146 protein-coding genes, 1 pseudogene and 1 riboswitch are annotated in these 162213 nt (G+C 41.3%); of the genes and pseudogenes, 52 read left to right on the top strand and 95 right to left on the bottom strand.

The annotated features are described in order from the left end of the window. The 6 genes and pseudogenes from R2Q66_RS20285 to R2Q66_RS20260 form a co-directional block, all read right to left on the bottom strand. Window positions 1–3963 (bottom strand): annotated as a pseudogene (locus R2Q66_RS20285) (hypothetical protein); the annotation flags it as partial. Window positions 3964–4771: 808 nt separating this feature from the next. After that, entirely contained in the window at window positions 4772–7801 is a 3030-nt protein-coding gene (locus R2Q66_RS20280) for an efflux RND transporter permease subunit (protein ID WP_316752553.1), read from the bottom strand. 2 nt (window positions 7802–7803) lie between these two features. Continuing rightward, window positions 7804–8721: an efflux RND transporter periplasmic adaptor subunit gene (locus R2Q66_RS20275; protein ID WP_316752550.1), complete on the bottom strand. Its 918-nt coding sequence runs from the start codon at window positions 8719–8721 to the stop codon at window positions 7804–7806. A 1-nt stretch (window position 8722) separates the two neighbouring features. After that, window positions 8723–9967: a TolC family protein gene (locus R2Q66_RS20270; protein ID WP_316752548.1), complete on the bottom strand. Its 1245-nt coding sequence runs from the start codon at window positions 9965–9967 to the stop codon at window positions 8723–8725. Beyond that, window positions 9954–10703, bottom strand: a complete 750-nt coding sequence (locus R2Q66_RS20265) for a phosphatase PAP2 family protein (protein WP_316752546.1) — start codon at window positions 10701–10703, stop codon at window positions 9954–9956. Before R2Q66_RS20265 ends, R2Q66_RS20270 begins: the two co-directional genes overlap by 14 nt. 106 nt (window positions 10704–10809) lie before the next feature. Further along, window positions 10810–11553 carry a phosphatase PAP2 family protein gene (locus tag R2Q66_RS20260; RefSeq protein ID WP_316752545.1) on the bottom strand — a complete coding sequence of 248 codons (744 nt, stop codon included), beginning with the start codon at window positions 11551–11553 and terminating at the stop codon, window positions 10810–10812. 152 nt (window positions 11554–11705) lie between these two features. Here R2Q66_RS20260 and R2Q66_RS20255 point away from each other — a divergent pair, with 152 nt between their 5' ends. Continuing rightward, window positions 11706–12539 (top strand): mechanosensitive ion channel family protein, encoded by an 834-nt coding sequence (locus tag R2Q66_RS20255; protein ID WP_316752542.1) that lies wholly within the window; start codon window positions 11706–11708, stop codon window positions 12537–12539. 121 nt (window positions 12540–12660) lie between these two features. Here the strand turns inward: R2Q66_RS20255 and fabF are convergent, their stop codons facing one another. The 3 genes from fabF to R2Q66_RS20240 form a co-directional block, all read right to left on the bottom strand. Next, window positions 12661–13911, bottom strand: a complete 1251-nt coding sequence (gene fabF / locus R2Q66_RS20250; RefSeq protein ID WP_316752540.1) for a beta-ketoacyl-ACP synthase II — start codon at window positions 13909–13911, stop codon at window positions 12661–12663. 59 nt (window positions 13912–13970) lie between these two features. Beyond that, a complete protein-coding gene (locus R2Q66_RS20245) occupies window positions 13971–14429 on the bottom strand; it encodes a PaaI family thioesterase (RefSeq protein WP_316752537.1) in 459 nt (152 codons plus the stop codon). 160 nt (window positions 14430–14589) lie between these two features. Continuing rightward, window positions 14590–15060, bottom strand: a complete 471-nt coding sequence (locus R2Q66_RS20240; RefSeq protein ID WP_316752534.1) for a hypothetical protein — start codon at window positions 15058–15060, stop codon at window positions 14590–14592. Window positions 15061–15270: 210 nt separating this feature from the next. On the opposite strand from R2Q66_RS20240, the gene R2Q66_RS20235 reads away from it, so the two are divergent. Beyond that, window positions 15271–16005 carry a GntR family transcriptional regulator gene (locus tag R2Q66_RS20235; protein WP_316752531.1) on the top strand — a complete coding sequence of 245 codons (735 nt, stop codon included), beginning with the start codon at window positions 15271–15273 and terminating at the stop codon, window positions 16003–16005. Between the two features lie 17 nt (window positions 16006–16022). Here R2Q66_RS20235 and R2Q66_RS20230 read toward each other — a convergent pair whose 3' ends face one another. The 8 genes from R2Q66_RS20230 to R2Q66_RS20195 form a co-directional block, all read right to left on the bottom strand. Further along, complete coding sequence (locus R2Q66_RS20230; RefSeq protein WP_316752529.1) at window positions 16023–16493, bottom strand: response regulator; 471 nt, start codon at window positions 16491–16493, stop codon at window positions 16023–16025. A 132-nt stretch (window positions 16494–16625) separates the two neighbouring features. Then, window positions 16626–16988: a LiaF transmembrane domain-containing protein gene (locus R2Q66_RS20225; protein ID WP_316752527.1), complete on the bottom strand. Its 363-nt coding sequence runs from the start codon at window positions 16986–16988 to the stop codon at window positions 16626–16628. Between the two features lie 131 nt (window positions 16989–17119). Further along, a complete protein-coding gene (locus R2Q66_RS20220) occupies window positions 17120–17644 on the bottom strand; it encodes a DUF4833 domain-containing protein (protein ID WP_316752525.1) in 525 nt (174 codons plus the stop codon). Between the two features lie 359 nt (window positions 17645–18003). Beyond that, entirely contained in the window at window positions 18004–18621 is a 618-nt protein-coding gene (locus tag R2Q66_RS20215; protein ID WP_316752524.1) for a TetR/AcrR family transcriptional regulator, read from the bottom strand. A 77-nt stretch (window positions 18622–18698) separates the two neighbouring features. Next, a complete protein-coding gene (locus R2Q66_RS20210) occupies window positions 18699–21251 on the bottom strand; it encodes a DUF5686 and carboxypeptidase-like regulatory domain-containing protein (RefSeq protein ID WP_316752522.1) in 2553 nt (850 codons plus the stop codon). A gap of 252 nt (window positions 21252–21503) precedes the next feature. Continuing rightward, window positions 21504–22757 (bottom strand): murein hydrolase activator EnvC family protein, encoded by a 1254-nt coding sequence (locus R2Q66_RS20205; protein WP_316752520.1) that lies wholly within the window; start codon window positions 22755–22757, stop codon window positions 21504–21506. 155 nt (window positions 22758–22912) lie between these two features. After that, on the bottom strand, window positions 22913–23311 hold the full coding sequence (locus tag R2Q66_RS20200) for a hypothetical protein (protein ID WP_316752518.1): 399 nt from the start codon (window positions 23309–23311) through the stop codon (window positions 22913–22915). Window positions 23312–23324: 13 nt separating this feature from the next. After that, window positions 23325–23897: a GNAT family N-acetyltransferase gene (locus R2Q66_RS20195; RefSeq protein WP_316752516.1), complete on the bottom strand. Its 573-nt coding sequence runs from the start codon at window positions 23895–23897 to the stop codon at window positions 23325–23327. 142 nt (window positions 23898–24039) lie between these two features. Here R2Q66_RS20195 and metN point away from each other — a divergent pair, with 142 nt between their 5' ends. From metN to R2Q66_RS20175, 4 genes are all read left to right on the top strand, one after another. Further along, on the top strand, window positions 24040–25071 hold the full coding sequence (metN, locus tag R2Q66_RS20190; RefSeq protein WP_316752515.1) for a methionine ABC transporter ATP-binding protein MetN: 1032 nt from the start codon (window positions 24040–24042) through the stop codon (window positions 25069–25071). Then, window positions 25064–25717 (top strand): methionine ABC transporter permease MetI, encoded by a 654-nt coding sequence (gene metI / locus R2Q66_RS20185; RefSeq protein WP_316752512.1) that lies wholly within the window; start codon window positions 25064–25066, stop codon window positions 25715–25717. Before metN ends, metI begins: the two co-directional genes overlap by 8 nt. Before the next feature lie 52 nt (window positions 25718–25769). Further along, window positions 25770–26591, top strand: coding sequence for a methionine ABC transporter substrate-binding lipoprotein MetQ (metQ, locus tag R2Q66_RS20180; RefSeq protein ID WP_316752509.1), 822 nt, complete (start codon window positions 25770–25772; stop codon window positions 26589–26591). Window positions 26592–26788: 197 nt separating this feature from the next. Beyond that, on the top strand, window positions 26789–27676 hold the full coding sequence (locus R2Q66_RS20175; RefSeq protein WP_316752506.1) for an alkaline phosphatase: 888 nt from the start codon (window positions 26789–26791) through the stop codon (window positions 27674–27676). 23 nt (window positions 27677–27699) lie between these two features. Here R2Q66_RS20175 and R2Q66_RS20170 read toward each other — a convergent pair whose 3' ends face one another. The 9 genes from R2Q66_RS20170 to R2Q66_RS20130 all read right to left on the bottom strand — a co-directional run bounded on the left by R2Q66_RS20170 (window position 27700) and on the right by R2Q66_RS20130 (window position 36055). Further along, window positions 27700–28509 carry a metallophosphoesterase family protein gene (locus R2Q66_RS20170; RefSeq protein WP_316752504.1) on the bottom strand — a complete coding sequence of 270 codons (810 nt, stop codon included), beginning with the start codon at window positions 28507–28509 and terminating at the stop codon, window positions 27700–27702. Window positions 28510–28627: 118 nt separating this feature from the next. After that, complete coding sequence (locus R2Q66_RS20165) at window positions 28628–29308, bottom strand: PAS domain S-box protein (protein ID WP_316752500.1); 681 nt, start codon at window positions 29306–29308, stop codon at window positions 28628–28630. A gap of 81 nt (window positions 29309–29389) precedes the next feature. Next, window positions 29390–30268 (bottom strand): universal stress protein, encoded by an 879-nt coding sequence (locus R2Q66_RS20160; protein WP_316752497.1) that lies wholly within the window; start codon window positions 30266–30268, stop codon window positions 29390–29392. A 218-nt stretch (window positions 30269–30486) separates the two neighbouring features. After that, on the bottom strand, window positions 30487–31470 hold the full coding sequence (gene nrdF, locus R2Q66_RS20155) for a class 1b ribonucleoside-diphosphate reductase subunit beta (protein WP_316752494.1): 984 nt from the start codon (window positions 31468–31470) through the stop codon (window positions 30487–30489). Between the two features lie 38 nt (window positions 31471–31508). Then, entirely contained in the window at window positions 31509–33599 is a 2091-nt protein-coding gene (nrdE, locus tag R2Q66_RS20150) for a class 1b ribonucleoside-diphosphate reductase subunit alpha (protein ID WP_316752491.1), read from the bottom strand. 4 nt (window positions 33600–33603) lie between these two features. Continuing rightward, a complete protein-coding gene (nrdI, locus tag R2Q66_RS20145) occupies window positions 33604–33966 on the bottom strand; it encodes a class Ib ribonucleoside-diphosphate reductase assembly flavoprotein NrdI (RefSeq protein ID WP_316752489.1) in 363 nt (120 codons plus the stop codon). Window positions 33967–33979: 13 nt separating this feature from the next. Continuing rightward, a complete protein-coding gene (locus R2Q66_RS20140) occupies window positions 33980–34222 on the bottom strand; it encodes a thioredoxin family protein (protein WP_265843446.1) in 243 nt (80 codons plus the stop codon). Between the two features lie 326 nt (window positions 34223–34548). Then, window positions 34549–34827, bottom strand: a complete 279-nt coding sequence (locus R2Q66_RS20135; RefSeq protein WP_316752486.1) for a hypothetical protein — start codon at window positions 34825–34827, stop codon at window positions 34549–34551. A gap of 145 nt (window positions 34828–34972) precedes the next feature. After that, the gene (locus R2Q66_RS20130) at window positions 34973–36055 is read right to left on the bottom strand and encodes an ionic transporter y4hA (RefSeq protein WP_316752484.1); all 1083 of its coding nucleotides are present in this window, start codon (window positions 36053–36055) and stop codon (window positions 34973–34975) included. A 178-nt stretch (window positions 36056–36233) separates the two neighbouring features. Between R2Q66_RS20130 and R2Q66_RS20125 the strand changes: the two genes are divergently transcribed. Together R2Q66_RS20125 and R2Q66_RS20120 are read left to right on the top strand one after the other, a co-directional pair. Continuing rightward, window positions 36234–36683, top strand: coding sequence for a DUF1842 domain-containing protein (locus R2Q66_RS20125; protein WP_316752482.1), 450 nt, complete (start codon window positions 36234–36236; stop codon window positions 36681–36683). Between the two features lie 216 nt (window positions 36684–36899). Then, the gene (locus R2Q66_RS20120) at window positions 36900–38879 is read left to right on the top strand and encodes an ATP-binding protein (RefSeq protein ID WP_316752480.1); all 1980 of its coding nucleotides are present in this window, start codon (window positions 36900–36902) and stop codon (window positions 38877–38879) included. Between the two features lie 23 nt (window positions 38880–38902). Here R2Q66_RS20120 and R2Q66_RS20115 read toward each other — a convergent pair whose 3' ends face one another. From R2Q66_RS20115 to R2Q66_RS20100, 4 genes are all read right to left on the bottom strand, one after another. Beyond that, window positions 38903–39424: an OmpA family protein gene (locus R2Q66_RS20115; protein WP_316752478.1), complete on the bottom strand. Its 522-nt coding sequence runs from the start codon at window positions 39422–39424 to the stop codon at window positions 38903–38905. 269 nt (window positions 39425–39693) lie between these two features. After that, window positions 39694–40587, bottom strand: a complete 894-nt coding sequence (locus R2Q66_RS20110) for a hypothetical protein (protein WP_316752476.1) — start codon at window positions 40585–40587, stop codon at window positions 39694–39696. A 123-nt stretch (window positions 40588–40710) separates the two neighbouring features. Further along, complete coding sequence (locus R2Q66_RS20105; protein ID WP_316752474.1) at window positions 40711–41022, bottom strand: hypothetical protein; 312 nt, start codon at window positions 41020–41022, stop codon at window positions 40711–40713. 113 nt (window positions 41023–41135) lie between these two features. After that, the gene (locus tag R2Q66_RS20100; RefSeq protein ID WP_316752472.1) at window positions 41136–41753 is read right to left on the bottom strand and encodes a phosphatase PAP2 family protein; all 618 of its coding nucleotides are present in this window, start codon (window positions 41751–41753) and stop codon (window positions 41136–41138) included. Window positions 41754–41807: 54 nt separating this feature from the next. On the opposite strand from R2Q66_RS20100, the gene R2Q66_RS20095 reads away from it, so the two are divergent. Then, window positions 41808–43079 (top strand): DegT/DnrJ/EryC1/StrS family aminotransferase, encoded by a 1272-nt coding sequence (locus R2Q66_RS20095; protein ID WP_316752469.1) that lies wholly within the window; start codon window positions 41808–41810, stop codon window positions 43077–43079. A 39-nt stretch (window positions 43080–43118) separates the two neighbouring features. On the opposite strand, the gene R2Q66_RS20090 is transcribed toward R2Q66_RS20095, so the two are convergent. After that, entirely contained in the window at window positions 43119–43826 is a 708-nt protein-coding gene (locus tag R2Q66_RS20090) for a DUF2490 domain-containing protein (protein WP_316752466.1), read from the bottom strand. A gap of 151 nt (window positions 43827–43977) precedes the next feature. Here R2Q66_RS20090 and R2Q66_RS20085 point away from each other — a divergent pair, with 151 nt between their 5' ends. After that, window positions 43978–44241, top strand: a complete 264-nt coding sequence (locus R2Q66_RS20085) for a hypothetical protein (RefSeq protein WP_316752464.1) — start codon at window positions 43978–43980, stop codon at window positions 44239–44241. A gap of 125 nt (window positions 44242–44366) precedes the next feature. Here R2Q66_RS20085 and R2Q66_RS20080 read toward each other — a convergent pair whose 3' ends face one another. Both R2Q66_RS20080 and R2Q66_RS20075 read right to left on the bottom strand, forming a co-directional pair. Next, the gene (locus R2Q66_RS20080) at window positions 44367–45467 is read right to left on the bottom strand and encodes an NADH:flavin oxidoreductase (RefSeq protein WP_316752462.1); all 1101 of its coding nucleotides are present in this window, start codon (window positions 45465–45467) and stop codon (window positions 44367–44369) included. A gap of 11 nt (window positions 45468–45478) precedes the next feature. Continuing rightward, complete coding sequence (locus R2Q66_RS20075; RefSeq protein ID WP_316752460.1) at window positions 45479–45778, bottom strand: metalloregulator ArsR/SmtB family transcription factor; 300 nt, start codon at window positions 45776–45778, stop codon at window positions 45479–45481. Between the two features lie 163 nt (window positions 45779–45941). On the opposite strand from R2Q66_RS20075, the gene R2Q66_RS20070 reads away from it, so the two are divergent. From R2Q66_RS20070 to R2Q66_RS20060, 3 genes are read left to right on the top strand one after another with little or no spacing between them, the layout of a single operon-like run. Next, window positions 45942–46688 carry a hypothetical protein gene (locus R2Q66_RS20070; RefSeq protein WP_316752458.1) on the top strand — a complete coding sequence of 249 codons (747 nt, stop codon included), beginning with the start codon at window positions 45942–45944 and terminating at the stop codon, window positions 46686–46688. A 53-nt stretch (window positions 46689–46741) separates the two neighbouring features. Further along, window positions 46742–47518 carry a DUF1080 domain-containing protein gene (locus R2Q66_RS20065; protein WP_316752455.1) on the top strand — a complete coding sequence of 259 codons (777 nt, stop codon included), beginning with the start codon at window positions 46742–46744 and terminating at the stop codon, window positions 47516–47518. Between the two features lie 21 nt (window positions 47519–47539). Then, window positions 47540–47845, top strand: a complete 306-nt coding sequence (locus R2Q66_RS20060; protein ID WP_316752452.1) for a hypothetical protein — start codon at window positions 47540–47542, stop codon at window positions 47843–47845. A gap of 76 nt (window positions 47846–47921) precedes the next feature. Here the strand turns inward: R2Q66_RS20060 and R2Q66_RS20055 are convergent, their stop codons facing one another. From R2Q66_RS20055 to R2Q66_RS20025, 7 genes are all read right to left on the bottom strand, one after another. Continuing rightward, on the bottom strand, window positions 47922–48461 hold the full coding sequence (locus R2Q66_RS20055) for an RNA polymerase sigma factor (protein ID WP_316752450.1): 540 nt from the start codon (window positions 48459–48461) through the stop codon (window positions 47922–47924). Window positions 48462–48636: 175 nt separating this feature from the next. Then, the gene (locus tag R2Q66_RS20050) at window positions 48637–49287 is read right to left on the bottom strand and encodes a response regulator transcription factor (RefSeq protein ID WP_316752448.1); all 651 of its coding nucleotides are present in this window, start codon (window positions 49285–49287) and stop codon (window positions 48637–48639) included. A gap of 24 nt (window positions 49288–49311) precedes the next feature. Continuing rightward, on the bottom strand, window positions 49312–50316 hold the full coding sequence (locus tag R2Q66_RS20045; RefSeq protein WP_316752446.1) for a chemotaxis protein CheB: 1005 nt from the start codon (window positions 50314–50316) through the stop codon (window positions 49312–49314). A gap of 12 nt (window positions 50317–50328) precedes the next feature. Continuing rightward, window positions 50329–51954, bottom strand: coding sequence for a PAS domain S-box protein (locus R2Q66_RS20040; RefSeq protein WP_316752444.1), 1626 nt, complete (start codon window positions 51952–51954; stop codon window positions 50329–50331). After that, window positions 51947–54907 (bottom strand): CheR family methyltransferase, encoded by a 2961-nt coding sequence (locus tag R2Q66_RS20035; protein WP_316752441.1) that lies wholly within the window; start codon window positions 54905–54907, stop codon window positions 51947–51949. Before R2Q66_RS20035 ends, R2Q66_RS20040 begins: the two co-directional genes overlap by 8 nt. A gap of 124 nt (window positions 54908–55031) precedes the next feature. Continuing rightward, window positions 55032–55691: a response regulator transcription factor gene (locus tag R2Q66_RS20030; RefSeq protein WP_316752439.1), complete on the bottom strand. Its 660-nt coding sequence runs from the start codon at window positions 55689–55691 to the stop codon at window positions 55032–55034. Window positions 55692–55838: 147 nt separating this feature from the next. Next, window positions 55839–58004 (bottom strand): PAS domain-containing protein, encoded by a 2166-nt coding sequence (locus R2Q66_RS20025; protein WP_316752437.1) that lies wholly within the window; start codon window positions 58002–58004, stop codon window positions 55839–55841. Between the two features lie 394 nt (window positions 58005–58398). Between R2Q66_RS20025 and R2Q66_RS20020 the strand changes: the two genes are divergently transcribed. Together R2Q66_RS20020 and R2Q66_RS20015 are read left to right on the top strand one after the other, a co-directional pair. Further along, window positions 58399–58590 (top strand): cold-shock protein, encoded by a 192-nt coding sequence (locus R2Q66_RS20020; RefSeq protein WP_316752436.1) that lies wholly within the window; start codon window positions 58399–58401, stop codon window positions 58588–58590. 440 nt (window positions 58591–59030) lie between these two features. Further along, entirely contained in the window at window positions 59031–59279 is a 249-nt protein-coding gene (locus tag R2Q66_RS20015) for a helix-turn-helix transcriptional regulator (protein ID WP_316752434.1), read from the top strand. Between the two features lie 79 nt (window positions 59280–59358). Here the strand turns inward: R2Q66_RS20015 and R2Q66_RS20010 are convergent, their stop codons facing one another. The 4 genes from R2Q66_RS20010 to R2Q66_RS19995 form a co-directional block, all read right to left on the bottom strand. Next, window positions 59359–60768, bottom strand: coding sequence for a FecR domain-containing protein (locus R2Q66_RS20010; protein WP_316752432.1), 1410 nt, complete (start codon window positions 60766–60768; stop codon window positions 59359–59361). Between the two features lie 127 nt (window positions 60769–60895). Further along, window positions 60896–62293: an aminopeptidase P family protein gene (locus R2Q66_RS20005; protein ID WP_316752430.1), complete on the bottom strand. Its 1398-nt coding sequence runs from the start codon at window positions 62291–62293 to the stop codon at window positions 60896–60898. A 134-nt stretch (window positions 62294–62427) separates the two neighbouring features. Next, window positions 62428–62790: a DUF6370 family protein gene (locus tag R2Q66_RS20000; protein ID WP_316752429.1), complete on the bottom strand. Its 363-nt coding sequence runs from the start codon at window positions 62788–62790 to the stop codon at window positions 62428–62430. Between the two features lie 53 nt (window positions 62791–62843). Further along, window positions 62844–64319, bottom strand: coding sequence for an arylsulfatase (locus tag R2Q66_RS19995; RefSeq protein ID WP_316752426.1), 1476 nt, complete (start codon window positions 64317–64319; stop codon window positions 62844–62846). 131 nt (window positions 64320–64450) lie between these two features. On the opposite strand from R2Q66_RS19995, the gene R2Q66_RS19990 reads away from it, so the two are divergent. Continuing rightward, window positions 64451–65308, top strand: coding sequence for a DMT family transporter (locus R2Q66_RS19990; protein ID WP_316752423.1), 858 nt, complete (start codon window positions 64451–64453; stop codon window positions 65306–65308). 35 nt (window positions 65309–65343) lie between these two features. Here the strand turns inward: R2Q66_RS19990 and R2Q66_RS19985 are convergent, their stop codons facing one another. The 4 genes from R2Q66_RS19985 to R2Q66_RS19970 are packed head-to-tail and all read right to left on the bottom strand — an operon-like array spanning window position 65344 to window position 68003. Then, the gene (locus tag R2Q66_RS19985; RefSeq protein WP_316752421.1) at window positions 65344–66633 is read right to left on the bottom strand and encodes an ATP-binding protein; all 1290 of its coding nucleotides are present in this window, start codon (window positions 66631–66633) and stop codon (window positions 65344–65346) included. 42 nt (window positions 66634–66675) lie between these two features. Further along, a complete protein-coding gene (locus R2Q66_RS19980) occupies window positions 66676–66978 on the bottom strand; it encodes an antibiotic biosynthesis monooxygenase (RefSeq protein WP_316752419.1) in 303 nt (100 codons plus the stop codon). Then, on the bottom strand, window positions 66975–67433 hold the full coding sequence (locus tag R2Q66_RS19975; RefSeq protein WP_316752416.1) for a DinB family protein: 459 nt from the start codon (window positions 67431–67433) through the stop codon (window positions 66975–66977). The genes R2Q66_RS19980 and R2Q66_RS19975 overlap by 4 nt, the downstream gene beginning before the upstream one ends. 57 nt (window positions 67434–67490) lie before the next feature. Then, complete coding sequence (locus R2Q66_RS19970) at window positions 67491–68003, bottom strand: hypothetical protein (RefSeq protein WP_316752414.1); 513 nt, start codon at window positions 68001–68003, stop codon at window positions 67491–67493. A gap of 266 nt (window positions 68004–68269) precedes the next feature. On the opposite strand from R2Q66_RS19970, the gene R2Q66_RS19965 reads away from it, so the two are divergent. Then, a complete protein-coding gene (locus R2Q66_RS19965) occupies window positions 68270–68809 on the top strand; it encodes a GIN domain-containing protein (RefSeq protein ID WP_316752412.1) in 540 nt (179 codons plus the stop codon). Between the two features lie 155 nt (window positions 68810–68964). Here R2Q66_RS19965 and R2Q66_RS19960 read toward each other — a convergent pair whose 3' ends face one another. The 6 genes from R2Q66_RS19960 to R2Q66_RS19935 all read right to left on the bottom strand — a co-directional run bounded on the left by R2Q66_RS19960 (window position 68965) and on the right by R2Q66_RS19935 (window position 79023). Continuing rightward, the gene (locus R2Q66_RS19960) at window positions 68965–70317 is read right to left on the bottom strand and encodes a PhoH family protein (RefSeq protein WP_316752408.1); all 1353 of its coding nucleotides are present in this window, start codon (window positions 70315–70317) and stop codon (window positions 68965–68967) included. Window positions 70318–70356: 39 nt separating this feature from the next. Next, window positions 70357–72231, bottom strand: coding sequence for an alkaline phosphatase (locus tag R2Q66_RS19955; RefSeq protein ID WP_316752406.1), 1875 nt, complete (start codon window positions 72229–72231; stop codon window positions 70357–70359). A gap of 171 nt (window positions 72232–72402) precedes the next feature. Then, window positions 72403–73926, bottom strand: a complete 1524-nt coding sequence (locus R2Q66_RS19950) for a RagB/SusD family nutrient uptake outer membrane protein (RefSeq protein ID WP_316752404.1) — start codon at window positions 73924–73926, stop codon at window positions 72403–72405. A 16-nt stretch (window positions 73927–73942) separates the two neighbouring features. Then, a complete protein-coding gene (locus R2Q66_RS19945) occupies window positions 73943–77302 on the bottom strand; it encodes a TonB-dependent receptor (RefSeq protein ID WP_316752401.1) in 3360 nt (1119 codons plus the stop codon). A gap of 131 nt (window positions 77303–77433) precedes the next feature. Next, entirely contained in the window at window positions 77434–78390 is a 957-nt protein-coding gene (locus tag R2Q66_RS19940) for a FecR family protein (RefSeq protein WP_316752400.1), read from the bottom strand. Between the two features lie 63 nt (window positions 78391–78453). Continuing rightward, entirely contained in the window at window positions 78454–79023 is a 570-nt protein-coding gene (locus R2Q66_RS19935; RefSeq protein WP_316752399.1) for an RNA polymerase sigma-70 factor, read from the bottom strand. A gap of 298 nt (window positions 79024–79321) precedes the next feature. Between R2Q66_RS19935 and R2Q66_RS19930 the strand changes: the two genes are divergently transcribed. From R2Q66_RS19930 to R2Q66_RS19920, 3 genes are read left to right on the top strand one after another with little or no spacing between them, the layout of a single operon-like run. Continuing rightward, complete coding sequence (locus R2Q66_RS19930) at window positions 79322–79528, top strand: helix-turn-helix transcriptional regulator (protein WP_316752398.1); 207 nt, start codon at window positions 79322–79324, stop codon at window positions 79526–79528. After that, window positions 79528–79848 (top strand): HipA N-terminal domain-containing protein, encoded by a 321-nt coding sequence (locus tag R2Q66_RS19925; protein WP_316752397.1) that lies wholly within the window; start codon window positions 79528–79530, stop codon window positions 79846–79848. The genes R2Q66_RS19930 and R2Q66_RS19925 overlap by 1 nt, the downstream gene beginning before the upstream one ends. Beyond that, window positions 79845–81029, top strand: a complete 1185-nt coding sequence (locus R2Q66_RS19920; RefSeq protein WP_316752396.1) for a HipA domain-containing protein — start codon at window positions 79845–79847, stop codon at window positions 81027–81029. The genes R2Q66_RS19925 and R2Q66_RS19920 overlap by 4 nt, the downstream gene beginning before the upstream one ends. A gap of 525 nt (window positions 81030–81554) precedes the next feature. On the opposite strand, the gene rpiB is transcribed toward R2Q66_RS19920, so the two are convergent. Next, window positions 81555–82010 (bottom strand): ribose 5-phosphate isomerase B, encoded by a 456-nt coding sequence (gene rpiB, locus R2Q66_RS19915; protein ID WP_316752389.1) that lies wholly within the window; start codon window positions 82008–82010, stop codon window positions 81555–81557. A gap of 106 nt (window positions 82011–82116) precedes the next feature. On the opposite strand from rpiB, the gene R2Q66_RS19910 reads away from it, so the two are divergent. Further along, window positions 82117–82824, top strand: a complete 708-nt coding sequence (locus R2Q66_RS19910) for a DUF4397 domain-containing protein (RefSeq protein WP_316752388.1) — start codon at window positions 82117–82119, stop codon at window positions 82822–82824. A gap of 119 nt (window positions 82825–82943) precedes the next feature. Here the strand turns inward: R2Q66_RS19910 and R2Q66_RS19905 are convergent, their stop codons facing one another. Beyond that, on the bottom strand, window positions 82944–83540 hold the full coding sequence (locus R2Q66_RS19905; protein WP_316752387.1) for a hypothetical protein: 597 nt from the start codon (window positions 83538–83540) through the stop codon (window positions 82944–82946). A gap of 26 nt (window positions 83541–83566) precedes the next feature. After that, on the bottom strand, window positions 83567–84193 hold the full coding sequence (locus R2Q66_RS19900) for a hypothetical protein (RefSeq protein WP_316752386.1): 627 nt from the start codon (window positions 84191–84193) through the stop codon (window positions 83567–83569). 240 nt (window positions 84194–84433) lie between these two features. Here R2Q66_RS19900 and R2Q66_RS19895 point away from each other — a divergent pair, with 240 nt between their 5' ends. From R2Q66_RS19895 to R2Q66_RS19875, 5 genes are all read left to right on the top strand, one after another. Continuing rightward, on the top strand, window positions 84434–84745 hold the full coding sequence (locus R2Q66_RS19895; protein ID WP_316752385.1) for a hypothetical protein: 312 nt from the start codon (window positions 84434–84436) through the stop codon (window positions 84743–84745). Between the two features lie 9 nt (window positions 84746–84754). After that, window positions 84755–85429, top strand: a complete 675-nt coding sequence (locus tag R2Q66_RS19890; RefSeq protein ID WP_316752384.1) for a response regulator transcription factor — start codon at window positions 84755–84757, stop codon at window positions 85427–85429. Beyond that, entirely contained in the window at window positions 85430–86746 is a 1317-nt protein-coding gene (locus R2Q66_RS19885) for a HAMP domain-containing sensor histidine kinase (protein WP_316752383.1), read from the top strand. 274 nt (window positions 86747–87020) lie between these two features. Continuing rightward, complete coding sequence (locus tag R2Q66_RS19880; protein ID WP_316752382.1) at window positions 87021–87389, top strand: BlaI/MecI/CopY family transcriptional regulator; 369 nt, start codon at window positions 87021–87023, stop codon at window positions 87387–87389. After that, window positions 87386–88606 carry a M56 family metallopeptidase gene (locus R2Q66_RS19875; protein WP_316752380.1) on the top strand — a complete coding sequence of 407 codons (1221 nt, stop codon included), beginning with the start codon at window positions 87386–87388 and terminating at the stop codon, window positions 88604–88606. The genes R2Q66_RS19880 and R2Q66_RS19875 overlap by 4 nt, the downstream gene beginning before the upstream one ends. A gap of 72 nt (window positions 88607–88678) precedes the next feature. Here the strand turns inward: R2Q66_RS19875 and R2Q66_RS19870 are convergent, their stop codons facing one another. Further along, a complete protein-coding gene (locus R2Q66_RS19870; protein WP_316752378.1) occupies window positions 88679–89113 on the bottom strand; it encodes a PepSY-like domain-containing protein in 435 nt (144 codons plus the stop codon). 172 nt (window positions 89114–89285) lie between these two features. Continuing rightward, window positions 89286–89810: a signal peptidase II gene (gene lspA, locus R2Q66_RS19865; RefSeq protein WP_316752375.1), complete on the bottom strand. Its 525-nt coding sequence runs from the start codon at window positions 89808–89810 to the stop codon at window positions 89286–89288. A 107-nt stretch (window positions 89811–89917) separates the two neighbouring features. On the opposite strand from lspA, the gene R2Q66_RS19860 reads away from it, so the two are divergent. Further along, the gene (locus R2Q66_RS19860; RefSeq protein WP_316752373.1) at window positions 89918–90400 is read left to right on the top strand and encodes a TlpA family protein disulfide reductase; all 483 of its coding nucleotides are present in this window, start codon (window positions 89918–89920) and stop codon (window positions 90398–90400) included. 91 nt (window positions 90401–90491) lie between these two features. Here the strand turns inward: R2Q66_RS19860 and R2Q66_RS19855 are convergent, their stop codons facing one another. The 8 genes from R2Q66_RS19855 to R2Q66_RS19820 form a co-directional block, all read right to left on the bottom strand. Next, a complete protein-coding gene (locus tag R2Q66_RS19855) occupies window positions 90492–92537 on the bottom strand; it encodes a prolyl oligopeptidase family serine peptidase (protein ID WP_410479444.1) in 2046 nt (681 codons plus the stop codon). 106 nt (window positions 92538–92643) lie between these two features. Beyond that, entirely contained in the window at window positions 92644–93045 is a 402-nt protein-coding gene (locus R2Q66_RS19850) for a (deoxy)nucleoside triphosphate pyrophosphohydrolase (RefSeq protein ID WP_316752361.1), read from the bottom strand. A 154-nt stretch (window positions 93046–93199) separates the two neighbouring features. Next, complete coding sequence (locus R2Q66_RS19845; protein ID WP_316752359.1) at window positions 93200–93586, bottom strand: nuclear transport factor 2 family protein; 387 nt, start codon at window positions 93584–93586, stop codon at window positions 93200–93202. Window positions 93587–93634: 48 nt separating this feature from the next. Further along, on the bottom strand, window positions 93635–96133 hold the full coding sequence (locus R2Q66_RS19840) for an outer membrane beta-barrel protein (protein WP_316752357.1): 2499 nt from the start codon (window positions 96131–96133) through the stop codon (window positions 93635–93637). A gap of 73 nt (window positions 96134–96206) precedes the next feature. Further along, window positions 96207–97961 carry a M56 family metallopeptidase gene (locus R2Q66_RS19835; RefSeq protein ID WP_316752355.1) on the bottom strand — a complete coding sequence of 585 codons (1755 nt, stop codon included), beginning with the start codon at window positions 97959–97961 and terminating at the stop codon, window positions 96207–96209. 106 nt (window positions 97962–98067) lie between these two features. Further along, window positions 98068–98466, bottom strand: coding sequence for a BlaI/MecI/CopY family transcriptional regulator (locus R2Q66_RS19830; RefSeq protein WP_316752352.1), 399 nt, complete (start codon window positions 98464–98466; stop codon window positions 98068–98070). Window positions 98467–98672: 206 nt separating this feature from the next. Next, a complete protein-coding gene (locus R2Q66_RS19825) occupies window positions 98673–99500 on the bottom strand; it encodes a DUF3050 domain-containing protein (RefSeq protein ID WP_316752351.1) in 828 nt (275 codons plus the stop codon). A 103-nt stretch (window positions 99501–99603) separates the two neighbouring features. Beyond that, on the bottom strand, window positions 99604–100269 hold the full coding sequence (locus R2Q66_RS19820; protein WP_316752349.1) for a class I SAM-dependent methyltransferase: 666 nt from the start codon (window positions 100267–100269) through the stop codon (window positions 99604–99606). Window positions 100270–100514: 245 nt separating this feature from the next. On the opposite strand from R2Q66_RS19820, the gene R2Q66_RS19815 reads away from it, so the two are divergent. Continuing rightward, complete coding sequence (locus R2Q66_RS19815) at window positions 100515–100952, top strand: DUF3995 domain-containing protein (protein ID WP_316752348.1); 438 nt, start codon at window positions 100515–100517, stop codon at window positions 100950–100952. On the opposite strand, the gene R2Q66_RS19810 is transcribed toward R2Q66_RS19815, so the two are convergent. Next, the gene (locus R2Q66_RS19810; protein ID WP_316752347.1) at window positions 100883–102418 is read right to left on the bottom strand and encodes a PLP-dependent aminotransferase family protein; all 1536 of its coding nucleotides are present in this window, start codon (window positions 102416–102418) and stop codon (window positions 100883–100885) included. The genes R2Q66_RS19815 and R2Q66_RS19810 overlap by 70 nt on opposite strands. Window positions 102419–102535: 117 nt before the next feature. On the opposite strand from R2Q66_RS19810, the gene R2Q66_RS19805 reads away from it, so the two are divergent. Together R2Q66_RS19805 and R2Q66_RS19800 are read left to right on the top strand one after the other, a co-directional pair. Beyond that, on the top strand, window positions 102536–103006 hold the full coding sequence (locus R2Q66_RS19805; RefSeq protein WP_316752345.1) for a cupin domain-containing protein: 471 nt from the start codon (window positions 102536–102538) through the stop codon (window positions 103004–103006). 71 nt (window positions 103007–103077) lie between these two features. Next, window positions 103078–103977 carry a dihydrodipicolinate synthase family protein gene (locus R2Q66_RS19800; protein WP_316752343.1) on the top strand — a complete coding sequence of 300 codons (900 nt, stop codon included), beginning with the start codon at window positions 103078–103080 and terminating at the stop codon, window positions 103975–103977. 4 nt (window positions 103978–103981) lie between these two features. On the opposite strand, the gene R2Q66_RS19795 is transcribed toward R2Q66_RS19800, so the two are convergent. The 3 genes from R2Q66_RS19795 to R2Q66_RS19785 form a co-directional block, all read right to left on the bottom strand. Continuing rightward, a complete protein-coding gene (locus R2Q66_RS19795; RefSeq protein WP_316752340.1) occupies window positions 103982–104203 on the bottom strand; it encodes a hypothetical protein in 222 nt (73 codons plus the stop codon). Between the two features lie 87 nt (window positions 104204–104290). Further along, window positions 104291–106663 (bottom strand): ABC transporter permease, encoded by a 2373-nt coding sequence (locus R2Q66_RS19790; protein ID WP_316752338.1) that lies wholly within the window; start codon window positions 106661–106663, stop codon window positions 104291–104293. Window positions 106664–106878: 215 nt separating this feature from the next. Next, window positions 106879–108039 (bottom strand): MFS transporter, encoded by a 1161-nt coding sequence (locus tag R2Q66_RS19785; protein ID WP_316752336.1) that lies wholly within the window; start codon window positions 108037–108039, stop codon window positions 106879–106881. Window positions 108040–108225: 186 nt separating this feature from the next. Here R2Q66_RS19785 and R2Q66_RS19780 point away from each other — a divergent pair, with 186 nt between their 5' ends. Then, complete coding sequence (locus tag R2Q66_RS19780; protein ID WP_316752334.1) at window positions 108226–108624, top strand: YtxH domain-containing protein; 399 nt, start codon at window positions 108226–108228, stop codon at window positions 108622–108624. Window positions 108625–109141: 517 nt separating this feature from the next. Here R2Q66_RS19780 and R2Q66_RS19775 read toward each other — a convergent pair. Next, the gene (locus tag R2Q66_RS19775) at window positions 109142–110296 is read right to left on the bottom strand and encodes an MFS transporter (RefSeq protein ID WP_316752332.1); all 1155 of its coding nucleotides are present in this window, start codon (window positions 110294–110296) and stop codon (window positions 109142–109144) included. Between the two features lie 233 nt (window positions 110297–110529). Here R2Q66_RS19775 and R2Q66_RS19770 point away from each other — a divergent pair, with 233 nt between their 5' ends. The 10 genes from R2Q66_RS19770 (at window position 110530) to R2Q66_RS19725 (ending at window position 119758) form a co-directional block, all read left to right on the top strand. Further along, a complete protein-coding gene (locus R2Q66_RS19770) occupies window positions 110530–111093 on the top strand; it encodes a ferritin-like domain-containing protein (RefSeq protein WP_316752328.1) in 564 nt (187 codons plus the stop codon). Window positions 111094–111262: 169 nt separating this feature from the next. Further along, window positions 111263–111350, top strand: a riboswitch (TPP riboswitch). Between the two features lie 63 nt (window positions 111351–111413). After that, on the top strand, window positions 111414–111617 hold the full coding sequence (gene thiS / locus R2Q66_RS19765; RefSeq protein ID WP_316752326.1) for a sulfur carrier protein ThiS: 204 nt from the start codon (window positions 111414–111416) through the stop codon (window positions 111615–111617). 53 nt (window positions 111618–111670) lie between these two features. Next, window positions 111671–113554: a phosphomethylpyrimidine synthase ThiC gene (gene thiC, locus R2Q66_RS19760; RefSeq protein WP_316752323.1), complete on the top strand. Its 1884-nt coding sequence runs from the start codon at window positions 111671–111673 to the stop codon at window positions 113552–113554. 20 nt (window positions 113555–113574) lie between these two features. After that, window positions 113575–114171, top strand: a complete 597-nt coding sequence (locus R2Q66_RS19755; protein ID WP_316752321.1) for a thiamine phosphate synthase — start codon at window positions 113575–113577, stop codon at window positions 114169–114171. Continuing rightward, on the top strand, window positions 114153–114983 hold the full coding sequence (locus R2Q66_RS19750; protein ID WP_316752319.1) for a hydroxymethylpyrimidine/phosphomethylpyrimidine kinase: 831 nt from the start codon (window positions 114153–114155) through the stop codon (window positions 114981–114983). The genes R2Q66_RS19755 and R2Q66_RS19750 overlap by 19 nt, the downstream gene beginning before the upstream one ends. Then, complete coding sequence (locus R2Q66_RS19745) at window positions 114980–115645, top strand: thiamine phosphate synthase (RefSeq protein ID WP_316752316.1); 666 nt, start codon at window positions 114980–114982, stop codon at window positions 115643–115645. Before R2Q66_RS19750 ends, R2Q66_RS19745 begins: the two co-directional genes overlap by 4 nt. Continuing rightward, window positions 115639–116427: a thiazole synthase gene (locus R2Q66_RS19740; RefSeq protein WP_316752315.1), complete on the top strand. Its 789-nt coding sequence runs from the start codon at window positions 115639–115641 to the stop codon at window positions 116425–116427. The genes R2Q66_RS19745 and R2Q66_RS19740 overlap by 7 nt, the downstream gene beginning before the upstream one ends. Continuing rightward, window positions 116417–117529 (top strand): 2-iminoacetate synthase ThiH, encoded by a 1113-nt coding sequence (gene thiH, locus R2Q66_RS19735; RefSeq protein ID WP_316752313.1) that lies wholly within the window; start codon window positions 116417–116419, stop codon window positions 117527–117529. Before R2Q66_RS19740 ends, thiH begins: the two co-directional genes overlap by 11 nt. A gap of 4 nt (window positions 117530–117533) precedes the next feature. Further along, window positions 117534–118634, top strand: coding sequence for a HesA/MoeB/ThiF family protein (locus R2Q66_RS19730; RefSeq protein WP_316752310.1), 1101 nt, complete (start codon window positions 117534–117536; stop codon window positions 118632–118634). 278 nt (window positions 118635–118912) lie between these two features. Then, window positions 118913–119758 (top strand): S1 RNA-binding domain-containing protein, encoded by an 846-nt coding sequence (locus tag R2Q66_RS19725; protein ID WP_316752307.1) that lies wholly within the window; start codon window positions 118913–118915, stop codon window positions 119756–119758. 96 nt (window positions 119759–119854) lie between these two features. Here the strand turns inward: R2Q66_RS19725 and R2Q66_RS19720 are convergent, their stop codons facing one another. Genes R2Q66_RS19720 through R2Q66_RS19700 form a run of 5 tightly spaced genes read right to left on the bottom strand, consistent with a single transcriptional unit; the run spans window position 119855 to window position 128991 of the window. After that, window positions 119855–122467, bottom strand: coding sequence for a BamA/TamA family outer membrane protein (locus R2Q66_RS19720; RefSeq protein ID WP_316752304.1), 2613 nt, complete (start codon window positions 122465–122467; stop codon window positions 119855–119857). Window positions 122468–122474: 7 nt separating this feature from the next. Then, window positions 122475–124835: a GAF domain-containing protein gene (locus R2Q66_RS19715; protein WP_316752301.1), complete on the bottom strand. Its 2361-nt coding sequence runs from the start codon at window positions 124833–124835 to the stop codon at window positions 122475–122477. Between the two features lie 20 nt (window positions 124836–124855). Continuing rightward, window positions 124856–125737: an SdiA-regulated domain-containing protein gene (locus R2Q66_RS19710; RefSeq protein ID WP_316752299.1), complete on the bottom strand. Its 882-nt coding sequence runs from the start codon at window positions 125735–125737 to the stop codon at window positions 124856–124858. Window positions 125738–125751: 14 nt separating this feature from the next. Further along, window positions 125752–127749 (bottom strand): polyphosphate kinase 1, encoded by a 1998-nt coding sequence (ppk1, locus tag R2Q66_RS19705; protein WP_316752296.1) that lies wholly within the window; start codon window positions 127747–127749, stop codon window positions 125752–125754. A 6-nt stretch (window positions 127750–127755) separates the two neighbouring features. Next, entirely contained in the window at window positions 127756–128991 is a 1236-nt protein-coding gene (locus R2Q66_RS19700) for a Pycsar system effector family protein (RefSeq protein WP_316752294.1), read from the bottom strand. Between the two features lie 209 nt (window positions 128992–129200). On the opposite strand from R2Q66_RS19700, the gene R2Q66_RS19695 reads away from it, so the two are divergent. From R2Q66_RS19695 to R2Q66_RS19655, 9 genes are all read left to right on the top strand, one after another. Beyond that, on the top strand, window positions 129201–131600 hold the full coding sequence (locus R2Q66_RS19695; RefSeq protein ID WP_316752292.1) for a heavy metal translocating P-type ATPase: 2400 nt from the start codon (window positions 129201–129203) through the stop codon (window positions 131598–131600). Beyond that, a complete protein-coding gene (gene ccoS, locus R2Q66_RS19690; protein ID WP_316752290.1) occupies window positions 131597–131782 on the top strand; it encodes a cbb3-type cytochrome oxidase assembly protein CcoS in 186 nt (61 codons plus the stop codon). Before R2Q66_RS19695 ends, ccoS begins: the two co-directional genes overlap by 4 nt. 76 nt (window positions 131783–131858) lie before the next feature. Further along, window positions 131859–133970 (top strand): cytochrome-c oxidase, cbb3-type subunit I, encoded by a 2112-nt coding sequence (gene ccoN, locus R2Q66_RS19685; RefSeq protein ID WP_316752287.1) that lies wholly within the window; start codon window positions 131859–131861, stop codon window positions 133968–133970. An 18-nt stretch (window positions 133971–133988) separates the two neighbouring features. Further along, window positions 133989–134156 carry a hypothetical protein gene (locus R2Q66_RS19680; protein ID WP_265843537.1) on the top strand — a complete coding sequence of 56 codons (168 nt, stop codon included), beginning with the start codon at window positions 133989–133991 and terminating at the stop codon, window positions 134154–134156. Beyond that, complete coding sequence (locus tag R2Q66_RS19675) at window positions 134153–134947, top strand: cbb3-type cytochrome c oxidase N-terminal domain-containing protein (RefSeq protein WP_316752284.1); 795 nt, start codon at window positions 134153–134155, stop codon at window positions 134945–134947. Before R2Q66_RS19680 ends, R2Q66_RS19675 begins: the two co-directional genes overlap by 4 nt. A 2-nt stretch (window positions 134948–134949) precedes the next feature. Beyond that, window positions 134950–136350 carry a cytochrome c oxidase accessory protein CcoG gene (ccoG, locus tag R2Q66_RS19670; RefSeq protein ID WP_316752282.1) on the top strand — a complete coding sequence of 467 codons (1401 nt, stop codon included), beginning with the start codon at window positions 134950–134952 and terminating at the stop codon, window positions 136348–136350. Continuing rightward, window positions 136343–136786, top strand: a complete 444-nt coding sequence (locus R2Q66_RS19665) for a FixH family protein (protein ID WP_316752280.1) — start codon at window positions 136343–136345, stop codon at window positions 136784–136786. The genes ccoG and R2Q66_RS19665 overlap by 8 nt, the downstream gene beginning before the upstream one ends. 20 nt (window positions 136787–136806) lie before the next feature. After that, window positions 136807–137469, top strand: a complete 663-nt coding sequence (locus tag R2Q66_RS19660) for a sulfite exporter TauE/SafE family protein (protein WP_316752278.1) — start codon at window positions 136807–136809, stop codon at window positions 137467–137469. 31 nt (window positions 137470–137500) lie between these two features. Continuing rightward, entirely contained in the window at window positions 137501–137905 is a 405-nt protein-coding gene (locus R2Q66_RS19655) for a group III truncated hemoglobin (RefSeq protein WP_316752274.1), read from the top strand. Window positions 137906–137969: 64 nt separating this feature from the next. Here R2Q66_RS19655 and hemN read toward each other — a convergent pair whose 3' ends face one another. From hemN to R2Q66_RS19635, 4 genes are all read right to left on the bottom strand, one after another. Next, the gene (hemN, locus tag R2Q66_RS19650; RefSeq protein ID WP_316752273.1) at window positions 137970–139328 is read right to left on the bottom strand and encodes an oxygen-independent coproporphyrinogen III oxidase; all 1359 of its coding nucleotides are present in this window, start codon (window positions 139326–139328) and stop codon (window positions 137970–137972) included. A gap of 1 nt (window position 139329) precedes the next feature. Then, a complete protein-coding gene (locus R2Q66_RS19645) occupies window positions 139330–139800 on the bottom strand; it encodes a lactate dehydrogenase (RefSeq protein WP_316752271.1) in 471 nt (156 codons plus the stop codon). Window positions 139801–139884: 84 nt separating this feature from the next. Continuing rightward, complete coding sequence (locus R2Q66_RS19640) at window positions 139885–140949, bottom strand: response regulator (RefSeq protein ID WP_316752269.1); 1065 nt, start codon at window positions 140947–140949, stop codon at window positions 139885–139887. 8 nt (window positions 140950–140957) lie between these two features. After that, window positions 140958–142142: a PAS domain-containing sensor histidine kinase gene (locus R2Q66_RS19635; protein ID WP_316752267.1), complete on the bottom strand. Its 1185-nt coding sequence runs from the start codon at window positions 142140–142142 to the stop codon at window positions 140958–140960. Between the two features lie 137 nt (window positions 142143–142279). On the opposite strand from R2Q66_RS19635, the gene R2Q66_RS19630 reads away from it, so the two are divergent. Continuing rightward, window positions 142280–144049 carry a hypothetical protein gene (locus R2Q66_RS19630; RefSeq protein WP_316752265.1) on the top strand — a complete coding sequence of 590 codons (1770 nt, stop codon included), beginning with the start codon at window positions 142280–142282 and terminating at the stop codon, window positions 144047–144049. A 75-nt stretch (window positions 144050–144124) separates the two neighbouring features. Next, window positions 144125–144304, top strand: a complete 180-nt coding sequence (locus tag R2Q66_RS19625; RefSeq protein ID WP_265843548.1) for a hypothetical protein — start codon at window positions 144125–144127, stop codon at window positions 144302–144304. Window positions 144305–144485: 181 nt separating this feature from the next. Here the strand turns inward: R2Q66_RS19625 and R2Q66_RS19620 are convergent, their stop codons facing one another. The 14 genes from R2Q66_RS19620 to R2Q66_RS19555 all read right to left on the bottom strand — a co-directional run bounded on the left by R2Q66_RS19620 (window position 144486) and on the right by R2Q66_RS19555 (window position 162105). After that, on the bottom strand, window positions 144486–146999 hold the full coding sequence (locus R2Q66_RS19620) for a family 20 glycosylhydrolase (RefSeq protein ID WP_316752262.1): 2514 nt from the start codon (window positions 146997–146999) through the stop codon (window positions 144486–144488). Between the two features lie 16 nt (window positions 147000–147015). Then, window positions 147016–148137 (bottom strand): DUF5009 domain-containing protein, encoded by a 1122-nt coding sequence (locus tag R2Q66_RS19615; protein WP_316752259.1) that lies wholly within the window; start codon window positions 148135–148137, stop codon window positions 147016–147018. A 75-nt stretch (window positions 148138–148212) separates the two neighbouring features. Beyond that, window positions 148213–149997 carry a RagB/SusD family nutrient uptake outer membrane protein gene (locus R2Q66_RS19610; RefSeq protein WP_316752256.1) on the bottom strand — a complete coding sequence of 595 codons (1785 nt, stop codon included), beginning with the start codon at window positions 149995–149997 and terminating at the stop codon, window positions 148213–148215. Window positions 149998–150016: 19 nt separating this feature from the next. Beyond that, a complete protein-coding gene (locus R2Q66_RS19605) occupies window positions 150017–153538 on the bottom strand; it encodes a TonB-dependent receptor (RefSeq protein ID WP_316752254.1) in 3522 nt (1173 codons plus the stop codon). Window positions 153539–153777: 239 nt separating this feature from the next. Next, window positions 153778–154815, bottom strand: a complete 1038-nt coding sequence (locus R2Q66_RS19600) for a FecR family protein (RefSeq protein WP_316752252.1) — start codon at window positions 154813–154815, stop codon at window positions 153778–153780. A gap of 118 nt (window positions 154816–154933) precedes the next feature. Beyond that, on the bottom strand, window positions 154934–155512 hold the full coding sequence (locus tag R2Q66_RS19595) for an RNA polymerase sigma factor (protein ID WP_316752250.1): 579 nt from the start codon (window positions 155510–155512) through the stop codon (window positions 154934–154936). A gap of 154 nt (window positions 155513–155666) precedes the next feature. Further along, window positions 155667–156593: a transporter gene (locus R2Q66_RS19590; protein ID WP_316752247.1), complete on the bottom strand. Its 927-nt coding sequence runs from the start codon at window positions 156591–156593 to the stop codon at window positions 155667–155669. Window positions 156594–156640: 47 nt separating this feature from the next. Then, on the bottom strand, window positions 156641–157684 hold the full coding sequence (locus tag R2Q66_RS19585; RefSeq protein ID WP_316752245.1) for a cytochrome-c peroxidase: 1044 nt from the start codon (window positions 157682–157684) through the stop codon (window positions 156641–156643). A gap of 6 nt (window positions 157685–157690) precedes the next feature. Continuing rightward, complete coding sequence (locus R2Q66_RS19580) at window positions 157691–158542, bottom strand: MbnP family protein (protein WP_316752243.1); 852 nt, start codon at window positions 158540–158542, stop codon at window positions 157691–157693. 7 nt (window positions 158543–158549) lie between these two features. Beyond that, on the bottom strand, window positions 158550–159689 hold the full coding sequence (locus tag R2Q66_RS19575) for a cytochrome-c peroxidase (protein ID WP_316752241.1): 1140 nt from the start codon (window positions 159687–159689) through the stop codon (window positions 158550–158552). A 7-nt stretch (window positions 159690–159696) separates the two neighbouring features. Continuing rightward, window positions 159697–160497 carry an MbnP family protein gene (locus tag R2Q66_RS19570; RefSeq protein WP_316752239.1) on the bottom strand — a complete coding sequence of 267 codons (801 nt, stop codon included), beginning with the start codon at window positions 160495–160497 and terminating at the stop codon, window positions 159697–159699. 141 nt (window positions 160498–160638) lie between these two features. Then, window positions 160639–161028: a hypothetical protein gene (locus R2Q66_RS19565; protein ID WP_316752237.1), complete on the bottom strand. Its 390-nt coding sequence runs from the start codon at window positions 161026–161028 to the stop codon at window positions 160639–160641. 4 nt (window positions 161029–161032) lie between these two features. After that, window positions 161033–161671, bottom strand: coding sequence for an SCO family protein (locus R2Q66_RS19560; RefSeq protein WP_316752235.1), 639 nt, complete (start codon window positions 161669–161671; stop codon window positions 161033–161035). Then, complete coding sequence (locus R2Q66_RS19555; RefSeq protein WP_316752233.1) at window positions 161671–162105, bottom strand: hypothetical protein; 435 nt, start codon at window positions 162103–162105, stop codon at window positions 161671–161673. The genes R2Q66_RS19560 and R2Q66_RS19555 overlap by 1 nt, the downstream gene beginning before the upstream one ends. Between the last annotated feature and the right edge of the window lie 108 nt (window positions 162106–162213).

Here is a 162213-nt window from a genome sequence, read left to right as displayed (position 1 = left end):
GTTGCCGGTAGCCGAAGATGAAGTCAGTATCGTGTTGCTACCTTCACAGAATTCTTTATGGATTGCGGTAATCACAGGAGTTGTCGGAATCGGGTGAGCGATGAGCACCACTGCCTCAGATACCAGACTCGCACAGTTATTTAAGGTAACGACCAAAGTATACTTTCCGCTTTCGGTAGCGATATAGCTTTCCTGAGTTGCTCCTTCTATGGCCAATCCTTCTTTGTACCACTGGTTGCCGGTAGCCGAAGATGAAGTCAGTACGGTACTACTACCTTCGCAGAATTCTTTATGGATTGCGGTAATCACAGGAGTCGTAGGAATCGGGTGTGCGGTTAATTCAACAGGTTCAGAGGCCGGACTTGAGCAAGCATTCAAGGTTAACTTAACGGTATAAATGCCACTCTTCGTAGCGTTATAAGTTTCTTTATCTGCGCCGGGAATGGCCAGACCATCTTTATACCACTGATTGCCAATAACGACAGAAGAAGTCAATAGAATACTACTACCCTCACAGAATTCCAGTTCATCTACACCAATAACCGGTGCGTCTGGAATTGGATTTACCGTAACGGTTACTTTTTTAGCATCAGCAACGGTATTCTCACAAATATCAGCATTCCTCAGCGTTACAAAATAATCAGTGGTAGCTACAGGGTTGACCTCGAAAGCCGGACCTTCATGGATCTTATCTTTTAAAAGCGCATCGCTATACCAGGTAAACACCGGATCATTAATGGTGCTTTCGGCGGTTAGCGTCACTTTCTCTCCGACACATATTATCTTATTCCCTACTAAGATATCTGTGGCAAGAGCCCTGGGTTTGATGATTACATCAACCGCAAAAGACATCGTTTCACAGCCTTTTGGATTTATTGCTTTGACTAAATAACTACCACTTTTTGTGACCAAAAGGAAGTTATTAGTTTCCCCCTCTATATCACCGTTGTCGTCCACCCATTGATAAGTCAGGTTAAGATCATTAGTAGTTACAGATAACCTGACCTCTTCCCCAGAACAGGAAATCACATTGCCTTCCACAATGATTTCTGATATTACAGGTGGTGGCATTACGGTAATTGTAATCTTATTAGTTGCTGCAGCGGAACAGCCAAATTCATTGGTCACTACAAGAGAATAAATCCCGGACTCAAAAACAACTAATTTCTTATTGGTTTCATCTTTAATAAGTACATTATCTTTATACCACTGATTACCTTTTTCATGAGAAGAAGTCAATGTGGCTGCACTACCTTCACAGAATTTCACGGGAGATGAGGTAATCGTTACCGTCTTTGGGTTCTCTGCTACCTGCATTATTCCGGTGGCTACCGCTTCACATCCAAAAGCGGTAAGCATAACCACCTTAATCTCTTGTTTATCGGAAGTCAAGGGCACATTATTAAGTGTCAGTATGCTGGTATTTACTCCCTCCACATTGCTTCCTTCCACAAAGTATTGCCAATCCTTATTACTATCCTTATACTGCCATCTAAAGGTATTACCTAAGCCCTCAGCTGATGCAGTAATCGAGATGCTACCCAGACTACAAACGGTTAGTGCAGCAGGAAGCGTAACTTCCGGCGGCGCCAGCAGATGAATCAGGTAAGTTGTTTTATCTTTATTATTCCCTGCAGTACCCAGAGTAAAAGTTCCGGTTTCTGTTGGTTTACCGCTAACGCGCATCGCATTAGTAGCATCATCTTTTTCAAATTTAAGCCCTTTAACAGTCCCAACCAGGGACACAGGTGCATGAACACCTTCATAAGGAATATCCTTGATGGCGACACCGGTACAAACGTCAGCAATCTGGATATGATGGAATTTTATATTGTTACAACTCTCCTCATTCGTACCATTCTTACATTCCAGATGTGGGTTTGAGGGAGCCGTACCATCGGGATTAGGGTTCGGATGGGTCGCATCCGGATCAGTTACATCTGGCGGACGAAGGATACTGGCTTCTGCAGTAATTACAGCTGATCTACTCAGCTTTCCTGTAATTGTAAATTCCAGCTCAGACTGATTGTTCATATCCAGCATTGCGGTAAACCTGTCGTTTTCGACCAATGGATTTCTAACCATTCCTACTCCGTTGATCATGATATTTTGAATAGCACCAGGATCAATCTCAAACCCCTTAGGACTTATAAATGCAAAAACGGCTCCCTGTACATCACTGGGGCCATTGTTTTTCAATCTAACTGTATAAGTAACCTGCTGATTGGAAAGGAAGGTACTGAGGTTCGGGGTAATGCTCAGAACTTCCAGATCGGCAACTTTTATCGTCAGGTCAATAGGATTGTCCTTTTCACTTCCCTGAATGTAAGCCCAGGTATCCATAGATTTTTTATTGCCAAAACTAAAACTACCACTACCAGAGTTTTCTGGCGAGACCTTCGTTGAACTCTGCGTATAAGCCCCCCATTTATGTCCATCAGTAGTACTTGGAAGTCCATCTATCGCATTTTCATGTGGTCTGGAACTTTCCGGGTAAACTCCGGCACCGTTAACCTTACTGTCGTCCCAATAAGTTCTGTCGCTATATTTTGATTCATCCTTTTCGTTAATATCTATCTCATAATTGGTTGTGTTATCCGTTAGTTCAATGATTAGTCCGTTTGGATTAATCTCCATATCTATATAAGGAAAATGCACTTCGGCGGATTGTAATTTGGTCTTTAAGGTGCTGACCAGATTGGTTGGCAACAGGTAATTTCCATTGGCGTCTTTTCCATCCCAAAAAACAACGTTGGGACCTTCCTGAGCTACGCCGATGATGACCCGGTTTGCAATCTGTCCGAAAGCAGTGGTAACCGGAATAGTAATTCTATAGGTACCAATGGTACTGGATTTGAATTGGATATTTGCACCATTTTTCCCTGCAAGTCCGGGGCTACCCTCCGCCCCAATAACCTTAAGCTCTGAAATTAAAGGGAGTTTGGCATCGTTTTTTAACCAGGTTCCCGGGCCAGAATAGCCTGCGGTTTTGGCTATAGCCGGCAAGTCGGGATTAGGCTTGTTATAGAAAATTTTATGGGTGGTATTGGTTCCGTTATCAGGCAAAGTTGGATTATGGGTAAAAGCAAGGATATCGGCAAGGGTAGATTGATCTAAGCTTTTATAAGTAGGGACTGAATTTACGGCAAAACCATTGCTATTAGAGAAAAAAGTAAAACCTACTCCGTTACTACCATTGGTTTGTACCCGATAAGCGCGTCCATCTTTAGTGAGCACATAATGCGTTGCGTAATAAGCATTTGACGCATTGAAATTAGTAGCCAGATAAAGATTCAATACGTTCGCATAAACCCTTCCTTTCAACCACTCTCCTTTATCATTGTTCAACACAGAGATATCCCATGCGGCAACCAGGTCAACATTACCAAAAACAGTGCCCCTTGAATTGATGTAAGGCTGTGTCCAATCTTTATCAGCCAAAACATCTACAACACCCGTTCCATCCTGGGATGAAATTCCTGCCGGAGGAAGAAATTCAACTTTCCAGATTCCTTCTGTCGCTGCAGTAACGTTTACTTTAAAAGGGATGTAAGTATTGGCCGGATCACTATACCCTTTTTTGGGCCCGGCAAGCTCTCCTTTACGGTTAGGAATATTCCCATCAGGGAGTGAAACATTTGAGCGACTCAGAACCCCTGTCGGTGAAGTAATCAGAATCTGCCCTTTATTAATTCCATGTGCACTGGAGGCCATTGCGATGGTTTCTCCGGCCTTAGCATACACGTAATGAGTTCCAGCGGTTTTAAATGGCCATGCTTCGTTAGATAAATTATTAGAATTACAGTTTAAAAACGCGCGGTTTCCAGCTGCTTTAGCAGGATATAAATCTTTACTTCCCTCTGCATAAACATTCGGTAAGTTGACCAATAAGCAAAGTACAGCCAGGCAGCATAATTTGTTTATTAGTAAAAAAGACAGACGTCGGAGCGTTTCTAGCATCATACAAAATGAGATAGAGCTATGTCCTTTAAGGAGGTTTGAAAAGCGAGATCAGTTCTTTTAGTAAGCTTCTTTCACAGAAGATGATCAGCCGGCTATTATTTTCTTAAAGATTAACTCTATTTATCGCTACCAAAATAATTAGAATTTTGATAATATTCCTATGAAGAGTACAATAATTTGATCTTTTTAATAAAAACCGGGCCAAAAAAGTAATTTAATCCTAATACAATATTTAAACTACACAGGAGACATAAATTAACTATAAAAGACAAAAAACACAGAAACATAAATTACAAAAACGAGAGAAAGAAGTCATTAATTCCCCATAATGGGGAATATAATACACAGATTAAATAAATAAAGCCAAATGCCAGAGATTACAAAAAGAGAATCCTACTTTGAAAAGCGCTAAGAAAAACATCTTTTATCCAAAAAATGAATAAACATAAAAAATAGCAGGAAATATTCAATTCTTTAAAAGACATAAACAAATTAGTTATCCATACACAATTAAACTCATGGAATAAAAACAAAAGAAAGAAGTTTTTTTTTAGATTTGGCCTAAGGGAGATATGGAGGGAAAGAATCCGCAAGGAATTGAAAAATCCGGCAACAGAAACAAAACCGCAATAATCTGTAAATCAGTAACTATTAACAACTTTTTGCTAAAAAAACAATAATTGTGATAAAGATCATTTTTTTATATTAGCCAGGAATATATATTTGAGAATAATTTATTCTATTCGATGGATGTCGATAAAAAGGGGCCCGTTCCGGGAAGTTCGGCCCCTTAACTTTTCCCCTCTTGCTATTGATAACATTTTCTAATCAAAGCAGGCAATACCAGAAGCAACAAAGGCATTGCCATCAAAAACCCACCAATAATCGAAATTGCTAAAGGCTGGTGCAACTGCGCCCCTGCTCCTATACCTAATGCCAATGGACTTAAAGCGAGAATTGCTCCTAATGCAGTCATGAGTTTTGGTCTCAATCGGGTAGAAATTGCATACACTAAAGCCTCATCCAAGCCCTTTGTACTCCGCGAATCTTTAAACTGCAGGAAAGTGAAAATCGCGTTTTCGGCAACAATCCCCACCATCATAATCATTCCGGTATAACTTCCAACATTTAATGCTGTATGGGTGATAAACAAGGCTAAACAACTTCCGGACACACCCAGGATGGCAATCAGTAAAATGATAAAGGCAATTTTAAACTCTTTAAAAACAAACAGAATCACACTGAATACCAGCAAAGCCGAAAGCATTAAGATCATAAACAGCTCTTTAAATGATTGTTGCTGCTCCGCATAAGCACCTCCATAGGTGATGTAATAACCCGCCGGGATTTTCACTTTTGCAGCGACATCTTGTTGAATATCGCCCATCACTGCCCCCAGATCCCGTTGATCCAACCTTGCGGAGATCAAGCCGATAGACTGTAAATTTTCTCTTTCCACCTCTGCCTCCCCGGTTTTGAGCTGCACCTTCGCCAGCATCCGGATCGGAATTGTCTTTCCATTATCCAGCAAGATGTTCATTTGACTCAGCGAGGTCATATCCGGACTTTTTCCCTGAAAAGACACCATCCGGATCGGATACAACTGCTGTAAACCATATATATTGCCAATCACGCTCCCTTCGAGGGCAGTTTGAACCTGTAACTGAAATGCGGCTGGAGAAATACCATATTGCGCCAGCGCGGCATAATCCGGAATGATGTCTACAGCAGGCCCGGCAATCACGATTCCATCAAACACATCCGCAGTACCTTTAACCTTAGACACGACCTCCGCTACCTTTTTTGAAAGCTGTTGCAGCACCTGCTGATTGGAACCGAATATCTTAAGTTCGATGGGCTGTGTTGCACTCATCAAATCTCCCAGCATATCACCAATCACCTGTCCGAAATCTACAGTTAAAGCGGGTTGACTCTGCTCTATTTTACTCCTGATCTCATCAATAACCTCATTGGTACTCCGGTTACGATCTTGTTTTAGCTGGATCAGGTAATCTCCGGTATTAGGCGCGGTAATAAAAAAGCCCATCTGCGTTCCGGTACGCCTGGAATAAGTTTCTACTTCAGGGATTTTAACTATCATCCGCTCTACTTCGGTCAGGATACGATCTGTTTCTGCTAAAGAAGTACCTGCCGGAGTTTTATAATCGAGCACAATGCTCCCTTCATCCATTTCTGGCAGAAAACCTGTTTCTAAACGGGGAAACAAAAACACCATCAGCAATACCAAAAAGGCTATAAAGCCAAAACTCAAATCCGATCTCCTGATAAAAAAGGTAATCCAGGCAGCGCTTTTTGGGGTTTCCAACCTTACATCTTTCGGAACCAGATCCTTTTCAACCAGACCTTCTCTTTTTGTGAGCATCAGGTAAATGACGGGCAAGCCAATCCAGGTGACAAAGAAAGAACAGATCAAGGTGATCACCATCGTATTGGTCATCACCTGAAAGTAGGAACCGGCAACACCTGTCATCAATGCAAAGGGAATAAAAATCACAATGGTACTAATAGAAGAACCCAGCATCGCAGGAAAAAGATAGGTTATTGCCTTTTTGACCAGGATGGCGGCTGGTTCACCCGGATGCTCTTCCTGTGTCCGGTGAATCTGCTCTACTACCACAATAGCATCATCGATAATCAAGCCGATAGCCGCTGCTATGGCACCTAAAGTCATGATATTGAACGAATAACCGATGGCATAGAGGCAGATTAAAGTTAAACCCAGGGTAACCGGAATGGTAAATAAGATGCTGAGACAGGGTTTCAGGGCCCGCAGAAAGATAATGGCAACCACTATTGCCAGCAGTAAACCTACCCAAAGGCTGTCGGTAACACTTTTTACCGCGCGGTTTACGAAATCTGCCTGCAGGTAGTATGGTTTTATGCTGACTCCCTGAGGCAGCATCTTCCTCAAAGTAGCCACCTTTTGTTCCATTTGACCGGAAAGGTCTACCAGATTAGCATTCGGTTGCTTGATTACGGCGATCAAAATCCCCGGTTTACCATTCGCATTTACCCGGGTGTATTCAATTGCTTCTTCCGGATTTACCTCCGCCAGGTCTTTCAACCGAACCGCTCTATTGTTCTTTTTACTGACGATCAGGTTTTCGAGATCTGCCTTTGTTTTCAGGGTGGCATCCGTAACCGACAAGTATAAGTAGTTGAAATCCGCTACATAACCATTAGCTTTCACAAAGTTGGTTTGGGCCATCGCATTCGCGATCTGATCCGGTGTAATCGCCAGGGCAGTCAGCTTTGAATTATCCAGCCTTACCCGGTATTCTTTTGTTTTTCCGCCAATAATCCGGATCTCCGACACGCCTTCTACCTGCATTAAAAACGGCTTGATGGTATAATCAGCGAGTTGTTTGAGTTCAACAGGAGACTTGGTAGCACTCTCCAGGGTATAGCCGCTTACCGGAAGAATTGCGGGATTCATTTTCTCTATTGTGAGGTTCAATCCGGCAGGAAGGCTGTTTTTAATTTTAGCAATCTGCGATTCTATCCTTTGCTGACTGAGGTCGATATTGGCATTCCAATTCATGTAAGCCGATATTTCGCAGCTTCCTCTGCTGGTTACACTACGGATCAGCTTTAAATCCGGCACTTGTTTCACTACGTTTTCCAGTGGCCGTGTTACCGTTAACAACATCTGGTTGACCGGTTGCAACTCCCCTTCTGCAATGATTTTTATCTTAGGGAAAGTGATCTCCGGAAATAAGGCTGTTTTTATCCGCGTATAGGAAAAAACGCCAGCCACCAAAATCAGCAGTAAAACCGCGATCAATGGTTTCTTATGAGAAATGAAGAAATTATTCATAGCTATTTCTTGATTTTAACTTTCGCCGTATCCGGAAGTCCGTAATTACCAGCAACTACAAACCGATCATTTGAAACAAACAATGGGGATAAGATCTCTACCTGCTTCCCGTCGTCTATTCCTTTTTTAACGACCACCCTGACCGCAGTGGAATCATTACGTAACTTCATTACCCAGAACTCGTCCTCGGTTTCATTACTCAGCACCGCTGCTTTGGGTAAGGTTACCGCATTGGGGTGCGACAAACTGACCAGCCTGGCTACTGCCACCAGATTTTCCGGAATGGCATAAGCAGGAGCCACACGAATCATAAAACGCTGGGTTTGCGCTACAGAATCTACCGTAGCGAGGGCAGAACCGATCGTCCCGGTTAGCTTTGCTCCATCAGGTAAAGTGAGGACTACCGCTGCATTATTGACTACATTTTGCCGCATCGCGTAGGGAACATCCAGTAGAAACACCAAACTGCTTTTATTACTCAATACCGCAAGCGTTTCACCTTCGGTTACGTAATCTCCTTTTTGGTGATTAACCATGGTGATAAAACCGGTTTGCGAAGCTCTGATATTGGAAGTTCCGGAGAATTTAAATGCAGGGTCCAGCCGGTTAATCGAATTTCCGATGGCCTCCGCTTCTTTAGTGACCAGGCTAAATAACACCCGGCCACTATTGACAGCATCCCCCATTTTAATATTCACATTTCGCAGGTACCCATTGATACTTGCCTTGATATAACTTTTTTCCAGATAGCTTGACCTGGCATTTAAATCTACATAAGTTGCCATATCGCCATGACCAGCCAGGGTTACTTCCACCGGTGTCTGCAAATCCGGAGCTGCATCTTTTGCCGGAGTTCCGCCACAAGCGCTCCACAATAAACAGAGCCCTAAAGCAATTGTCACTTTTAACGCGTTCTTCATATTATCTGTTCCAATAATTGAATTGATTGATCAGCTTAAAGCCATTGATATGGGTTTGGCGCAATAGATTCTTTGCTGCCAGATAATTATTAATGGCGATGATATAGTCTGCAATCCGAAGATCGCCGGTACGCAAGAGCTGGCTATCTACTTCCATCAGGCTTTTGGCAAAGCGAATTTGTTCGTTGATTTGGGGATACAGATTCTCGTTCTCCCGAATCTGCTGTTGCAATAAATCCAGCTGTTGCTGTTGCTGCCTTGCAAAAAATGCTTTGTAAGCAGCCCCGCTTTCTTGTTGGATATTCAGCTGACGCACTTGCATCGCTTTCTGATGACCATCATAAATCGGGATGGAAACCATAAATCCTGCGCTCGTTCCAAAATTCCGATAAGGCTGGAGCAAAAAGGAAGAATTATATCCGCCATTTACATACACACTGGCTTTAGGCCGGTAATTAAGCGATACGCCTCTTTTATCATTTTCTGTTTTGAGGCTATCCAGTTTATAGCGGGTGGTAAAAAACTCGTGGTTCACCGCAGCTGAAGCAGCCATCTCTGGTACCTTTATTTTATTGACCACCGTATCTGTTAGGCCACAAAGATAATTTAGCAGGGAGTAATCGTTCTTAAACTGCATTTCAGCCTGTTTCCATGCTAACTGTTGTTGCTGTAAGGTGACTAAAAAAGTGAGGTATTCTGATTGTTTATAGGTATTTGCCCTGGTCAGTTTTTTTAGGATTAGTTCTTCTTTTTTCAGCAGTTCATAAACCGTGGCATTAAACACCATTTGTTCCTGACTGGCATAGGTATTTAAGTATTGATCTGTGATGTTTTTCTTTAAATCCAGAACAGACCAAGTGGCGGCAAAATTCAGGGAATCCCTATGAATTTTAGTTTGTTCGAGTTGTTGGTTGATTCTATCTTTCCCTACCAGGGTATAATTTAGGGTCAGCAGGGCTTCCAGAGATTGCCCGTTAGTTAGTGCCTGATCATATCCATAGCCCTTAATTACCGGTGCATACGTTCCTGCGGAACTCGCGGTTAGCTGCGGACGATAGCCAGCCCTCCAGCGCAGACTATCGATCCGGTTACTGATTTGCCGATTTTTATAGTCATTTAACACCGGACTGGAGTTTAGACCCTGACGGATAAAAAAGTCGAGGTCTTTAATTTGCGTAACTTGCCCTTCCCCGAAAAGGGGGGAAATAGCCAGCAGCATAAAGATTATGTTTTTAAAACGTGCCATGGAAAGAAAGTCCAAGGGATTTATCCTGATAAACCGGCACCATACTATAACTCAGGGTTTGCTTTCCGATGAGGAGTTTCTTGACATGAGGATAAAGATAATACGCGATTTTAGTGGAAAGGATACCTATCCCGGCACCAGCGACTACATCACTCAGCCAGTGTTTATTGTTGTACATCCTCAAAGTTCCTGTGGCCGTTGCTACTGCATAACCGGCATAGCCATACCAGGGAGAAACGTCTTTATATTCCTGATTTAAAAACTCTGCTGCTGCAAAAGCGGTAGCCGTATGTCCGGAAGGAAAGGAATTAAAACCGCTTCCATCAGGTCTCATGCGATGGGAAGTTTTCTTTAGCAGCGAAACGCTACCACCCATAATGGCTGTAGACAATACATAAATCCCTGTTGCATCTACCAGACTGTTTTTTCCTTTTATCCCCGCCAGGTTTAAAGCATAAACGGCCAATGCCGGAGCAAATTGGGTGTAATTGTCGAGGTGTGCGGCAAATAGCGGGTGATCTTCCTGAAGTTCCGCTTTGGTAGTCAGGTCTAAATCCCTGATTGGGTTGTTACCAAAAGACAGCGCGCCATAGGTAAGCATCACCGCCGGAATAATCAAAGCTTTTACCTGTAATGGATTTGTATTCTTTATCGCTAAAGAATCCGGGGATTGAACCTGGGCATATAAAAATCCAGGTAAACAAAGTGCGATAAACAGGCAGTTAAGCTTTTTCATGATTTGAATTTTAACTAAAGCTAACACTCAAATATGTAGTAATTCTGTAGGCAATTTGTAGGAATTCTGTAGCCGGTTTCTAAGAATTCTGAAGCTGAGTTGTAGTCTAAAAAGTTCCCGACATCGAAAAGCCAACAGCTCCCTGCTGATACGCTGGCATCAGGTTAAAGTTATTTTGCTTTCTGCCCATGATCAGCCTTTTTAACTGGGGATAAACCAGATAACCCAGTTTAGCGGACAAAATACCTACACCGGCACCTGCAACCACATCACTTACCCAATGTTTATTGTTATAGAGTCTGAAAATTCCGGTGGTGGTAGCCACAGCATAACCTGCATAACCAATCCATGGAGAAACGTCTTTATATTCCTGTTTCAAGAATTCGGCAGCCAGAAAAGAAGTCGCCGCATGGCCGGAAGGAAAAGAATCATAACCACTACCATCGGGGCGGAGTCTGTGGGATTGTTTTTTAGCTAAAGCCACCGCAGCAGTCATGATTCCCATAGACACCACATAATTACCTGTGGCATCAAGATAGCTGTTTCTACCCTTTACCCCTGCCAGGTTTAGTCCGTAAACCGCCAATGCCGGCACATAACGCATAAAATCGTCAGCACGTTTCGAGAAAAAGGGATGATCTTCCTGCAATTCTGCCTGGGTAGTGCGGTCTATATCTCTGATAAAATTATCGCCTTTTGCCATCAGGCCGTATCCTATAAATACAGCTGGTATAATAAAAGGGGCGATTTTAACTTTATTTGGGTTTGCCAGGGAATCGGCACGTTGACCTTTGCTGATCAGCGAAAAACACAACATTAACAACAGGCTACACTTTAATCTCAACATCATTATACGTTCTTTTCCAAAACTACCGCTCAATTCTGTAGCAATTCTGTGGGTTAATGCCTTAATTTAGGCTTAAATTTCAAAATTACAAAAATCCAAAGGATTGATGGCATCATAAATGTGCCTACCATCCAAACACAAGAAAAAACAATAATATGTCTAAAATTGAATTCACACTGGATCAGTTACTCATGAACTTAATTGGTCGTCTACCCTCCTTTTTAATGGCGATCGTTACTTTACTTGTCGGCTTATGGCTGATTAAATTCCTGATCCGCTTTTTAACAAACCGCTTTACCAAAGGAAAAATTGACATCTCCTTGTCGGCCTTTCTGTTGAGCGTGATCAAAGCAGTACTTTACATCCTGTTATTGCTAACTGTTGCTTCCACATTAGGCATCCAAACCACCTCTTTCGTTGCCGTATTAGGCGCCGCAGGTTTAGCTGTTGGCTTAGCCTTACAAGGCAGTCTGTCTAATTTTGCCGGAGGCGTGCTGATTCTGTTGTTTAAGCCCTTTAAAGTTGGGCATTCGATATCCTCCAACAACGGCGTAAGCGGTACGGTTCTTAAAATTGACATTCTATACACTACGCTTCAGGCAGGTAATGGAACTACATTATATGCTCCAAACGGCCCTTTAGCCAACGCGGTGATCAATAATTTAACCGATAATGAAACCAGAATGATGGAATACGTGATTGGCGTATCCTACGATTCGGATGTTAATGTGGCCAGAGAAGCGATTTTAAAAGCTTTAGCAGCAGATTCGCAGATCCTTAAAGATCCGGCACCAAAGGTTTTGGTCACTGCTTTAGCCGACAGTTCTATCAGTCTTACCATCCGCGCCTGGGCAAAGAATACGGAATTCTGGCCGGTATACCACCGAAACTTTCAATTGATCAAAGAAGAACTGGACAAAAACAGCATTGGGATTCCTGCACCACAACGTGAAGTCCATGTGATTACAGCTACAGAAACTGCAAAGTAGTTTCCGGAATACTAAAGAAAAAATCAAGGCAAAAAAAAACGAGCGTAGCTTTTGGCTACGCTCGTTTTTTTTGTTGATTAGCACACCGTAAGAATTACCCCTTAATGTGTATTTTATAAGATTAACCTTCGTATTTTTTGAAGATTGATGTTGCCGTATGTCCACCAAAACCAAAGGTATTGTTCATTACATAATTGATCTTCTTAGCTACCGATTTACCTAAAACGATGTGTAATCCTTCAGGGATTGCCTCGTCAAGTGTTTCTGTATTGGTAGTACCAGGAACCATATCATATTGAGCAGCTAAGACACTGATTACAGCTTCAAGCGCACCTGCAGCACCTAGTAAGTGACCTGTCATAGATTTTGTTCCGCTAATTAATACCGGAGCATCATTAAATACTTTTTTAATACCGATCAATTCGCTTAAATCACCAAGACCTGTTGAGGTTGCATGTGCATTGATATAATCGATTTGTTCTGCCTGAATTCCGGCATCAGCCAATGCTTTTTTCATTCCTTGTACAGCACCTAATCCCTGAGGATGAGTTCCTGTTAAGTGGTAAGCATCAGCAGCCATACCACCACCAACCATCTCGCCATAAATAGTAGCACCTCTGGCGATCGCATAATCGTAATCTTCCAGGATCAATGCCGCAGCACCTTCCGCAATCACAAAACCATCTCTGTTTTTGTCGAATGGACGTGAAGCCGTTTCCGGATCATCATTTCTTTTCGATAATGCCTGAGCAGCGTTAAATCCGCCTACAGAAGAATCTGTGATCGCAGCTTCAGAACCACCTGCAATCATGATGTTTGCTTTTCCTAATCTGATGGTATCAAAAGCACTGATAATCGCTGTGTTTGAAGATGCACAAGCAGAAACGGTACAATAATTAGGTCCATGCAGGCTGTTACGGATAGAGATTACTCCTGCCGCAATATCCACAATCATTTTAGGAATAAAATAAGGGCTGAATCTTGGAGTACCATCACCTGAGTGATATTCTTTCAATTGTTGTTCAAAAGTACCGATTCCTCCATTTCCAGTTGCCCAGATCACACCTACTTCACAACGGTCTTCTTCAGACATGGTCGAGAAATCTAGTCCGGCAGCTTTAATAGCCTGGTCACTTGCTGCGATTGCATACTGAGTGTAGACATCATACTTTCTGACTTCTTTTTTCTCCAGGTAATCTTCTGCGTTAAAGTCTTTGACCTCACAGGCAAAATGAGTTTTAAATTTGGTAGTATCAAACTTTGTGATTGGTCCTACTCCACTCTTACCCGCCAGGATATTCTTCCACAATTCATCTACAGAATTTCCTAATGGACTAATAACGCCCATTCCGGTTACGACTACTCTTTTCATCCTATTTTTTATTTTATTTAATATTGTTTGTGGCTAACAGCCATTATATCTTCTATACTTTATTTAACAATCTGTATTTCTTCCGGTTTTCTTCTTTCCGTCCGTAACAGATTACTATAGCCTTTGGCAATAAGCCGCGTTCTGTTTTCATTCCAGACTTCGCAGGTTACATTGGCAATTTGCCGGCCTTTCTTCACCATAATTGTTTCTGCAATGATCAGGTCTTCTTCTTTCGCACTGGCGAAATAATCTACCACCAGGTTGATCGTTACATAGTAATGCGGTTCATCATAGGCAAACAGCGTAGCACCGATGGCATCATCAATAATGGCAGCTGTTATTCCGCCATGTAAGATTCCCATTGGATTGGTCATTTCCTTCCTCACCTTGTGCTGCAATACCAGCTTTCCTTTTTCTACAGCCAGAATGGTTGGTTTTAACCAGTTCAGTACCGGCGACAAAGATCTGCTCATCTCTTGTCCGATATGTTGTATGAAAAATTCTGAGGGTTTAAGCATCTATCAATTGTAAGTTAAGGTGAATTGGATAAGATTTTTAGATCCACACAGCTCTGGACGCTATAAATTCCAGAGCGCAAATATACCCACCCTTAGTTGAAAAACAAACTAAAAGGCCGAATGAATGCGGAAAAGACTAGTAAACAGAAGCCCTTTCCTGCTAATCTACTGTTGCCGGGCTAGCTAAAGCCTGCGTTTGAACAGCTATTTTCTCGTTTTCTATCGCAGTTATCCCTTTATTGATTTCATTATACATATTTAATGCATCGGGATGCAAGGCAAGGATTCCGTTTACCTGTTGCGTATTTCCAACGGCCAATTGCTCGTTTAACAGGATCACATCTGTTACATTCAGTTGTTTATTTTCAAATTTTGCGGTCCAGTGATTGATGAAACCAGCCATTTGCTGACTTTCCATTTCCAGGGTCACCGGGCTCATACTCTTTTTCAGCATTTCAGCTTCATATTGGGCCGGACTGCAGGAAGGGTTAAAAGCCTTTAGAAAAGGCATATTGTACTTGTTTAATTTCCGGAAAGCACTGAAAAGATAAGGTACAGCGACAAGCGTGATTAGGATTAGAGCGCCAATAGTAAAGTAATTCATATTTAAGGGTTGATTTGATCTTTTCATGGATACCATATTGCGGTATACTAAGCAAAAGTAATAGAAAAATAAAGAATAGGAAGAGCTGCCAGTTCATGTATGCACATAACAGCGGTATTTTAGCTCTTTAAGAGCTAGTAAACTTCATTAAATGAGGAGCTTATGCCTAATAAAGCATAGATTGCAGTTCCATACATTTTTTTCTAAGTTTGTATGGCACGATATACACGTATATACATGAGTTTTAAAATAGACCACAAAAGCCCTATTCCACTGCATATTCAGGCAGAACAGCTATTGAGAGATCTCATCAAGCAGCAGGAGTATCAGGATGGAAAGATGTTACCAAATGAGGTGGAACTGGCGAAAGTGCTGGCCATCTCCCGCACCACCTTGCGTTTGGCCATCAACAAATTGGTATATGAAGAACTTTTAGTCCGCAAAAAGGGCGTAGGCACTAAGGTGTCCAGCGGCAAATACAGTTCAAAATCTAAAAACTGGCTGAGTTTTTCTCAGGAAATGACGGCAAGAGGCATCCCTGTAAAAAACTTCGAATTACACATCAGCTGGGTATATCCGGATCAGTTTATTGCTAATTTCTTCGATATCAAGACCGACAGGAAAATCCTTAAAATGGAGCGTTTAAGGGGAAAAGTGAATGATCCCTTTGTGTATTTCATCTCTTATTTTCATCCGAGAATCGGATTAACAGGGGAAGAAGACTTCAAAAGACCCCTTTATGAAATTCTGGAGCAGGATTACCATACCATTGCGGAGCTGTCTAAAGAGGAAATCTCGGCCATGGCTGCTGATAAATTTACAGCAACGAAGCTTGAAGCAGAAGTTGGATCTCCCATCTTACTGCGCAAAAGGTTCGTTTATGACCGATCGGAACGTCCTTTGGAATACAACCTGGGGTATTACAAGGCAAACAGCTTTACGTATGTAGTAGAAAGCCGTAGAACCGATTAACCTGCGCAGCTCTGGCTTCAATTCAGGTTAGAACCAGAAGGAAGGGTCGGGCTGTGTTGCCTCAATAGACTATAGTTCTTCAACAAGCCATTCACGAGCCTCAAAAGCGAATGCATGGCAAAAGGTTTCTGTAAGTAGGCATCACAGCCATAAGCACCCAGCGGCAATAGCTTTCCGGGAAAGCTAGAATATAGGATAACCGGGATTTCAGCGGTATATCTCTTTTTCCTGAGCTGAGTACAAAGCTCGCCTCCGGCTAAAGAAGGCAACAGGTACTCCATCATCACTAAATCGGGATCAAACTCATTCGCCATGGGCATAATATCATCTATATGCTGATAGATTCTATAATTAAAACCTAATTTCCCAAAAGTGCGGGAGATTTCTTTACAAAAGACATCATCATTATCGACAATGATTATTCTGGGCGGCCGGATCTGTAAAATGGGATAACTTTCCGGTCTATCTTGATGTTGCAAATTTACCATGAGAATCTTTTTTTATAAATCTACAACAATTTACCGCCCTTGATACCCGTTTTTATACGGTTATACACTACACTAAATACCTGTTTTACAGTTTGTTTAAACCTATCTTATGTAATTCAAACTTAGAAGGGGCTAAAAAGCACTGGTTTTCTTGTCCTCACCGGCATACTTAGCACCTACAGGTTTCAAAAGCATATAAACACCTAGTCCGATAAGTACCAATGCCCCCTTAACTCCCGAAAGGTCGAAGAACGACAGGTCGCCTATGGTATAAATCGCTCCGATGATGACCATGATCAGCCAGCCGGAAACTTTGAAGTTTTTACGGTAGCCCAGCCATAATCCTACCCCAAGCAAAATGGTATGCCATGACAGGAGCCAGCCCGGAAATTCCAGTCCCAGATTATCGAGGATCATCAGTAGTCCTATCGCCAGGATACCTGATCCTGCAACGATATGAAAGTTTAGTTTGTTTGTTTTCACTTGCGTTTCCATAATTGTTTTTTTCTTCAAAACTAGGGCGCAGGGCAATGCAGATCAAGCGATCTGGCTTGTGTCCCCCTATACCGTCGGTAAATAGAGGGAAAACATCGGTAGATCGCTTGTTGCTATAGATGGTTTAGGACTTAAACCTTGATTCTTTCCACAACCGGTGTATCGGTAGCTGTATTGATTCCGCTAAGTTCTACGTATTTCACATTAGGCAACCAGAAAGAGCCCCCTTCGATCCTGACAAAGATCTTAGACAATTCAATTTTCTTGTTATTCACCGTTACATATACATGAAACTTTTGATCTTCTTTGGATTGCATCAAGTACATTGGAATCTTCTTATGAGATACAAAACGAATCTCAAACTGATCTTTTCCTATTTCTTTGGTTTGAATCCCATAGGCGAATTTCCTTTGGATATAGCTTAAATCTTTCTTCTCCCCATTGTCGTCATAACGCAACCAATAAACCAGTACCGGTTCAGACTTATTGATCTCCCCTTTGGCATTTACATTCAATTCATAAATGATGGTATTGCTATTCGGATCTCTTTGCAAATAGAACAGTTGGTTCTTGATTCCTTTTGGAGTAGGAAACTTGACCGGAGAAGGATTACTACGGTCGGCAGTCTGAGCATTTACTGTTAAAAATGTACACAAAAAAATAAACAGCATTAAACAATTGCGGCCTATTTTATTAAAAATCATAGAAGTCATGGTATCGATTATTTTATTCCATTAAGCAAACCCGTTATTAAGTTTGTGGGGAATAAGGTGGCACAAAGCTATAGATTTCTGAAAAGAACTTATCCAGCTGATTGTCAAAATAATTGCCGGAATAGCAATTTTACACACAAATCTGAGCAGGCATCCGGGCGGATTTCCCCGGGATCGGGAAGGACGCCTGCTCCTTATTTAGGATAAACAATAGCATTATCATTAGAATCATAAACAACTGAATATAAATACTATATCATAAGGTTAATATTTTGTTTTAATCAGATGATTAACTGAGATTGTTAGTTAGATAAGGTTTTCAGCATGGCTTCCATCCAGATCGGGATCCAGTGTTTACGTTCTTCCATCAGCTGATCAAATTCGGCTTTACCCTGCTCATCTGCCCTGCTTAAAACGGGGCCTGCTATAAAAGGAAAAACAAGAACACCAAGCATGTTCATGATAAAATGCATCGGATCTACTTTCTTTTGAGTAGTTGCTTCCAATTGTTTGTAGAAGTTTGATTGGCTGAGCATTTCCTTTACCGCCACATGCTCATCGAGCCTGGATGGATTAGCTCTCATCTCCGTCAGGATGAATAAAGGAAGATCCGGATGTTGTTTTAACAGGTCTACATAATGGACGGCGATCCCCGAAATCTTGTCTTTAAGCACCGTGTTTACATCGTTCAGAATCTCTTCTAATCCAACTAAAAACAGCTGGAGGCTCTCCGTCATCACCACCTCAAACAACCGCTCTTTACTTCTGAAATAATAATTCAACAGGGCGAGGTTAATTCCTGCTTCTGCTGCAATATCACGGGTTCTGGTAGCCGCAAAACCTTTCTCTATAAATATTTTAGTAGCTGCTTCCTTAATCTTTTCTTCAGTAGTTAGCCCTAACGTTTCTTTCTCTGCCATATCTCTATTGAGTATTCTCCTTAACCTTTCACAAAGATAGAAAACCCCACCTCATTTAATCAAATGATTAACTGAACTTAGAAATCAAATTTCACTCTGGCACGGATACCCCAGCTCGAAACATCCGGGTTATTGAGGTAGCTGAATCTTTTGACTGCATCTACCCGCAGTACTTTAAATATATTTCCAACGCCTACACTACCTTCCATATAAGGCTCCTTATTGAGAGAATAGGTGATCGGTTGTCCATTTACATTACGTACAAATTGCATCGCTTCCGGGTTTAAATCCGGATTGTTTTCCTTCCTCAAACCGCCATACAAGGCTTTAAAGGACATCACTTCTCTTAGTTTGAGTTTCTTTAACAATGGAATTTTATTGAAGAAGAAACCATTGAAATTATGGTCTAAATTAATGCTGGCATAGTGATCACTCACAAACTCCATGAAGTTCATCAGGTTATAAGAGTTCAGCTGATACGCATAAGACTGATTGGCCCTATGGATCGCCAACAATGGAAAAGGGACCTTACCGACGATGTAAGCAGCCTCTAGCGTCACATCAGTATAACCCAGCTGACTCAGATAAACACGTTTATCAATACTTCCCATAAAATTATGGTAATTATACTCCCCACCTAAGACGCCTTTAATTCCGGCAGTATAGCGGAAATTGAATACCGGATCAGGGCCTATAAATGGCGTGCGGTATATTTTACTCTGGTAAAACTTCTCATTTGGGGCATACCTTAAACCCAGACTAAGCTCGGTGGTATTGATGTGATCCGTACGGCTCATTAAACCACCTTCAGTAAGGTTACTGAAGTACAATGATCCTGCCGGGCTCTGTTTCCATTTGCGCATCCCTAAGGTGTAGGAGAAGTGATTCTCAAACTCATGCACATAATCCAGCCTGTAAAAATCATTGTAGAGCATCATATTGTTTTCCCCTCTTTTGAAAGAAAGAAGAAAATTATCTTCCTGCACAAACTGAAGTTCTTGTCCGGGGATCTTGGTATCTCTTTGAAAGCTTGCCCTGATATAGTTCTGAGGGAAAGCGTAGATAGATTTATTATTTAAAGAATAGGTACCGCTCAGGAAGTACTTCCATTTCTCATCTTTAAAGCCGTAAGCTGCATAAGTTTCAAAATAATAGCGCTTGCTTAAAGCTGGTGTGGTTCTTCCGCCAAGGCGAAGACGAAATCCTTCGACCCCATTAAAGCTGTAAAATGTATTGACCGGTCCCATTTCAAATGGGCCAAAATCTTTGTACCCTGCAAAGAACAGGGTTACGATATCCATAGTACGCTTAAAAGAAGGGATGGTTTGCAAAGAATCAATGTTTCCATATATCTTGATACCACCACCACTTAGCGGCTCCGGGCGGTTTTTCAGCCAGAACTCCTCTGATTTTTTGCTGGCATCAGGCACCACTACTAATGGTCCACCTGCTTTATAAACGGTATCCGGACGAGGTACATTGGCTTTAAAGTCTTTAACAACAACCGTTCGTTCTCCTGTAAAACCTCCCCCACTCTTCTTGCTCAGTCCAAAATCAACAATCAGGTTACTTTTACTCAAATGATACCGTTGATCCGGGTTCTGCTCAAAATCAAGTTTAACCTCTAATGCCCTGACAAAATTCAGATTAATGTCTTTATTCACCGTCAGGTAAGCATTTTGGATGGCATAATTACCATCTAAAGTCACATATAACTTTCCTTCAAACAACAAATCAGACTTGTTACGGGGTGTAAAAGCAAGCTCCACCAATTGTGGATTGTGGTTCTTAATCGTATCAGTAATGAAAAATTTATAGAAAGCCGGAGCAGAATCCGAAATCGGGCTTAACAGTTGATTACTCACGACATTGATATTGTTGTCATAGATATTGACATCCTGATACATACGGTCAAAATAAGCCGTCAGACCTTTGTTATCAATAAAACTCTCGTCAAAATTGACTCTCTTATCTGCAATAACCACTGTTTTAGTCTTTTCAGGGTTCTTTTTGAAATAGATATCACTCAGCTTTTCTTCCTGAAAAACAGGCAGGAAGTTCTTGCCACCAATCTGTGTAGAATCTTGTTCCTGGAACAGGAACTGGTAATTCCGGAAGATCCTTTTGTTCTTAAACTTATCCGATAGATTACTTAAAGAGAACTTCATGAGTTCATATTTCTGGTATTCTACGAAGTTGTAGTTTTCCATTTTATTTTTAGCCTTGTTGGCGATCACTTTCCTGATCAGCTCTACTGCCGGGTTTTCTTTATTCCGGTATCTGGGCTTTTTTCCTGCGGAAATCACCACTTCATTCATCAGCATGGCATCTGGCATCAACTGTACATTGATCACCTGATTGCCTCCGGCTTTAATGGACTTAGTCTGGGATTTATAACCTACATAACTAAATTTCAGGATATTGCCCGGCCCGTTCAGGCTAATGCTAAATTTACCATCTGCATCGGTTTTACCACCGGTGGTAGTCCCTGCAATAAAAAAAGAAACATAAGGAAGGGTTTCTTTTGTACTCCCATCGGTAACGGTACCAGTCAGCAATATTTGCTGGGCATGAGCGGCGTTAGAAAAAAGTAAGATGAGCGCTAAAACCAATAGACTGATTGGCTTCATAAAAACCAACATCGCGTTTCTTTGCGCTAAAAATGAGGTTTTTAAGGTGATGACAACAGGTTTTTGGCCTGCTGAATATAGGTATGGTATGTGCACGATTCCGGTTAACTTATTTGATGCTAAATAGACTAAGTTCTGAGAGCAGGAACAAATATATAGCTAACATCTGACTATCCACACTGTTTTAGTCAGCATGGATAGCAATGGTAGATGTTATGACATCTAAATGAAAATTCCGGAAAAGTTAAGGGATTACTTTGCGATCCAGGCCTCTGGGTTAAGTTTATTCTGACCTCTCATAATTTCAAAGTGAAGCACTGGTCCGTCTTCTTTTGAAGCGACTACACCAAGGGTTTGTTTGGTTTCTACTTTATCGCCTCTGGCCACTGTTACTGATTTCAGATTCTGGTAAATGGTGAAATAATCGCCATGGATTAAAGCCACGATATAAGTTCCATACAACTCTCTAACGAACAAAACCTTGCCTTCAAAGACTGCTTTTACCGCAGCACCGTTCTCCGTCAGGATATTGATACCATCGTTGTTATAGCTGGCCTGGCCTTCGGTATGGGCACCAAAACGCTCTACAATAGAATACTGAGCTACTGGCCACGGCAATCGCCCTCTGTTATTTTCAAAACCCGCAGAAAGCTTTGCATTTTCCGGGGAAGCGGTCAGGTAGCTGGAATTGGTCTTCTCTTTTACTGCAGCAACCGGTCTGCCTTCCGCAATGGCTTTTTGATTAGCCAAACGTTCTTCTTCTTCCGCTTTTCTTCTGGCGAGTTCGATCTCCTTCTGAATCGCGTTTCTAATGGCACGGTCAATATCAGCTTGTTTTCTTTTTCTGGATGCCAGGTCTTGCTTGAATTGCTTTTCTTGTCGGCTGATTTGGTTTAACACCACCGATTGCTCGGATTTGTTTTTGCTCAACTTCACCTTTTCGTGCTCCTGTTCAGTTAGCAGGGTGCTTTTTTCTTTCAGATTCTTATCCAGCACACCGATTTTATACTCTATGTTTTTCTGGGTCCCCTGTAGGTAATCTGCTTGTTTCTTGCGATACTGACCAAATTGCTGCAGGTATTTAATCCTTTTATAAGCCTGATTGAAGCCATCAGCAGCAAAGACGAACATCATCTTTTCATACGCGTTCTGATTTCTTTGCGCAAAGCGGATCATGCTCGCGTATTCTTTCTTTAACTGGCCGAGTTGCCCTTTTAAGGTACGCACTTCATTACTATTCTCATGAATCTGGTTGTCCAGATTTTTCACTTCTGAATTGATCACCGAAATTTTGTTCTGCATCAGACGAATCTTTGCATTCATCGCGTTGATCTGCCCTAAAGTCAACCGTTTATTGCTGGAAGTTACATTTAAGTTTCTCTGCAACAATTCAATTTCTCTTTGAATGGCTTCTTTATTCCTTTTCAGTTCTGCGCTGGTTTGCGCAAAAACGATGGTGGTAACGGCTGTAAATATGATGGTTAAGAATAATTTCTGGAGCTTCATTGTGTGTAATAAGTAACTAAATACCGTAGCAATGCTAGTGTGTTAAATTAGCAATGCGATTCTAAAACTATTCAAATCGGGGCTTAAATGCAAATGATAACGCAAAACAATCAAAAATATCGCAGCATTTTCAATTTGGGAAAACAATATGACAATTATTCGACTTCCGCTAAAACGGACTTGATCGCATTGAACCAGAGCTTGTTATTCGTAAAACTCATCATATTATAGTCGATAAAAAGATAGAGGAAGCCAACACCTGCTCCAACCTGTAAACGTAGGGGCTGCGCGGTCATTCCGAAGTTTTTAACCAATGTTCTTGGGAAGACTTCATCAAAACCCAGGAACAGTTGCTCCAGATCTCCGAGATTGAAAGAGAGGTCTACATCAGCGTCTATGTAAATCGCCTTTTCTGTTAAAGTGATTTCGCCGGAATGGCAATGAAAAGGGCCAACACCAGAAACATGAACACCAACCTGGTCCATGGTGTTCCGGTTAAGTACTTCGTCTTCCGTACTCCATTTTACTTTTCCTGAAAGCAGTATATTTTCCATACCATGAATGTGATCAATGTTGATTAGATTTCAATAAACTGTAAATCACACTATCTAAGAATTTTCCTTCATAATAGAAATCCTCCTTAAAATGAGCTTCTTTAAGATAGCCTTGCTTAACTAAAACTTTAGCAGAGGCTAGATTACCCGGATCAACCACCCCATAAAGAGAATGCAAGCCCAATTTCTCGAAACCAAATTTATTTATCATTCCTAATGCTTCGCTGGCAATCCCTTTAGCCCAAAACCCGGGGGCCAGCATATAACCTACTTCTGCGCGGAAATTGGGAAAGTCAAAGTGGGGAAACCCGATAAAGCCAATCAGTACATCCGGTGCTTCAATTAAAGTGATGGCCCAACCAAGGTTTTCTGCTCTCAGCGTTCCTTGCTTAATCTCCTCAATTAAGGCATAAACTTCTTCTATATTGGCCGGTTTTGTTCTTGGCACATATTTCATGACTTCTTCATTAGTTCTCAAATGAAACAATGCCGGGGCATCTTCCGGCGTCAATTCCCGGAGTAGTAACCTGGCGGACTCCAGAACCGGAGGTATTTCAAAATTAAATTTCTTTGCTTGATCCATCATTTTATCTACTTGATATCAAGCTCCAATATAGCAGTTTTCATTGATTTCATGATTTCGAAATTACATTCTATACCAATCTCATAGAATTAATCGCGTTTCTAATGCCCTGAAACGTTATCTTTGTCAAAAAAACTTCCGGGTAATGATTGAATTAAGAAATGTAACGAAGAAGTTTTTCCAGAAGACGAGAGCGATCACTGCCCTATCCGGGGTTTCCTTAACGGTACCTGAAGGTAAAATATTCGGGGTAATCGGTAGTTCAGGAGCAGGCAAAAGCACATTGATCCGCTGCGTAAATCTGCTTGAAAAACCAACTTCCGGAGAAGTGATTGTGGATGGTCAAAACCTGATGAATCTTTCTCCGAAACAACTGGCTAAAGCCAGAAGACATATAGGTATGATTTTCCAGCATTTCAACCTACTTTCTTCCAGGACGGTATTTGAGAATGTTGCTTTTTCCCTGGAATTAGACCATACCCCAAAAGCCGAAATCGAAAAGAGAGTAACTGAGCTGCTTGATTTGGTGGGGTTAAATGAAAAACACCATGATTATCCGGTAAATTTATCCGGTGGACAAAAACAGCGGGTAGCGATTGCCAGAACTCTGGCGAGCAACCCTAAAGTATTGCTTTGCGATGAGGCAACGAGTGCGTTAGACCCTGCAACTACCAAATCTATCCTCACTTTACTGAAAGACATCAACAAACGACTAAACATCACCATCCTGTTGATTACGCATGAAATGGAGGTCGTAAAGGACATTTGCGATGAGGTTGCCGTAATTTCTGAAGGTAAACTGATAGAACAAGGCGCGGTGAGTGAGATCTTTTCTCATCCAAAAACGGAGCTGGCAAAAGCATTTATTGCCTCTGCCCTGAGCCTCGATATCCCGGCAGACTATAAAGCACGTCTGGTTGCTGAACCTGCGGAAAACAAACGCCCGCTATTGAAACTTGAATTTACCGGACAATCGGTTGATGACCCGGTCTTATCAGAGGTTGCCCGTCATTTCCAGATTGACAGTAATGTGATTAGTGCAAGAATGGATTATGCCGGTGGGGTTAAATTTGGTGTGATGCTGATTGAAGTCTTCGGTACCCAGGAAAATAGCCTTCAGGCGATAGAATTTTATAAAAGTAAAAACATTAAAGTAGAAGTAATAGGTTATGTCTGATTCAATGATTTTGCTCCTTGCTAAGGGAGCCTGGGAAACCATCGTCATGACTTTTGTTTCCGGATTTTTCGGTTTTGTAATCGGCTTACCTACGGGTGTGCTTTTATTTATGACCAGAAAAGGACAGGTTTTAGAACATAAAACCTTCAACCATACCATTTCAATTATCGTAAACATTTTCCGCTCGATTCCGTTTATCATTTTGATCGTTTGGATGATTCCTTTTACCAGAGCGCTTGTAGGCACTTCTATTGGTGTGGAAGCGGCAATTGTTCCTTTGAGTATCGGGGCCGCACCATTTATCGCCAGACTGATTGAAAACAGTCTGATTGAAGTGCCGGGTGGATTGGTAGAGGCCGCAAGGGCCATGGGCGCCACTCCTTTCCAGATCGTATATAAGGTATTGTTGCCGGAAGCTTTACCTTCCATCCTCAACAGTGCTTCTGTGACCCTGATCACATTGGTTGGTTATTCGGCCATGGGCGGTGCAGTTGGTGCAGGTGGATTAGGCCAGATTGGTTACCAATATGGCTATGTTGGGTACGATGTATTTGTGATGAACACGGTACTGGTATTGTTAATTGCCCTGGTATTTATCATCCAGTTTCTGGGTGATATTATCGCTAAAAGAGTAGACCACAGGTAATCTTCCCGAAAGACATCAAATCGGAAAGACACCTATCAAATATGAAAAACAAATGAATACAAAAATCAAATTTATTGCGGCAATAGCCATTTTAACCAGTTCAGCAGCTTTTATCAGCTGTGGAGGTACAAAAAAGAACACCGATCCCAACTATATTCAGGTTGGTGTAGAATCCGGTCCGGAATATAGTTTAGCAGAAGCAGCAAAGAAAGTTGCCAAAGAGAAATACGGTCTGCAAGTAGACCTGGTACAGTTTAACGATTACGTAATGCCAAATGAGGCGCTTCAACAGGGAGACATCGACCTGAACGTTTTTCAAAACAAGCCTTATCTGGATGTGCAGACCAAACAACGTGGGTATAAATTTGCCATCGTAGGCAACACATTTGTTTTCCCACTTGCAGGTTACTCAAAAAAGATCAAATCTTTATCAGAACTTAAAGATGAAAGCACCGTAATTATCCCTAATGATGCCACTAATGGCGGAAGAGCCTTGTTATTAATGGAGAAATTTGGCCTGATTAAATTAAAAGAAGGTGTAGGCCTGTTGCCAACTGTGCATGACATTACCGGCAATCCTAAAAAGCTTAAGATTCTGGAATTAGAGGCACCACAGTTGCCAAGAGCATTGGACGACAAAAATGTAACGATCGCCATCATCAACAATACCTTTGCCGCTCCGATAGGTCTGAGCCCTGAAAAAGACGGTTTATTTGTGGAAGCAAAGGATTCTCCTTACGTCAATTCCATCGTAGCCAGAGAAGACAATAAAAACGACGAGAAAGTATTGAAATTTGTTAAAGCTTACCAATCTGCAGAAGTAGAAAAAGCCGCAAAAGAAGCCTTTAAAGGAGGCGCTATTAAAGGCTGGTAATTTACTACTGAAAATAAGGTATTAATCTGCCCCCTGGATTGTCAAAATCCAGGGGGCTTCTTTATGTCCGGCTTACTCAGCGCTCCCGCAACCGGGAGCGGAAATACAACAAAAAAATCACACGTGTTTAATAGAACTAAACATCTTAACATATATATTTAACTTTTCAATACGATTAACCTTTATAAACCACACAAATGAAAAAATCAATTATTGCCTTTTGCTTGCTTTGCGCCGGTTTTGGCGTTAATGCACAAGTAAAAAATGTAAAACATGTGATCCTGATTGGCTGTGACGGCCTTGGTGCTTATGCTATTCCTGATGCGCAAATGCCGAATCTTAAAAAGCTCATGGAAACCGGAGCTTCAAGTCTGGAAGCCAGATCGGTACTTCCATCTTCCAGCGCGGTAAACTGGGCTTCTATGCTGATGGGCGCTGGTCCTACGGAACATGGCTATACGGAATGGGGAAGTAAAACGCCGGAAATCCCTTCGGTAACGAAAACAAAGTATGGTATCTTCCCTTCTATTTTTAGCGTGATCAGAGATCAGAAGCCTAATGCAAAAACTGCGGTGATCTACAGCTGGCCTGGAATCGGACCATTGGTAGAAAAAGATGCCATCAGTATTGTGGTGCCTGGAAATGATAAAGATGATTTCTGTGCAGACACCACTGCAGCGATTATCAAAAGAGAAAAGCCATATTTCACTTTCGTTCATTTTGATGAGCCAGACCATACCGGTCATGAGATTGGTCACCGTACCCCTGCTTATTATGAGCAGTTGAAAAAGGTAGATGAAAGAATCGGAAAAATTGTACAGGCAGTAAAAGATGCCGGAATTGAGAAAGAAACGATCATTATGGTTTCAGCGGATCACGGTGGAACCGGTAAAGGACATGGTGGCAAAACGCTGGATGAAGTACAGATTCCATGGGTAATTAATGGCCCTGGTGTGAAGAAAAATCATCAGATCAAAGATGTGATCATCACGTATGATACCGCAGCAACCCTGGCCTGGATTATGGGCTTAAAACTCCCACAGAGCTGGAGAGGTAAAGCAGTTACAGATAGTTTTGGTAAGTAATAATTAAACAAGCAGGGAGCAGGCTAAACCTGCTCCTGATTTTCCAGGAAATCCGCATAAAAATCCGGAACCGGACTATTTCGTATACCCCTGATGGTTTCCTCAATTGGATAGGTGATTTTTCTAATCACGGGTTTCAGACGTTCAAGTCCGACCCCATCGCTGGCACTCAGGATTTCTAATTGCAGGTAGCAAGCTTTACGGTCTTTTTCTTTTGAACGCCCTACTGACCCTGTGTTGATCAGTAATCTGGTCTTTTGAGCAAATGAACCAGTCAGATTTTGAGCAACTGATTCCGGTAATTTTTGATCATTTGATTCCCGCAGATAACGTATAAAAGGAATATGGGTATGTCCGGAAACAATCAGCTCCACTTGTTCTTTCCGGAACATTTCGGAGATCCGGCTTTCTTCGGCATCTTCATACAGGTATTCCTCATTATTATCCGCGCTTCCATGAACCAGTAAAATGGTCATCCCCTCAGTTTCTAGTCTTATGGTAGCGGGTAAAGCGGCCAGAAAAGCCTTATTATCCTTAGTAATGTGCTGTTTAGTATAATTGATGGCATCCAAACGGGCTTGTTGTTCCCTTAAACTGTGTTTAGAAAGTGGGGTTATCGGATGATCAAAAGCGATACGTTCATCATGATTTCCCATGATGGTAGCAATATTCCTGTCTTTAATCAGCTCAATCACCTCATTGTGCCAGGGTGCAGCGTCTGTTAAATCGCCCAGACAATAAATCTGATCCGGATTAAAGGAGGCGATATCTGATAACACTGCTTTGAGTGCCGGCAAATTGGCGTGAAGGTCACTAATAATTGCTATTTTCATTTGTCTCAACAAAGTTCACATTTCAAGAGTACTCACAGTTGTACTATCAAAGGAAAACCTGGTACAATTAAAAGAAATCACGAACCCCTCCTGTCACAAGAATCCCATAGGTTACAAATTATGTCCCAGGCTCCGAATCTTGCTCATTACGGATCTTATTGACAAAGCCGGCAAGTTCCCTCGTATAATTGTCCAGCATAATTGCCGACTCTTTGATCCCTGCGATCATGATTTTCAAATCTTCCGCAGAATTATGAGAATGATCTATCAATTCTGATAAACCCAGTATTTTCACGACTGGCTGTCTCAATTCATGGGAGATTTTAAACAGCATTTCTTCCATCGCATTGACCTGGTCTTCTCTGTCTCTTTCTTCCTTCTCTTTACGTTCAGAAATGAGCGTTCTTAGCGAAAGGTATTGCAGGGGTTTGCCATCCAAATCTTTGATCGGAACAATCACGCTATCCACCCAATAGAAGGAGCCGTCTTTGGCTTGGTTTTTAATTTCACCATGCCAGACCTCCCCTCTTCCAATGGTCTTCCACATCTCTTTAAGGAATTCTTTAGGGTGATAACCGGAATTGATGATGCGGTGATTTTGTCCCAGCAACTCTTGTCTGCTAAACTGAGAAACTTCACAAAAGCGTTGATTTACATGAATAATAGTTCCCTTTACGTCTGTAATGGAAGAAATTATACTGGTATCCACTGCTTGCTGATAAGCCATTAGCAATGGAAACAACCGTTCCTGAGAACCATCCATCATATACACCTCCTCCTCCTTCTTTGATATTCCCATAAGCGCTCAAATTTACGCTTTACCCAACTTTTATTTGCAATAAAAATCAAAATAGGAATACCCGGTTAAATTTTAGTAACCTTAAAGCACAGTATGGAATTCAGGAGGAAATACGAGCAAAGGAAGTTTTACATGAACGGCCATTTTTTGAGTGTGACTACCATCAAATAGTCTTTTGATAAATGAATGTCTGCGGTGAACCATAGCCAGCATATCGATAGCTACATGGTCGGTTAACCAGTTTAAACCTTCATCAACCCCCATCTCTTTAACATGGCGAAAATAGACCTTGTGGTAGTTCAGCTTACACGTCACTTCATTTAAAAACGCATCGACTTTCTTTTGATCGATTTCAGGATCAAAATCATCCGGACTGACGTGTACCAAGAGAATTTCTGCATTAAAAGCCCGGGCAAGATAAGATAGCGCGTGAATCAATGCAATGTCTCCTGCACTGAAATCTGTTGCAAATGCAATTCTTTTCAATGGTTTAAAATCCGTTCCCGGCGGAATCAATAAAACAGGCATACTGGCTTCATCTATTAAATCCCTGCTGGTGCTCCCCAGAAAAAACCGGTTTAAGCCCCCTACCCCTGAGGTTCCCATCACCACAAGGTTGATCTTTTCTTTTTCTGCCAGCATACTGATTACTTCAGGAACCGTTCCTACCTCTGCAGAAACCTCCATTGGTGGATATTCCTCTTCAGAAGCACCGGATTCCTGAATGTGCTTTTTCAGCTTTTCCGCAAGTTTCTTTAGCTCGCGGTTGGCATCTGCGCTCAACGTACCCAAGTCCATCAAAGGCCAGGCTACCTGTGCAGACATACTGGCTGCTGCCGGAATCATAACCGCATTACATAATTTAAGACTTGCTTTCATCTTTTTGCCAAGTTCCAAAGCATAAAACGCGGCATGGTCTGCATTGGGAGAAAAATCGGTGGGAATCAAAATAGTTTTCATCTGCTGTGTTTTAATTGATCTTTAACCAAGGTCTACAATCCTGAATTAAAGAAACATGATATATATCATATTAAACACTGATACTTAGCCTATTTGTTTTAAAAAAAAATCCTGTCTTCCTCAGGTCGCTTAAAACCTTTAAAGACAGGATTATTTTTACCTGAACTATGGAGCTAAACCACCTGAATGGTTCAGTACAATTCTTTGGAAAAGATGAACTAGAAAACCGGTTCTGCTGCTACCTGAAAATCTTCATCTCTCAGGTGTACTACTTCCATACTTTTCTCATAGTTTGTCGATTTCTTAGAGAAGAAATCATGTTGTGTTGTTTCTCCGTTTAAGCCGTTTAATACAATAGAATTAACCGATTTCACTTCAAAAAGCTCATCAAAACCAAGGTTCATCATGGCTTTATTGGCATTGTATCTTACATATTCTTTTACATCGGCAGTAAGACCAACTTCCGTATACAACTCATCTGTGTACTTCAACTCATTTTCATAAAGCTCCATCAAAAGATCGATCAGCTCTTGTTTACTTTTTTCCGGATCAGGTAATTTCTTATAAAGATCCTGAGCCAGTAAACCTACAAACACACCGTGAATGGACTCATCAGCTACAATCTTTTTAATGATATCCGCACTAGCTACCATCTGACCTTGTCCGGCCAACCATAACGGCATAAAGAAACCGCTATAGAATAAGAAAGATTCCAGCAATACAGAAGCTGCAAGGCCCATAAACAAGGTCTCGTCGCTTACTTTCTGTGCATCCAGATTTCTATAATATTTATCAATAGTAGCTGCTTTATATTGCAACAATTTATTGTTTTCTACCCATTCGAACAGCTCATTGATTTCCGCAGTGCTGTTTACTGTAGTAAAAATGGTAGAGTAAGATTTGGCATGAATTGCTTCCATCATACACATAAACGACAATACCGCTTTATTTTGCAGTCCATCGATATGGTCTAACAATTTAGGCATGCCGGTATGACTTTGCAGGGTATCCAATAAAGTTAGGCCACCCAATGCTTTTTTATAAGCTTCCTGGATTTCAGGGCTCAAAGACTTCCAGCTGTCGATATCTTTGGAAGGAATATATTCGGTATCCACCCAAAACTGACGAAGATTTTGCTCCCAGAACATTCCTGCGTAATCATTTTCAGGTGTATTCCAGTTTACTGCTTTATATGAACTCATTTATTTAATTTAATAAGGTAATTAATTACTGCCGGGAATTAAACCGAGCAGGAAACACATTCGTCAATGGTCGCTTTACGCGTACGGGTATAATACAGAGATTTCAGGCCCATTTTATGCGCATAGATATAGTATTTAGCGATATCACGCGTACTGTCTTTCGTATTGGTATGTAAAATCGTTGAAATTCCCTGATCCACATGTTTTTGAATTACTGAGATTAGACGCAATACATTCTTCTGATCCATATCATAAGCAGATTTATAGAAGAAGTAATTGTCATTATCCAGGTAAGGCATTGGGTAATATGTAGTACTATCGCCATATTCTCTTACCTCAATCACATCCACCACCGGCATCACCGAAGCCGTTGCATTCATAATATAAGAAGTAGATTGATTTGGCGCAATCGCCAGACGGTAAGCATGATAAAGACCATGAATTTTCACTTCATTCATCAAAGCAGTCCAATCCGCAACAGTTGGAATCGCCATTCCTTCGAACAGACCTGTAATTTTATCGCTCATTGGGGCAATATCCTTGATCAGGTAAGGTTGGAAATAATTACCATTTGCATATTCTGATTGCTCAAAGCCTACAAAAGTTTCATTTTTCTCTTTTGCAATTTCCATTGAACTTTGAATCGAATAGAAGTTGACCATCATAAAGAAAACATTACAGAAATCAAGTGCAGCTGCACTTTCATACATAATAAAGTTCTTCGTCAGGAAACCATGTAAGTTCATGGCACCAAGGCCCACACTGTGCAATTCTTTATTTGCTTTCTGAACAGAAGGCACCATGGCAATATCGGTTAGGTCGGAAACCACGGTTAAAGAGCGCATAGCAGTTGCAACCGCCTCTTTAATCCTTTTATTCTCCATTACTGTCGCAATATTCAAAGAGCCAAGGTTACAAGAAATTCCGTAACGGATGGTATCTTCTTTGCCATAGATTTCGATATCTGAAACCTCTGAAATCTGCATGATTTCTGTACAAAGGTTAGAGAACTTCACGTTTCCAAGTTCCTTTAATGCATGTGATTTATTGGCATTTCCTTTGAAAAACAAATAGGGATAACCACTCTCTTTTTGTGTCTGAGCAATTTTCACCATCAAATGACGGGCATTGATCTTTTTCTTTTTCACTAAAGGATTGGTCACCAATTCTTCATACATCTCATTCATATCCAATTCATCCAGATATTTACCATATTGTTTATATACGGTATGTGGATAGAATAAATAACAAGCTTCATCATTCTCTGCCAGTTCCATGAACTTATCAGGCATGATCACGCCAATAGAAAGGGATTTTATGCGGACTTTCTCATCCACATTGATCTTTTTACAATCTAAAAACTCTTCAATATCCGTATGGAAAATGTTTAAGTATACCGCTCCTGCACCAGGACGTTGCCCCAGCTGATTGGCATAAGAAAAAGTATCTTCCAGAATTTTCATAATTGGCAATACCCCACCAGCACGTCCTTCAACGTCTTTGATGGACTCACCTCTTGCACGCACTTTAGAGATGTTAAAAGAAACACCTCCGCCAATAGAAGAAAGTTTCATTGCAGAATCAATGGCGTATCCAATTCCATTCAGGTTATCACCGATTTCATCTAAAAAGCAGGAAACCAATTCGCCAGAGCGTTTTTTTCCGGAGTTTAAGAAGGTTGGTGTTGCAGGTTGATATTCCTGATTGATCAGTAATTCTGCATATTGTTTGGCTTGAGGAACATCGCCTCTGGCCAGAAATAGAGAAACTGCGACAACGCGGTCTTCATAACGTTCCAGAAATTTCTCTCCGCTATCATCCCTAAGGGCATAACTTTGAAAAAACTTAAATGCACTCATGAAAGACTGGAACCTGAATTTCTTTGCATATACCAGGTCGTACACTTCTTCCATTTGTTCAAACGTGTACCATTGATAGAAATCAATGTAATACTCCTGTTCAATCAGGTAATCGATCTTCTCTTTTAGGTTGTAAAAGAAAACCGTGTTTTTATTTACATAGTCTAAAAAATAAGAACGAACAGCTTCCTTGTCTTTGCTAAGGCTGAATTCGTCGTCTTTTTTAACCATGATCTCGTTGTTCAACAAGATCCATTTTTTAGTTACCATATCTTTAGCCTTCTATATTATCTATAAATTTTTGAATATCATCTGCGGTTCCTGAGAGCTCAAACTGCATCAATATCGGGAGCTGAAACAGGGCAGATATTTTTTTCGCAGCGAGTGCATAATTGGGTCCCCAGTTTTTATTTCCACTGGAAGTAACGGATATAATCGCGCTACGATTTTCTTCGAGGAAACGTAAAGTGGAGACCGGCACTTCGCCAAAACCTGTGGTATAAGTAATCAGGTGTCCTTCCTTTAATGGGCCGGACACTTGATCAATCTTTTGAATATTCCAGTTACGCTGTAACTTTAAACGGTTTACAAACCGTTCTACGTTACCAGTCTTACTGTCATAATAAATGCAGGTCATCAGAAAAACAGGGTTATCCTACAGCTAAAGCCGCTAATTCTTCCGGTTTATAACCGATTACTCTTGCCAGTTCCTGTTCTGCTTCCATAAGAATCACCGTAGGTACTGAACGTACTCTGAATTGCATGGCCAGTTCAGGTTCATTAAAAGGGTTGATGGTTTCGTATACCATTCCTTTTCTATCCAGATATTCAGAGACCATATTACATGGGCTACAATCTTCTTTTTCGAATTTGATGATTCTTTTAGTACTCATTTCGTAGGATTTTTTAATAAATCAACCCTCATGCAGGGCTGATGATGGATTTCAAAATTGGCGAATATTATCTAGAAAGACTCTAAACGGTTATCCACATTCGGTGGAAAAACAATTCAATTTATGACAAATGAGATGCTGGGAAAATGGCGCGAAATGATTACACTTAATAGGGTTTATTCTGTAAAGTCTTCTTATAAAGATTATTGAAGAAAATAACTTCAGGTTGGAAAGAATTCCAACTGGCTGAAATCAAAAAAAGCCATGCTCCGGACCATTTTTCCTTTACATAGCTCATTTATAAATGACAAAATTCTGTTTCGAAACTAAGCTGTTTCTTCGTCGTCTTCTAAATAGATTTCGTGGACTAAGAATTTCACTTTTTCCATGGTATCTAGTAAATCTTCTATATCTTCAGAGAGGATATGATGGATCAGGTCACCTGTGTCCGGAATCTCAGAATTGGGGATTAATTCAAAGGCTTCGATACTGCCTTTTACATTAAGGTCAACAATTTTCACATAATTAACTCCGTTATCGATCCAATCTTTTAAAATCTTAGCATCGAACTCTACGTACCCTTCTATGTTGTTTACCTTTATCATGGTGTAAATCTAAGGATAATTCGGGGTTAATCCGTACGTGACAGGCTTCGTGGCCCTACAAGGCCCCGCCAACGCACCTCCAATGGCGGGGAATGGCTCCCCGGGCACAAAGCTCAACCAAAGAACTAGAAAAAAAATCATTATTTTAAGGGGCTATAATGGTAAATAAGTAGACTGCAAAAATAACTAGTAAGACGATCCCCTGTAGAATATTGGTTCTGCCGGTAGCCAGAGACAGCATAATCGTAAACAACGACAGCAATAAAAGCACGGTAGATTTCATGTCAATGCCCAGGGTGATGGTCATTCCGGTTACCATGGATACAATCGCCACTGCGGGAATGGTTAAACCGATACTCGCCAGTGCAGAGCCCATTGCCAGATTAAGACTGGTTTGAAGTCGGTTCTTTCTGGCAGCACGATAAGCAGCCAGGCCTTCCGGCAACAATACAACCGCAGCAATGATGACCCCTACTAAGGATTTCGGCGCTCCTGCGTTTACAACGGCAAGTTCAATATCAGGTGCTAAGGCTTTAGCCAGTAAAACAACGACACCTAAACAGACCAATAATAACAATGCGCTCCATAGGGCGACATTTTTAGCAGGTGGTTCCGCATGTGCATCTTCATTGCCATCCGCTTCCGGAGGAAGAAAAAAATCACGGTGTCTAACGGTTTGAACCAATACAAAAGTACCATATAAAACCAGGGAAACTACAGCTACAAAAGCCAGTTGTGCGGAGGTATATACCGGTCCGGCCTTACTCGTTGTATAGTTAGGAAGGATCAGGGTGAGTACCAGAATCGCGGAAAGCGTAACCAATGCAGCACTTACCCCCTGCAAACTAAACACCTGTTCTTTGAATCGGGCACCGCCCACTAATAAACAGGTACCAATCATTCCGGTTAAAATGATCATGACCGCAGCCAGTACCGTATCACGCGCTAAAGCGGTGGTTTCCGGTCCTCCGGTCAACATCAAGGAAACAATCAACGCAACTTCGATCACCGTGATGGCCAGTGCCAGTAGTAAGGTTCCATAAGGTTCGCCGACTCTATGGGCAACCACCTCGGCATGGTGTACAGCGGCCAATACGCTACCAATTAATACTGCGGCAAGGACAAAGGAGTAGATATTTCCCAGGTCTAATGACATTCCAAAATAGGCAATCCAGGCTAAAATAGGAACGGCAATAGTCCATAATGGAAGAGGTAATGTTTTTTTCATAGTAGAAGTTATTTATTTAGAACCAAAAAAATCAATAATTGTTTAAAAAAGCAGGATTTAACCCAAAATTCCGGCTTCACAAGGGGGTATTTTTACCTGTTTTTCTATTTGGGTATTTTCACCCTTACGGTCATGATGAACTAGCGCTAATTTAGGGGAATCAAAATATCAACCTCCAATGATAACTGAACACCTACAAACCGAACCAATAAACCTACGCATCCTTTGTGATGGGTTATTTCAGCCTGTGCTGCACTTAAATTTGCAGCAACATTCCTCAGGTAGTATTTCAGGAACAGCCATTATCACCTTAAAAGAACTCACAGGCCCGCTTAACTTAAGTTTTAAAGTCCTCGGAAGTTACCAAAATCATGACCATCTTGCAAGTGTATCTCTGCAACTTAAAGGTCATAAACTGATGGATTCCGAACAAAACCCCTGTTTATTTTTGAATTTAGAAATGAATACAGAATATACTACCGGAATTTGCAATTATCATTATCATAGTGAAGTTAATAAATACGTCAGAAATGCAACTGTTTCCAGTATTCTATTTGCAACTACCCCATCAAAGAAACTATTTAGTGTATCGGATCTTCCACAAAATAATCATTACGCTCTATTGTAATCAAATATATCTTAAACTTGTATTTGATGTTAGTTAACTGGCAGACCCCACCTGCCAGTTTTTTTATGTCCTGATTTTTCAAATGCTTTTGATATCAGGATATTGAATTTTTATTCAAAAAAGTTTTAATGGATAATAATATTTGGTTAATTTCATCACAAAAGCAGATTCCAATGCTATAGATTTTTTTCCTGAGCCTTCATTAACACGTCTTCTATGCTTCCACATCATACCCAAGAACCGAACTACCAGTACTATTTAGAAGGAGGTGGAGAAATGGGACAGCTGATTCGGGAATATGACTGGTCAAAAACAGTGATAGGATCGCCCGAACAATGGCCGCAAAGTTTACTAACCACAATTTCTACGATCATATCTTCCCGTTTTCCGATGTTTTTATGGTGGGGCCCTGAATTGATCCAGTTTTATAATGATGCTTACAGGAAAAGTCTTGGCGATGAGGGGAAGCACCCTACTGCGCTTGGTCAAGCTGCCGAAGCCTGCTGGCCGGAAATCTGGGATACCGTTCAACCGATGATTAGCCAGGCTATGGCTGGTGGCGATGCAACCTGGTGTGAAGATATCTTACTCCCCATTTTCAGAAATAACCAGATGGAGGATGTTTACTGGACATTTAGCTTTAGTAAAGTAAAAGACCTGCCTGGAAAACCGGGTGGTGTACTGGCCATCTGTTCTGAAACTACTGCAAAAGTGCAGGCAGATCAAAAGATAGAAAGAACACTAGCGGAACTGGCAGAAAGTGAGGCTAAAATCAGGTATATGCTGGACGACGCTCCGGTTTCAATCGTGCTTTTTACAGGGCCTGAGCTCATTATCGAGTCTGCAAACAAGCAGGCTATGTTGGAATGGAATAAAGGCGAAGAAATTATTGGGATGCCATTGGCGCTAGCTTCTCCGGAATTGAGCGGACAGCCATTTTTCAGTTTACTGCAAACCGTACTCGCCAGCGGCGAACCTTATAATGGAAATGAAGTGAGGGGTTTGTTGAAACAAGACGATAAACTGGAAGAGTTTTATGCGAATTTTGTTTATCAACCGATAAAAGATAGTCATGGAAAAACGAAAAGCATTTTGATGGTGGCCAATGTCATCACCGAACAGGTGCTTGCCAGAAAAAAAGTGGAACAGGCTGAAGAAATGCTCCGCTTATCCATCGAATCTGCCAATGTGGGCACCTGGAGAATGGACATTGAAACCAATACGTTCTTTACTTCTCCAAGGATGAAAGAGTTGTTTGGTTATGGGCCTGATGAAGCCGTTTCCCTCGCTGACACGCTGGATCAGGTGCATGAGGATTACCGTAAGCAAGTTGCCGATGCCATCATAAAATCAATTGAAACCGGAACCGATTTTAGTATTGTACATCCGATTGTGGGCCGTGATCATGGAGATACCCGTTGGGTGAGGGCATTAGGTCGTCTTTACCCCATGGCGATCGGACATCCGGCGCATTTCTCCGGAATGATGCTCGACATTACCGAACAGAAACAGGATGAAATCCGTAAAAATGATTTCATTGGTATGGTGAGCCATGAGTTAAAAACTCCCCTGACTTCTTTAAATGGATATCTTCAATTGATGATGCTCCGATTAAAAGCACCAAACGACCTCTTTATTGCTTCCTGTTTAAACAAAGCGCATGTACAGGTCAAAAAAATGACCAACATGATCAATGGTTTCCTAAATCTTTCCCGCCTGGAATCCGGAAAGATCCACCTGGATATGGCGGATTTTGACCTTAGTCATTTGATCAAAGAAATGATTGAGGAAAGCAATACGACCCTTCAACAACATACCATTTCCTTAGCAACCTGTGAAGCCGTTACTGTTTATGCCGACCGTGATAAAATCGGTTCTGTAGTTTCCAATTTATTGAGTAATGCAGTGAAGTATTCGCCGAAAGGCAAAAAAATAGAAGTGAATTGCCGGATTACGGAATTGGCCGCGCAAGTCAGTATTAAAGATGAAGGAATGGGGATTAAACCGCAATCGCTCGGAAAATTATTTGAACGGTTCTTTCGGGTAGAAACAAAACACACCGAAAACATTTCTGGTTTTGGTATCGGATTATACCTCTGCTCAGAGATTGTAGAACACCATGGGGGTAAAATATGGGTGGAGAGTGAGGTTGGTATTGGCTCTACTTTTCATTTCAGCCTACCGATTACGAATTAACTCACGCTCCGACCCTTATGTTTTTATTTCACTTTAAATTCTACACGACGGTTTAAAGCTTTTCCAGCCTCAGAAGTGTCTTTGGTGACTGGATTTGTAGCTCCATGTCCCTTAATTGCTAACTTCTTGCCATCTAAACCTGCATTTACCAGGTATGATTTAACCGCATTTGCACGGTCTACCGATAAAGACATGTTGTGTGCAGCAGATCCTTCTGTCGAAGAATTACCATGAATGGTTAATATTGCCTCAGGTGATTTTTTCATTTGACTAACTACCTGATCCAGGATGCCAAAAGATGCCGTTTTTAATACGTCAGAGTTGAACTCAAACTGAACGTTCGTAAAGTTAAAGTCTGCTTTTTCTTCAGGTGCTTCTTTTTCTTCTACTGGTGCCGGAGCTGGTTTTTCTTCCACAACAGGAACTTTAGCTTCCACTGGTGGTGTAACAGGTTTTGCGACTAATTTTTTAGTCTTACAGGCTTGCATCGAAAGGGTTAACAACCCCATCGCAACGATTAGTGTGCGTGTTCTTAGAATTTTCATTTATGTTTTTGTGTTTGTTAAAAATAAAAATTATTATCCAATGATTAAGGAATAAAACGAATTAGTTACGATTATAGTGTTAACCGCAACAAATGGAAGGGTAATCCGGACTAATTTGGCGGACAGGCAAGGCATTCCAGATAGGTATTAATAGTGATAATCAATAGATTACAGCTCACAAACAGCGTTAACACCCGGAAAAATTACCGCAAAATACTGGATGTTTTTTTTCACCTGCTACCTAGAATGCCTGGTATTTTGCGAATCCTTTACTTTTTTCCGCGCAAAATACCACTGGAAATTCCAAACCGAAGGTAGCTGTACTTATCCCTGTAGTATATATTATAGGGATCTTCACCATAATATCCGGCAGCCCCCATGAGGTAGGAATTGTTCATAAAAGGGAAACTATAATGAAAAGAAAGTTCAGCATTCAGTCTTTTTTTGATTGCGCTGAATGCGTATTCCGTCATTGGATTAATGGCATAACTCATTTCAGTATTTAACCTCCACTGCTCTTTTGCAGGTTGATAATTCCGGAATGAAAAGCTGTACAACAATCGGCTAAAGCCATAATCATTTTTCAAAGCCTTCTCATAACTAAACCATTTGTGCCATTCGAACCCCGCTTCATGATTTAAGGAGTAGTAACCATGTTTTTTTTCTTTATTGAGGTCTTTTCCGAAATGGTAAGACAGGGTTAAATAGTTGGTCGTAAAATTACCAGTAATGGTGTTGATGCTGCCATCAGGGTTTAATGCTTCGCCATCCTGACCATTAGAATGGTGGGTAAATTTTAAGGTCGCGTATTTATAATTGGGAACAGACCTGTCTAATCGAACAAATAGTGCTCCCCCAAGTTTGAAACTTGGAGTCCGCACCCCGGCAGATTTCTCATCCCTTACCCGCACCGTAAAATCCGGCACTACTGCAAAAGCAACAGGCAATTTTTCCGTAGCCAGGAGAAAGTAGCTCGTGGTTAGCCTTCCATTGATGACGTATTTAGCTGGCGCCCCTATTTCCCCTTTCGGAGAGATATAAGAAAGGTCGGCATTTTCTTTGTACAGCTGGATAAATTCGTTGTTGATCTCCTGTTGATTTTGAGCTTTAGCTGACACCATACTTAAGGCATAGATCAACAACATTAAGCGTAGGATTTTCATTTGAAGCCTTTAGCATAAATACGCATTGAGGCTCAAAAAAGTTTCATACCCGGTGAAAAATAAAGATACAGGGGATCAGTTATCCGTCGGAAAATTAAAGTAGTACTTTAAGCTAAAAGAAGTTTAATCCCTGTTGAAAGCATTTAGTGTCGCTGTTTTCCAGCGCACATAGCCTAATTTATCGCATTGGTTTGCGACTTCCGTAATGGCTGCTTCCGGAACATCATTGACAACCTTCCAGCGTATGCCTTGTTTACTATTGTAGCTGATATAAATTACGATATCATCAAATAAAGGCTCCATTAATTCCAGGTCTTTGAGATGTAAATCCTGGAGTTCTCTGGCCATTAGCACCAGTTGTTCATTCATTACTTTGACTAAGGGCTCTGCCGGTTTAATATCCGGTTCTATAATTGGAAGTACGGTTATGGTCATACGCTTGTTCAATCCAGGATCCTCCCTGCTGCCTGCATCTCCTATAGTTGCAAGCTCAGGAATACTATAAATATTAGCAAATGTAAATATTATTATGCATTAAAAAAAGCACTTTACTTATCTCCCCTCAAAAAGCCCATAGATAATGCCGATCCTGTTCCTAAAACGGCTCCTGCGGCCACATCAGTTGGATAATGAACACCAAGATATAAACGGGAAAAGCTGACAGAACCCGCCCAGAGGAAAGCTGGTGCAATCACATACCATTTCCGGTAGCTCGAAGATAAAGCAGTTGCAGTAGTGAAAGCGGTAGAAGTATGTCCTGATGGGAAAGAGTAATGAGAAGGTTGATAAACTGCGTTAATTTTCACCAATCCATTAAATGGTCTCGGGCGTTTTACCAGTTTTTTAATCAGCAGCGTAGCAACCACATTTACCGCAGAACTGCTGGCGATGTATAATGCATTCTGACGCATTTCTTTGTCTTTTGAGATCACACCCGCAGCCATCAGCCCCACCGGAACACCAACATTGACCACATCATTATATTTCGACAGGAACATAAAGAAACTCGTTTTTTCCGGGGTTCTTCGCTCAGATAGGTCAATCAGAATATGGTCGTCCAGCTGCTGTAAGCGATGCTGGCCAAATACCTGCATTGGAATGGCCATGCCTATAGTCAACTGAACTAGAATAATATACTTTAGAAAGGTGCTTTTCCTGCTGATCATGCCGTAAATCTACATTTTATTTTTTTAAACTTATCTTCGGAAGAAAATAAGCAGATGATCCCAAGAGGCAAACTAGACCTTACTTTTTCAGATACTTTCGCGGGCATTGGCTATTGCATTGCGGCATACTTGCGCCCCGGAAATCATCCGCCTGTGTTTCCAAAAGAAGCCGGCAGGATGGTTACGCTTTCTGTGCGTACCGGGCTGGATCTCGTTCTGACCGCTTTGAACTACCCTCCCGGCACAGAAATCCTGGTCAGCAATATTAATATTCCGGATATGTTCAACATCATCCGCGCCCATCAATTGATTCCGGTGCCGGTCTCTGTAGACAAAGACACTTTGTCTATTGATTTGGTACAGCTTAGCAAAGCCATCAGTCCTGCCAGTAAAGCCTTACTGTTGAGTCCGCTTTTTGGAGGAGTAATGGATATGGAAGCAATCATTGGCCTGGCGAAAAAACATCATTTGATAGTGATTGAAGATGCAGCTCAGGCTTTTATGGGAGATCCCGGAGATCATGCGGTATTGGATCAGGATGCGGTATTGGATCAGGATGCGGTATCGTATCCTGATCATTACCCTGGACATCCGGAAACCGCGGTATTGCTGTATAGCTTTGGATTGATCAAAACGAATACCGCCATAAGCGGAGCCCTGATTAAAATAAAAGACCCTGAGCTGTACTTAAAAGTAAAGCAGTTAAATGAGGGGTTATCCCGACAGAAAACCAGCATTTACCTGAAAAAGCTTTTCAAAGTCCTATTTATGAAACTGTTAACCATCAACAGTTGCTATACTTTATTTTATCATTTGATACGCTCTTCCGGAAAAGATTTTGATGAGGTGCTAAGCGGTTTTACCCGTGGATTCCCAGGCAATGATCCTTTAAAGAAGATCAGATTCAGACCCTGTTTGGCCAATCACCGTTTACTGGAAAGAAAGTGGAACACATTCTCTCCATCTACGATTAGGGAAAGAAAAATACTGGCTGAATCGATATTAAACGGACTTCCTGAATCAGTTAAAATCGGCCGTTTAAATAAAAATCACAGCTATTGGGTATTGCCTATCGAATGTAATGATCCCATCCATTTGATCGGGGAGCTCCGTAAGCATGGTTTTGATGCGACAGCAAAAGCCTCCAGTCTAATTAAACTGACTCCCCTAAAACCAATAGCTGAAATCTCTTCCCCACTGTGTTTAACGCAAATCATTTATCTCCCTATGGATACTCAAATGAAAAGCTCAAAACGCAGGGAGCTTTGCGTGCTACTTCAGGCTTTGTTGAATACTTCAAAAGACAACAGGCCGATCAAAAGATAAATTCTGATTCGTTACATTTGATTTAAAACCGGGTATAGCTTAAAATCTGGTATATAAGGCCAGTTGAATGGCATGATTGATCAACTGTCCGCTGCGCATTTTCTGGGCCTGGTTCAGGTAGCCCGCTTCGAGGTCAAGCTGCTTACTAAAGCGGTATCCTCCTGCCAGATAAGCTCTGTTTTGATCAAAAAAATGACCATTTACATTTCCTTTCTGCTGCACATTAAACATCAATTCATTTTGTAAAGCCACAAAAGCACCCTTTTGAAAATTAGTCTGACCTTTTGCCAGAGGCAGCATCACCCTGGCAAAATACCTGAGGCGTTGTGCAAATAGATTTTCGCCATTTTGTTGCTCCATAAAACGTTGCTCCAACCGGAATCTATGGCTTAGGTTCAGTGCATTAATTTTATGTTTATAGATGTACTGTTGCCAGATCCGGTGTTCTGTAAGCTGAATATCCTCAGCGTCAGCCACTGGAATATAAGTTTGATTCCATAAATACCCGAGTGTTACATCACTTTTATCGTTGATAAAATAAGTCAGGCCCGGTCTGAACATCACGTTTTTCAAATGACTAAACTGATCTCCTGTTCTCAATTGAACATCGAGGTGGGTTCCCCACTTTTTTGTGAGTTTATTGTTATTCATCAGGAATAACCAACCCGTATTTTGGTTTGAAGTCTGGGCGATCGCTAAGGTGCTGAAAAGGCACAATAAAGCCAGCAAAAGAAAGTAAATACGCATTTTAAAAAAGGTTTCTTTGTTATCCGGCTAAAATAAAAACAATTATTTAAAGAAAGCGTTACTCCTAAAATAATTCAGAAAGATATAGCGGTAAGCGATAGCGGAATAAAAGCCCGGATGCAAGTTATATTGCCTATGTTCGTAAAAAAACATGGGTGTAAAGAAGCATTTATTAGACGCTGAAATAAAATTATCGGGCGGTAAAATGGTTAAGGGGCCGGTAACGACCTCTGATGATAAAACCTATTATTTCAAAAGCCAGTCTGGCGGCTCAGATTTTTATCTATACCTGATCAGGGATGACAATGGCTGGTATGAATCCGGCGGCAATGAGGCCGAACAACCACAGGAAATAGTGGATCAGGTTGGTCAGCAAATCGATACCTATCTCAAAGAAAATCCAGTTTTGGATTAAATGCTAAAGCCCTGAAATATTAGCAGGCAGCTGTTTATTTTTTATAAAAAAATTGCCGCATCAACTTCTGTTCATGCGGCAATTTTGTTTTTTTCAGGAACAGGTTTCCCTGTTTCCATAAATGATTAGTCCATAATCAAATGACCTAACGCTTCTTTACTGAATCCTTTAAGTTCGTCTATACGGTTTTCTTTAATTTTCTTTACCCAGTTCGGATCAGACAATAAAGGTCTGCCTACTGCTACTAAATCAAAATCAGCTCTATCCATACGACGCATCAATTCATCTAAAGAAGTAGGATCAGAACTTTCACCGGTAAAAGCTTTCAAAAACTCTCCGCTTAAGCCTACAGAACCAACGGTAATGGTTGCTTTTCCAGTTATTTTTTTAGCCCAACCTGCGAAGTTTAAATCAGAACCTTCAAATTCAGGCTCCCAGAAACGACGTTGTGAACAATGGAAAATATCTACTCCTGCCTCGGCCATCGGAAGTAACCAATCTTCCATTTCCTGAGGTGTTTTCGCTAACTGGAAAGTATAATCAGCAGGTTTCCATTGCGATAAGCGAAGAATAACCGCAAAATCTTCTCCTACTTGTCTGCGCACTTCTTTGATCACTTCTATGGCAAAACGACTACGTTCTACTAAGGTTTTACCGCCATAGATGTCTGTGCGTAGATTGGTCTCTTCCCAGAAAAACTGGTCGATCAGGTAACCATGGGCACCGTGTATCTCTACGGTATCAAATCCCAGTTTTTTTGCTTCTGCTGCTGCTGCACCATAAGCAAGAATTGCGGCTTCAATATCGGCTTCCGTCATGGTATTTCCATTGCTGAATCCTGGTCTGTTTAATCCTGATGGACCTTCAAATGGTGTAGCTGGAACCCATCCGGAATGGTGATTGTCCATAATGCCCATGTGCCAGATTTGAGGGCCCATTGCAGCACCTGCTGCATGTACCTCATTGATTACATTTTGCCAGCCTGCCAATGCTGCTGTTCCATGAAAATGAGGAACATTTGCATCATTAGAAGATGCCGGACGATCAATCACTGTTCCTTCGGAAAGGATCAATCCAACCTCTCCAGCTGCTCTTTTAGTGTAATAAGTGGCTACATCTGCTCCTGGAATACCATTTGGCGAGAAAGACATTGGCGCCATCACTATTCTGTTTTTTATATTTAATGATTTCAGACTAAAGGGTCTGAACAAGTTCTCTGTATTCATAATTATATTATTTATATATCGGATTCTATAATTTTACTCAGTTCAGTAAATGTTTCTTCATTTCTTTTGTAATACGTCCACTGCCCTACTCTAGTAGAAGAAACCAGGCCGGCACGCTGAAGAATAGACAAATACTCAGAAACAGTAGATTGCGTTAGCCCTGCCTTTTTTTGGATTTCGCCAACACACACGCCAGCTTCAAACCCGGCATGGATGTGTTCCGGGAAATTCGTCACAGGGTCCTTTAACCAGAGCAGAATCTCTAATCTGGTCTTATTGGAAAGGGCCTTAAATATTTCTAACTGTTTCATGCCACAAAGATATATCGACTTTTTCCGATATCCCTATTAAACTGAAAGAGATGACATTAGCCTGATCATATCGGGTTTTACCGATATAATTCTGTTAAACACCGCCCAACCCTCCATAAATTAATTCCTATATTCTTCTGGAAAATCAGATATTTGAAATGCTATGAAAAAAAGAGAAAAACTGGCGGTCATACGTCAACATTATCCGAACGCCATCTCTACTATTGACAGTATCAACAAGTTAATTGATTTTGTAGAGGAGCAATTAGATCTGGAACCTGCTCAGATCATGATGGCCGACAGTATTTGTAGTGATGATGTAAACAGCATTCAATTTCCGGTGAGGTCCAATGAATTTCTGGGGCCATTTAAACTAGGTGGTTTAGATGGATTTCCTTTCGCGGGATTGAGCGGAATGAGTGCTTTTGCCAGTCATGTACCTGATGACGGGGCTGTTTTAGTCTATTATGGCCCACATATTGGCATTTCAAAAGAAGGTATCCTTGGCGAGATTCACCGTTATGGACAGCAAAACAGCACGGATTGCTGTGGTGCTGCAAAAGGTGCCTTAAAAAAGCTACATGCTCATGCGATTGTTCCCGGACATCTGGAAGATATGGATTATCAAATGAATACGATTGAGCAGATTATCCTGAAAGAAAAAGAAAGAATTCTATCTGCCGTACATCCCTTAAAAGAGGCTACTGAAGTGATCTATGAAGCCATAGATGAGCGCATCAATGAACTGGTAAATCAAACAAAATACACCTGTAAATATGTTATTTTATTGGGTACTATTCACATCAATAGTGATACCGACATGGGCTCTTTTACTTCTGCTAAACGCTTTGAGCTCATCAATCTTGCAACAAATGAGCGACAAAACCTAATGGAAAAGTTTTTCAATTAAAACTCTCTCCAATAATAGTATATTAGAAAAAAATATCACGTTAATTATTAGTTATGAACTTGAATAAAGCCATCCTAACCTCTACTTTAATCCTTGGGACTATCGGTTTCGCGAATGCACAGGAAGCCAAACATGAGGACACCGAATTTTATACGCCTGTTCCACCTGTAGTTACTCCGGCAAAAACAGCTGGTAATGCTCCATCTGATGCCATTATCCTTTTTGATGGCAAGAATTTAGACCAGTGGGTCATGACTAATGACAGGGCTCAACCTGCGAAATGGAAAGTAAATAAAGGCGAGTTTTCTGTAGACAAACAAACCGGAAATATTGAAACTAAACAGTCTTTCAATAATTATCAGTTGCATTTGGAGTGGAAAGTTCCTGCAAATATCACTGGTGAAGGACAAGCACGTGGCAATAGCGGACTTTTCCTTGCCTCTATAGGAAAAGGAGACCTGGGTTACGAATTGCAGATATTAGATGCTTACAACAATCCAACTTATACGAATGGAATGGCAGGAAGCGTTTACAAACAAACGACTCCAATGGTTAATCCTTCCAAAAAACCGGGAGAATGGCAAACCTATGATGTACTTTGGACTGCACCAATATTTGATACAGATGGTACATTAAAAAGTCCGGCGAAAGTAACTGTTCTTTTTAATGGCGTAGTGGTTCAGAATAACTTTGAACTGAAAGGCCCTTCACAATACGTAGGACTACCTTCTTATACTCAAGCACATGGTGCATCACCGATCAAACTGCAGTCGCACGGAGATAAAAGTGAACCATTGAGCTTCCGTAATATCTGGATCAGAGAACTATAAACCACCTCTAAAATAGAATCTATGAAAAAGTTAATCCTTCTTTTAGCCCTAGGCTTCGGTATTGCAGGCTGTAGCAGCATGAAATCTTCAAAAGATGCAAATGTTGTTAGCTTAACCGGTAAAATTGAAAAAACAGGAATGACGACGTACCAATATGGTACACACACCATTGAATCGGATCACAAAACGTATGCTCTGAAGAGCAGTAGTGTAGATCTTAATGATTTTGAGGGTAAAGAGGTTCAGCTTAGTGGAACAAAAGTTCCGGGTTATCCGATTGAAAATGGCCCCATACTGATTGAAGTTAGCGCAGTAAAAATTAAGTAAACACGACTTAACCTATAGCAAAAACCTCCTGTGGGTGTTCACAGGAGGTTTTCTGTTTGTAAAAAGGTTAGGAAAATCATAATGGATTTCCGTTATTAAAAAACTGATCCTGATAAGATTTGAGGTCATTTTTCAAAAGCCCCCTTGCTACGTGAATTCTTGTTTTCACAGTCCCTATCGGGATATTCAGTTCTTTTGCAATTTCATGGTATTTATACCCTTCAAAATACTTTACAAAAGGAGTGTAGTATTGAGGCTGCAATTTCTTAAGTGCGCATTGAATATCATTCAAAATACACTTTCCCATTCCTGAATTATGCGATGCGCCTAAAGCAGCACCTGTAGTGGTAATGTCTACCCCATAATTCATAAACGTTTTCGCCAGATTTCTTCGCCTGTAACTATTGATAAAGGTATTTCGCAGGATCATATATAACCATCCTTTAAGATTGGTACCATGCTTAAAATTCTTTTCATAACGAATTGCTTTTAACATGGTGTCCTGAACCAAATCGTCGGCATCATCATCGTTTTGAGTAAATGCCAGAGCAAAAGACCTTAAGTTGTCCTTATAGCTCCATAGTTGAAAGTTAAAATCTATTGTGGTTGTGTTCATAGGATTGTTAATTAGTACAGCAGTGAAATATCAAAAGCTATGCCTCACAACCAAAAAACTTCCTAATGCGTATTTATCATCGTTAAAACAGGTAGTCATATTTGATCTAACGTATTTTTCGCAAAAACCACATTTAAACCACTGAAAGACAACAACTCAGCTATAAAATGTCTTTTTATTCAATTAATCTATTCAACACGGCATAATGAACCAATGCTGCTGTATTTTTAGAACCTGTTTTTTCGATCAAACCCTGGCGATACCCTTCAACTGTTCTTCTACTAATGAATAAACGCTCGGATATCTCCACATTGGTGAGTCCAACTGCAATTAAGGCCAGAATTTCCACTTCCCGGTCAGAAAAGCCATGAGTTACCTCTGCCCTGACAGCATTAGCTGTTGCATTTTGACTACATTTTTCTAACAACCTCATGGACAGTTCTGAACACAGGTATTTTCCTCCTGCATTTACATGTTTCAGTGCAAAGATCAGTTCCTCTGCCCCTACACTCTTCAGGAGATACCCAACAGCACCAGCCGAAAATGCCTGTGTAACATATTTTTCATTGTCATGCATAGAAAGCATCACGATTAGCGCAGAAGAATTCATCTCTTTCGCCGCCTTTAATAACATCATGCCATCTACTTCCGGCATGTTAATATCAGCCAGTACAATATCCACTTTCTTTCCAGTGGCAAGATAAGCCAGTGCTTCTACGCCATTTACAGCCTCAGCAACTACATTTATCCCTTCATCTGTTTCCAATAACATCTTAATGCCATTGCGGACAATATTATGGTCTTCTGCTAATAATACCTGTAACATATAGTTAAATTTTATATTTTAATATTACGATAAGTCATCTTGTTCCTGTCTAGTCAGGTTTTCATTAAAATCCATCATCATACTTTTTAAACGCTCAATGTGGACTTGCATTTGTCCGACGCGCTCATTTTTACTCTGACTATTATAGGATCCCATAGATTCAAGTAGGTTTTTTCTTTCTTCCATCATTCTAATGGCAACCCATAAAGATTCTTCTATTCTTTTTATCTTTTCAGATTCCAGTGCTTTTTCTGTATAAGTATGCCCGGTATAACAACGATACCTGGCAATCTGGTCGTTTTCTACTCTGGCCAATACCCCACCACAATCCGGACAAGTGAAAGGCGTTAAAGGTCCTAATTTCTCCAGATCTTTTACACTGCTACTCATCCTCATGGTAATTTCCGCTTCCAGTTTCACATCGGCAGGAACATGGCCTACTTCACATTGACTTCTGGAAAACAGATCGGACAAGATATAGCCCATTTCATTAATAGAAACTTTGTAATCCACCTCCATACTATTTAACACACTCTTTGGCATATCCGGAAAATCTGCTTCCTGAGGATCCTGAACCATGCAGCGGCCACCACTTCTTTTAATAGCCGACATGCCCGAGGTGCCATCATCTAATAAGCCCGTTAAGATAATCCCGGTTACACAAGAATCATAGGATGCCGCTGCGGAACGAAACAACACATCTATGGAAGGTCTCCAGTGGTTATCATAAGCCCCTTTCCTGACCAGAATTTTCGTCTTATCTATCATCATGTGATGGTCGGCCGGGGCCAGATAAATCACCTTATTTCTGATCTTTTCCCCATCCTTAGGAATAACACATTTTAAAACAGTCTGCTTTTGAAGCTGATTTAAAATAACCTCCGTTAAAGAATTTCTGGAAATATGAATCACTACAAACACTGCGGCATCAAAATCATGATCAAATCCCGCAACTAATTTAGAAACGGCATTGATCCCTCCGGCAGAAGTTCCGATAACAATGATATTTTTCAATTCATTTTTAGACATAACACAAACGGATTAAGTTTCCGGAGTTCCCATTAAGTCCGGATCCTGATTAATTTGAATACTGATCGTTGTCCCAACCTTCCCCGTATCTACATTGATCTTTCCATTTAAAAGAAAAATACGGTTCTTGATCCCGCGAATTCCAGATCCTGATATGATGGATTCCTTGACGGATTTTTCAAATCCAGAACCGTTATCACTAATCACGATATACATCTTCTCCTCAATGGAGTAGATCATGATCTTTGCCTCCGTTGCATGCGCATGTTTGATACAGTTATTAATCAACTCCTGAATCATCCTGAACGCATACAATTGTACTTCTTCATTGATAGGAAAAACATCCTCTTTTATGATCGTTTTAATTTGGAATTCAGGTGTACTTAGCCTTTGAGCCATCTCCTTAACTCCGGAAACAAAACCAAAGTCTCTGAGAACCGAAGGAGTCAATTCATAAGAAAGCTCCCTGGTTTCTCTAATCGCCTGATCTAGTAATTTATTAACATTAACAAACTCCCCCTTCAGGTTTTTACTGAGCTGTATATTCAAAAGATTTAACCGGATACCATATAAAATCTGGCAAACGCTATCATGCAAGGCACTGCTAATCCTATACCGCTCTTTTTCCTGAGCATTAAAAGTAGTGGACAAGATTAACCGCTGTTGCAGTTTATCCAATTCCTCTGCTTCTTTAGCCAGCTTTTTTTGTGCCGTAATGTTCATCAGAATCCCAACAAAATAGCTGGGTGTAATGTCATTTACAACTTCATGTCCTTTGGCCTGAATCGTCTTTACTTCTCCGTATTTAGTTTGGATTCGAAATTCCAGATCCAAATCATCAAAATTATGCATGGTACTAAACAGCATTCTTTTTGCCGCGTCTTTATCTTCAGGATGTATTAAAGAGATCAGGCCTTTGATTGTGCCATCGAATTCCCATTTCATCAGTCCAAGGACGGAGTAGCTATACTCGTCCAGAAACAACTTATTGTGACTCACGTCCATGGTCCATGTCCCCGCCCCGGAAGCATTTAAGGTCATTTCTAACCTTTGACTCGTTTTCAGGAGTTCCAGTTGGGCGCGTTTACTTTCAGAGATATCAATAACGGTTACATAATATTTATGCTTGTTGGTCGCAACATCAATAATCGCTATGCCCTCCATCCGGGCATGATACTCCTGATCATTGAACAAGCGCACTTTAATTTCGCAATTTTGCTTATGATTTCCAACGTTCAACCGGTGTATAAATTCATAGAAAATTTCTGATTCCTGATTTGAAAAAAAGCTTTGGAATTTCTTACCGATAATTTTAGATTTCTGCATTTTCAGCATATCGATACCTGTTTGATTTGCCTCTTCTATCAACCCAATATGATCAACGATAAAATAGCCCACAGGCGCAAGGTTGAAGAAGTCCACAAATTTAGTACGTTCCAATTCCAGCATTTGATAGGAATTAGAAAGTTCATCATTTTGCATTTCCAATTCCAATTGAAAAATCTGTAATTCTTCCAGAAGGACTTCCAGTTCATGATCCGAAATCTGTTTATCTAAAGACAATGATGGATCATTGGACCTCCCGATTCTTGCCCGTAGCAAGGAAATAACTTTCTCCCTCTCGCTTCTCTTACTCACTTTCTTTTTCAATGAAATTCACAATACTAACCGTGTATTCGTCCTGTTTTCCTTCAGGAACATATTCCAAATGTATCATTAACTTCTTCATTCCCAACGTAGGAAAATCATGTTGAAGGTATAGTTTAGGCTGTTTATCTTCCACTAAGAATAGGGCATCTAATTTATTTGTATTCCACCTGTTATGAACAATTTCCATAAAAAATTGTTCTTTAATTTCTGATTCTCTCATTTGAAACATCTGTAAGAAAAAGCTGTTTACCACCATCACTTTACCATCCTTATCCAGGATAACTGCAGCATGGCGCAACTGATCAACAGTTGCCTGAATGTAAGAAAGCAGGCTGGAAAACTTCCTTTCCAAAGCTTTAACAGGAGTGATTTTGGTAAAAGTGAGTACGGCCCCGCTAATGAAATTATCCATCGTGCGGTAAGGCATTATCCTCAGATTATACCAGTCGTTGGTTTTTGTTTTCACTTCCAGTTCTTTCCCATTTAGTTTCTCAATTACTTCCAGAATGGCAGTTTCAATTGATGGGTAATCAAAGTTAGAAGCGATATGAGTGATTGAGCGGCCCAGATCAGAATTGATCACATTAAATAGTTTAGTTACCTGTGGTGTGAATCGCAGAATATTGAGATTATTGTCCAAAAATATCGTTCCGATATCCGTATTGTCCAATAGATTTTTCATGTCATTATTCATCCGCGTCAACTCTTCGGCCTTATTCTGGTATTGAAGGTTGATGGTCATCAGCTCTTCATTTAAAGACTGCATCTCTTCCTTAGTAGTCAGCGCCTCTTCATTGGTACTCTGTAATTCTTCATTTGTACTTTGAAGTTCCTCATTGGTGGATTTCAGTTCTTCCAGAGAAGTTTCCATTTGTTCAATGGTGGTGTGCAACTGCTGCTTGGTATAAGTCAGTTCTTTTTCAAGACCTTCTACTGCAGCACCTTGAACTGCATTGCGCTTTCCAATTGCTCCCGCCCGCTTCTTTATTGGTCCTCTATCTATAAAAACCACTACAAAAAGATTTTGCAGCTGGGTATCATCCAAACGATCCACGCTAAAATCAACCAGTTGCTGAACACCGTTAAAATTGATTTTTAACTCGGTATATTCTACTTTAGCCTTTTCTAACACCGCTTGATGGATCGCGTTCCCAAGTGCATACCGGAGCTCTTCCACCACCACTTTATGGATATTCATTGAAGCCTCTCCCGAAGGAAATTTAAGGTATTTATCTACCTTACCATTGATGTATAAAATCTCTCCCTTATCATCCACCAACAGTGAGGATGGTGTATAAGCCTCTAAGAGCACCTTATGAAAACGTTCTGCCAATAAACTTTTGGCTACTGGTTTTTCCTGTAGTCCTTTCATATTTTTATCCGATTGATTGGTGATATTAAAAGGGAAATCAATCATTTTCCCTGCTACTGAAGACCCGTCTTTACGTTCATAAAGTCTCCATTTTGAATCAAGCACATTAAAAGCGTCATTAAAAATCCCAACAGACTCTGCAGGTCCCAGAAATAGAACTCCTCCGATATTCAGGGAATAATGAAAAATAGGCATGAGTTTCTTTTGCAAATCTGCGGTCAGGTAAATCATCACATTACGACAACATAACAAGTCCAGTCTGGTAAAAGGAGCATCCTTTATGAGGTTGTGTTGTGCAAAGACAATCAATTCACGAACTTCCTTTTTCACTATATATCCATTGTTCTTCTTGATAAAGTATTTCTCGAGGTGTTCTGCAGAGATCTCAGAGGTGATATTAGAAAAGTAAAAGCCGGCACGTGCATGATCAATTGCATTTGGATCCAAATCGGTCGCAAAAATCTGTACTTTAGGTTGAGGCCTGGACTTCATTGCGCTTAAAAACTCCATCACAAAAATGGCAACGGAATAAGCTTCCTCTCCTGTAGAACACCCTGCAATCCAGATACGGATTGGCTCTTCCGGACTTTTCTTGATCAATCTGGCGTACAAATGTTCTTTCATTTGTTCAAACGCAGGAGTATCTCTGAAAAACTTAGTCACTCCAATCAATAATTCCTTGAAAAGGACCTCAATTTCCTGTGGATTTTCTCTGAGAAAATTAACGTAATTAATATAATCCGGAAGCTGATGAAAGGCAATTCGTCTTTCTACACGCCTGGTAATGGTATTTTTCTTATATAATGTAAAATCATGCCCGGTATGCGAGCGTAACATCATCAAAATTTTATTCAGATGCGTATGATTATTTCTTTCTTTCAGCAATTCATCGGTCCCAACTGTTTTTAGTGCCGGATGGTTCAGGTATTGAATTAATTTGCCTGGCATCTCCTCCGGTGGCAAAATATAATCAATCATGCCGGTCTTAATTGCTGCTTCAGGCATGCTGCTGTACTCTGCTGTTTCCGGAAGTTGAACCATTGCCATTCCCAGCTTTTCTTTGATCATCCGCAGTCCGGTTTCACCATCTGCGCCCATTCCTGAAAAAACAATACCCACAGCATAATTCCACTGATCTTCCGCTAAACTCTGCAGAAAATAGTCGATACACATATGGGCACCTTTTGACCGGGATTCATTAAACAACAGTAAATGACCATTATGAATACCCATATCACGGGCAGGGGGAATTACATAGATGTGATTGGGTATGAGTTTCAATCCATCTTCTGCTTCCTCCACAGGCATAGAAGTTGATTTTTGAATCAATTCAGAAAGTCCAATATTTTGATCAGGATCCAGGTGCATAATGATTACAAAAGCAAAGCCGGTATCCTTAGGCGTATGCCTGAAAAAAGCTTCAAATGCATGAAAAGATCCAGCAGATCCTCCCATAGCAATAATTGGAAAAAACTTCTTTTGCTTACTCTTCTCCGTTAATTCTTCAGTAAGTTCAGAAAAATCAGCTTCCTCTGTCTGCCGACCGGAACTATTTTTGTCAATATCCATATTTATAGCTAATGTAAGATTAATATAGATTGATAAAAATTTATTCCACCACGAAAACAACTCAAATTAGCCATCTACTCCACAATTTAGGGTAACAGAACCTATTGCTGCTCAAAAACCACGCTTATTTTAGGTGCCCATTCACTACAGCATAACGAATTAACGAGGCCGTATTCCGCACTCTTGTTTTTTCAATAAGCGCTTGCCGATGTCCTTCTACCGTTCGTTTACTAATAAATAACTGGTCTGCGATTTCATTATTTGTGAATCCCTCCCCGATAAAGTAAAGTACTTCCACCTCTCTTGGAGAAAGATCTAGCTGGGTTTGATCTAAATATTCAGAAAAACCGCGGGGATGATGGAAAGTATCTGTTAAATACTGGAGACCCAATTCAGTACATAAGTATTTATGGCCCTGATTTGCCTGGCGAAATGCGAATAGAAGCTCCTCAATTCCTACGCTCTTCAATAAATAGCCCATTGCACCTTCAGAAAAAGCTTCATAAACATATTTATGCTGATCCAACATAGAAAGTATCACGATTTTTACCTTTGGATAATGAATCCTCAAGGTCTTAATGAGCGTAATACCATCCATTTCAGGCATATTGAGATCTGCCAAAACGACATCTACTTCCAGCCCTTCTGCTAACAAATCAATAACCTGAGAACCATTTGTCGCTTCACCAACAACTTTAATACTATTCTCTTGTTCTAACAACGACCGAATCCCATCCCGTACGATATGATGATCCTCAGCCAGCACCACTCTTAAAGCTTCCATACCTATGAATTTCGAGAAAAATCACAATAGTTAGCGCTAAAAGAAGAAATATTTCATCTTGTTTTAGTAAAATACCGTAGAAATACGTGAACCTAATACGTATTTATCCATAAATAAAAGAATTACCAGTAAATTAATATCATTAAATCAGGACAGAACGTTGGGGATAAGTACTGAAATTACCGTTCCTTTTCCTATAACGGAATTAATAGCCATACATCCATTTAAGAGACTTGCTTTATTTCTGATTGCTCTCAGACCGATTCCATTATTGCTGGTCAGATCCTGATCAAATCCCTTTCCATTATCATTTACCTGAATATGAATGACATCTTCATGGACATTAATCGTCAGTATAATTTTGGTAGCCTCCGCATGTTTAACCACATTCATGATCAATTCCTGAACGACTCTGTAAATAGAAATTTCTATAAATTTATCCCGTTTAATCTCTAATCCCGAGTATACGGTATGAATAAGAATGGCTTGTTGAAATTGATTACAAATATCATCTAATGCGGCTTTTAAACCAAAATCTTCCAGAATCGCAGGCATCAATTCATGGGAGAGCCTCCGGCTTTCTCTGATTGCATCTCCCAATAAGTCATCCGTATCTTGTAATTCTTTGAGCTGCGCTGCGGGTAGCAAATTACGCTGACTGATCATATTTTTAGATAAACTAAGTTTAACGCCATAAAGCAATTGCCCTAATCCATTATGCAAGTTTTCGGCGATACGTTTACGTTCTGCCTGTTGTGTTTCCAGGATAGCCATAAAAACCTCTTTTTTCAGTAATTCATTCTTTTTAAAGAGCTCTACCTGCATGGTCATATCTATATCTACACCTAATACCTTTAATGGTTTTCCGTTTTGATCCCGATGAATTGAAGCTTTTATTTTCAAAACCTTTGGAATATCGTCCACTAAAATCTCGATGGTTTCTTCAAACCCGGTCTCTCCGGTTTTCAGGAGCTCAATAATTTTTTCTGCTACAGAGATGTAGTTTACCGTAACATATTGAAGATAAATTTCAGGTACCGGTGAGACCTCTTTATCCAGATTAAAAAGGTGATACATGCCTTCTGACCAGCTAAAGGCTTTGGAGCTCAGGTCGTACTCCCAACTCCCGATCTTTGCCAGTGTTTCTGATTGCTGTAAGATCATCAGGTTTTTCAGTTGCTCCTGCTCTGCGAGTTTACGACTGTTGATATTTATCGTGGTCACAAGCAAAGCATCCCCAATTTTTATGATCATACTGGAAAACCATTCATTAAATCCATCATAATCATAATAGTATTCTGTTTGTTGGGCCCTGGAGGTATCCATCACCTTAAGCATTAAATCAAATAAACCGGAGGGTTTTACACCTGGATATTCAACCAGATAAAATTTACCAATCAAATCATCTCGTTGCACCTCTCTTTTTAATTCCCTGCTGATCATTTCAATCCGAAAATCTATAATTTTCCCTGAAAGATTTCTTACTGGCTTCAATAAGGATACACCCAGCAAACTTGCCTCAAAAACGGAGGCAATTAATTCTTTACTTTCTTTCAATTTCAGCTTCGTCTGGTGCTGCAACGTTAAGTCCTGAATTACGCCATAAAAACGGGTCAGTCCGGTATTTATATCTAATAAAAATTCCATTTTCAGATGGATCACCCTCGGGTCCGACTGAGTGGTCAGCATACGGTAGCTCTGTTCAAAAAAACACTTTTTCCGCAATTGACTTTCAAAAGTCTGACGTGCTAAAAGCCGGTCATCCGGATGGAAATAAGAGAACAGCAGCTCCAGATTAAAGGGTTTCTCTTGTGGGGAATGGCCGTAAATACGATATACCCCGTCGCTTAAATAAAGGGTATCAGTTTCGGATAAGCCTTCAAAATAACCGATATTTCCCAATTCCTGAGCCAATTTCAAACGATGTTGTTCTTCTAACATCTCAAGTTTAATATTGGTCATTTCAGTGATGTCTGTAAACATTAAAACAACACCATCTTCAGAGGGAATGGTTTGAAGGGAAATCCAGGCCTGGCTATAGCCACAAAAGTATTCAGTATTACCACTTGTATTCTCAAAAACAGCCTTGTGAATGGCTCTGAAAGCTTCCGGGCAAGCGCTTTTATCAAAAAAATCCCAGGCATTGAGCCCTATCATTTCCAGCTGAAAAAGTGAGGCGGCCTTTTTATTCCCATATAAAATTACATGGTTAACATCCAGCTGCAGGCAGGCCACATCGATTAAATTCAGCATATATGCTGCGCTGGAATCTTTGGTTAAGTCCGCGTATTGTTCCGGGGGAATACTGATCATAAATAAGGAGAAATCTAAACAATTAACCTATAAAATAACAAGCCAAAGCTAAAAGTGTTTTTAATGAGAATCCCGAAAGGCATCCCCGCTGCAAAATCACGTATTTATACTGCAGATCAAAAAGTAAAACACCTGGAAACAACAGTGTAAAGTACCTAAAATCAAACAGTAAGCGTTCAAATTATTTCAAAGTATAAACATTTCTCTACATTGCTTGTTCCTGTGAAATATATAAAATCGCTATGGAAAATAATAAGATGCGGCGCAAAAAGCCTGTCAAACCGCTTTGGAAACCGAAGGATTGACTATTGAAATACGTCAGTTGCTAACAGATCAGCAAGCACAGCTTGCAAGATCCTTTATTCGTCTAATATAAAACCACAAACTTTACACCATGCAAAAAGGAACAGTGAAATTTTTTAATGCTACAAAGGGATTCGGATTTATTGTTCCTGAAGATGGAAGTGCCGAAATCTTCGTACACTCTTCAGGAATAAAAGAACCTATTCGTGAAAATGATACCGTAAGTTACGAAGTAGCCCAGGGTAAAAAGGGCTTAAATGCAGTAAACGTTAGAAAAAGTTAATCATTTATTTTCTCCCCAGCCCCGGCCTGTGTCAATGACCTCATTGTACAGGCCTTTTTATTTCCAACCGGCCTTTTCCCACCCATCCGCTGTTATTAACTATTTTATCCGAAGGGGAAAAACCGACTACAGCCTACTCCGGCAAAATATAATTCTGGACAACCACTAAAACCACAATTATTAATTACGATTTTGTGTGTAATAAATTATTTAATTACTTAACTTTAATTTAGAATCGAAACAGAATTGAGCATACCATTTATCCTGAACCACCTAAAACCAACTAAATTATCCTAAATAACAAAAACACATTCTACAAAAAAACCACAAACCAATACAATCAACCAAATTAAACAAACCAATAGCGAAATGATAAACCCATTTATTGATGCCTGGTTATCAAAATGAGTCTTGTCCTTTTCCTTATTTAATGCCTCATTATGAACACAAAATCGAAATTTGAACTAGAAATTGTCCGTAAAGTACGAACGATCAGAAAAGAAAGAAACAAAGGGCAAACTTACATTGCCAGTGTTCTGAAAGTTTCTGATGGTTATATCGGACAGATAGAGGGGGAAAGATGGCCAGCCATGTATACCTATGACCAACTCAATAAAATAGCTATAGAGTTCGGTTGCAGCCCTCAGGATTTCATCCCCAATGAAAGTATTCAGGAAAACTACAGCTAACTGTATGATAACGCCTGTAAACTGATTAATTCCTCCGTTTACAGGCGTTTTTTTTTAACTATTTCAATGTCAGGAAGGCTTATTTCAGCACGACAATCCGTTTTGCTTCCAGCTTAAAATGAACTGCAGACGACAACTCCAGCTGACTCAATACGGTAGACAGCTCGTCAAATCTGGAAACTTCAGCACTGAGTAGCTGATCTTGATTTACATCTTCATACACCACAGCAACATCATACCAGCGACTGATCTTTTTCATGATACTTCCCAATCGCTCTGACTTAAACACAAAGGATCCATTTTTCCAGGCTAGCAGATCTGCTACATTGACATTTTCTACTTTAGCCGTTGATTCCGTTAACACCAGCTGTTGCCCGGGTTTTAATACCGTTTCTTTATTTCCTATAGCCGGATGGTCAACCAGCACCGCTCCATTCAACAAGGCCGTATTAACCGTTGCATCATCGGGGTAACTACTCACCTGAAACTGAGTGCCCAGCACTTTTACATCCTGCCTGGCCGACTTTACAATAAAGGGACTTGCAGCATTATTGGCCACCTCAAAATAAGCTTCTCCACTCAGCGTTACTTTACGCAGTTTCTGTTCTGAAAATATACCCGGAAATTTAAGGGAAGAGGCTGCATTTAACCACACTTTAGTCCCGTCAGATAAAGTCAGCATATACTGCCCTCCATTCGGCGTTTTAAGGGTCAAATCTAAACCGTCAGCCAGCACCGGCAATCCGGTTCCATCGTTATAGGTAATACCAGACGCTGTGATCAGCAATCCGCTTTTAACCTCACTCAAATTAATTGTTTGTCCATCTGACAATAAAAGCGAGGCCTTATTGCTCCCCGGCACAATGCCATAAGAAGCGGAACCTGTAATCGGGTCATCAAATTTTGAAGCCCTGAACTGCCTGTAAAACATCGACATAAACCCCGTTGTCAACAAAGCGAGACAAGCTATCGCGAGATAGGCGAAAGATCGTTGTTTATAAAATGGAATTAGCTTGATCTTATGATCGGCAGATTTAATCACCGAACTCAGTAGCGGGTAAAGATCAGCGATATGTTTTTTTAAGCGTACATCGATAAAACCCACAGGTAGCTCATCAGACAATGCTTTTTTAATGAGTAAACGTAATTCTTTTTCAGAAAGTGTACCGAAATGTGCCATCAGCAGCTCCGTTTCTTCATCACTCACAAATTTCCGGAAATAATCGAATACCAGTTTTTCTGCCGTTGTATTCAGTTGGGTTCCGAAAGGCGTTTTAAGAGAAATGCTATTCCTGTTATCCCAAACGGTTAGAAATAAATCCTGAACCAACTTATCGGCTAAATTCTGATCTTTCAGGAGGTGCAGCAACTGCCCATATATTTTTCCACTGAAATGCGCATAAAGCTTCCCGAAAGCAACCTCATCTCCTGCTTTTAGTTTTATCAGTTCTTCCTTTTCATTCCAGTGCTCTGGTACTTTATTCCCCATAAATTTTTAGCGTTGTCCTGGTTATTTTAGCGTCATCCTAATGAATTGAGCAGAGATTTTTCCAGCTCAATTCATCGGGAATAGAACAATTAATACTTATAACAATAGTTTAATATAAACGTTTGTATTAAAACGCGGTACTTCTGATTTCTTCTATGTCTGCTACCGAAATCGCCAGGTCTTTACCCAATTTTCTATAACCATCAGCAGTGATCACATAATCGTCTTCTACTCTGATCCCACCAAAATCACGGTAAGCCTGCACTTTATCATAATTGATATATTCTGAAAACTCATTGCTAGCCTGCCATTGATCAATCAGTTCAGGAATAAAATAGAGCCCCGGTTCTACCGTTACCACATATCCTTCTTCCAGCGCTTTCCCTAATCTCAATGATTTTAAGCCAAACTGAGTCGTATTTTTCTGAAGTTCATCGGTGTATCCGACATATTGTTCGCCAAGATTTTCCATATCATGCACGTCCAATCCCATCATATGACCTGTACCACATTGAAAAAACAACGCATGAGCGCCTCTAGCTACTGCATCTTCCAGGTTTCCCTTCATCAGACCCAGGTTTTTTAATCCTTCTGCAAGGCTCAAACAAGATTGATAATGCACGTCGATATACCTCACGCCAGGTTTTAGTGCTTCAACCGCCTGCTGATAGGCATGAAGCACAATGTTATAAGCATCTTTTTGTTCCGGAAGGAATTTTTTGCCTGCCGGGAAGGTCCGCGTCAGGTCACCAGCATAACCCATTGGCGTTTCTGCCCCTGAATCATTCAGTACCATATCGCCTTCTTTTAAGATATTGCCATGATAATGATTGTGTAAAATCTGTCCGTTTACGGTTAAAATGATCGGGTAAGAAAGCTGTCCGCCGGAGCTTAAAGCGACTTGATGAACAGCCGCTGCCAACTCATTTTCCGTCATACCAGGTCTGGCTAGCTGCATCGCTTTCAGGTGCATATCTGCAGAAATCACCGAAGCTTTATCTAATTCGATTAACTCTAATGCTGATTTCACCGAACGTTGCGCCACTACAGCTTTAATCAAAGGAACTGAGGCCTTTTCTTTGACCTGTCCTGGTTTAATATCCAGCAATTCTGCCAGTTTAATTTTATGTTCTGCACGATAAGGTGGCAGGAAATGTATGGTTCTACCCTGCCCTTTTGCTTTGGCCAGGTATTGATCCAGTTGCTGCAAAGGAGAAAGTCTCGTGATTCCTGCTTCTTCCGCTTTCGCTGACAATGTTTTTTGTCTGCCCATCCAAACGATGGCATCCATACTCATCTCATCGCCAAAAAGGGTCACCTGGTTTTCGTCCAGATCAATTACCGCAGCGAGTTGTGGTTCCGGAATCCCGAAGTAATATAAAAATGTGCTGTCTTGTCGGAAATGATAAGCATTGTCCAAAAAGTTCATGGGACTTTCTTCATTTCCCAGAAAAAGTAAAATACCGGACTTAAGCTGCCCGGAAAGTTGTTTTCTTCTTGCTATATATTCGTCTTTATGAAACATATCTGATGGGTTTTAACTACTTTTTCAAAGGTAACAACTATCTTCTTGTTTTTTAAAATAATGCGGTTCTGCACAAAAAAAGCCACCTCTGGTTTAAAAGAGATGGCTTTTCAGGAATCGAATCTGGTGGATATTTATTTTTTCGGGGCTGGTTTTCCTGCCTCATCTTTTAACAATTTAAAAGTACTGGCTTTAAAACGGCCGTTTTCTACTTTCCCAGTCACTTCTGCTTTTCTGATTTTATTACAAAAACCGTCTTTGGCATGTGCATCGCCGTGATCGTCAATATCAGATCCGTCCACAAAATAAGCATGACCATCAATACGTACCGCAAGGTCACATTCTTTTCCCGGAAGGCCGAATTTACATTCCCCGCAAGCGGTTTCTACCACATGTGGTTTTTCAAAATTAACAACTGCCGCTTTTTTTGTTTTTTCCTGAGCCTGAACGCCAATAGCCAGCAGAGCGAAAAACAGAAGGGTAATAAACTTTTTCATGATCGTTTAAATTTGTATAAAAATATAATAAAAACAGGAGAATGAAGCCTGTCTTATAAAAAGTTCCAGTCTTTCAGGTGGGAGTCCTGATGTTCTTTTTTCACAATGGCATCAAACTGTGCCACCAGGTCCGGATGGCTCTTCGACAGGTCTTTAGTCTCGTTTCTATCAGTTTTCAAATGATAAACCTGCCATGGACTATCAGGGTCTTTTTTTACATTGGTGCGGACACCTTTCCAATCGCCCATTCTAATGGCTAGCTGACCTCCTTTTTCAGGAAATTCGAAGTATAAATATTTGTGTTTTTTCTGCTGTTTTAATTTACCCAATAAAGTTGGCAAAAAAGAAATACCATCGGTATTTTCAACTTTTTGTCCGGTTAACTCTGCCAGGGTTGCTAAGAGGTCAAATTGTGCGGAGATCAAACTGCTCCCGGAGCCTGCTTTAATTTTACCCGGCCAGCGTGCGATAAAGGGCTCCCTGATTCCACCCTCATAAACATCGGTTTTCAATCCCCTAAGGCCTGCTACACTATTAAAATAGGCCGCATTTACACCCCCGTTAAAAGTAGTTCCATTATCACTGGAAAACATAATGATCGTATTTTCATCTAATCCCAGCGCTTTGATTTTCTCTAGAATCATCCCCACCTGTGCATCTAAAAAAGTAATCATTGCCGCATAAGTTGAATAGGGATGCTGGTTTGGCGCATAACCTTGCTGACCGTAATAAGGTTGTTCTTCAAATTTCCCGATATAGGCCTGTACAAATGCATCCGGTGCCTGTAAAGAGACATGTGGCAATGGATATGGAAGATATAAAAAGAAAGGTTTTTCTTTATTCTGATCGATAAATGACAATGCTTTTTCCGTCATTTTCTCCGGGGCATAAACTTTCCCTTTATAATAATCGAAATCTTTAGCGGTCGCTTTTTTAGGATCCAGTGCCCGATGAACATTGATAAAAGTATTATCTAAGGTATCCTTTTGATCATTTTCCCATAAATGGGTCGGATAAAAACTATGTGCTTGTTTTTGATCCAGCAATCCGTAGTAATAATCAAAACCCTGCTTTAAGGGGGAACCGGAAGTACCGTTCATACCTAATCCCCATTTACCGACCAGGCCGGTTTTATAACCCGCCTGTTGCATCAGGTGAGCCACCGTAAAAGTCCCTTCTTTTAAGGGCATCTGGCCTCGTTCTTCGCTATCCGGAAAACCACCCAGTTCGTGATTACCCCTGATGTAAGCATGTCCGCCATGTTTTCCGGTCATTAGCATCGCCCTGGCAGGTGCGCAAACTGGTGTCCCCGTATAATGTTCGGTAAACTTCATTCCCTCTTTTGCCAGGCGATCCAGATGGGGAGTCTTGATTTTATCTTGCCCGTAAGCACCTATTTCTGCATAGCCCAGATCATCTGCATAGATGTAAATGACATTTGGCTTTCTTTGCGCAAAACAATTATTAACCGGCATCCATCCGAAAACAAACTGGAAGGTAATTCCTACAAATACAACGAGTTTTTTCATTGCTGTCTAAGATATAGAAAGATCCATAAAATATTGTCGTCTGCTTTTCGTAATTTTGCGCTCCCAAATCGGGACAACGTTTCAAATCATCAACTAAACGTTTGATTTATTCCATTTAATACCTCCGCATTATGAAAAGACCTAGCCTGCTCAATATTCCACCATTACCCGCAGTGTTATTGGCTATCATTAGCGTGCAGGCGGGTGCAGCGATTGCAAAAGGATTGTTCCCGGCTATTGGCCCTACGGCCACCGCCTCTCTGAGAATTGGGTTATCGGCAATCATTTTACTGCTGGTCAACCGCCCGAATTTATTTAAACTCAGCAAAGCACAATGGAAAGCTGTAATTCCTTATGGCCTTGCATTGGGTGCAATGAATGTGATTTTTTACATGGCGATTAAACGGATTCCACTCGGATTAGGTGTTACCCTCGAATTTATCGGGCCATTATTACTTGCAGTATTTAATTCTAAACGCGGACTGGATTACCTCTGGGTCTTACTGGCAGCCGTCGGAATTGCCTTAATTGCACCATGGTCTAACCAGGGACTAGACCTGATCGGTGTGCTCCTGGCCTTATTGGCCGGAGGATTCTGGGCAGCCTATATTGTGTTGGGTAGCCGGATTTCTAAGATCATGAAAGGTGGCGATGCCGTCTCTGTGGGAATGATTTTCGCAACCCTACTCGTGGTTCCTTTTGGATTTATCGGTGGTGGATTCGGTGAAATTACGCCTACCTTATTGTTACTCGGCGCTGCATTAGCCCTTTTATCAAGTGCCATTCCTTTCACCTTAGAAATGAGCGCCCTCGGTCAGATGCCAGCACGTACTTTCAGCATTCTGATGAGTATGGAGCCTGCGGTAGCCTCTTTGGCAGGTATCATATTTTTACATGAACACCTTTCTCTTTTCGAATATCTTGCCGTTGCCCTGGTAGTTATTGCCAGTGCCGGTGCAACCCTGACTTCTAAAAAAGAGACCTTATAAAAGATTTATCTTTTGATAAAGCATTCCATGATTAATTAATCCTGGAATGCTAAAAAGTTCATCAGCTCTTCTTTTTCTTCAGCTTCCAGCTCTACAATCCCTTCGATAACGGAGAACAGTTGTCCCCTTTCCTTAGAATTGAGCAATACATGGGTTAAGCGAATAAAAGCTTTCTTTTGATCTATGCTTAAACCACTAAATAGCTTAGGCTGCAATTCATACATCAGTTTTAAAGTCTCCAGCAGATCCCTTCTTTGCGCTTCATCCGCTACGTTAAACTGTGGTAAGACCCCTTCCATAGCATATTTTTCCATCAGTTTATTTGAAAACTCTTTCAGGAATGGTTTTCTTTTAGCTCTCAACAGCTCATTTACATTTTTGATCAGAAACTTATATTCCAGAGAAGATTTTGTACGGGCATACAGCTTAACCTGAGCCTCGTAATCAGTACTGCTAAAATCAAACTCATCAAAAAACTCACTCTCAATGAAAACACTATGATAATATTCATCGGCTTTCTTATTCAGCGTAGTGTAGTCTTTATAAACTTCCTGACCTTTATGATTCACAAAGTAATTCTTCGACAATTCCTTGTGTAAAGACTCCTTCCATTGGATAAATTTCACTTTGAATGTGGTATTACTTTCCTGGTATTTAAAAACCAATCCATCCTCCTGATCAATGATGTTTTCCTGATAAGCTAAGGGTTCGCCATTGATCACAATAGAAAAACCCCTGTTTTTATGGAGCTCCAAAAACCAGCAGAACTCCGCTCGTAAATATGGAATGATACTCGATTCCATCGCTTCTTTTGAAAACTGTACCTCAGCAAATGAAACGGTAGTACCTGTAGATTTTCCTTTTATAGCTGCATTTACTTTTACATCTTCGTTTAAAAGCTTCGCCTCGTAATTATTCAATGCTCCTACTGCGACTTTAATACTTCCGTTTTTCAATAGCCCCTTTTCTTCATAAGTAGTATTCCATTCCGCAGCATGAGCAAAAGTAAAAAAGGTCAATCTACCCACCCCATTCTTTCCGTGCATCGTAGACTTATGTAGGTGAATACGTTGTTCCAGTGCTTTTTCGGATTCATAAAAAGGGTTAAACTTATCTTTTAACAAAGAAAAATTGATCCCATATCCATTATCTGCAACCTTCAAACTTTCTATGCTACCCAGCGCATTAAAAGTATAATCAATCAAAATGGTATCTGCTTTTGCATCAAAACCATTCCAGATGTATTCTGCAAGTGCCTGTTTTTCATTGTAAAGACGCAGAACTTTTTTAATCCCTGTGGAAGTGATATTTACATTATTGGCCATGATGAGTTAATTGGTTTTGAAATTCAAACTTAAGCTTTTTGTCTATTTTTTTTCTGAGAACACCATTTCATAATGTTCCACCTTCGGAAAAGGATCATAATATTTATGTAGTAATGCTTTCCATTCCAGGTATTCTTCGGATTGCCTGAAACCAACAGTATGGTCTTCCAGCTCTTCCCAGTTAACCAATAAAATATATCGGTTAGAAACTTCCAGACATCGTTGTAACTGATGCCCCCGGTATCCTTTCATGCTACTGATAATCCCTGATGCTTTTTCAAAATCTTTCTCAAAAGAAAGTTTCAGATGTGGGATAACGTCTAATATGGCTACTTCTAAAATCATTGTTTTTCGCGGGTATAAGTGATGTACATCAGATCAGGAGGCGTACTGAAGAAAGGTTTCATCAGGCTAACAATTTGCCCCTGGTGATATGCTGAATGAACAATCAGGTGTGTTAGTATATCGGATAGTAGGCTCTCATAAGCTATTCCTTTAGTGTTGTAATAACGTATTTTACGTTGAAAGTCTGCTGCGTCCATTTGTTCCAGGAAAGCAGTCATCAGCTGGTTATTCTGATCCAGCAATTGCTGCCAGTCTTTTTCGTCAAACTTCTCCCAGACATCCACATCCTGCATTTCTCCAACCATCCGGTTCCGCCACACTCTTGTTGTAGCGAGTAAATGGTTAAAAAGGTCTTTTGCCCGTTGAGGAATCTCCTCAGCGCACTGCATGGACTGAATTAGCCTGACATTTGTCCAATAGTCAAAAGCAAGCAGGTTAAAAAAATAATCCTTCATAAATCTGAATCTATGAAGGACAAGTTATAAAAAATCAGTTACAAGGCTATTAAAGAATTACAACACCATTAAACTAACGGCATCATAGGTCAGCCTTCCATGATCATCAGATTTAAACAGCTTACCAGCCATTACGATTTCCTTACCTGTTAAACTTCCAGCCGCTTCTATTTTCATTTGATGGTTCACTTTAAGCAAAGTACCATCTTCCAGAATCATTTCCAATTGTCCGTTTGGAGCAACGTTAGCGACCAATCCTTTTATTTTCAATTCTGCGGATGTTCTCTTTTTCATAAAAGACTTTACGGAGGATAAATCAATCAGGTCTACGTCTTGCAGAGGTGCACCAAAAACAATTTGACCCGCTACCACATCAACCGGCCTCAGTTTAACCACATCTGCATCAGCCTGATAAAAACGACTAACAAGTACAAAAGCCAACAGTAAAAACACAGCAAGCTTGAAGATACGAACCGTTTTATCGGTGTAAACGAAATATGTTTTTTCGCTGTTTACCCTATTTAAGATTTCATTTACAGCTAATGAATCTTTCCTGATTAGATGTCCCATGTCATTTATGATTTATGATGAGACAAATTTCCGGCTTATATCAGTCCTCTTTGTTGACCTATGGTAAGTAATCATTTAGCTCCTCAAAAGATGACGAAACCCTGAATAATCATCGACGAAAATATTTTCGTCGATTGGTCGAGAAGTTCCGGCGGTTGGTCGACAGTTCTTTTGACATGGTCTAAAGCACCAAAAACCGCAGTAACCTTTCTCATTTGAGCTGGTCTTAACTACAAATAACCTTAAAAAACTTAAAAACTAAAGACATGAAAACTTCCATCAAAACCCTAATCGCAACTACTTTAACAGCTATCGTTTTAACTTCTTCGGCTTTCAATACGATGGCGAAAGAGAAATCTCCAACCCATAACAGCAGTACCGTAAAATTCAACAAAGTAGTGGTAACCGGAAATGCGAATGTAGTCCTGATTCAGGGAAACAGCGAAAGCATCCAAAGCTATGACGAAATTAAAAGCAACACAACTAGCGTTCAACAAAAAGGATATACCCTGTACATCAATTCTACAGATAAAAGCACAATTTATGTCCATGTAAAAGACCTGCAAAGAATTGATGCCGCCCAAACCAGTACCGTAAAAACCCGTGGCAGCTTTGACCTTGCTGTACTTCAGATTTTCTTAAAAGATAGCGCTAGAGCAAATGTGAATGCCACTATCGGAAGCCTGTACACAGATATCAATGGCGCATCCGATTTGAAACTCAGCGGATCATCAAATGAGCACAATCTGGTTAAAAATGATGTAGCCATACTAAACCTGACCGGTTTCGTTATTGCAAAACTGTAAGGAACGCAGTCCGACTGCCCACTATAAAACAAAAGCCATTACACTAATATTCAGCTAGAAAACGAAAAACCGTTCAAAAGGAGAGCGGTTTTTTTATGTTTAGTTTATCCTGTGCAATTCTTCCTATACAAAGGGAATTCAACATGAAAAAGAAACTACAACAAATCATTCGCCAGATTAGCCAGTTCACTACGCTCCCCCTTATCCAGGGTTATGTGTGCATATAGCGGATGATTTTTCGCACTTTCAATCAGGTAGGATAAGCCATTACTCTCAGCATCAAGATAAGGCGTATCAATCTGGTAAATATCACCTGTAAACACAATTTTAGTATCCTCACCGGCACGGGAAATAATGGTTTTAATTTCATGAGGGGTTAGGTTTTGTGCTTCATCCACAATGAAAAATATCTTCGTCAGTGTTCTCCCTCTGATATAGGCCAGGGGAGCAATCAAAATCTTTTCATTGTGTACAAAGTCCTCGATCCGTGCCTGGGTTTTAGGGTCATGCTGATACTGCTCTTTGATAAACCTCAGGTTGTCCCATATGGGCGCCATGTAAGGATCAATCTTCGATTTCGCATCACCGGGCAAAAAGCCAATATCCTTATTACTTAAGGCAACAATTGGCCGTGTCACATAAATCTGGCGGTAATCTTTACGCATTTCCAAAGCACTGGCTATCGCAATCAGGGTTTTCCCCGTACCTGCTTTCCCCTGAATAGTCACCAGCTTTACGGCCGGATTCAATAGCGCATTGATCGCCATACTCTGCTCCTCATTTCTCGGCGCTATATTGAAAACCTTTTGAGACTTTACGCGAATCAGACTATCGGTTTGAACATCATAATAAGCCGTCTGAGTTTTTCTTTTACTTTTCAGAATATAAAAATGATTTCCGCCAATGGGGGCCGGTTTCATTTCCGCAGCAGGAACACTCCCCTCGCTTTTCAAAGTATCAAAAAGCTGCGCATCTATATTCGGAAGCACTGTTTTTCCGGTATATAGCGCAGCTACATTTTTAACTTTTCCGGTTTCATAATCTTCCGCGTGAAGGTCCATAGATTTCGCCTTTAACCGCAAACAAATGTCTTTAGAGACCAGCACCACCTTCTTTTCCGGAAACTCTTCCTGTAAACTCAGTGCTGCATTTAAAATGCGATGGTCAAATTTCCCTGCGCCAAAAATAGCCTCCGCATCATAGCGCGCGGGTTTATGATCCATCACTACCTTAAAATGGCCTTGCTTAACACCTTTCAACGGAATCCACTGATCCATGATTTTATCTCCGGAGGCCTGATCCATTAAACGGATAAAGCTTCTGGCTTCCGCATTGCGTGTTTCATTCCCGTTTTTCATATTGTCTAACTCTTCCAGTACTTGTATGGGGATGGCCACATCATGCTCCTGAAAATTATTGAAGGCATTATGATCGTACAGAATGACAGAAGTATCCAGCACAAAGATCTTTTTTTTCGCAGCATTTCGCTTTAAGGAAGGTTTAGTCATGGTGATTAAAATTAGCGATTTTCCGGAAATCTACCAGCATTACTTCCGCTTCTTTTTCTGCTTTAAATCAATCACCTTGAGTATTTTATGAAAAAGCTCATGATTTGAATAAGTTCCCCGGAATTCTGCTGATCCGGGACCATAAGCAAACACAGGAACCATAATATTGGTATGGTCATTTGTACTAAACTCGCCGGTCACCATTCCCTTTTCTGCAGAAGCATCTAATAATGTTAAGCCTCCGGTTTCATGATCGGCAGTGATCAGCACCAATGTTTCTTTATTTTGATCTGCAAACGCTAAGGCAGCAGCAACGGCCTTATCAAAATCATGGAGTTCCGTAACCACATAAGGCAAATCGTTCTGATGACCTCCATAGTCAATTTGCGCCCCCTCCGCCATGATAAAAAAACCGTTATTATTGGCCGATAATATTTGCAAAGTGTGCTGTAAACTTTCTTTTAACAGTTCCCCACGACCATCTTTTACAGGTCTGGTGGCGCTATCCGGCAATAAAACCAAATGCTTCCCCTCCCTATGACCATAAAAATCTTTCGCCTGAGTACTCAATTGAAAACCCTGCGTTTTCAATTTGTTCATCAGTTCGCCATCCTTATTTTTCAGAAAACTCCTTTGATTGGAGCCCACAAGAATTTCTACCTTGCTTTGTACCAGGTCTGTTGCAATCTCCCCCGACATTGCCCGGTCTATCTGGTGTGCATAAAATGCAGCAGGAGTCGCGTCCGTCAGGTCGCCAACGCTAATAATCCCACTTTTAATTCCATAACCTGCCAGGGTATCTACCAGATTGGTCATTTTTCTTCCATCCGGTCCAACCCCGATATAGCGGTTATTCGTTTTCGCACCAGTAGCCATTGCAGAAGCACCCGCAGCAGAATCCGTATTCCCTGCATCAGCAGCAGCCGTTTGAGAGAATCCGATGTTACGAATATTACTCATATTTAACTGTCCATGATTGGCAATATAGCCCGCATGAATCTGCGCCAGCCCCATGCCGTCACCAATCAGCAGAATTACATTTTTAACCGGCTTAAGGAGGCCGTCCACCTTATATTCCGGGGTATAAACCGGATAAGCCACCGGATTTGTATAAGTCAGTTTATCCTTATGAACATAAAAATCTTTTAATTTTCCCGGTTGATCCGTATTGATCCAATCTGCCCCCAGCCTTTCCAAAACGATCCAGGTATTGGGACTGTCTTGTGTGGCCCAAAACCTAAAGGGCTTATGTTGTGCATGTGCCCGATCAATCAAACTTTTTAGCATAGTAAGATCCCCTGGTGTCGGATTTCCTTTCCCGTTCCATGAGGTATAGTTTTTCAAATCATCGCTGATCATCGCTATTCTTTTCAATTGATCAGCGGTATAACTGATATTCGGCCTCCCATCAAATGACAAGTATTCCGGAAAATCAGGAAAATTCTGAGGCTGAGGCACATCCCCGCTAATGACTATGCGAATGGCATTTGGATTCCTGACATCATTGAAAACGCCCGGATAAGCGGCTAGATCTTTAATCAATTGTGCCAGTACAGCCGGATGGTTCTCCTTAATATCCACCACCAGTTGCAGTTTCATTTTTGAATCGGCATAAGCTTTATTCCCGTTCTGCCGGAAAAACTTAGCTAAAGGCTCCAGATAAAGTGCTTTCAAGGTAGCGTCTGCTTTAATTTCTGAAACATCATGGGCGACATACAAAACCCCGTTTTTCAGAAAAACATCAGCTTCAATAGCACCCATCCCTGCGTAATAGGCGGTTAATAAGGGGATATTCTGCCGGTAATCATTATGACTATGACCAGAATTAAAACTTAAAGTATGTTGTGCTTTTGCCTCTACGGCAAATAAGACTCCTGCAAAAACCGCAGAACGAATGATATTTTTTATATCCATGTTTTGTTTTGAATCGAATTTTATTCAAATGACAGGTAACCTGTTACCTATCAAAAGAACTAATGAAAAAGAACAGTTTTTAAAAGCACCACCAGTTTTGGTTTAAACCAAAACTGGTGGCAATCATATAGAGATCTTACAGATCCACATCAGGTTAAAAAACCGCCTGAATTACCAGCCCGGATTTTGGGTAATCACACCGGAACTGTTGTCAATTTCCCGCTGTGGAACAGCCCATACATCATGTATCTGAGGGTTAAATACTCTGGATGCCCAGATCACATTTCCCTGCGAATCGTGTAAGGGCAAAGCATAAACCGTCTTTGCATCACCCCAGCGCACTAAATCCCGGTGGCGATCTGCCCATTCCCCGGCCAGCTCACTACGACGTTCACGCTTCAAATCCGCAAGGGTCATTCCTGATTTTGCGATTAAACCCGCACGAAGCCTGATCTTATTCAGCTCAGTATCTCCGGCTCCGGCAGCACCGCTCATAATCGCAGCTTCTGCTTTGATCAGCAATACTTCTGCAAAACGCATCAAAGGAACATTCAAATCTGTGGTGCCGTTATCTCCACTTGGATTAACATGTGTTGGTATTGGATCAGCATGAGAGAAAGGTTCCATGTATTTTTTAAACTGATAATCAGAAGTTGCCCCGCCATCTTTAGTGAAACTACGCTCCTGTCCAAAGAAAAAGAACACATCACCGGTCTTTAAAATAGTGGCTTCCCTACGCTGATCGTTTGTTTCATACGAATCGTACAGCTCTTTTGTTGGCAGATAATACCCCCATCCATTGTAAATACCCCAACCTTTATTGGTCAGCATTACACCTGGCAGCTTACTTCCCCAGCCCGTACCACCACCATTTGGCGTACATACCACAGACCAGATATACTCTTTTGACCAGTTATTCGAGGCTTTGAAAACATCTGAAAATTTGGTCATCACCAGATCATGCTGACCAGAATTGATCACCATATCCGCGTATTTTACCGCATTGGGATAGTCCTTTTTATACAGATAAACTTTCGACAAATACGCCCAGGCAGCAGTTTTATGCGCCTTACCATAATCTGCCGCTTTCATTTCCGAAAACAAAGGCAATTGATCTGCCGCTTTCAAAAGCAACTGAATGATATAATCATAATTTTCATTCACATTTTTTGCTCTCGGAATCGCCTTTGAAGGGTCTGTATCCAGACTTACAATAGGCACCCCTGCTTTCTCATTTCCATAATTGGCTGCCAATTGAAAATACATCAATCCCGCATTAAAATAAGCATCACCAATCACCTGTTTCTTCAGGTTTTCATCCATCTCAATCCCGGGAACATACTTCAGGATATCGTTGGCGCGCTTAATTACCGCATAACGCATAGACCATTGCGATTCAGTGTATCCACCACCAACATAAGTTTTATTAAAGTTTTTAATGTTATCAGCCTCAGGCTTGTTCCTACCGGTGACCATGTCATCGCTGGCATTGATAAACCAGAACATCCCCCTGCCATAAAAATCCTCTTCATTGTATTTCTCATACAAACCGTTTTCGGCTTTAATGGCATCCTGCTGCGTTTTCCAGAAATTCTGAGCAGATGGCGGACCTTCCGGATCGATATTTAGCTGTTGTTTACAAGCGCTTAAAATGGCCAGTGCTGCAATGGCGACATACTTTATATTTCGTTTCATTTTCTTTCTTTTAAAACTATAAATTCACACTAAGACCTAAGAGGAAGCTTCTTGCCTGAGGATACCTGCCTACATCCATACCGTAGTTGTCCATCCCTATTTCCGGATCAAAACCAGAGTAATTGGTAATGGTAAACAAGTTGTTTGCCGTACCATAAACACGGATAGTACCTGTTTTTAGCTTACTAGTGATTGATTTAGGAAGCGTATAACCCAGTGTTACATTGCGGATTCGTAAATAAGAACCATTTTCAATGTAAAAATCAGAAGCATTAAAGTTTCCATTGTCATCAGAAGTAGAAATTACCGGAACTTTTCCTCCGGGATTTTCCGGCGACCAGGCATCCAGAATACCCGTTAATTTATTGTAAGAAGGCCCACTTGCACTGTAAGTTGTCCTCTTCACGGCATTAAACAACTTATTTCCATAAACACCTTGCGCAAAGATATTCAGGTCGAAATTTTTATAACCGGCATTAAAGCTCAAGCCATAAGTAAAATCAGGATAAGCACTACCGGCAAAATAACGGTCGCCGGCATCAATAGAACCACTATGATCTAAATCTGCAAACTTAAAATCGCCTGGTTTTGCCTTCGGCTGAATCTTCTCCCCTTTAGCATTGGTATAACTATCCACCTCGGCCTGAGACTGGAAAATCCCCTGAGTTTTCAACACATAATAACTATACAAAGGCTGTCCTTCTTTGATGAATAAAGGGGCCAGCTCATTTCTAAAATTCTTATCCACCGGGAAACTTTCTAAACCCGGAGCCAGTTTTATCACTTTATTATCCACTTTGGTTAAGGTTGCACCAATAGAATAGTTAAATTCTCTGCTCCTGTCACTGTTATAATTGATGCCCAGTTCAATCCCCTTATCCCTGATCAAACCCGCATTTATCGTTTGTGTATTTAAGCCCGAAGTACCCGGAAGCTGTTTCGTGAAAATCATTTTATCAGTATTTTTGATAAAATAGTCTGCGGTTAAAGTCAGCCTGTTGTTCATCACGCCAAGGTCTAAGCCAAAATTGGTCTGCTTAGATTCTGCCCAGGTCAGGTCTGGATTTTCCAACACGGTAGATACATAACCATTCCCAAGCGCTGGTGTCTGTCCAAAATACGACAACGTTCTGCTCAGTAAAGGGCTCACATCCGTAGGCAATAAGCTCCCCAGGTTACCGAGAACCCCATAACTACCTCTCAATTTCAGTTCATTTAACCAGCTGCTTTCCGATAAGAAACGTTCCTTCGTCAATACCCATCCTGCGGATACCGAGTAATAATCTGCATATTTATTCTCTGCTTTTGGTACCATCGAAGTTCCGTCGCGACGACCAATTAAAGACAGCAGGTATTTTTCCTGATAGTTGTAATTTGCCCTCAAAAACAAAGAAGAAAGGGCTGTTTTCTGCATCCCACTCACTGCCGGCTCAAACACCGACGCATTAACCAGATATCTTCTGGAAGGCGCCTCATCGTCAAAACCTTTTCCTACGACATAAAACTCATCATATCTTGTTTTCTGGAAAGAAAAACCTCCTGTAAAATCTAACTGGTGACTACCGAATGCCGTTTTATAGTTAAAAACCTGTTCTGCAAGCAAGTCGTTTTTTCTGGCAGAACCCTCTTCCAGTGAATTGATCAGCAATGGTTTTCCAACTTCCGGACGTTTAGGTGTAAAGATTTTCCGATTGTTAAACTCCTTGGTTAAGCTAAAATTAGACCTGAAAGTTAAGCCCTTTGCAAGGTCTACAATCACGTAAGGATTGATCAGCAATACATTTTGCGGTCTGTTGATGTCTATCCGTTTCAATTCCGCAACAGGATTCACGATGTCACCATAATCGCCGGCATAAGCACCACCGGGTAAACCTGCGAAACTGCCGTCTGGGTTATAGGGTGTTCCATTAGCCGGAAAATAAATCGCAGATAACAGCGCACCGGTATAATCACTGCTCGTATTTGCGCCCTGACCATTTGTGCTGCTAAAAGAAAGATTTTCTCCGATTTTCAACCAGGGTGTCAATTTATGATCAGAATTAATCCTGAAATTATAACGTTCTACCTCAGTATTCAATACAATACCTTCTGCTTTACGATAATTGAAACTTAAATACATGGTTGATTTTTCAGTTCCACCAGACACCCCAAGGTTATAATCCTGAGTTTTTCCGGTTCTGAAAACCTCATCCATCCAATTCGTACGGGTAATTCTTCCTTCCGGATATTTCGAAGTATCAAAAGCAGGAAGCAAAGTCGTTTTACCATTTTTTGCCGCCGTTTCTGCCACCATAGCTCTTTGTTCAGCATTTAATGGACTTAACTTTCTCCAGGCACTTTGAGCACCTGCCTTTGCATCAATGCTGACTTCCATCTTGCCGGTTTTTCCTTTTTTAGTGGTGATTAAAACCACGCCCCCGGATGCTCTGGCACCATAAATCGCCGCAGCACCATCTTTAAGTACAGAAATCGACTCAATGTCATTTGGGTTAAGCACCGGTGTTCCCGGGAAAATAGAACCGTCTACTACATAGAGTACGCTTTCCCCGTTGATGCCACCAGAACCACGAATGTTCACCCGGGGGCTAGCGGTCGGGTCGCCACCTTCATTGGTCACGATTACACCCGGCGCTTTCCCCGCCAATACTTCTCCGATATTATTCATTGATCTTGAGGATACTTTATCTAAAGAAACTGCACTGACCGCACCAGAAAGCGTGGCCTTCTTTTGCGTACCATAACCCACTACCACGACCTCAGACAACTGCGATTTATCTTCCGTTAACACCACATTCAGTTCCTGCTGACCAGCAACTTTCAATGTTTTGCTGCGATAGCCTACCATAGAAAAAGATAAGCTTGCATTTTCTCCAACAACAATCAGGTATCTACCATTCGCATCCGTTGTGGTGCCTTTATCCGTCCCTAAAACCTTAACTGATACCCCTGGCATCGCCAGACCTAAAGAATCAGTCACCTTTCCCGTCACTTTAACATCTGGTTTTGCAGGCGGAACAGGGATTTTTCTCAGGATAACCTGACCAGCCCTTTCCTGGTAACTAAAACCCATTAGGCTAAGCAATGACCTAACAGGTTCATTTTTTAAAGACTTGCTTTCTTTAATTTGATGATCGCGTAAAGCATCCGGATCATAGACAAAATGAAGTCCGGTACCTGCTTCTATTTCTTTAAGCATCGCGGTTGTAGCCCGATTCGGGCCTACCTTAATCGTCACCCTGCTTTTCTCTAATACCTGCGCCATGCTGGAAGAAGCAAATAATGCCCCACAAAAAGTGGAGAGGATAAAGCAAATTAACACGGAATATTTCATGACTTTGAAAAGCGTCAGCGACCTCTTTAACAGTTTTTTTTTCATATTTTTCGTTGTTTCATAATATTGGTTCCTGGTTTAATTGTTCCGGTTTTGTCATTCTGGTTAGGAATCCGGTTTTAGCATTTAGGGGCCCTAATCTGATCAGCGCCGGTCTATTGAGCCGCGTTATCTCTTCATTTTCTATACAGATTATAAGTTTTATGATTTTCCGTAGTATCGAATTTCAATCGATGGAGCGCGGAAATGATCTCCAGAATTTCCTCAGGGCTTTGCCTGGTATTAAAGATTCCAGTGCATTTTAATCCCGCTAACTCCGAACTACTCAGGAAGATACGAATGTTATAAGCATATTCCAGCTTCTTAACTAATTCTCCCAAAGGGATACCTTCAAACTTAATATCGACGAATGTTTTAACAGGAATCTGCCTGATTATTGCCCGTTGGTTTACTTTATCAAAAGAGATTTCCTGTCCCTTAACCAGCGTACCAAAAACCTGATGTGTATTTCCAACAGCTACCTTTCCGGTGGCTACCTGAATAGAAATATCATGTTGCTGTTTATAAGATTTAATCCGAAAGGAAGTTCCCAGAACTTTTGTATAAAGATCATTGCTTGTTTTCACGATAAAAGGCCGGTTTTTCTCCGGAGCGATCTGGAAAAAGGCCTCCCCTTCAGTCAACGAAATCGTTCTGTCGCTACGCTTAAATTTCAAAGGGTACACCAGCTGCGCGAGCGGTGCCATGATCACCTTTGAGCCATCGCTGAAAACAACGGTTTTCTTTTCTGTAGCAGTCGTATTGATGGTAAAAAACTGTGTTTTAACCGAGGGAGTTTTATAAACCGACCGGTAACCAATAGCACCTGCCAGCACAAAAAGTACTGCCGCAGCAACCTTAGCCAAAGGACATAAAGTAAATAGACGAGCAAGTTTAGCTTGCCCTTTACCCTCCATTTCCCGCTGAAGATTCCCGAGTATGCCAGCGGCAATTTCTGATTTTCTACCTTTTCCTAAGGTGTTTTGAGCCTCATAAGATTGGTACCATTGGGCGACCTGTTCCTTTTCTTCCGGACTAGCTTCCCCCTTTAAATATTTACTGAGCAGCAATTGCGCTTGTTCTTCCTTTGTCATCTACACCTATGTCAAATGAAAAGAAAGAAGGTACTAACCAGGATTGTTATGCTTAGGTTAAGATTAGATGAACAAGAGGAGAATGATTAAGGCAGACAGGTAAGACAGTCTTTTCTTCATTACTTTTAATGCTGAGGAGATTTGATTTTTTACCGTTTGAGCGGAAAGGTTCAGTTCTTCTGAAATTTCTCTGATCGATTTTTCCTCCTGCCTGCTCATCGAGAAGATCACCCTCATTTTTTCCGGCAACTCCTGAATCGCCTCTTCCACTTCCTGATGAAGCTCTTTAAGCATCAAACCCTGAGCTGCCGACAACTCAACTTCAGTACCAATCAAAAGACGCAAGTCCTCCTTGTGCTTTTCTTTAATTTGAGAAGAACGAAAGTAATTGATCACCCGGTATTTCACCGCACCAAGAAAATAGGCCTGTAACGCCCCATTCACCTGAACGCTTTCCCGGTTTTCCCATAGGGAGATGAAAATATCCTGACAAATGTCCTGAGCAATTTCTTCATCACGCAGGCGTTTATAAGCAGCATCCAAAACATCCTCCCAATAGCGCAGGTAAATATCCTCCATTGCTTTATGTTCCCCGCGCCCTAGCCGCGAAAGCAATTCAGTCTCTGATAGCATTTGATGGTCCCCCTGGTAATTTTTCCAAAGCTACCTCAGCCATATTCCCTTAACGTTAAGAAATCTTTTAGTTAATAATAAGGCTGCTAAAAGGTATTAATACTCCTTAAGCGTGATTGAAAACCGGGTTTATCGGATCAGATTTTCTACCTGAAATCTGTACTATAGTAATGATTTCTGATTAAAAGCGGAGCTACCATCTATAAAATCACCTCAATCATTACTATAGTACAGATTCTAATGAATTACAGGAGTTATTCAGTATATTTGTTATCAAATCTGTAATATAATACTGATTATGCATTTAAAAATAGGCGAACTGATCAAAAACAGGCGGTCACTTCTGCGCTTAACGCAGGAAGATCTATCACAAATGAGTGGAGTTGGCATGAGTACCATTCATCAGATTGAGAAGGGTGTTGGAAATCCATCTTACCAAACTTTAGAAAGATTGTTCCAGATACTGGGATTAGAATTTATTGTTCAGATTAAAAACACTAACTAATGCAAAGAGGAGCAGTATATTGCAACCAAATCCTCGCAGGCTATATAGAAAAGCGCAGCGCACAGGAATACCTATTCAGATATGATGACGCCTATTTTGCGGACCCCACTGCCTCAGCTATCAGTCTTACCTTACCCAAAACACAACAGGAATTTACCAGCAGTCATTTGTTCTCTTTCTTTGCGGGTTTACTAACTGAAGGAATAAATAAAAATATTCAATGCAGACTATTAAAGATTGATGAAAATGATGATTTCAGCAGATTGATCAAAACGGCTGGAGAAGATACCATAGGCGCAATAACAGTAAAAGAAATATGATGATATGTCCGGGATGTTATAAAGAAGTTAAGAAGGGCTATTGCCTTTCTTGCCGTAAGAAGTTATTTAATGGCCAGAATATCCCTACAATTCTGCCATTTGAAACGCCCAAAGATAAAAACCTAAAAGAATTTCAGAGCAAAACCAAAAAGCTTTCCATTTCCGGGGTGCAGTTAAAATATTCCTTAAGGATAGAAAACAAGCAATTGAAACTGAGCGAGCGTGATGGTCAGTTCATCTTAAAACCAATTCCCCCAACCGTAGAAATAGAAAAAAACGATCAGGCACCTGAGAACGAACACCTGACCATGCAAATCGCCTCGCAAATATTCGGAATAGCTACTGCCGAAAATGCATTGATATATTTTCAGGATGGAACCCCTGCTTACATCACGAGGAGATTCGATGTAAAAGCCGATGGAACTAAATACCAACAGGAAGACATGGCACAGCTGAGTGGCAAAACTAAACAATCCCGGGGGGAAGATTTTAAATATGACGGCACTTATGAAGAAGTAGGGAAATTAATCAGAAAATATGCGGCGGCGGCATTACCTTCATTAGAAAACTTTTTTAAGATTCTTGTATTCAATTATATTTTTTCCAATGGAGATGCCCATCTCAAAAATTTCTCCCTGGTACAAACAGACATGAAAGATTATGCTTTATCTAAAGCTTACGACCTGATGTCTACGGCTATTCACACCCCGGACGAAGGCCAAACGGCTCTGGATCTCTATGATAATTATACCGACAGCGAATTTTATGCTATATATGGTGTTTACGGACAGCACGCATTCTCGGAGCTTGCAAAACGACTTGGTATTCCAAAACAAAGGGCCGAACGTATTTTAACCCAAATGTTATCCTCCCGGGATAAGGTAAGAGATCTAATTAGCCGCTCCTTCTTAAGCAAAGAAGCTAAAGAAATTTATGTTAATAATTATGAACGCAGGCTTGAATTTATGGGCTTAACACCTGCATTAATTATGGCAATCGTAGACCCGGATCAGAAGGGTTTACCAAATGACAAAGCCGTAGAACTAATTTTTCCACGTGCAAAAAGACTCAAAGGGAGATTTATCGAATCATTGCCCAACAATAAATATCGATTCGAATCCTCAGATCATATCCAGACTACGATTGACGGGGACCAATTATACGCTATTAACCGCTCCTGAGTCTGGAGCTACCCGATAACCGTACAAATAGAAAACGGAGTCCCTCTTCTAGCGATTTGGTTCTCCGTTTTCACATTTTCTTTGCCGTAGCATTGAGAATGTATCAAGTTTTCTGTCATTTAACCTCCTTTGGTCCTCTTAGTATATTTCAACTTCGATCCCTCTGAAATTTACTTTTCACATTTTTTCCGTAGAATAATGGATAGTTTTAAATGTTTGTCCCGAATTCAGTGAATATACCTTCGCTTAGCAGTGCAGGTATTTTAAGCATCATTCCCACTGTTTCCATGGAGTCTGATCTTTTACTAATCCTTTGAAATCTTCAGAATCTTTTGCCCTTCGGCACATATTCTTTTTGAAGTCTTTCTTTCAAACGGCTAAAGAACTTCTGTTTTGACATATCTAATTTACGAAGTATAAATAACTAATGCAAAGATATTTACAGATTATTTTTAACACTAAATCCACAGGTTATCAACGTATTACCAACAGGTTTTACACATAGTTATCAACAATAACTAAGGCCTATTTCAAGCCCCATTGCGCCTCTATTGCCGCAATCTTATCCAAACGCTTCACATGACGTTCTTCTCCCGAAAATTCGGCCCTTAAAAAAGTAAAGACAATGTCTTTTGCCAGTTCCAAACCAATTACCCGCGCTCCCAAACACAAGATATTCACATCATCATGCTCCACGGACTGGTGTGCAGAATAAGTATCATGACATACCCCGGCACGAATGCCTTTAAATTTATTGGCCGCAATACTCACCCCAACTGCACTTCCACAAATCAGAATCCCCCGCTCCCCTTCATTATTGATTATCGCTTCTGCTACCACAGCAGCATGATCAGGGTAGTCGCTTGGCGTTACAGTATGCGTACCAAGATCAAGCACCTCATAGCCTGCATCTTGTAAGGTTGCAGCTAACATCGTTTTATACGGGAACCCGGCATGGTCCGAACCTAAAATAACTCTCATAGCGCAAGGCATACAAATTTCATTCCCAATTCCTATAATACGAAGCTACTGTAGCGTTTTACCAGGTCAGCTCGTTATAGCGAGTAACATTCTAAAACCAATTCACATGAACCTTTCTACAATTAAAATTACCGGAAACTTAAATAAGCTAATGACCGGCGCCTTACTAACAGCAAGCACCGTATTTTTATCCGCTTGTTCTACTAAAGAAGTACCAGTTCCGGAAGCAGCCTCTTTAATGGTAGTGAACACCTCACCAACTCCAGCCACTTTCAATGCCTACATCAACAACGGACTGATGAACCAGGCAGCGATCCCATTTGGTGGCGCATTGGGTTATTTAAGGGTAAACATTGGCGAAAGCGCAATTAAATTTACTACTGCAAGTAGCTCAGAAAGCCTGATCACCAAGAAAATAACCATGGAAAACAATAAAGCTTACTCTCTTTTCCTGGTTGGAAAAACAGAACAACTGGATTATTTGGTGATCAACGATGTACTTACAAAAATGCCAACGGATAAAGCAGCAATCCGTTTCATTAACCTTTCCCCTGATGCTGGACTGTTAGACCTGGTGGTCAAAGATGGTGCAACCCTGATTGGCGATAAAGCTTACAAAACCTACAGTGATTTTACGGAAGCTGAAGCTAAAAAACAAACCATTCAGATCAAAGACAAAGCAACAGGATTAGTCATCTCAGAATTGGTAGACGCAGAATTTAAAGCTGGAAGCATTTACACCATCCTAAGCATTGGAATGGTTAAGCCAATCGATTTAGATCAGAAAGCGGCTACAAAACTGATCAGCAACTAATAAAAATAAGCAGCTCAAAAAAACGGGCCCTTCCATCAAAATGGAGGGCCCGTTGCATTTGGATCCACCCCTGGATCCTTTAATCTTTATTAATTTGTGTGTATGTTTAACCACAGGAACTAGTTCCCGCGCTTTTCACGCTCATTTCCTCTTTTCCCCTGGTCGTTTCCGCGATTACCCTGATCATTTCCACGACCAGCCCTTTCCTCCGTACGGCCAATTCTTTCCGTTCCGCGGCTATCTCTCGCTTGTGGCCTTGTTACCCTCGTAGAATACTTCTTTGCCTGTCCCGGAGGCATTCCATGGGGATGACCTTTTACGACATAGTACCTTTTATCATTACTATTCCTGATCACCTGTTGCGTGCGCACATTTTTGTACCTCGCATATTGGCGACGGTCATTGTCAAAATTGCGGTAAGGATCTCTGGAATTTACCACCACCTTATAACCGTTATACAGGTCATAATTTCTATACCTTGAAGGCAGCGTCCTCGAAAAGATCCACTTTCCTCTATCCTGGTAAATAAACTGTTGTTTAGGAACGTAGTAATAACTCTCCACATCCGGTAAATAATAGTATTCTACATGGTCGTAACCTACAGGTCCCCATAACGGCTGTGATCCTATATTTATATTTAAACTGATCTGCGCAGCTGCACGGAAAGGTAAAATCCCCATTACTCCAAGCAAGCTCATTATGATTAACTTTTTCATATTAATTCTGTTTTATCATCAAATGATTAATCTCTACCTCTTCTGTTTCCTCTGTCACCACCGCGGTCATGCTTGTTATCACCACCACGTCCGGAACGGCCACCTTCATATCTGTTTCCATGGCCATTGTCTCTTTTCTCATAACGATGATCATTGCCACGGTCATATCTCTTATTCTCTTTCCAATTATTGTGCCCTCTATCGTTATCTCTGAAAACACGTCTGTCGCCTCTGCCATAATAAGGATGTCCTTTGACCACATAATACCTCGAATCATGGCTATGTCTGATCATCTGCTGACTCCTGTTGTTTCTATATCGGCCGTAACTTATGCGGTGATGGTTGAAATTATGGTAAGGGTTTCTTGAATTGATCACCACCTTATATCCACTATATAGGTCATAACCTCTATATCTTGATGGTAAAGAAGAAGAATATATCCATCTTCCACCGTCCATATAGATGAACTGACGTCTCGGAACATCATAATAAGATTCTATATCCGGTAAATAATAATTATCTACATGGTCATAACCAACAGGTCCCCATAACGGTTGAGAACCAATATTCAAACTGACACTGATTTGTGCCGAAGCCTTAAAGGGCATCCATCCAATTACACCAAGTAGCCCTAATACTATTAACTTTTTCATAACCCTATGTTTAATGTTTCATTTGTGTGTTTGTTGATTCAAATGTCTATAGCGAACATGAAATGAACATGAATTTTTGAAATTATTTAATTAATTTACTTTTTCATCTTAATTTCATGTTCGCACCGCATCTTCGTGTCATTCAATACAAGTGGCGCAGATAATAAAACACACACACAATGTTTTAATGAGGGGGGCCGGTTTGCCTCGCAAGAGGCAAACTTTCCATATATTTACATCATGAGCACTAATAAATCCATACGTTCATATACCGCAGCCCTACTTTTCCTGGGACTTCCCTTTGGCTCTTTAGCCAGCGACAAAACCGCTATACCCCTGTTTCTCAAAGAGAATACCATCAGTTCAAAGGAGAACTTTGATCAGGATAACCGTGGAAAAAGACAGGAACGAGGCAAGGAACGGAAAAAACCAGATGTCAAAGAAGTTCCTCAATCCAGAAGACAGGAAAAACCGGGAGAAGTAAAACCAGGTAAAAGAGAATCTGAGAAAAGAGAACGACCGTCAAGGGACGACAGAAGAAGAAAAGACTAAAACACCCACATGAAAGTCCTGATTGTAGAAGATGAAAAAACGCTGGCCTATGAAATGGAAGACTTCCTGAAAAAGGCCTTCTATATTTGTGACCTGGCCCATACCATTCAAGATGGTCTGGAGAAGATGGAAAGTAACAGCTACGATTTTATCCTGCTGGATCTCGGACTTCCTGATGGCGACGGTCTGACCTTATTGCCTAAAGCAAAAAAACACAACCCCGATGCCGCATACATCATCCTGACTGCCAGAGGGAATCTGGAAGATCGTATTGCCGGACTAGATCTCGGTGCAGATGATTATTTACCCAAACCCTTCTCTTTATTAGAGCTACAATCCCGGATGCAAGCCATTGCCCGCCGTAAGTTCAATGTCAAAGAGGAATTATTGCCCTTGGGCGATTTTCAGGTAGACCTTCAAAAGAGACTCCTCCTGTTCCAGGAAAATCAGATCGAATTATCGAGAAAAGAATTTGACTTACTAAGTTATCTCTTCCTCCACAATAACCGTGTGCTGACCAGAATGCAGCTCAGTGAGCACATCTGGGGGACATTTGCAGACGATGATTATGATTCCAACTATATCGATGCACACATTAAAAACATCAGAAAGAAATTGAATGCCTGGGCACCGGCCGATTTCATCGAAACCGTACGTGGCGTAGGTTATAGAATCAGAAAATAAATGAAATTATCATCCAAGCTTATCCTGTTCATCACCAGTTCCAAACTGGCCGTTGTCCTCTTATTCGTCTTTTCACTGCCCTATCTGGTCAACCGGATCGTATCAGAATACACCAATTACTCGCTTAGAAGTCAACAAGACAAGGTCATTAATGTGGTGCAAAAAAACGGCATCCAACATTACCTGCAAGGAGATGACAGCTATGGTAGTTATACCATGCTTAAGGAAGAATACATTGCCCTGGAACCCGCTGCCCAAAACAGGTACATTGACACTATAAAAACAGCTCAACGTATCGTAGAACGGGATACGCTAACCTACAGAATTCTTATCCATACCTTTAAATACGACCAGAAAAACTACCTGCTGGAAATTGGGAAAAGTATTTCCAGTATCAATCAATACAATAAAACTTTACAGAAAACTGCTTTATATGTGCTAATGGGCCTCATTGCGCTCACCTTGCTGATCGACCTGATCTTTACCCGGATACTCATCAGACCTTTGGGAAAAATCATTAAAAGTAAACTGATCAATAGAAAATTCCCCTTTAAAGACCATTCCCCTCCGGTTCCCACTACCACACAAGATTTTAAGTACCTGGATGAATCGCTGATTCTTTTGATGGATCAAATCAATGAAGCCTTTGAAAAAGAAAGAGAATTTACAGCCAATGCCTCTCATGAATTGATGACCCCAATCAGTATCCTTCAAAATAAGATGGAAAACCTGTTGGGAGATGAAAATCTTCCGGAACCTGTAGTCCTCAAAATCATCGAAATGATGAAAACATTGAGCCGCCTCAAGAAAATCTCCAACTCCCTGCTCCTGATCTCCAGAATTGAAAATCAGCAGTTCGTAAAATCTGCCAGCGTAAAACCTGCTGTGCTCATCAATGAAGTGATGGAAGAAATCAACCACCGCCTCCTGGATCAGGAAATTGAACTCAAAATAGAACTGAAAGTAGATCAGCTATTGACCAATGTGAATCAGGATTTACTATTCCAACTGTTCTACAACCTGATCAACAACGCCATTAAATACAATGTACATCAGGGAAGTATCCGGATTACTGACGGTTTTACTCCTCAAAACAAGTACTCCATCACGATTCAGGATACCGGAATTGGCATTGCTGAAGAAGATCTCGATTTCATCTTTGACCGCTTTAGAAAAGCAAACCTTGCTGAGAATGTAGGTTATGGCCTTGGCCTTTCTATCGTTAAAAGTATTGCACTATACCATGATATTGAGATCCTGGTCAGCTCAAAAGTAAAAGAAGGTAGTACGTTTACATTAATCTTCCCATCCCGCTAAACTTTCCAGCTCAAAAATTCGATTCTCTGAACAAATACTGCTTAAAATGGCCCAACCAGGCCATTAAGTGCTCATCCTATCGGATAAAACGCTATGCAAAAGCACCTTACAAAGCCATCAACTCAACAAACCCGATTTAATTTACAAAATTAAACACCTGTATTACAGTCGTTTACGAAGTAAAACTACACAAATAGTTGCCAAACTACTTAAATAGTTTCTTAACTATGAAAATAGTAGTATCTTTATTTAACGATTGTAATCAAGTAATAAAATGAGAGAACTTACCAAGGCAGAAGAACAAGTGATGTTGATTTTATGGGAAATAAAAGAAGGCTTAACTAAAGAGGTGATTGAAAAAATGGATGCGCCTAAACCAGCCTACAATACGGTTTCTACTGTGATCAGGGTATTAGAAGGCAAAGGTTTTATTGACCATAAAGCAGTTGGCAATACACATATCTATTTTCCGTTGATCACAGAAGCCCAGTACAAACACTTCGCATTTGATAAAGTAATGAACAATTACTTTGAAAACTCCTATGAAAGTCTTGTCTCTTTTCTGGTAAAAGAGAAAAATATGGATATGGAGGCATTGGACGAATTAATACAAATGGCAGAAAAACTTAAAAACAAGAAATGATGAACTGGTTCTATTATCTCCTGGAGGCTAACTTATACCTGGCCATTTTTTACGGTTGTTACCGTTTACTGTTGCATCAAGAAACCTTTTATACGATTAACAGGTTTTTTCTGATCCTCAGCACCTTAGCTGCATTCAGTCTGCCGCTGTTACAAATCGGCTATCTAAATCAGCTTTTTGAAACCACAGTTGAGCAGCAGGCAATGGCTGTTTTAGTTCAAACCAGCAATACTGAAGCCCCGCTCTCCATCCTGAATCTAGCCATCCTCCTACTATATTCCGCGGTGATCATCGCCTTCAGCGCAAAGCTCCTGAGAGACCTATACCGTATTTTTTCGCTTTCCAAAGTAGCCGATCGCTATACCATAGACAAGGTCACTTATGTCAACTTAAACCAGCATAATGCAGCATTTTCCTTTTTCAATTTATTGTTCATCCAATCAGATATTGAAGGAAAAGAAACCATTTTGAAACACGAATTGGTACACATCCGCCAACGACATAGCCTGGATATTATTTTCTTCGAAATCGTTCAGATCCTGAGCTGGTTTAATCCCATCACTTATTTCCTCAAAAAAGACATCAAACTCATACATGAATACCTTGCAGATGAACAGACCACTTTAAAAGAAATCGGAAAATATGATTACGCTTTATTTCTGATTAAGAATTCTTTTGGAATGGAAACCAACCCTTTGAGTAATCACATCTTTAATCAATCCATACTAAAACAAAGAATCAACATGTTAAACAAAGAGAAATCAACAGGAAGAGCAAGGCTCAAAATCCTGTTCGCATTGCCAATTGCAGCCGTAATGTTGGGTACATCCACCATGGCTTTCACTAAAGACTATAGTCTGGTAGATTTATACCCGGAAAAGGTAGTCAGCAATATGGGTTCAACAGAAATTATAAACCCGATCCCCTTTTCAGCAAAACAGGAACCTGTTAAGGCCAAAGCAAAGAAAACTACTAAAAACAAAGCAGTACCACCAGCTCCACCTGCCCCTCCTGCCCAGGCAAGTCCGCCACCACCACCGGCACCGCCAAAAAAAGCAGATCTGATCAAGTTTCCTCCTCCAATCGTAAGACCCGATAAGAAACCAGTTAGAAAACCATCCGGATCTATAAAGAAAGATGTCATAAAATTTCCACCTCCAATTGTAACCCCGGATAAAAAAGCGGAAATACAGCCCGACACTGAAATTCGTCAATAAACACGAAACGTCATCTTGAATAAAATCATGATGACGTTTCGTGCGTGTACTGTCCCTATAAAAAAAGATTCCTTATAATATTCTGTTGACTACATTTCCTTTTGCGTCAAAAACTACTTTCTTTTCTTCTCCAACTTTTTTGAATTCTACTTTATAAAGAAATACTTTTCCTTCTTCAAACTGATCAACATCATCAATTCTATAGCCAGTATAGTTTTTCTTGATCACGTTTAATACTGCTGCCGGCAACTCTTTAGCGGTAATTTCTTTCTTATGCTTAACGATTGATCCGTTATTGGTAAACCAGACTTCATGATCACGTCTGCCAATATCGAAATCTGCATTATACAAATCACCTTTCAATTCCCATTCTACTTTTGAAGCTTTTGGAAATGCTTTCTGAAAGGAATTCCGTACGGCTACAGGTACATCCTTTGCAGGAATATCCTGTGCATAAGTCAGGCCGGAGAACAGCATGGCCACTGCTAATAATAGTCTTTTTTTCATGGTAAATGATTTATGTTTCTCCGCTATACCACAAAGAAAGCGCCTAAATTCAGCAGCAAAGCAAATTAAGCAAGACAATAGTGTTCCTTAACGCTTAAACAGCCATTTCGACACGATTATTTTAATACAAAAGAATGAAATGATTTACGAATGCCTGTAAAAGGATACGAAATTAGCCCTGAGCAGGCACATTGTGCCCTACTTTTTTCTTATAGAAAGAATCGATGATAATCAATAGCATCCCGCCCATAATCGACATATCGGCTGCATTAAAAACACCCGTCTGAAACACCACAAAATCAATGTGCAGAAAATCTGTGACTGATCCATAAAGGATTCTGTCGTATAAATTACCGATCCCGCCACCGATCACACAGCAGACCCCAAAAACCATAACCGGACTCAGGTCTTTTCTGGTCATCACGAAATAAACACCCAGCACCAATACCGCTACGGGCATCAATAAAAGCAAGACAAATTTAATCCCCGAATGCAACGCATCTCCCATACTCAAAAAAGCACCGGAGTTTTCAACTTTAGTCAGCGTAACATAATCACTGAAGAGCTTTATATTTTCATAATAAGCGACATGGTCTCTAACGATAGACTTGCTGATTTGATCACAGCCCACATTCAACAATATAATCACTAAGATTAGCACCTTACCCGCCAGACCACTAAATTTACTTTTTTTCATTTTGGCACCTCAATTGATAATATGTAAGAATCGTATTTTTTAATTCAAATGACACATTCTTCAAATGAGAACGCGATATTGCCAATATTAATCAATAAAAAGAACTTATGAAATCACTTTTCTTTTCTCTGCTATTCACAGCATTTTCAATTGGTGCCTTTGCGCAAGGATTGCCAGCAGGATCAGCCATACCTAATGCTGCTTTCTACAAAGAGAATGGCACTAAATTTTCTACAGACCAGATTCCTAAAGGTAAAAAATCATTGATCATGTTCTTTGATGCTACCTGCGAACATTGTCAGAAAGTAGCTGGAAACCTAAGTAAAAACACAAAGGAACTAGCTAATGTTAACCTATACCTGGTATCTCAGGATGTATTTCGTTCTATCAATTACTTCGTAGATACCTTCGCCAAGCCTTTAAAAACAATGAAAAATGTGACAACGCTACAAGATAAGGACTATGTTTTCATTCCCTTGTTTCATCCCAGACAATACCCTTCTTTATACCTTTATGGAGCAGATAAGAAACTGATTTTATTCTCCAGTAATGAAAAAGATCTACCTAAGTTCCTTGCACTCATGAAATAAGGAAGTCCATACCATTAAACAAGTCAATTAATGATCAAATGAAAATGCCAATTGAAATTCTCAATTGGCATTTTCATTTAACTACTTCGGATTACTTTTTATAATTAATCCCCATGTTGTAAAACAGGAAAGCCCACCTATCGGCAATTTCTTCGATGGCCTTATCCGTTGGTTTTCCTGCCCCATGACCGGCATTGGTCTGTATGCTGATTAAAACCGGTGCATCACCCGCCTGATCTTCTTGCAGCGTTGCTGCAAATTTAAAAGAGTGCGCAGGAACCACACGATCATCATGATCTGCCGTTGTAATTAAGGTTGCAGGATACTTAACCCCTGGTTTTAACGCATGAACCGGCGAGTATTTGTACAAGTATTCAAACATCTCTTTTGAATCTTCCGAAGTTCCATAATCGAAGCTCCAACCCGCCCCGGCAGTAAATTTATGGTAACGAAGCATGTCCATTACCCCTACCGCAGGGAAAGCCACTTTAAACAAATCCGGACGTTGTGCCATGGTAGCGCCAACCAGCAAACCACCATTTGAACCGCCCATACTGGCCAGGTAGTCTTTTGAAGTGTATTTACTGGCAATCAGGAACTCTCCCGCAGCAATAAAATCATCAAAAACATTCTGCTTTTGCAACTTCGTTCCTGCCAGGTGCCATTTTTCACCATATTCTCCGCCACCGCGTAAATTGGCTACGGCATAAATACCACCTTGCTCCATCAGTACAATATTAGCCGTACTAAATGCCGGCGTCAGACTTACATCAAAACCGCCATAACCATATAAAACAGTCGGATTTTTACCATTCAGGACGATGCCTTTTTTATAGGTAATGATCATCGGAATCTTTGTACCATCTTTTGAAGGATAAAACACCTGCTTAGACTCATAATTTGAAGGATCAAAATCTACTCCGGATTTCTTATACACTTCCGATTTACCATTGGCGATGTTATATTTAAAGATCGTAGAAGGATACACATAAGAAGTGAAAGAGTAGTACAACTCTTTATCCTCTTTCTTACTTCCAAAACCACCGGCTGTACCGATGCCCGGAAGCTTGATTTCATGCTCCATTTTACCATTCATATCATACTGCAGCACCATGGATACGGCATCTTTGATATAATTAGCGAATAATTTACCACCACCTGTAGAAGGACTCAATACATTTTCTGTCTCCTTAATCAGTTCTTTCCAGTTTTCTACACCAGGATTGGCTGCATCAACCGTCACCACACGACCGTTAGGCGCATTTAGATTGGTATAGATGAACAACTTCGTTCCAATGTTATCAATGATACTATGGTTCTTGTCAAAATTAGCAACTACAGGCACAATCGCACCATCCTTAGCATTAAGATCTTTGATGTATAACTCATTACCAGAGGTAGAATTAGCCGCAGAAATGATCAGGTAATGTTCATCTTCGGTTAATCCCGCACCAATATAACGTCTCGGGGTTTTGTCTCCGCCAAAAATCAATTGATCATCCTTTTGAGCAGTGCCCAACTGATGAAAAAACAGTTTATGGTATTGCGTTAGTCCGGATAACTGACTGCCTTCTGCTGGTTTATCATAGCTGCTGTAGTAAAAACCAGTATTACCTTGCCAGGCGATCCCTGAAAATTTAACATCGGTCAGCGTTTCACCAACAACAGATTTATCACTTGATTTCAATACAATCACTTTAGTCCAGTCGGAACCTCCATCTGAAACCTGATAAGCCACCATACTACCATCTTTTGAAAAGCTTACACCTGCCAAAGAACTGGTTGCATCTTTTGAAAAGGTATTCGGATCAAGAAAAACCTCTGGTTCCCCACCATCCTTCTGACGGTAAAGTACGCTCTGATTCTGTAACCCCGTATTCTTATAATAATAAGTATAGCCGCCTTCTTTAAATGGCTGAGAATACTTTTCATAATTCAACAGTTTTTTCAGACGTTCCTTAATGTCGTTCCGATAAGGAATTTTCGCCAGATACGCGTTGGTTACCGCATTCTGCGCTTGTACCCATAATTTCGTTTCTTCCGAACGGTCGTCTTCCAACCAACGGTAAGGATCTGCTACAGTAGTACCAAAGTAAGTGTCTTTTACGTTTTCTTTTTTTGTTTCAGGGTAAATCATAGGTGTTTTTGGGGTATTACTCAGCTGGGCTTCCGCAACGAATGGAAGCATAACGGCGAGCAATATCAACCCTTTGCCTGAGTTTTTCATAAATTCTATTTATTGGTTATGAGGTAACATCATTTGAAATATTCAGATACTGCTGAACAATTGGAACATCTGCTTCGGCCCAATCGCAATTTAGTAAATCTGAAGGCGCCATCCAAGCGTAAGCCGCATGCTCTTTCAACACAATTGTTCCGCCGGTAATGCGACAGACAAAAGGAAGTAGCAGGATAGAAAAGTTCGGATAATGCCAGGGAGCAGCGGGTCGCGGAGCAATGATTTGAACATCAAGGTCTAATTCTTCTTTGATTTCCCTGATCAGGCATTCTTCCGGACTTTCGCCGGGTTCAATTTTACCGCCGGGGAATTCCATTTTTAAAGGCATAGACATGCTGGTACTACGCTGTGTAACCAATACCAACCCATCCTCATCAACTATAATCGCACAACAAACTTCAATCATAGCCCAAGATAATTAAAGATTGGCGTTAACTAAACGCTAACTTTAATTTCCATTTTCAGCCCAAAGATTATGATATAAAAAAACCGCTTATTGTTCCATTGGTAAATGGTCAATAAGCGGTTTTCAATGATTAGTCTTATGGATTATGACTGGGTTAGTCCAGGGAAACGAACAACTCTGACTGTGTTAGCCAAACGCCATCAATTTTGCGCCACATGGCGGAATAATTACCTCTGAATGGTTCGGTTTTGTAATTCCAGGCACCGGTTTCCCAGGCTAAAATCCCACTATCACCGATTACAATCGACGAAGGAATACGTTCAAACAAAGGTGGTTTTCCTGCAAACATCTCTTTCCATGTTTTCAATAACTTCGCTTTCCCTGAATACTGTCCACCCTCACCGGAGATCACAATGATATCATCCATCCAATATTTGGCAACGCCGGCAACATCCTGGTTAGAGATAGCCATATTTGAGTCCATCCTCGAAAGGCGGATGGCTTCTTCTTCTTGTCTTTTAAAAAATGATACTGAACTCATAAAAAATAGCTTCGTCTTGATTGTTGAACTGCTAAGATGGTGAAAATATTAATTCTTCACTCTATTTTGCTCCGCTTCTGCCCCTGTATTTTTATGTTTTCTTAGTCCTGAAAGGGTCTTTCCAAAGCGGTAGCTATAACTTAGCACTACATTTCTAGAATCTGCACGGTTGCGCCATCCGGCCTCTACATTTTTCAGGTTATTGATTTGTCCATTGGTAATTCTGGTATAAAACAGATCGTTACCATTGATCCTGATCGTAGATGCCGGAGAAAGTTTCTTTTGAAAACCTGCATTAAATCCATGCATCGGACCTACAATAAACTGTGCATCGGTGATTTTAGACCTGTAAAAACCGCTAAACTCCGCCGTCCAGGTTTCCGTCAGTTTAAATTGAAAACTATTATTAGTAGAAAAAAACGTCCCTTTGCCATGTAAGGACCCACTATAAAAGTTGGCACTCCTTGCATCAAGATTGGTCAACTCTCCATAAAACGTCCAGGTTAGCCATGAAAACAAGTCCAGCCCTGAATTTACGCTAAGACTTTTCACTATTTTCCTTCCGATATTACCCGGTCTGCTATAATAAATCCCGTCACGAATTTCAATAGTTTCATTAACCTCATCTTTGGTATCGCTATAACTTAACGTCGTAGTGATCTTATTTTTGAAGGTATGAGAAAGCTCGATACTATTCGTAAAAGAAGGATTCAGGAAAGGATTTCCCTCATAATAAGTGAACTTATCCAGTGGGGAGATAAAAGGATTCAGGTCCTGAAAATAAGGCCGGTCTATTCTTCTGCCATAATTTAAACCAATCTGATTGTTTCCGGAAGTATCCAGTTTATAGGATATATATGCCGTAGGAAACAAGCTCGTATAGTTTCTTTTGAAAGCGGAATCAGGTTTCAATGGATTTCCTAACTGATGGCCATCAGAATTGGTGTTTTCTGCACGTAGTCCCAATTGTACTGACCATTTCCCGGTTTCCCTGCTCAGGTTTAAATAGCCGGAATTGATGTTCTCTTTATAAATGAAATGATTACTCTTTTGATAATCAGGTTTTCTTAGCCCGGCAATCGAATAGCTGTACTCCCCAATATTATCCGTCCGGGTGTAACTCGATTTCAGACCTGCGTCCATTTTCCATTTGTTCTTAAAAGGCTTCGTATAATCAGCTTTCAAGCTGTAAATCTTAATATTAGCGGGTAATTTCCCATGTAGAATATCTTCAGATTTCAAACTTTGATCCGGAAAATAAGAAGAATTAAAGATTTCCTGCTGCGTATTGGTGTTGTAAACCAGATAATCGGCATCCAGGGCAAGCTGTTGCCCCGATTTATCAAAATCATGGCGATAATTTAAGTTAACACCCAGGTTTTGAAAGCTTGTCTTTTCTTTACTTAGTGCTTTAACCAAGGAGTCCAGCTCCCGTCCTGCATTTAAAAGTTTACTTACATTATCGGTTGTCGAATTCCCTGACCGATCCATACCCGTTAAAACCAGTCCCCAGGTCGTCTTCTCCGATTGATAGTAATCCATCCCTATTTTTCCATTGAAAACATTGCCCTTTCTCCGGATATAACTGTTTTGTTCGAAAAAAGACTGCGTGCTTCCATCTTCATTTTTATACCTTCGGAATAAGTCCAGATCAGTGAAACTATTTTGATAATTGTAACTCAGATTGGTAAAGAAATTCAGCTTATTTTTCCGGTAGTTCATATTAAAACTGTTGTTAGTTCTGGATAGCTCCCCTTGATTATAGCCCAGATTTAATCCGCCATTCCAGCCAGACTGGTTGTTTTTACGGGTTTTAATATTGATTACCCCACCTTTTCCGGCAGCATCATATTTTGCCGGAGGATTGGTCATCAGTTCAATCTGATCCAGTGCCGAAGAAGGCAGAGACCGCAGGTAATTTTCCAGGTCTGCACCCGACAAATAGCTGGGTTTACCATCGATAAAGATACTGACTCCCTGTTTTCCTTTCAGACTAATCAGTCCATTCTGATCCACAATCACCCCCGGCGATTTCTCCAGAACATCCATTGCCGTTGTACCTGCATTGGCAATCAAGGCATCTACATTAACCACTGTCCGGTCTATTTTACGCTCAATAAAAGCCTTTTTACCTACCACAGACACCTCTTTCAGTTCTTTTGTAGCGGGCATCAGCGTCAGTTCAGGAACCAGCATCCGCGCATTCAACCCTTTCAATACCAATACCGCAGTCTGTACATTTTGATAACCCATTGCTGAAATTTTCAATTGATAACTTCCTTCGCTCAACTGTTCAAAAGAAAACTTTCCATCTTCTGCGGTAAAAGTACTTTTCAAAAGACTACTATCCCCGACATTAAACAAGGCTACTGTTGCCAGATCAAAAGCATTTCCGGAACTATTCAAAACCTTTCCTGAAAGCTGTCCGGTTCCCTTTACTTTGCTGGAAACCGGAACTTGTTTCGCCACTACAGGGGCCTGACTAAAAGCTAAAATATGGGCTGTACTCAACCAGGCGACCAAAAATGCCGCAATCAATAATCTCATCTGTTTTAATAATTAAATGGCGGAAACAGGCCTTGCAACAAACCAGGGCCCTTAATTAAACGTTTGTTATTTCTCACTTTGATTCAGATTCCTGCTCATAGGCTATAATCCAATCGGGGCTTTTTATATACTTTTGGGTGTATCTTTTTCGAACTCCTTCCGGAAGTTTCATTTTATTTAAAACAAACTTATCTTTATTCATTTCAAAAGAAAGCCTGTCATCTCGCTTCACCAAACGATCTTTGATCAAATCATTCAGGATATATTCCGATATTTTCTCGTCAACAGCTTTTCCTCCTTCCGAAACAAGCTTACTACTAATGGAGGATTTTTTAGTCGTAGTAGCCTTCATGCTCTTTGGTACTGAAGCCAGTATTTCATCAAAAGTCCTACTTTGATCAGCCTCATAGCCATTTTCTCCATTATCAATCGTCGGCTCTGTGACCTCTGTGGTTCTTCCTCCGGTTGCAATAGCCATTTTTTGTGCTTCAAAACTAGTTTCTTCATTTCCTGAACTACTCAGTTTAGTTCCAAATATGGTATCTCCAGCTATAGATATTGTTTCTCCGGTTTTGGAGATCACTTTGCCGGTTTCAGCCATCATTCTGGCCATTTCAGCTTTCATCCTTTCCAATTCGGCTTTCATTTTTTCCGGTTCGGCTTTCTCCGCACTGGTCTGGAACACTGTAGATCCAATAGAAGATACCATATTTTTGGCTTTCGAGGCCGTCCAGTCAACCGCAGAGCTCAGGTGATCAACAACCGATTTTTCCTTTTCAACAGAGACCTGTTCATTGCTATTCGATACGCTTTGATCCGGATCTTGTCTCAGCGAGGCGATGATCATCGTTAAAACCACCATACTCACTAAAGCGATTCCCATAATCCGCAACTCCATTTTATTTAGTGTTGGCGTATGACTAGAAACCATTCTTTTTACACGTTTCAACAATTGACCTGGCTTATCAGCAATAGCCATTGCATATTGGGGTTTATTCATTTGAAACTCCTCACAAGAAACGAGGGCACTGATATAACCTACTTTATTATTGGTATTTAAAACCGCCAGGTCATCACAGCAATTCTCCCTTTCCTCCCTGATCAGTTCACTAATCCATAAAACTGCCGGATTAAAGAAAAACACCAGTTCCATAATGCTTTGCAGGATATTCACCAGATAATCCCTTCTCTTTACATGCGCCAGTTCATGGCAAATGATCGCCTCTACTTCTTCTTTTGAAAGGTTATTGAGCAAACCAATCGGAAGCAGGATCAGCGGTTTAAAATAACCAACGACCATGGGTACATTGACCAGGCCAGACTGTACAATAGTGACCATTCTATTGATTCCAAATTTTAGCGCCAGTTCCCAAACGCGGTTTTGCCAATAAGCACCGGCAGCTGTAATTTTGGTATTCCGTAATCTTTTGATACTATACAGTCCTGCAAACAACTGAATACTTTTTGCCGCGACTACTAAAAGCCAGATCAGTACAATATTAGTGGTATAGGGAATAAGATAAGACCATAATTTCCCTATCCAAACGTCGGGTTGAGAGGCCGTAATGGCCGACCAGCCTGTGCCATTTCCAGCCACACCCGGGTTAGCCATTTTTCCGGAATCAGCAAGCGGGGTCTCAAATTTCCATTCATATATAAAGCTGGCAAAGACACCTACCGAAAACAAAATGAAACATGAAATCAATAGATTATACCGCAACCTGGCGCTAGAGCGATTGGTAAAAACAAGCACTGCGGCAGTGATAAAAGCAAGGATCAGGCCTTGCCATAGAGAGTGTAGTAACGTTTTAAAAATGATGCTTTCCATTCCTGTGGTTCTTTAAGGAGGTTCTGTTTATTTGGAGGAAGTATTTCTTTCTTTAGTCGGGTCTTAGTTTTAAAAGTTAGTGTTTGTTTTTCAGCAGGTTATGCGCCTACTTTTTCTCCAGTTGATTCAACAAAACCTTGATGGCTTCCAGATCTTCTTTTGAAGTTTTCTTATTGCCCATCAACTGCATCATCAACCGGCCTGCCGATCCATTGTACATGGTATCTATAAACTTGTCCAGCAGAAAATCTTTGGTGGTCTGTTCCTTTTCAGCAACATGATAAATATGTTTCATTTGACTTTCATCCCGGGTCAGAATCCCTTTCTCCGCCATGATTTGCATCAATTTCAGCGTTGAGGTATAATTGATCTCCCGAAATTCATTTAATTTATCATTTACCAAACGAACGGTCAACGGCCCCTTCTCCCACAATACCTGTAAGATCTCTAATTCCGCTTTCGTTGGCTCTATTTGTTTCTGGTTTTTTGGTTGACAGGCTTCCATAATTTAAAGGTAGGAAACTTTTCGTACGAAACAATACTTAGGATGATTATTTTTAGGAACTAAGAAATCTGATTCAAAAGACGCCTAAAAAAATACGGGCAGAAAACCTGAGTTCTCTGCCCGTATCGCTCAATTAATTCAAGGCTAATCACACCTTATTCCAATACAATCCTTGTTTCCGGGCTTAATCAGCGCTCGTTTTCAGATTAGTTATGATCTTTTTTGCGGTTCATGATGGCCTGATAAGCACCATTCCAAAGTCCGGTTCTTTTTCTTAAAGATTCCATACTCATTTCTTCTGCTGCAATCCAATATGCTTCATTTGTACCACAAAGTTCCGCAGTCATTTCCAGGGCCAGGTGGCTATGGTGATCTCCATCTACTTCGATATGTCTGTCGAGGTAATATTTAAACAAAGAAATCTGATCCGGAAACTTCTGATTTAAGTCGTTAACCATAGTTAAAAACATATTTGGAATCAGGTCTTCCCTACCAAAAGTAAAGGTACTGGCTTGAATATGTGCTTGCTTTTCATGAATCACCTGGAAGGTGAAATCAACAAATTCTCTCGCTTCAACCGGAGTTCCCGCAGCCTGGTAAGCTTCATTCATCGTTTTACCCGATTTTAAAGCCGCTAGAAATCTGGCAATTTCGGTCGTATCTGCGCCACATTGCTCCATGGCATCCAGGTACATTTCGAAATGGCTTTTCTTATTTCCCAGCGCATCCACATCAGATTCTTCACCGGCAACGATTTCATTGATCAGGGAACGTGTATTTCCGGAACCCACCGGGAACCAGGGAATACTGGTACAGGTCAGGTTAATTTGCAAAGCTTTTAACAGGGACATAAAATCCCATACTGCATATATATGGTATTCCATAAAGATTCTTAAATCTTCCAGGTCATTGATCACCGCATAAACTTTATGCTGAATGATCTCCTGTCTTAAGGGCTCAATATGTTGTTGAATTTTTTCTAGTGTAGTTTTTGTTGTGTTTTCCATGGTCGTAAAAAATGCAAATGTATACATTCAGTACGATTGAATATCAGTAGCTGGCACGAACTTATTTTAAAATGACAATAGTCATGATTTCACAGGATAACCTACTCCAACAGGCACTAAAAGCGACCATTTACTTCCCGGCAGTGATCACAATAATATCTCTTTTCACATCCATACCGATGTTATTGATGACCTGTTCTTTCTCTTCCCATACTTTGATCACTTCAAAGCCTACCTCTTCCAGTAAATCTCTGACCATCTGGGTGTCGTATAACTGAAAATCCCATTTGGTAAAAGGCAGTTGCTCCATGAAATTCTTGTCGGCAAAACCGATACAAAAGTAACCGCCTGGTTTTAACGCTTTATAAATTTCCGTTGCATAGGCTTTGGGGTCTTTCCAGAAATACAAGGTATTTACAGTGAAAATCTTATGAAAAGACTGCTCAGGAAAATCAATACGCACACCGTCCGACAAAGAAAAAGTGACAACACCGGCTGCTACCAATTCCTGATTAATGCGATTGGCTTCTTCGATCATGGTCTCAGAAATATCAATTCCTGTATACTGTAAGCCCTTAGCCTGTTTCATCAGCATAGCCAGATGACTTCCATTTCCCGGCCCGATTTCCAGCACCTGCTGTTGATCAGCAAGCTTCATGGCATCAACCGTCCGCTTGATCATATTTTCATTTGAAACAGCCATCCGTTCTCCGGTGACCTTTCCAGCTTCACCTTTTGGCGAACTCAACTGACTACCGACTGCTTTCAATTCGTCTTCATTCATTTTATTTTCCATAATAGAGCTGTTTTAAATCCCCGGGATCAAACTGACCGATCATCTAATCCCCAGATTTGTCCTACAAGATATAAAACAACTATGGAGAATTAAAGTTAGGTTTCGGATTTCTCCTGAAAATGATCATTCCTGAAATGAAAAAGAAGATTCCTGACAGTCGGAAAAATAATTGATCATTTTTTTTGCGGTCTATAGTATGAAAACCGAAAGTATTGCGATATTGCGGCCCTTTTTTAGCTATAACTATGATGATGTTTTTCCTGGTTGCAATCAATGCAATGATTTTTCTTTTCCTGGCTTTTTTACATATTTACTGGGCATTTGGTGGCACCTGGGCATTGGAAAATGCACTTCCTGTATGTTCTAATGGAGAAAAACCCCTACAACCTGGTAAAGCAGGAACATTAATGGTGGCCCTTGGACTGGTAATTTTCGCCTACATCACGGTAGCCAATACCGGAATTATCGGAACCTTTATTCCAATAGACTACATCCATTGGGCGACTTATTTCATTGCCGGAATCTTTTCTTTACGTGTCATTGGCGATTTCAAATACATCGGTATGATGAAAAGTGTTAAAGGAACTGGTTTCGCAAAAGAAGATACCAGGACTTATATCCCTTTGTGTCTTTTGATTTCCCTGTTCAGCTTATCCATCCCATTGATGTCCTGCGCAAAATAGTCCCGGGCAAATTGCCCAATCAACCGGATGCCGCGTTCCATTTCTTCGGCTTCCAGAGAAGCATAGCCCAATCGCAAGGCATTCAAAGGCTGTTCATCAAAAGAAAACCTTTCGGTAGAAATCACCTGTACCCCGTTTTTCAACAACAGTGCGGCCAAATGAATGGTATTTACCGGTTTTTTAAAGACCAGCCAGAACGCTAGTCCGCCTTCCGGAAGTTCATAATCCGCGACCTCCTTCATATACAGGTCCAGGTATTTCACCATCAGATTCCTTCGCTCCCTGTATACTGCCAACGCCCTTTTTGCGTGTTTATTGACCAATCCTTCTTCCATCAATTCCGCGACAGCATTTTCCATCACTGGGTCTCCCTGACGGTCAATAGTCATCCTTAACGCGGCTAAAGAATCGACAAAACGCTCCGGACCAGCTACATAACCCACCCTTACCGCGGGAGCAATCAGCTTACTTAAGGAACTGATATAAATCACGTTATGTGCATCCAGGTAGCTTGCCAATGGCTGCAAACTCCTGCCACCGAAATGATAATCATGGTCATAATCATCCTCCACAATGGCAAAACCATATTGATTGGAGAGGTTCAGCAATTGCAGCCTCCGATCTGCTTTCATACTTCTGGTGGTCGGAAATTGATGCTGAGGCGTCACATACACCGCTTTTATGCTTTGCAACTTGCAAAGCTGTTCCAGCTGCTGCACATCGATCCCCTGTTCATCCAAACCGACAGGTAGCAGGGTGGCACCAGCATGTTTAAACACATCAAATGCCGGCCGGTATCCCGGATTTTCAATAGCCACGAAATCTCCGGGTTTAACCAATACCTGAGCGGTTAAATAGAGTGCCATTTGGCTTCCTCTGGTGATACAGATCTCGTTGACATTGAAATTCAAGGCCCGATCCATGCTCAACATCGTTGCTATCGCAAGGCGCAGTCGCTCCTCGCCTCTTTCATTGGCATAGCCCAACATCCGCCACCGGGCTTTCTGCTGAAATATCCGTTTGTAAGCTCTGGCTAACTCATCCAGAGGTGCGAGTTTAACATCAGGTAAACCATCATTAAACACTATTAATGGCACATCTGTGGCAATATCTGCCAGACTCCCTGCTTGATAAGCGGTAAAAGAAAAGTTCTTTAAAGATGAGATACTTTCTTCATTTCTTTGCTTTCGTCTGATCTTTTGTTTAGGCAGTTTTTCAGAAACGAAGGTTCCTTTTTTGTAAATCGTCTCTAACCAACCTTCTGCAATCAACTGCTCATAGGCGAGGACCACCGTCTTTCTATTTAAGCCTAAATCCTCCGCGAGACTTCTCGTTCCCGGCAAAGACATGCCTGGTTTCAATCTTCCTTTGAGGATTTCTGCGATCAGTCCATCAGCAATTTGCTCGAAAACAGACTTATCTGTTCCCAATTCAATGTTTAATACGGTTTTCCAAGGTCTCAGCATCTGGCCCATTAGTTTCACTAAAAACTGGATGATTTTAGTCAGCCAAAAATAACCAAATTTTGCAGTATCAAAAACGAATTAATAATTGAAAAGAGTTCACCATTAAATGATAAGATCATGAATACAACATCAAAAGAAAACAACAACCCATTGTCATCAAAAGATTTTCATCAAACTTTTGCACGTCCAAACTACCAGCGTCCGGAGAAGTTCATCCATAAAAATGTAGAACAGGCAGGTGTTCACAACCAGTTTTCCTCAGAAAGAAAACATCCGGTATTTTTTGTAGACCTACCCACCAAAAATGTGAGCATGACCATTGGCGGACTATTACCCGGCCAGCTGACCAACAAACACCGCCACACTTACGAAACCGTTCTTTTCGTGATTGAAGGAGCAGGTTATACGGAGATAGAAGGCGAAAAAGTAGCCTGGCAGGCAGGAGATGCCGTTTACATCCCGGTTTGGGCATGGCATAGGCATCAAAACACCAGCGATGTAAACCCAGCTAAATACATTGCCTGCGAAAATGCACCGCAATTGCAACATTTAGGTGTAGCACTTCGCGAAGAAGAAGGCCGGGATTAATCCATAGCTAATTCCAGGAAAGCACCCAGGCAAAGCTTAATCATTGATCACAGCAATTAAATTATAAAAACATGAACAAATCCATATTTAAAGGGATCATCGCTTATCCGATTACCCCCTTCAACGAACAGGAGCAAATTGACATTCCACTTTTCAAAAGACTATTGGAGCGATTGGTGGTTGCCGGCAGTCATGCCATTGCTCCATTAGGCAGTACCGGAGTGCTGCCTTACCTAACCGACGAAGAGAAAGAAGCGCTTACCGAAGCCACGATCCAACAAGTTGCGGGAAGGGTTCCTGTCCTGACCGGCGTATCCAACCTCACTACAGAAAGAACCATTTATCACGCTAAATTCGCTGAAAAAGCAGGTTCTGATGCCGTTATGATCTTACCCATGAGCTATTGGAAACTTAATGACCAGGAGATTTTCGCACATTATGAGGCAGTGGCAAAAGCCATTTCCATTCCGATTATGGCCTATAACAATCCAGCAACAGGTGGTGTAGACATGTCGCCGGCCTTATTAAAAAAGCTATTGGAGATTCCCAATGTAACCATGATCAAAGAGAGTTCCGGAGACCTTCAGCGGATGCATACCTTACGTAAAGACCTGGGCGAAGAAGTAGCCTTTTTCAATGGCTCCAATCCTTTAGCCCTTGGCGCATTTGCAGCGGGAGCGCAGGGCTGGTGTACTGCGGCAAGTAATCTGATTCCGGAACTTAATATTGCCTTGTATGAAGCAATCGAGAAAAACGACTTAAACAAAGCACAGGAAGTGTTTTACAAGCAATTAGATCTTTTGAAATTCTTATTGGCCAAAGGATTACCAAAGTCTATCAAAGCCGGACTGGAGTTATTGGGACAAGAAGCAGGGCAGCTTAGAGGGCCGTTAAAGCCCCTGGAACAGTCCGAAATAGCAGAATTGAAAGTGTTACTGGAAGGTTGTGTATCACAGGAAGGCTGTGCATAAAGCATCAGACTTTCGCTTGATCTCTGTTTCGCACATGCTCTGCCAGTTCATAACTGGTAGTGTCAGACTTTTTCTCATCCATAAACAACAAGATAATCAGGGAAATGATCGGGATCAGAAAAGAAATGAAAAACCAAAACCAGAAGCTTTTGCCCATACTGTGAGCAAGGACACCGGCCACGGTCTGAGGAATTAACAAGACACAAATCAGGAGTATTTCTGGCATATTTTGAATGCTATGGCCGATAAAAACCCATAGCATTCAAATATAAGCAATTTAGACAGCTCCCCAAAAATGGTTTTAGAGTTTATATTAATCAGCTTTAAGACATTGAATCGGGCTTACTGTTGCGGCTTTAACCGCCTGAATCGCTACCGTTAACCAGGAGATCAATAAAGCCAATAATCCTGCGCCAACAAAATACCAGAGTTGCAATTCGATTCTATAAGCAAAAGTATTTAACCAATATTGGGTCATGATATAGCTAACCGGCAAAGCGATCAGAATCGCTGCAATGACTGGTTTTGTAAAATCTTTTGATAATATCATGATGATACTTCCTTCCGAAGCGCCTAGTACCTTTCTGATTCCAATCTCTTTCAACCTTCTTTCTGCGGTAAAAGTAGCCAATCCGAATAAACCAAGGCAGGAAATGATCACTGCCAGGGCGGAGAAATAACGGGACAATACAGCTACCCTGGTTTCTGCAACATATTGATCCTGAAAATCCTGATCCAGGAACCTATAATTCAGGATATACCCCGGATTAAATTTTTTATAGAACTCCAGAATCCCGGAAATAGTTTCTTTCTCTGTCCCTGCCTTCATTTTGATCATGACACGATTCAGATTCTTGTCACTGAATCTAAAAAATAAAGGCTTCACCTCCTGATGTAAGGATTCATAATTAAAATCTTTGATCACGCCAATAATCTGATAATCCTGCCCCCAGATCCCAAATATTTTACCCACAGGATCTTTAAGCCCCATCACCTTTATCGCGGCTTCATTGACCAAAACCTTAGCACTATCTGATCCATACTGATCAGAAAAACTTCTCCCTGCGGCCATTTTCATACCCAAAGTCTCCACCATATCTGCACTTATACTCCCTTTCTGGAACTTTATAACGTCTTTTGGGTTACTGCCCTCCCACCGAAATTCACCTGTGGTTGTACTAAGGTCCCCTAAAAAGTTGCGATCCATTCCCCCGGCTTTAACCACTCCCGGTACCTTTCTAACTTCAGTAAGGAAAGAAGCCATGTTGTTCTGCAACCTTCCTTCTGCCTGAAAATACACCACATTATCCTTTTTATATCCCGGGTTTTTAGTCTGTACAAATTCGATCTGCCTGTAGATCACAAAAACCGAAACCATAAGGATTACGGAAAGTGTAAATTGAAAAACTACTAAACCTTTTCGCGTCCATAATTCGGCCATTGTAGTCCCCAATTTCCCTTTTAAAGCGGCTGCCGGATTAAATCCTGACAAGTACAATGCGGGATAGCTTCCGGAAAACAAGCCTGTAAACAAAGTTATTGCCAGTAGCGCGCCAACCATTTTTAAGTCGAAATGCAGGCTTAATGTTTTACCGGCAATGACATTAAATTGGGGCAGAAACAGCTCTACACACAATAGTGAAAGGAATAATGACAATAAAGTCAACATTACAGATTCCGACAAGTACTGAAATATCAAGGACTTACGACTAGCCCCCATCACCTTCTTAATTCCTACTTCCTTCATTCTTCTGGAAGCTTTTGCGGTGGATAAATTCATGAAATTGATACAGGCAATCACCAGAATAAAAACAGCAATCAAAGAAAACAGCTTCACATAATCAATTCTACCCCCGGTAAGTACACCGTTTTCATATTTCCCATATAGATACCCATCCGAAGCAGGACGGATGAACAGCCTCCGGTGAGGCTGATCTTTTTTTGCCATAAAATCCTCGATTTTAGCACTAAATCTAACCGGATCGGTACCTTTTTTCAATAAAAGGAAAGTATTGGGCCCCAGATTCCCCCATTTCAAAAAATTAGACTCCTTAAAAAGGACTTCCAGCGGAACCAGAAAATCAAAATGATCAGAAGAATTATTGGGTGTATCCTTAAATACACCAGAAATGAGCACATGCTTGTCACTTTTAATTTCAGCATTACTCCAAATGATCTCTTTTCCCAGCACGTCTGTACTGTTGAACAACTTTTTCGCAAGGCTTTCAGAAATGACAACATTATTTACTCCGGTTAGTACCTCCGCTACATTTCCAACTACTAATGGATAAGAAAATAGTTTAAAAAAGTCCTTTCCGGCAAACTTTCCTACGGATGTTACGCCTGGATTATCTCCGATTCTCACTTTACTTTCAGCCAGCCAATAAGTCGGACTAGTGGTTACAGCAGCCTCCACCTCCGGCATGTCCTTAGTCAGAGATTCTCCAAGCAAGCCAGATGTAGCGTCTCTTGTATTAATTCCTCCGGCCGTTTTTTCATTTTCCATCACCTGGAAAAGCTGATCATTATATGCATGAAACTTATCCATACGCATTTCATCCATTACCCAGAGGTAAATCAGCAGCGTACAGCAAAGTCCTCCGGTAAGTCCAAGCAGGTTAATTAAAAACGAACTTTTGTATCTTTTGAAATTCCGATAAATCAGGAGCAGATGATGTTGAAACATAAGCGTAGGTATTTTACATCCCATAGCCAATCTATATGCCACACTACGGAATGCATCCTTAGGCCTTAAAATACAATGTTTTACGGAGAACACTGTTCAAAACCGAACAGCCGGCTGTTCGTAATCGGACAGCCGGCTGTTTGAAAATAGTCGGTAAACTCAGGTCTTCATCCAATCGATCCATCGACAGGAGAACATCTTAATATTTTATAAATTTACTTAGCTAATGCTAATCTTTTAGTTCTGGAAATCAGCAACCAGGCAAAAACTGCACCTGATAAGGCCATCACTGTACCTACCCATACCGGAGAAGTGTAATCAAAGCCGGCTGCCAATGGCAAACCACCTAAAAACGCACCTAAAGCATTTCCGATATTGAAACTCGCCTGACTCACGGAGGCGGCAATCATTTCGGAACCTTTAGCCGTATTGATCATCAACATTTGGATCGGGGCAGCCACTGCGAAAGCAATTGCACCGGTAATGAAGGTCATGATTAACGAAAACGTCTGGTTATAAGAAACATAATGGACAATAAATAAAGCGACTGCCATGGCTATCAAAAGAGAAAACGAAGCTTTCGCAGGGGAGAATTTATCGGCTAATTTACCACCGATAAAGTTACCTACAAGCATTCCTAAACCGGCAAGGACCAGAATATAGGTAATCGAATCCGCAGAGAATCCGGAAACATCGGTTAGTAATGGCGCGATATAGGAGTACCAGGAGAACAATCCACCGGTACCGATAGCAATCATTAAAATGATCAGCCAGGCTTCCGGAAGTTTGAAAAATGCCAGTTCTTTTTTCAGGTCTCTGTCTTTAGTTGCAGACAGGTTAGGCATCCATAATTTCAAGCTTAACAGGGTAATTAAACCTACAATTACGATGATCACGAAAGTATATCTCCAGGAATAATGGTGACCTATATAGGTCCCTAAAGGAACCCCTACCACGTTTGCGATGGTTAAACCGGCAAACATCAGGGAAACTGCCTGTGCTTCTTTACCCTTTCCGGCAATCCGGCTGGCCACTACAGATCCAACACCAAAAAAGGCGCCATGAGGAAGTCCGGCAAGAAAACGAGCGGCAAGCATCATGGTATAATCCGGAGAAAAAGCAGATAAAGCGTTAAATGCAGTAAACATGATCATTAAGGCAATCAGAATCTTTTTTGGAGGATAGCTCCCGGTAATGGCCACCAATAATGGCGCCCCTACCACTACCCCTAGTGCGTAAGCAGAGATCAAATGACCTGCCTCTGGAATGGTAATGGCTAAATCTTTGGCAATATCTGGTAACAGGCCCATCATTACAAATTCTGTAATGCCGATTCCTAGTCCACCAAGTGTTAAAGTTAGTAAGCTTTTCTTCATAATCAACTGTAAGTTAGTGTAATAAATACACGATACAAAATTAGCTAAATCATTTGCTTTATTTCGTCTTCATTCTGTCAAATAGAATCGGTCTAATTTGTTTTTTTTCAAACACTTTGGGAACACACTTGTTGGTACATCACACAGGTTATCATCCAATTAGATGAAACCACAAAACCTATTCCCATGAAATACAATAATTATCGTAATGCACTATCTTCCTTAACCGCTCAAAAAACTGATTCGACTTTACCAGTAGTCGCACTGTTAGCCGGATTAGCGATTGGAGCTGTAATAGGTGTTTTATTTGCACCAGAAAAAGGTGTAAATACCAGAACGAAGATATCGGATAAGGCAAAAGATCTGTCTGATACTGCGAAAGACAAATTACACCAGGTAAAAAGCAAAGTGCTATCAGAAGCTGATCAATTGGCTGACCTTAAAGACGAAGCCCTGGACAAAGCAAAAACGAAATCAAAAGAAGTACTAAATGCCGCTGGTGACATCGTAGACCAGCTAAAATCTAAAGCAAAGGATCTGGAATCCGACGCAAAAGTCACTGTAGAAAAAGTGCTGAATAGTTAGTAACTCCTCCCCAACTTTCTTTCTTATCATCAAAAGCCTATTCCTTACGCTGTAATCGAATAGGCTTTTGACGTATATGCCATTTTCTGAATCCATGCTTTCCATGCAGCGTTGCCTCCCTGGGCTGTACTAAGGATGCGTCCGGTATGTGGTCGTGTTGTGTCTTAAGTTTCTACATATTCAACAGGTCCTTGCACCATCCTTGAAAGGTCATTTAGACCTATCAAGGACCTATCAACCATTAATCAAGGATGTACCAGGGATTAAAGAAATTAAGACACAACACGACCACATTCCGGCAGCAGTCCGAACGTAGGATAATAAAAGAAACTAAATTGTATTGATCAATTACTAACGAAATAAGATGGGTCTGGTTGTTACAGACAACTGATCTGTATTGCCGGTAATTGATTTGATATCACCAAACCTGTTATTAATGTCAATAACTATTGTGATACTTAATTTGAACATTGCCAATAGATTTTACACGCCCTTGTGGATCATGCATGAAAAGAAACTATGCTTCTTCTTTATTAGTGAGTTTCTGGTGATTGAAGAACATTTTGGTAATCGGAATCAGCATCAATCCACAAATAGCAAAGATGATAAAGGAAACCCGGAGGTTAAAAGCATGGGCCAGATAACCGATTAAAGGCGGGCCTAACAGCATCCCTGTAATCGAATAGGTTGCAATGATAGAAATCGCCATGCCTGCTGAGTATTTTTTTGAAGCACCTGCAAGGGCATAAGACATCGGAATAATGGAAGCCGTTCCAAAACCTACCAAAGAGAAACCGATCATTGCTGGCCAGAAAACCGGGAAGATAATCGCCAGACTTATCCCTGAAACGATAAATGCGGCACTCATGATATAGGTTTTTGGCATTCCGATTTTGCCAATGATAATGTCTGACAGGAACCTGGAAGCAGCCATGAAGGTCATGAAGATCAGATAGCCATAAGTGAAAATCTCTACTTTAATCACTTCCTGGAAATAGATCCCACTCCAATCGAACATCCCTCCTTCACAAATTGCACATAAAAACACGACAATCCCAAGGTAAAAAATGTAAGGATCCGGTTTACTCAGGATCAGTTTATTGCCGGTTTTAGCCCGGTCGCCACTCAACAGGAATTGATAAGCGTAGATCGTGATCCCCAGCATCGCTACTGCTACGATCAGAAAATGAAGATGTATAGAGACGTCCATCGCCAGTAAAAGCGTAGAAAGACCAATCCCTGCAATTCCACCAATACTCCAGTACCCATGAAATGAACCAATGATTTTCTTGTCGAACTGCTTCTGTAGCGTTAAAGCCTGTGTATTCACGGAAATATTAAAGATCCTGGTGGTGAAAGCGAATAGAATAACTGCGCCCACCAGGCTATAAATGTTGTGTGCAAAACCGATTAAAGCCAGAGAAAAGGCGTTTAACGCATAACCACCAGCCAATGGCACCTTGCTGTTGAATCTGGAAATCAACCAGCCGGAAATTGGCAATCCAAGTAATGAGCCTATGGGTAAGGCGAGTAAAACACTACCCAACTGCGCCTCATTCAGATCAAATGCCATCTTTATCGTTGGGATTCTTGATGCCCAGGTGGCAAAACTAAAACCAGACATGAAGAAGAAAAGACTTAAAAAGAAACGGTGTTTTTGCTTAGAAATCATTAGATGCAAGAATTATTTCACAAAAGTAAGCAATCATTTTGGACCATTTCCCCTATTTCTCCAGACAGAATCAGGATTTCAAGTTCTTTAGGCAGATTATGTTAATCATCCCGCCCTAATAGTGTAAAAAATACACTTACCAGGCGTATTTATTTTTAATAACCTGCTAAACAATTTTTGCGTTGGACTAGTTTATAGGGGGCATAAGTCGAACCTTAAAAGAAAAACGAATTATGGCAACTACAACGAAGAGTAGCAGTACTAAAACTGTAGCTGATTCAACAGCAAAAAACGGAAAAATGGAGAACTCTGAATTCCACAAGTTCTTTGTCGATGAGCTGAAGGACATTTATTGGGCCGAAAAACATTTATCTAAAGCTTTGCCAAAAATGCAAAAAGCCGCAACCAGTACCGAGCTGGCCGCAGCATTTGAAAAGCATACCGAAGAAACCAATAAGCACATTGATACGCTGGAACAGGTTTTTGAGCAGCTGGGCGAGAAAGCTCAGGGCAAAAAATGTGATGCCATGGCCGGCCTGTTAGAAGAGGCAAATTCCATCATTGCGGATACAGAAAAAGGGACATTGATACGTGATGCAGCTTTAATCCTTGCCGCACAAAAAGTGGAACATTATGAGATTGCTACTTATGGCACCCTGAGAACTTTTGCGGTAAACATGGGACATACCGAAGTGGCAGAATTACTACAACAAACACTTGACAATGAAAAAGAAACGGATATCGCCCTAACGGAGATTGCGGAGGAGTTCATTAACGAACAGGCCGCTGCTGAATAATAATTACCAGTTACAATTTTAATCCGGCCCTTCAGGTTCATTTCCTGAAGGGTTGTTTTTTTAGCTATGCTCCCCCGTTTCAGCGCTAAAATTTTCCGATTTCCAATCGCCATTTTTAGGGTTTCTTGATTACGGATTTTGTTTTCCAAAAAAATAGTCTAGTTTTACAAAAAAACTTTAGGGGTGCCTTGCGCTGAGAAATACCCTTTGAACCTGATGCAGTTAGTACTGCCGAAGGGAAAAGTAGAAGCAAATCCGTTTGCCGTCTTTTCATGCCTGTAAAAAGGTCATGCCTATAGTTTTTCCTATTTATTAAAAAAATGGAAATAACTGTAAATCAAAAAAACTATCCGGTTAGCGAATCTTGTTCGATAGAACAATTGTTCGCAGAAGTATTACAGATTCCTGTCCAGGGAATTGCTGTAGCCATCAATCAAACCATCATTTCTAAAACGGAATGGCCGGAAAGGCTGTTGCGCGATGGCGACCGGCTAACGATCATCAAAGCCACTCAAGGCGGATAAACCATCCAGATCTTTCCTACACTAATAAAATTCTACACCAAGATACCGACAATATGAAACAAGAAAAAACGCCGACCGAGCAAGTGATCAGCCGTACTCCTTTTCCGGCCTCCAAAAAGATCTTTGTTCCGGGACAACTTCATGACATCCAGGTTGCGATGCGTGAAATCACATTAAGTGAGACTAAAATTCACAATGGTTTTGGCGCAACAGAAGTAAACCCTCCGGTTACAATTTATGACACCAGTGGTCCATACACCGATCCGAATGCGGATATTGATGTAAAGAAAGGCTTACCAAGACTACGGGAAAGCTGGGTTACCGGAAGAGCTGATGTTGATCAGCTGGATCAGATTTCTTCTGATTATGGTCAGGAGCGATTGGCAGATGACAAATTAAATGAACTCCGATTTTCTCATTTGAATAAGCCTTACCGGGCCAAACCAGGCATGAATGTTTCTCAGATGCATTATGCCAGAAAAGGAATCATTACTGCCGAAATGGAATATATCGCCATCAGAGAAAATCAAAGGATTGATCTTTTGAACGAACAACTAGGCGCACAATATGGGGTAATGGCACACCAGCATCAAGGTCATAGTTTTGGGGCAAATACACCAAAAGGCTATATCACTCCTGAATTTGTACGCTCGGAAGTGGCTTCCGGAAGGGCAGTAATCCCTTGTAACATCAATCACCCGGAATTAGAACCCATGATCATTGGCCGGAATTTCCTCGTGAAGATCAACGCCAACATTGGTAATTCTGCGGTGACTTCCTCTATCGAAGAAGAGGTGGAAAAGGCTGTATGGGCTTGCAGATGGGGTGCAGATACGATTATGGACCTGAGTACCGGTAAAAATATTCATGAAACCAGGGAATGGATCATCCGCAATTCCCCTGTTCCGATTGGTACGGTTCCAATTTATCAGGCCTTAGAAAAAGTAAATGGCAAAGCCGAAGACCTGACCTGGGAGATTTTCAGAGATACACTGATTGAACAGGCAGAACAAGGGGTGGATTATTTCACGATCCATGCCGGGGTATTGCTGAGATATATTCCGATGACGGCGAAAAGAGTGACCGGAATTGTTTCCCGTGGTGGTTCTATCATGGCGAAATGGTGCCTGGCGCATCATAGAGAAAGTTTCCTGTATACGCATTTCGAGGAAATCTGTGAAATCATGAAAGCATATGATGTGGCTTTTTCACTTGGCGACGGTTTACGTCCGGGTTGTATCGCTGATGCAAATGATGAAGCACAGTTTTCAGAACTGGAGACTTTAGGAGAATTAACGAAAATCGCCTGGAAACACGATATCCAAACCATCATTGAGGGTCCCGGCCATGTGCCGATGCACCTGATCAAAGAAAACATGGAGAAACAATTGGAACATTGTTCGGAAGCACCGTTTTACACTTTAGGCCCACTCACTACAGATATCGCCCCTGGCTACGACCACATCACTTCTGCCATTGGCGCTGCAATGATCGGCTGGTTCGGCACGGCCATGCTTTGCTATGTGACGCCAAAAGAACACCTCGGTTTACCGAATAAAAAAGATGTGAAAGATGGGGTGATCACTTACAAGATTGCTGCACATGCCGCGGATTTAGCCAAAGGACACCCTGGTGCGCAATATCGCGACAATGCCTTGAGCAAGGCGAGATTTGAATTCAGATGGGAAGATCAGTTTAACCTTTCCCTGGATCCGGATACGGCAAAAGAGTTTCATGATGAGACGCTTCCTGCGGATGGCGCTAAAATCGCTCACTTCTGTTCGATGTGTGGTCCGAACTTCTGCTCGATGAAAATTACGCAGGATGTGAGGGACTATGCCGCGAAGCAAGGTCTGGAAGAAACGGAAGCTTTAAATCAGGGAATGGCCGAAAAGTCTAAAGAGTTTGCAGCAAAAGGAAGCGAAATTTATTTGTAATTGAAAAGATTGATTTGCAGATGGAACTGATTGTGATTTCAAAACCCGGCTTTTTTAAGGAGGAAGTGCAGCTGATCAATGGTCTGTTTGACCTGGGGATGCAGCGCTTTCACCTCAGGAAGGAGGCTTGCGATAAGGAGGCTTATGCGCAGTTGCTTTCCGGGATTTGTCCGGACTTCCTGGAGCATGTGGTCTTACACCAGTTCCATGAGCTTTCAAATGATTTTGATATTCAAAACTTTCATTTCAAAGCGCAGGAGCGTCTGCAAGGTTTGCATTCCGGATTGAGGGGCAATCTTTCGTCAACCTTAAGCACTTCTATACATTCAATTAGTCATTTATCTGATTTATCGAACTTTAAATATACTTTTTATGGCCCGGTTTTTAAAAGTATATCTAAAGAAAACTATCCGGGAGTAGTTCCGGATAGTTTTCAATTGATCTGTTCTCCGGATACCAAAGTGATTGCATTGGGCGGGATTTCTGTCGCCCGGATCAGTCTGCTTCATCAAATGAATTTTGATGGGGCAGCGGTTTTAGGGGCGATATGGAATACTCCGGAACAAGCATTAGCAACTTTTAAAAAAATACAGGAAGCATGTCAAAAGACAGGATAGAAAACAGATCAGAGGAGTTGGAGGCCCGGCCTTACGTGATCAGCATTGCAGGCCTCGACCCCAGTGCCGGGGCTGGCCTGCTCTCCGACCTGAAGTGTTTCGAAGCACAGCGGGTTTACGGATTTGGAGTTTGCACCGCGCTGACGGTTCAGACGGATACGGAATTTCTGAAAAACGACTGGCTGGAAACGGAACAGGTGATCGCGCAGCTAAAACCGCTGGTCGAAAAATTCCCGATTCAGGCGGTTAAAATCGGCTTGATCAAAAATCTGGAAACTTTATCAACAGTTTGTGAATTTTTAAATTCATTTGATCCGAAGATTAAAATCGTGCTAGACCCTATTATAAAAGCGACTGCCGGATATAACTTCCATGATTGGAATGGAGATCCGGATGTTTTTAAAAACGTCTTAAAACGGCTGTATTTGATTACACCGAACTATTTGGAGATGCTGGAGTTAAAAGGCGGAACTAGGCAAGTTCAGGGGGACAGTGATACTGAGGTCAGTACTGAAGCGGTTGATCAGCTTTGCCGAACCTGGTCGGAGGACTGTGCGGTTTTACTCAAAGGCGGACACCACCCTTTAACCCCTGGCACCGATTACCTGTTCCAACAAAAGGAGCAACTGGCCTTCAAATCCGGAAGCGCTTTCGTTGCGCCAAAACATGGCTCCGGATGTGTGCTCTCTTCTGCCATTACCGCCCAACTTGCTTTGGGTAATTCAATCCCGGAATCCTGCCTGCTCGGCAAGCAGTATATCGAGAAATTTTTAAACAGTAACACCAGCCTTTTAGGCTACCACAACTTATGATCGACAGACTACATTATATCTCCCAATCCAGCGCAGAAAGCGGCCATTTGGAAGCCATAGCGCAGGTGCTCCAGGCCGGTGGAAAATGGATCCAGCTTCGCGTAAAAGACCAGCCGGAAACGGAGGTTTTAAACCTGGCTAAAGCTGCAAATGACCTCTGCAAAAAATTTGCAAGCAAATTAATCATCAATGATTTTCCATTGGTTTCGAAGGAGGTTGACGCCTACGGAACACATCTAGGCTTAAATGACATAAGTATTGTAAAAGCCAGATTATTAGTAGGTAATCATAAAATTATAGGCGGCACCGCAAACACTTTTGCAGACTTACAAAAAAGAGTTGCAGAAGGTGCGAATTATATTGGTCTGGGCCCCTATCGCTTTACCAGCACTAAGCAGAATTTAAGCCCGATCCTTGGCCTGGAAGGTTATAAAAAGATCATGGAACAGGTCAGAAATGCCAACATTAACATCCCTGTAATCGCCATTGGTGGCATTACTCCGGACGACCTTCCGGAGCTACTGAAAACCGGCATTTACGGTCTGGCACTTTCTGGCGTACTGACCAACAAAAAGGATACTGCTTTACTGATTAGCCAGCTCTATCAGGAGTTCCAAAACCACCCTTTTCCTTCCCTGTTAAACCCCATTTCATCATGTTAAAAATAGCAGACAAAACCTTCCATTCGCGCCTGTTTACAGGTACGGGAAAATTCAGTTCCAGCGCTATTATGGAGGCCGCTTTACTAGCCTCAGGATCAGAACTGGTTACTGTTGCCCTAAAACGCGTAGACTTAAACCAGCGCGCGGACTTAAACCCCGGCAAAGACGACTTGCTGAGGCATTTAAATCACCCTCATTTAAACCTGCTGCCTAATACTTCGGGCGTTAGAAATGCCAAAGAAGCGGTTTTTGCAGCCCAAATGGCCAGAGAAGCACTGGAAACGAACTGGATTAAACTCGAAATCCACCCAGACCCCAAGTACCTGATGCCAGACCCGATTGAGACCCTAAAAGCTACTGAAGAGCTGGCTAAACTCGGTTTTATCGTACTTCCTTATATCCACGCAGACCCTGTACTTTGCAAGCGTCTGGAAGATGTGGGCACTGCCGCTGTAATGCCTTTAGGATCTCCTATAGGCAGTAATAAAGGGCTGAAAACCATTGATTTTCTGGAAATCATCATCAGTCAGAGTCGGGTCCCTGTGGTGATCGATGCCGGAATAGGCTCCCCTTCTGATGCCGCAAAAGCCATGGAAATCGGGGCTGATGCCGTATTGGTGAACACAGCTATAGCCGTCTCCGGAAATCCGGTCCTCATGGCTGAGGCCTTTAAAATAGCCGTTGAAGCAGGTAGAATGGCTTATTTAGCCAGATTAGGTTCGATCAATTCACAGGCTGTTGCCAGCAGTCCATTAACCGCTTTCCTTGAAGATGAGATTTAACGAGATTTTTCAAAACCAGCGCTGGGAAGAGAGTAGCAAGAGTATTTATGCGAAAACCAGCAGCGATGTAGAGCAGGCTTTAAATGCTTCAAAAAGGACATTAGAGGACTTTAAAGCCCTGATCTCGCCTGCGGCGGCTCCTTACCTGGAAAGAATGGCGAAATTGAGTCAGGAGCTTACTTTAAAGCGCTTTGGGAACACCATACAGCTATATGTGCCACTTTACCTCAGTAATGAATGCAACAATATATGTACGTATTGCGGTTTCAGCTATGATAACAAAGTGAAACGCAAGACGCTATCCCCCATGGAAATCATGCAGGAAGTCGCTGTAATCAAAGAAATGGGCTACCAACATGTGTTGTTAGTCACCGGTGAAGCCAATCAAACTGTCCATACCGACTACTTTAAAAAGGTTTTAGAGCTAATCAGGCCTCATTTCGCACATATTTCCATGGAAGTACAGCCTTTAGACCTCGTTGATTATCAGGAATTGACCCCTTACGGACTAAATACGGTACTGGTTTACCAGGAAACTTACCATGAGGAAGACTATAAAAAACATCACCCAAAGGGTAAAAAATCCAATTTCCAATACCGTTTAGACACCCCGGACCGCTTAGGTGAAGCCGGAATTCATAAAATGGGATTGGGTGTATTGATTGGTTTGGAAGACTGGAGAACGGATTCCTTTTTCACGGCTATGCACCTGGATTACCTGGAAAAGAAATACTGGCAGAGCAAATACAGCATCTCTTTTCCCCGGCTAAGACCCTTTAGTGGCGGATTAGAACCTAAGGTGGTGATGAACGACCGTGAGCTGGTGCAACTGATCTGCGCCTACCGCCTTTTTAATGAAGAAGTCGAGTTGTCGATCTCTACGAGGGAGTCTCAGGTTTTTCGTGACCATATCATTAAACTCGGGATTACTTCCATCAGTGCAGGTTCAAAAACCAATCCGGGTGGCTATGCCGTGGAACCGCAATCCTTAGAGCAATTTGAGATATCCGATGAAAGAACGGCCACAGAAATCGCAGAAACGATTCATAAACAAGGCTATGAGGCTGTATGGAAGGATTGGGACTTGAGCTTAATGAAATAAAACCATGGAAAACGAAGGACTTAACAGATACAACAGGCAGATTTTACTGGAAGAACTGGGTATCGCAGGGCAGAAAAAACTACAAAATGCCTCGGTTTTAATTGTTGGTGCCGGCGGATTGGGCTGCCCCCTCCTATTCTACCTTGCCGGGGCCGGTATAGGCGAAATCGGGGTAGTTGACGGGGATGCTGTAGCAGAAAGTAATCTGCACCGACAGATTCTTTTTCAGCAACAGGATATTGGCTTAAATAAGGCTTTAACAGCCGTAGAGCGGTTAAAGTGCTTAAATCCTTCCGTAAAGCTACAGGCCTATCCCTTCTATATTAGTGAAGAAAACGCTGCTGATTTGATGAATTCCTATGACCTTGTCATCGATGGCTCAGACAATTTCCCTACGCGTTATCTGGTCAATGACGGCTGCGTTTCCCTTGGAAAAACCCTGGTATTTGGCTCTATTTTCCGCTTTGAAGGGCAGGTTTCTGTATTTAATTATCAGGGAGGTCCCAATTATCGCAGTTGCTACCCTGAACCTCCTTTAAATTCCGATAGTCCCAATTGTGGCGATAGCGGCGTGATTGGCCCTTTACCTGGTATTATTGGTAGTATTATGGCCAATGAGGTGATTAAAGTAATCTGTGGTTTCGGTGATTGTCTTTCCGGAAAACTCCTTATCTTCAATGCACTAAACAACGATATGCAGCTCTTCAATATTCAACCGGAAAACCTGGGTGTAAAGCCCGAAAGCGAGGATCATACTGTAGCCGGTAAGCAAGCTCAGGGTGGCAATCCTACGGAGATCTCTGATGCAAAGAAAACCGTACCCTATCAGGAAGTTTTCCAAAAAGAACTCCTGGATTGGGAAGAAAACAAGGTGCCTTTTTGTTTGATTGATGTACGGGAAGCCCATGAATTTGAAGCGCACAATATTGGCGGTATTCACATTTCCCTGTACGATCTGGAGGAGAAAATTGAGGACTTGCCTTTTCAACACCGACTGGTCTTTTGCTGTACTTCCGGTGGAAAAAGCAGAATGGCTACAAAAATAATTGGCAAAAAAAGAACAGAAGAACTATTTATTATCAACCTGTTAAATCAGGAACACTAAACTTCAGCTTAAGCTACAAAATCTTTCAAGCAATTCGTATAACCCAAACCATCAAGTCCATTAACAGGGGGAACTTTAGCCATGTCCATTAAGTTTCTTCAATTGGGGGCAAGGGAAGGAAAAATAAACTTATGCTGGAACATGGCTAAAGTTACCGCAGCTTTTCTATAAAAACTTATATATTCTTGTCAATTTCGTTTAATTTTTACATTTAGATGCGGCTATCATAGATATGTTACTGCCTATATCGCTACCTTTGCAAAAATGCTTGCAAGAACATGATAGAAATAGGAAGATATAACGATCTAAGAATTATAAATAAAACCGAACACGGCCTCATCTTAACAGAAGGTGATAAAGAGGTGCTTTTACCTTACGTAGATGTCCCTAAAAACATCGAGGTTGGGGAGAACATCAATGTTTTCGTGTATATGCACAAAGACGGCAGATTGATGGGTACCACAAAAAAACCTTTAGCCTGCGTAGGTGATTTCGCTTATCTAACTGTTGTTGATGATGGTGAAGATGGTGTTTTCATGAATCTTGGTATCGACAAAGACATCTATGTCCCTCAACGTGAGCAGAAACGCCCGATGTTTAAAGGTGATAACCATGTAGTTTATGTGTACCTGGATGAGAGCAATGACCGTATGGTAGCCTCTTCCCGCTTAACAAACTACGTAGAAGATCAGGACATCGACCTTGAAGAAGGTGATGAGGTAAGTTTATTGATCATTGATCGCTCTGACCTGGGTTACAATGCCATTGTAGACAATAAATACATCGGTCTATTGTACACTAACGAACTATTTGACCAGTTGACTCCTGGTGAGGTTAGAAAAGGATGGATCAAAAAGATTCGTGTAGAAGGTAAAATTGATTTAAGCCTTCAACCAATGGGTTACGGTCATATCCTGGAGAACAAAGATGTGATCCTTGATGAACTGAAAGCTTGTGGTGGTATCGTTCATTTAGGTGACAAAAGTGCACCAGATGATATCTATGACCGTTTTAAAATCAGCAAAAGTGCTTTCAAGAAAGTAATTGGTGGTTTATACAGAGACCGTTTAATCACGATCGCTGATCACGAAATCAAGTTATTCGTAGACGAAGAAGCGGATTAAACTGCTTTAAATATAACGCATTAAAAAGCCGGTTATTCTAGAAATAACCGGCTTTTTATGTTTTGTATATTCTTACAGCTTACTGATCTTAGCGACTTAGAAATTAAATCCTACAGAGAAATAAGGCATGGTTGCTTCTTTAGAGAAGCCCAGGGTTCCCTGGATCAGGAACTTATCTCCTGGCATCACATATAATCCGCCACCATAGCCCTGATGCCATCTACCGCTGGATTCCCCTGGTTGCCATACCCTACCTACATCATTAAAAGCGATCATACCTACCGTTCCAGGCACTAAATACGACGTAAAGTTAAACAGCTTCATTCTCAGGTCCAGGTTATGATATAAGCCCGTACGACCCGTAAAACGCCTGCTGTTAAAGCCTCTAAGGCTATTTACACCACCGATTTGTATCTGTTGGAAAAATGCCGGATCTCCTACTGTCGTTCCACCACCAATTCTGTTGGCAATCACCAGACCCGACTGACCAGGGTTCAGGTAAAAGCGGAATTCTGTATTCAGAATACCATAGCGCTCATCGCCACCATTAGCCCGCTGTTGCGCAGAAATGGTCGCTTTCCAGAAAACACCCTTTGTAGGAATCGCGATATTATCACGGGTATCATAAGCCCAGCCTGCGGTTAAGCCCGCATAAAAACGGTTAGCAAACACTTCCTGATCCGGATATAAAGCATCGTAATCATTTAAAAAGCGCTCTTCGTTTTCCTTGCGGTTGCTGGTATAATAAGATAACAACACCCCTCCTTCTATCGTCCAGTTCTTATCTAAGGCCCTTCTTAATTTGACATTGGCATTCAGGTAGTTGTATCTGTTGCGGTAATAACCAATCCCATCTTCGCGCTCATGAGCACCCGGCAGGTCATCATGATCATCTTTCTGGTAAGCTGTATTATTCCCTAAACCGAAGAAATTACTCAGGTTATTAGGGCCTAACATATTTATCCCGACATGAAGGTCGTTGTTACCCACTGCTTTCTTAAAATCACCGGCATAATCCAGAATAAAGGATTTTCTACCCGTAGAATAGTGCGCCCAAATCTCCTGTTTAGAAGCATATGGCGACTTTCTAAAGCCTTGTTTCTCTAAAATATAGCCCAATCCAACCTGAATTCCCTGATCGATATTATAATTCGCATCAAAAAGAATCCCCTTTCTGTCATATAAGAAGCCGTTTTTATTGAACTCATTCACTGCCGAATCTTTAGCTAAACGCAGTTTAGCATATCCTTTAGGCGGAAGTATATTGGTTTCATCGGAACGATCATAAATAAAAATCCCTGATTTGTTAGGTACATCTTCTGCTACTTTAAAATCATCAACCTCCGCTCCACCGATCATTCTCACCTTTATCGGCGATTCATTTTGACCATGAACATTGAAAACATCTTTGCCCCCTAGTCCGAATAAACGGATTTCTTTGGTTACCTGAGGATCGAAAGTACGGCTAAAAAAGCGGCGTCCTTTACTGCCATCCTTCTTGATATTGAACACATGAAGTCTGATTTTCCCATCTTCTTCCTGCTTTACATCGAAGTATTCCGTCTTATCAGAAGCAGGGATATCTACATTAACAGATAGAAAACGATAGTATTGTAAGGCCAGTGCTTCCAGTTTATCTCTTCTGGAAGTAAAATCAGCAATCAACTGATCACCACACTGTTTATAAATAGGATCAGGCATTTCCCTGAAGGCTTTAGCAATCAGTTCATCCGTCATTTTGGCCTGCACCTCTTTTATAGCTTCTTTCCAGTCTTCTTCGTTTAGTTCATTGAGGAAATATCTGTCGAAATATCTTTCGTTAAAGTTCCAGTGATCCACATCTCTGATGGTTGGAGAATAAGGCTGCAAGTGCGATTTAAGCCATTGGTGACTCAATATCCAGGGGAATACACCGGAAGTTTTATAGAACACCTTGTCGCGGTCGCGAGGTACCGGCGTATAAGTGGTTCCGTCTATGGTTTTATCCGCAGCCCAGCGCCAGTTGTCCTCATGCCTGTCCCAATCGCCCAGCAGAAAGTCCAGCAAACGCGCTCTGAGCACCGGTTTCTGGTCTACTTTAGTATCATTATCCTTTTGGATTTTCTTTTGTACCTTCTCTGTATTGTCGGTTTTTTCTTCGGAAGGTGATCTTTCTTCGAAAATATAGGCGGCATTGGCAAACTCCTTACGGTATTCGCCCAGTCCAGGATCATTTCCTATATATACCATTTCCGGTTTTGCATGTGGCAAATCGAGCGCTGCGGCCAATGGAGGCACAATTAAGGCGGCAAATGGGTGATTGGTAGAGACCTGATCCTGAGTAATATCTTTGGCAATGGTTGCCCTCAGGTTTTCTGGCAAGCTACGATCTGCATATTTCTGAACGGTTCTCAATACCCATTCTTTTCCGGTTGGATCAACCAAACGAAGGGAACGAGTCTGCATACCACCACCTAATTTGATGATTTTCAGTCCGCCTTTTTCCTTTTGCAGGTCCATAATACGCAGGGTTACCGGCGTTGCCCATAGCTTACGATAGCTTTCTCCTAACCAAAACCGGTGAAAATTACTGACTTTATCATATTCCGGCGCGATCGCGACAGTAATAGAATCTGATTTTACTATGCCCTGTGCGAAAACCACAGCAGGGATGGCTCCAAGCGCCATATTTATGATAAGTGCCGCTTGCAGCTCTTTTTTAAAACGCATGTTAAATTTATTTAAGCGTTACTCCTATTCTCAGGGCTTTTAATCCCTCTACTCCTTGCAATTCTTCAATGTCCAGGTACTCCAGGTCGTCGTTCAACAAACCAATCTCCTGAAGTGTTTTGATATATCCGAGATATTCTCTGGCTTCCCAGCTGTTGAAATAGACAATGGCTATCTTCCCAGGTTGGGTAATCCGCTCTGTTGTATCTTTCACATGGGCTTTATCGATCCGCTTTTTAACCATCTGGTAACGGATATTATAGCTTCCTTCTACATCAAAACGTTGTTCATCAATCCGGAAACTGATATCAATCAATTTCTCATAGACGAAAATCAATTGCGTAGTTTCCAGTGGTAACGAGAAGTAAGGCGCTAAACTATGGCTGGTTTGTGCCACTTCTGCGAGCACTTTCAGCTGTTTCAGCCGGAACTGGTAGAGGATTTCCTCTGAAAAATCAGCATCCGGGGCAATCGAGCGACCTAAATAGATATCAAACTCTACCCCATCTGTACGAAACTTTTCAAAGTAACAAGGAAAGATCTGTTGAATTTCCCTGTTAAACACATCCAGATGTCTGGTCACTGCCAGATTGATCATTTGAAGACTTTTTTCGTACCTATCGCGGTGCTCATAGCTTTTTCCATCAACGGCAGTCCAGTCAAAATACTCATCTACAATCGATTTAAGCTCCGGATGGGTATCCTTTAAATGGACTAAAGCCGCAGGAATCTGTCTTTGCAGATAATCTTCTGTTTTGAGAATCTCGCGATCGGTCAGGTCTTCAAACCTGGATTGACTCCATATTTCGTACTTCTTAGGCAGCTCATCTTCCAGCGATTCACAGACTTTCCTTTTAATGATATCCAGCGTCTTTTGCAGCATTTCGAAATGCACATTCAGGTCTTTACGGACCGCCATATTTCTCAATATGCTGGAATTTCTAATGTCTACAGCCCCATAAAAGGGATGTACATTCTTAAAGAAAACCTGTTCTACAGGTAGATTACGCTTTTTGCCACCAGAGCGCAGGTAATGATAAGCGGCTTCGTTGAACCTCCATTGTACAGAAGGCTGTAAGGCTGTAAACTTATCCGTTACGATCTCTGCGATTTCCTGATTGAAATCAGTGACAATATTTTGATATAACTGTGCTAATAAAGGAAAAGCAAGGTCTATTTTTGTAAGGGCATTGCCATTAAAATGAATAGGCTCTTTGGTATATAACTCCAGACAACCGACCAGTTTTGCGTTATAATACAGCGGGAATAAGCCATACGACTTGATTCCTTTTGCCCATAACAAGCGGAGCATAGGGTATTTCTCCTGTTCTTCGAGTGTGATTTCCGGAAAGATCAGCGTTCTTGGCTGCTTTAGATAGTCGGTGATCAAATGAAACTCATCATCATCCATCCACCCAGCTTCCTCTGCTAATTTGACCAGGATACTCTGAAAACCAGACTTCTCATTGATCAAAAGTTTATTATTTAACTTCAGATAAGGCAACAATCCAAATTCCAGATGGTCTGATCCCGCCAAGGCTTTTAAAGCATTATTTATCTCTTTACCATAGTTTACATTCTTAGATTCATGGTGATCAATCATCACGTTCTTAATCGATTCCAGCGCATACTCCCCTGTTACATCGGTTAGCGTGACGATAGAAATCCCTTCTATGGTGAAAATTTCAGGAGGGATGAGCTTCGTCAGAATATCGAGAGTGTTGGTTTCATCCTGAATATAATCCTTCACAATGTTCAGGTCATACTCCGGCAATTCCACATTTGCAGTGATCTTCAAAAACCTCGTATCTACGTTTAAGCGGTAATATTTAGCCAGTTTTGTTTCCGGATCAATAATTGAATTGACCGTAAACTCATTAGCTGTTAAGGAAAAGTTATAAAAACGGTGAAGCACCATATTATAAAATGCGGATAACAGGCTTTTCTTCATCTCTGATTTTGAAGGAAGCGAGAGATCGGCTTTTAAAGTGCAGGTAGAAGGTTCCAGTAATACGTTATAGAATGCATTGGTCCCATAATGAAAACAAGGCATTAATGGCGTACTTAATGCCCAGAAATGTTCTTTCTCCTCATTAATAATTGGCGATAAAGCCGTATAAATCAATTCAAACAAGGTATTATACTTGCTGATATCCTCCTTAGGAATGGGATCTTTCAGCTCAGGATATTGTTTAAATTGTTCAAGAATATAGCGGTAGAAGTTGATTTTTGCGGTCTTCTCAGTATTTGCCTTCTCCTCCACGAACGCGATAAAAGGCTGCAAAGAAAACTTAATCTCTGCTCCCAATGGAGGACGGTCTTTTAAGCCAATAATACTATTGTTCAAATCCAGCGTGATAGCTTGCATTTTTCGTACTGTTTATTGTTTTACTTTTTTACTGATGTGGTGTATTTAAACTTAAGGATATTCCCATTGGTCAGCTCATCGCCTTCGTTGGAAATATACAGGTTCATATCTTTATCAAAAGCTATGCCTTCCGGCTGATTGTAAATCGAAGAATTGAGACGGTGTACGGCTTTAACTTTCCAGTTTTCATCCGCAATGACTAATAACTTATTAGCAGATGCGAGGATATACCATTCTTTTGTCTTTGGATTTTTGGTTAATGCAGAAGGACTCAGGCTGGCTTTCAACTTCGGGTTGAGTGCTTTTAATTGTTCCAGATCAATGCTGAAAGTACTTTCAGGAATCAAACTATCTAATTTCGACTCATAGTTTAGCACATACCCGGTTACCGTTTTCTTCTTCTTATCTACCGGACATGATTTACATAAAACATAAACTTTATTGGTCTCCGAATCGGCATATAAACTTTCATACTCCCCTTTAGGCACCAATTTCTTATGTATTTTCACCTGTGTTGCCTTTTCTTTTACGGTTTCCGAAAAAGGAAAAGAATACAGATGGCCGTTGCTTTTTAAGACAAATACCTTTTCATTGAAAATAGCGATATCCTCATAATCGCCTTTATCGGCAAAACCAACATTCTTTTGCTGTTTAACCCCCCATTTTTGGCGGAATACGCTACCTTCTTCATCTTGAATAGAATAAATGGTATCCGGCAGACCTTTATAAAAGGCGATTCCAGAAATTTCCAGTAAACTTTCCGGCATATTGAACTTCTCCGGATGCTCCAGGTCATAACCTACCGGATTACTAAACTTTGAGGACGCAGGTTTACAGGCATAAAACGCGATTAATGCCACAAAAGGCATTACATATAATAATTTAGTAGAGATTTTTTTCATAAAAATAGTTCCATTTACTCCTTATTAAACACTTGTAACAAATGATAAATAGCTTCCTGAGAACGTATTGCAGGCGAACCATTGATTTCTTCATTCTGCAGTTTACTGGTGATATTTACTGCCTGAATGTTATCTTGAAGCTGCAAGGTAATAATTTCCTTCATTAGACGTTTCAAATCTGCGTCATATAAAGGGAAGCAAACTTCAATTCTACTGTAAATATTGCGGTTCATCCAGTCTGCAGAGCCCATATACATCTCTTCCCGTCCATTATTATCAAAGATAAAGATCCTTCCATGTTCCAGGAAACGGTCTACAATTCTTCTTACGGTAATGTTTTCACTCAGGCCGGATTTACCCGGAATTAAGCAGCAAATACCCCGAATGATGAGCTGTATTTTTACACCCGCCTGTGAGGCTTCATACAACTTAGCTATTAACACCTGTTCTTCCAGATTGTTCAGTTTGATGGTGATACCGGCAGGCAAACCTTGTTTCGCATAGTCTATTTCGCGCTGGATAAGGTCCAGAAAACGGGTATGCAGGTTAAACTGCGCGACCAACAGGTGCTTAAATTCGATGGAATCTGCTACCGGAGCGGTCTTCTCTTTCCGGCTTAAGAATTCGAATAAAACTTCCAGTTCCTGTAGCATCGGCTGATGAGCAGTCAGTAAGACATGGTCGGTATAGAATTTAGCGGTGCTTTCATTCAGGTTTCCGGTGGCTAAAAGGCCCAGATACTGGCTTTCTCCTTTGACCATCCTTTTCACCAGTGCAACTTTAGCATGAACCTTGAGATCGATACTACTGTAAATGATCTTCACTCCTGCTGCCTTCATTTGTTTGGCCCATTTGATGTTATTTGCTTCATCAAATCTGGCTTTTAGTTCTACCAGCACCACTACCTTTTTACCGTTTTTGGCCGCGGTCATCAGTGCCTTTACGATCCTGGAGTTGCGGGCTACACGATATAAGGTTACATAAATCTCATTAACATGGATATCATTTGAAGCTTCATTGAAAAAACGCAATACCGCATCGTAGTTCTGATAAGGCACATTAACCAGTATATCCTTACGGAAAATATGCTCAAAAAGAGTCTCCTTTTCTTCAATGTTTACCGCCTTGGAGGCTGGCCATTTAGGATAGCCAAAAACGGTTTCATCTAAAGGAAAAGTACTCAGGTCTTTCAGGTTATGGTAGGTTCCTCCCTGCACCAACGCTGCTTTTTGCAGGTTGAGCGCATAAATAACCCGATATAAGTTCCGCAAAGGAATTCCCGGCTCAAAAAGAAAACGGGTAGCAAAGCCAAAATCACGGGCTTCTAATTCTTTTTCCAGAGCAATCGTGATGTCTTCAGAATAATCCTGTCCTATTTTTAAGGCCGCATTACGGGTGATTTTAAGGTTATAAGCCCCCTGGATTTCATCATTAGGAAATAAATAAGCGAGGTTATATTTGATGATATCCTCCAGAAAGACCACATATTGTGCATCATCCAGCGAAATCGCATATAAACGTTGTAAATCTTCGGAAGGAATACTGATCAGCTCCATCCGTTCTTCCCCTTTGGAATTCCGTAAAATAACCACCTGATACAGCTTGTTGTTCTCCGCAAAGAAATCTGTCAGTCCCCGGTCTATGCATTCCGAATGGATATAGGCCAGAATCTCATTGAAAAACAAGTCGGTTACTTTTCCGGAAATGGCGGCTGGAATTAGTTTATTATACAACCAATACACCTTTTGAGCTTCCAATGCCGGCAAAATCTGCGTTCCGATAATCTCGCCATAGCGTTGCTGCTGCTGGTCTATTTTTGCTTTTGCCAGCTCATAATCCCACATCATCACCGGCATCCTTACCCGATAAAATTCATCAAGGTTAGAGGAATAGATCGACAGGAAGCGGATTCTTTCTAAAATGGGCACTTCCGGTCTGGCTGCTTCCATGAGCACGCGCTCATTAAAGCCCAGCCAGCTTATATCCCGGTTAAAATAAACAGCATCGTCCATATTTACTTATAAGGTAACTAAAACTGAAGCCGTAATAAAGGCCAGTACAGAAGCGATAATTCCAAACATAAACACATTATAGGCCACCCTTAACAATCGGTATTTACGCCCTAAAACCACCCCCTGAGCATATAAATCACGGATTAGACTGCCGTAAAGGAAATCGCGGTCTTCCATCATTTTTAACATGCCGCCTTCATATTCCGGCAAAGACATTCTATAAAAATTCCCAAAGAACAAGAGATTTACTCTTTTCTGAGCGATATCTTCCGGGGTAAATACCCCTTTAGGGATAGATGGACGGGTAGCTAGAATAGAGAATACCATCGTGACCACGCAAATGATCAGTAAGATTAAGGTGGGAATGATTAAATGAGGGTTATCTTCCAGTTTCCGCAGCAGGATACTCAGAATCACCGACAGGATAATCGAATTGGTAGAAATCATGATATGCGCCTTATTATCAGCCATATCACTCAATCTCTGGTGATTTCCGGAAGTGATCCTGAACATGGTTTCGATTCCTTTATCAGGGCGGTCACTCTTTTTCTTTTTGTCTTTTTTTACTTCCAAGGGGCTGGTCTTTTCCGTTAAAATAACCGGATTTGCTGCGGTGGATACCGCTCCATTCTCCAGGCCTTTTTCTGCTGCTTCGGCTTTATTCTCCAGTTCAGAAAGGTTTTCTGCCTTTTTTGCATTCAGTAACTGCTGACAATAAGCGGTATGGTAATGGTGTGTTTTAAACAACTGAATGGTTTTTAATCGCCATTCGTCCTTATCTAAGGCTTTGGCACAGAAAGCTTCCGCTTCCTTGCGCATCAGTTTATTTCTTTCTTTAAAGCTGTCGCTTCCTAAATGGTACAAATCAGCATCGCATACAATTTGCTCCAGTAAACTTTCCGGTTGCTGAGGCATTTTAGTAGCCAGAATACACTTCACTATTTTAGTGGTTACGACTTCATTAAGGCCTTTTTCTTTTAAAAAATCACCGGCTAAACCCGCTCCGCTCGCTTCATGATGCGCACAATCGAAGAAATATCCCAGATCATGGAACCAGCTCGCGGCAGTTACTACGAAAAAATCTTCATCAGAAAGCTGGTAATGGTTGGCAATCTTGATTGCGTTTTCTACAACTTGTTCGGTATGATTTAAGTTGTGGTAGATCAGTCTGGAATCACTTTGAGCCTGAAATACACTGGCTACATGTAGCCTTAACTGATCTAATATCTCCCTGTAATTCATGCGGTAATTATTTGTTTTTCATTCATAAAACAATATGTTCTATTTGTGGTTGATCATATAAATATGAGGGTTTTAATTTTCATATTAAATAGAAAGTTTAAAAGATGTCATTACAAACGTTTTTCTGATTTGTATCAGCGTAGAACGTGACCAGCATCATATTTAAACCTGGGGGGAAGCGAGAACTTTGACAACATCAATTTGCCCCTATGATTAAAGAAAAAAACATAGCCCAGGAGACCCAATGTTACCATTGCGGTGATGATCTTCCAAATACGCCTTACCTACTAGACAACAGGTCTTTTTGCTGTCTGGGCTGTAAAGGGGTCTACCAGTTACTTTCCAATCACAACCTCGGTAACTACTACGCGTACAATGATGTACCCGGTCAAACACAAAAAAACAACAGCTCACATTTCGAATACCTGGATGAAGCGGCGATTGCTGCAAATTTAGTTGACTATACCGATGAGAAAGTGAGTGTTATTACCCTTTATATCCCTGCCATTCACTGTAGCTCCTGTATTTGGTTGCTCGAACACCTGCACCAGATTAATCCTGCGGTGATGCAGTCGAGGATCGATTTCCTGAAAAAACAGGTGGTCATTACCTTCAAAAATCAGGAGCTATCCTTAAGAAAACTCATAGAAATCCTTGCTTCTATTGGATATGAACCCCTCATCAGCCTCCAGGATGTGGTTAAAAAACAACAATCAGATCATTCCGAAGGTCACCTGATCCGCAAAATTGCCGTAGCCGGCTTTTGCTTTGGAAACGTGATGCTACTGAGCTTCCCGGATTACTTCGGACTGAGCGCACTGGAACAGGAGTTCAAAACCTTTTTTGGCTGGCTAAACCTGGCTTTTGCCATTCCGGTGGTCTTTTACAGCGGTCGTGATTACTTTACTTCTGCCTGGACAAACCTTAAAAACGGTATTCTAAACCTTGATTTCCCTTTGGCTTTAGGGATTACCGTCATGTTTATCCGCTCGGTAGTGGAAATCATCGGCAATACCGGTGCTGGCTTTGTAGACACCCTCTGCGGACTGGTTTTCTTCCTCCTGATCGGGAAATGGATGCAGCAACATACCTATCATCACCTTTCATTTGAAAGAGATTACCGTTCTTATTTCCCCGTTGCGGTCACTTTGATCGAAAATGAAAAAGAAAGGCCGCTTCCTTTAAATGAGTTGAAAGTAGGCAACAGAATCCTCATCCGCAGCAATGAAATTATTCCGGCAGATGCCATCCTTTTAAAAGGAGAGGCAGAAATGGACTATAGTTTCGTAACCGGCGAATCTATCCCGGTACAAAAGGTATTGGGAGAAGTAGTTTATGCGGGTGGAAGGCAACTAAAAGGCGCTATTGAGCTGGAAGTCGTAAAACCTGTGTCGCAAAGTTACCTCACTCAATTGTGGAACAATGAAGCCTTTTTTGGTGATAAAACCATGATCCGGACTTTTGCCGACAGGGCCAGCAAGTACTTTAGCATCGTTTTACTGAGCATCGCCATTGGGGCCGCAGCGTATTGGATGCTACACGGCGATTCCACTAAAGCGGTAGCTTCTTTTACCGCAGTGCTGATTATCGCCTGCCCTTGCGCCCTGGCTTTAAGCTCCCCTTTTACCCTATCAGCTGTATTGAGCATTTTTGACAAGAATAAGTTTTACCTTAAAAATACAGCGGTAGTGGAAGAACTGGCCCGCATCAACACCTTTGTATTCGATAAAACCGGCACGATTACCAATCCGGAAAACACAGGATTTACCTTTGAAGGAGACATTACCGAAGAAGAGAAACAATGGGTAAATGACCTGGCGAGGAACTCCGGGCACCCTTTAAGCAGAGAATTGGTAAAATGGCTGAACAGACCTTCTAAATATACCGCTGTAAAATACATGGAAAAGGTAGGCCGTGGAATTACAGGCAGCATCAACGGAAACGAACTGAAACTGGGTAGTGCATCCTTCCTTGGGCTTAAAATGAAATCTCCTCAACAAGGCGCCGTTGTTCATATTATCATCAATAACAGATATCTGGGCTTCTTCTGCTCCAAACAGCAATGGAGATCCGGATTTAAAGACCTGATTTTCAAGCTGGGAAAAGATGCGGATTTACACTTGTTATCCGGTGATCAGGATCAGGATAAACAGACGCTGATTCCTTTCTTTCCAAGGGCACAACAGATGCATTTTGCCCAGAGTCCGCAAAACAAGCTGGATTACATCCGCAACCTGCAATATTCCGGAAGGAAAGTCCTCATGTTTGGCGACGGCCTCAATGATGCCGGAGCCTTAAAACAAAGCGATTTAGGGATTGCGGTAACCGATAACATCAACAACTTCTCGCCCGGCTGCGATGCCATCCTGGACGGTGCAAGTTTTCAAAAGATTCCTATGTTTATCAAACAGGCAAAAGACGCGGTAAAAGTGATTCATATCAGCTTTGCGATCTCATTGACCTATAATGCAATCGGCTTGTATTTTGCCGTACAAGGCATGCTTTCTCCGCTAATCGCAGCGGTATTGATGCCGGTTAGCACCATTACCATCATCTTATTCACCAGCATCGCAGTCCGCCTGTATGCGAAAAAGAACCAACTCTTATGAACATCCTCTACCTCCTGATCGGCATTAGTATTCTATTGGCATTGATCTCCCTTGCCGCCTTTTTCTGGGCCAGCAAAAGTGGTCAGAATGACGACACCTATACCCCTGCCATCCGGATGCTCTTCGATGATGAATTCCCGGACCCCAGGGAGGAGATAAAAAGTGATGAAGATCACACATAGCCACAATTGATGTCATTCTGTACCTGAGCACACCGACCTAATTTTACATCCATAAACAAGCAATCCATTTTTTAACATGACTGAAAAATTTTACTACGACAACAAGATCGTCAGGAACTTCGCAGTAGCCACCATTATCTGGGGCATCATCGGAATGACGGTCGGATTGCTCATTGCCATGCAGCTCTTCAAACCTGCATTAAATATGGGCTCCCAGTACACGACTTTCGGCCGGATCAGGCCGTTACACACCAACGCAGTGATCTTTGCCTTTGTAGGGAACGCGATTTTTATGGGTGTATATTATTCCCTCCAACGACTCCTCAAGGCGAGGATGTTCAGCGATGTACTCAGTAAAATACATTTCTGGGGCTGGCAGCTAATCATCATTGCGGCAGTAATTACCCTTCCTTTAGGCTTCACTTCCTCCCATGAATATGCAGAATTGGAATGGCCGATAGATATTGCCATTACGATCATCTGGGTGGTCTTTGGGGTCAATATGTTTGGAACCATCATCAAAAGAAGAGAGAAACACATGTATGTAGCCATCTGGTTTTACATTGCTACTTTCGTTACGGTGGCGGTTTTACATATTGTAAACTCCATCCAGCTACCGGTATCTGCGTTTAAAAGTTATTATCTATATGCAGGGGTACAAGATGCACTGGTACAATGGTGGTATGGACACAATGCGGTGGCTTTCTTTTTAACCACGCCTTACCTGGGGATGATGTATTATTTCCTTCCTAAAATGGCCAACCGCCCGGTTTATTCTTATAAGCTGAGTATTCTCCATTTCTGGTCATTAATTTTCATTTACATCTGGGCTGGTCCTCACCATTTATTATATACGTCTTTACCAAGTTGGGCACAATCGCTGGGTGTAGCCTTCTCGATCATGCTGATTGCACCAAGTTGGGGCGGTATGATCAATGGATTGCTAACGCTTCGTGGCGCCTGGGATAAAGTAAGAGAGGATTCCAGACTTAAATTTATGGTGGTCGGAATTACCGCTTATGGTATGGCCACCTTTGAAGGTCCGATGCTGGCATTAAAACAGATCAACGCCATTGCCCATTATACCGACTGGATAGTTGCACACGTACACGTTGGCGCGCTTGGCTGGAATGGTTTCTTAACCTTTGGTATCTTATATTGGTTGATTCCAAGAATTTACAGAACTGAATTATACTCTAAAAAACTGGTTTCTTTCCACTTCTGGATTGGCACTTTAGGTATCCTTTTCTATGCAGTGCCTTTATATTTCGCTGGTTTTACGCAAGGCTTGATGTGGAAAGAGTTTACAGCAGATGGGATGTTACGTTACCCTAACTTCCTCGAAACGGTGATCCAGATTCTTCCTATGTACGTTCTTAGAGCTATTGGTGGCGCATTATACCTTATTGGTGTAATAGTGATGACTTATAACCTAATTAAAACTGTGCGTTTAGGAAAACTGTTAGCTGACGAGCCGGCAGAAGCAATGCCAATACCAGCAGATTATGTTCCTCAGGGATCTGAGAAAAAATTCCACAGAGTGCTGGAACGTAAACCAATGGTTTTCATGGTGCTTTCTTTAATTGTGATCCTGATTGGTGGTATGATTGAAATGATGCCTACGTTCACGATCAAATCGAATATCCCAACGATATCTACCGTACAACCTTATAGTCCGCTGGAATTACAGGGACGTGATTTATACATCCGTGAAGGTTGTGTAAATTGTCACTCTCAAATGATTCGTCCATTCCGCTCAGAAACGGAAAGATATGGCGAATACAGTAAAGCAGGGGAATTTGTATACGACCATCCGCATTTATGGGGTTCTAAACGTACCGGTCCGGATTTACAACGCGAAGGTGGTAAATATGGCAATACCTGGCATTACAACCACATGCTGGATCCGCAAACGATGTCGCCGGGAAGTATCATGCCGCCTTATGAATGGCTGATTACGCAGACGCTGGATACCACCACTACCATCAGCAAGATCAATGCGATGCGCACTTTAGGTGTTCCTTATCCGGAAGGTTATGAGCATAAAGCAAACCGCGACCTGGATAAACAGGCCAAAGCGATTGCTGCAGACCTCCGTCAGAACAACATCAAAGTGAAAGATGATAAAGAAATCATTGCACTGATCGCTTATCTGCAACGTCTGGGAACAGATATTAAAGCACAATAACACCTAAACAACAACACTATGTTTAAGCAATTTTTAGATCAAGTAGAAGGAAGCCAGGTGTATTTAATCACCTCCCTTGGCATATTCCTGCTCTTTTTTATCCTGGTCGGCGTCCTCTTGCTAACCATGAAAAAAGAGGAAATAAAATATATGAGTGAATTACCTTTAAAAGACGATGAACAATGACAGATCTACTAATTTGGGCCCTGCTATTCACTGCAGTACTGATACTTGTAGTGGCCATACTGGTATTGAGGGTCATCAAAATCTATATTAAGGAAACACTTCATCCAACCAAATTCGCTTCTGAAGAAGAAAGGGAAAAATACAGGCTGGAGCAGGAGCAACTTGCCGCAGCAGAAGCGGAGAAACCATCTTTCTGGACCAGAATCATGGGATTGAGGCCTATTTCTGAGGAGAAAGACATCATGATGGAACATAAATTTGATGGCATTGCGGAGCTGGACAACCCTACTCCTGCCTGGTTTATGGTCTTGTTTTATGGAACTATCATTTTTGCCATCGGTTATATGCTCAACTACCATGTATTTGGCTGGGGCAAGCTACAGGAAGAAGAATATGCAATAGAGCTCCGTCAGGCGGAAGCAGACCGCATCGCCTACCTTCAAAAACCAGGTTCCGGTGGTCCAAAGATCAATGAGAATAATTTTGAGAAAAGTGATGATCCAGTGATGATCCAAAAAGGCGCAGCACTATTCAAAACAGCTTGTACACCTTGTCACGGAGAACATGCAGAAGGTGGCGTTGGTCCCAATTTAACGGACGAATACTGGTTGCATGGCGGAACACCAAGAGACATTTTCAGGACTATTAAACATGGTGTTCCTGATAAAGGAATGGTGGCCTGGGAAAAATCTATGAACGCCCAGCAAATCGCAGACATTACCAATTACATCCTTTCTATACAAGGAAGCAATCCTGCCGGGGCGAAAGCACCACAGGGTAAAAAAGATTAACTATGTCATCACAAAGCCCGGATCATTTCAGAGATCATATCTCTACTTTAACCGACGACGGACAGGCCCGAAAATGGCTTTATCCGAAGGTGATTAAAGGGAAGTTATATCAGTACCGCTCGCTGGTCAGTTATTTTTTCCTGACCTTACTATTTGCCGCCCCATTTATTAAATTAAATGGGGAGCAATTGGTGTTGCTTAATGTTTTAGAGCGGAAATTTGTATTCTTTGGGGTGATTTTCTGGCCTCAGGATTTCTACCTGTTTGTACTGGCGATATTAACCTTTATCGTATTCATTGTCTTGTTTACAGTCGTTTTTGGACGGGTCTTCTGCGGATGGGCCTGTCCTCAAACTATTTTTCTGGAAATGGTTTTCCGTAAAATAGAGATCTGGATAGAAGGCGATTCCAATAAGCGCAAAAAGTTAGATGACGGACCGCTAACCCGGGAGAAGTTCTTTAAAAAAGGATTTAAACACCTGCTTTATCTATTGATCTCCTTCTTTATTGCCAACATTTTTCTCGCTTATTTAATCAGCTCTGCTGCCCTGATCAACATCATGACAGAACCTGTCTCTTTACATCTAAGCGGCTTCATTTCGATCTGTGTATTTACCTTAGTTTTCTACCTGGTATTTTCCAGAATGAGAGAACTGGTTTGTACTGTAGTTTGCCCTTACGGGCGTTTGCAAGGCGTATTATTAGACAACCAGAGCATCATTGTAGCCTATGATTATGAACGCGGGGAACCCCGGGAAAAACGGGTTAAAGGCGCCGTAAATACTGGTGGCGACTGTATCGACTGCAAGCTTTGCGTGCAGGTTTGTCCAACGGGAATCGACATCAGGAATGGCACACAAATGGAATGTGTCAACTGTACCGCTTGTATTGATGCCTGTGATATGGTGATGGAGAAAATCCAGCGCCCTACCCGCCTGATCGGCTTCAAATCTGAGGATGAAATCAAAACGAAACAGCCTTTTAAACTGAATAAAAGAGTGTATGCGTATGCGGCTGTTTTAGCGCTGCTCATCGGCGTTCTCTCCTATCTCCTGATCACTAGAACGGATGTTAAAACGACCATCCTACGGGCCAGCGGAACCTTGTATCAAATGAGAGATAAAGAAAAGGCAGTGAGCAATCTATACAATGCAGAGCTGATCAATAAAACCAGCAAAAGCCTCAAATTTGAAATCGTACCGGATGATCCTGATGTGAAAATTCAGTACATTCAAAAACAAGATACCATCGCTTATGGTGGCGCAGCAAAACTTACGTTCTTTGTGATTATGCCGCAAGGAAAATTAAAGAAATACAAATCAGATATTGGTTTTAAACTGGTGTCGGATGGAAAAGTAGTCGATACTTTTGAAACTACCTTCATCGCACCGCTTAATGATTAAAGAAATGGAATGGAACTGGGGAACAAAATTAGTGATTGGGATGGGTTGTTTTATGGCCTTTATCATCGTCCTTGCAGTAAAGATGTTTAACAGCAGCCCTGATGCGCTGGTAGACAATGATTATTACGAGAAAGGCCTCAATTACGACAAGGAATATACCCTGAAAGAGCAGGTGAAAATGGATCATGCCAGTCCGGAAGTAAAGGTGGGCAGCGAAGGGATTATCCTGACTTTTAAAGCTGCTGCAGAAGGCAAAATCAACCTGGTCCGCACCGCGGATAAACGGATGGATAAAGTGATTCAAATCAAGACAGATGAAAAGAACCGGGCCGCAATTCCGTTAACAGGTATTGCAAAAGGCCGTTGGAAACTGATTATCAACTGGAATAGTGCAGGTAAATCCTATTTGGATGAGCAGGAGGTCATGGTAGAATGAGTAACGAAAAACTTGCCTTCATGATTGGATTGCTAGGGAGCGTACATTGCATTGGCATGTGCGGTCCCCTTGCCTTTGCCGTCCCATCCTTAAAACAGGGATGGGCTTTTCTGGTATTGGATAAATTGCTTTACCAATTGGGCAGGATTGTTTCTTATTGCTTTTTAGGCCTGGTTATCGGCTTAATCGGACAACAATTGTGGATGGCTGGTTTGCAACAGGGACTCAGCATCTTTAGCGGAATCCTCATCGTGATGGCAGCCTGCTCCAGGTTGTTCAAAATTCAAATGCTCAAAAACACCCCTTCCGTATTCCTGAAGCCTTTTCATCAGCTATTTGGCTATGCTTTAAAGCATAAAGCCAATCATTTGATCATTGGCATCATCAATGGTTTTCTTCCCTGTGGTTTCGTTTATCTGGCCATGGCAGGTGCCTTAAATACCGGTAGCGTAACTGGTTCTGCCCTTTATATGGTTTGGTTCGGACTGGGTACTTTACCCCTGATGTTCATTGCCACCCTTAGCATCGGTTTTACGGGTACTTTAGTCCGCAAAAAGATCAACCGGGTGATTCCTTATTTTATGCTCTTTCTGGGGATCTGGTTTATCCTGAGAGGAATGGAACTGAACATCCCTTATTTAAGTCCGGCAAGTACCGGGCAGGGCGTTGCAGAATGCAGGTAATTACCTGAAATCATCGTAAATTAGTATTCTAATGACAACTACTCCAATAAAAAGAGATATAAAAGATCAGGAAGACATTCGTTTTCTGGTGATCGAATTTTACAATAAAGCCTTAACAGATGAGGTGATCGGACCGGTATTTAAAGCGGCAAACTTCGCTTTGGAAGCGCACATTCCGGTGATGGTTACTTTCTGGGAAACGATCCTACTCGATGTGGTCACTTATAAAGGAAACCCGATGCTCAAGCACATTGCTTTAAACAAAGAGGTTCCCTTACATGGCGCGCATTTTGACCGCTGGATGAAAATCTGGGAAGAGACAATTAAGACTAATTTTGAAGGCCCTGTGGCAGATCAGGCGATCTCCAGAGCTTCTTCTATCGGACAATTGATGCAATATAAAATCAAGCAGGCAAGTTCGCCAACCGGCTTATAAAAGAAAATGGCGACCGTTCATCGCGGCCGCCATTTCTGACATTTGAGACTTAAAACTAAATTCTTTATCCGGTAAGACTGAACAGTTCAGTTTGAGGCTGATCTGCCCAATACCTGTAATCCAGGGCCATGCAGATGTTTCTTAAAAATCTTTTTCCTAATGGAGTAACCCTCAGGTTATCCTCAGAAAGGAAGACCAGACCATCTAAAGCCAGCCAGCGCATCCGCTGTAATCCTTCTGCAAAGTCCGGAGAAGCTGCTTCTTCTTCCGTCCAGTAGGTATATCCTTTACACATGATGTTCAGAATATGCTTGCGGATCGCCATATCTTTTTCGTTTAGCAAATGACCCTTTACCACGGGTAGCTGTCCTGCATTAACTATTTTCAGGTATTCTTCAACGGTTTTCACGTTTTGTGCAAATGCAGTCCAGGTATCGCTTATGGAAGACACGCCTAGACCCACCATTAATTTACTGTATTGATGGGTATATCCCATGAAATTACGGTGTAGTTTTCCTTTGATTTCGGCTTCGTATAAACTATCAGTTACCAGGGTATAATGATCCATACCAACGTCCAGGTAGCCTCCGGCTTTCAAGGTCTTACAACCCAACTCATACAAGTCCTGTTTTAATTTTGGAGAAGGAAGATCCTGCTCCGTATATCTTCTTTGTCCGGGTTTAACCCATGGTACGTGTGCGTAACTGTAAAAAGCAATGCGGTCTGGTTTTAATTTCAACACCGACTCCAGTGTATCAGAAAGCCCTTCGATTCGTTGCTGAGGCAGACCATAAATCAGATCGTAATTGATAGAAGTATATCCTAAAGCCCTTGCTTTTAAGGTCACCTGTTCTACTTCTTCATAGGTTTGCATCCGGTTGATGATCAGCTGTACCTGAGGATCAAAATCCTGAATACCTAAACTCAACCTCCTGAATCCTAATCGCTTTAAAATCACCAGATGCGCATCACTGGTATTTCCCGGATGTGCTTCGAAGCTAAATTCAGCCTCTTCATGCAGATCTGCGTATTGTAGAATACCATCCATTAGCATTTTTAAATTTGCTGCACTAAAGAATGTTGGCGTACCACCACCTAAATGTAATTCCTTAATTACCGGGCGATTTTCAAAAACATTCAGGTACAACTGCCATTCCTTCAATAGTGCCTCGATATAAGGAGATTCTACTTTATGGTTTTTAGTGATTCTGGTGTTACATCCGCAATAGGTACATAGACTTTCACAAAAAGGAAGGTGAATGTAAATACTGATTCCTTCTTTGTCATTACTTTCTCTAAAGGATTTAGAAACTGCTTTTTCCCAGTCATTTACCGTAAAACCTGCTGTATTCCAATAAGGAACAGTCGGGTAGCTGGTATAACGTGGCGCAGGAACATGGTATTTTGAAATGAGGTGGTTCATACTAGTGGTGCTGAGGTTTGCTATTTGGGTTTAATAAAGAATGCGCCTGATCGCATGATCTGGAACATACACAGGCGTTCCCTAAACACTTCTTTTGCTGCCATTTATCGAGGTTTACAATGGTTTCTACTGCTAATGCCATAGGCAATTCCTTTTCCGAAAGTGCTAACAGCGCTTCCAGAGGAACATTGGCAATCTTTATATTTCTTAAATTAGCAGCTTCCTGGTCGATATGACGGGTTGCGGTAGAGCGTGTTGCGATAAATTTCACCCCGAGGTCAGCCAATCTGTTGATCACCTGAGCAGAAACATCATCTTCACTGAATACGATGACAGCTTCTTTACCTGCGGCATAAGAAGCTGTCTCTGAACCCAAAGAATTGGATATCAGTGTAATATCGTGTTTTTTATTATTGGCGATGGCCAATGGTTCTTTTTCAAATGACTTAATGCTATATGCGACAACTCTCATGCTGGTTCGGATTATTAATAATCAAAGTTAGCATGTAGCAATAGCGGAGGGAATGAGTTTCGTCAGTTGAAAAAGTGATCCTCGTCAGTTTTTCATTTGTTGCAGTTTCAATTGATCAAGAACAATGATCTGACTGCCTTTTCTTTCTATGATACCTTCGTCTTTAAAATCGCTGAGAATCCGGCTTACCGTTTCCGTTGCCATACCAGCCATTGCAGCCAGATTGTCTCTGGAAACTCTCAGAATCATTTCAACATCCTGATCCTCCTGCTTGCATAATCTGGACAATACTTCGGCCATTCTCTTTCTCACAGAATGATAGGCCAGTTGTAACAACTGCTCCTCTTTATCTTGTAGGTTATTAGAGATCAAGTGAATAAACTGTCGGGCTACATCCGGATAACGGCTGAGTAAATCATCCATTAAATCTTTTGGCAGCATACATACGGTACTATCTTCCAATGCTTCCGCGCTTTCTTTATAAGGTGCATTGAGCAATAAAGAAGTAATTCCGAAATAATCTTCCGCACCATACATTCCGGTAAGCAACTCCCGCCCATCTTCGCTTAACTTAAAAGTTTTCACCTTACCATTCATCACCAGGTAAACGCCGGAAACACTATCACCTTCATAATAGATTATTTGTTTCTTTTTAACCGCACGTACTTTCCTTGCGGCGATTAATTTCTCCAGTTCCTGTAAACCAGAGGTATTACTGAACAAGACACTCAGGTTCTCCAGCGATTTGCTATAAAAGATCTGTTGTTTGTCTCTTTTGCTGAGTCTACTTTCTATGGCACTTAACAGTTCCACATCATCAAAAGGCTTGGTCAGGTAATCATCGGCACCCATTTCCATTCCTTTACGCATATCCATCCGCTCGGCTTTCGCCGTCAGAAAGATAAAAGGAATGGTTGCCGTTTGTTCTTTTTTATGAAGTAAATAGAGCACCCCATAGCCATCCAGCTCCGGCATCATGATGTCACATAAGATCACATCAGGCAGATGATCCGTCGCAAGGTCTACGCCTATCCGCCCATTAACAGCTTGCAATACGTCGTAACCTGCCAGTTGTAATATCTCAGCAGTACTTTCCCGGATGTCATCGTTATCTTCTATAATAAGTACCTGTATCTGTGTCTTCTTCATTCGTATTTTTATTTATTAAAGGACAAAACAAATTTAGTCCCCTTGTGCAGCGTACTTTCAAAATCCAGATCGCCTCTCATTAATGTTGCGTAACGGAGTACAATATTCAGGCCTAACCCTGTTCCAGGGATATTGCCAGTATTGTGCGCACGGAAAAATGGCTGGAACAAATGTTTATGATCTGATTCCGGAATCCCGATTCCATTGTCTTTGATCGTCACTACACACTGATTTTCTGTGATTTCTGTATTGAATTCGATAAAAGTATTTTCACCTGAATATTTGATCGCATTGGAGATCAGATTAATCATACAGTTTTTCAATAGATTGGGATCCAGATCCACTGTACTTTGCAGTCCGGTGTGTTGATAAATGATATTCTGGTCTTGTTTGGCCATCATCTGCATTTCTTCAGTAATCTCTTCTGCGAGTCTAACCAGATCAAAAGAAACAAAGGTAGGCTCTACTTTTCCAGCTTCCAGACGTTCCAGAGACAGAAAATCATTTAATATCGTGGTCAGATTGCTGACGGCATTTTTGATCTTACTGACATGCTTGCTGATATTTTTATTGTCAAATGGCTCAGCATATTTATCGATCAGTGAAGCAGAAAGTTGTACAGAACTCAATGGTGTTCTGAATTCATGTGAGGCCATGGATACAAACCTACTTTTCAATTGATTCAGTTCTTTTTCTTTTTCAAGGGAAAGACTGACTTCTTCCTTGGCTTCACTTAATGCGGTTACTGTTTTTTTGAGTGATTTTGTACGCTCTTCTACCAGTTCTTCTAATTCCGCAGCATACTCCCTCAGGCGTTCTTCTGCTTCTTTTTCTTTGGAAAGATCATGGATAAATCCAGTATAAATGATACGATCAAGATATTGCACTTCACTTACTGCCAGACGAAAAGGAAAAGTACTCCGGTCTTTTCTCAGGCCTTTAACCTCTCTACCCTTTCCAATAATTCTCTTTTCTCCGGTCGATTGGTAACGGTGAAGGTAGCCATCATGGCCGCTTCTATCCGGTTCTGGCATCAAAAAAGAAATATTCTTCCCTTCTACTTCATCAAAAGAATATCCAAATAACCGCAATGCTGCCGGATTAAGGCTTTCAATCTTACCCCTGTCATCAATGGTAATAATCCCATCAATAGCAGTTTCAATAATGGCCTTTAATAACCTTGCCTCTTCCATGTTGTACTTTTTACAAATATAATAATTACTATCGTACAGGGCTAATAACCTCAATCATACAAAAGTGTGACTAATATCATGTTTTTAAAATTAAATAGTCTGTTCATTTGCGATTCAAGTACTATTTATCTCATCCAATGAACCATACTTTTCATATCCCCGTCTTAGGCTTAGGCTATTCTATTGATACACCTTTAAAAGTAGCCAGATATGGCATCTCCTCTGTTGTTTCCATCGTAGATGATGAATTGACGGAGCGCATGCGAAAATACCATGAGGAACAAGCCAAAGGAACTTATACACTGATCGAAAAAACAGCCGAAGACAGCAGAGCAAAAAGAATTACCGCCTATCTCAACTTGCTGGATCAGCAGGTAAAAAATCAGTTTGAAGCCTTAAAAAAGCAATCTTTTGAAACAGAAACCGACCTGAATCATTATTTCGACTTGTTACCTGAATATTCTCCATGGAAACAAAAGTATCAGGAAATGAAAAACTTACCGGATGGCCCGCAGAAAACAACGGAACAGGCGGAATTGCTACAGGCCATGGTACCCGGGGCGATTGATGTGAACATTATGTCTAAAGTAGACAAGGTAAATTACCATGCAAATCAGGAAAGTAAAGGTGACGATTTTACAGATGCACTGGCTGCCATGCGTGGTTTCAATAATAGCACCTTGAATTCTTCAGTGATTATTTCCGCAGGGTTAAACCCGCGTTTATATGCTTACATGGAGAAATGTAACAGCTTTTATCCGGACCATACCGGAGCCTTTCCAAAGAAAATCATTCTTAAAGTAAGTGATTTCCGTTCTGCCCTGATTCAGGCCAAAATGCTGGCTAAAAAGGGCTTATGGGTATCCGAATTCCGTGTAGAATCGGGTTTAAATTGTGGCGGACATGCTTTTGCAACAGAAGGCTTCTTGTTAGGTCCTATCCTCGAAGAATTTAAGCAAAAACGCAGGGAATTAGCAGCAGAGCTTTACCAGATGTATGTTAATGCCTTAAAAAGTAAAGAAATAGCCGAAATCGCCTTACCCGAACAGCGCATTACGGCACAAGGTGGAATTGGAACAGCCGAAGAACATCAGTTTCTGCTCAACTATTACGAGCTGGATGCAGCTGGATGGGGTAGCCCCTTTCTATTGGTGCCGGAAGCGACAAATGTAGACGACGAAACCTTGAACCATTTGGCGACAGCTGTTGCGGATGACTATTACCTGAGCAATTCTTCGCCACTGGGTGTGCTTTTCAATAATTTCAGGAAAAGTACAGCCGAAGAACAACGACTGCAACGACTGGAAAAAGGCCGCCCTGGCAGCCCATGCACCAAGAAATTCTTATGTACGAACACAGAATTTACCGCAGAACCGATCTGTACGGCATCCAGAGAATACCAAAACCTGAAAATAAAACAACTTAGGGAACAAGAGCTTACCGAACTTGATTACCAACGCCAATTTGAAGCCATTACAGAAAAAGTCTGTCTTTGTGAAGGGCTTTGTGCTTCTACGTATCTTAAGGTTGGCATTTTAAAACCAAGAGAAAATAAGGCCGTCAGCATTTGTCCGGGCCCCAATCTGGCTTTCTTTCAGGGTAAGTATTCCCTGAAAGAAATGATCAACCATATCTACGGTCGCGAAAACCTGTTGGCAGATGTTGTCCGCCCAAACTTGTTCATCAATGAACTCAATTTATATGTAGACTATCTGAAAAAAGACATCGCCAGTCAGCTGGAAGAAATCACGGCCAAAAAAGATAAATACTTCAACAAGTTTAAAATGCAGTTACTGGATGGGATCACTTATTACCGTGCGCTCATTCCTGAGTTAAAATTACAAGACAACCTATCTGTTGAAACCATGATGAAACAACTACTTAGTGCAGAAAAGAGTTTGGGTTAATCAAATGTATTTTTTTACTATATTAGTTAAAAGGAATTTCGATACTATAATTAAAACACCATGGAAAAAGAAGCTATGAAATCATTACTGGGCATCATTGATCAGCAAGTTAGTTCTTCGATTTTAGGAGGAATGGAAGAAGAGTATGAAGAATTAGAAAGACTAGGGTACATCCACATCAACAGAGACCGCGTTCAACATGCTGCCTCTATTACTCCTGAGGGGATGGAATTCCTATATCACGATAAAGAATAAGGTCACATTGTCATTAAATTGTTTTTATTTTTCAACCCTGAAACTTTTTAATAACAATATCCGTTATATGATCAGTTTGTTTGGTTTAGGTTGATCTGTGGTGGGTCGGCCATTATTAAAAACAGGGATAGATCTCTCCGATTCATCCCTGTTTTTTTGTTTAAAACCTATTTAATTCGGATCAGTTAACCTGCACACTTCGTCCCCCCCTGTTTGCCACATTGAAGACCCGAAACTTTGCCCCCTTCTGATAAGGTATTGCAGTAGTATAGATCTTGCTGTTCGCTTCAGGCTCCCTGCCATCCGTGGTATAACGGATAATGAATCCCGGCAATTGCCCGTTTGCAGCAATCCGGCCATCGGCTACATTCAATCCCGGCGTTGGAATACGGTAACTAAAACCGCCTGCATAATGACTTAATCTTGGCAGCTCTTTTTTACCCAGCACATTTACAAATTCCGACCAGGCCTGATCATATAACAGCTTTCCTTTTTCGGAATCTTGTGTTATCGCCCAATCCGGATCTTTTGCCCAGGCACGTTCTGCTAATCCCAGCAATTTAGGCAATAACATATATTCGAATTGAGCTGACGTTTTGATGTTTTCACTCCATAATGGGGCCTGTAATCCAACGATATTTGATTTACCAAGATCTGTTAAACGCTCTTTGTTTTTGTAACGCTCCGGATCTGCGGGATTCCCCTCTTCATCCTCCTTTACATTCTGATAGTAGTTATAAGGCACGAAATAGAAAAGCTTGTCTACATCCACATAACCACCCCAATTCTGTCCTCTTTCCTCAAAGCTTTTGTTTACAGTGAGGTCTATATAAAAATTGGTTACCGGGGTCAAGACCACTTTATAGCCTGCATTTGCCATTTTATAGGCGAGATCTTCATTGCCATGGAGGTTATTCCAAACATCAACATGAAAGTTCTCCTTGAAAAAGCGAGGCTCAGGCAGCATTTTCATTTTGCCATTTTGCTCCTGTTTACGGAGTCCGATTTCTTCCCAGCCAGATAAGTACAGCGATTTGGATTGCAACATTTTATTCAGTTTACTAAAGAAGTAAAACCACAATTCGTCGGTTCCTTTAACGTCCGGTTGCTTGATGGCCAGTTGAGCCGCAGCCGGTGATTTCTCCCATACGCCTGCAGGCACCTCATCGCCACCAAAATGGATGGTGGTTAATGGTGCATTTGCTTCCTTATACATCGCGATCAGCTCGTTGGTTACCTTCTCGAGGAAGTTATAGCTGGAAGGTAAAGCCACATTGATCACATTGTCATCAAAGCCCTGTACAGACCGGTATTTACTCTGATCTTTTACCTCACTAAGCAGGTAAAATTCAGCCGCGTTTTTATCTCCTGCTTTTAGCAATCGCTGATACCGGGCATCCATTGCTTTAATGGCAGCTCTGGCATGGCCAGGTGTTTCAATTTCAGGGATCACGCGGATATGTCTTGCAGTAGCATATTTCAAAATTTCAATATAATCTGCTTTGGTATAAAAACCTGTTCCTGAGTTTAAGCCAGACGTAGGTCCGGAGCCGTAGGCAGGCAAAATCTGGCTCGTTTCCTCTACCGAATGACCGCGTTGTCCGCCAACAGCAGTCAGCTCTGGTAATCCAGGAATTTCTAAGCGCCAGCCTTCATCTTCTGTCAGGTGAAAATGAAAGACATTTAGTTTATACAAGCCCATTAAATCCAACACTTTGAGTACTTCAGATTTAGGTTGAAAATTCCGACCTACATCCATCATAAAGCCTCTAAAGCCAAACCTCGGACTGTCCTCAACTTCTACTTCAGGTATATTGATCTCCTTTTTCAGTTTTCCCCAGGCATTTGCCGGGAACATACTTTTCAAAGATTGTACCGCATAAAAAGCCCCTGCCGGACTAGATGCAGCAATGGTAATTTTCTTTGGGCTAACGCTGAGCTGATAAGCTTCCTTGCCCAGTTGATCATCCATCCGGAAAACAATTTCTCCGGTACCCGGTATGGCCTTCGCGCCTGCTCTTTCGCCCAGTACTTTAGCCATTTCCTCCGACAGTAAGGTCGCTTCATTTGCAAAAGCAGGTATCGCTACCACCGTTACTGCTGCAGTCAGGTTAAATACACCATCCCGCTTCACAGACTGTACCGGCGTAGGAAAAATCAAGGGCAGTTGGTTTTCCGGAATATCTTTAATCTTTTTATTCTCCTGGTAAGCTTTCGCCGCAACCTCTTGTTCTAAGGCTAAATGAGCCGCAAAAGGCTGAAAAACTACATTTTTAATGGCCAAACCCTGATCAGGTTTATGATCCCAAACCAGATAAAACCCCTGAGGTCGTTCGGTAATATTAGGCATCGCTTCGGTGGTCAGACGGAGTTTAACCGCAGCACCAAGCGCAATAGCCGCAAAGGATTGCCTGGGTGATAAACGGAATAGTGCCCCGTTTACCAGCTTCACATCGGCCAACAGTGTATCTGCCCCAACCACATTCAACTCCCTGGAATTGAAGTAAATTTTCCAGCCGGAAGCAGGTAAAGGACTTTTTCCATTGTTTTTTATGGTCAATATCAGACCATCTTTAAGATTAGTCTGCTCCCAGTTTAATCCCAAATCAGCAGCAGCAGCAGGGCTTGATTTCTGAGCTTTAGCCATACTGCTGATGCTAAACATAAAAAAAGAAGCAAGGATATAAATTTTCATAGGTCTTTAAATTTGGTTAAACTCTGATGTATATTTTCTTCTTGTCCAGCACATAGCCAATCAGCCAGCACACCAGCATAAAGCAGATGGCAAACAACAAGGAGCCTAAGGGGCCGGGTGCAACCGCCTGAAAAAATACGGTATTGATCCAGCCATTAAAATCAGAGCCCGGGAATATTGTATTGACGATAATCAACAGTAAATCAGCTACAATATAAATAAACAGTGGGTTCTTACCAAACACGGTAAAAAACCCGGTCCATTTCATAAGAGACTTTATTTCAATAACATAAATCAATGCTGCGATGATAATCAGGTCCAAACCACAGGTGATCAATACGAAAGAACTGCTCCATAATTTCTTGTTAATCGGGAAGGCGAAATTCCAGCACCAGGCCAGGAATACCAGTACTACCCCGGCCAATAATAATTTAGCAATACTTTCAAAACCTTTACCCTTTTCCTGAATAAACTTGCCGGCAAAATAGCCTATGATCACATTTACACAAGATGGAATGGTACTTAAAATACCTTCCGGATCAAAGGGAATCCCTTCACCATGATACAGGTGTGCATTGCCCAATACAAACTGATCCAGATACTGTCCGGCATTTCCAGTCATGCTTAAAGGATCACTTGAGTCTCCAAAAAACAGCAAGAGCAGCCAGTAGCCGATTAGAAACAACACACTCCATACAACCACCCACCTGGTCGACAAATAATGAATCATTAAAGAAACAATCCCATAGCATAAGCCAATCCGCTGTAAGACGCCCATAATCCGCGTATTGCCAATTGGTGCAAAGCTGATTCCGCCAGCCTCATTGTAATGAAAAAACGGGAACCAGTACATCAGATAACCGATTAGAAAGATGAGCAGTGTTCTTTTAAAGATTTTAAAAAGCACTTCCCCATCATTCATCAGGACAAACTTTTTCATAGAAAAGCTCATGGCATTCCCTACCGCAAAAAGAAAAGAAGGAAAAACCAGGTCTGTGGGGGTAAACCCATGCCAGGCGGCATGTTCTAACATAGAGAAAGGCTGGGCGCCACTTCCGGGTGTATTCACAATGATCATAAAACAGACCGTCATCCCCCGAAATACATCCAGTGATAAAAAACGTTGTGGTTGGTTCATCAAATAAAGAGTTAAGTTTAACAGGAATGAAAGAGTGGCAACAACCACTCTTTCATTAAATATACAGTGGAATAGTTAATAGCCTGTATTTTGTTTTAAGACCGCAGCTCCATTGGCGCGACTCAAATCGATTTGTCGTTGTGGAATCGGGTAAATATCATTTTTCCCTTTGATATACTTTCCATTTCTAACATCAGAAGTTAGTTTCCCCTGATAGTTGAAATAGGCATTCAATTCTGTTTCTGCGATACCCCAACGAACCAGATCAAAAAAACGATGACCTTCCATCGCCAGTTCAATTTTACGCTCAAAATAAATGGCAGATAAAGCATAAGCCTTTCCTTTACCAGGAAAATCACCGGCAGGATATTCATTTATTTTATAGTTGGCCGCGGGTGTACTTGAAAACCCGGCTAAAGGATTACTATCGTCCTTATATTTATAGACCCAACCGATAGGATTAGCTGCACGTGCCCTCACGATATCTACATATTCCTGAGCTTTCGCTAAACTTCCTGCCTGGGCTTCGGCCTCTGCTCCCATTAAGAGTACATCAGCGAAACGAATCACCAGGTAATTGATTGCAGAACCTGGTGCCCAGGTCGTTTTATCTTCATCTGTTGCTCTTGTTGCCTGCCAGTAAATGTTCTTTTTAGGACCATATGGACCTCCGTAGCGCTGATCTCTGATCCATGGTTCACCAGGATAATTTCCCCAGTCTAAATAAGGGACTCCACGTCTTCCTGCGGTCCAGTCGAGGCGCGGATCTAAAGTTCCCTCATCTGGTTGAAAAGGTTCTCCACCTTTAATTCCCATATCATTATCCACCGCATTCTCGTTATAATCGGTCAGGTATGGAAGTCCGGTTAACGAATCAGTTCTAAAATGGTTGACTAAATCAATCGAAGGCTGAAAAAATCCGCAGCAACCAAAAGGGCTTTTCCCGTAGGGGAAATTCAACATATCTCCATTATTCCCTAGAGAAGGGCCATTGGCATCTACATTTGCCGACATCTGGATGGCAAAAACCACTTCAGAATTATCTTCTTTACTCGGTTTATAATTATCGGCAAATTCTTCATTCAGTTCATATTTCTTACCACTGCTGGTTACACCGGAAGCGATCACTACGTCGAACAGGTCTCTGGCTTCTTTAAATTTATGCTGATATAGATAAGCTTTAGCGAGGTAAGCCCCTGCTGCCCATTTATTAACCCTGCCAATTTCCGATTGTGTTTCCGGCAGATTATCGTACGCAAATTTAAGGTCTTCTACAATTTTCGGCCAGATGTCTGTGGTATTTGGTTGATTAAATATGGTGGTTGTTTCATCTATCCAAGGCACCATATTCCACATTTTCTTCAACTCAAAATAATAATGTGCCCTTAAAAACTTATCCTGAGCTTGTATTTGTGTCCGTTCATCGGCGCTCAGGTCAGTGGCTTGTGATAGAATCAGCAAGACATCATTGGTTCTTTTAACGCCTTCGTATAAAGCTTTCCATTTGGCATTAAAAAAGGAATTTGTAGCATCGGCATAAAACTTCATAATAGGGTCAATTCCCGGCTGATCACTCCCATCACTCCCTTTAGAAGCATCGCCACCGGCAATGGCACCGAATACCCAATTACTTGGAGAACCTGCCCAGGCATCTCCACCGCCTAATGCGGTATTTCCACCGCCCATGCCATCCAATGCAGCATAGGCACCTATTAATAAATTATTCACCCCATTCTTATTGGTGATAATTTCCTTAGTTAAGGAACCAAGGGGCGGTTGTTCCAGTGCTTTCTTGCAAGAAAAAAATAATTGTCCTGTAAAAAACAGCACCGTTAACAATAGATATGTTGATTTTTTCATTTGTTTAAGCCGTTAATGATTAAAATTTCAAATTTAAACCCACAAGGAAAGTCCGCTGACTTGGGTAAGCACCATCATCCACACCAAAAGCAGTTTGGTTGTCCGTTTCACTGGAAGTTCCAATTTCAGGATCAATACCAGAATATTTGGTGATGGTGAATAAGTTGGCCGCAGAAAGGTATATCCTTAATCTACCTACTCCGAGTTTCTGCAAAGTCTTTTCCGGAAGGGTATAACCAATCTGGATGTTTTTTAGTCGCAGGTAAGAGCCTTTCTCTACAAAATAAGAGTTGGGCACCCCATTAGAACTAAAAGACTGATCCTTTTCCTGAATTGGCGCCTTCGCATTTCTATTTTCCGGTGTCCAGGAATTATAAAGTGCCGTATGACTTTTTGCACCACCAAAAGAAGAAGAGAAATCTGTCCACCATTTCACCTGATTCCAGATCGAATTTCCCTGCACGCCATAAAAGAACATACTCATATCGAAGTCCTTATAATTCAGAGCGAGGTTCAGTCCATAACTAAAATCAGGATTGGCATTGCCAAGAAAAGTACGATCGTCTGCATTTATCAGGCCATCACCATTCACATCTTCATATTTGAAACGGCCCGGAGCAACTGCATTCTGATACACCGCATTCGGGTCTGAGCTTTGCTGCTGAACTTTTAAGTTTGCCGCATCAATCTCTTCCTGCGACTGCCAGAAGCCAGCTACTTTATAACCAAAGAACTCACTTACAGAATGACCAACCTGGTTACGAACGATATTACTGCCATCAAAACGACGGGAATCAAGATCATAGTAATCTGCATCACCCGAAACCTTTTGAATCAGGTTATTATAGGTGGTAATGGTAGCTGTTGCAGTCAGTTTAAAATCTTTACCAATATTGGTATGACCAGTAAGGGCAAGATCGAGTCCCTCATTTTTCATTTTACCAATATTCAGGAAAGGCGTAGCCGATGCTCCTGTAGTGGCAATCATTTCCGGATTGAACAATAAATCGGTAATATTCTTTCTATAATAGTCAGCAGAGATCTCCAGTTTACCTGCGAATAAAGTAGCATCAATACCAATATTAGCATTGGTGTTTTTCTCCCATTTAGCACCAGGATTACCGGTTCTATTTTTATAAAAACCAGAAACCACGCTATTCCCTCCCCCTATTGCATAATAAGAAGGTGCAATATCACTGCTATAGGTATCAAATGAATTCCCTTCGGACACGTTTAACTGGTTACCCATCACACCCCATCCGCCTCTGATTTTAAGATCCGAAATCCAGGATACATCCTTTAAAAACGGCTCCTGTGAAATCCGCCATCCCCCGCTTATTGCCGGAAACCAGCCATAAACATTCTCCAAAAACTTGGAAGAACCATCTCTTCTCAGTGTACCACCTAATAGATATTTGTCTTTAAAGTTATAATCTACACGTCCGATTAAAGAGAACATCGCGCTGGAAATCCGCTCAGAATTGGCATCCTTTGGTCCGCTACCGGTGGTCAGGTTGGTATAATCCGGATCAAAAGAAAAATAACCTCTGTTACTGCCGCTCATCGTACTGTAACGGTTGCGCAGATATTCTGTACCTACCAAAGCTTTTATGCTGTGAACCCCAATTTGCTTGTTAAAAGCAAGGGTATTGGTCCAGGTATAATCAAAAGCAGCATAAGAGGATTCTGAATAAGAATTACTGGTATTATTCTCTGCATTTTCATATTGAGGATACACAAATGCCCGGCTATTTCCAGACAAATTAGAACCCCCGAAAGAACTTCTCAAAGTTAGGGAGGCAGGGAGATCGGCTTCAATAAATACATTACCAAACAACCGGTTATCAGTGGCTTTATTATTCTTTGTTCTGCTCAACATCGCTACGGGGTTAAAAGCATCCCCGAGTTCGCCACCATAAGAGCCGGCAAAATTACCCATGATATCATATACCGGAATAACTGGCTGCTCTCTAAATGCATGGCCAATGGCATTATCGCCGGTTAAGCCACCAATTTTAGGGTTACTGGTGATCGAATAAGAAAGGTTTTCTCCTACTCTCAGCTTTTTCCCAATGTTAAACTGCGTATTTGAGCGAAGCGTATATCGCTCCAGATAAGTGTTCATCAGCGTACCCTGCTGGTTAAAATAATTGGCAGAAAGGAGGTAATTTCCAAAATCAGATCCGCCACTCACAGAAACATTATGGCTGGTAATTGGTGCCGGACTAAAGATCTCTTCATACCAGTTTGTTCCGGTTTTATTGGCCCGGGTAATACGATAAAATTCATTATATTCTGCATCCGAAGTAAAGAATGGCTTTACCTTGTAAAGTGCAGGATTTACGGAAGGATCCCCATCCATTGCTCCTATAGGCAGGATATAATCCGGAACTACATAAGTAGGGCCATTACCATACAGGTCATCATTCAGGTCTGTTTCTCCGGAATTGATTAACATCTGACGTTTCAGGGTGGCCATTTCATTTGGATTCAGGATGCTCCATACATTTCCTGTTTTCGGACGTTGAGTACCGTAATAGGCATCATACGCCACCTGAACTTTTCCTTTACCTTTTTTGGTGGTGATTACAATCACCCCATTTGCAGCACGGGAACCATAAATAGAAGCTGCACCGGCATCTTTCAAGACCTGTACAGACTCAATATCATTTGGATTAATATCAGAAACGCTCTCTGTTGGCACACCATCCACCACATATAAAGGACTATTGTTCCCGAAAGTATTGATTCCGCGGATCGTCACCTGAGGCTCTTCTCCCGGTTGTCCGGAACCTAACACGGTTACGCCGGAAGCCTGTCCCTGCAACAGGTTGTTCACTGATGCTGCCGGTTGTTTGAGCATTTCAGAAACATTGACCACCGATACTGCACCCGTCAGGTCTTTCTTCTTTTGGGTAGAATAACCTACCACCACCACTTCCCCCAGGGAAGTTGGCTCTTCAGTTAGTTCCACATTGACCAGTGTTTTACCCTCAGCAGGCACTTCTTTGGTCATAAAACCAATGTAAGTAAAAACCAGGGTAACGTCTGCAGTACTCGTACTGATCGCATAATTACCGTTTGTATCGGTCATCGCGCCAATATTTGTCCCTTTTATTTTAACACTAACGCCAGGCAGGCTTTCTCCTTTTACAGAGGTCACTTTTCCTTTGATGGTGACGGCTGCTTTTTCTACGCCGGCTTCCACCGCGGCAAGGCTCCCTTTATCATACAATAGAATGTGTTGATCTACCACCTTATACGTAATATTTAATGGTCCGAGGGCATCTGCCAGAATATCTCCCAGCCGCTTGTTGACCACATTTAAAGAGGTGGTTCGTTCAGATTTGATCGCCGAAGGGCTGTAAATAAACTTCACTTGAGTCAGGCTTTGTATTTCCTTTAAGATCTGTTTGATTTTACCTTCGGTAATGTTTATAGAAATTTCTTTGTTGAGTACACCCTGGGCCTCCGCGGTTTTCGCGAAAGTACTACAGCTGAACAAGATGACAAGAAATATTTGGCTTACAGATATCCGCATTGCTGTTATTATTAAAGCAACAAATCGCTTTTTATTCATACCTTTAGAAGTTTTTGTTCGTTAATGTGAAAGTTTCGTTCAAAATCATTTTAACTGGCAATGTTCCGCAACATTGTCAGTTTTTTTTACCCTCTTTTTTCTAGTAGAAGTTTCTCTTTTTCATACGCATTTGGTTTGGTTGGTTAGGTTTAGTTAATTGTAATCCCTGGTTTCGTAGGGTATTCTCTTTTACACTGGTATTATTTCTTAGGCTTAATGATGATGGTGGTTCCGGAAACCTCATAAGATGCCTTTACCGCTTCACAAAGAAAATCCAGTTTATGATATAGGTTTTGGTCCGTAAGATCACCGGTAAAAGTATTGTCCAGCAAAGACTGATCTTCTATCCGGAAGTCTATCCCATAAGTCTTTTTAAGCGTTGCAACCACCTCCGCAAGTGGTGCATCATTAAAAGAGAACAGGTCTTTAACTTCCGTCTTATCGTTTACTGCTAAAGGTTCCGGATCAGGCACGAGGCTTTGCTCAAAACTATGATCAGCGGCTTTGAAAATCGTTTTCTGATTTGGGGTCAGGATCACTTCTTTGGTATGTCCCAGGATATTATCTACCAGATCCAGGCGACTAAAAACCGGAGACACAGCCACTTTACCGGTTTTCACGATCACTTCCGTTTCGGCATCACCCGCATTTGCACGTACCTGAAAACTGGTTCCTATAACTTTGGTGACTACCTCTTTACTATACACCAGAAAAGGTCTGGCCGCATCAGGACTGATCTGAAAGAAACCGGTTCCATCGAGTACCACTTCCCGTTTATCTTTCAAAAAACGGCTCGGGTATTTAATACTGGCATTAGCTTCCAATATCACATAACTGCCATCCTCGAAGCTTACCTTTTTCGGTTTTGCATCAAAATTGATTTGTTCTTTAATGTCATTGGAGAAGCTGGCGGTAATAAACTGAGGACGGACTTCCTGTTCTTTAAAGAACAAATATCCGGTGATTAAACAGAAACCTGCAATCGCGGCAGCAACAGCAGTCCAGCGCCAAAGTCTTACACCTTGTGTTTTAGGTAGCGGTTCTGCTCCTGTAGAAATATCGGTATGAATCCGATCCCAGAGTTTCTGTTCAATGGTATTGATTTCCCTTGGATTAATTTCTTCCAGGCCCTCTTTATCCAACATCCCATACAGCTCCTCAACGACACGTTTTTCTTCCTCTGTACATTTTCCTTCCAGATACCGGTCCAATAAAAGATGAAATGCTGCTCTACTCATTATTATAGCTTTTAAACTATATGTCAGCTAAAGCAGGGCGACCCCTAAAGAAAATTAAAATATTTATTTCTGCGTTTAAGAAAACAGGATGACACTGGTAAGAACAGCAGGATGGTGCTTATAAAAACAGTAATATAAATAAGGGTAAGAAGAGGTAATCTTTTAAATGAAATCGCATAGATTTAAGCGACTGTGTGATGTGATATTCTACGGCTTTTTCAGAGATATTGAGTTCTCTGGAAATGTCTTTTACGGAATAATGTTCTATCCTGCTCAGTTTAAACACTTCTCCGGTTTTTTTAGGCAACCTGGCGATCCCCTCCGTCAATGCATCCGTCAGTTCATTCAGCATCAAAAGATAATCGGTATTGTCTACACTGTAATTGTGCTGTACTTTGAGGTGATCCTGATATTTCGCCCTCACCAGCTGTGCTTTATAATGATTGATGATGCTATATTTTAAACTTCCAAACAGGTAGTTATTGATGGAGATAATGCTGATATCTTCCCGTTTCTTCCAAAGTTCTACAAAGAGATTTTGCGTGAGTTCTTCGGCCAGTTCCTTATGGTGTACCTTCTTATAAGCGACCTGGAATACACCTTTCCAATAACGACTATAGATTTCCCTGAACGCAGACTCACTCCCATGCTTAAAAAGAATGATCAGTTCGTCATCGGTCAGTATGGAGAGATTCATAATGTCGTCAAAATAGGTTAGTTAGGTCTGGCTCTAACAAACTTAACAATTAAAACCGAAGGTTTATCACAAATTCTTTACAAGGAATCAGCAAATGACTCAGCAGGATTGACAATTCCTGCTGAGTATTATTTATTAAATAGATAATTTATTATCAAAAAGGAAGAGAAACATGAATCATCATCCGGTTCCCTGCTTTAGCTCTGCCAGCTGCCAGATCCTGTGCACGTACGTTTTGGTAATTTGCACCCATCGTAAGGCCCTTTAAAGCCAGTTCTACCCCTGCCACTGCAGATAAGGAATAACCACCGGAGACCTCCACATCATACTTATTATTTTCTACATCTTTCTGCGCAGTTTCATACAATACGCCTGCATTTGGCGCTATAGTTATTTTTTCTGCAAGCCTGATTTTATAATAAGCCAGCAAATTAGCGGTCAGTTTATTACCATAACGATAGTCGTACTTATTCTCCGTGTTCATTTTATAGTTGACATTTGCGTTTAAACCCAGGTCATTATACCGGATATCATAAGCGGCATTGATCGTAAAATCAGTACTTGCCGTGCCCAGTTGAAAGTTATTCGGAGATTCGCTAACCGCTAAACGCTCGGTTGGCTCATACTTTCCGGTAGGCACTTTGACTCCGCCACCAATCCAGACCGACTGCACCAGTAAACGATCTCCAAGTGTTCCCGTTTGATCCAGCAATTTATAGTAACCCATTAAGGCGATGTCTCCTAGCCCCGTTTTAGTACCATTCCCGGTCTGACTAACCCTGTCGTTAAAATTATAAGGAACAAAGGCCAATACCCTGAATTTAGTGCCAAAATTCCAGCCTCCCCAAAGCTCCATACTCTGGTAAGTTTCATCGGCTGTAATTGGTGTTCTTTCTCCCATTGGCCCCAGATGGGTTTGTAAGGTCTTATGTTGATACCTTAATCCGATAAAACGCTTGTTATATTCCGGCAAAATCCCCAGGTAATAACTTCCTACCCCACAACCACAAATGTCACAGGCCCTACTTGCGGTCACTACAAAAAGCATCAATACGGTAACTAATATTAGTTTATTTCTCATTTTCATTTTGTTATTATTGCAGCCTGTTCCCAGCCTACCTCATGGTATTATTGTTCTGAAAAGCGCTTATCATTGATAAATGCTTCATCATTTAGCGTCCCTAAGAACGCCGTTAATTTCACTTTGTCTGTGTTGGTCAATTCGATACCTAACCTACCGTTTTTACGGAGCAAAGGATCCAGATTTGGCGTATCCTTAACCTCAGAATTGTAATGTTCCAACATCCCATCCAGGGATAAAAACCGACCATCATGGGTAAAAGGAGCCGTATATTTCAGGTTCCTCAAAGAAGGCACTTTAAACTTATAACGATCCGTCTGAATCAGCGTGACCGCATACAAACCCTGGTCATTTACCGCACTGGTTCCCAGGCCATTGTTGCGGAATGAGCCATCGGTAAACAGCGGTTCTGAGTGACAGGAAGCACATTTATCTTTAAAAATCAAGTATCCTGCCTGCTCATCTGCAGTAAAAACAGCCCCTTCTTTACGCATCACCTGGTCGTATTTTGAATTGCTGCTTACACACATCAGCATAAACTGAGAAAGTGCTTTCATAAACCTGGCTGTACTCACTTCTTCTGAGCCAAAAGCCTGTTTAAACATCACTGTATATTTAGGCACCGCCCTGATTTTATTCAGTACATTATCCAGGCTTTCATCCATTTCCTCATGCGTGGTAATGGGCGTAATTGGCTGAAGATCCAGGTCGTACACCCCGCCACCCCACATAAAGGCCTTATTCCATGCCAGATTCATGATTGGCGGAGAATTCCGGGTGCCCAAACGGTCGTCGATACCATGGCTCACATCATGCCCATGCTGCGTAAATGCAGCAGATTGAATGTGACAGGAACCGCAGCTAATGGTGTTGTTGCGGGAAAGCCTTGGATCATAAAACAAGGCCCTACCCAGTTCAAAACCTGCTTTTGTGACCTCATTATTGGCAAACTTATAGACCGGTTCCGGGAAGTTTGAAGGCTTTTGAAAACCCAGAAACTTTTCTATTTCTTCTTTTAGCGGATTATCCTTTTTACAGGCCAGTACAAACAGGCCAAAAACCAGTAAAACTATCCAGTGTTTCTTCCTCATCCTGGCTTAATTTTCGGTATGATCATGCTTAAACATATCGGCGTAATTCCCGGCCACCGTACTGCTGAAATCATTAAACATCACGTTTGGATGTTCCGCAATACTAAATGGTTTCTTCCCATTAAAAACCTTCATCAGGTCTACAAAAAGATGCACATTACTGGCTCTGTCTTTCCTTACTCTGGCGATACCGGCGGCATTTAAATCCAGGGTAATCACTTTGACATTATTGATGGTAGGCACCGTATAACCGCCAAAAAAACCAATATGGTATTTGAACTGCTTTTTACCGGTCGGATCTCCATTGGCATCATCAGAAATCACCTTTGAATTGCCCTCATATTTAAAGAAAATATAGCCGTTATTCCAGCCCCAATACATGCCCCCATTTTCATGATCGCCCCCCGCAGCAGGATCTAATACCCCGGTACGCTTATCTATAGGCATGGTACTGCGCAAACTATCCACCCCTAACGTAAAGGTAAGTTTGGTATAATCTCCTTCAGGCACTTTTACACTGGCAAAACGCGAGGCTTTATCTGCGCCTTTAATCAGGAAATAACTGCTATCGGGGTTTACGGTATAGCTTTTCCCCGCCGCAGTTTCTACTTTAATATTGCTGATGAAGTACTGTAAAAAGGAAATGGTAAACTCTTCTCCTGCGGCATTTTTATACGGACTTCCTGTATTGTTTAGTGTAAAAGTTCTGGCGCCTACGATATTATCGAACTCGATAGATAAGGGAGCCAGGTTAGTTTCCTGAAACTCAGGTGCAGGGTTATCTTTTTTAGAACATCCTGCAAAGCTGATGCTGAGTACAGAAAGTAAGGTTGCTATAATGATATTTGTATTCTTCATATTGATATTAATTAATGGCACTAAATTTTTTATTACTGATCAATTCCTGATCGGTAAGGCTGTTCAGGAAGGCGATGATCGCTTTTCTTTCCAGTTTCGACATTGGAATCCCCGGTTTCCCCTGGTTCTGGAACAGGCTTACATCAGTAGTTAAAGATATCCTGATATCATACTGGTAATGGTCTAACACTTCTTCCAGTGTTTTAAACCGACCATCATGCATGTAAGGAGCGCTTAACAAGACATTTCTTAAGGAAGGCGTTTTAAACTTCCCTAAATCGGAAGGGTTAAAACTCACCCTGAAATGTCCCTGATAAATCCCCTCTTTATCCTCCGGAAAATGATCATCCAGGCCGTTATTATGGAAACTCTGATCCGTAAACAGGCCTCCATTGTGGCAATTGCCACATTTCGAAGCAACCAGGTTCATTCCAAGGAGTTCTTCCTCATTGAGCAAAGCTGATTTTTCCTGCCGGATATATTGATCGTAAGGGGAATTAGCAGAGATCAAAGTCCGCTGAAATTGCGCCAGTGCTTTGACCACATCGGCAGACCTGATCTCTGCTTTAAAAACCTGTTTAAACTGTTGCACATAATCTGGCACAGCCTTTAACTCCGCTTCCAGTTCATAAAGATCCTGATGCATTTCATCTTCGCTGGTTAATGGCCCAAAAGCCTGAGATTCCAGGTTTTTAGCACCTCCATCCCAGAATAAACCCTGATTGGCCCAGGCCAGGTTAAACAAAACCGGCGCATGGCGAACCAGCTGTTTTCCGGAAAGGCCCTGCGTACTCAAAGCCAATCCGTCTGAGAAAGCCAGGTCCTGATGGTGACAGGAAGCGCAGGAAATCCGGTTATTACCGGATAAGCGAACATCGTAAAACAAACGCCTACCCAGTTCAATTCCTTCTGCTGTTAATGGATTATCAGGCTGGGCGATGATCACAGGGAAGTTGGCAGGCCGCAGTAATTCAACCGGATGTAAAACCTCCTTAGTCAAAACAGCTGGCATCTCCTTTTTACAGGAAAGCAGCACCAGCCCTGTCCAGATCAACAAGCTGAACATCCGGAAAGCAGCGCTCTTCTTAAGCCATAAGCTTATCCAACAGCCAGTATCAGCAGGAAAAGAAACCAGGTTAAAACGCATGACCTTCTTAATTCACAGTTTTTACGGTAAACACTTTTGTGCTGTAATTAGCCGCTACAGCAGCCATTACCGTAGCTTGTGCGGCGCCTACTACCGGAGTAGTCATCACATCAACTCCCTCCAAGGCCTTTGCCAGGTCTACATTTAAAGTAATCCCTGATGATTTCAGCCCAGTAACCTTTAAAGTCTGCGGTAAATCCAGGACTACCGTTTTGTAGTTAGCATTTAATCCGGTTTCAACTTTCAGGGTTTTTGAAGTTGGCCCCTCTGTTACTTTCCCTGTTGCAGAAGTAAAAATATAGCTGGTAAGCCACATCCAGGAAACGTTGGTCATCCCATTTAAAGGAGAAAGTTCGCCCGATAATAAGCTGAGGTTATCATTGTATTTTGGGTCTACGCCGACAGAGAATTTCAGCGTTTTATAATCCCCGGCTTTGAGGTCTTTCAACACGATATCTTCTCTTTTAGTGGCCGGATAAACGGTTGTCGGCAGGTCGTTATTTACGCCTGTAAGAGAAATTGTACCGGTTTCTTCCATTAGAAAATAAGAAGCAGGGATTTTAACCTCTTCGCCATTGGTATTCACCAACACTACGTTGCTGATCCAATACCTGAATTTATTGAAATTCAAAGTTCTTCCGCCTGAGGTAAAGTCCGTATTCAATGCAAAATCGGCAGTTCCAAATCTCGCATCGAACGTAAGGGTTGTTGTGCCCTGGCCTTCTACAGCATTAATCGGGTCTTTATCTTTTGAACAAGCAGTAAACAGCAATGCTGATAACGTAATCAGGGTAAGTATTCTTTTCATTTTATTTGAAATGGCATGCCCATAACTCTTCCGTTAAGCCGAAAAAGCGGGCTGTATTTTTGTAATTAATTGACAATTTCAGGGAAATAGCGGCTATAGGTTTCTAGCTAAAGCAAACTACCGCTCGCTCAACTATCCCTGCTAAGAAAAAATGAACCTACCGGAGGGGGGTGGATGAGGAATCTCGCTACTGCGTACAGGGAGATCAAAAGAAATTTCTGAGGGAAATTTTACTTGTTTTACCAGGAAAGGAAGTACAGGTAAGTCAATAACCGTTAAAAAGAAAACATCAGCAGCACTTTTCTTTTGCGCCTCTCTTTCCTGTTTCTTTTCTTTTTCCTCTGCCTGTTTCAGCTTTTTAACCAGGTAACATTTACCATTGCAATGCATGGCCGGCTTGTCTTTATTTTCACAAAGTACCGTTGCAATATATCGCTCATTCAGCTCAAAACCCGCATATACGAAAACCCTGCTGAATTGTGCCAGTAGTAAGGTAATCATTAAAACAACTGCGGTAAAGCGTTTCAACATGAGCTTATTTTTTATACTCTTTTAACAGAATATCCATATCGGTCATCAATTGCTTAACGTCCGTGTCCAGTGTCCCGTCATAAGCACCTCTGATGCGTTTTTCTTTATCTACTAATACCAGGTATCCCTGGTGTATAAAACCACCGGGTGCTTTCTGATCTTCTTGTGCAGAAACCAGATAATTACGCTCGGCAAGGGCATAAATGTCATCCCTGCTACCCCATAAATACTCCCATTGCGTCCCTTTTACACCCAGTTTGTCTGCATAAGCTTTCATTCTGGAAGGCGTATCATATTTCACATCAATGGTGTGGGAGGCGAGTTTCACTTCCGGGTTGCCTATGTATTTCTCATAAACCTTCATCAGGTTGCGGTGCATGGTCGGGCATATCGTCGGACAAGAGGTGAAAAAGAAATCAGCCACATAGATCGCTCCATCGAAGTCTTTCTCTGTTACCACCACACTATCCTGATTAAAGAGTTTAAAGGCCGGAATCGTCCTGAAAACACTATCTATAACCGTCTTACCATCAACTACGCGCTCGCTCTGCTCCAATTGTAAGAAAGGCAATCTTTTTGGTTGTTCTTTACAACTAAAAAGAAACAACATCGTGCCGCATAGGCCCGCTAAAACTAACCTCATTATTTCGGGAATTTACTGAAGTAAGCTGCTGAGGTTTTTATCTCTTTTTTATAGAGGCTGTCGACCGCCACAATCTTCTCTTTTTCCTTTTGGAAATACTGAATGGCTTCTCCATTTGATTTACCGGTGATATCCGGTTCAAATTTGTGCATCCAATCGTTCATACGATCCTCAGCAGTAGTCAAATCCTTCAAAAGCGCCGTAATGGTTTCCTTTTCTTTTAAGGTATCAATTTCAGGATGCTTTGTTTTCAAAGCCGCCATATTTTGCTGTAAAGTATCCAGCTTCATTTGATAGTTTACAATCGTACTATGGTCGCCCATCACTACATCATGGAATTTCATGACATCATCGCGTTCTTTCTTATAATCTACGGGTTGCGTGCAGGCCATAGCAGTAATGGCCAGTAGCATTGCTCCAACTAATTTCTTCATCTTATCATTTTAATAAATACCGGTATATAGTCTTTTGATTTTCCCGGCTTCCCTGCCTAAAGAATGGATAGCGCTATACCCTCCTTCTAAAGAAAAGAAAAACTGAAA

This window comes from Pedobacter gandavensis, from assembly GCF_032677645.1.
GTDB classification, from domain to species: Bacteria; Bacteroidota; Bacteroidia; order Sphingobacteriales; family Sphingobacteriaceae; genus Pedobacter; species Pedobacter gandavensis_A.
The sequence above is the reverse complement of the archived record's forward strand: the minus strand, read 5'-3'. Positions and strand labels throughout refer to the sequence as shown.

Coding starts and splice junctions, on each gene's coding strand:
- R2Q66_RS20280 (WP_316752553.1), bottom strand. CDS start 7,801: ATGAATAATTTCTTCATTTCTCATAAGAAACCATTGATCGCGGTTTTA.
- R2Q66_RS20275 (WP_316752550.1), bottom strand. CDS start 8,721: ATGAAGAACGCGTTAAAAGTGACAATTGCTTTAGGGCTCTGTTTATTG.
- R2Q66_RS20270 (WP_316752548.1), bottom strand. CDS start 9,967: ATGGCACGTTTTAAAAACATAATCTTTATGCTGCTGGCTATTTCCCCC.
- R2Q66_RS20265 (WP_316752546.1), bottom strand. CDS start 10,703: ATGAAAAAGCTTAACTGCCTGTTTATCGCACTTTGTTTACCTGGATTT.
- R2Q66_RS20260 (WP_316752545.1), bottom strand. CDS start 11,553: ATGATGTTGAGATTAAAGTGTAGCCTGTTGTTAATGTTGTGTTTTTCG.
- R2Q66_RS20255 (WP_316752542.1), top strand. CDS start 11,706: ATGTCTAAAATTGAATTCACACTGGATCAGTTACTCATGAACTTAATT.
- fabF (WP_316752540.1), bottom strand. CDS start 13,911: ATGAAAAGAGTAGTCGTAACCGGAATGGGCGTTATTAGTCCATTAGGA.
- R2Q66_RS20245 (WP_316752537.1), bottom strand. CDS start 14,429: ATGCTTAAACCCTCAGAATTTTTCATACAACATATCGGACAAGAGATG.
- R2Q66_RS20240 (WP_316752534.1), bottom strand. CDS start 15,060: ATGAAAAGATCAAATCAACCCTTAAATATGAATTACTTTACTATTGGC.
- R2Q66_RS20235 (WP_316752531.1), top strand. CDS start 15,271: ATGAGTTTTAAAATAGACCACAAAAGCCCTATTCCACTGCATATTCAG.
- R2Q66_RS20230 (WP_316752529.1), bottom strand. CDS start 16,493: ATGGTAAATTTGCAACATCAAGATAGACCGGAAAGTTATCCCATTTTA.
- R2Q66_RS20225 (WP_316752527.1), bottom strand. CDS start 16,988: ATGGAAACGCAAGTGAAAACAAACAAACTAAACTTTCATATCGTTGCA.
- R2Q66_RS20215 (WP_316752524.1), bottom strand. CDS start 18,621: ATGGCAGAGAAAGAAACGTTAGGGCTAACTACTGAAGAAAAGATTAAG.
- R2Q66_RS20210 (WP_316752522.1), bottom strand. CDS start 21,251: ATGAAGCCAATCAGTCTATTGGTTTTAGCGCTCATCTTACTTTTTTCT.
- R2Q66_RS20205 (WP_316752520.1), bottom strand. CDS start 22,757: ATGAAGCTCCAGAAATTATTCTTAACCATCATATTTACAGCCGTTACC.
- R2Q66_RS20200 (WP_316752518.1), bottom strand. CDS start 23,311: ATGGAAAATATACTGCTTTCAGGAAAAGTAAAATGGAGTACGGAAGAC.
- R2Q66_RS20195 (WP_316752516.1), bottom strand. CDS start 23,897: ATGATGGATCAAGCAAAGAAATTTAATTTTGAAATACCTCCGGTTCTG.
- metN (WP_316752515.1), top strand. CDS start 24,040: ATGATTGAATTAAGAAATGTAACGAAGAAGTTTTTCCAGAAGACGAGA.
- metI (WP_316752512.1), top strand. CDS start 25,064: ATGTCTGATTCAATGATTTTGCTCCTTGCTAAGGGAGCCTGGGAAACC.
- metQ (WP_316752509.1), top strand. CDS start 25,770: ATGAATACAAAAATCAAATTTATTGCGGCAATAGCCATTTTAACCAGT.
- R2Q66_RS20175 (WP_316752506.1), top strand. CDS start 26,789: ATGAAAAAATCAATTATTGCCTTTTGCTTGCTTTGCGCCGGTTTTGGC.
- R2Q66_RS20170 (WP_316752504.1), bottom strand. CDS start 28,509: ATGAAAATAGCAATTATTAGTGACCTTCACGCCAATTTGCCGGCACTC.
- R2Q66_RS20165 (WP_316752500.1), bottom strand. CDS start 29,308: ATGGGAATATCAAAGAAGGAGGAGGAGGTGTATATGATGGATGGTTCT.
- R2Q66_RS20160 (WP_316752497.1), bottom strand. CDS start 30,268: ATGAAAACTATTTTGATTCCCACCGATTTTTCTCCCAATGCAGACCAT.
- nrdF (WP_316752494.1), bottom strand. CDS start 31,470: ATGAGTTCATATAAAGCAGTAAACTGGAATACACCTGAAAATGATTAC.
- nrdE (WP_316752491.1), bottom strand. CDS start 33,599: ATGGTAACTAAAAAATGGATCTTGTTGAACAACGAGATCATGGTTAAA.
- nrdI (WP_316752489.1), bottom strand. CDS start 33,966: ATGACCTGCATTTATTATGACAGTAAGACTGGTAACGTAGAACGGTTT.
- R2Q66_RS20140 (WP_265843446.1), bottom strand. CDS start 34,222: ATGAGTACTAAAAGAATCATCAAATTCGAAAAAGAAGATTGTAGCCCA.
- R2Q66_RS20135 (WP_316752486.1), bottom strand. CDS start 34,827: ATGATAAAGGTAAACAACATAGAAGGGTACGTAGAGTTCGATGCTAAG.
- R2Q66_RS20130 (WP_316752484.1), bottom strand. CDS start 36,055: ATGAAAAAAACATTACCTCTTCCATTATGGACTATTGCCGTTCCTATT.
- R2Q66_RS20125 (WP_316752482.1), top strand. CDS start 36,234: ATGATAACTGAACACCTACAAACCGAACCAATAAACCTACGCATCCTT.
- R2Q66_RS20120 (WP_316752480.1), top strand. CDS start 36,900: ATGCTTCCACATCATACCCAAGAACCGAACTACCAGTACTATTTAGAA.
- R2Q66_RS20115 (WP_316752478.1), bottom strand. CDS start 39,424: ATGAAAATTCTAAGAACACGCACACTAATCGTTGCGATGGGGTTGTTA.
- R2Q66_RS20110 (WP_316752476.1), bottom strand. CDS start 40,587: ATGAAAATCCTACGCTTAATGTTGTTGATCTATGCCTTAAGTATGGTG.
- R2Q66_RS20105 (WP_316752474.1), bottom strand. CDS start 41,022: ATGACCATAACCGTACTTCCAATTATAGAACCGGATATTAAACCGGCA.
- R2Q66_RS20100 (WP_316752472.1), bottom strand. CDS start 41,753: ATGATCAGCAGGAAAAGCACCTTTCTAAAGTATATTATTCTAGTTCAG.
- R2Q66_RS20095 (WP_316752469.1), top strand. CDS start 41,808: ATGATCCCAAGAGGCAAACTAGACCTTACTTTTTCAGATACTTTCGCG.
- R2Q66_RS20090 (WP_316752466.1), bottom strand. CDS start 43,826: ATGCGTATTTACTTTCTTTTGCTGGCTTTATTGTGCCTTTTCAGCACC.
- R2Q66_RS20085 (WP_316752464.1), top strand. CDS start 43,978: ATGGGTGTAAAGAAGCATTTATTAGACGCTGAAATAAAATTATCGGGC.
- R2Q66_RS20080 (WP_316752462.1), bottom strand. CDS start 45,467: ATGAATACAGAGAACTTGTTCAGACCCTTTAGTCTGAAATCATTAAAT.
- R2Q66_RS20075 (WP_316752460.1), bottom strand. CDS start 45,778: ATGAAACAGTTAGAAATATTTAAGGCCCTTTCCAATAAGACCAGATTA.
- R2Q66_RS20070 (WP_316752458.1), top strand. CDS start 45,942: ATGAAAAAAAGAGAAAAACTGGCGGTCATACGTCAACATTATCCGAAC.
- R2Q66_RS20065 (WP_316752455.1), top strand. CDS start 46,742: ATGAACTTGAATAAAGCCATCCTAACCTCTACTTTAATCCTTGGGACT.
- R2Q66_RS20060 (WP_316752452.1), top strand. CDS start 47,540: ATGAAAAAGTTAATCCTTCTTTTAGCCCTAGGCTTCGGTATTGCAGGC.
- R2Q66_RS20055 (WP_316752450.1), bottom strand. CDS start 48,461: ATGAACACAACCACAATAGATTTTAACTTTCAACTATGGAGCTATAAG.
- R2Q66_RS20050 (WP_316752448.1), bottom strand. CDS start 49,287: ATGTTACAGGTATTATTAGCAGAAGACCATAATATTGTCCGCAATGGC.
- R2Q66_RS20045 (WP_316752446.1), bottom strand. CDS start 50,316: ATGTCTAAAAATGAATTGAAAAATATCATTGTTATCGGAACTTCTGCC.
- R2Q66_RS20035 (WP_316752441.1), bottom strand. CDS start 54,907: ATGGATATTGACAAAAATAGTTCCGGTCGGCAGACAGAGGAAGCTGAT.
- R2Q66_RS20030 (WP_316752439.1), bottom strand. CDS start 55,691: ATGGAAGCTTTAAGAGTGGTGCTGGCTGAGGATCATCATATCGTACGG.
- R2Q66_RS20025 (WP_316752437.1), bottom strand. CDS start 58,004: ATGATCAGTATTCCCCCGGAACAATACGCGGACTTAACCAAAGATTCC.
- R2Q66_RS20020 (WP_316752436.1), top strand. CDS start 58,399: ATGCAAAAAGGAACAGTGAAATTTTTTAATGCTACAAAGGGATTCGGA.
- R2Q66_RS20015 (WP_316752434.1), top strand. CDS start 59,031: ATGAACACAAAATCGAAATTTGAACTAGAAATTGTCCGTAAAGTACGA.
- R2Q66_RS20010 (WP_316752432.1), bottom strand. CDS start 60,768: ATGGGGAATAAAGTACCAGAGCACTGGAATGAAAAGGAAGAACTGATA.
- R2Q66_RS20005 (WP_316752430.1), bottom strand. CDS start 62,293: ATGTTTCATAAAGACGAATATATAGCAAGAAGAAAACAACTTTCCGGG.
- R2Q66_RS20000 (WP_316752429.1), bottom strand. CDS start 62,790: ATGAAAAAGTTTATTACCCTTCTGTTTTTCGCTCTGCTGGCTATTGGC.
- R2Q66_RS19995 (WP_316752426.1), bottom strand. CDS start 64,319: ATGAAAAAACTCGTTGTATTTGTAGGAATTACCTTCCAGTTTGTTTTC.
- R2Q66_RS19990 (WP_316752423.1), top strand. CDS start 64,451: ATGAAAAGACCTAGCCTGCTCAATATTCCACCATTACCCGCAGTGTTA.
- R2Q66_RS19985 (WP_316752421.1), bottom strand. CDS start 66,633: ATGGCCAATAATGTAAATATCACTTCCACAGGGATTAAAAAAGTTCTG.
- R2Q66_RS19980 (WP_316752419.1), bottom strand. CDS start 66,978: ATGATTTTAGAAGTAGCCATATTAGACGTTATCCCACATCTGAAACTT.
- R2Q66_RS19975 (WP_316752416.1), bottom strand. CDS start 67,433: ATGAAGGATTATTTTTTTAACCTGCTTGCTTTTGACTATTGGACAAAT.
- R2Q66_RS19970 (WP_316752414.1), bottom strand. CDS start 68,003: ATGGGACATCTAATCAGGAAAGATTCATTAGCTGTAAATGAAATCTTA.
- R2Q66_RS19965 (WP_316752412.1), top strand. CDS start 68,270: ATGAAAACTTCCATCAAAACCCTAATCGCAACTACTTTAACAGCTATC.
- R2Q66_RS19960 (WP_316752408.1), bottom strand. CDS start 70,317: ATGACTAAACCTTCCTTAAAGCGAAATGCTGCGAAAAAAAAGATCTTT.
- R2Q66_RS19955 (WP_316752406.1), bottom strand. CDS start 72,231: ATGGATATAAAAAATATCATTCGTTCTGCGGTTTTTGCAGGAGTCTTA.
- R2Q66_RS19950 (WP_316752404.1), bottom strand. CDS start 73,926: ATGAAACGAAATATAAAGTATGTCGCCATTGCAGCACTGGCCATTTTA.
- R2Q66_RS19945 (WP_316752401.1), bottom strand. CDS start 77,302: ATGAAAAAAAAACTGTTAAAGAGGTCGCTGACGCTTTTCAAAGTCATG.
- R2Q66_RS19940 (WP_316752400.1), bottom strand. CDS start 78,390: ATGACAAAGGAAGAACAAGCGCAATTGCTGCTCAGTAAATATTTAAAG.
- R2Q66_RS19935 (WP_316752399.1), bottom strand. CDS start 79,023: ATGCTATCAGAGACTGAATTGCTTTCGCGGCTAGGGCGCGGGGAACAT.
- R2Q66_RS19930 (WP_316752398.1), top strand. CDS start 79,322: ATGCATTTAAAAATAGGCGAACTGATCAAAAACAGGCGGTCACTTCTG.
- R2Q66_RS19925 (WP_316752397.1), top strand. CDS start 79,528: ATGCAAAGAGGAGCAGTATATTGCAACCAAATCCTCGCAGGCTATATA.
- R2Q66_RS19920 (WP_316752396.1), top strand. CDS start 79,845: ATGATGATATGTCCGGGATGTTATAAAGAAGTTAAGAAGGGCTATTGC.
- rpiB (WP_316752389.1), bottom strand. CDS start 82,010: ATGAGAGTTATTTTAGGTTCGGACCATGCCGGGTTCCCGTATAAAACG.
- R2Q66_RS19910 (WP_316752388.1), top strand. CDS start 82,117: ATGAACCTTTCTACAATTAAAATTACCGGAAACTTAAATAAGCTAATG.
- R2Q66_RS19905 (WP_316752387.1), bottom strand. CDS start 83,540: ATGAAAAAGTTAATCATAATGAGCTTGCTTGGAGTAATGGGGATTTTA.
- R2Q66_RS19900 (WP_316752386.1), bottom strand. CDS start 84,193: ATGAAAAAGTTAATAGTATTAGGGCTACTTGGTGTAATTGGATGGATG.
- R2Q66_RS19895 (WP_316752385.1), top strand. CDS start 84,434: ATGAGCACTAATAAATCCATACGTTCATATACCGCAGCCCTACTTTTC.
- R2Q66_RS19890 (WP_316752384.1), top strand. CDS start 84,755: ATGAAAGTCCTGATTGTAGAAGATGAAAAAACGCTGGCCTATGAAATG.
- R2Q66_RS19885 (WP_316752383.1), top strand. CDS start 85,430: ATGAAATTATCATCCAAGCTTATCCTGTTCATCACCAGTTCCAAACTG.
- R2Q66_RS19880 (WP_316752382.1), top strand. CDS start 87,021: ATGAGAGAACTTACCAAGGCAGAAGAACAAGTGATGTTGATTTTATGG.
- R2Q66_RS19875 (WP_316752380.1), top strand. CDS start 87,386: ATGATGAACTGGTTCTATTATCTCCTGGAGGCTAACTTATACCTGGCC.
- R2Q66_RS19870 (WP_316752378.1), bottom strand. CDS start 89,113: ATGAAAAAAAGACTATTATTAGCAGTGGCCATGCTGTTCTCCGGCCTG.
- lspA (WP_316752375.1), bottom strand. CDS start 89,810: ATGAAAAAAAGTAAATTTAGTGGTCTGGCGGGTAAGGTGCTAATCTTA.
- R2Q66_RS19860 (WP_316752373.1), top strand. CDS start 89,918: ATGAAATCACTTTTCTTTTCTCTGCTATTCACAGCATTTTCAATTGGT.
- R2Q66_RS19855 (WP_410479444.1), bottom strand. CDS start 92,537: ATGATTTACCCTGAAACAAAAAAAGAAAACGTAAAAGACACTTACTTT.
- R2Q66_RS19850 (WP_316752361.1), bottom strand. CDS start 93,045: ATGATTGAAGTTTGTTGTGCGATTATAGTTGATGAGGATGGGTTGGTA.
- R2Q66_RS19845 (WP_316752359.1), bottom strand. CDS start 93,586: ATGAGTTCAGTATCATTTTTTAAAAGACAAGAAGAAGAAGCCATCCGC.
- R2Q66_RS19840 (WP_316752357.1), bottom strand. CDS start 96,133: ATGAGATTATTGATTGCGGCATTTTTGGTCGCCTGGTTGAGTACAGCC.
- R2Q66_RS19835 (WP_316752355.1), bottom strand. CDS start 97,961: ATGGAAAGCATCATTTTTAAAACGTTACTACACTCTCTATGGCAAGGC.
- R2Q66_RS19830 (WP_316752352.1), bottom strand. CDS start 98,466: ATGGAAGCCTGTCAACCAAAAAACCAGAAACAAATAGAGCCAACGAAA.
- R2Q66_RS19825 (WP_316752351.1), bottom strand. CDS start 99,500: ATGTATACATTTGCATTTTTTACGACCATGGAAAACACAACAAAAACT.
- R2Q66_RS19820 (WP_316752349.1), bottom strand. CDS start 100,269: ATGGAAAATAAAATGAATGAAGACGAATTGAAAGCAGTCGGTAGTCAG.
- R2Q66_RS19815 (WP_316752348.1), top strand. CDS start 100,515: ATGATGATGTTTTTCCTGGTTGCAATCAATGCAATGATTTTTCTTTTC.
- R2Q66_RS19810 (WP_316752347.1), bottom strand. CDS start 102,418: ATGCTGAGACCTTGGAAAACCGTATTAAACATTGAATTGGGAACAGAT.
- R2Q66_RS19805 (WP_316752345.1), top strand. CDS start 102,536: ATGAATACAACATCAAAAGAAAACAACAACCCATTGTCATCAAAAGAT.
- R2Q66_RS19800 (WP_316752343.1), top strand. CDS start 103,078: ATGAACAAATCCATATTTAAAGGGATCATCGCTTATCCGATTACCCCC.
- R2Q66_RS19795 (WP_316752340.1), bottom strand. CDS start 104,203: ATGCCAGAAATACTCCTGATTTGTGTCTTGTTAATTCCTCAGACCGTG.
- R2Q66_RS19790 (WP_316752338.1), bottom strand. CDS start 106,663: ATGTTTCAACATCATCTGCTCCTGATTTATCGGAATTTCAAAAGATAC.
- R2Q66_RS19785 (WP_316752336.1), bottom strand. CDS start 108,039: ATGAAGAAAAGCTTACTAACTTTAACACTTGGTGGACTAGGAATCGGC.
- R2Q66_RS19780 (WP_316752334.1), top strand. CDS start 108,226: ATGAAATACAATAATTATCGTAATGCACTATCTTCCTTAACCGCTCAA.
- R2Q66_RS19775 (WP_316752332.1), bottom strand. CDS start 110,296: ATGATTTCTAAGCAAAAACACCGTTTCTTTTTAAGTCTTTTCTTCTTC.
- R2Q66_RS19770 (WP_316752328.1), top strand. CDS start 110,530: ATGGCAACTACAACGAAGAGTAGCAGTACTAAAACTGTAGCTGATTCA.
- thiS (WP_316752326.1), top strand. CDS start 111,414: ATGGAAATAACTGTAAATCAAAAAAACTATCCGGTTAGCGAATCTTGT.
- thiC (WP_316752323.1), top strand. CDS start 111,671: ATGAAACAAGAAAAAACGCCGACCGAGCAAGTGATCAGCCGTACTCCT.
- R2Q66_RS19755 (WP_316752321.1), top strand. CDS start 113,575: ATGGAACTGATTGTGATTTCAAAACCCGGCTTTTTTAAGGAGGAAGTG.
- R2Q66_RS19750 (WP_316752319.1), top strand. CDS start 114,153: ATGTCAAAAGACAGGATAGAAAACAGATCAGAGGAGTTGGAGGCCCGG.
- R2Q66_RS19745 (WP_316752316.1), top strand. CDS start 114,980: ATGATCGACAGACTACATTATATCTCCCAATCCAGCGCAGAAAGCGGC.
- R2Q66_RS19740 (WP_316752315.1), top strand. CDS start 115,639: ATGTTAAAAATAGCAGACAAAACCTTCCATTCGCGCCTGTTTACAGGT.
- thiH (WP_316752313.1), top strand. CDS start 116,417: ATGAGATTTAACGAGATTTTTCAAAACCAGCGCTGGGAAGAGAGTAGC.
- R2Q66_RS19730 (WP_316752310.1), top strand. CDS start 117,534: ATGGAAAACGAAGGACTTAACAGATACAACAGGCAGATTTTACTGGAA.
- R2Q66_RS19725 (WP_316752307.1), top strand. CDS start 118,913: ATGATAGAAATAGGAAGATATAACGATCTAAGAATTATAAATAAAACC.
- R2Q66_RS19720 (WP_316752304.1), bottom strand. CDS start 122,467: ATGCGTTTTAAAAAAGAGCTGCAAGCGGCACTTATCATAAATATGGCG.
- R2Q66_RS19715 (WP_316752301.1), bottom strand. CDS start 124,835: ATGCAAGCTATCACGCTGGATTTGAACAATAGTATTATTGGCTTAAAA.
- R2Q66_RS19710 (WP_316752299.1), bottom strand. CDS start 125,737: ATGAAAAAAATCTCTACTAAATTATTATATGTAATGCCTTTTGTGGCA.
- ppk1 (WP_316752296.1), bottom strand. CDS start 127,749: ATGGACGATGCTGTTTATTTTAACCGGGATATAAGCTGGCTGGGCTTT.
- R2Q66_RS19700 (WP_316752294.1), bottom strand. CDS start 128,991: ATGAATTACAGGGAGATATTAGATCAGTTAAGGCTACATGTAGCCAGT.
- R2Q66_RS19695 (WP_316752292.1), top strand. CDS start 129,201: ATGATTAAAGAAAAAAACATAGCCCAGGAGACCCAATGTTACCATTGC.
- ccoS (WP_316752290.1), top strand. CDS start 131,597: ATGAACATCCTCTACCTCCTGATCGGCATTAGTATTCTATTGGCATTG.
- ccoN (WP_316752287.1), top strand. CDS start 131,859: ATGACTGAAAAATTTTACTACGACAACAAGATCGTCAGGAACTTCGCA.
- R2Q66_RS19680 (WP_265843537.1), top strand. CDS start 133,989: ATGTTTAAGCAATTTTTAGATCAAGTAGAAGGAAGCCAGGTGTATTTA.
- R2Q66_RS19675 (WP_316752284.1), top strand. CDS start 134,153: ATGACAGATCTACTAATTTGGGCCCTGCTATTCACTGCAGTACTGATA.
- ccoG (WP_316752282.1), top strand. CDS start 134,950: ATGTCATCACAAAGCCCGGATCATTTCAGAGATCATATCTCTACTTTA.
- R2Q66_RS19665 (WP_316752280.1), top strand. CDS start 136,343: ATGATTAAAGAAATGGAATGGAACTGGGGAACAAAATTAGTGATTGGG.
- R2Q66_RS19660 (WP_316752278.1), top strand. CDS start 136,807: ATGATTGGATTGCTAGGGAGCGTACATTGCATTGGCATGTGCGGTCCC.
- R2Q66_RS19655 (WP_316752274.1), top strand. CDS start 137,501: ATGACAACTACTCCAATAAAAAGAGATATAAAAGATCAGGAAGACATT.
- hemN (WP_316752273.1), bottom strand. CDS start 139,328: ATGAACCACCTCATTTCAAAATACCATGTTCCTGCGCCACGTTATACC.
- R2Q66_RS19645 (WP_316752271.1), bottom strand. CDS start 139,800: ATGAGAGTTGTCGCATATAGCATTAAGTCATTTGAAAAAGAACCATTG.
- R2Q66_RS19640 (WP_316752269.1), bottom strand. CDS start 140,949: ATGAAGAAGACACAGATACAGGTACTTATTATAGAAGATAACGATGAC.
- R2Q66_RS19635 (WP_316752267.1), bottom strand. CDS start 142,142: ATGGAAGAGGCAAGGTTATTAAAGGCCATTATTGAAACTGCTATTGAT.
- R2Q66_RS19630 (WP_316752265.1), top strand. CDS start 142,280: ATGAACCATACTTTTCATATCCCCGTCTTAGGCTTAGGCTATTCTATT.
- R2Q66_RS19625 (WP_265843548.1), top strand. CDS start 144,125: ATGAAATCATTACTGGGCATCATTGATCAGCAAGTTAGTTCTTCGATT.
- R2Q66_RS19620 (WP_316752262.1), bottom strand. CDS start 146,999: ATGAAAATTTATATCCTTGCTTCTTTTTTTATGTTTAGCATCAGCAGT.
- R2Q66_RS19615 (WP_316752259.1), bottom strand. CDS start 148,137: ATGAACCAACCACAACGTTTTTTATCACTGGATGTATTTCGGGGGATG.
- R2Q66_RS19610 (WP_316752256.1), bottom strand. CDS start 149,997: ATGAAAAAATCAACATATCTATTGTTAACGGTGCTGTTTTTTACAGGA.
- R2Q66_RS19605 (WP_316752254.1), bottom strand. CDS start 153,538: ATGCGGATATCTGTAAGCCAAATATTTCTTGTCATCTTGTTCAGCTGT.
- R2Q66_RS19600 (WP_316752252.1), bottom strand. CDS start 154,815: ATGAGTAGAGCAGCATTTCATCTTTTATTGGACCGGTATCTGGAAGGA.
- R2Q66_RS19595 (WP_316752250.1), bottom strand. CDS start 155,512: ATGAATCTCTCCATACTGACCGATGACGAACTGATCATTCTTTTTAAG.
- R2Q66_RS19590 (WP_316752247.1), bottom strand. CDS start 156,593: ATGAGAAATAAACTAATATTAGTTACCGTATTGATGCTTTTTGTAGTG.
- R2Q66_RS19585 (WP_316752245.1), bottom strand. CDS start 157,684: ATGAGGAAGAAACACTGGATAGTTTTACTGGTTTTTGGCCTGTTTGTA.
- R2Q66_RS19580 (WP_316752243.1), bottom strand. CDS start 158,542: ATGAAGAATACAAATATCATTATAGCAACCTTACTTTCTGTACTCAGC.
- R2Q66_RS19575 (WP_316752241.1), bottom strand. CDS start 159,689: ATGCGTTTTAACCTGGTTTCTTTTCCTGCTGATACTGGCTGTTGGATA.
- R2Q66_RS19570 (WP_316752239.1), bottom strand. CDS start 160,497: ATGAAAAGAATACTTACCCTGATTACGTTATCAGCATTGCTGTTTACT.
- R2Q66_RS19565 (WP_316752237.1), bottom strand. CDS start 161,028: ATGTTGAAACGCTTTACCGCAGTTGTTTTAATGATTACCTTACTACTG.
- R2Q66_RS19560 (WP_316752235.1), bottom strand. CDS start 161,671: ATGAGGTTAGTTTTAGCGGGCCTATGCGGCACGATGTTGTTTCTTTTT.
- R2Q66_RS19555 (WP_316752233.1), bottom strand. CDS start 162,105: ATGAAGAAATTAGTTGGAGCAATGCTACTGGCCATTACTGCTATGGCC.